Below are 166,734 nucleotides of genomic sequence, written 5' to 3'. Positions count from 1 at the left end.
GCTTGCCTCAAGATATTTGCCCTCAAAAGTTAAAAGATCGGCCTGCAGCAAAGGCACGGCCAACAGCTCACCATGGGGTAGTTTGGCCGCATCGGCTAATGCAAGGCCCTTCCAACATTCAAAGCTAGCCTGATCATTCATAGCCAATGCCACTTGAGCATTTTTAGAAGCAACCTCGGCACGCTCGGCATCTGACCTGGCACCATCATAATTTGATTTTAATTCCAGTTGATAATGAGGATGACACGCTGCAAACCACTGGGCGGATTTATTTAAATAAGTTGCATCAGGAGGTGGAAATGGATTCCCCACTGGCTCCACTGGGCAAGGCTCAGTTTGGGCCCCTCGTGTAAAATTTTCTTCGATCGGACAATAATCTAAATGAATTGAATAGTCTGGTGACTTACCATTAATACCAGAAGCGCCATGTTCCCCCATAAGCTCTGCAAAGCCCCCTTGGTCGTAGTAAAAATTACCCCAATGGATCCCCCGGGCTGTAAGGCCCGTGATGACGTGGCAATGACATCATTAACAAGACAGAGCAAAATGTGTGCCAGATTTACCTAATTTGTAAGCATTCGATTAGATTGGTATATTTTGACCACTCTTTAGACAAAAGAAGCGCTATCTGTGGACTTTACACCTCAATCTGTGTGAAATGAGGGGTGTGAGTTGGGTAAATATCAAAGCGGGTGGTTTTGCCGGGGTTGGAAAAATGAGGGGCTTTCAGTAGGGGAGGGGCATAAATAGGGCGTTTGACGATCACGCGTTGGGTGGCGTGTTTTAAACTAACCTCTAACAATTCTTCAGCGTCTGGGTCTTCTCCCACCAGGGCTTCTAGCATTTGCATGTTCTTTTTTACGAGGGCCGATTTGAGGCGGGGTGGGAACATGGGGTCGAGGTAAATAAAGGCTGGGTGATGAGTTTTAGCGAGCTGAGGGATGAGGTGCCGGCTGTCACCAAAATAAAGTTTCAAAAAATCTTGGCTAGTGTTTTGGCTAAGGGCATGAGCCAAGAGTGAATACAGAAGCTCATTGCGTTCAATCGCTGACACTTGTAACCCCAGTTGGGCAAATAACCAAGCATCTTTGCCTAGGCCCGCGGTGGCATCGATGAGATAAGTGTTAGGAGGAGGGGGGAACTTAATCCCTAAAATTTTTTTTAAAGGATCTTTCGATTGAGTCAAGCGTTTTTGTCGATACCCCAGGCTACCTTTTTGCAAATTAATTTCCAAATATCGAGGTTTAGCGCAACGAGAGTCCACTAAACGCCAACCTTCTGCTCGCTTCTCAAGATAAAAATTTTTAAGATCAGCAGCCATATGTGAACAATGTCATCCCTGCGAAGGCAGGGACCCATGATGATGAAGAATCTTCCATTTTAGGTTTTTCATTTGCATATCAATCAATGTATATAGTTAGCTTTGAGGAAGGCCCTGCCTAGCCTTGGGGGAGCCGGCGCTGCAGCGGTGACCCTCATGGGGCTAGCCGGCACGGAATCCTTCCGCGTTCCCGCTCAGAAGCGGGCCTCGGCGCATCCTCGCCGGCTAGCCCGCATGGGGGCCCCGCCGCTTCCGCGATGGCTCCCCCAAGGCTAGGCAGGGCCTTCCTCAAAGCTAACCAACTTATGTAGTTAAAAAATACGTAGCATGGAGTTGTTGTATGAGTAAATTAGGTATTCGGCATCTTGCGTTGCGGGTAAAAGATTTGCAACGGTCTCGAGAATTTTATGAAAATTTTTTAGGCATGCAGGTTGATTGGGAACCCAACCCTGAAAATGTTTATCTTACAACAGCAGGCCAAGATAATTTGGCCTTGCATCAAGTTGCCCAAACCAAGGTGCCAGATCCGTTAGAAAGCCTTGATCATTTTGGGTTTGTGGTTTCTACCAAGCAAGAAGTCGATGAGTTTTACCAAAAGGCCTTGAGTTTATCGTTGCCTATCGTCAAAACACCCAAAGATCATCGCGATGGTGCCAGGTCATTTTATTTGAAAGACCCCGATGGAGTGGTGGTGCAAATTATTTGTCAAGCAAGTCGCTTTCAAACGAAGCTAGGTGATAAAAGCCTTGAGCCCGCTGGTTAATTTCTTCTAAACTTAAACTGACAATGCGCTGGCACGAAAAATCTTCAACATTAAAACTAGCCATGGCAGAGCCAAAGATGATGGCTTGTTTTAAGGTGTTCCAATCTGTGGCTTGAAGACGGGCTAGATAACCCATGACTCCCCCGGCAAAGCTATCGCCAGCACCGGTTGGGTCTTTGATTTCTTCTAAGGGTAAAGCCGGGGCAGAAAAAACGTGGCCATCTTGAAACATAATGGCGCCATATTCTCCGCGTTTAACAATAAGCGTTTTGGGCCCCAATGTTGCAATCTTTCTCCATGCCTTCATAAGATTAGATTCGCCCGTGATTTGGCGAGCCTCGCCTTCATTGATGATGAGCAAATCAATTTTGGCCATAATTTTTTTAAGATCTTCTAGGCTATTTTGAATCCAAAAATTCATGGTGTCTAAGGCCACCAGTTTTGGGCGTGTGCTCATTTGTTGTAGCACTTTATATTGGAGGCGAGGATCGATGTTGGCTAAAAATAAATATTCAGGTTGTTTGAGACTACTCGGAATTTTAGGGTCAAAGCTCTCAAAAACTCCCAGTTGAGTTTGTAAAGTGATTGCTTGGTTTAAATCGTATTCGTATTTGCCTTTCCAATGAAAGGTGGGGCCGGTTTGTTTTTCCAGCCCCTCTAAGCCAATTTGACGTTTTTTAAAAAGTTCTAAATGGCTGTTGGGAAAATCATTTCCTACCACCGCTACCAAATTAACCGAGGTAAAATAACTGGCCGCAACACTAAAGTGCGTAGCGCTGCCACCTAAAATGCGTTCGTGTTTGCCAAAGGGAGTTTCAACCGAATCAAGGGCAACCGAACCAACGACTAATAATGACATAAGGGCTCCTTTTTATTGATCTGTCATTGCGAGCCCCAAAGGGGCGTGGCAATCTCTCCTTTAAATTTTAAAAATCTTTTTAGACCGAATATTTCGTGTGGCGTTGCGGGTGTCGACAAGCAATGGCAAAGCAGCAACTAACGATCGATAATCTACCTTATCGTGATCGGCAACAATAATACCTGCGTCATATTTTTTTAAGCTACGTTGAGTGAAGGTGATCGATTTGAGCGAAGCGATCTCGGTTTTCCAAGAAGGGACAAAGGGGTCGTGGTAATCAACCTTAGCGCCCAGATTTTTTAATTGCTGGTAAATTTCATAAGCGGGTGACTCGCGGGTATCTGAAACATTTTTTTTATAGGCCACCCCCAGCATGAGTATTTTGGCACCAAGAATTGCTTTGCGTTGTTGGTTTAAGCCCCTGACTAACATTTGCACAACATAGTTGGGCATGCTTTGATTAACCTCGGTGGCCAATTCAATAAAACGGGTGCGATAATTCACAGTGCGAAGTTTCCAAGAAAGATAATGTGGGTCAACCGGAATGCAATGGCCGCCTAAACCTGGCCCTGGGTAAAAGGGCATGTAACCAAAAGGCTTGGTGGCCGCGGCTTGTAAAACTTCCCAGGTGTTTAATTGAAGATGGTGACAGATAATGGCAATTTCATTAACCAGGCCAATATTCACGGCGCGAAAAGTATTTTCCAACAATTTTGCCATCTCCGCAGTTTTGGGGTCGTTTACGGTGTGCACTTTTCCAACGATCGTACCGTAGAGCAGGCTTGCAAGCTTGGTACAGTGAGGCGTGCAGCCGCCCACAATTTTGGGAGTGTTGTGCAATTGAAATTTTTTATTACCCGGGTCAATTCTTTCGGGCGAAAATACCAAAAAAAAGTCTTTGCCCACTTTAAGCCCCGCTTGAGTTAATTGCGGCAGCAACACTTCTTCGGTGGTGCCAGGATAAGAGGTGCTTTCTAAAACGATGAGTTGACCCCTGCGGAGATGCTTGCGTACATGAGTCGCTGCGGCGACAATATAAGAAATGTCGGGGTCGTGACTTTTGCGTAAGGGTGTAGGCACACAAATGATAATGCAGTCTGCTTTGCTTAAAGGTTGAAAGTTGGTGCCAGGCAAAAAATTTCGTTGGAGTTTTAGCTTTTTAATACTTGAGTGCGGGATGTCGGGGATATAACTTAAACCAGCTTGTAGTTTTTGAACTTTTTTGGGGTCTGTATCAATCCCAAAAACTTTAAAACCCTGCTGGGCTAATCCCACCGCTAATGGCAGCCCCACATAACCTAGGCCAATTACCGCAATATTAGCGGAACGCTTGGCAATTTTATTTTCTAAGGTTTGATGCACGCTTAATTTTTCTCCTACTTATAACTTAAGTAACCGAAAATTTACGAAACTTATTAATCAACTTTCCGATAAATTACTTGCGTTGAGGGTCTAATCTAAAAACCGAATAACTCAATAACTGGCTTAGATCATAAGGCAAATTGCTAAAAGTCCATCGGGGGTCTTTCATCGTTTCACCCTGTGGTCTGGGGTCTTAGAACGTGCCAAGCAGCAAGAAGCGTTTGACCCTGGGCGTTTTTTATGTTAAACAGTCGGCCCGTTTATATAAGGGAAAGTTCTTTTCTAATCAATTGTTAATTATCAAGAAGAGGAGCTTCAATGGGAAAGTCCCTGGTCAAAGAAACCGTTCGATCCAAAAAATTTTCGCTTAAAGGGTTACCCTTTAAGGTGGGTGATAAGGCAGTTTATCCAGCCCATGGGGTAGGGGAAATTAAAAGTGTCGAGAGTCGTGAGATCTCAGGGAGTAATCAAACTTTCTATGTGCTCCAAATCCTCGATAGTGGCATGAAAATCATGGTTCCCACCACCAACGTCAATAGTGTTGGGTTGCGTGAAGTGATTGCGGAGTCTGAAGTAGATGGCGTTTATGAAGTCATGCGCCAACGCGATATTACCCTCGATCATCAAACCTGGAATCGCCGTTACCGCGACTACATGGATAAAATAAAAACCGGTTCGGTTTATGAAATTGCCGAGGTGTTAAGAGATTTGTCGTTACTCAAGCGCGAGAAAGAGCTCTCCTTTGGAGAACGTAAAATGCTAGATACTGCCAAGACGCTCTTAGTGAAAGAGTTGGCAATTTCTGAAGGGCGCCAAGAAAGAAAGATATACGAAGATATCGAAGAAATCTTTAGAGCTGTCTAATCTAATAATGTCATTCTGAACTTAAGCGGGTGAAGAATCTTCCATTTTATTCTGCCAATTCTTCGCCACGTCTTTTCGAAGTTAGTAGGGGCCTATTGAGAACCCGCGCCCGGTCGGCCTATGAGGGCATCTGTCATCGAGGAGTCGGAGTTTATCCCGAGTCTGTCGAGGGGACGAAATAATCTCTTCTGCCTAAGCGATGAGATTGCCACGCTCGCCAACGGGGCTCGCTCGCAATGACAGCGTCATACTTCGAAAAGACTTTTTTACAAATATTTATGGGATCTTCAAATTCAATTTGGGCGATCGTGGTGGCGGGGGGCCAGGGCCTGCGTTTTGGTACCCAAGAGCCTAAGCAGTTTTTACCAATGGCTGGGCGGCCTCTCTTTGAATATAGTTTAAATTGTCTTAGCCAACTCCCTGAAATCGAAGGTATTATTTTGGTTTTTCCACAGGCTTATTATACTGCTTATCAAAAGTCGTGGCATGGTCGCTTAACCGTGGTAGCTGGGGGAAAATTGCGTCAAGATTCTGTGTTGCAAGGTTTGGCTGCGATTCCCGTGACTGCTAAGTGGATTTTGATCCACGATGCCGCTCGCCCTTTGGTCGATGAATTTATTGTTAAAGAAACACTTAAAGCTGCTCAAAGCACGGGGGCAGCTGTGGCAGCCACCCCTATCGCCGATACTTTAAAAAAGGCTGATAACGAAGGATATGTGAAAAATACGGTGAATCGGCAAGGGCTTTATCAAAGTCAAACCCCACAAGTGTTTCGCCGTGATCTTTTAGAACAAGGTTTTGCCTATGCCAAGGCTAATCGTCTAGAGGTCACCGACGAAGCAGCCCTAATGGAATCTATTGGGGTCAAAGTTCGATTGGCCTCAGGCAGTCCTCGAAATTTCAAAATAACTACGCTGCTTGATTTTGAACTTGCAGAACAACTCATCTTAGGTCAGAGAAAAAAGGTATTATGATGTATCGAATTGGCCTAGGTTATGACATCCATCCCTTGGTGCCAGGTCGGCCTTTGATCTTAGGGGGAGTTGAAATTCCCTTTGAAAAGGGGCTTAAGGGGCACTCCGATGCCGATGCGGTTTTGCATGCCCTTTGTGATGCCTTGTTGGGGGCTTTGAATTTAGGTGATTTGGGTAAACATTTTCCCGATACCGACCCACGTTATCGGGGGATTTCGAGCCGGGTGCTTTTAAAAGAGTGCTATCGTTTAGTGCAAGAGCAACATTATGGGATCGCTAATTTAGATTGTGTGGTCATGGCCGAACGGCCCAAACTTCGCTCTTATATCGATCCCATGCGGCAAAATATTGCGGAAGACTTGAATATTGAACTTAATCAGGTAAGTATCAAGGCTTCAACGGCCAATGGTTTGGGTAGCATTGGTGCAGGCGAGGGCATAGCGGTGCAGGCCATTATTTTGCTTATAAAAAGATAGGAACAACATATGAAAACCCCTAAAAAGGGCTCATCTGCGGCGTTGCCCGCAAAGACGCGATCCTCACGTATTTGCATATACGCTCCGGTCGCGTCTTTGCGGGCGCCTTGCATCTGAGCCCTTTTTAGGGGTTTTCAAAAATCGAGTTATTTAGAGGTACCCATATGACACGAGTAAGGTTTGCTCCCAGCCCCACGGGGGAATTGCATTTAGGTAATATTCGCACCGCATTATTTAATTATTTATTTGCTAAGCATCAGCAAGGGGTTTGTGTCTTGCGTATCGAAGATACCGATAAAGAGCGGTCCACCCAAAATTTTGAAGATTCCATTTATACCGATTTGGCTTGGTTGGGGATTGAATTTGAAGAATCGCCTCGGGCCGGTGGGGCTCATGGCCCTTATCGTCAGTCTGAACGGTCTTCACTTTATCGGGAATATTTAGAAAAGCTGCAAGCGCAAGGCAAGGTTTATCCGTGTTATTGCACTCATGATGAGCTCGAGGCCGAAAAGATTAAGGCCCTCAATGCCAGTAAAACGCCTAAATACAGTGGCAAGTGTCGGCAGTTAACCCCAGAACAAAAAGAGCAGCTACTTTCCGAGGGCCGCAAGCCTTCGATTCGGTTTCATTTGACTCCGCAAGTGATTAAATTTCACGATTTAGTTTATGGCGATAAAAGTTTTGATACCAATTCTATGGGCGACTTTGTGATTTTTCGCTCTAATGGGGATCCGGTTTATCTCTTTGCTTCAGCCCTCGATGACTACCTCATGAAGATTACGCATGTGATTCGGGGTGAAGATGGCATGTCCAACACTCCCCGCCAAATCGCTCTGTTCCAAGCTTGGGGGGTAGAGGTTCCACAATATGGCCATTTGCCCTTAATCTTGGGGCCAGATCGTCAGTTATTATCCAAACGCCATGGTTCCACCTCCGTTGCAGCGCTTAAGCAAGAAGGATATTTAAAAGAAGCCGTGGTTAATTATGTGACCTTACTAGGTTGGGCGCCCGAAGATGCTCAAGAAATCATGACGCTTTCCGAAATGACGCAAAAATTTAATTTATCACGCGTGGGTCGCTCGAGTGCGATTTTTGATTTTGAAAAAATGAAACATCTTAACAAACATTATTTAGATCAACTTTCGCCTGAGCAATTTTGTGAGGCAATAAAATCTCATCTTCAAGCTAAATTGGGTGAATTGCCGGATAATGCCTTGGAGGTTGCGTTAGCCAGCCGGCATAATGGGCGCACTTTGGCAGAAATCACCCACGTGGTGGCTATTATTTTACAGCGGCCCCAAGCATTTCCTGAAGAGCTAAAAAATATTCTTATCACACCTGAGGCAAAAAAAGTTTTATTGGCCTATAAGCAAGTGATCGAAACCATCGATTCACCTTTTGGTGACGAAAGCTATGCGCAAACCATTGAAAAGGTAAAGGCGGCTACCAAGGCCAAAGGCAAGGGGCTTTTTATGCCTTTTCGCATTGCCTTAACCGGTGCCAGTGAGGGCCCTGAGTTGGCCAATTTATTTAAACTCTTTCCCAAAACCGAAATCTTGCAAAGATTAGACAATGCCACTTTGCCTTTATAATTCCCTTACCAAACAAAAAGAGGAATTTATTTCCCTCCACCCGCAACGTGTTGGGATGTATGTCTGTGGGGTTACGGTTTACGATTATTGTCACTTGGGGCACGCCCGCGCCAGTGTGGTGTTTGATATGATTTATCGGTATCTTACTCACCAAGGTTACACCGTGACCTATGTGCGTAATTTTACCGACATCGATGATAAAATTATTAAAAAGAGTCAAAGCACTCAAACCCCTTGGCAACAAATCACCGCGCAATTTATTCAGGCCTTTCATGAAGACATGACGAGTTTAGGAAATCTTGCCCCAGGCTTTGAACCCAAGGCCACCGATTTTATTCCCCATATGGTTCAAATGATTCAAACCTTGATGGATAAGGGGCACGCTTATCAGGCCGGTGGCGATGTTTACTATGCCGTGCGTAGTAAAAAAGATTATGGGAAATTATCGCACAAAAATTTAGAAGAATTAGAATCTGGTGCACGTATTGAAATTGGCGAACAAAAAAAAGACCCCCTCGATTTTGCCTTGTGGAAAGCGGCCAAACCTGGTGAGCCTACGTGGCCTTCGCCCTTTGGCCCCGGCAGGCCAGGCTGGCATATTGAATGTTCCGTGATGAGCACTCAGTTGTTGGGGGAACAAGTTGATATTCATGGGGGTGGGCGCGATTTAATTTTTCCTCATCATGAAAATGAAATTGCTCAATCGGAGGGTACCACAGGCAAAGAATTTGTGCGCTATTGGATCCATAACGGGTTTGTGAATTTGAATACCGAAAAAATGAGCAAGTCGACGGGGAATATTTTAACCATCCGCGAGGTTTTGAAAAAATACCCCCGTGAGGTGATACGTTATTTTTTACTTTCTTCGCATTATAGTTCGCCGCTGGATTATACGGATCAAAATCTCAAGCAAGCTGAATCAAGCGTGGAGCGGATTTATGAATGTAAAAGATTAGCCGAGGGCGAACTGAAAGGCCAAACCAACTCACAACCTCTTGATAAAGCTAAAACAGCGGCTTTAGAAAAAATTAATAATCTAAGTGGCGCCTTTGCAACGGCGATGAACGATGATTTTAATTCAGCCATGGCATTGGGCAATTTGTTTGAGGTAGTGCGCGAAGTATTTCGGTTGCTCAACGATGGCAAAGACAAGGTTTTGCAGGTAGCTGCAGCGCTGGCTTTTTTATCGCAATTACAAATTTACGACAAAGTTTTGGGTTTGTTTGGTATGAAATCCGAAGACTATTTTAAGGAGTGGCAAGCCTTAAAAGCAAACACAGCGCCTATATCCGAAGCTGAAATTTTAAATTTAATTCAACAACGAGAAATAGCGCGTAAAAATAAAGATTGGAAACAGGCTGATCAAATTCGCGACCAGCTTCAAGAAAAAGGAGTCTTAATTAAAGACAACCCCACCGGCACCGAATGGCGGTTTAAATAAGCTGTCATTGCGAGCCCACCTCTATTATTCTGAGCAATGTCATCCCTGCGAAGGCAGGGACCCATGATGGTGAAGAATCTTCCAATTCATCTGCAAATAGGGTCACGTCTTTTTGAAAAGTAAGTGGGGCCTATCCTTGTTTTCAAACGCGCACCGCGATCCCTACTCGGACTAAAAAATTCTTTGTTTTTTTGTGAATTAGATTACTCCTCTGTCGTCCTCTAATTCACAAAAACAATAGAATTTTTTAGTCCTCCTACGGGTTCGCTCCTGCGCAATGTTTTCAAACAAGGATAGGCCCCACTTACTTTTCAAAAAAACTTTGTGTAAATATTTTGATAGGTTAAAATCTTATCCTTATAAATAAAATTTAAATAGAATTATGCCGCGAAACGACGCAATATTTCTGAAATGAAAGTTTGATAAGGGACCCCTAGTTTTTTAGCTTTGAGTTTTAATTGTTTTAAATCTTGATTGTTGATTCGGATATTTAAAACAGCATCTTTTTTTCTTTGCGTGATGGCTCTAGCGATACTTTCAAATTCCATAGAACTTACGGGGTGGAATTTGCCTCTAATAAGATCCTTTTCAACGGTTCGTTCGTATTCGTTTAATTTAATTTTTGTCATTTAATTTACCCTCCTTACTTGATTAGTAGTGTAATACATTTAGTATATACAATTCAATAACTATTTTGGGAATCAGGGGCTTCTTGTATCTTTTTTTTTATGATGTAAGGTTGAGATATGAAATTCAAATTGCATGCAGATTTTAAGCCGGCGGGTGATCAACCGGAGGCCATAGAAAAGTTGGTTGAAGGTTTGGTGGCTGGGTGTGAGTATCAGACCCTTTTGGGGGTGACAGGGAGTGGTAAGACTTTTACTCTGGCCAATGTTATTGCCCAAGTGCAAAGACCAACTTTGGTTTTAGCTCCCAATAAAACGCTGGCGGCTCAGCTTTATTCGGAGTTTCAAGAATTTTTTCCAGAAAATGCCGTCAAATATTTTGTGAGTTACTACGATTATTATCAGCCCGAGGCCTATCTGCCGAGCCGCGATCTTTATATTGAAAAAGATTCTAGCCTTAATGAGGCTATCGACAAAATGCGCCACGATGCGACGCGGGCTCTGTTTGAACGTAACGATGTTATCATTGTGGCCAGCGTTTCTTGTATTTATGGGTTGGGTTCTCCCGAGGCTTATCATGGTTTATTGGTTTTTTTGGAAAAGGGTAGGGGATTAGCTCGCCAAAATATTTTGCAAGATTTAGTAAAAATTCAATATGTGCGTAACGATATTGATTTTCACCGGGGAACCTTTCGCTTGCGAGGTGATAGTTTAGAAATTTTCCCTGCCCATGAAGAAGCCAGGGCCATCAGGGTGGAATTTTTCGGGGATGAAATTGATCGCCTGGTTGAATTTGACCCTTTGCTGGGCAAAGAGATTCAAGAATTAGAAAAAACCGCCATTTATCCAGCAAGCCACTATGTTACTTGGGATCACTTGTTAAAAAAGGCCCTGGTGACTATCCGTGAAGAATTGAAAACCCGGGTGCAACATTTTCAAGAGTGCAATCGCCCGCTGGAGGCCCAGCGTATTGAACAACGCACGAATTATGACCTTGAGTTGATGGAAGAGATTGGTTTTTGTAAAGGCATTGAAAACTATTCGCGGCATTTAACCGGCCGTGGGCCAGGCCAACCTCCGCCAACGTTGTTAGATTATTTTCCAAAAGATTTTTTATTGGTGGTGGATGAATCTCATATCAGCATTCCCCAAGTGGGGGGCATGTACCCTGGCGACCGTTCGCGAAAAATGAATTTAGTGGAATATGGGTTTCGCCTACCTTCGGCCTTGGATAATCGACCACTAAAGTTTGAAGAGTTTGAACAACTCGTTCATCAAGTCGTTTATGTTTCAGCAACGCCGGGTGACTATGAGTTGGGTAAAAGCCAAGGGGCGATTGTTGAACAAATTGTGCGGCCTACGGGTTTGATCGATCCAGAAATTATCGTTTTGCCCGTGAAGAACCAAGTGGATGAGCTGGTGGCCCTGTGCCGTGGCAGAGTTGCCAAGGGAGAACGGGTTTTGGTCACGACTTTAACTAAAAAGATGGCCGAGGATTTGAGCAAATATTTGCAAGATATTGGCATGAAGGTGCGTTATCTTCATTCTGAAATTGAAAATATTGAACGGGTAGAAATTATTAGAGACCTACGCAAGGGGATTTTTGATATTATCGTAGGGATTAATTTGCTTCGAGAGGGGCTTGATTTGCCAGAAGTTTCGCTGGTGGCTATTTTAGATGCCGATAAAGAAGGATTTTTGCGGAGTGGGAAGTCGCTGGTGCAAACCTGTGGCCGAGCGGCGCGCAATCTCAATGGGCAGGTGGTCATGTTTGCTGATCAAATTACTCGGTCGATGGCATACGCCATTCAAGAAACTAAGCGGCGCCGGGAAATTCAAACCAAATATAATCAAGACCATCATATCACTCCGCGATCGATTCAAAAACTCATCAAAGATATTTTGCCAGCCCAGAATGTTGAAGAGAAACTCATGGCGCAAGAATCGCCTGAATTAGCGGCCTTGCCTAAAGAGAAAATTCCTGGGCATATTGAAAAATTGAAGAAAGAAATGAAAAAGGCTGCGGGCAATCTTGAATTTGAACAGGCCGCCCAATTACGAGACCAAATCGCTTTGCTGCGTAAACTTGAATTATTAAATTGAGCATCTCTGAGCAAGACCGCACCTTGGTGAAGCCGACGCGTAAGCTTCGACCTAATGGGGCTGGCCGGCATGGAATCCTTCCGGTATAACCGGCGCATCCTCACCGGCCAGCCCGCATTGGGGCCCCGGCGCTTCCGCGAATGGCCAAGTAAAGCAGTCGCCCTACTCACTTTGAAAAGACTTCTTATTTATTCAAAGCGTGCAAGAGCGCTTGGTGCATGGTTTTGATGGGGGGCTTGTGGCCGGTCCATAGTTCAAAGGCTAGGGCACCTTGGTGCACCAGCATAAAGTCGCCAGTAAGGATGGGTAACCCGCGCTTTTCTGCTTCAATTAAAAAGTGCGTGTGAAGGGGGTTGTAGACAATGTCACTTACCACGCAGGTGGTTTTTAGTTTTGCCCAGGGAAAATCGTTAAATTGCGTTCCCTGGAGACCAAGGCTGGTGGCATTCACCAATAGGTCTGCGTTTTCGAGTTGATCCCCCTCGGGTAACACATCAAGTGCTAAGGCCTCTAGGGTGATACCAGGAAATACTGGTTTCAAATAGCTCACCAGTTCATGGGCCCGATTGAAATGGCGATTATAGATCGACAATTTTTTGCAGTTTGCTTTAAGCAGGTTAATGGCAATGGCTCGGCTGGCCCCGCCTGCCCCTAATAAAACAATATTTTTGTCAAAGGGCTCAAACTTAGAGTTTAACTTTAAGCCTTGAATGAACCCGTTGCCATCGGTGTTAAAACCCAACAGCCGCTTATTGCGTACCACGACCGTATTAACCGCACTGATCAGGCTTGCCTCGGGGCACACGTAGTCTAAGAAGGGTATGAGGGTTTCTTTATGGGGAAGGGTAGCATTGAAGCCCAAATAATAAGGGTTTTGACGGATTTTTCGTATAAAAAGAGGCAATTCTTCGGGTAAGACTTCAACACTTGAATAACTATAACGCAAGTTTAGTTTTTTTAATACAGCCATTTGCATGGGCGGCGAAAGGCTGTGGCCAATGGGATGCCCGATGATGAAGAGTTTAGTTTTTGGCAAAAGCATAGGGGGCAGGTTATCGTTTTTACCAAAAAGGGGCCAGCTATTTTTTCCCCCTTTTCAAATCGGCAGATATACGATAGGCGAGACATAGACAAGGGAGGTGCCATATGGCTACTGAATTAGTAGAGCGGTTTATTTGGTCGAGTCGACTACTCATTATCACTTTGATCTTATCTCTAATTTTTCCTTTTTCTTCCCCGCGTGCCACGGCAGAAACCAAGCAAATCTATACCACCGCCATTTTGGGTGTCTATACCCCCGCTACCAAACCTAAGGTCATGAAAGGGGTTTTGGATGTTATGCACGATGAGTTTTCTCTCAAAGAGACTTTTCAATTAGTGGGTCAAGATAAAATTAAAGAAGCCTTATTACATCTCCCACTTTCCGATACTAGCCAGGGTGGTGAAAATTTTGATCAGGCTATTGATGCAGCAAAAAATCATTATGCCAATTTTGCCTTTGCTCCTGCGATTGATTCTTTAGAAAAGGCCATTGCAACTTATCGCAGCCAAGAAAGTGCGGGATTATTTCATTTAGTCGATGCCTATCAGTTGTTGGGTAATATTTATTTGGGGATGGGTAATAAAAAGAAAGCAGAAAAGGCCTTTCGTGAGGCCATTCGATTAGCTCCAGGTTACGAACCTTTGCCTGAAAAATTTTCTCCTAGCACCCTTCGTTTTTATAGCGATGTGCAAGCGAAGGCCAAACAAGATTTTGCCAAGACATTTCCCCTTGAGGTTCATGTTCAGCCAAGCAGTGCTTCAGTTTACGTTAATGGAGTTTTACAAACAAACTCTTCAAATCTACTTTATCCAGATGGCGAACATTTTTTGAGTGTTTATAAAGATGGCTATAAAAATTATAACCAAAAGATAGTTGTGAAAGGGAAAAAAGTTGTTACCACAGTTAACTTAGAGCGAGTAGGCACGGCCTTGCGCAGCGAAGATGGAATCATGGCTTCAGCAACCGAGAATCCAGCTTCAATTCAACTAAGGGCTTTGGAGGTTGCTAAGTCGATCGGTGCACAAAAACTCATTTTGGTTAGGGTCGATACCATAGGTTGGAAACATAAAATTGAAACTCAATTGATCGATATCAATCAAAAAGTGATGCAAGCCACCAAAAATGTAGAGGTAGGGGATATTGAAAACGATGTGCGTTCGGCCGCTAATGTGGTGGCGGCCTTTTTAGCTCAGGCGGCTGATAAAGAAGTCAAAAAGGGTAAGGCAGGCGATGTGATTGTCATTGGCAGTAAAAAGAAAAAATCTTTGGCTAAGTCGCCCGTGTTGTGGGGGATCTTAGGGGCAGTTTTAGTGGGGGCGGGAGTGGGGGTGGCTTTGATGGGGGGCGGCGGTGGATCCCCAAGCACCGGGCCTACCGGAACAACCGTAGACGTAACCGGTGCCGCGCCCAATTCACCTTAAATAGTAAAAGTTAGATTTGACCGGGGTGGCCAAGCAGGCAACTTGGAGGGTTCCTCAACCCGCGCGGAATTTATCCTGAGGCTTGGCGAAGGACTCCTCGTATTCGCATCAAAAAAATGTTGGTTTACGATGAAGTTGGAGTATTCCCTCTGGTCATCCTCCAACTTCAGTAAACCAACATTTTTTTGATGCTCATGACTCGTCGTTCTCGCGCAAAGGGTTTCGTCACCCTCTAAGTTGCCTGCTTGGCCACCCCGGTCAAATCTAACTTTTACTGCCAATATTAAATATTGTAGATGCTTGAGAAGTGTCGGCAGGGAGGTTTTTTTGACCATTCGCGGAAGCGGCGGGGCCCCCAATGCGAGTTAGCCGTCATGGAAAGCCGAGGCCGCCGAAGGCGGAACGCGGAAGGATTCCGTGACGGCTAACTCCATTAGGGTCGCCGCTGTAGCGACGGTCAAAAAAACCTCCCTGCCGACACTTCTCAGGCATCTATTTGGTCTTGAACGATTCCAGGGTTTGGATGAGTTGGTTTTGTTGGAGGCCACTGCTTGCTTGGTTGTAGAGGGTGGTTAGGTCGAGGTCGTTGGGCAAGAGTTCGCGGGCTCGTTTGATAAATTCTAAACCTTGAGAGTAGTTTTTTTGTTTGAGCAAGGCGCGGGCGATTTCACGATAGGCCTTGCCTAACATTTCGGGTTTGATGTTGGTGGTGGGCTGGCTGATAGCCTTGGAATAATTTTCGGCGGCTAAGTCATGTTCTCCTTTCATCGAGTAAAGCTCTGCCAACATGAAAAAGAGTGCAAAGCTGGGATTGCCTACCGAACTTGCGGTGCGTAACTGTTCAAAGGCTTGAGTCCATTTTTTTTGAGCAAAGAGCAAACGCCCAAAGTTTTCATGAATTTCTCTTTGATAAGGATGGGATGCTTTGAGCGATTTTAACCCCTTGGCTGCTAATTCATAGTATTGGGTTGCAGAATAAATACTCCCTGTTGCTTCTGAACAGATCGCAAATTTGAAATATACAATCGGGTCTTGGCAACCAAGCCCTATAGCCTCTTGGAGCTTTTGAAGTGTGGTTGTGCAATCAGCAATGTCATAAGCGGTAAAACCCTCTTCGACAAAATTATTCCACTTAGAATCTTTGTGCCCATGTTTTTGATAGAATTTCCAATCTGAAAGGGGTTTAGACAACCCAATATTGGCAAAATAACCTAAGATAAAAAGGAAAGAAAACCCTAGGTTTAGGGTTAAGTAGAGTCTTTTTCTGAAAAGGCCTAGCATCTTGAAGATCCCTTTGAGTAAAATTAGATACTTTTACTTAAACTATTGCGCAAATATCCAAGGTTATGATAGGGCTCAAATCCCTAAAAGAACTAGGGTATTTAATATAACTTAATAACACACGGTTTGGCAAAATTAAAGTAATGGTTTAATGGGTCTTTCTGTTTTTATTTAAAAATAGAGAGTTTAAACCAGTCAAACCGGCGGCTTAACCCAAGGAGCATAACAGTGATTAAAATCGAAATTAAAGAACTACTCGAAGCAGGGTTTCACTTTGGTCATCAAAGAGAAAGATGGAACCCTAAAATGAAACCTTTTCTTTATGGCGATCGAGGTGGGGTTCACATCATTGATCTTGCCAAGGCAGCTAACCTTTTCCAAGCAGCTTTAAATTTTATTGCGGAGTCTGTTGGTGAAGGCCAAGAGGTGTTGTTTGTTGCAACCAAACGCCAGGCCCAAGACCTTGTTAAAACCGAGGCTGAACGTTGTGGTATGTATTATGTCAACAACCGTTGGATGGGTGGCACCTTAACCAACTTTCGCACGGTTAAGGCCTCGATTGATCGTTTGAAAAAGCTAATCAAGGGTAAAGAAGATGGTAGCTTTGAAGATCTGAAAAAAGCAGAAAAATTAAGAATCGACCGCGAGATTCAACGCTTAGAAAAATCGCTGTCGGGTATCAAAGAAATGAATCGAGTTGCACAACTCGTGGTGCTCATCGATCCGAACAAAGAACATTTGGCTCTTAAAGAGGCCCTACGTCTGGGTATTCCCGTCATAGCCCTTACCGATACCAATTGTGATCCCGATGACATTGAATACGTGGTTCCTGGTAACGACGATGCCACCCGTTCCATCAAATTATTTTTTAGTAAAGTTGCCGATGCGGTTTTGGCCGGAATGTCGTTAAGAGAAGCCAAGGCACGTAGAAATGCCGTGGAGGCTGAAGAAAAACCCGCAGTCCGTGAAACGGGAGGCAGAAAAGCAGATGCCTATGTGGCTAAGCCGGAGGCCTCAGAAGACGAAGAAGCAACAGCCGATGTTTATAGTGCCAAGCCCATCGTAGAAGCTGAAGCCATTACCATGGAAAAACAACATCAAGATTAAAGTGATTAGAGGTACCTGTGAGTGCGATAACTTCTGAGTTAGTAAAAACCCTCCGGGAAAAAACCGGAGCAGGAATGATGGATTGTAAAAAGGCCCTACTTGAAGTGGGTGGTGATTTAGAAAAGGCGATCGATTTTTTACGCAAGGCAGGTACATTAAAGGCCGCTAAAAAATCGAGTCGGGTTACAGCCGATGGTTTGATTAATATCCAAAACCATGGTGCATGTACCAGCCTCGTTGAAATCAATTGCGAGACTGATTTTGTAGCCAAAAACGAAGACTTTTTGCAATTTTTATCTCAAACCAACCAAACCATCCTACAAAGTAAACCCCAAAGTCTCGATGCCTTATTAACGGCCCCCCTCGTGGGACATAAGGGTGTGAGTGTGGGTGGCCGGGTTGCCGAATTAATTGCCGTGATTGGAGAAAATATTTCGGTTCGTCGTTTTGCTTGGTATGAGGCCAAGGCCGACGAGCAGGCGGGGAGTTATACCCACATGGGCAATAAAATTGGGGTTTTGGTTAAAGTGCAGGGGCTAAAAGATGCAAACTCCGAAGTTTTAAAAAATCTTGCGATGCACGTTGCTGCCATGGCACCCCGATATTTACAAGCGAGTGACGTGCCAGCCGATGTTTTGGCTCGAGAAAAAGAAATTTATCAGGCTTCGTTACAAGAACAAGATAAAAAGAAACCTGCTCAAATTATAGAAAAAATTTTAGAAGGTAAAATCAAAAAGTTCTACGATGAAGTTTGTTTAGAAAATCAAATTTATATTCGCGACCCTAATGGCAAACAAAAAATCTCTGATTATTTGAAAAGCGTTGATCAAGGTGCTAAAATTCTAGAGTTCGTGCGTTTTCAAGTGGGTGAAGGTATTGAGAAAAAACAAGAAAGTTTTGCAGAGGAAGTGGCTAAACTCCAAGCTAGCTGACGTGGATTACAATGACAGATGAATCAATGGAAAAACCAGCCTATAAAAGAATTTTATTAAAAATGAGTGGTGAATCCCTGGTGGGTAAGCAGGGCCTAGGTATTGATTTCCCCGTGGTCAAAGAAATTGCTGAGGAAATCAAAGAGATTCATGCCTTAGGGGTAGAAATTGCTATCGTGATGGGGGGTGGTAATATTTTCCGAGGGGCCAATGCTGAAAGTAGCGGGATCGATCGGGCTAGTGCCGATTATATGGGCATGCTGGCCACGGTTATCAATGCCATGGCTCTGCAAGGGGCTTTAGAAAATGTTAAGGTTTATACTCGGGTACTATCAGCCATTGGGATCAATCAGGTGGTAGAGCCTTATATTAGGCGGCGAGCCATTCGCCATTTAGAAAAAAAACGAGTGGTTATCTTTGCAGCTGGGACCGGTAATCCTTTTTTTACTACCGATACTGCGGCCAGCTTACGAGCCATGGAAATTCAGGCCGATGTGATTTTAAAAGCCACTAAAGTTGATGGTGTTTACTCGAGTGATCCTATGCAAGATAAGCATGCGGTTAAATTTAATCAGTTGTCTTTTTTAGAAGTCTTAAATAAAAATTTGCGAGTGATGGATTCTACTTCTATTTCCCTTTGTATGGATAATCAAATGCCCATTATCGTCTTTAATCTCTTTGAAAAGGGAAATATGAAAAAGGCAGTCTGTGGTCACAGCATTGGTACTAAAGTAAGTTAATAGCGAGGCAATATGGAAATATTAACTCATACCAAACAAAGAATGGAAAAGGTTTTAGAAGCGGTTCTCAATGAACTATCAAAGGTGCGTACCGGTAGAGCCAATGTGGCAATACTCGATGATATTCGAGTAGAGTATTATGGTGCCTTAAGCCCTCTTAATCAAGTGGCCACCCTGACTGTTCCTGAATCGCGTTTGATTCTCATTCAACCTTGGGATGTATCGGTGATTGGTGGAATTGAAAAAGCCATTTTAAAATCAGATTTAGGCTTGTCTCCTTCTAATGATGGCAAAATTATTCGCATTGCTATTCCAGCACTTACCGAAGAACGCCGAAAAGAATTAGTTAAAGTGGTCAAGCAATATGGTGAAGATGGCAAGGTGAGTGTTCGCCATGTGCGTCGTGAATCTATGGATGAAATCAAAAAGCTTGAAAAAGAAAAGGCCCACTCCGAAGATGAAATTAAAAAACTTTCCGAGCAAATCCAAAAATGTACCGATGATTATGTGCATAAGATCGATGAGCTGATGGCAAAAAAAGAAAAAGACCTTATGCATGTCTGATTTACCCCACCACATTGCAATTATCATGGATGGCAATGGTCGATGGGCTGAGATGCGCCAATTGCACCGCTTAGAGGGGCACCGCCAAGGCATTGAAGCTGTTGAAGATATTGTTACTTATGCGGCTGATTTAGGCATTGAGTATCTAACCCTTTATGCCTTTTCCCAAGAAAATTGGTCGAGGCCCAGTGAAGAAGTTATGGGTCTCATGGAATTGTTGAGATTATTTTTACAACTTAAAAGAGAAAAATTGCTACGCAACGGTATTCGGTTAAAGGCGATTGGCCAATTAGAATTATTACCCGAACCTATTTTAAAAGAATTAACGAAAACCATTTTTGAAACTCGTCATGGTCAGAAGATGACACTCATTTTAGCCCTCTCTTATGGTTCTCAAATGGAAATATTAGATGCAGTGAATCGTTTACTGCGCAAAACCATGGCCGAAGGTAACCCTGGCAAGGTGATTACCCATGAAGAATTTTGTTCTCAACTTTATACAGAGTTTATTCCTGACCCAGATTTACTTATTCGAACCAGTGGTGAATATCGGATTAGCAATTTTATGCTGTGGCAATTAGCCTATTCTGAGTTATACTTCACCGATACCCTTTGGCCCGATTTTAATCGGGAAGAATTACAAAAGGCCATTCTTGAATTTCAAAAACGAGAACGGAGGTTTGGTAAAACCTCGCAGCAAATTCAAGCTGGAGAAAAAGATTTGTGACGAAGGTTCGTATTATAACGGGGCTCATTTTAGGTTTGTCGGTAGGCGCTTTCATAGGTTGGGCACCCCTCCCTCTATTTAATGCTGTGCTTTTGATTGTGTTGTCTTTAGCGGCCTATGAATTTTTTTGTATTACCTTGCCCCACCCTTCTTTGGGCTTTTTTTGGGCCATGCTTCTGACCATTTTACTCTCAATATTATTTTTATTTTTTCCGGCGCCTCCTATGTTGCCACTTTTTGCGGGGGTGCTGCTCTTATGTCTTTCTTTTTATCTGTTCCAAAAGCAAGACCCTGCTTTGGCAGTTAAACAGGCCAGCCTCACCCTGTTAGGTGTTTTTTATATTAGTATTCTTTTTTCCCATGTGGGCTTGATTCGTGCCCTGCCGCAAGGCGTGATGTGGGTCTATGTGTTATTAGCCTCAACTTTTTTGGCCGATAGTGGGGCCTATTTGGTGGGGCATATGATAGGTAGGCATAAATTAGCTCCGCGGATTAGCCCTGGGAAAACCGTTGAAGGTTTGGTGGGAGGAGTTTTTTTTAGTTTAATTGCCACCTTGATCGTAAAAATATTTTTTTGGCGTTATTTAAGTTTGTGGGATTGTCTGATCGTGGGTTGCATCAGCGGTTTAGTGGGGCCATTAGGCGATCTTTCAGAATCCTTGATCAAAAGAAGCGTGAATTTAAAAGATAGTGGGCGACTTATTCCAGGGCATGGGGGAGTGCTTGACCGAGTCGATGCCTTGCTTTTTACCGCCCCAGTTGTTTATTACTATGCCAAATATTTGAAAGGTTTTTGATTTGATGCGAGTTATTTCAATTTTAGGTAGTACGGGGTCGATCGGTACTTCTACATTAGATGTGGTGCGGAATAATCCCGAAAAATTTAAAGTGGCGGGGCTCGCCTGTGGTTCAAATTTGGATTTGTTAGTGCAACAGATTCAAGAATTTAAACCTCAATATGTTTCAGTAGGCAAAGCAGAAGATGTTGCAAAGTTACAAGCTCAATTGGGAAACGGTTTTTCAGAAATAGGCTGCGGGATGCAAGGCAATATTACCGTGGCTACTTTGCCAGAAACAGACATGGTAATTTCTGCAATTGTGGGGGCAGCAGGGCTAGAACCCACCCTTTCTGCTTTGAAAGCTAAAAAAGCCGTGGGGCTGGCTAATAAAGAAACGTTGGTGGTGGCAGGTTCGCTCATGACCCAAGTCGCAAAAAAACAACAAGTCACTCTACTTCCTATCGACAGCGAACATAGTGCCATATTTCAATGTTTAGTGGGCCAAAACCGTGATGAACTACGTAAGATTATTATCACGGCATCGGGAGGGCCCTTTTTGCATAAGCCAAGGGATGAATTTTCTTCTATCACGGTTGAGCAAGCCTTAAAACACCCCAATTGGTCGATGGGGGCTAAAATCACCATCGACTCTGCAACACTTATGAATAAAGGGTTGGAGGTGATCGAGGCGAAGTGGTTGTTTGATTTAGAACCAGAAGAAATCGAGGTTGTCATTCATCCACAAAGTATTATCCACTCCATGATAGAATTTCATGATGGTTCTATTTTGGCACAACTGGGTATCCCCGATATGCGCGTTCCTATTGCCTATGCTTTAAGTTTTCCTGAAAGGTTGCCCAATTCATTGCCAAGTCTTTCGTTGACTGAAATTGGCTCGCTTACTTTTTTCCCCCCCGATTATGAAAAATTTAATTGTCTTAAATTGGCCCGGCAATCACTTTCGAAAGGCGGGTCTTACACTGCGGTGTTGAATGCAGCTAACGAAGTAGCGGTAAAAAGATTTTTAGAAAAAAAGATTGGTTTTTCGGCCATTCCTTACGTGGTAGAAGCCACCTTGGAGAAGCATCAAAGTTGTGAGCCGGCTTCAGTCGATGAAATCTTGGCTATTGATAAATGGGCAAGGTTTGAAGCCGAGCGAGTTACCAGAAATTATGTTTTAAATTAGACCAGGAGTGTTCATGTCAACATTATTGATGATTTTATATTTTGTTTTAGGGTTGGGGCTTTTAATTTTAGTCCATGAAGCCGGTCATTTCATTATGGCCAAACTCAATGGCATTCGGGTCGAACGTTTTTCCATTGGTTTTGGCCCTAAGTTATTTTCTTTTAAAAAGGGTGAAACTGAATACTGTTTTTCAATGCTCTTTTTCTTGGGTGGTTATGTAAAAATGACCGGGCAAGATGACTTTGCCCAGGAAGAACCGGCGGTGACTACCGACCCACGTTCTTTTGAAAACAAGCCGATTTGGGCTCGAATGCTAGTTGTCTTAGGTGGGCCAAGCATGAACCTGCTTTTGCCTTGGTTGCTCATGCCCATCGTTTTTCTGATTGGAGTTACGCAACCTAAATTTTTAACCGAACCACCAGTATTGGTAGGAGTTCGGCCAGGGTCGTCGGCTGATAAAGTAGGGATGCAGATTAGCGATCGTATCATTTCTATTGAGGACAAGACCGTCGATACGTGGGAAGGGGTGCTATGGGAACTAGCGTTGGCCCAAGGCAGAGACGTGCGGTTGGTTTTTGACAGAAATGGCAAACCGCAAGAGGCTTCCCTTAAGGTTGAAAAGTTGGGTAAAGAAGAAATGCCCGACATTGGGATTCATCCTGATTTTTTCATTCCCCCGCAAATTGGAGCGGTGAGAGCTGACACTCCAGCCGAGCAGGGGGGGTTAAAAGCCGGCGATCGAATTCTCAAATTGAATGGCCAAGAAATTCAACATTGGTCGCAAATCAGTGAGTTGATGAATCAATACGGCGACAAACCTGTTGAGGTGAGTTTGTCTCGGGAGGGAGTTTTTCATAAAATCATGGTTACGCCAGCGGCGATGAAAGACGCCGATAAAACTTATTATGTTTTGGGCATTGAGCCCATGCTGCAAGAGACGTTTAGGCGGTATGGTTTGGTGGAAGCTTTTCGTCAGGGGAGTCGGCAAAATGCCCTTTTGCTCACTAAAACCTTAGAAGTACTTAAAAATCTTTTTACGCTTAAAGTTTCGGTTAAAGCTTTAGCAGGTCCGGTGCAAATTGCCGTGGGTACTGTTAAGGCAGCTGAACGAGGCTTGGGTAATTTTATTTTTTTCTTGGCCTTCTTAAGTATTAATTTAGGGGTCGTAAACCTCTTGCCCTTGCCGGTGCTCGATGGAGGTCATGTGGTTTATCTTCTTTATGAAACCTTGTTTAGAAAACCGCTTTCTTTAAAGTTGAAGTTGATTTTTCAGCAAATCGGTTTGGTATTATTACTAGCTTTAATGGTTTTTGTAACCATTAATGATATTAATCGCCAATGGGGTTTTGGAAAAATATTTTCTTCCCTTAAAAATTTATTTTAGTGATTCGCATGGGAGATAAGGCTCTATATATCGATACCACCGGTTTATCCTTAAACTTAAGCGTGGCTATTGATGGGAAGGTTATGCTTGAAGAGTCAAACCGACAGCATAAAGTCCCGCATTCAAGAAATTTACTTTTAGAGATCGATGCACTTTTAGCTAAGGCGCAATGGAGCTTAAGCGCGCTTGATTACCTGGTAGTTTTAGTAGGGCCGGGTTCTTATACCGGTTTGAGAATAGGCCTCGCAGCTACGAAAGCCTTTGCGCTGGTTTTTAATCGTTCCATTGTTCCCATTAACACCTTAGAGGCCGTAGCTTGTTATCACTTAACCAAAAATTCACCGTTATTGGTGCCATGCCTGGTGGCCAGAAGCCAAGAGGTGTACGCAGCGGCTTTTGGCCCTCATGCTTCTATCGATTGCTTAGAACCTCATTTTAGCCAGGTGATCGAGATTGATGAATTGCCTAAGCTACTTGAGCGATGGCCAGAAGTTTTAACCTTTGGGTCTGGAGCCTTACTTCACGAAAAGTTTTTAGCAAAAAATTCTAATATTAAAGTTTTGCCATCCGAAGAGATAGGGCATGAACCGCATTTGCCCAGCGTGCTTTGTTTGGCTCATGGGCGCTATCAAGCCGGTTTATTCATGAATGCAAAAGCATTGAGTGCTTATTATCTCCGCGGCCCCTCTTTAAAAACTAAATAAAATCAAAGTCTTACGCTAAGTGTGATATTTAGCACTTTTCAAGTTAAAAGAAATGATTACAATCAAAATTAGTCGTTCTTTCTAAATCCAATTATCTTTATTTATATCTGGAGGTCTTCATGAACATGAATCCGTCCGATGAAGCGTTGATTACATCGCACACTGAAGAAAACGTTGAGTTAAAAAGTCTATGGCAAGAACACCTTAAACTAAAACGCGAATTGGAGAAAATAAATCGGAAACCTTATTTAACACCGGAGGACAAAACCAAGAAAAAGCAATTGCAACTGAATAAACTTGTAGGAAAGACTAAGATCGAGCAAATTTTATCTTCCTACCGAACTTAAAGATTAATCTTTTAAAAAATTGAAAATTTTAACCCATACCCTCATGGCCCTCGTGGCCAACTCTGCTGGTGTCTTAGCCCGCATCACAAAATTCTTTGGTGAGCATGGTTATAATATTGATGCCCTTACCGTAGCACCCACCTATCATGATCCACGAGTTTCTCGCATCACCATTGTCACCAAGGGTAATACTGCGGTGCTAGAAAAAATGGTGCAAGAGTTAAGCCAATTAGAAGATATTTCTAAAGTTGTGGTGGTGCGGGAAGAAGACTATTTATGTAGGGAGTTGCTTTTAGTGAAGGCTAAGGCCGATCATAAGAATCAAAAAGAAGTTTTGAAAATTATTCGTGAGGTTCAAGGTGAAATTTTAGATGAAGAATCAGGGGCGATTATTGCGATGCTGCATAATCATCCTGATCAAAACGATCAAGCCATTCATCAGCTCAAGGCGTTTGGGGTGATTGAAGTTGTGAGGACGGGGCGGGTTGCTATTGGAAAGGGTAAGACCGCATTTCGACAGACATAAGGAGGCTTTTAAAAAATCTTTTAAATGGGCTTAAGGCTTCCAGGGGTCCGTGTCGCCCAGGGGTTATGGCCCCTGGGCGCACTCAAAGTCTCGGCTTTCATGGTATTATAGCCATAGATATGAAAGCCTCCGACAAACCCCTTCCAGCCTTAAGCCCATTTAAAAGATTTTTTAAAAGCATCATTTATATATGGCAAGAGCAACGATTATATGAAAATAGCGAAAGAAGGAATTTGGTTTATTGTTTTGGCGCTGGGGTTGGCGGTGGGGGCGTATTTGGTTCATTGGATGGTGGGGGTGTTGTTTAGTTTAGTGTCATTGTTTGTGATTAATTTTTTTCGTGATCCTGAACGCCAAGCACCAATCGATTCTAGCCTCATGGTGACAGGGGCCGATGGGCGGATTTTAAAAATAGAACAACTTACCAGCAGCCCTTATTTCAATGAACCTCATCAGCGTATCAGTATTTTTATGAGCCCGTTCAATGTTCATGTGAATCGTGTGCCTATGGATGGGACGGTAGAGAAGATCGAATACCATCCCGGTAAATTTTTTAATGCCAGTTTAGATAAGGCCTCGCAGCATAATGAACGCAATGCAGTTTGGCTAAAGGGGCTTGATGGGGCTAGGGTTGCCTTTGTGCAAATCGCGGGTTTCATCGCGAGGAGGATCGTTTGTTATGCCAAGGTGGGGGATGAATATAAAAAAGGCGAGCGTTATGGGATGATTCGATTTGGCTCCCGGATGGAGCTTTATTTCCCCAATGATTGGAAGGTGTTAGTGGGGGTAGGCGATAAAGTTTATGCGGGCCGTACACCGCTTGCTAAAATGGGATTGTCTTGAGGGGTTAGATCGATTATAAGGGATCGTTTAGGTTAAATAATCAAAAATGAAGAAATTTAAAATTAGAAAATTTAATCGGCTTAAACGAGGCAACCGCCGTACCTACGACATGCGGAAGGGCATTTATATTTTGCCCAATCTCTTTACCACCACCAGTCTCTTTTGTGGTTTTTATTCAATTGTTCAAACCCTGAAAGGCCATTATTATGTAGCAGCTTGGGCAATTTTTGTGGCGGGTATTTTTGATATGTTAGATGGGCGCATCGCTCGTTTAACTCGAGCGAGTAGCGATTTCGGAACTGAATACGATTCTTTATGTGATCTGGCTAGTTTTGGGATGGCACCTGTTTTGTTGGCCTATAGTTGGTCTTTACAAGCTTATCCTCGTATCGGGGTCGCTGCTGCCTTTTTGTTTTTTGCCTGTGGGGCCATGCGGCTAGCCCGTTATAATGTTCAATCGGTCAATGTTGAACGCAAGAATTTTCAAGGGCTACCTATTCCCATGGCGGCAGGTTTGTTGATCACTTATGTGATTTTTTATCATCACTATTTTGGAAGGGCAATGCCCGGCAAATCTGTTTTGTTTTTGAGTTTAACCATCTTAGCTGCTTTGTTGATGGTGAGCAATGTTCCTTATCGCAGTTTTAAACAGTTTACTTCTAGGCGGCGGGCATCATTTTTTTATTTGGTGGGTTTAGCCGTGGTGATTTTCTTTTTCATTATTTCTCCCCACGAATTTGTTTTTATTGCGTGTTTGATTTATACAGCTAGCGGCATGGTAGAATATGTCTTGCAAAAAATCTTTGTGGCCAAAAGCCCTAGCAAAGAACTTACCCTCGAGCTTGGTGGCCCCACGCCACCCTATGAATCAGAATCCCTACAATCTATTCATTAGACCTCTTGCATAACCTACTGCGCGACCCAATGACTTCGTTGGGGCACCCCAAAATCCTCACGTATTTCCATATACGCTGCGGTTTCGGGGCCCCGCCCCGCCTTGTCCTTGGGTCGCTCGCGACGGTTCTACAAGAGGTCTATTAGTTACTATCCAGAGAGCAGTTGCGGCAAAAAGAGATAGTGTGTTACTAATTAAAGCTTAAGGAGTTTTTTATGGTCAAGGACATTGTCAAAATATTTGATACCACCTTGCGTGACGGGGAACAGTCCCCGGGTTTTAGTATGAATATTGAAGAAAAGTTAAGGCTAGCGCGGCAATTGGCCAAGCTGAATGTAGACATCATTGAAGCAGGTTTTCCCGTCGCCTCGGAAGGTGACTTTGAGGCCGTGCGGCGAGTGGCCCAAGAGGTCCAAGGGCCAACCATTGCAGGCCTGGCAAGAGCCAATTTGAAAGATATCGATCGTTGTTGGGAGGCCATTCGTTATGCCAAGCGCCCTCGTATTCATACCTTTATTGCAACCAGCGATATTCACTTGCAACATAAACTGCGAAAGACGCGCGAGCAGGTGTTAGAAGATACGGTACAAGCTGTGGCTCATGCGGTTCGCTACACGCCCGACGTAGAATTTTCGGCTGAAGATGCCACGCGTAGCGATCGGGATTATCTGTGCCAGGTCATTAGCGCAGCTATTGAAGCTGGGGCTACGACCGTTAATATTCCGGATACAGTGGGTTACACCGTGCCAAGTGAATATTTGAAATTAATTCAATATTTAAAACAAAAGGTCCCTAACATTGATCGGGCCATCATTAGTGTGCATTGTCACAATGACTTAGGCCTAGCCGTATCTAATTCTTTAGCGGCTATTGAAGCTGGGGCAAGACAAGTGGAATGCACCATCAATGGCATCGGTGAACGGGCCGGTAATGCCTCGATGGAAGAAATTGCTATGATCTTAAAAGTGCGTGGTGATTTAATGAAATGCGATACGAATCTGAAAACCCAGCAGTTGTATCCCACCTCGAAGTTATTGTCGTTAATTACGGGTGTGGCTGTGCAACCTAATAAGGCTATTGTTGGAGAAAATGCCTTTGCCCACGAAGCGGGTATTCATCAAGATGGTATTCTTAAACATCAAATGACTTATGAGATCATGACCCCTGAATCCGTAGGCTGGTCTAAAAGTAATTTGGTGTTGGGCAAACATTCGGGTCGGCATGCCTTTAAGACTCGTTTGTCAGAATTGGGTTATGAATTAGATGAAACCCAAATCAATAGTGCCTTTACCGCCTTTAAAGCCCTGGCTGATCGTAAAAAAGAAATTTTCGACGATGATTTAGTTGCATTAGTGTCTGAGCAAAGTCATAGTTGGGAAGATAAATACACTCTTAAATCTTTACAGGTCACCAGTGGTACTGATCAAGAGGCCACCGCAACGATCAGCCTGGATGTTGCAGGCAAAGAAGTAAAGGGTTCGGATAAAGGTGAGGGCCCGGTAGAAGTGATTTTTAAGACTTTGCGTAAGCTCACTCATTCTCGTAGTGAGTTGATGAAGTTTCAAATCAGTTCTATTACCGGCGGCGTTGATGCGCAAGGTGAAGTGACGGTAGTGATTCGAGAGAACGGGAAAGAAGTCCGCGGAGTAGGGACACATACCGACATCTTAGTAGCCAGCGCCCGAGCTTACATCAACGCGCTCAATCGATTGATCCTATTTGAAAAAGTATCCCAAAAAGGGATATAAATGTCATTGCGAGCTGCTTTTGTCATCCCCCGGCTTGACCGGGGGACCCATGATGCCGAGCGTGGCAATCTTCCTTTTCATTCTTCATTTCGTCTGCAAATAGGGCCACGTCTTTTCGAGGGAGGGAGAGGTCAATTGAGAGCCCGCGCCCGGTCAGCCTACTCGGGCTAAAAAATTTTTTGTTTTTAATTGAATTAGAGTATTCCTTCGTCATCCTCTAATTCAAAAAAACAATAAAATTTTTATAGCCCTCCGGAGCCTGTCCTGAGGTTTGGCGAAGGATCTGACCTCTTGCGCTAAAAGGCTCTCAATTGACCTCTCCCTCCCTCGAAAAGACTTCACACAAATATTTTTAGCCTTGGGCTGAATCTTTCATTTTAATCGGTAAAGATCCATGTTTTCGAGGCGGGTTTCGAGTTGGTAATGGTCGCTCAGGTAATTTTGTAGGGCTGGGAAATCGGCTATGGGGTAGCGTTGATAGTCGTGGTAATTGCCGATGGAGGTATCGATAATGTAAGTAGGTTTTTGTTTGGCAAAGTCAGCAAATAATTGGTCCCAACTTTGGGGGTTGATATTGGCCCGTGTGTCGAATTGTAGAGTTTCGTTCTGGCGGGGTGAGCGGCCGGTTAGGAAGTCTGAAGAGATAAAGCGGGCAGCGGGGTTGCGCTCTGAATAATAATAAATGCCTTGTGCCCAACCCCAAATAAAAATGGAGTCCTGTTTTTGGGTTCTTTCTTTAATATAATGGCCCACTACTTTAAGGGCAGGGCTATAATCACCCGTGTCGTCTAATTTCATTTCTAAGCCGATAAAAGGAATGCGTAAGACCAAAAGCACAATGTAAAGAAAAGTTATTTTAAATAAGCTTCGTTCGAGTTTGTTTTTAAGCGAAAGAATTTTTTCTAATTGTAAGGCACTTAAGATACAGAGGGTTGGGAAGGCTTGTAGAAAGTAATGGGGGAAGAAACGCCCACCTGGCACTGTGGCTAATAAAGAAAAACCAAAGATGAGCCAAAGCAGAATTTCTAACTTTTTTTCCTTCCAAAATCTATAACCCACTAAAACCCACAACGGAGCTGTCATGAGCAGCACGTGACCGGTTTGAGTCAAGAAATTCCATAAAACATTGTGATTAGAAAAACCTTGTAAAATATATTGGTAGTTGTGTTGAAAAACCCAATAAACAAAATCATTCCAACTCCCAACTTTGACTAAATAGGCCACACAAAGCGCAGCAACCGTTGCCATACCAAGCAAAAGACCACCTAAGCGTGTTAAGTAAGCCTTGATATTAAACGGAACGATGAATAAAAAAATGAAATAGGCAAAAAATTGGATAGCACCTTGTTGGCGAAAGAGAGAACCGGTTAAAAGCAAAATGCCTGATAGAAAAGCCGAGCTAGCAGGTTGTTTTTTGAAACTTCTTAAAAAATAATAAGCACTCAGAACTAAGGGTAGGTTCATGAGCAATTCGCCAGTGGTGGCAAGGATGCGAAACCCGGGGGCACTTGCAAAGATAAGATAAAAAACCCCTGCCCAAAGGCTGGCTAGTCGGGAGGCGCCGGCCTGTCGGCTAAGATAAGTCACACTTAAGCCTGTAAGGCTGAACCAAAGCATGCCTAGTAGATGAATGGCCCAATATTGGTGTTTGCCAAAAATCGAAAAAACTCCAGCATAAACCAGGTAAAGTAAAGGTGGCTTTTCTCCCATGACGGTTACGTAAGGGCTTGAGCCATCGACTATACTGTTCGCCAATAGCCCCCACATCACCTCATCAATATCGAGGTAGGGCCAAAATAAAGAGGGACATCGAAATAAGAAAGTGATTAAGCTAAAAATAATGAATATTTTCCAACCCTTGGGGAGTACGTTTGAAATGGGGTCAACACTTGAAGTCATGGAGGGTTTGAGAATTCTTCCTTGAAAGTCGAATGTAAAAGATGTAGGAGAGGAAGTAAATAAAAAAGGGAACTATGTCAGTATTTTTAGTGATTCCGACTTATAACGAAAAAGACAACTTGCCTTTGTTGGTAAGAAAGGTCTTTTCGGTCTTGCCAGAGGCTAAGATGTTGATTGTTGACGACGCTAGCCCCGATGGCACGGGTGTGTTGGCAGAAAATTTACGACAACATTACCCTGAACGGCTGTTTGTTTTGCACCGGGCTGGGAAGCAAGGTTTGGGCTCGGCTTATGTGATGGGTTTTCGGCAGGCCTTGCGCTTGGGGGCAACAAAAGTCATTCAAATGGATGCCGATTTTTCTCATCCTATTGAACGTTTACCCAAAATGTTAGCTTTGGCCGAAGATTATGATTTGGTGATCGGTTCTCGTTATGTGGAGGGTGGCCAAACTCCTGGGCTTAAAGGGCTTCGCAGATTGATTAGTTGGGGAGGCGGGGTTTATACCCGTGCTATTTTAGGGTTGAAGGTTCGGGATGTAACCAGTGGTTTTAAATGTTTTGATGCCAGTGTATTAGCCGATATTGATTTAGACAATTTCAAGATGTCAGGCTATGGGTTTCAAATTGAATTAATTTATAAAACTTTTTTGAGAAATTATCGAGTGGTTGAAATGCCCATTTGCTTTAAAAGTCGGCGCCAAGGGGAATCAAAAATGGGTTTCAAGATTGTTTTAGAAGCTCTGCTTAATGTGCTTGTCTTGCGTCGCGATTCGTTTGCATTTCGGCGCGCTTACAGTGCACAACTTGATTACTAGTCTTGCCTATAAAGCATGTCCAATAAACAGAATTTAAGCCCGCGGGAAGAATTATTAGCCATTCAAAAAAGAGTCTTTTACCATAATAAACAAATCATTGAAGACTCCGTTCTGGTTCAAGAAAAAGATTTTTCTCAATACGAAAAAAATTACTTAAATTGCGTTAGAACCTATCAACGAGTGGTAAGTTTAGATGAATTAAAGCGCAAGATGGTTAAGGCGCAGTTTGTTTTTGTGGGGGATTATCACACCAACCCGCAATCTCAGCGGTCATTCTTGCGCCTTTTGCGAGCCTTAGTTGGCGAAACTAAAAATTTTTGCATCGCTTTAGAATTTATTCAGCGTAAAAAACAAATTTATGTTGATCAATATTTAAACGGCAAACTTCCAATAGAAAAATTTTTAAAGAAAATTGAATTAAAAAAACATTTTCATTTTGATCTGTGGGGGAATTTTAAACCACTTTTTGATTTTGCCATTTATCATGGGGTTAAGATTTATGGTTTGGAGACCGCTCCTTATGGTTCAGGGCTGATCAAAAGAGATCAAGCCATGGCCGAAACTTTAAAAGATATTCATGAAAAAAATCCTAATTCCCTTGTGGTTTGTTTAGTGGGAGATTTGCACATCGCTCCAAAAAATTTACCCCACCAATTACGGGCCACTTTAAATGCAACGAAGCTGCGTTCAGAAAAAATACTTCATGTTTATCAAAACTCAGAGAAAATTTATTGGCAGTTAGCCCAAGCCGGGTTGGAGGACAAGGTTGAAATTGTTCAGCTGGGGGAATGGAGTTACTGTTTAATGAACACGCCGCCCGTTGTGTGGCAACAGTCTTATTTGAATTGGCTCGAAAATGAAATTGAGTTTGATTATTCCGATCCCAAGGCCAATTTTGTTGATTTAATGGAACGAATCGCGGCTTTTTTAGAAATTAAGGTGCCCGACACTAAAGACGAAGTTGAAATATTTACGTGGGATGATTTGAGTTTTCTTGATCGATTAGAAAATGCCTCTGACTTTACAGTTCGAGAAATCAAAGCCATTAAACAACAGATTGAATCTTCAGAATCTTATTATATCCCTAAACGTAAGTGGGTTTATCTAGGGAATCTTTCCATCAACCATGCTGCTGAAGAAGCCAGCCATTGCCTTAAACATTTATTATCGGGTGAAGAATTTCCCCGCAGTGGGTTTGATGCCTTTTACGCCAATGTATTGCATGAAGCGGTAGGGTTTTTTGGTTCTAAATTAATCAACCATAAACGAAAATGTTTAAGAGAACGGGATTATGAATCCCTCATTGAATATTTTAAAACCTCTCAAGATTTTCCACGAGTGCGCCATTTAGAGGTGGAAATAGCGAGGTTTGTTTTATCCCATCAGGCCATGATGAAAAAAGGGAAAGACCCAGCCATGCCTGAACATTTTTTTTCTAATTATAAATTATTTTTTGGTGTGTCGCATGCCTTGGGTTATTTATTGGGGGAGAGAATTTATTATGCGATGCTCAAAGAACTTATTCGAAAAAGAGAAGTCATAAGGCTTTACCGCAGCCCGTTTAAAGAAGAAGGTGAACCTTTTTTACTTTATCATTATCTTTATAATAAGACCTCCCGCTTGCGCCTGCCCCACCGGCTTTAGTTGATCCTATCAATATGATGAGCATCATGCATACGATTGATGGGCATCATTTTCTTTCAGGGAGGGGTAGTTTATTTATAATCACATCAGAAACTGGATTTTTGTCTTAAACAATCCCTTACCCAATGTAAACGAGGCGAAAAATGGGGATCATGGCGTTTTTTTTAGTTTTTATTTTGAGTCTTCCTTCGACAGCGCTTGCCTTCGTAGGCCAGGGCAAGGTTCTATTTGAACAAAAGTGCGCCGCCTGCCATACCATTGGTGGTGGGCGCCGCGTGGGGCCCGACTTAGCGGGTGTGCATGATCGACATAAAGAAGACTGGATGCTTAAATTCATCAAGTCTTCGCAAGCCGTCATTCAATCCGGTGATCCCGAAGCCGTGGCCTTGTTTGAACAAAACAACAAGATTATCATGCCCGACCATCTCTTTTCCGACGATGAAATTAAGGGAATTATTGCATACATCAAGGAAGCGGGAGGAAGTTCAGCACCTCATAGTGGAGGAGGGCAGGTTGTGGTGGAGACTCCGTCGGAACCGACCCCAGATGAAATCTTGTTGGGGCGCAATCTTTTTCAAGGAAGGGTTCGTTTTACGCAGGGTGGGCCTTCTTGTATTTCATGCCATCATGTGAGAAACGATGCTGTCATTGGGGGTGGGGTCCTTGCCAAGGATCTAACCCTAGTATTTTCTAGAATAGGTAAACCAGGGGTGCAGGCGATCTTAGGGAGCCCTCCTTTTCCTGTTATGCAAGCGGCTTATCAAGGTAAATCTTTCACACCGGAGGAGATTCGGGCATTAACAGGTTTTTTGCAAGATGCGGATCGTGAACATGCCTTTCAACAACCCAAAGATTATGGGTGGGGGCTCTTTAACGCTGGGATCAGCGGTGTGGTGCTACTTTCTGTGCTCTGTGCGTTGATGGGGTGGCGTCGCAAGAAACATTCCGTCAACCAAGCAATTTATGACCGACAGATTCAATCCGAGTAGATGAAGGAGCATCCATGAGCTGGATTAAAGATATTATTTCCCCTCAGACGCGAAAATGGGAAGAGTTTTATCGCAATCGCTTTCAACACGACCGTATCGTTCGAAGTACGCATGGAGTTAACTGTACGGGCGGTTGTTCTTGGCAAATCCATGTGAAAGACGGCATTGTCGTTTGGGAGACGCAACAACTCGATTACCCGCTCCTGGAAGATTCACTGCCACCTTATGAACCGCGGGGTTGTCAAAGAGGTATTTCGTACTCTTGGTATTTATATAGCCCGCTTCGCATCAAGTATCCCTTGATTCGAGGTGCCCTGATCGATGCCTATCGTGCCGAAAAGGAAACATGGGGTGATCCGCTCAAGGCCTGGGAGTCTTTGCAAAAAGATCCACAAAAACGCCAGACCTATCAGAAGGCTCGCGGTAAAGGTGGGTTTAGAAGGGCTAGTTGGGATGAGGTTTTGGAAATCATGGCCGTTGCCAATATTTACACCGCAAAGAAATATGGCCCCGACCGAGTTATTGGTTTTTCACCCATCCCTGCAATGTCGATGCTCAGTTATGCAGCGGGTGGTCGATTTCTCCAACTGTTTGGAGGAGTGAATTTAAGTTTTTATGATTGGTATTGTGACCTTCCTACAGCTTTTCCAGAAATTTGGGGCGAACAGACCGATGTTTGTGAGAGTGCTGACTGGTACAATGCCAAAATGATTGCCGACATGGGTGCGTGTTTGAATATGACCCGTACACCCGATTGCCACTTTTTTGCAGAGTCACGGCACAATGGCACCAAGGCGGTTGTGTTCTCGCCTGATTTTAGCCAAGTTTGTAAATATGCCGATCAGTGGGTGCCTCTCCACGCGGGGAGTGACGGTGCGTTTTGGATGGCGGTCTCTCATGTCATCCTCAAAGAATTTCATCACGAAAAACAAACACCCTATTTTATAAAGTACGTCAAGCAATACACCGACAGCCCTTATCTGGTCGTGCTCAATAAGGAGGGCGGTCATTACACTCCAGGCCGTCTCTTGCGAGCCAATGAAATCAGCTCCTTTCAAGATATTGAAAACGGTGAGTGGAAGTTTCTCAATATAGATGAAGCATCGGGGAGCTTGGTAGTGCCCAAGGGTGCGATGGGGCATCGTTGGGGTAAGGCTGGTCAGTGGAACATGAAGCTTGAGGGTTCCACGGATGACAACCCTTATGATCCCGTGCTTACCTTGCTTAAAAATAATGATGGCGTGCTGAGTACCGAATTTACAGAATTCGGCCTAAACAAGAAAGTTTTGCGAGGCGTTCCCGTCAAGTATGTTGAGACTTTGCATGGCAAAGTTGCTGTCGCAACGGTTTATGATCTGATCATGGCTCAGTATGGCGTGGGGCGTGGGCTTTCGGGAGAATATCCTAAAGACTATGCCGATGCAGATGCTGCTTATACACCCGCTTGGCAAGAGATTTTGACAGGGGTTGATTCTAAGACCGTGCTTCAATTTGCCAGAGAGTGGGCCAATACTGCGGCGATGACCGAGGGTAAGTGCATGATCATCATTGGTGCGGGTATTAATCACTGGTATCACGCCAATCTGATGTACCGTGCGGGTGCTATGGCGTTGATGCTTTCAGGCTGCGTAGGTAAAAATGGAGGTGGTTTGAATCACTATGTGGGGCAGGAAAAACTAGCCCCGGTTGATTCTTGGGGTTCCATTGCTTTTGCCAAAGATTGGTATGCAGCGAGTCGGCTTCAACAAGCCCCGCTGTGGCATTACATCAACACCTGTCAGTACCGTTACGATGGTCAGTATTCACATTATAATACGGTCCCCGACAATGACATGACCCGCAAACACACGGCCGACACTATTTTGCAGTCTGTTCGTAATGGGTGGATGCCCTTTTATCCGCAGTTTAAGCAAAGCACTTTAGAACTTGGTCAAGAAGCCATGGCCCAAGGTGCCAAAGACGACGCGGGTATTACCGATTATGTATTGAAAAAATTAAAATCAAAAGAATTGGAATATTCCGTGGCAGACCCTGAGGCCGAAGAAAACCACCCAAGGGTTTGGTATATTTGGCGTGGCAATGCCATCATGGGGAGTATGAAGGGTCACGAGTATGCCCTGCAACATTATCTTGGCACGCATTCAAACGCCATTGGGAAAGATTCGGCAGAACACCCTCAAGAGGTGAAATGGCATGAGATCGCACCCACCGGAAAGATGGATCTGGTAGTGGACTTAAACTTTCGCATGGACTCCTCAGCGCTCTATTCCGATATCGTTCTGCCTGCAGCTTCTTGGTATGAAAAGGCAGACCTCAACAGTACCGACTTACATTCGTTCATTCATCCACTGTCAGCGGCTATTCCGCCGGTTTGGGAAGCCAAGACCGATTGGAACATTTTTAAAGAATTAGCAAGGGTGACGAGTGAGGCGGCTAAAAAATATTTTCCCGAACCTCAGGTAGACATTGTTGCATTGCCATTATCCCACGATACGGCCGATGAGATGACGCAGCCCAGTGTGAAGGATTGGTATCATGGCGAGTGTGAGGCAATTCCTGGAAAGACCATGCACAAGCTTGCCGTGGTTCGCCGCGATTATACCAAACTCTATGAAAGATATATTACCCTCGGAGAAAATATCAAAACCAAGGGTTTGGGTGCACACGGTAACCATTATTTCTGTGCGGATGAATACGACCAGATGATTGCTTCGAATCATTTCCCTGTAGAAAAGATCGATGGGAAAATTTATCCCTCCCTCAAAGAAGATGAGTGGGCCGCTAATGCGGTTCTTCACTTGTCGACACTGACCAATGGTACGCTGACAGTACGTGCCTATGAAAATATGGAGAAAAAAACCGGGCTTAAACTGGCTGATTTAGGTGAAGGAAGTAAGGATGTTCGCATCCGTTATGCTGACTTGCAGGCCCAACCGCGGCGTTACAATACTTCTCCGCTATGGTCGGGGCTCATGAACAATGGCAGGGCCTATGCCGCTTATACCTATAATGTAGATCGCCTCGTGCCCTGGAGAACGCTCACCGGCAGGCAGCATTTTTACCTCGATCACGAGATGTATATTGCCTATGGTGAGCACTTACCAACCTATAAACCTTCACCCAGGCCAGAAGTGTATGGTGATTTGAAAGAGACCTTAAAAGATGGCAAGGCCAAGGTGTTGAACTGCCTTACTCCGCATGGCAAGTGGCATATCCACTCAACTTACATGGAAAATCTTCGCATGTTAACGCTCTCGCGAGGTTGTGAACCCTGTTGGATGAGTGAGCAAGATGCAAAAGAATTGGGGATTCAAGACAACGATTGGGTTGAGGTTTATAACGACCATGGTGTTTATTGCACTCGTGCCTGTGTGAGCGCTCGTATTCCAAAAGGCGTGTGCATTGTTTATCATGTGCCCGAGCGTACGGTGGGTATTCCTAAATCACAAGTGAGAGGGAACAAGAGAGCGGGGGGGCATAATAGCTTCACACGGATCCACCTAAAGCCGAACTACCTGTGCGGCGGATACGGGCAGTTCTCGTATCACTTTAACTATTGGGGACCCATTGCCCCGCAACGGGATACCCATGTGACGGTTAAAAAGATGGATAAAGTTATATTTTGAAAATTTCCCTTCACCGGAAGGGAATTTATTATAGGAAAAGATATGGATATTCGTTCTCAAGTCTCGATGGTGTTTCACTTAGACAAATGCATTGGCTGTCATACCTGCTCCATTGCGTGTAAAAATATTTGGACCGACCGGAAGGGTGCTGAGTACATGTGGTGGAACAATGTTGAAACAAAGCCGGGCACAGGTTATCCTACCAAATGGGAAGATCAAAATATCTATAAGGGTGGTTGGGAAAAAATTGGAACAACCCTTACGCTTAAGGGTGCTGGCAAGCAGAAAGGATTGTTGAACATCTTTCATAATCCCAACCTACCTGTGATCGACGATTATTACGAACCTTTCACTTACAAGTATCTTGATTTGATTGAGTCGCCCGCCAGCGATGACCAGCCAACAGCTCGGCCCGTTTCGTTAATCACCGGAAAACCGATCGATATCAAAATGGGGCCCAATTGGGATGACGATTTGAGTGGAACCCCTGACTTTGCCCGTAATGATCCTAATCTCAAAAAATTGGCCCCTGCTGAACAAGAGGCCATGTTTCAGCTAGAACGGATGGCGTTTTTCTATTTGCCACGCATTTGCAACCACTGCCTGAACCCGGCTTGTGTTGCCTCTTGCCCGTCGGGTGCCATTTATAAGCGTGGTGAAGATGGTGTGGTGCTCATCAACCAAAATGTTTGTCGTGCTTGGAGAATGTGTGTCACGGCCTGCCCTTATAAAAAATCTTATTACAATTGGCATACCGGTAAATCAGAAAAATGCATTCTTTGTTATCCACGGATTGAGGCCGGTCTTGCCCCAGCTTGTATGCAATCTTGCGTAGGCCGCATTCGATATTTGGGAGTTATCTTGTATGATGCAGACCGTATTCATGAAGTGGCATCGGCTTCTGAAGAACAACTCATCCATCGACACCTTGATATTTTGGCAGACCCCTTTGACCCCGATGTCATTGCGTCGGCCAAGGCCAATGGCATAGCCGATTCTACCCTTCATGCAGCACAGAATTCGCCAACCTATAAATTTGTCAAGAAGTGGGGGTTGGCCCTTCCCTTGCATGCCGAGTTTAGAACCCTTCCCATGCTATTTTATGTGCCACCCCTTTTGCCGGTCATGGCCAGTGTCAAGGAAATGGGTCAAAGCAAACAAGTAAGCGAGTTAGACCCCATTGCCAAGGTTTGGGATGATCGTTGGCTCTACGACACAAGTACCACCGAGCTTTGGGGGACCATCAACGAGGCTCGTTTTCCATTGAAGTATCTTGCCAGTCTCTTTAGTGCGGGCGATGAAAACAAAATTGCCGATCGATTAAAAAAACTCATGGCTATCCGAATTTATCGCCGCCACAAAACTGTGGGAGATATTTCGCAAGACAAGGCCATGAAGGCTCTCGAGGCTGTGGGCTATTCACCCGAGCTAGCAGACGAGATTTACTATCTCACCTCGCTGGCCAAGTTTGATGATCGCTTTGTGATCCCGGCAGCCCATCGCGAGCAGGCAATCGAGATGTTAGAATTTACCGGGGACACAAAAGGCAGTACTGGCTTTGGTTTTAAAGAAGGGACTTTCCAGAGAGGGTTATAAATTTTATGAATCAGTCGCATTATTTTTATTTGGCTAAGGTGTTTGATTTTCCAGGGCCCGGCTACGCCCTTGAAGTACAAAATTTATTGGATTTATTACGTGACAAATATGCGAAAGCAGCCCTTCAGGTACAACATTTTTTAGAAGGGATTCCCAAAAAAACGGTTGATCTACAAGAACTCTATACACGCTCTTTTGATGTTCAGTCGATCACGACGCTCGATGTTGGTTATGTATTATTTGGGGATGACTACAAGCGTGCAGAGTTGTTGTCGAATCTCACGCGTGAACACTCCCAAGTAGAAAATAACTGTGGGGGTGAACTAGCCGATCATTTACCCAACCTCTTACGGTTGATGCCAAAATTAAAAGATGAGGAACTGTTACTTGAGTTAGTGAGGGAAATTTTGGTTCCGGCGCTTATGCTGATGATTCGTGAATTTGACGAAGAGCGTGTAGAAAAAAAGAAAATGAGTTACCAAAAACATTACAAAGCCTTGCTGGATCCCGCGCCGGGCAGCGCTCCGACCGTTTATTGCAAGGCGCTTAAAGCCACCCTTGAGGTGTTAACCCAAGATTTTCACGTGGCTGATAGAATGGCCCAATTATCCGAGTGGTCGCTTCAACCTCAATCGGCTGATTTTTTGGGATGGGTTGAAAAAGAAATGAATATCGAGCAGACCGCAAACCCTAACAATAGTGGTTGTGACTCTTAATAACGTAGGTGGAAATTGTTATGAATTTTTTAAATAACTTTTTGTTTATTGCGTTACCTTATATTGCCATCGTGACTTTTTTGATTGGCACTATTCAGCGATACAGGGCAACGGGGTTCAAGTATTCCTCTTTGTCTTCGCAGTTTTTGGAGGGGAAAGCGCTCTATTTCGGTTCCATGTTGTTTCACTTGGGGATCTTGGTGGTCTTTTTAGGGCACCTGATTGCCTTTCTTTTTCCAAAAGCCACCTTGGCATGGAACAGCAACCCGGTACGTTTGATTATTTTAGAAGTAACGGCCTTTACCTTTGGTTTGAGTGTTTTGATTGGGTTGATCATCCTCTTCTTGCGGCGCATTTCGAATGTGCGGGTGCGGGTCGTGACCAGTCGAATGGATCTTTGCCTTGAGATCTTGCTTTGGTTACAAATTGTTTTAGGATGCTGGATTGCATTGGGGTATCGTTGGGGGTCTTCTTGGTTTGCAGCAGACCTGACCCCTTATTTGTGGTCGATTTTGACATTTGATCCGCGTATCGAGGCGGTGAGCGCCATGCCTTGGGTGATCAAGGGCCACATTGTTGGGGCTTTTCTCATTGTGACTATCTTTCCCTTTACGCGCTTGGTGCATTTTCTTGTGGCCCCCTTTCATTACATTTGGAGGCCTTATCAACAGGTGATGTGGTATTGGGACCGTAAACGGGTACGTAACTCGCAGAACGTTTGGACGGAGCACCGTCCGCAAAACAACTAGGGGTTTGGCCATGGAAACTAATATGAGTGCGCATTTGCTTAATTCGATTGATCCTCTGAAAAAGCAGGCAGAAACAGGTGCTATGGGAGATGGCCTGTCTCCCATGGATCCACCCGATGCCTATGCCCCGCCCAGCACGACGTCTGTTGAGCCTGCTGCCATGCATCCTTTTTTAAGAAAGTTTATGGAGGAACATGTTTCTTTCATGAAGGAGCTTGCTTTATTTGAAGAGGCCATCCTTTGTATTCAAAAAACAGGGTTTACAAAAGAACTCGATCAAAAACTTCGTCACTTTTTCCATTTTTTTGATCAGGAGTTTGCCACACACAGTCATCGAGAAGAAGTTACTTTTTTCCCATTGCTGAGCAAACGGCTTCTGGATAAAGGCGAACACCACGTCGGAGCAACGACCACACCGGTTGATATGATGGAGGATGATCATCACAAGGCCGTGCAGCTAGCAGCGGTCATTATCAATTTTTTAGGGCTCACTTTTCGTCTTCCTGACGAACGGTCAAAGTTAGTGGTGCTGGATGCAGCATTAGAAGAGGGCAAACAATTAGTTGAACTTTTGCGTCTGCATATTTTTCGCGAAGACCATATTTTATTTCCTATGGCCCACCAATTGATTTCCACGACCGAATTTGATGCCATGCAACCAAAGGGGTAGCCCCATGACTCACGCCACTCAGAAAATTCGTGAGCAGGCCATTGAAAACAAGGGTCGAGGCCGTGTGCTTACCTTTTCGACCCTTGATTTTACGGTTGCCTTTGCAGTTTGGTTGATGTTTGGGGTGCTGGGGATTCCCATCCGTAAAGAATTTGGTTTAAACGATGTTCAGTTTGGTTGGTTGACGGCGGTCGCTATTTTGAACGGGTCTATCTGGCGTTTGTTGTTTGGCATACTAACCGATCGTATTGGCGGCCGATGGGTGACCATCATGCTTTTGCTCGGCACGGCCGTGCCCACTTATTTAATTGCATACACGCATTCCTTTCATGAACTCATGATCTATGCCTTTTTGGTGGGTTTGGGCGGCAATCTTTTTTCCGTTGGCATTGCGTGGAATTCGGCCTGGTTTCCTAAACAGAGCCAAGGTTTTGCCTTGGGTGTCTTTGGCGCAGGCAATGTAGGTGCTTCGATTACGAAGTTTATTGGCCCTGTCCTCATTGCCATAGTGCCTGCGGCAGGGTTGTGGGGAGGGCGACTACCCGGCGGTTGGCGGTTCGTTCCTGTTCTCTACAGTGTGCTACTTGTTCTCTTAGCCGTGCTGACTTGGGCCTGCACTCCTTCGCACGACCATAAGCCAGGCCATGGGCGAAGTTTTTTTGAAATGCTACGCCCCTTGAAATATATTCGCGTGTGGCGGTTTAGTCTTTATTATGTGGTGGTGTTTGGTGCCTACGTGGCGCTTTCGGTTTGGCTTCCCAAATATTATGTAGATGTCTTTGGCCTTAAGTTACAAACAGCAGCTCTGCTCACGGCCTCTTTTATTTTTCCGGCCAGCCTCCTTCGGCCCCTGGGAGGTTGGCTGTCTGACCGCTTTGGTGCGCGTCGCATCATGTATCTTGTTTTAGGTGTGATGACCGTTGCAACGTTTCTGCTCTCAGCTCCCAATGGCCATATTGTGCTTTATGTCTCCAGTCGTTTTGCTGCGAGTGGGGCTCACGAAGTGCTTCCCTTTATCATGCCGCTTTGGGGTTTTGTATCGTTGGTTTTTCTGGTGGGTGCTTGCATGGGCATTGGAAAGGCGGCTGTTTATAAATATATCCCTGATTACTTTCCCCGAGATGTGGGCGCTGTGGGTGGCTTGGTGGGCATGTTAGGGGCCTTGGGTGGGTTCTTTCTTCCGCCTATTTTCGGTTATGCCTACCAAGGGTCGTGGTTGCCGCAGAGTACTTTCTTTGTGCTTTTTTTGGTGACCCTGATAAGCTTTGTTTGGTTTCATCTGACGGTCATCCAAATGTTGAAACAGGCTACTCCGCAATTGAAAAATGATATTGAAACGCGACCCTCTGAACTGCAGGCAATCAAAGGACCGCGTCCGTACAAGGCGGTTCCTTGAGAAAGGGTTCGAAAGTATGGCAACAACATTGAGGATACAGCACTGGGACCCCGAAGATCCTCTGTCATGGGAGGAGGGGAAGCACCACGCGGCACGCAATCTCGCCGTCTCAATTCCTTGTCTGGCCTGCTCTTTCGCAATCTGGCTTTTCTGGAGCATCATCACCGTTCAGATGAAGAATCTGGGCTTTCCCTTCACCGATGCCCAGCTCTTCACGCTTTCTGCCATCGCGGGCTTATCCGGCGCGACACTCCGCATCGTCAATTCTTTCATGATTACCATTGCAGGGGGGCGGATCGTCATCTCTGTGTCCACGTTGCTGCTCATCCTTCCCTCTCTGGGCGCCGGGATTGCCCTGCAACACACGACAACTCCCTATGAGATTTTCGTCGTCCTCGCGGCTCTTTCCGGAATCGGGGGTGGAAATTTTTCCTCGTCGATGGCCAATATCACCCATTTTTTCCCGAGACGGCGGCAGGGCCTGGCGTTGGGGCTCAATGCCGGTTTGGGCAATCTGGGGGTCAGCTTGATGCAGGTGCTTTTGCCATTGGCGGTTGCCGTTCCCCTCTTCGGGGCCTTGGGGGGCGATGGAATCATGGCGACCTCGGGGCCCAGGGCTGGCCAATGGATCTGGATTCAGAACAACGGTCTTGCGTGGGTGCCCCTTCTGGCCCTGTTGGGTCTGATTGCCTGGTGGGGATTGGATACCCTTCCCATGTACGACGTGGGGCATCCCGTCGTGGCGATCCTCAAGGTAACGGGTTTGGGTATTATCGGTTTTGTTGGAACCCTCGTGGGCTCCGCCTTGCTAATCCAATTAAAAATAAATATGTGGATTGTTCTTCCCACGACCATCCTTGTCACGTTGGCCCTTATGAAGTTGATCCGAGGGGAGATGAAAAACCGAATCGACCGGGTCTTCGCCATCTTCAAGAACAAGCATACCTGGATCATGACCTACTTGTACGTAATGACCTTCGGTTCATTCATCGGCTATTCCGCCGCGCTCCCCCTTTTAATCCGGATTGTCTTTGGTCAGCTTCCGGATGGAACTCCCAACCCCCGTGCCCCCAATCCCTTTGCGTATGCCTGGTTGGGGCCGCTTGTCGGCTCAATCGCCCGCCCCCTGGGGGGATGGCTTTCCGATAAGTGGGGGGGCGCTAAGGTGACTTTCTGGGATACGGTCATCATGATCGGCGCCGCCTTTGGAACAGCGTATTGCATCAAGGCGGCGGGGGCCTCGGCCTCCCCGGAACAGTTCTTCCTTCCTTTCCTGACCCTTTTTCTTGTTCTATTTGTCACCACCGGAATAGGCAATGGCTCCACTTTCCGCATGGTGCCCATCATCTTTAAAATGGACCAGGCAGGGCCCGTACTTGGTTGGACAGCAGCCGTCGCTGCTTACGGATCGTTTATCATCCCAAAGGTCTTTGGCTCGCAGATCGAGGCGAAAACGCCCGAATACGCCTTCTACGGGTTTGCCGTCTATTACGCGACCTGCCTCTTGGCCTGTTGGTGGTGGTATGGGCGGAGGGGGGCGGAAATAAAGTGTTAGTTTTCCTCCGGATTGACGAAACCATCCGAACGGAGTTGTTGACATTGCGTTAGAGGTGAACCGACCCCACTTCTCCCTCCTGCTTTCTCTTGCTGACGAAGATCATGCAGTAAGCTGTGTGGCATCATTTTGATCTTTTTTATTGTGTTTCATAGTTTAGTCAAACTCCAATTCCTCCTGCCTAAGTCTTGAAAAAAGATATGGCAGGGGGAACGGGGCAGAACTGGAAACGGTTTTGTCTTCCGATGTCCCACGATAGGGACTGAATTGAAAAGGAGAAGATGTGATATCTGCGTCAGAAGCCCATGAAAAAATTCTCGCCTCTGTTCGATCCCTCTCTTCAGAAAAAGTTTCTCTGATCGATGCCCTTTATCGTTATCTTGCCTCATCGCTTCTTGCCCCCATCGATCTTCCTGTCTTTGATCATTCTGCCATGGATGGCTATGCCCTCTGCCATCATGATACCGAAGTTGCTTCTGTCGGCCACCCTGTTTCACTGAAGATCGTAGGAACCCTCGCGGCAGGTGACCCCCTGCGGACAACACCCCTCCAACCAGGGCAGGCCATTCGGATCATGACGGGGGCTCCGATTCCTCCGGGAGCAGACGCGGTGATTCCCTTTGAGGAATGCGTAATGGGGTCAAGTCTTGACATGAGACAGGTTAGTCAAGAAAGTTTAAAACCTGTCTCATGTCAAGACTTGACCCAAATGCTGGTTGTTACCCAACCCTTAAAACCGGGCCGACATGTCCGAAAAGTTGGAGAGGATATCGTAGAAGGCGAGTTAGTTTTATCACGAGGCACTCGTATTACCTCGCGAGGGATTGCCTTACTATCGAGCTTAGGGCTTGAACATGTTTGGGTAGGCGCGAAACCTAAGACAAGGGTCATTGTCACGGGTGATGAACTGGTAAAACCCGGGGTGCCTTTGAAAGAGGGGCAAATTTATAATAGCAATGGCCCCAGCATCGTCGCTGCTTTAGAGGAGATAGGTATTACACCCGATGAAATTTTGTGGGTAAGGGACAACGAAAAACAATTAGAAGATTGTTTTAAAGCCTCACCAGGGGTGGATGTTATCCTTTGTATGGGGGGTGTTTCAGCGGGGGATTATGATTTTGTGCCAAAGATTTTGGCCAAGATGGGCGCTGAAATTTTGTTTCATAAAATTGCAATCAAGCCTGGAAAACCTTTGTTGTTTGCGCGTTTTGATCAGCAACTCATCTTTGGGTTACCAGGAAACCCGGTGTCGGCTTGGGTGACCTTCGATCGTTTCGTTCGCCCTGCCCTGTTAAAAATGATGGGGGCAGGGGAGTGTATGCGCCCACGCCGCCTGGCTAGGGCGACAGAAGTGTGTGTTGGTTCGCTAGGAAAAGAAGATTATCTGCGAGCAACCCTTCAATATTGTGATGGGGAATATTTGGCTCGTCCTGCTGGGCCGCAGGGTTCGGCTCGGCTTAAGACCTTGGCCGATGCCAATGGAGTCATCCTCATTCCTGAAACAAAAGACCGTATTGGAATTGGAGAATCGGTTGAAGTCGAATTATGGGAGGAACTACCATGACAGTCCAAGTTAAATTTTTTTCTCAATTAAAAGATTATTTTAAAGCGTCCGAGAAAGCCTTTGATTTCTTCAAGCCCTGTACGGCGGAGCAAATTTTTTTAGATCTATTCGACGATATTACCGAAGCCAAGCGATGGAGGAGTTGGGTGAGGGTGGCGGTGAATGGAGAGTATGTGCCTTATGACACCTGGGTACAGGATGGGGACGAAGTTGCTTTTATACCCCCCGTGAGTGGAGGCTAATATGCTTAAAATTACCAACGAAGCCATTCAAGTTGCAGAGGTGATCGAATCGGTCTTGACCCCTATGAGCGGCGCGATTGTGCCCTTTATAGGCAGGGTGCGTGCTGAACCTGGTATTCAGGGTCTTCAATACGAAGTTTATTCCACCATGGCTCTCAAACAATTTGGGAAAATTTGTTCGGAGGCTAGTCAGCAATGGCCCCTGGAAAGGATTTCCATTGTTCATCGTGCGGGGTGGGTGCCTGTTGGTGAGATTGCGGTGGCGATTGCCGTATCCTCCGAGCATCGGATCGAAGCCTTTGCCGCCTGTCGCTATGTGATTGAACAAATTAAAAAACTCGTTCCTATTTGGAAAGCAGAGGACGCGAATTGTTCTTGTCATCACCATCCTCAAGTGAGTCAACCGGTATGTTAAAAGAAGAAAAAATTTTGGGAGTCATCTTGGCGGGTGGCCAATCGGCGCGCTTTGGGAGCAATAAGGCCTTTGCCCTTTATGATGGGGTTCCCATCATTCATCGTGTTTTAAAGGCCATGCAAGAAGTTTTTGCCGAGACTTTTTTGATAACAAACACACCGGAAGTTTACCGTCATCTTCCTCTACCCGTTTATCAAGATCTTCTGCCCCAACGTGGGCCCATGGGTGGGTTGGTAACCGCGTTTAGTTTGACGCACAAAGAAAAAATTTTTGTGGTAGCCTGTGATTTGCCTTTACTCGACCCTGCACTCATTGAGTGTATTTTGAAAGAGGCGCAAAATTTTGATGCGATCATTCCCGTTAGCGAGCAAGAAGAATACCTCATGGCCGTTTACTCTCACACCCTTTTTGCAGGGATGAGGCAGCAGATTTTAACAGGAGAACGTTCGTTAAAGAAATTCTTGGCCGGCAAACCCAATATTCATCGGCTCAATCTCCACCCACATCAGTCTTGTAACATCAACACCCCGCAAGATTTGGCTCGTTTGGAGGCTCATGCTCATTGATGCTTACCATCGCAAGATTGAATATCTTCGTCTTTCAGTGACGGATCTTTGTAACTTGCGCTGTCGCTATTGCATGCCAGAGGATGGGGTCCATACCAAGTCTAAATCCGAAATTTTAAGCTTCGAAGAAATTACACGCATGGTGAGAATCCTGGTTGCCTTGGGAGTTAAAAGGGTTCGCTTAACCGGTGGCGAACCTTTGGTGCGAAAAAATTTACCGCGGCTTATCGCGATGCTTCAAGGGATTGCGGGGTTAGAAGAAATATTGCTGACCACCAATGGGGTGCTGTTAGAAACGTTAGCCTACGAGTTGAAACAAGCCGGTTTAAACAAAATTAATATTCATCTCGACACGCTTCACCCTGAAAAATTTCGTCACGTAACACGGTGGGGTGATTTAGAAAAAGTTTTAAGGGGCTTGGAAAAGGCTATCGCCCTTGGTTTTAAACCCATCAAACTCAACATGGTTGTGCAACGAGGTTTTAACGATGAAGAAGTCGAAGATCTTTTGCACTTTGCTAAAAACTTAAACCTTGTGTTGCGTTTGATCGAACTCATGCCCATTGGCCCGGCTCAATTTCAACAAGATGCCTATTTACCCTTGGGCCAAATTTTGGCTCGGCTATCAAAAAAATATACTCTGGAGCCTTATGAGAACAAATTAGGTTTTGGGCCCGCCCAATATTATTTCGTTAAAGACTTTGGAGTCGTGTTAGGTACCATCCGTCCCGTGTCAAAGCCTTTCTGTGATGGTTGTGATCGGATTCGTCTTTCTTGTGATGGCAGGGTTCAAGATTGCCTGGCTTACAATGGAGTTCTTTCCGTGCGCGATATTCTGCGTGGAGAGGAAAAAGACGATGAGACCCTCGCTCATAAAATCGTGAACTTGATTCAAGGTAAGCGGGAAGGACATCTGGGTTTTATGCAAAGTGCAAAAGAGAGAGTGCCTTGTATGTATGGAATTGGAGGTTAAAAGTTATGATCGATGTATCCAGTAAAATAGAAACTCTTCGTGCGGCCGTGGCAGAATCGAGAGTTGTCGCCCGCAAAGATACTATTGACAAGGCTATGCGGGGAGACACCCCTAAGGGCGAAGTTTTGAGTGTGGCTCGAGCCGCTGGAGTTTTGGCGGCAAAAAAAACGCCGGAACTTATTCCTTATTGTCATCCCTTAATGCTTGATAGTGTGGCTGTTCATTTTGAACACAAAGAAACTGAGATCTTAATACGTGCTGAAGTCAAGACGATCGGTAAAACCGGGGTAGAGATGGAAGCGCTAACCGCTGCGATGGTGGCTGCCTTGACTATCTACGACATGTTGAAAGGCATTGATCAAGAAGTAATTTTGGGGGAAACTCGCTTGATTGAAAAAACCGGTGGCAAGAGCGACTTTCGTGAAAATTTTACCAAGCCCATTCTTGCGGCCATCTTGGTGAGCTCCGATAGTGTGGCGAGCGGGAAAAAATCCGACAAATCGGGAAAAATTATTCAAGAAACCATGACCGCTTTTCCGGTGGAAGTGCGTCACTATGATATTGTGCCCGACGAGAAAGAGGTCATTCAACAAAAAATCCTGGGATGGATTAACGCAGGGATTCAATTGATTTTGATAACGGGTGGTACAGGCCTTGGGCCACGGGATGTGACGGTAGAAGCAGTGCAGCCGATCCTTGAACGGGAGGTGCCAGGTGTCGCCGAGGCCATGCGTAGCTTTGGGCAACGACGTACCCCCTATGCCATGCTTTCTCGTGGTGTGGTAGGTATTAAAGGTAATACTTTAATTATGACCTTGCCCGGTTCTTCACGTGGGGTGAGAGAATCACTGGCTGCCTTGTTTCCCAATGTGTTGCATAGCTTTAAGATGATGCGAGGGGGCGGCCATGGGGCCTGAGATTATTTTACTAGCAGCGTTGTTCTTGATGACGGCCATGGTTTATTCGATGGCGGGTCTCGGGGGTGGTTCCACCTATCTTGCCTTGTTGGTTTTGTTTGCTTTTCCTTTTCAGCTAGTTCCTAAGGTGGCCTTGGTGTGCAACCTTCTGGTTGTGACGGGTGGCTTCTATCATTTTTATCGAGCGGGACATTTTTCTTTTAAACAAGTTCTGCCTTTTGTACTGACTTCCATCCCCATGGCATTTTGGGGCGGGAGCTTCGTTATTGGCAAAACGCTTTTTTCTATTTTATTGGGGTTTTCTCTTTTTGTGGCTGGGTGTCGCTTATTGTGGGCCGGCCGTTCTTTTACCATTCAACGCGAAATAGGCCTGGGACATGTGTTGATGGTGGGCTTGCCAACGGGTGCCCTTTTGGGGTGGCTCTCAGGTTTGGTGGGCATTGGGGGGGGCATCTTTTTATCACCGATTTTGCTCTTTTTAGGATGGGCCGATTCTAAACGAGCCGCTGCTGCCGCAAGTTTTTTTATCCTGGTTAATTCACTGGCAGGTTTGATGGGGCAGATGGTGAAAGATGGATCGGGTTTTGATCTGCCAATCATTGGCGTCTTGGGGCTTGCAGTCATAGCGGGAGGGCAGTTGGGAAGTCGCATGGGGGCCTATGCGATTTCGAAACTCACCTTACAGAAAATTTCTGCCCTTTTGATCATGGGAATTTCCTTTCGTTTTTTGTGGGAGATCTTTTGATAAAAAGTAGCAACCTTTCTTTTACCCATCCGATAGTCTAACCGTCTGGGATTTGAACTCTATACTTAACCACTAAAATTAAGAACTATGAAAAAAGACATTCCATATTTGCAAAATTTAACCACTCAAGCGCTATCTAAGATCGGAGAACTGGCCTCTAATTTTAACCTCCCTAAACCGGTGGTTGTAAATCCTTTGGCCGTAGCCGAAGAATTTAGATTACGTAGTGTTAAATTGTTTTCAGATTTTAAGAAGAAAAGACTATTGTGCAATACCAATATCCATGGGTCTTCACCATTTTCGGAGTTGCAATTGAAAAGTGCCATCCAAACCCAAATTAGCGAAAACCTTGAAGGTTCGTTAAATCAACCCGAAATGGTTGCTACCCTTACCGATTGTCTGTACTCGGTTGTCGAAGCAGACCCCCACTATAAACAATTATTTGGTATATAGGCTTACCCTAAAAAAGACCGAGCACCCCCAACTCAAGACCCTGTAGCGCAGGAGGTCGGACGTAGGAGGGCTCAAAAATTTTATTGTTTTTTTGAATTAGAGGACGACAGAGGAGTACTCTAATTCAACCAAAAACAAAAAATTTTTTAGCCCGACTAGGCCGACCGGGCGCGGGGTCTTGAGTTGGGGGTGCTCGGTCTTTTTTAGGGCAAGCCTATATCACCCGATCATTGATTTTGTACTGAATGGCCTCAAGTAAATGGGCTGACTCGATCGATTCTACTTGAGCCAGGTCAGCGATCGTTCTGGCGACTTTAAGGATGCGGGTGTAACTGCGGGCGGAGAGTCTAAACTTTTCCATGGCTTTGGCTAAAATCTTTTTTCCGTCTGCTCCCAATTGGCAATAACGTTTGATCGCCTCATTATCCATTTGGCTATTAAAACGATAAGGACTGTCTTTAAAACGATCTTCTTGTATTTGATGGCAGGCTTCGATTCGATGACGGATTGTTAAACTCGGTTCTTGCCCATCGCCCTTTTCCATTTCACCATAGGGTACAGGTGCCACGTCAGTTTTAAGGTCAATGCGATCGAGTAGGGGGCCAGAAAGTTTTTGGCGATACCTTTTAATATCGCTGGCTAAACAACTGCATTCTAACCAGGGTTCATAGCCATAGTTACCACAAGGGCAAGGGTTCATGGCGGCAATGAGCAAAAAGTCGGTTGGAAACGTAAAAGATTCTTTAGCTCGAGAAATAGTGATTTTTTTATCTTCAAGGGGTTGGCGTAAACATTCGAGCACCGATTTTTTAAATTCGGGCAATTCATCTAAAAATAAAATCCCGTGATGGGCCATGGTGACCTCGCCGGGTTTGGGCAAGCTACCGCCTCCCACCATGCCGGCATAGGAAATACTGTGGTGAGGGCTACGAAAGGGCCGACTTATTTTTAAATTCGTGGTGCCATGGGATGAAAGGGTGGTCATAAAACTTTTGAGATTGATGAGATGAAGCATTTCTTCATGATTTAAGGCAGGCAAGATAGAGGGGAGCCGTTTTGCAAGCATGCTTTTGCCAGAACCTGGGGGGCCTACTAAAAGAGTGGGGTGAAAACCTGCCGCAGCAATTTCTAAAACCCGTTTGACCCCTTGCTGGCCCCACACTTCTTTAAAATCGAGATGCAGGTTGGTGGGTTCATAAGCAATGGGTTTGGCGGGTGCCAAATAATTATTGCCACAAAAATATTCGACGACTTGGCCCAAATTTTTTGCCCCCCACACTTCGATATTTTTACATAACGAAGCTTCTCCCAAATTTTCTTCAGGAACAATGAGGCCCTTTTTTTGGGCGGATTGGGCAAGTAGCGCTGTAGCTAGCGCTCCACGGATGGGGCGTAAATTGCCATTGAGAGAAAGTTCGCCCACTAAAAGGTAGTCTTGCAGATCTTTTTGAAACGTTAAATCCCTGCTGGCGACAATGCCCATGGCAATGGGTAAATCAAAGGCAGTGCCTTCTTTGCGAACATCGGCCGGGGCAAGATTTAAGGTGATTTTATTCTGTGGGATTTCAAAACCGATGGCTTGCAGGGCACTCAACACCCTTTCTTTGCCTTCGCGTACTTCATGTTCGGGTAAACCCACCGTAGTCCACCCAGGGTGGCCCCGAGAGGCACGCATTTCTAATTCAACCATGAAGGCTTCAATACCGCGAATACCTGCGGAGAGGATTTTTACGACCATGGATTAAATCATAAGCAAGACATGTGCCACAAATAAAAAATTTTTCTGTAGGTAGGGCGCAGGGGGAGCATCTTTTTTTGACCGTCGCTGCAGTGGCGACCCTAATGGAGTTAGCCGTCACGGAATCCTTCCGCGTTCCCCATCATGGGTCCCTGCCTTCGCAGGGATGACATGGGCCTCGGCTTTCCGTGACGGCTAACTCGCATTGGGGGCCCCGCCACTTCCGCGAATGGTCAAAAAAAGATGCTCCCCCTGCGCCCTACCTACAGAAAAATTTATATCTTTGATGTATTAAAATTGCACTGTAAGTGAGAAGAACGGACGGTGCTTATTCTAGGTTGGCCAAATAGCGTTCGGCATCGAGGGCGGCTTGGCAACCCATGCCGGCGGCGGTGATGGCTTGGCGATACACGTGGTCGACGCAATCGCCTGCTGCAAAGATGCCAGGTTGATTGGTTTGGGTGCCTTTGAAGACTTTGATGTAACCTTGTTCATCGCATTCGATCAAGCCTTGGAAAGGGGCGGAGTTGGGGATGTGACCGATAGCCACAAAAATACCATCCACTTTTAGTTCAGTGGTTTTTCCGGTCTTTAAGTTTTTGAGGGTAGCACCCGTGACGGTATTTTTTTCGACATCGTGAATTTGGCTGATGGCAGAATCCCAAATAAATTCAATTTTAGAATTTTTAAAGGCACGGTCTTGCATAATTTTGGAGGCTCGAAGGGTGTCGCGGCGATGCACCACATAAACTTTTTTTGCAAATTTGGTCAAAAAAGTAGCTTCTTCAATGGCCGAATCGCCACCGCCTGCCACAATCAGATCAACATTTTTAAAAAAGGCTCCATCGCAAGTGGCACAAGTAGAAACCCCACGGCCCATGAGCTTTTTTTCTTCAGGCAAACCTAAAAGGCGAGGGGAGGCACCAGTTGAAATAATAATTGTTTTGCTAACGATGGTCTCATGACTTGACAGCTGAATTTTGTAACCATGATTTTGAGGGAGGATTTTTTCAACCGTGTCAAAAACATATTCAGTACCGAAACGCTCGGCTTGTTTGCGAAAGTTTTCCATCAATTCAGGCCCCATGATGCCAGAGGGGAAGCCAGGATAATTTTCGACTTCGGTCGTGGTGGTAAGTTGCCCTCCCGGCAAAGTGCCGTCGATCACAACGGGCTGGAGGTTGGCGCGGGCCGTATAAATAGCGGCAGTGAGACCCGCAGCGCCGGAACCAATGATTACAACGTCGTATTCTTTCATAATTTAAAAAGGGATATCTTCTTCAATATTATCGACTACAGTATCGCCCTGTGGGCCTGGGGCAGATTCTTCCGGTAAACTAGCCGATTTTTGTGAAGCCCCACCGCCTTTGCCAGAACCTGCGCCAATAAATTGTATGTTGTTGGCGATGATCTCGGTGGTGTAACGTTTGTTGCCTTGTTTGTCAGTCCACTCGCGGGTTTGCAAGCGCCCCTCTACAAACACCGTGCGGCCTTTGCCCAAATATTCGCCACAAAGCTCGGCTAATTTCCCCCACACCACAATGCGATGCCATTCGGTGCGCTCTTCTTTTTTGCCATCTTTACTCGTCCAGCGTTCATTGGTGGCGATGCTGAAGGTGCAAACTGTAGCGCCCGAAGGGGTGTAACGCACTTCAGGATCTTGACCAAGATTGCCTAGTAAAAGAACTTTATTAACCATAGAAACTCCTCTCTCTGTCATTTCTCTGTCATTGCGAACTCAGCAGAGCGAAGCAATCTAGACCGGTGAGATTGCTTCGCTAACGCTCGCAATGACACTACTATTCAAAGATTGTCTAATTCTTTGCCAAGAGGCTTGTCTAGTTATTTTTCAATTTCTTTTGGAGCTTTTGATATTCTTTTTGCCAAGGGGGGTAATCTTGGTTGAGTTGCGATTCATTTTTAAGCCGTTCAAACTCGATCAAGGCAACCCTGGCTTCCGTTATTTTATCCATTTCAATGAAGGTATTGGCAAGAAAGAGGTGGTTGAGGGCATAATCTGGGGCTTGCAGAATCGATTGCTTTAAATATTCAAGGCTTTTGTCTAAATCTTTCGTAATGCCGTGGCGAAAGGGGCTAAAATTGGGTGCCTTCGCATAAATTACGCCAAGGGCGCGAAAGGCCCCACCATGGGCATAGGCCGGGTCTAATTCAGTTACTTTAATTAGATCCCTCACCATGCTTTTGAGCCCCTTTTGATAACCTAAAATATAATTCTGATAATAAATACCCACATTGAGTGCACGAAAATAAAGACAAGGCGGGTGGTTTGTTTTGAAGGCCAAGCAACGGTTGGCATAAGCATAACCTTGGAGAGTCAGTTGAATAGCATCCATGCGTTCAGGCGTATTTAAGGCTTGCCGATAATTTTGCTCACTTGCTTCTGACAGGCGGTCAGGAGTTTTAAAATTGGCTAAATCAGGCACTTGAACTTTGGGCAAAGAGCGGCAGTGAATGACGAAGATAAGGAAAAATAGGAGGAATAAGTGTAGCTTCATTTGCTCAAAACCCGATCCTTTGTTTGCCTGGTTTAGGTATGGGTTCCATTAATTGACGAATGGCATCGAAGACAACTTTAAATTGTTTGTCATATCTTTTTTCTATGGGCTTGTTGAAAAATGTGCTTTCTGTCATCCCTGCCCCTGCCTGCGCAGGGGTAAACTCCGGCAGGGATCCAGATATTTGTATTGAAAAATCATGATGGAGGTACAATTTTGAGGCTGCTTTTTAAGCAGACTGTCCGAAAATCATACCTCCGTCATGCTTTTGTTGGTTGGGCCAAGAAAAAGAAACGGATTCAAATTTAAGGTTGCTTGGGTAAACCCTTTCCGCCCGTCCCTTTGCTAGGCGATGCCTGGCCTATTCCCAGAGTGCCCTTGACGAGGTCGCTTAAACCTAGTTTTAGGTTGGCGGGGTCAATCACCAAGGTCTGCTCGATGATGCCTAAACCTTCACTGGCGTCAACGCCGCAGGGGCTCCCTTCAGTGGGGTCGATGTCTTTGATGCCACTGCCCGAGCCATAGAGGTTTTTAAGATAGTTGTAGCACCCAGGGCTAAAGCCCGCACAAGCACCTTCGGTTGAAAACGCGAGACTCGCACCACTTTTCGTACTTCCTTCCCCACTCGGCGGTTTTCCGCTCCCCCCTTCACCCCCTCCACCACCTACAGTTTGGTAGGCCTCTCCTCCCTCGGGTGGAGGGGTTTTGGTCTTTTTAACCTCGCAACCACTGCTGCTACACTCCTCGTAAACATAAAAGACGCACTCACTCACCATGTCCTGAAATTCTTGCTTTGCCGTTTTCCCTTGGGTGCCCATGACACAGGCCGCAAAGCCGGCCACATCAGGCCCGCAAGGGTTAGAGGGATCGGCGTCGGGGTTGTATTTGGTGGTAGGCGAAATCTCATTTCCCTCGGCATCATTTTTGGTGGTTCCCGTTACTGTCCCGCCATTCTTATCAGTAGTCGTAGCCGTCGTGACTGCCCCGGGTACACCCTCACCCCCGCCAATTGCATTATTGTAGCGTTGGTCGTTTGTGCCATCTGGAATAGTTGTTGGAGGCCCCACCGCCGAACTAGAGGAGATCTCCTGACCACCGACATTCCAGCTGGTGGTTATGGTGGTCTTAGACGTTCCAGTGACCGTTCCATCCCCTTGCGATGTCACGCTAAACGACGTAGTTGTACTAACGGTTTTGCTACCATCAGCTGTCGGTACTTTAATATTCACCTCCCACGACCCGCCCTTGGGCAAGTCGGGTAACTTGCCCGCATAATCTTGCATCTTCCCCATATCGATCCCAAAACAACCCTTGGGGCCAGGAATGTCCCCATGACCCTCACTTCCCACTGTGCCCATGCCGTGTTTTCCGGATAAATCCCTTTTACCCCCGCCACCGGGCTCTCCTGACATTCCTGCTTTTCCACCCGGATTAATCGTGCCACCCCCTGGGCGTACACCACCACCGGGGCCTGCCAACCCTGCCTGCTCTTTGCTCTTTTTATAATCGTCGAGGCAACCGATCATCGAATCACGCATAGAAGGGTGGGGTAATTCTGGAAAACCCTCTGACACGTTACCTTTCAAGGCGCCCCCAGCCCCCTGCTTGTCTAAAGCCTTTCGTAGACCGTCGGGAGAAAAGAGCCCCGTCATACCGGCCTTTGAAAGCCAATCATCAAACAACATCGCCTTATAATTTTTTTCTGCGGCGAATAACCAGGCCGTCTTTTGTAAAGAACCTTCATCAAACTCACTATAGATTTCATTAATCTGCCTTTTCACAGTTACCTTGGCCCCTGTTTTTTCTTCGGTGCTAGCACTCCGATCTTTCAAGGCTTTTAAGGCGCTGAATAAAAATAAATCTTTGCGTGAATCAAAAAACAAGGTGTTGGAAGATAAAAGGTCTCGATAAAGATCGCCCTCGGAGAGCCCCATTTTTTTATACTTCTTTAAAATAATATCCATCGCATGGGTTTGAACCTGTGAGCGATTATCTTCCGCCTGTCCCTTGAAGCTGACGAGAAGATATCCAAGGCTGAAGGTGAGAAAAAATATTAAAAGAGATACTTTAACAAAGCGCCTCATTACTACCTCCCGACTGCTCGCATGAGCAGATGAAATGATTAAGTGAACCTTTCAGTTTTGAAGGATCACCCGTTAAACACCTAAAATTTTAAGGATGAGCAAAAAGTTAGTCCATATGTTTAAGATCATATCGAGTGAATTATATAAGGGGACTGTTGAAAAATGTCATTCCCGCCCCTGCCTGCGCAGGGGTGAACTCCGGCGGGAATCCAGAACTGTTTGAAATCACTGGATCCCTGCCGGAGTTTACCCCTGCGCAGGCAGGGGCAGGGATGACAGAAGGTGCATTTTTCAACGGCCCCATAAGGTCTCGCAACCAACGCAAACCCATTCTACTTTCTGACCACGTAACCTTAGAATTAGTGATATGAGCTAGCTCAATATTATTTTAATTGTCTTCGGTCGGAACTGTAAGTATAAAAAACTATGCCTTCCTTAGCAGGTATTATTTTAGCGGCCGGTGATAGCACGCGGTTGCGTTCTTCATTAACAAAAGTTTTACACCCCGTGGCGGGCTTGCCCATGATTCATTACCCGGTGAAGCAAGCTAGTAGCCTAGGTTGTGTGCCCCTCGTATTGGTGGTGGGCAATCAAGCCAAAGACGTTGAAAGCGTTTTTGACAAAAAATTAAAATTAAAATTTGTGGTGCAAAAGAAACGTTTAGGCACAGCCCATGCGGTGAATGCGGCTTTGGCTAAGCTAGGGGCCGCGAAAGGCGATGTACTCATTTTATCTGGGGATGTGCCCTTGTTGCGTTCGATGGTTTTAAAAGGGTTTGTCGAACAACACCAGGTAAGTGGGGCCAGCTTAACTTTAATGACCACGGTGTTGCCCGATCCCACGGGCTATGGCCGTATTTTGAGAGATGCCAATGGCAACATCGTCAAAATTATTGAAGAGGTCAATGCCCAAGAACATGAAAAGGCGATCAACGAAATCAATGGGGGCGTTTATTTGATCAAAGCGGAGTGGCTAAAAAAGTGGATCCCCTTGATTAAGCCCGATCCCATCAAAAAAGAATATTATTTAACCGAGATTGTCAACTTAGCTAGCCTTGAGGCTTTGTTGGTGCAAAGTTTTTCGGTCGATGCCAATGAATTGTTGGGAGTTAATACGCGGGCAGAGTTGGCCTATGTCAACAAAATCAAACGCAATCGACGAATCAGCCATTGGTTAACTCACGGGGTGGGGATGGAAGATCCGGGCAGTGTGATCATTGATACAACGGTTAAGATTGGGCAAGACAGTTGGTTAGGCTCGCAAGTGCATTTGTTGGGGCAAACGGTGATTGGCAAAGGGGTTAAGATCGAGGTCGGCAGTTATTTAAAAGATGTGATGGTGCAAGATGGGGCGATCATCAAGGCCTATAGTTATTTAGAGTCAGGTAAAATTGGCAAAAATTGTCAGGTAGGGCCCTTTGCTAGAATAAGACCTGGCACCTTTTTGCAAGAGGGTTCACGGGTGGGGAATTTTGTTGAATTAAAAAATACGACTCTGGGGCGTGATACTAAGGCCAATCACTTGAGTTATTTAGGTGACGCTAAAATAGGCGCTCGCGTTAATGTGGGGGCAGGCACTATCACTTGTAACTATGATGGGCAAAAGAAATACCCAACTTCCATTGGGGAGGGCGTTTTTATTGGCAGCGATGTGCAATTGGTGGCACCCGTGCGAGTGGGCCGCGACGCCTATGTAGGGGCAGGAACAACCGTGACTAAAAACATACCACCGGGGAGTCTCGCTATTTCACGTGCGCCCCAGAAGAATATCACCGGTTGGGCCAAGAGAAGAAAAAGTTAAAACTCAACAGAAAAATCATTAAAAATCATAAAAATCATGACGGAGGTATGATTTTGAGACTGCTTTTTAAGCGGACTGTCCGAAAATCATACCTTCGTCATGCTTTTTCCTAACAATGGGCTGCGAGCGCGTCAGATTTCGCAAAAAGTCCTCGACGTACCCTAAGGTACGCCTGTGGGCTTTTTGCTCATCTTCCTTCTCTCGCCACATAATCCTCGCAATCTGTAGCCTATACAGAGGACTTGTTAGTATATTTTATTTATCGTTTGGCACAGGGCTTGCTTAGGTTTTTGTCTGTAAAATATCCTATTGCCTTATATTAGGTATATGATACCCTATACGGAGTTGGCCGAATGAAGGCGCGTTTGTTGCTATATGAGAAATTTATTAATTATGATGGGTCGATTGTTGAAATGAAAGTTTGGAAGGTGGTGAAAACATCTTATTACCCTTTGGGAGTGAGGTATTCTTTGTTTTGGATAAAAGAGGGAAAGATTCTTGTGGGTTACGATAATCATTTTCCTAAGGGGCCGCATCGTCATTATGGGGAATTAGAAGAAGAATATGAATGGGTAAGTGTTCAAAAGTTGATTGAAGATTTTAAAAATGATCTTAAAAGATAGGTGTTATGAAATCAAAGAAGATTCGAATTAAAACAATTGAACAAGGTCTGAAAGACTTTGAAAAGGCTTTCAAACAAGCAGAACTCGGTAAGAGTTATAAAACAAAAAAAAAGGTCTATTTTTCAAGCCTAGAAGCCGTAAGAAGAATCCTAACCCCTGAGCGTATCAAGATTCTTCGCTATCTCAAGGTAGGTAAACCAGGTTCAATTTATGAACTTGCCAAGGCTCTCCATAAAGATATGAAAAATGTATCACAAGACTTGTTTTATTTGTCGGAAGTGGGTTTGGTAGAACTCGAAAAAACCCAAAGGTCTCGTAACCAACGTAAACCTGTTCTACTTTCTGACCATGTGACTTTAGAATTAGTGATATAAGCTAGCTCAGGCCCAGGCCGAGGGGTCAAGTCTTGACAGTGGACAGGTTTTTTATCATTGATTCAACCTGTCCACTGTCAAGACTTGACCCCTACTGATAGTAATTTTCGTAATTTTGTTGAACTGAGAAAAACCTTCCCTCACGCTGATTATATAAAAGGTAAAACGGTATTTAATATAGGGGGGAATAAAGTCAGAACCATTACGATGATTGAATATGGTATTTCAACTCTTATAATTACTCATGTTCTTATCCATGCAGAATATGACCGTGGTAAATGGAAAGGTTAGACTATGTTGCAATTGAGTTCTGTATTAAATGAGCGAGCTTTAGGAACCTTTAAGGTAGCAGACCCTGGGCCCATATATGAGGAGCTTTGCTATAAGTGTCCCCTCCAAGCTATTTTTGGAAAGGCTCATCATGAAGCGGCGTTGAAAATTCTTGCCACCCTTGCTGAATATCTTGCTAATCAAAAACTTGAAATGAAGGTCAGAAGACAGATCTTAAGTTATATGGACACGCTAGGTTTGTTAGTTGAAAAATACGAAAAAGATTTTTTTTCTCATAAGCTTGAAAAAATTTCTGGTGCAGAAGTTTTAGCGTTTTTAATGGAGCAACACAAGTTAAGGCAAAATGATTTAACAGAAGAATTGGGGAGTCAATCGATTGTTTCCGAAATCCTCTCTGGTAAACGCCGACTCAATAATAATCAAATTCTTGCCCTCTGCAAACGGTTTGGTGTTTCTCCAGCAGTTTTTTTCCCCTGAAAAAAACTTCAGTTCCTCAATCGTTTTTGATAACTTTACTTTGCACGACCTTGCGTTCATAGCTGGTGGAAATATCGACTGCACCTGAGGGTAGCAGAATGAGATTGGGCAAGAGTTCGCCGATGGGGTAGGTTTTTTGTTTGGGGTCGGTGGCGAGTACGTCGGCCATACCTAAGCTTTCCATGTAAAGGGGTTTGCGTTCGGGGTTGAGTAAACTCGGAGAGTCTTGGGTTGGTAAAAGTAGGGGTAATAAAGTTCTTTTGATTTCGAGTAAGCTTACTGGGTAATCAATTTTGTTGGGTAAGGGTGCCAGGTCATAAACTAAGGCTAGCATGACATTCATTTGCTCTTGGGTGTCTAGATCCATGCCATGAATACCTCCAAAATATTCGCCATTAGGGTGGAACCGTTCACCATGGTCAGAAAATAAGAAGGTGATCGAATTTTTAAAATAACCTTGGGCTTTAAACTCTACCAAAAATTGATCAAAAAATTGACGAAAGGGTTTTTTGCGAACCTGATAGGGATTAATCCACCCAACGGGTGCGCTTTGCAGTTCTTTGTGGCCATACCAGATGGCATTGCTAAAGTTAAATTGGCTAGGGGAAAGTTTCAGGTAATGGGTATCGTGCGAGGCTAGATCCCAACGGTTTAAATGAATGGGGGAATGAAGATAACAGGTGTGGAATGCCAAAAAATTGGGTGATTTTGTCTGCCCACTCCAACGAAAGACTTTATTGATAAAACGCTCTGGGTTGTAACGGTAAAGGTCAGCGTAGTTAAAATTATGCTGCGGTAATAAGCGATCGGCAAAAGAATTATTAATGACCAACGAAGGCCAAAGATAAGAATTCCACAAGTGGGTGCGAAACCAAAATTTCCAACCGTAGGTTTGAGTTAAAATCTGGTTGAAGCCAGAGTCTTTTTCAAAATAACTGGTTTTGGGTTCGTCGGCGGCATAATAAGTAGTAAACCCAAAGTTTTTTAAGATGTGGGGTAAGTAGTCGGTATAAACAACCTTAGAAGTAGGTTGGCCGTAAAAAAATCTCACCCCATGTTCAAAGGGAAGTAGTCCGCTTAATAGAGAATGCCACGCAGGATTGGTGGAAGGAACCGGGGTAATGGCGTGGTTAAATACCGTGCTGTGATTAGAAGGGAGCTGTTTAACCAAAATATCTTGAACCGTGGCGTGATCCACCGCATCAAAACCCAACAAATAAACATCGGGAAATTTTCCAGCAGCGGTTGTGTGGGGTGGTAACTGAAACCGAAAGTTTTCATAATAAACTAATTCCCCTATGGCTATTTGGCTTAAGATAAACAAAAAAAGATAAGGCAGGGTTTTTAGTTTTGATTTTGTTAAGAGTAAAGTGAGGCCGGTAAGCAGTAATAAAACTCCGACTCCTCCTAGAAAAATAGTTTGCAGAGAAATGGATTTGAGCCAAGGGACCTGTTCAATGCTGGCAGGATAGTCCCACCAACCTCGGCCTAAGAGGTAAAGTAACGAGGTGAGTAGAACCAACAGAATAGGCATGGTTTGCAAAGGCCGACGGCGTGTAAAAATAAAGAGCAGGAAGGCTATCAACACAACGATGAATAAAAATACGAAGAATAAAATAATCATTTCTTGAACAATGAAAATTTTGGCGAAATTCGGGACTTGCTCGACCTTAAAAAGAAGGTAGGCATTGTCGGGGTGGGCGACGAAAAAATAAGTTTGTAAACCAAACAATACGATGGTGAGGCAAAGCCCGATCAATTGGATTTTAAGTAAATATTTAGACATTTTGGGTTAAATAGATTATTTAGCACCTCTTAGCAAGACTGAGAAAACAAGTTTTAGGAGTGCCCATCCTTTCAAGTGCACTTGGCCTGTAGCGGCGGGGCCCCTCTGTCATTGCGAACCCAGCAGGGTGAAGCAATCCCTTCTGTCTAACCGGTGAGATTGCCACGCCCAGAGCCTGTCCTGAGGCTTTGCGAAGGAGGCTCGCAATGACAGAAAGTCCGTAACGGCCCTCCATATGAGGATCGCCGCGAAAGGCCTCTAGCACTGAAAGGATAGGCACTCCAAAAACTTGTTTTCCATATTTCAAAGGTATTTTATGTGTGGAATTATGGGTTACATTGGAGCAAGGCAAGCCAGAGATGTCCTCTTGGATGGCTTGAGCCGTTTGGAATATCGTGGTTATGATTCGGCCGGGGTGGCCATTTTTCAAAACTCTGAAATTAAAATTAGGCGAGCTGTGGGTAAGTTAGCCGTGTTACGTGCTCAATTGGCTACGGAGCCACTGCCCGGCAATTTAGGCATTGGCCATACCCGTTGGGCAACCCACGGTAGGCCCAGCGAAAACAACGCCCATCCTCATCAGGCCGATTCGATTGTGTTGGTGCATAATGGCATCATTGAAAATTACTTAGAGCTAAAAGCAGAACTCATCCAACAAGGTTGTGTGTTTCGCTCCGATACCGATACGGAAGTGTTGGCCCATTTGCTGCAACAATTTTTAAATACTTCCACGTTGCGAATGGCTTTGCGCAAGGCCTTGGCCAAAGTCAAAGGTAGTTATGCGGTGGCCTTGTTTTCTTCACAAGATCCAAAAACTCTTTACGTTGCAAGGCTGGGGAGCCCCTTGGTGATTGGCTTAGGGGACGGTGAGCAATTTGTAGCTAGCGATATTCCGGCCATCCTGCCTTATACGCGCAAGGTCATCATTTTAGAAGATGGTCAAATCGGTGAGCTGCGTTCTCACGAAGTGATGGTGACGAACTTACGGGGCGAAGTGTTGAAACCAAAAGTGACCGAAGTGCAATGGGATCTGAAGCAAGCCGAAAAATGCGGCTTTAAACACTACATGCTCAAAGAAATCTTTGATCAACCGCAGAGTTTAAGCGACACCCTCAGTGGGCGAATTGTGTGGAAAAAACGCCAGCTTTATTTAGAAGAAATGGAGCCATTTTTAGCCAAAGGTGATTGGCTTAAAACTTGTAACCGAATTTATATTATTGCCTGCGGGACCAGCCTACATGCTGCTTTGGTGGCTAAATTTTATTTAGAAGAATTTTTAAAAATTCCTGTGCTGGTTGATTATGCCAGTGAGTTTCGTTATCGTCAGGCCCCCATCGATCATAAAACCTTATTCATTGCCGTTTCCCAATCGGGTGAAACCGCAGATACTTTAGTGGCCTTGCGCAATGCCAAGGCAAAAAAGGCCAAAGCTTTAAGCATTTGCAATGTGGTGGGTAGTACACTAGCGCGTGAAAGCCACGGGGTTTTTTATACGCGCTGTGGGCCTGAGATTGGGGTGGCGGCTACTAAAACTTTTACGGCGCAAATTTTAGCCCTGCTGTTGCTGGCTTTACGCTTGGGCGGGCGGCGTGGCACCCTTAAACGAGAAATGATGGAAGAGTTCTTGCGTTCGATTTTGGTATTACCCAAAAAAGTCCGACAAGTTTTAGCTAAGGCAAGTGACATTCAAAGCATTTCCCACACTCATGCGCTAGCCCGTCATTATTTATATGTGGGGCGAGGCGTTTCTTATCCCATCGCCTTAGAAGCGGCGTTGAAATTGAAAGAGATTGCCTATGTGCATGCTGAAGGGTACGCGGCCGGGGAATTAAAACATGGGCCGATTGCCTTGATTGATGATGGTTCGCCTATTGTGAGTTTGGTTTCTAAAGATGGTTTGTATGAAAAAATGATGTCAAACGTAGAAGAGATGCGCAGCCGTGGTGGGTCGATTATTGCAGTGGCTACCGTTGGTGATAAAGCCATTGCTGAACGTGCAAGTGAGGTTTTTTATTTGCCCCCTACGCATCCACTCTTGACGCCTATCCTAGAAGCGGTATTTGTGCAGTTGTTTGCTTATTATATTGCCGATGAAAAAGGCTACGATATTGACCAACCCAGAAATTTGGCGAAGAGTGTAACCGTTGAATAAATTGTCATTGCGAGCGAGCACCGTTTGCGAGCGTGGCAATCTTCCGTTTTATGAATGACTTACTATCTCATCTTAATCCCCCGCAACAAGAAGCCGTCGTTACCACCGAGGGGCCACTGCTCATTTTTGCAGGGGCAGGCAGTGGCAAAACACGGGTATTGGTGCATCGGGTGGCTTATCTGTTACAGGTCAAAAAAATTCACCCTACTCAATTGTTGGCTGTTACCTTTACCAACAAAGCAGCCGAACAAATGCGTCATCGGATTGCCGAATTAACGGGATTTCCTGCAGGTAGCCTGTGGATTTCTACCTTTCATGCAGCCGGGGTTAAAATCTTACGTCGCCATATTAACCGCTTGGGTATTAACCAAGATTTTGTGATTTACGATGATTCCGATCGCATGAGTTTGATCAAAAAATGTTTGGCCGAACTTAACATCAATCCCAAATTATTTAACCCCCGCCAAATATTAGGGTCGATTTCAACGGCAAAAAATAATCTCATTGCCCCAGAATATTTTCCCCAAGAAGATTTTTTTAACGAAAAAGTAGCCAAGGTTTATCATGCCTACGAGCAACAATTAAAAAAGAGCCATGCGGTTGATTTAGATGATTTATTGGTTTTGCCCGTGCGACTCTTTCGCGAGTTTCCAGAAATTTTGAAATACTATCACCATCAATTGCAATATTTTTTGGTCGATGAATACCAAGATACCAATCATGCCCAGTACCAACTTATGAAACTTTTGGCCCTGCATAGTCAAAACTTATGTGTGGTGGGTGATGATGATCAGTCGATCTATTCCTGGCGCGGGGCCGACATTCGCAATATTCTCGATTTCGGAAAAGACTTTCCCGATGCCAAAGTTGTAAAATTAGAACAGAACTATCGTTGCAGTGGCAAGATTCTTCAAGCCGCTTATGAAGTGGTTAAGAAAATTCGTCAACGGGCTCCTAAAACCCTATGGACTGATAATGCGCCCGGGGAGCCCATCACTTATTTTACTGGGATGCGTGATTTAGAAGAGGCACGTTTTGTGGTGCAAGAAATTCAGAAATTAAAAAGTGAATGGCAACTTAGCAACCGTGACTTTGCTATTTTTTATCGCACCAATGCCCAATCGCGACCCTTTGAAGATGAATTGCGTCGGCAAAATATTCCTTATGTTATTTATGGTGGCATGAAATTTTATGAACGGATGGAAATTAAAGATATTTTGGCTTATTTGTTGGTACTGTTAAACCCTAATGACAGCGTTAATCTTAAACGCATCATCAATGTGCCGGCCCGTGGCATTGGTAAAACTACGGTTGAGAAGCTAGAGTATTTTGCGACGGGGCGAGGTTTAACTTTATGGGATGCCTTATTGCAAGTCGAAGCTGCTGGCCTATCAGCGGGTCCATCTCGAGCGATTAGAGGTTTTGTCAGTCTCCTGGAGGAATTACGCAAAAACATAAATCAGTTGCGGCCTTCGCAATTGGTGAATGGGTTGTTAAACAAGACCGGCTACATTGATACGCTGCAACAAGAGGGCACCTTAGAAGCAGAAAATCGTATCGAAAATATTGAAGAATTAGTGAACGTGTTGGCAGAATTTGAAATTGAACAACCTCAAAGTGGCTTGCGAGATTTTTTAGATCAAGTGAGTTTGAATACGGAATTACAAACCACCGGAGAAGATACTTCGGCGCTACCCCTCATGACCTTGCATTTGGCCAAGGGTTTAGAATTCCCTGTCGTTTTTGTGGTGGGTTTAGAAGAAGGCTTGTGCCCGCATCTCCGTTCAATGAGTGAGCCTAGCCAAATGGACGAAGAACGCCGTCTTTTTTATGTGGGGATGACCCGCGCTGAACGCAAACTCTACCTCACCAATGCGGTTGAGCGGCGTTTTTTTGGCCAAGAACAATTCAATCTGCCTTCACGATTTTTAGAAGATATTCCAAAAGAGTGTGTAGAGTCTGCCTCTTCTGTCATTGCAAACCCATCCGCAGATCTGTCATTGCGAGGCCAGCCGGCCGAAGCAATCTCATCGGTTGAACAGAAGGGATTGCTTCGGCGGGCTGGCCTCGCAATGACAGAAGGCCCTTTAGCTCGCAATAACAAAGACTACCAGGAGCCATCTCCTTACCGTCGCGGAGTTCGAGTCGCTCATCCTATTTTTGGTATGGGTACCATCGAAGCCTGCGAGGGTGCTGCTGCCAAGTGCAAACTCACCGTCAAATTTCAAAAAGTGGGGACTAAAAAATTATTGGCTGAATTTTCGAATCTGGTGATTTTACTAAAAAGGGCCCAGATGCAAGGCGCCCGCAAAGACGCGACCGGAGCGTATATGGAAATACGTGAGGATCGCGGCTTTGCGGGCAATCCTTCGCTTACGCTCTGGACAGGCTCTGCAGATGGGTCGTTTTTAGAGGTCCCCTTTATAACGACCACACCATAAGGTCGCCGACTCGTTCACTCGTGCGGCGTTGATAGGCCTTATCGGCTAGCATGCATTTAATGAAACAAATCACCTCTTCGATATCTTGGTAAGGTTTTTTGATAAAATTGATGGGTGGGCCGTCGATTACAATATCGGAAAAATTTTCTAGGTAGCCACTGGTGAGTAAGATTTTCATTTCTGGGTCGATCTTGCGCACCATTTCGGCTAAGCGAAATCCGTTCATGGTGGGCATGACGATGTCACTGATAATCAGATCAGCGGTGGAGATTTTCAAAAACTCAATGGCTTCAATGGGTTCGTGAGTGGTGTAGAGGGTCCAATTTTCTTCTTCGGAAAGAAGCCGCTTCCACATGCGTAGCAGCATTTCATTGTCGTCGATGACGATTAGGGTAAAATTATGTTCGGTCATGCTTGCCCCCTCTTAAGTAGACTTAAGCAAATACAGTGCCAAACCGCCCAATATTTTGATAGACAAAACCCATTGTATTAATTAGTGATTTTTTCACACTGCTACGACCTGGCTTGAAATTTGGTAGAGATTGCCTCAGGTTGAGGGTATTTTTTCACACATAGGGGGACCTTCTAAAAAGGGCCCATCTGCGGCGTTGCCCGCAAAGCTGCGATCCTCACGTATTTCCATATACGCTCCGGTCGCATCTTTGCGGTCGCCTTGCATCTGGACCCTTTTTAAAAGGTCCCCCCAAGTCAGGTTTTTAAAGATGCCTAATATATGGTAACCGCTTTATTAAAAAAGGTATTTGGCACTCAAAACGATCGTGAGTTGAAAAAGCTTACGCCCAGGGTGGCTGAGATCAACGCCTTTGAACCCAAGATGAAGGCGTTGACCGATGCCCAATTAGCGGCTTTAACTCCCCAATTCAAAGAACGCCTGGGTCGGGGTGAACCCCTCGACAGCCTGTTGCCCGAGGCCTTTGCCACCGTACGTGAAGCCAGTATACGCACTTTGGGCATGCGCCATTTTGATGTGCAGATGGTGGGGGGGCTGGTGCTGCATCAAGGCAAGATTGCCGAAATGAAAACCGGTGAAGGTAAAACCCTGGTAGCAACGTTACCGATTTATCTAAACGCCCTGGAAGGCAAGGGTGTGCATGTTGTGACCGTCAATGATTATCTGGCCAAACGAGATTCGGCCTGGATGGGGAAAATTTATCAGTTTTTAGGTATGACCGTTGGGGTTATTGTGCATGGGCTCAATGATCAGGAACGCCAAGCAAACTATGGTTGCGATATTACGTACGGTACCAACAACGAGTATGGCTTTGATTATTTGCGCGACAACATGAAATTTTCTTTGAGCCAGTATGTGCAACGAGATTTGCATTATGCGCTCATTGATGAAGTCGATAGTATTTTGGTGGATGAAGCGCGCACGCCTTTAATCATCTCGGGCCCGGCCGAAGAATCAACCGACAAATATGCGCGTATTAATGCAATCGTTCCACAATTAAAAAAAGACCCTGATTTTAATATCGACGAAAAAAGTCGTACCATCGTGTTAACCGAAGCCGGTGTTGCCCATGCTGAAAAATTGCTGGGTATCGAAAATCTTTACGAGGCGCGCAATATTGAAATTCTTCATCATGTCAATCAAGGCCTCCGCGCCCATCAGTTGTTTAAACGCGATGTCGATTATGTAGTTAAAGATAATCAGGTGATTATTGTCGATGAATTTACCGGCAGGCTTATGCCCGGCAGGCGTTGGAGTGATGGCCTTCACCAAGCCATCGAGGCCAAAGAAAAAGTAAAGATCGAAAATGAAAATCAAACCCTAGCTACGATTACCTTTCAAAATTATTTTCGGATGTTTAAAAAATTGGCAGGCATGACGGGCACCGCCGATACCGAGGCGGCTGAATTTCATAAAATTTATAATTTAGACGTGGTGGTGGTCCCTACCCATCGCGCCATGGTTCGCAAAGACGAGCCCGATCTTATTTACAAAAACGAGGCGGCAAAATTTCGTGCGGTCATTAATGAAATTGAAATCCGCCATAAACGCGGTCAACCCGTTTTGGTGGGTACGATCACGATTGATAAATCGGAGGTGTTAAGCCAGATGCTCTCGCGCCGGGGGATTGAACACCATGTGTTGAACGCCAAGCATCACGAGAAAGAAGCAGAGATTGTGGCCCAAGCCGGGCGTTTTGGCAGTGTGACCATTGCTACCAACATGGCAGGCCGTGGTACTGACATTGTATTGGGTGGCAACCCAGAATTTTTAACCAAAAATAGTTTGGGGCAAAATCATAGCCCCGAAGAATTTCAAAAAAAATTACCAGAATTAAAAAAACAATGCGAAGCCGAGCATGCTAAAGTGGTGGGGCAAGGGGGCTTGCATATTTTAGGTACGGAGCGCCATGAAAGCCGACGGATTGATAATCAATTGCGTGGCCGTTCCGGCCGGCAGGGCGACCCGGGGTCGAGCCAGTTTTTTATTTCGCTGGAAGATGACTTGATGCGTATTTTTGGGTCCGACCGTATTTCTCGCATCATGGATCGATTGAAGATGGACGAAAACGAGCCCATTTTTCACCCCTGGATCAGCAAGGCCATAGAAAACGCTCAGAAAAAAGTTGAGGCGCATAATTTTGAAATTAGGAAAAATTTATTAGATTTTGATAGTGTGATGAACCAACAGCGGCAAACAGTTTATACCTTCCGCCGTGAAGTGTTGGATGGGAAAAATTTAAAAGATAAATTTTTAGATATGCTTGATTCGCTTGCCGCGCAAATTTCAGGTGAGTTTGCTGTGCATGGTAACCAAGAATTTAATGCCGAGGGTTTTAAAGATCGAGTTTATAAATATTTTGGTGTCAAACCTCAAACCGGGGTTCTGGCTGAGCTTGAAAAAACCGAAGATAGCTTGGGGCAATATATTTACGATCAAGCCCTTGCGTTGTTTGAACAAAAAGAAAAACAATATGGCGCTGCGGTGATGGATCAGGTGTTGACCGTTTTCATGTTGCAGACCATCGATTCTTTATGGAAAGACCACTTGCTTAGCATGGATCATTTGCGCGAGGGGATTGGCTTGCGTGGCTATGCCCAAAAGGATCCCATTTTAGAATATAAAAAAGAAGGCTTTGAGCGTTTCCAAATGATGATGCTTCGCCTTTATGAAGATGTGGCAGAAAAAGTCTTTCATGTGCAAATCCAAACGGAGGCGGGCGAAGAATTAGCCATGCCTGCCCGCCGTGCCCAACCCATGCACTTACAACATCATGACAATGCCTCTGCTGCCAGCCAACGTTTAGCGGGTTTGCCACCGAGTGGTGGCGAAAACAAAAAGGTGCCAGGTCCACAAAGTCGTGAATACCCTAAGGTAGGTCGTAACGAGCCATGCCCTTGTGGAAGTGGTAAAAAATTTAAAAAATGCCACGGGAGTTCTTAAATGAAGGTGCCAGGTTTTCAATTTGCGGGAGTTGCCTGTGGGCTTAAAGTTAAAGCGCGTGCCAAAGATTTGGGTTTGGTGGTGAGTGAGGTGCCTGCTCGGGTGGTGGGGATGTTCACCACGAATCAAGTTAAAGCAGCCCCGGTTTTGTTTTGTGAGCGGCAAATTAAGCAAGGGCATTTTAGGGCCCTAGTGGTGAACTCCGGCAATGCCAATGCCTGCACGGGTACCAGCGGTGATCAGGCCACCCAAGCCACCGCAGCATCTTTAGCAAAACATCTCTTGGTTCCAGTTAATTCTATTTATGTGTGCTCAACCGGAAAAATCGGGGTGCCCCTACCTTTATCAAAAGTAAAACACGGGGTGGAGCAAGCCGTGCGTGTGCTTTCGCCCCATGAGTTGCCAACTTTTAGCCAAGCCATTATGACCACCGATCGATTTCCCAAAATAGCTCAGGTCAAAGCAAAGTTAGGGAAAACTCCTTTCACTTTATTAGGCGTGGCCAAAGGGGCAGGCATGATTGAGCCTCATATGGCCACCATGCTTGCTTTTATCTTAACCGACCTTAATTTGAATTTGCCTTGGATGCGAAAGGTCTTTCGTGAGGTGGTGGGGGCGACGTTTAATTCGATCAGTGTGGATGGAGATTGTTCTACCAACGACACCGCCCTTTGGATTGCCAATGGTAAGGCCGGGAATTCAACTGCCTTAGGGGTTTCGCAACAAAAGATAGTCAAACAGTCCTTACATGAAGTGTGCCATGGATTGGCCAAACTCATGGTGGCTGATGGAGAAGGGGCCACCAAGGTTGTAAAAATTGTCGTGCAAGGGGCGGCGACACACCAGGCGGCAAAAAATATTGCCTATTCGGTGGCGCGGTCATTTTTAGTCAAAACCGCCTTTTTTGGCGAAGATCCCAATTGGGGAAGAATTTTAGCTGCCGTGGGTTATAGCGGCGAAACTATGCACCCCCAAAAAGTCGATATCTCTATAGGATCGGTCTGCCTGGTTAAAAAGGGCCAACTTAATAAGGAAAGCCTTGAGCTTAAAGCCCATAAGATCATGAAATCTAAAGAATATCAGGTAAAAATCGACCTCCATATAGCCCAAGGTGAGGCTAGTGTTTTAACTAGTGATCTAACCGTGGATTATGTAAAATTAAACTCAGAGTACCGGACATGAAGAAACCGATTAAAAAGTTCATCTGCTGCGTTGTCCTCGTCGACATGGCCTGCGACGTACTTGCTAGTACGACTCGGCCAGTCTCCTCGGCCTGCCTTGCATCTGAAGCTTTTTAATCGGTTTCTAGAAATTAATTAAAATATGGGGCTACCCGCCATAAAGCTGAATGATTTTCTAACCAAGTTCTCCGATGCCGTCCTTGCGGTTATCGTGGTGACCGTGGTGGCGATTATCTTGATCCCACTACCCACCTGGTTACTCGATATCTTTTTAACCATCAACATTTCAGGCAGTGTGCTGATTCTCTTAATTTCTCTTTATATCGACGATGCCCTGCGCATTGCTTCTTTTCCTACTATTTTGTTGATCTCTACCTTGTACCGTTTGTCGTTGAATATTTCTTCAACGCGCTTGATTCTTTCGCAAGGCAATGCGGGCGAAGTTATTTTTGCCTTTGGTAACTTTGTGGTGGGTGGAAACTATGTGGTGGGCGGGATTATTTTTATCATCATCACGCTGGTTAATTTTATTGTTATTGCCAAAGGTGCGGAACGGGTTTCAGAAGTTGGGGCGCGATTTACCTTGGATGCCATGCCCGGCAAGCAAATGAGTATCGATGCTGATTTGCGGGCCGGTACTATCACCATGGAACAAGCCCAAGAGCGCCGCTCCATTCTGCAACGGGAAGCGCAGATGTACGGAGCCATGGATGGTGCCATGAAGTTTGTCAAAGGGGATGCCATTGCGGGTATTATCATTGCCATTATCAACATCATTGGTGGGTTCATCATTGGGGTGATGATGAGGGGTGATACCATGCTCCAAGCCATCAAGACTTATACCTTGCTTAGTATTGGTGACGGTTTGGTTGCACAGATTCCAGCCCTGGTCATTTCGGTCTCAGCGGGTATCGTGGTGACCCGAGTGTCTAGTGAAAGTAAAGACACGGGTCTTGGCAAAGATGTTTTTGGTCAGATTATTAAATACCCTAAGGCCATGTTGGTAGCGGGAATCATGTTGCTGCTGTTTGCGGCGGTGCCTGGCTTGCCTAAATTTCCTTTTATTTTATTAGGGGGCCTGCTGGCGGGCGGGGCTTATTTCATGATGCGCAAAGAAAAAGTTTCTAACGAAGAAGTTAGAGATATGCCCAAAGAAGAGGTGGTGAAGAGAGCAGTAGAGAAACACGGCGATGTGTTGCCCTTTGTCATGCCCGCGCCCATTTCTTTAGAAGTGGGTGAGGCGCTTATCCCCTTTGTCGATGATAGCCAAGATGGTGGGCGATTCATCAACGAGTTAATTCCCTTGCTACGCCATGGGCTCTATTATGAATTGGGCGTTAATTTTCCCGGTATTCAAGTGCGTGGGCAGACCGTCGACATGGAGGCCGAGAGTTATGTGATTAATATTAACGAAGTGCCGGTGGCTAAGGGCCGGGTGTACCGTGGGCATATCTTGGTGGGGGAACCTTTAGAGCAATTATCGCTTTTTAATATTGAAGGCATCGAAACGATTCATCCCATCGATGGGTCGATCGTGACTTGGATTGCCCAAGAACACAAAGAAGTGGCGGTGCAGGCGGGCTTTAGAATGTGGGATATTGCGGAGTATCTCATTTTGCATTTGTCTTATGTGTTGCGTAAACACGCTTCAGAATTTTTAGGGCTCCAAGAAATTCAAAATGTTCTGACCGAATTAGAAAAAACTCACCCTGCCTTAATCAAAGAATTAGTACCGAAGGTGATTACAGTGCTTCAGCTCTCCGAAATTTTTCAACGTTTGATCCAAGAAGAAGTTGCGATTCGTGATCTCAAAACGATTTTTTCAACCCTTGCCCAATGGGCCGAGGTAGAGCGCAATACCTTGGTGCTAACCGAGCACATTCGTTCGGGGCTCAAACGTTACATCACTCACAAGTATGCAGGCCACGTGAACACCCTAGCTGTTTATCTATTAGACCCTGGCATTGAAGAGCTGGTGCGCAATTCCATTCGTACCACCGAAAAGGGTAACTACTTGGCCTTAGAGCCCGAAACCACGCAAGAAATTGTAGAGGCCGTGGGCAAAGAAATCGCCAGTCACCCCTTCCCGCCGGGTGCCAAACCGCCAGTGATTCTAACCACTGCCGAAGTGCGCCGCTATTTTCGTAAAATCATCGAACTAGAATTTCCACAATTGAGCGTCTTATCTTACCAAGAGCTCTCCGAAAACTTGCGTATTCAACCCATCGCGCGGGTAGCGTTGCCGCAATTGACTGCATAATAAGTGAGATGTCATTGCGAGCGAGCACCGTTTGCGAGCGTGGCAATCTTCCATTTCATCTGCAAATCGAGTCACGTCTTGCCGAATCCGGCTTAAGGCTCCCTCAACCTTAAGCATTGTGGTTTCGGGTAGCCTCTTCCGGCTTCGGCAAGACTTTACCCAACTATTATCAGATATAGCAACCGATTGGGTTTTCTTCCGATAATGTTCTTACTTTTATGTCTGGACCAACTGAAGTCTCGGCTGCGAGCGAAAAACGAAGAGTGCTTGGAGAGTTGAGTCGTTATAATGAATTAGTATTGGACGATGCTAGTCAGCCTCTATCTTGCAAACAACTTTCGAACCCTGAAAAATGCCGATCTGCTGTCGAGCGGGGGCTTAAAAAATTGAACGAGGTGATCAGCGGATGGGCAGTGCAAGTGGCTGATGATGGGAATAATCAATGGCTTGGTCAAACAGAGAGAGAACACGCTCATAGTCTAGCCTTAGCCGTGTGGGGTGATTTTAAATCTTTAGTTATCGAAAAACTTATTTCCCGCATAACTTCCAATCAGAATCCTATTGAAGTAATAGCCTCTCTGATTGAAGGGGGATGTTCACCCCAAAAGATTGTGAACTTAGTAAAAGGGGGGGCCGATCCTTTAACAATTAGCGCGGCACTTTGTGCTACTGTTCCTACTAATAAATAATCTAAGGTTCTTCGGGCGGGGGAAGACACTGACGATTGTTGCGTCGGTTGGGGTCATAGAGACATAGTAAACGGTTGCCATGTTCCATGAGGTTGTGTTCGTGGCGTCTCTTGCGTGCTCTTTCCACCACCGAAGGGGGAAGCCGTCTAGCATCATTGACATATCGACTGTCCCTTGCAAATCCTTTAGGATAAAAGTAGGAGTCGTTACTCTGTGGGCAGCCGATGGTTCCTGGATCACACTGGTCCACCAGTGCCACATGAAGATAGTTTTCTAAGACATGCCCAATTTCATGGGCGAGGACTCCCCCATTGAATTCTGTAACCCCAACAAGTATCGTGCTGAATTCACTGGAACGCCCAGGGATCCGCCCATGGGTGGCAAAACCACTGGCAAAATGCGCCCTACCAGAAAAACCGTTGCCACGTCGAGGGAAGATAAAAAGATCCAAGATGTTTGTGGAGCCATCTGAGAAGTGCTCCAAGAGCCGATTAACGTCTTGAAGTTCGAGCAATTGACGATAGGCAAAGAAATCAACGCCGTCTATTTTCGGTGCATCAATAAAATAGAGTTCATCCATAAAAACACTAATACAGGCTTGCTGCCACAATCGGTCGGCGCGACGAACCATTTCATGCACATAAACCTCTGGCAGAATGGGACCGCGAATTCCTTCTCTTTGAAGGGTAATAGGATCGGGTTGAACAAAGCCACCTTGACCAATGGGAAGGTCATTATAGACATTTTCAAAGGGCTCGCATTCCTCTTCTTCTACGTCGCAGATTCCATTGACGATAATGTCATCGGGGCAATTGCAATGCCTGCTATTGTCGCGGTCTACAAAAGTAAATTGGCCATCGCCTTCACCTATGCGTACGGATTGCCCATTGGGGCTTCGTGTTATAATGCCACTATCGATAAAAGGTTCATTAAAGACAAAGACTCTCATATGAAGTTCTCGCCGTTCGTCAGAGGGGGTACGCTGGCAAACAGGAACCGTGAGGGCCAAAGGCGGAAGCGGAGGGCTATCTTGTTGATAAACGAACTGCAAGGAATCCTCAATTGAAGCTTGGTGGGTTCTATCGTTTGGAGCGTCGTCAACAACACGATTTGCAAAAGCATCGTGGGCTTTAAAATTGTCATCGTTACATCGGTAAGTGGTGGCGCATAATTGTAGGTCCTCCTCCCACATGACGTATGGACTAAAATCCCTGTCGTGGATCAAATAATCAAGATCATAGGTAGTGAGCATTTGGGGCTTGGAGAGGAAAATCCCGGTGTTGGGGCCTGTTTCCACCAGAGTTAATGGTGTAAGATTATCAAAAATAGATCCATCTGAATCGTGAACAGTTCCAATCTTGGCCACATTTCGCGCGAAACTGATTATGTTGACTTGTTCATTTAAATTGGCCCGGGGATTAATGACCCGAAGATAAAATCGATCTGGATCTCGTGTGATAAAATCACAGGTTGGGTTAAAGATGAGCGAGTTGTATACATTATTCTCTTCATCATAGGCCGAACTCCAAAGTGCAATATGAAGAAAATCTACGGGTGGGTTAGTCTCATCAATCCTTTCAATGGGTCCATTGCGATAATCAGGATCACAAACCGTTGGTGTATTATTGTCTCTATCTTTTACCACATCAACTTGAATCAAGTTTATGGATAATTCCTGATGAGCTGAAGCGAGAGGCGTGCATCCGCCTGCAGGCGTGCGCAAACAGAGAGTCGCTATTAGTTTAATAGGCGATTGGGCTTGTTGGGGGGAGGTAATGGCCTGGATCCCCTCGAGATGAACAGGCATAGGCAAAGAATAGTTACGGTTAAGACCAAAGGGTATTTCTTCTAAAACCCCGCCTCCGGAAAATTTCCATGCTTTAAAATTAACATGGGGGGGATTAGGATTTTGCCTATAATTAACAGCTTCAAGGCTAACCGAAGCATTTGGAATATTAGGTTCGACAGATACTCTTAATTCAGCCAGATCATTGTCATTCAATGCACGCCCTTCTTGCATCCAGTCGGGTTGATGGTCGCCCTGAGCAAGGTCATCATTATCATTATTGACATACATAGAAAGCGCGTTGAGAGGTGAACCTGCAGCGTTTTGTGGTTGAGTAAAGGTAATTTTAAAAACCGTAAAATCATGGCTAATCGGAGCAAGTTCTTTGTCATCGCCTGCTTGATTTAACACGGTTAGGGTTGAAACCACTTGATAGGCCCCGGCGGGAGCTGGCGATTCATTAACCAACCCACGCCAAGGAATAGAAACATTTCCTCCAAACACCGCGGGTACAACCCCTTCGTAGATTCGTCTTCCATTAGAATGGATGGCAAAATTCAAGCGCATGCGTTGGCCAGGAGTTGCTCCTGAAATCAAAACACGACCCACCTCTATCGTGCCATTTCCATTGAGCTGATTTTGGGAAATATAGCGAGGTTCCTGGGCAAAAGACACCGTTAGCGGTGGTGCCAACAAGGCCTGGCAAGCATCGCCTATTCCGTCGTGATTATTGTCTTCTTGATTGGGGTTATTATTATCAGGGCAATTGTCACACACATCCCCCTTTCCATCCTCATCGGCATCAGAGTTAGTTTCATCTGGATGATTAGGGCAATGGTCTTGGTTGTTGGCTATACAATCATTATCTCGATCGTTCGAGGCGTGAGTTCGGGGGCATGAGTCACACACATCCCCTTGATCATCTCCATCTTGATCATTCTGAAAACGGTTAGGGTGGTCAGGGCAGTTGTCCGAAATATCGACGACTGTATCATAATCTCGGTCGTCACAGGCATCCCCTTCGCCATCGCTGTCAGTATCCCGCTGGTTTCGATTGGAAACTTCGGGGCAATTGTCGCGGCGACCGTCGGGGCGGTTGTAGGGCGGCTTGTCATTAATCCCATCGCCGTCTAGGTCCGGGTCACAGGCATTGTCGATACCATCGTGATCATTGTCCTGTCCGCTATTGGAGGCATTGGGGCAGCTGTCACAAGTGTGAGAAGGATTTTGGATAATATGTTCAGTAAAGCACCTGGTTCCAGCCGTACAATCCTGAATTTCATCGCCATCTGTATCGTTGTCATAATCAAAAGGAAAACGATCTGGGATTTCTCCCCCTCCCGAAACGGCTACAGCTGGCAATCCATCCCCATCGCAATCGTTATGTTGGTCAGCGGGAAATAAATCACAAGCATCCCCAATGTTATCTCCATCGCGGTCAGTAGTTTGGGTATTTGCAAACTGTTGAGAATCAAGGAAGACATGCAAAGCGTCATTGATGGGGCTTAAACCAGGGCACAAATCACAAACATCTCCGATATTGTCATGGTCGCTATCTTCTTGATTAGGATTAAATTCTTCAAGGCAATTATCACAGGCCGGCCCTACAAAATCTCTATCCCCATCACTTGCTTCTAAATCATCGTAATTACGGTAATCGTCAAAATCAGGAGTTTGGTCACAGAAATCAACGTTATTGCAAACTCGATCTCCATCAGAATCTGCTTGTGTCCATTGTGCCAAAACATTTCGAATCACCTGCTTGGCACATTCAGTCACTTCTGGCCAAGGATCCCCTGGGTTGATCGCAAGTTCAGGGTGTTCAAGATTGCCCAAATCAAGTCCCGCTTGGTAGATTATTTCCTGTGACAAGCAATCGGCCATCCTACGTTGGAGGTCTTCTGCCGAGAGGCCATATTCTTCGTATCCCTCGTAGATTTCGACGGTTTTGACCACACGAGCACGACACAAACCACCAAAGTTAGTAGTAATTAATCCATCTTGATTGGAGTCTGCAAATTGTGTTGCTAACCATGGGGGAGAAGGTTCAAGTGGGGCAGCACAACCCTCACGCACTTCACAAGTGCCAGGTGCCGCTCCTGAGCTACATTGACCATTGAGTATTGTATCCACAACGTGGGGCTGATTGTAATCAATGGCCAGATGAAGATCTCCTGTGTTTTCATAAGACGTCGAAATATAGCCCGTCTCAATTCCTTCTTCCGGTTCTTCATCACAACGTGCGTCCATGTCTCTACATTCATAAAACTTTTCTTTGATGGCAATTTTATTTTCCGGATACATAAGCAACTTGTGGTTATTCCCTTCATCACATCCACATAAAAAGGAAGGGTAGGCATGAGGATCTTGGGGAATAGGGACAAAATCTACATCAATACGCCCCAACTTAAAGGCCAACCAACGGTAGGGAGTTGAATCATAATATTGGGGGCGGAGGTCTTCCATGCTGTTCGGAGCATTTGGGCAAAGCAAATCATCCTCATTTCCACTAATCCCTATCCTTCGTTCTTGCTCTTCTATATTCCTTCTGTCCTCGCAACCGAAGCATGCCATTACAAAACAAAGGAGCATGAGAGATAAAATAGTCCTCATGGCTTCCTCATGGTTTTGGATTGAGTCATGATATCTTCTGTCATCTCACAAATGCTAGACTGAGGAACCGGAGCCGAGACTTTGAATTTATTTTTTTCGACGATGATCTCTATAGGGGAAAGGGTGATGCATTTTACATCTCTTTGATTACGGGTAAGATAGATGATCCCATAGGCAGTGTTGTCGATGGTTCTAAATAGAAAAATTTTACCAAGTTTAGGTTTGAGTTCGAGAAACTGGGGATGTGATCGAATAGTAGCGGGGAGTGGTAATTCCTTTTCATTCCATGCCCTAAAACCATGCTGTCGAAATTTGATTTCGAGCCGGGAGGCGTTAAATTTTGGTGGGGTCAAAGATTTCTTTTTCTGTCTTGAGTTCAAGATAGACTTGGGGGCAGGCGCAAATTTTTTTGAAAAATCGATGTGAATAAGAAATTCGGATGGTTCTTGAAAACTCACCCAGCCAATCTTGGGCAGAGTTTCTTTAGAGGTCATGGGAGAAACATTTGTTGGAGCTTTGCCTTTGGTAATGGGTGAAGGGCCTGCGATCTGAGGTGGAGAACCAGAGGGTGGAACCCCGGGAGGAGGTGGGGCAATTTGGGCAAAAACCACCCCATTCCACAAAAGGATTACGAGTGGCAAAACAACTTTAAATGCAAGAGACACAAATATTGAAACAAGCAACTTAAGTGCCAGAAGCAATTTATTTTGAAATGCTCATTTAACTATTTGAAATTATTATAAATTATAGGTTATTTTGTAGAATATTTCATTGCCAAATAGAATAAAAAGAGAATCAATTTGATAATATTTATCATTTTGAGAACTAAAACACCAAATACAACAGCAAGAGGGCGCCGAAGGTGCCGATGAGGACTGCAACGGCAATAAGGGCTTTTTCAAAATTGGATAATTTAGGTTTTTCTTGATCGTTGGTAATGGCCGGTGGAGTTTCGGTGGGTGGAGTTTGCACGGGTGGCGGAACTTCAGTTTGTTTGACGGCTTCTTCTTTTTCTTTGAGTTCTTTGTCTTGGGCCTCTTTGAGGTGGCGTTCTTCCTCCGCCTTTTTTTCGGCGAGCATCTCAGCTTCTTTTAAAGCGGCCTCGCGTTTTTTGCGGGAAATTTCTTTGCTAATAGCATCAATATTAACATCGCCAGGGTTGCGATAAAGACACTTTATGGTGCCAAACATGACCTTGTCGCCGTCGCGCAATACCTTTTCACTAATTTTTTCGTGGTTAACATAAGTGCCATTTTTTGAACCCAAGTCGGTTAAAACAATGCCGCCCCATTTTTTTACCAGTTTGGCGTGTTGACGACTCACCGTGCCATCATCGATAAACAATTCGCATTCTTTTTCGCGGCCAATCACAATTTCTTCTTGTTCATCTTGAAAGAGAATTTTTTTGCCAATGCTTACGCCATTAAGCACCTCTAAACTGGGCGCACTTTCATTTTCTAAGGCCTTTAAAACTTTTTTGATCATTTTAATTTCGATAATGTCGGTGTCGGTGTCTTCTTCGACGGGTGCATCCAAATTTTCATCGAGATAGTGAAAGGTGATTTGATAATCTTCAATTTGAATAAGATCATTGTTGCGCAACAAATGTTTTTCTTTAGGTTTGATTTTTTTACCGCCTAAAAGAGTGCCATTGCCGCTTTTGAGGTCGACTAAATAAAATTCATCGCCTTCGCGCACCAATTCGGCATGGCGGCGTGAGATGGCCTTGTTGGGCAGTTCAATATCGCAGGTGTTCACCCGGCCCAGTGTGATCACATCTTGCGGGAGGTTGAGACTCTGTTCTTCGTCGGTTTTTAAATTTTTAACGGTCAGTTTGGGCACGTTAATTACATTTCCCATTGTTTTGAGTGATAGTGTTGCGCACCGTATTTTCTGTGTGCGCCAACTCAGGGGGAACTTTTTTTAGAAATTGACAAAGTAACGAAAGGCCCGATTTCTTGTCGCCATGCTGTAGTTTAAGCATACCTAAGTTGAGCAGGGCAGGGGCAAACCCTGGTTTAAGTTGCAAGGTCTTTTCGTAATATTGCACAGCTTGGGGGTAGTGCCCCAATTGCCCATGGGCATAGGCAAGGTTGTAAAGGGCATCTACATAAATAGGGTTTTTACTCACCACTCCTTCAAAGCCTTGGACGGCCTGGGAATAATTACCGGTGAGTAAATCTAAATAGGCCTTATCAAAGCGCACCAGCTCGTGGTTGGGGTCGAGCCGCTGGGCAATATCCAACTCTTGACGTGCCAAGGTTAAATTGTTGGTTTTTAAATAATAGGTGGCAAGCCCTGCGTGGGCCTCGGCAGAATCAGGGTCTGCCTCTAAGGCCTTGTTAAAAGCAAATTGAGCCTTAGAAACATCGCCCTTTTGTAAATACAATACCCCAAGATTTTTCCAACCCTCGGGCGAAGAGGGTTGCACCTCTAAGGCTGCTTTGTAATGCATAATGGCTTCTTCGTTTTTGTCGAGTTGACGATAGATGTTTCCCATTTCAATGTTGGCTAAGTAGTGATTGGGGGAGGCGGCCAGGGCATTACGGAAGGCATTAAGGGCATCGGTATAGGTTGTGTTACGACGATTTTTGATGGCAAGAGTTTTGTAGGTTAAACCCAAGTTATAGTAGGCATCGCCATACTTTTTATTGGCCTTGATGGCCCGATGAAATTGTGAGATTGCGTCGTCATATTTCCCGAGTGTATAGTAGATGGTACCTAGGTGGGTGTAAGCCGCCGCATAATCTTTATTGTATTGAATCGCCTTACGCAACGCGTCAATGGCGAGGTCGTATTGTTCTTTAAATTTGTACGTTAGGCCTAAGTTGTTGTAGCCTTCTGCATATTCGGGTGCTAATTGAACCGCCATCTTAAATTCGAAGAGGGCGTTTTCAATATCACCCTGATTTAAGTAAGTAACCCCTCGGTTATTATGAAATACGGCTTGATCAGAAGGGCGAATGAGAAAACGGGCCTCTACAAATAAAGAGAAAAAAAGAGTGAAAAAGATTAAGAAAATAGTCGATAATAGTCTCATAGGTATGGCGGTCCCTCACAGGATAAGCTAATTATGATGAGATTTCAAGAATTTAAGGAGTAAATGATGGCGTTGTCGGATGAAAATACGTTTATTAAGGCTTATCAAGAGCTCGAACAAGCAGCCAACGGCCTAAAACCCGAGGGGAAAGATTATCCTATTTTAGAGGTGGTCATAGGCCCCAACCCGGGTATTTGGTTCTCTTTGAATCAACCCGGTGACATCACCTTAGGAAGGGCCAATATTAATGCCATCCTTTTAGAAGACAATAGCGTGTCGCGTTCGCATGCCATTTTGCGTTTTCAAAATGGGATGGTCACGGTGCGCGATATTGGTTCGCGCAATGGTACCTATGTTAATCAAAAAAAGATTTTGAGCGAAACCAGCCTCAGTCATTTAGATACCGTGAAGGCAGGGATTTATACCTTACGTTTGTTGCAATCGCCGGTAGAGCATACTTATGAAGAGCCAGCGGTCGAGGAAGAAAAAACTCCCCATCCTAAAATAGTTGAACCTGAAAAAACCGAATTAGAAACCCCACCTGAAACCCAATCGCCCGAGGTGCCAGGTGACACAGCTGCATTTGTTGCCGAACCTGGAAGCGAAGCAGAATTACCCGTTCCTGCCGAAGTAGGTACAATAGCCACCCAACCTAAACGGGGTAGTGGGGTCGCTTGGTTGTTAGGTTTTTTAGTGATTGTTTTAGCAGGCGTTGCCATTTATCAATACCGTGGCCCCATTGTTGCTAAGGTTAATCGTCTACTCACGTCACCCCACAAAGAAACCAAGCCAATCAAGAATCAAGTGCATGTGGTGAAAACAGAACCACCCCCTGTCACCGACAAAAAAGTCTCAGTGCTTATTGAAGCAAGTTCTCAGCCTGTGCCCGCGCGAGTTTACTACGAAGGCAAAGAGCTTGGCACTACTCCTTTCCAAGTGAGTATTTTAGCGAATATTAAAGCTCCTACACAATTTACTGCCGAATATCTTTTAGAAGAAATTGGGGAAACCGTTAAAGAAAAAAAGACCGTTCAATTTAATGCCCAAGATGAATTAGCCAAAGTAGAATTTGGCACTCTCTTGGGTGCTATTAAATTAGATGCCCTACCCAAGAACGGAAACCTCTATTTAGAAGGGGCCTTTGAATACGAGAATTTTCAACCCAAACCCTTGAAGGTGCAAAACGTTGCCTTTGGCAAACCCATCTATGTGCCATTGGGGAAATATGTGGTGGAGCTACGCGAGCTGCAATCGGTATCGGGTACTGCCGGCACCCTCCCGCGCATTAAGTATCGGCGGGAGTTTGTGCTGAATAATCAAAATCGTGAATATGTTTTAAATGTTAAAGATGAAGAGTTGGCAAGCTTTCCTGCCACCCTCACGAGCGAACCCAGTGGGGCGGCGGTTTTGATCGATGGTAAAAAAGTAGGGGAGACGCCTTTTAAAGGCAACCTGCCACTCGGGCAGCATAAACTCACCTTACGTAAAGAGGGTTTTGAAGATAAGACCGACACGCTCAACATGGATGTCAATATTCCCTACAGTGCCAATTTTACTTTAGGCACAACCCCGGCGGGCAATTATGTTAACCTGGGGCGCAACGCCATTAACAAAGGGCAATACAACCAAGCCATCGAACATCTCATCGAAGCCCTCAAACGCAATCCAGATAAACAAGAATTGGGGCAGATTCATTATTTATTAGGGAAATCTTTTTTAAAGACTCAAAACTATGAACAAGCCCAAGGCTATTTTGAAAAGGCTATAGCCGATAAGGCTTATGCCCATCAGGCTGAGCTTGGCTTAGCCGAAGTTTATTCTGCGACGGGGCAGGCAGGGCAAGCCCTAGCTAAAATTGTGAATGTGGTGCTCAATACCACCGATGAAAAAGTGAAGAGTCAAGCGGCCACATTATATAATCGGCTCTATCCCATTAAATCGGCGGTTTACATTGCCACCGAGCCTTCGGGGGCGCAGATTACGATTAATGGCAACCCCATTGGGCAACCTACGCCTTTGATCTTGTCGGATCTTATGGTGGGGACCTATCGGGTGCAGGCCAATAAAGACGGCTACAAGCCCATCGAAATCCGCTTTAACCTTGAAATATCGTCGATCAAGCCAGTCATTATTAAACTTGAACCCCTGCAGTAATCATAGTGTTTTAACTTTTAAATAGGCTGTCATCCCCGCGAAGGCGGGGACCCAGTGCTTAAACCTACTTACAGAACTGGATCCCCGCTTTCGCGAGGATGACAGAAAACATACTATCAAAAAGTTGAAATACTATAAAATCCGACAAACCCCTCCAAGTCTCAGCCCGCCTCAAAAAAATTTATTCAGCAATTCGTGCTGATAGAAGTCATGCCTAAAACTGATGACAAACATGGCAATCTTAGGGCGAGTCGAGTATCTATTGTAGTGTGAAGATGCAAGAAGTCGTATGGGAACAGCAGGGTCATCAAGAACAAGCCCGAACTTTTCGGTGTAAGCAGTGCCCCATCTTAAAAGAGACGATCTTTAAAGATCTTTCAGCCGAAGAGTTGGAAAATTTAGACCAAGTTAAAATTATCCAACAATTTAAAAGCCATCAAACGTTGTTTTGCCAAGATACCCCGGCCACGGGTTTTCTGTGTATCAAAAAAGGTGCCGTAAAAATCTACAAGGTCGATGATGCAGGCTACGAGCGCATCGTGCGGATTGCGGGGCCCAGCGACATTATGGGTTATCGTGCACTGTTGGCCGACGAGCTGTATACGGCAACCGCCGAAGCCATCGAAGACACGACGGTTTGTTTTTTAAGCCGGGAGGTCTTTTTTAACCTTTTGGCCAACCATCTTCGCATTGCACTCCAGGTTTTTTCGTTGTTATCCAAAGATTTGCGGCAAGCCGAGGAGGCATTAACCTCGATCGTTCATAAAAAAGTCCCTGCCCGATTAGCGGGGCTCTTGTTATTTTTGAAAGATAAATTTGGCAAAGAGAAGGGCGATCAAGGTGAGTTTGATCTTATTATTACGCGTAGGGAAATGGCGGGGATGATCGGCACCACCCCCGAGACGGTCATTCGCTTATTAAGCCAGTTTAAGCGCAAGGGGATTATTGTTCATAAGCATGGGCAACGGGTATGCCTGGCCAAGATCTCGGCCCTCAAAAAAATCGCCGGGGGCTGTTGAAAAACGCCCATCTACGGCGTTGCCGCAAAATCGCAATCCTCACTTACTCCCATGTACGCTCCGGTTGCAATTTTGCGGCTGCCTTGTATCTGAGCATTTTTGAACAGCCCCAAGAAATAACGCTCTTAGAGTTTGCTTGACTAATTGTTAAGTTAATCGTCTAATAATATCAACGATGTCGCCATCACCCTCTAGTACAAATACTAAAAATGGGGGCCCCCCTACCGCGGGTTATCCTCGCATTGAGCGCTTGGTAGAGACCGAGCAATTTGAAGAACTCAACGAGAGTTTCGGTAAGGTTTATCAAGAGCTCGAAAAAATCTCCCAATTAAAGAGTGGGTTGGGCAAAGGCAAGTTAGCCGCCAAGGCCATGAAGGCGATTGATCTCACCACGGAACTTTTTAAAGAGTTGTTAAAGATCAAATATCAGATGGTTGAAATGGCCGATAAGGCTAAGGATCCTAAATAGTTGGTTATTTAGCTTAGTCAGGCAACTTTACACATGCGGCCCTTCGATAATTACCTTGAAAGATTGTATTTTTTAAAAAGAGGTTAACATGGAAAAGCCTTTAGTCGATGTCACAACCTTTAACCCGATTGTACCTGGGAATAAAGTGCCGAGCCAAAGCGTTTTTGGCGGTAGCGACAAATTTTTCAATACACTCAATAAAACCATCAGCGAAGGTTCTCAATTAGCAGGGCCTTGGTTGCAAGCCTATAATCCCACTGGCTCTCAAGTGGTCAATGCCGCGGTGAGCACCTTTGGTGGCTCAGGTGGCGGTGGTGGTTATGGTGGATACGGTGGATACGGTTGGAATAAGGCTATTGGTCCACCTGATGGCTATCCTGTAAATCCTAGCTCGGGGCCGAGCGGCGCGGGAACGACACCTTCTTCGCCTATGAATGGCGGCGATACCTTTGATATGAATGAAATGTTTTTAGGGCAAATGCAGTTGGTAAAAATGCAGGCCGACTTGAGCATGAAAACCCAAACCGTCATGATGTTATCAAACTTTGAGAAGGCCCGTTACGATGCTGCGACCAATACGATTCGTAACTTTAGGCCTTAAGACGTAGTTTTAATGAATCAATTAAAGGATTTCGAGAAGGTAATTTGGAGAAAATTCAAGTTACCTTCTTTCTTTTTTTCGGTTATCATCATGGAGGGAGGTCGATGTGGAAACACCTATCGTTGAAATGGAAACCGAAAACCAACGTATCATGTTAGAGGCAGGCTATCTTTACCTGAGCATGCAACGCTTTAAAGAGGCCCAAGCCGTGTTTGAGGGGGTGAGTGTTTTAGCCCCCAATAGCGAGGTTCCACTAGTGGGTTTGGGCAATGTCTTTTTTGTTCAACATAAATTTGAAGAGGCCATTAGGATTTATGAGAAGGCCCTTAAATTGGTGCCGGATAGTGCCTTTGCCCTAGCTTATCTAGGGGAATCTTTATTTTTTTCAGGTAAATCTGATAAATCTCGTGCGATGTTAAACAAGGCCTCAACCCTTGATCCGCAAGGCAAATCAGGTGATTTTGCCAGGGCCTTGCTGGAGCTGGTAGACAAGGGATTTGCCCCAGAGCCAAACAATTCTAAATAATTATGAAATTTGTTCGTATTTTAATTTTATTAGCCCTCTTTTCCGGTTGCGGAGGTGTGGTGGTGCAACACGATTTGAGTGAACGGGATGCCAATGATATCTTTGTGGCCCTGCATGAAGAGGGCATTGGGGCTCAGGTTGATCGCACCGAAAAGGCCCAAGATGTTTCTTATTTGGTCAAGGTAGCAAAAAAAGATGTGATTGCAGCCCGCAAAGTATTGCAAGAACGCAATTTGCCGAGGCCCCCTCGAGTTGGCATGGAAGAGCTTTGTGGTAAAGACTCGTTGGTGCCTAGCATTGAAGAAGAACGTTGTAAAAAAATGTTGGGCCTGCAAGGCACGCTCGTTAAGAATTTAGAAAAAGATTATCCTGGGATCGTCAGTGCTTCAGTGATTCTCAACATTCCTACGGTGAGTGAATTTTCCACCGAGACCCAAGGCTCTAAGCGCCCTAGTGCCTCGGTATTAATTCAAGCGCGCAGCGATCAAAGTAATAACAATCTTACCGAGGCCAAGATTCAACGCTATGTGGCGAACGCCGTTGAAGGCTTAGACCCCCGAGATGTAGCCGTGGTTTTATCTTTTGTGGATTTGCCCAAAAGCATGGGGGAAGGGCCTACGGTGGTGGGCAATAACTTGCCCCAAAATATGACTTCGATTGCGGGCATGGTCATGACATCGGCTTCAAAAGGCCGATTTAAAATTTACGCCAGTGTGATGTTGGTTTTGTTAATTGTGGTTTCAGCCGGGCTGATTTTTAATGTGATTCGCATGACCAAACTTCGACAAGAACTTAAAATTGCTAAACTCAATGCCGGCCCTGCGGCCTTAACTGCGACAGAAAACCCTAAAATGATCGAAGCCAAGGTAGTCGAGGGGGGCACCAAGAGTACAGCCAAACCTACCCCCGCAGAAAAAAAAGCCTAGGGGACCTCTAAAAAGGGCCCATCTGCCGCGTTGCCCACAAAGCCGCGATCCTCACGTATTTCCATATACGCTCCGGTCGCGTCTTTGCGGGCGCCTTGCATCTGGACCCTTTTTAGAGGTCCCCTTAGAACTCTAAATAGTTCTCAAGAAACTTTGAGGGGGTAAGGTGTCGATAATATTCCTAGTTAAGATTTGTAGGTGAATATGGATTTTGTCAATAATAACATAAAGTTAAATCAAAACAGGAATTTATTAAAAAACGAATGGGTGCCCGTAGTAGGGGGCAATCGCCTCGACAAGCCCACTTTTGGCGAAAAATTTAAGTATTTTTTTAAGCGAGCCTTTGGGTTTTTAGGGCGTTTAGCCGGTGGTTTGGGCTCTTTGTTTGGGCCTTTAGGGGGCCTCATTGGTGGGACGGCTTATCGTTTGGGCCAGTGGTCGGATCGCTCAGCTGACAAACAACAGGCCAAGAAATGGCAAGACATGAGCGTGAGCGAACAAATTTTGCAAATGAATAGCCCATTCCAAGGCGCGGCCCCTGGGTTTGGTGATGTTCAAACGATGGGTATGGAGCAGCCCTCCATCAACAATTTTAATACCGATGGTTTGTATCCAGAGCGGGCCAAAACTTTTGGGCTTCGTTCAGAGGCGGCAGGTCAAGCCATCAAAGAAATGGATAAATCGGTTTAGATAAAAGGAAATGAACTATGGGTTTTGAACGCATTCCCCCTCGTTTGACTGAACTTTTGGGTGGTTTACACTGGACACCCTTACCTAGCACGCCTGTTAAGCCCCAAACCCCTGAAGCCAAGGTGCCAGGTGAACAGTTGGTGGAAAAAATCAGTGTGAATTTCGCTGCGGCCGGAGCGACGATTGCGAAATTATTGCAGGGGCCAGGTCGTAACCCGCGTTTACGGCGCAAGGTGTTGAGTTGGATCACGAGTGAAGCCGTTGATCAAGGGCCCTATGCTAAGTTGCCTGAACCTTTGAAACAGCAAATGAAGCAAGCCATTACTGATCTTTTATATGAGGCACCCAACATCCTGGTGTAGCGAGTCCCACCTTTTGTGGTGTGGGCACCCCAAAAGAAAAAAATAACGGGCTGCGTCAAAAATTTAAGGCCTGGGAAATTTAAAAAAGTTTAATTATTTTAGTTAGTTGCTCTTTGAAAAATTGTCGAACTAAGTTTAGAGTCTGGCAGGAATCTTGCACGGTTAAATAATGAAAGTTGTAAGAGTTAAGTCATTTATGTAAAGGGGATCGATGATGACTCAAGCGGCCATCCAAACTAGTAGCGGTAAAAAGAAACTTCCCATCATGGCGAAGGAAAAGATTCTTGCTAGCCAAAGCCAAAAGGATCTTTCCAAGCGCGATGCACTGATCGAGCGGTACTTATCCTACGCCACTTCAATTGCCAACAAAATTGCCCAAACGCTGTCGAGCGATGTGGATGTAGAAGAGGTGGTTTGCAACGCTCGCTTAGGTCTCTTAGAAGCGGCCAAACGCTTTGACCCGAAGATGGGAGTTGATTTTAAGACCTTTGCTTACTATCGCATCCGCGGCGCCATCTTTGATGGGTTGCGTAAAACCGGTTGGATCCCTCGCTCACTTTACGCCAAAATCAAGTTTGAACAAGCGGCCAATGATTATTTGCAAACCAAGTCGGAAGAGGCGGCCGTTAGTAAAAATCCTGCGGCGCCGGCGGAACAAGAAGCCGGTGAACTTTACGAGACCGTCAACAGCTTAGCTTCAATTTATATTATTTCGCTCGATGCCTCTGAAGAACCCATGGAAATTGAAGACAAGAAGGCTAACAACATCGAGCACAAAGCGGAGTTTCAAAAGATTAAAGAAGTGATGCGGCAATCCATTGAAGATTTGCCCGATAAAGAAAGAAAATTGATTAAGATGTATTATTTTCAAAATAAAACCCTGGAAGAAGCAGGTTCAAAATTAAAGTTATCGAAGTCGTGGACCAGCCGGCTCCATGCCAGGGCACTTGAATTGCTGTTTAAAAAGATTAGCACCATGCAATTGAAAGCCACTGGTAAAATGAGGGTGCAACCAGCAATGTAAGTCATTGTTGTTATGAAGGGACAAGGGAGAAACATATGGACCCGATTTTTCAGGCCTTAAACGAAAAGGCCTTACAAACTGTCGTTGATAACAAACCCCAAAAGGTTTCGAACAATACCAATTTTTCAGAACTGCTTAACTCCATTCACCCCGCCAACCAAGATCAACCCGTTGTCGATATGATTGACAATATGTTCGGCTCGGTCAACCAAGGCTCACAAATGAAAACCTATGGCGCTGAGGGTGTAGAGTTCAATCCTTCCCGTGAATATGAAGTTGTGCAAGGCCCTGGTACCAGTGGAATGTTAGATTTTGTGAGCGATCTGAACCATGGTTATTTTCAAATGGATCGTATGATGGAAGTGGCTTTTTCAGGGCAGCCTGTTTCGCAAATGGACCTTCTTGCCGGGCAAGGCTTAATATCCAGGGTGACCCTTCAAAGCGAGCTAACCTTTAAAGTGATCGAATATGGGATTAAAGGCGCCACCGGTCCCTTTCAAATGCAGGTTTAAATAAGATATCTGTCATTGCGAGACCAACAGGCCGAAGCAATCTCGTGCAATTAAGAGATTGCTTTGCGGACGCTCGCAATGACAGAATTAGGTGTCATTGCGAGCGAGCCCCTTAGGCGAGCGTGGCAATCCCACCGGTTAGACAGAGGAGATTGCTTCAGCCGGCTGGCCTCGCAATGACAGAGGCTTTCAATGACAAACATCGTGGGAGGTTTTAACTCGTGACGGCTGTTAGCAAACTTAGCTTTACCCAAAGTCGCAATAAGGCCTTTGCCGCCATGGCATTGTTGGCCAGAGAGAATCAATTAGAATCCTTATTACCTTTGTTGCCCGTGGCTGAGCAGCAAGATGTTAAGGCCTTTGTTTCAAGTTTTAGCAATCATCTCTCCAAAGATCAGAAAAAAAACATCGCCCAAGTTTTAAAGCAATTGAAAGACGACTGGGAAGTTACGGTTTTTTCAGACCTAGATCCTAGCTGGTTTGTGGAATTTTTACGGGACGAAACGCCCCCCATTATTCGCATCATCTTGCTCAATTTGCCTTTAGAGCGGCAAAAAAGAGTCATTCGGGCTATGAACGAAAATTTAGCTCGCCAGGTGCGCGAGTATAAGGGTAAGAGCAAACCAACCCCTGAGGTTTTGCGGGTGATCAAAAATCTTTTTGAGAATCGCTTTCCTTTTTTGCCCAAGCCAGAAGTTAAAGCGGGTCTTGAACTTCAAAATTTATATGCCTTGCCGGTTGAAAAATTGGTGCTGCTGTTTCGACAAGTGGGCTTAAGTCAATTAGCCTTGGCCCTTAAAGCCGTTAACAAGGCAGCTTTGCGCGCCATCTTGCACCGCTTAAGTGTGCAAGATGCAAGGCTGCTCCAAGGGTGTATGAAAGAGATGGAAGGCATGGATACCAAGGCAAAGGTAGATGCCCAGCTCAATATCTTAAGCATGCAAATCGAGGGCATTAGCCCCGATCATTTATTTTTGGAATTAGGGTTTCAGGTTTTTTCTAAAGCTGTGACGAGTGAGTTGCTTCCCTACCTCGAGGTCTTACCCTATAAATTTCCTACCAAACAAGGGTATCTCTTAAAACGCTATTTAGAGCAGAATGTGGCTAAAAATGACCCTGGAAAAGCCCAAAAAATTCAAAATTTTATCCTCGAGTGTTTAAGTAAACTCGCATAAAATAGAGAGTGTTTAAAAAATGTCATTCCCGCGACGGCGGGAATCCAGTGATTTGTATAAGACTGGGTCCTGAGCTGGAGTTTACCCCTGCCCCTGCCTGCGCAGGGGTGAACTCCGGCAGGGGCAGGGATGACAAAAAAGTGCATTTTCGGAGCTTAAAGGAAGTTGTTGAAAACATTAAATTTTTCCTTTAAAATTGGTTAATATGGCCAAGGTTTTAAAAAATCAGGATTTAAAGAAAAAGCTTAAACTCGAGGAAAGGGTGAACCTAGAGGAAACCTCAAGTAACATCGTTTTACCGCAAGGTAAGAGTTCGGTGATCGACAGAGATGTGTTTGAGGCCGGGGCTAGGGCCAAAGCCATTATTTTGGAAGCTCAAGCCGAGGCTAATCAAATCAAGGCCATGGCTAAAGAAATTCTCAACCAAGTTGAGGGGGAACTGCAGAGCAAAAAACAAGAAGGTCACGAAGTAGGTTATCAAGAGGGCCTAGCCAACACGACGCAATTAATGGTGGAAGCCAAAAAACTTCGCGAAAAATTATTTACCGATAATGAAAAAGAGATGATCCGCTTGGTGTTTGCCATTGCAGAACGGGTGATTGGTGACCAACTCAAAACCAACAACGAAGCCGTATTGGGCGTGATCAAACAAGCCATCAAAGAGGCCATGGGTCAAAAGATTGTTATTCATCTTAATCCGGTAGATTATGAAAAGGCCAAGGCCAAAGAGGCCCAGCTTTTTACACAAGTAGAATCGGACCAAAGCATTGCCTTTCGGGTGAATGAATCTGTGGCCCAAGGCGGTTGTTTAGTCGAAAGTGAAATTGGCACTTTAGATGCTCAACTCGAAACGCAATTAACGGCCATCAAACAGGCCTTGGGGATATAAGCCATGCGTGATGAATCTTTTCAACCACCCATCATCGATTTGTTTAAGTATTTGCATTCGATTCGCAGCATTTCGACCTATCGCATCAAAGGCCGCGTGGTGGAATTAACGGGCCTCGTTGTTAAGGCCATTGTGCCGGGCGTGCACGTGGGGGAGTTATGCTACATTCAGCCTTTTCAAAAAAAAGAACCCATCAAGGCCGAAGTAGTGGGGTTTAAAGAAGAGACGGTTTTATTAATGCCCTTGGGTGATTTAGAAGGCATAGGCCCTGGCAACGATGTGCTGCCTACCAGTAGTTGTTTGAAGGTGAGGGTGGGCGATGGTTTATTGGGAAGAATTTTAGATGGCCTTGGGGACCCCATGGATGTAGATGTCCACGGCCCCCTGCCTTGCGATGAAGAATATCCCGTGCATGCATCACCACCTGACCCCTTAACCCGGCGTCGGATCACTCAACCCCTTTCGGTGGGTGTGCGATCGATCGATGCCATTCTTACTTGCGGAGAAGGCCAAAGGGTGGGGCTTTTTGCAGCCGCCGGGGTGGGCAAGAGCACCCTGTTGGGCATGTTGGCGCGCAATTCTGAGGCCGAGGTGAATGTGATTTGTTTGGTGGGGGAGCGGGGTCGTGAGGTAAGAGATTTTTTAGAGCAAGACTTAGGTGAAGAAGGCTTGAAACGTTCGGTGGTCATTGTTTCAACAAGTGACCAACCTTCTTTGGTGCGCAGTAAGGCTGCTTATGTGGCCACCGCCATTGCGGAGTATTTTCGAGATCAGGGTAAACGGGTTATTTTTATGATGGACTCCATCACTCGTTTTGCGCGCGCCCTGCGTGAAATTGGTTTGGCCGTGGGCGAGCCGCCGGCCAGGCAGGGTTTCACCCCTTCGGTTTTTTCAACCTTGCCCAAATTGTTAGAGCGTACGGGCAATTCTGACAAAGGCTCTATTACCGCGTTTTACACCGTGTTGGTGGAGGGCGACGATATGACCGAACCCGTGGCCGATGAAGTGCGGTCGATCCTCGATGGGCACATTATTTTGTCGCGTGATTTGGCGAATCGCAATCATTTTCCTGCCATCAATGTTTCTGAAAGTGTGAGCCGCGTGATGAGTAACATCGTTGAGCGTGATCACCTCGATGCGGCGCGTAAGTTAAAAGAAGTGGTGGCCAATTATGAAAAAGAGCGCGACCTTATTTTGATTGGGGCTTATGAAGCCGGCTCTGACCCCAAGGTGGATTACGCCATTGAGAAGATCGAAGAGGTCAACGAGTTTTTAAAACAAGAAATTCATGATACTGAAACATTGGACAATTCGGTGGAACGGCTCAAAGGGTTATTTTAATCGATGAAGAAGGAAAAATATCGTCTTCAAGTACTTCTAGATTTACGCGAAAAGAATAAAAAACAGGCAGAGATTAAGTTAGCCAAGGCCATCTTAAAGCTCCAAGAAGAAGAGGAGAAGTTAAAAAGGCTTAAAAAAGAAAAAGAAGAATTAAAAGAGCGAAAAAGAAAGTCCATAGTCGAAATGTCCGATAAATTAAGCAGTGGGGAGAGCTTAATAAGGGAGAGCTCAATCCATTTGAATTTTATTAGAAAGATCAATGAAGACATTGAGAAAAAAGAGCAAGAAATAACCGACCAAATCGAGGCCATTGAACGGGCCAAAGAAAAGGTCAAACAAGCCAGGCGAGACTATATCGATGCTTGCCGGTCGTTGCAGATTATGGAGAAGCACAAAGAATTGTGGCGGAAAAAACTTTTAAAGAGATTATCGATGGCCGAAGAAAAGAAACTGAATGAACTGGGTAACGTGATCCACCAAATGAGGAAGGGGTAAACCATGCGGGTTGATGATCGACCGAGTCAAAATCAAGAGGCCAATAAGGCCGATCAAAAAAAGGTCAAAGATAAACCTTCGACTAAAGGCACAACCCTCACGCATCCCTTTCAAAAGGCCATGCAAAGCGAGCGTAGCTCTCAAAAGAAGGCCTTCGATGATTTTTTAGAAAATTTTGCAGATCCTGCCTCAGCCGCAACCGAAAAATCCGATCTACCCAAACAACAGATGGTTAACCAGGTGGTTGAACACCAAGAACAAAAAGATAGGCGCCAAGATCAAGATCAAAAAGATTTAAAAGAAAAAAAAGAAACTTCAGGAGAAAAAGAGACGCAGCGAGAAGGCGGCGTTGCAGGTCTGACACGAGGCAAGATTGCCGCCAAGAAAGAACTGGGGGAGCGGCAGAGTGGCTCAGATAGCCGTGGGGGTGAACATGGCAGGCTATTTTCTGCGGCCAAAGAAAATCCTTTTAAATTGAAAAAATCGGCGGCTCAAGAATCAGTGCCGCTAGCCATTCCCATGGCGCCACTACCACCTACCCAAGGGGCGATATCTCTTCAGAAACTAAGCGGCCCTAGGGTGCCCAAAACGGTTTTAGAAGAAATTGTGCAATGGGTGCGTTTGGGGATGAATCAACATTTGGGTAAAGAAATGGAGATTCAATTCAAAAAAGATTTTTTTCGTGGGCTCAAACTTAAAGTGAGTTTAAAAAATGGCAAGGTGCATGTTTGGTTTGGCTGCAATCATGACAAAACCGTGCATCAGCTTATGGCAGGGGAAAAATCAAACCTACAGCAACTTTTGTTGGATAAAAATATCCCCGTGGCTGAAATTGTGGTAGAAGCGTAAAGGGAGGTTTATGACTGAAATTAGGCCCTTTGATTTTGCGGGCTTAAAAAAATTTAGTAAACACCAGATCGAGCTGGAAAATGCTTTATTTGCTAAACTCCCTTTTCTCGATTCCAGCGAAGAAGCGCATCGGTTTTTCAAAGAAATCTTTGCAAATGATTTTGGCAAAGATTGCTCGGCCCATTGGCAGGGTTTTGGTGAAAGCACGTTTGAAGAATTTATCAGTCCTAAAGATGGCAAGGCGGTGTATGTTATTTTGGCCTTGGAGCCACATCAAGAAAAGTGGGTGATGCGCATCGATTCTCTCTTGGCCTTGGCTAGTGTGGCTCAGGTGTTAGGTGGGTCTGAAGAGAGCCTGCAAATCCGCAACGCCACCCCCATTGAGCAGGGGATTTTACAATATTTAGTTTTAAAATTTTTAAGCAAGATTAGAAATGCCATGACCGAGTTAGGGGTAACCGCTTTGCGATTTGTTGACATTGTGCAACAACCTCAAGATTTAGAGGGCGTGAACCCTCCTAGCGAACGAGGTTGCTTATTAAAAACTACCCTCCAATTAGGCAAAGCCCAAGGTTCAGTCGTGATTTATTTGCCTCATCCCTTGTTGCGTGGGGTGCTGTTAAAAGACAGGCCTTTGTATGAGGGCAGCAGTGATTCGCCGGAAAAAGTTGAACGCTTAGAGAAGATTGGTTATATTGAAACAGAATTGACGGTTGAGTTAGGCCACGTAGAGCTTTCAGGGATTGAACTTGCTCAATTAGAAAAAGGCGATGTTATTTTATTTGATGAAACGATGGTGCACTTAAAACCACAAAAGTCAGAAGAACCCTTGGGGGGGCGTGTGATTTTAAGAGTGGGTGAAGATCGCAGCCAAGGTTTGTTGGGAGAAGTGATTGCTTCCCAAAAATTGGCACTCATCAAAGTTTTAGATTATTACGGAGGTAAACTGTGAGCACTGAAAACGACGATTTTGATTTTGACGAGGAAGCTCTTGAGACCCAAAACACGAGCTCCCCAGCAAAAGACCCGCCACCTTCTCCCAAGGTAGTTAACCTGGCGAGTGATGTGCCAGTGCAGATGGTTGCGGTATTAGCTAAGAAGGCAATCACCGTCAAAGATTTGGTTCAGCTGAAGATGGGGCAGGTGATTGAGTTTAACCGTTACCCGAATGAGGCGATTGATCTGGTTGCCAATGGTAGATTAATGGCCAAAGGTGAATTGGTCGAAATAGATGGCAAGTTAGGGATTCGTTTAATCAAAGTGTTTGAATGATAACTCCTTTTTTTATTTTTACCTGGGTGAGTCAAACGCCGACTCCTTTTCCGATGGAAGGGGGGATCGATTTCACCGGTTCTTTTTTGAAGATGATCTTCATTTTAGGGCTGGTGGTCATGTTGGCTTTAATCGTTTTAAAATATGTCTTCCCAAAACTGGCAATTCACAAAGGCTTTGGCAATTCAGGCATACAAATTGTGGGCCGGGTGCCGCTCGATGCTAAAAAATCTCTTTATGTGATTGAAGTCGAAGATAAAAAACTTTTGCTGGGAGCCAGTGAACAGCAAGTGAATTTGATTTGTGAACTGCCTAAAATGGATCCCGGCTCAAGGCCGGGATGACGGTTACACGTCATCCCGGCCTTGAGCCGGGATCCATAATGACATTTATGGTTAATCAAACGATAAAAAAATTTTTACGAATATTGTCGGTCTTTTCGGTGGCAATTTTGCCGGTGCTGTTAGCTTCGCTTGGGTATGCGCAAGGGAAATACGAACAACCTATAGCGACGCCTTTGGTCATGCTAGCGGCCTTATCGGGCCTGGCCTTGGTGCCCATTGTGCTCGTGATGGGCACGTCTTTTATCAAAATCACAGTGGTGTTATCGATTGTGCGTAATGCCCTTGGCACTCAGCAAATCCCACCCAACCAAGTGATTACCGGCCTGGCCCTGATTTTAACCGTTTATATCATGGTGCCAGTGGGCCTTGAGGTTAAAAAGGTCACTGAAGATCTCGCCAAACAGCGCAGCAACCAAGGTCTTTTGTCAGAGGCCAGTTTAGGGATTTTGCTAGAGGCCGTGGATAAAGGCAAAGAACCCTTTCGGCAATTTTTAACCAGGCATACTCATCCTAAAAAAAAGGCCGTGTTTCATGAGTTGGCGTTGAAACTTCGCAAACCTGAAGATCGGGCAGGTCTTACCAATCAAGATTTTACGGTGTTGGTGCCGGCGTTTATCATTAGTGAATTGTCTGAAGCTTTTTATATTGGCTTTGTGATATTCTTGCCCTTCTTGGTGATTGATATGGTGGTGGCCAATATTCTTTTGTCGTTGGGGATGTTTCAACTTTCGCCCATTACCGTGAGTCTGCCCTTTAAACTTTTATTGTTTGTGTTGGTTGATGGTTGGCAGTTGGTAGTGAGCGGTTTAATCACGGGGTATTTGTAACATGGGGGGACCTCTAAAAACGACCCATCTGCAGAGCCTGTCCAGAGCGCAAGCGAAGGATTGCCCGCAAAGCCGCGATCCTCACGTATTTCCATATACGCTCCGGTCGCGTCTTTGCGGGCGCCTTGCATCTGGGCCCTTTTTAGAGGTCCCCTAAAATCCAAGTTATTAGAGGTGCCCATGGAAAGTTTTGTTATTTCGATTACCCAAAAGGCTTTGTATTTAACCCTTATTTTATCTGCCCCCTCCGTGGGCATTGCGCTGGTTGTGGGTTTGCTCATCAGCTTGGTGCAAGCGACCACTCAAATTCAAGAGCAAACCCTTACCTTCGTGCCTAAATTAGCCGCCGTGGTGCTCAGCTTGGTGTTATTAGGTTCTTGGATGTTGATGGAGATGGTTCGATTTACCGAATATCTCTTAAAGGCCTTTCCTCGCTATTTATGAATCCATCCGATGTTTTAAGTCAATTTGGGCTTACCCAAGGAGTCATGACCTACGTGATGACCTTTGGCCTCATGATGATGCGTATCTTAACCGCCATCACCGTGATTCCTTTTTTGGGGGGGCGCAGTATGCCCGGGCGCTTTCGCATTAGTTTGGCGCTGGCCTTGGTGATTTTTCTTTTTCCCATCGTGCAAGCCCAAATTCCCAACCCCGTACCCGATTCTTATTTTCTGATTGGGGCCTTATTTTTAAAAGAGACCTTGTTTGGTTTTTTATTAGGCTTGGTGATGGGCATGGTTTTTTACGGGGTGCAGGCAGCAGGGGCGATGGTTGATAACCAACGCCAGTTAGCCAACGCCCAAATCTTTAACCCCGGTATTGGCGCCCAAGCCACCATTTTTGGCGTTTTTTATTATGAATTCGCCGTAGTGATTTTTATTCTGGTGCAAGGCCATATCTTCTTTTTTAAAGGTTTGATCGAGAGTTTTGCCGTGGTTCCCATCTATCAATTGCCTGACTGGATGGCAGGCACTGCAGCATTACCGCGGTTGACTGATTTGCCGGTTATTAAATTAGTGGTGCGATTGTCGGCCGAAACTTTATTGATTGCTGTGCAAATGTCGGCACCCGTGCTCATTGCCATTTTCATTGCGGATCTTATTTTGGGATTGACCAATCGCATTGCCCCTATGGTGAATGTGTTTGAAATGGGGTTTAACATCAAAGGGTGGGTGGGCGCGGCCTTGGTATGGTTGAGCCTGCCGGTCATTTATGTGCAGTTGAAAGAGCTGTTTAAGCATGCTCTGGGGGGTTTTAATCAGGTCGTGCAGTGGTTCTTGGCCGGATAATTAAGAAACTTATGAAAAACTTTGAGAAGTCGGCAGAGGCTCCCTCAACCTTAAGCATTGGGGTTTCGGGTAGCCTCTTCCGACTTCTCAAAGTTTTTCATGAGTTCCTTTATTAACGCAGTGCATCAACTATTTGTTTTTATTTAGGAAATTTAGGCTGTGGCGTGGCGCAACTCCGCATGAATTAAATTCCGATAACTCTTGAGAGGAAATTTGTATTTTAGGAGATGCCCATGACACAAGCTATTAAACCCGCCTATCATCCGCCCCATTCCACGGGTCCTAGTTATTCCAAAAAGATTCAAGAAACTTCTTCTTCTTACGACTACGAAGGTGAAGGCGAGATCGAAGAGAATCAAGAAACCCAAGGGCAGTTAGAAGATTTATACCAATATGCCGCTCAAGATGTTTTGCAAGAATACTTAGCAGCTAAGTCAGCCGTGCCACCTTCTAGTTTTGTGATTATTAATGGCAAGGTTTATTCCATAGCGATGATCGAACAATACCTAGCGGCCATGCACATGCTTCCTCAAAATCTCAATCAAGGTGGCAACACCGGTCAATCGGTGGCTGGCCAGGGCACGATTCCAGAACCTGGTTTTAACAAACAAATGAACGAAGGCAATTCGGTTTATGCCCAGGCCCAAGCCATGGCGGAAGATTTAAGGGCCAAAGGTTATCCTCCCGATGTTATTTTTAATATGCTCATGCAGGCCTTTGGTAATGCCCCTGGGGTTACGCCAGAAGATTTACAATATTTTAGCCAAGGTTTTGGCGCTTATGATCCCTATGGCTCAAATCCTCAAAATCCTCAAAATCCTCAATACGCAGCTTACACAAAAGCCATGCATAATGGCCAAGGTTATCCTTACTATGACCCGTGGTTTCAATCGCAAACCACGCAAAAAATGCAGCAAGAAAGCGAGTCACTAATTCATGATGCCAAAAAACAAGAAAAGGCCATGTTGCAAAAGATGCACATCATTAAATTACAAATTGCGATGGGCGACTTTGTGGGCGCATGGTTTTCGTTGTTGGTTTTGAACGATCGCGATACTCGCGAATCGATGAAAAAGGCCTTTTCAGTTTTAGAAAAGATTCGTGATGCCAGGGCCATTCTTTTAAGGGAAATGGGCCGGATGAAACCGGTTAAACCCTATGTGGGAGACAATCCCCGGTTGCAAGCCAACAATACCTACAAGCAAATGCGTTATAACCAAATGGTTACGGTCAATACGCAGTTGTTGCAAGAATTACAGACCCCAGAGCGTGAAGTTTTAGACGGGCAAATTGCCAGCCTTAATCAATGGAATCGCCAATTATGGGAATCCTATGCCAATTTCCGAGACGCCTATTGGAGAACCACGGATCGGGTAATCCAGAAACAGTAATTTGCCTACGCAATGATTTTATTAAGCAAATTGGCGGCCTACCGTATCCCGGAGGCCGCTTTTTATTAGGAGGTAAGAAAATACAACTTGTGAAAAACCAAGGTCTAATGCTATCATAAGTATAGTATTTTCTTAGAGAAAATGGAAGTTATCGCCATGGTCCAAAAGGGAAAAGAGACGAAAAATCCCGAAGTGTCTCAATTAACCTCCGATATGAAGCGAGGCCTAGAGGCTTTTGAGGCCTTTATGGCCCATGTTGATAAAAAAGACGTGGAAGCTGCGGTTAAGCGAATGGAAGACTTTGTAGCCGGCAAAATAACCTGGGCCCAGGTGCAAGAGCTACCTAAAAAGTTTTTGGCCGACTTGGCTGAATTTGCCTATGTTCAATTTAAAAATAATCGTTTTGCCGAGGCCGAAAAGATTTTTCGTGGGCTATCTGTGATTGATCACCAACAATCTTATTACCACACCGCGCTCGGGGCCATTTATCAAAAACAATCCAAACATGCCGATTCGTTGGTTGATTATACGGTTGCCATTAACCTTAATGAGTCAGACATTGTTGCGCTGGTCAACCGTGGTGAAGTTTATTGGACCATTGGCATGGCAACGCATGCCTTAGAAGATCTTAATAAGGCAATTAATCTTGATGCAGAAAATAAAAACCCGTGGGGGAATCGGGCGCGATTTTTGCGAAAACAAATTTTAGATGCCATTGCCAAAGACCCTGACTTAATTAAAGTGGAGGAACCATGAGTGTAAATCCCGCTAATCCCGTGTATGCCAAGCCCTCCAGCCTGCAAGGTTATCTTTCAAAGGGCGGCTTAACGGTTGATACCATCGATAAAATGCTGATGGCCCAGTCGCTTGATTTGCTCATGGTGCAAAATCCGCAGATTGGTAAACTCATCGAAGCCTATTTGCGGATGGCCCAGGTTAATTTGCACAATCTCACTTCCCGAGATCGAGAGGCAGAATACAAGGCCACTTATGGCACAGTTGAAATGTATCCTATGTCGATGTTCAAAGCCTTGGAAGTGCAAGGTGAGCCGGGCAAAGATTTTCTCTTCAAAGATTTTTTAGAACAACCCGATAAATACCGCGGTTTTTATGGGTTAAAAGATGGCCAACTCAACGCCATGAAAGCGATCTTTAGTTTAGATAGTCATGGGGCATCTTTTCCAGGCACGGTAACTAGTGGCCAAACCGATGGTTCTCAAGGCAAACAAACCTGGAATCCAGCCGAAGTTGTGCCTTCTCAACAAGGGGGCGGGCAAGGGGCCATGGGTGGGGGCCAACAACAAGGTCAAGAAGAAGATGAATCACAAGCCGGGCAGGGTTTTGGTTTTAATAAGGCCATGAAAGACGGCTCAACCTTTAACAAGGCCTTTGGGTCAGCTGGCCCTGGGCCCACGCCACCACCGGGTTTTCAACCTCCCCCGAGTAGTACCAATAACAGTAATTCTTCGGGGTTTGGGATGGGGCAGTATGGGTCAGCCGAGGAATATGTAGAAGGATTAGAAGGCACGGGTTTAGAATACATGTTCGCAACATTGTTTGAAAACGAATCCAAGGCCAAAGATCTTTACACCCAAATTTTAACGCGTTTAGAAACACGCCGCCAAGCCAAGGCCAAGATTATTGAAGAGATGGGTAGCCTCGATCCAACCACTCCCGAGGGACAAAAGAAATTGCGGCAACTTCAGGCCATGTTAGAAGATTTTCAAACCACCGAGCGCCAAGATTTTGAAAAATTAAACCAGTTGCAACGGCTGATGTCGGAATATATCGAGATGGTATCGAAATTTGCTGAAACGAATTTCCGTACTCGTGAGCAAGTGATTCGTAACTGGCGCCCTGGTTGATCTTACTAAAATAAGCGGTTTTTAAAATGTCGGATGATCGATTTCATGAATTAAGCCCTGAGGAGCGGGCCAAGAGCAAGCTCCATGATCCTACGCCAGGTAGAAAAAAATACCTCATTGACCTGCTTTACAAATTTTTAACCAAATCTATTTCTTTTGCCCAATTAACCGGCCTTCCGGCCAAAGATTTATATTCTTTATCCGAAATGGGCATGGTTAAATTACAACATGGTAGGGTTGAAGAAGCGCGTAAGATTTTTGAATGTCTGGTGAAGGTCGATCATAAAAACCCTTTCTATCATTCCGCGTTAGGGGGCGTTTATCAAAAATTGGGAAGGTTTGTTGATGCGGTTTATGAATATTCTGAGGCGATCAAGTCTAACAAAGCCGACATGGCGGCCTTAGTTAACCGCGGAGAAATTTATTTACTTCACAAAAATTACCGCAAAGCCGCCGAAGATTTTCGTAGCGCCATTTTGCAAGACCCCCAAGGCAAAAATCGTTTTGCCAACCGCGCCCGTTCCCTCGTAGTTGCCATCAAACGCAGCCTGCAATTACAAAAAGAAAAAATCGACAAAGCCGGCGGCCGCATCCCCCGCAAACGCCTTAGCACTTAATGTCATTCTGAACCCAGCAGGCCCCCTGTCATTGCGAGCGAGTCCCATTGGCGAGCGTGGCAATCTTCCCTTTCATTCTTCAATTCATCTGCAAATCGGGTCACGTCTTTTCGAAGCGGGGATAGGCAAATAGAGAGCCCGCGCCCGGTCGGCTTAAGGAGGGCTAAAAAATTTTTTGTTTTTAATTGAATTAGAGTATTCCTTCGTCATCCTCTAATTCAAAAAAACAATAAAATTTTTGAGCCCTCTTACGGCCGACCTCCTGCGCTAAAAGGCTCTCTATTTGCCTATCCCCGCTTCGAAAAGACTTCTTCGTAAATATTTGCAGAGATATAAAAAGTTTTACTGAAGTGGGCTAAGGGTGTTGTCGAGAACCTTTTAGCACAGGAGTAAAGCCGTAGGAGGTTCAAAAAATTATATTATTTTTTTGAATTAGAGGATGACAGAGGAATACTCTAATTCAATAAAAATAAAAGATTTTTTGGGCCGAGTAGGCTTTACGGGTGCGGGTTCTCGACAACACCCTTAGCCCGCTTCACTAAAACTTTTTAGGTGCGGGAATTTGCAAAGGGATTTATTCTTCGTCTCGGGCGAAGAGGGCGTATTTTTTGATGAGGTTGCGTAAGTGTTTGCGGTCGATTTCGGCGACGCGGGCGGATTTAGACACGTTGTAATCGTGTTTTTTTAATAATTCTTGGATGTAATCGCGCTCAAAAAGTTCAACCACTTTTTGTTTAGCATCTTTGAAAGGTAAATTGGTATCGACCACAAAAGATTCGCTACCACCCGTGCTTGGGTGTTCTACTTCTTGAAAAACAAAAGCTAAGTGATTGGCATCAAGGTTATTGCCAGGGGCAAGGCTCACCGCCCGTTCAATGACATTGCTTAATTCACGCACATTGCCGGGCCAGGAGTAGCGTTGCAGCATTTTAAGCGCATCATCTTCCACGCGAACGATATGAAAATTTCCCTTTGGGTCTCGGTTGTAACGACCGGTTTTGAGTAATTTTTCAACGATGAGAGGGATGTCTTCGGAGCGATCACGCAAGGGAGGTAAGGTTACTTTAACAACCGATAAGCGATAGTAAAGATCTTGCCTAAAACGGCCGGCTTCGACTTCTTTTTTCAGGTCGCGGTTGGTGGCGCAAATGACTCTGACATCTAATTTAACCACTTGAGTAGACCCCACTCGGCGAACTTCGCGTTGTTCGAGGGCGCGAAGTAACTTGGGCTGTAGCTCTTCGGTGAGTTCGCCAATTTCGTCTAAAAAAATTGTTCCACCATTGGCGGCCTCAAAACCACCTTTGTGTTGTTTGACCGCCCCGGTGAAAGAACCTTTTTCGTGGCCAAACAATTCTGATTCAATGAGGTTGGGGGCCACCGCAGAACAGTCGAATACAATAAATGGTTTGTCTTTGCGCGGGCTATTATTGTGAATGGCTCTGGCAACTAATTCTTTCCCCGTGCCGGTTTCGCCTTCAATGATAACCGTGGCCAAGCTGGGGGCGATACGTTCCAACACACTGAAGATTTGCCGCATCTTGAGGCTTTTGCCCATCATTTCACCATATTCAGTTTTGGTGCTGGGTTTGATTTTGATTTTTTCATCAAAGGATTGAAATTCAATTTTCGTATTGCCGATATGAATGACATCGCCTGGGCTTAAATAAACTTGTTTAATTCTAGAATTGTTCAGCACGGTTCCGTTGGTGCTGTCGAGGTCGGAAAGCATGAAGCCATCACCGGCTAAACTCACTTCTAAGTGATAGCGGCTGATGGCATTGTCGCTTAAGACGAAATCATTGTCTTCTTTTTTGCCAATTTTAAGACTTTTGCGATTTAAGTCTACTTTCTTGCCAAGGTCGGGGCCTTCAATGACTTTTAAAACACAACGCCTTAGCGAAACCACATCGCGAGCCTCCCCCAACTCGATCAATTGTGTTTTGCCGTCACTATCTAATAAATCATTCATGAATCATTCTTTCTGCAAATTGGCGAAAAAGGATAACGATTCTTCGCCCATGGTAAACGACTTTGACCATGATTTATACCCTTTCTTGCTCACGGTTATCGAATAAGAGCGGCCGTTTTTTAAACCATTAATCTTAACCGGTGTGCTTTTAACCCCTTTGCCATTCAAGCTCACCTCAGCCCCCGTGGGATTAGAGTCAACCCGAATGGCGCCTCCCGCTGCAGGTGCTTTCAGATCAAGGGTGCCGAGCGAGCGAGTGGTGCCAGGTCTTAAAGTAACAACTTGCCTTACCGTTGCGCCGTCTTTGGTTACCGTAACATTAGCGGTCCCAGGTTGTACTTTGAACTTACCTGGAGTTGTTCCGACCATGACCCCATTAACATAAACCGATGCCCCTTTGGGGTTTGAATTGAGCGCAAGGTAAGTTTCACCCGATGCATTAACTTGATTTCCATCCGGGATGGGTTTCTTTGTAGGGTGAGGTTTTGATGTAGGTTTTGGTGTGGGTCGAATCGCAATGGGGGTTGGCTTGGGGCTGGGCTTCACCGTAGGTTTAGGGGTGGGGGGCCTTGCTTCAACTTTGGGTAAGGTACCACTGACATTCACCGTTTGATTAGCTATAACGCTTACCGATCGTGTAACGTCGTTGTATCCATTCTTGGCCAATCGTAAAGTGTAAATGCCGCCTGCTTCTAAATCGCTTAAAGTGGTGGGGGTGGATTTGTTGATAGCTTTACCATTGAGATAAATAACCGCCCCCGTTGGATTGCTGGATATGGCAATTGAGCCATATTGAATCTCTACCAAAGTTTTACTAAATTCCACCGTGTCGATCGAGTAAATGGTGATTTTTTCTTCCACCGGTTTATACTTTTCTTTCTCCAATCGAAGGGTGTAAGAATCGTGAATGGGTATGTCAGCCACCGTAGCGGGTGTGACCAATTTAGTATCTTCTCCATTCACAAAAATTTTGGCGCCGGGTGGAGTGGTTTTGACGTCAATAGAGCCAACCGGGATAACTTCTAGCTGTGGATTCAGCGACACGGGGTCGGCGCTGGGTAGTGAAAAAACTTTTGACCAAGTTTTATAGCGTTTTTTCTTCAAGGTGATTTTATAGGGTTTAAGTAATTCTAACTTGGTGAGTTCGGTGGGGGTGATCAAATTGGTATCGGCATCATCTAAAAGAATCTCCGCACCCTGTGGGGTTGAATCGATGATTAAAACCCCTTTGGGTTCTGGTTTGGGGAAAAGCCATTCTTTGATTTCTTTGCCTTTCCATAAGCCCGTGGCCCCTAGTGCCAATAATAGTGTGGCCACAACGGTCGATTTAAACCACCGCCGTTTCGTAATGGGCACTCTTTTTTCACCCTTGTCTTTTCCGCGCTTCTCACCATGCTGAGCGGTAAGCGAAGGCTCGGTGCCTTCTCCTTTGATGGCCTCTTCATGAAAGGTGTTGGTATCGGCCTTAATCGATGCTTCTGAATCCACCACGGTTTTATCAAAGTGAACCAAATTTTCTTGATTGCTAGCCTCCATGATGATGGAGCGCGTGCGGGCATCGAGGGAGGCTTCTCCCTTTTTGAGGGCGCGGTCTTCCAGTTCATTCTTAAAGAGGGACCGAGCAAGGGTTGCAATTTTGCGCGGGGTAAAATCAGAGAAGGTAGTGTAAAGATATTTGGTTAAATCAACCTGAAAATCGCCGGCATATTGGTAGCGATCCCGTGGATAATAAGCCAAGGCCTTGGCCAAAACTTTTCGTAGCGTAACGGGGACACTATCGGGAAAAGAATTTTCATTAAGCCGTGAGGTGCGAATTTTTTTTAAAACTTCAAATTGCGTTTCACCGGTAAACAATTTCTGCCCGGTTAGTAGTTCATAGAAGACAAGGCCTGCTGAAAAGATATCGGTGCGGCGGTCAACAATCTTTCCCAAGGCCTGCTCAGGAGACATGTAGCTGATTTTGCCTTTGAGAATACCCGCCAAGGTATGGCTGATATTCATAGCCGCCTTAGCGATACCAAAATCCACAATCTTAACTTCACCTTCGTAGCTCACCAAAATATTTTGTGGGCTAACATCACGGTGCACGATCGACAGTGGATTGCCATCCGGATCTTTTTTGGTATGGGCATAGTCTAAGCCTTTGCAAACCTCGCTGATAATATAAACTGCTAATTCTTGTTCGATAGGCTGATTGAGTTCTTTGAGCCGGTTGATGATTTGGCGCAAGTTGACCCCATCGATGAATTCCATGGAGATAAAGTAGTCGTCGCCAACTTTTCCTAAATCATAAACTTGCACAACGTTGGTGTGAGAAAGAAGCACCGAAAGTTTGGCTTCATCCACCAACATGTTAATAAATTCTTTATCAACGCTCGTGTGGGGAAGGATGCGCTTAATAACCAGCAATTTTTCAAAACCATCCACGCCGTAAGTCTTGGCCTTGTAGATTTCGGCCATGCCCCCGGTGGCTAGCTTTTCAACAAGAAAATATTTTCCAAAAGGTTTAGGTTGAAACTTTTCCATAGTTGCTTAAGAAGCCAATACTCGAATTAAAAATCCTAAAAATAATATGATGGCTGAAAGTAAACTTCCGATGACCAAATTAAAAGGTGTTAGCCAACTTATTCCCATGATGCCTTGGTGAGCATGAGGGTTATCAGTAAGTGGGATTGTGCGTGCCATATTTTTAGGGCGAAATAGCCCCACTGTCATCAACGAAGAACCTTTAAAAATTTGGTCAATGGCAACGGGTTCGCCGGGTTTTTTGCCTAGATAGCCCATACCTTCTTCGCGCCCCACCGCAATTCTAACGCCTTTTTCAACACTGCCATCCGAAAAACAAATGTCGACTTCGAGCGTGGCAGAGGTGCCTTGTGTGCTAACACTTCTAAATACAAAGGCGTCCACCTGTTCTTTTTCCAAGTCATGGTTTTCATAATTCTTAGGGTTATTTTGAACCAGTTTAGTAAAATCAGAAAACTCCTCAAACTCGGCGCGATATTCCCGGCCCCGCTCTTGGTCATCCCTCTGGTTGCGATTGCGTTGTTCTTTGTCTTCATCAGACTTGTTGAGTGCATCGACTGCCCAATAATTTTCCTTCGGTATCTTTGGTATCTTATCAACCACTAAACAAACCTTTTCCTTATAAAAATCAATAAGTTATATTGATTTTGGAGCCCTGCCGAGTATTGTGAAACCGCACTTGAAATTCTAAGGGAAAATAGCAAAAAAACAAAGCAAAATCTTAGAGTTAAGAAATGTGGGGACTTTTGTCCTCTGGGGGGGCCTGCGATAAAAACCCCCTTGAGTCCCACTGTGTAACTGTATATAGCAGGCAATGAGGGAGGTAATTGATAATGAGTGCCAGGTCTAAAAATGTCATTGCGAGGAATGTCATCCCCGCGAAGGCGGGGACCCATGATAACAGAAGCAATCTTCTATTTTATCTCTGCTTTCTTCTTCTTTTCTTTGTTTCCTGCACCACCCCATCAACGCCATCCGACACCTTATCCATCGCCATCCCCAGCCAATGGAGCCAAGACCTAAACGCCCAAGCCACCCCCTGGCTAGCCGCCCAACTACGCGTTTACGAATTGCCCGCCCAAACCAAAGTCCACGATACCACCATGGAGGTCGATGAAGTAAACGGCACCGTAAAAGCCAAAAGCTTCAAACTCCCCGGCGGTAAAACCTACAAATTCATCATCGAGTTTCAATATCTAACCTCAGGCAATGCCATAGCCTTCGCCTACGCCGAAGTAGAACAAGCCATCGGCGATGGCAACGCCGAAACCGTAAGCTTCATCAGCTCAGACATTCGCTACGAAGTCGACAAACAAGATCCGAATATCAGTGCCTCCATTAGCCAAGGCATTTTGCCCGATTTAGACCCCGACAACGATGGGTGGAGCACGTACCAAGAATTGAAAGATAAAGTCAGCCCTATTAGCAAAGACAGCCAACCTATCAAACCCACCCTTAACATCAGCACCCAACAAGAAGGCACAGACCTGCTTATTACACTCGAAGGCGAAGACAATGCGCATGTAGAGTCATTAAAAGTCACAGACCCTATCTGTGGGATTAAACAAGAAAGCGAAACGCAAGGTGCCAACAACAATAAAGTCACCAAGAAAATCGTTTATCGCTTAGATTTATTGAGTGTCTCGGCCAAACTAAAAAACTTACGCAATATTAAAGCGATTGTCAGCGATGGAGTGAACAGTGACCAAGGAATGAACCAAGATGAAGGGTTTAAAATCGAGGCAATCAGCAGCAATCAATCGCGCCCAAGCTTTGCCTTTAGCGATCCTGAGCTCAATTCCGAGTTGGAAGGGTTTCAAACCTTGAAGGGGATAGCCTGTGCTAGAGATGAGGTGAAGGGGGTTAGTCTTCAACATAATGGAGATGCGCTTACGGGCCATACCACCGAACAAAATGAAAACCTTTTGGGAGAAATGGAAGTGACGTTTAGCCAAGTTGACACCGAAAAATTACCGGATGGAGTCGTGAATTTAGAAGTGGAAGTGACCGATGATAAAGATCGTACTGGGATAGGCAAGGGGCAATATCAGGTAACGAACAGCAGCCCCATTAAGGTCGCTTATCCCAAGGGGAGGAAATGGGTGTTTGGAAAAGAAGTTATAGAATTTAATATTGTGAATCAACCGCAAGTGAGCCTTATTTCAGTAAAAGGGCCTATAGGGGCATTGGCACCTGTTTCAAGTAACCCCGCTAGTGCGATTTATACCTTAGATGTAAGTAACGCCAACGAAGGGGATTCGATTACCGTCAATGTTACAACGAAATTATTGGATGGGACAAAAGGGCCTGCTCGCCCCATCACCTTCAAGGTGCGCAATCAGCCCAAGCTCAAGGTTTATAAGGCAGGGGAATTATGGAAGGGATGGAAGGGTAAAATAAGTTATGAGATTGAAAACGTAAGTGCCGAAACCATTAAGATCAACCAAAAAGTTTTACAACCCTTAAAAGGAGAAGCGGGTAATCCCCCGATTTGCGTAGAAGATAGCTTTATGGAGGGGATTATAACTTGCAAGGGAGAACTACCAATCATAGCAGATGAGCCACAGACCTATCTTTTAGAAGCAAGTCGTGCCAAGACATTCAACGATGACTGTGGTGGTGATCGATGTAAATCCAGCGAAGACATCACGCCACCCATACAAACCCTCAACTCCAATCCTCCAAAATACGGCGTGATTAGCAATTTTCCAGGTGAAACAAGGCCCAAGCATGAACTGGCGTTGCCTGAAAATAATAAGGAATACCGAATCAGAGCGATTGAATTAGATAACAACGGCCAAGAGACCGCAACAATACCGATTGATGAAAAGAAAACCGGTGGAGAAACCCTTGATTTAGACGATCTAGACCCACGCAAGGATTACAAATTCAAAGTCGAAGAGACCAGTGGCAGTCAAATTCTCAACACTTTAGAAAAAATCGTAACCACGGGTGATGCAGGTCTGGTGCTATGGTTGCGGTTCAACGAAGATCCAAAAGGCCCTCCCTGTGCCGAACAAGACGACCCAAGCAAGACCATCTGCGACTACAGCGGCAACAACAACCACGGCATTCCACAAGGCGCCCCCGAGTGGCTTGAGCCCCCACAATCGGGCATTCTAGATGGCGCGTTAAAATTTGATGGGGTGGATGATTATGTAGAAATTCCCAATTCAGCAAGTCTGAATCCCCCCTCTGTGAGCATACAAGCCAAAATAGAAATTTTGGGAATTGTCAATGGAGGGCACCAGGAAATTATCGATAAAAGAATGTCTGTTATTAATGGAGAATTGTCTGCTGGTTTTGGCTACGAATTAAGGGCAATGGGGGATGTTCCCCCATTAGATGCAGTAGTAATTATTGCTTCTGATGACCCCCAGAGTAGTATGGGTATGGTTAAAAATAGCATATTAGCTTTGAATACAAGCTATGTATTAACCGCGACATATGATGATGTAGCAAAAAAAATATGTCTTTATAGAAATGAAAAGCTGATGGATGTTTGTGATGATGCCCCTGGGACTAATCCTAGAACCATTCCTTCTTCCAGTTCTGCTTTTGTTAGTAAGCGTTCTTTTGGTCATCCTGCGCCACCGTGGTTTAACGGAAATATTGATGAGATTTCTTTATATAACCGCCCGCTCTTTGCCGAAGAAGTCAATGAACATTACCTTTCCAGTAGTGGCGACTAACCTTTTTAAGTCGTCAACTTATTACATAAAAACACTTGAGCCCATTTTCAAGTCGCCGAGGATTTCTAAAACTAAAGTTTAACATTGACATTTTGCTCTATATTGGTACAATAAAACCAATATTATGAAAGCCAAGGTGGTTTATTGGCATAAAGCTCGTTTGAAAAATCGGTACATTCTTGAAATGGAAATTCACAAGATAAGCCGATCTAGGAGGTACCCTAAAGGGATAAAATATGGCCTCATCTTAGTCGATCAAAGAAGTGGTAAGCGTGTTTTGATGGATAATCATTATTCCAAAGGTCCACATATCCACGTGAACAAAACCGAACTGCCCTATCATTTTATTAATGAAGATCAGTTAGTCCAAGATTTTAAAATTTTAGTCTTTGAACAAATGGGAGTTAAATTATGAGACATCTTATTATTTCTTTAAAAAATTCAGCGGAAATTTTAAATGATTTTAAAAAAGCCTTTCGTATGGCAAAGCGGGCCAAATTAAAATCTCCTCGTTACGAAATAAGTTTTGACAATAAAAAAGATTTTGACCGATTTATCCTTAACTTGCCTATTTTAAAATACGTGTTGTTATTTAAGCCAAAGTCGGTTTACGAATTGGCGAAAATAACCAAAATGGATGTATCGAATCTCAATAAAGTCATTTTGTTTTTTGAGGAAATTGGGGCAATTAAAGTCAAAACGACCAAAGTTTCTGGGCGTAATGTAAAAATGCCTATCGTTGAATATGACACGATTGAATTTAATTTAGCGGCATGATTTCTTCATCTTCATGTTAATGTTACTTCCCAAGATAGATAAATCCCCCTGTGGACATGAACATTTAAACTCCCCCCAAACTTTGAGTGGCCATTTGAGTCAAATAAACCAGTAGATTATCCACAAAGATGAGGATGAAAAGCAAAATAAGGGGTGAGAAGTCAAAGCCGGTTTTAAACCAGCCGCGGGGCAAACGCCGACGAATTTGCGATAAAAGGGGTTCGGTTAATTGGCGTAAAACTCGAACAATGGGGTTGTAGGGGTCGGGATTGACCCAACTAAGAAGCACAGTCGCAGCTAACACCAGGCTATAAATATTGATCAGCAAGTGTACGATTTGGGTCACGGATTGTAAAAGCATCACCAAAAAACTCATTTTTACTAAGGAGATCATAGTCTACTATACATATGACACAGGATCATGAGCCGAGACAAGGAAGATGAGCAAAAAATTCGGAGGCGTGGCCTAAGCCACGTTGATGAATTTTTTGTGAAATCTGACGCAGTCGTAGGCCATGAGCCGAAGTCAGATGTGTAGTAGACTATGATCTCCTTAGTAAGACTCCTCAGCAATTTCAATAGCTCGTTGATAAGCGGCCCGCAAGGTTTTGGCCAAAATTTTATCCAAGGCTGCGCTTTGTGCTAAAACTTTAAGCCCTGCTAATGTCGTGCCGCGTTTGCTGGCTACTTGTGCGATTAAGCTCGCAGGGTCAGGTTCGCGTTGCAACATATGAGCCGCGCCTAATAAAGTTTGAACGACAAGTTTTTGTCCCATGGTCTTGCTGAGGCCAATTTTTTGAGCACCTTTCATCATGGCCATGGCAAAACGATAAACAAAGGCTGGCCCGCTGCCTGATAAAGCCGTCACCCCGTTCAGCTGGCCTTCCCGTTGCACCGTGTAAACTTCGCCAACACTTTTAAAAATTTTTAATACCGTGGTTTGAGAAGCAATTGAAACCCCTGCAGGGAAATAAATCCCTGTCATGCCATAACCAATCATAGCCGGCGTGTTGGGCATCACCCGCACCCAATGCGCTTGGGGCACAAGTTTTTTAAGTTTAGCCAGAGTTACCCCAGCCGCAATCGAGATCATCAAGGTGTTGGGTTGAATAACCTCGCGACAACTCTCCAACGCCGTTTGAATGTCATAGGGCTTCACCGCTAAGATCAAAACATTGCAATGACGGGCCAGCTCAGCATTAGAAGTTGCCCACTGCACTTTACGATTAGGCTTAGCGTAAGGGTCATGGGCCCATAAGTTTTTGTTGGGCAGTAGCCCTTGTTCTAACACACGGTTGGCAATGGCTTGAGCCATTTTGCCAAAACCAATAAATCCGATTTTAGTTTTCTTTTTCACGCGCGTGCTCCAAACAATGCAGTCCCCAACCGAACCCACGTGGCACCTTCTTCAATCGCTATTTCAAAATCATGGCTCATGCCCATGGAGAGTTCAGACAAAGGAGTAGGGAAATCATTATGCTGATTGGCCTCATCAAGCAAACATTTTAATTGGCGAAAGAGGGCGCGGTTTTTTTCAGGATCTTCTGCCAACGGTGGGATGAGCATGAAGCCTTGTATTTGCACATGCTCTAGCCTGGCTAAAGAGCCCTTTTCTTGTTGGTAGGTTTTTAGAGCGTAACCCCACTTTTGAACTTCTCCACCCAAATTTAATTGCAGCAATACGGGTTGGCAAATGCGCAATGTTTCAGCTTGGCGATCAATGGTGCGGGCCAATGCCAGCGAATCAACAGAATGAATTAGTTTGCAATGCCCCACGACTTTTTTAACTTTGTTAGACTGAAGATGCCCAATTAAATGCCAATTTAAGGAAAGATCTTTAAGTTCATTTTGTTTTTCAACCCATTCTTGCACATAATTTTCTCCAAAATCTCGGCAACCCAAAGCATAAACTTGGCGAATGGCTTCGCTACTTTGCGATTTGCTAACGGCGAGCAACTTTACCAACCCAAAATTTCTTTGAGCGCGTTCACAAGCTTGTAAAATTTTGCTTTGAATCAGGTCCCATGGGTAGGTAAAAGAATTCATAGATAAATTCTTATCATTCAGATATAAAAAAATGCAATTATGAATCATTTCATACATGGATCCCGGGTCAAGCCCGGGATGACGCAGTGCCGTCCTGCTGGGTTCAGAATGACATTAATAGGGGCTCTTTTAATCATTTTTCTTTTTAATACTGCTTGTTTCTTTGGCGGTGGCAAACACAGTGGCAAGGTCAAAGGCTATTCGCATGGCGTTGTGATCACCCAAGTGGGTCGTTATAAAGTAGGGCCCTTGGGCAAGGCTTGGGTGCGCAAACATTATATTGGTGGTGCGATTACTTTTTACAATCGTGAAACCCAATCCTCAATTTCTACCCAATCTTATTGCGATCAAGCCACCACCGATATTGGCCTAGAATTTCTCATTAAAGATTTTTTTTACGGCCTCACTAACCTTAAAACCCTTTATCGCCACGAATTTATTTTAGATGGTCGCGAGGCTTTACGCCTGCGTTATTCCGGTAAACTCGATGGCTTGCCGGCACTGGTCGATGCGGTTTCTGTTAAAAAAAATCAATGCCTCATCGATTTTTATTTGGTTTCCTCCCCCGAAGCTTATTCGCAGAACGTTGCTAGTTTCGAAGATTTTTTTAAAGGTTTCACCTTACTCGAGAAACGGGAATGAATCTTAAACCTCAATTGCTTCAAATCAGTTTAATTCTGGGCCGTGGCATCACTCATTTGCTCAATACGATCGGAGGGCTTTCTCAGCTCGTTGGGGAAATTTTTGCCGTTTTATTTAAACGTTCTATGGAATTTGGTGCGGTGCTTCGGCAGTTTGAATTTGTAGGAGTGCGCAGCTTTGGGTTGGTTGGAATTATCTCGGTGTTTACCGGCATGGTGCTTTCGTTGCAATTTATTGTGGGGTTATCCCGGTTTGGTTTAGAAATTTACACCGGTCAAATTGTAGGCGTGAGCATTACGCGCGAATTAGGGCCCGTGCTAACCGCCCTCATGATTGCTGCCCGTGCCGGCGCTGGTATTACAGCAGAACTAGGTTCCATGGCCATTACCGAGCAAATCCTAGCCATCGAGGCCATGGGTGCCGACCCTATTCAAAAATTGGTTATCCCGCGGGTGATTGCCACCACGTTGTGCACTCCGCTCTTAACCGTGATGGGCGATTTTCTGGGTATTTTAGGCGGCATGGTGGTTTCATCGGTAGAAACAGGTACCGGGTCTCAATTTTTCTTGAATCAAATCACCCAAGCCGTCGAGTTGTATGACTTTGGTAGTGGGGTAGGCAAGTCGTTCTTTTTTGGTTTTTTTATTGGGGTGATTGCTTGTTACCAAGGGATGAATACACGTGGCGGAGGGGCGGGCGTGGGGATTTCTACCACTCAATCCGTTGTCGTTGCAGCCATTACGATCTTTGTCTCTGACTTTTTCTTAACTAAATTATTCTTACTCTTTTAGGTTGTTGCATGGGCGTGCTGATTTCATTTCAAAACGTTGATAAAGCCTTTGGCTCAAACTTGGTATACCAGGGGCTCAACTTAGAGATTCAGCAAGGTGAAACGATAACCGTGTTAGGTGGGTCGGGCACGGGCAAAAGTGTGCTCTTAAAAATGTTATTAGGTTTATTACCCCCTGATCGTGGAAATATTTTTTTTAACAATCTTAATATTACTCAGTGCAAAAAAAAACAACTCATTGAAATTCGTCGGCGGATGGGCATGCTCTTTCAAGGGGCAGCCCTTTTTGATTCGCTCAATGTTTTTGAAAATATTGCCTATCCTTTACGCGAGCATTTTGATTACTCGGAAGAAAAAATTCGTTCGATTGTGCAAGAAAAACTAGAAATGGTAGGGTTGCCCGGTTCTGAAAAAATAATGCCGGCCGATTTATCGGGAGGGATGAAAAAACGGGTGGGGTTGGCCCGGGCCATTGCCACCGATCCTCAAGTGATTCTTTATGACGAACCCACCACGGGCCTAGATCCTGCAAATATAGGTCGGATCGATCAACTCATTTTACGCATGCAAGAAAAATTAAAAGTTACGAGCATTGTCGTAACCCATGATTTGCCCAGTGCGTTTCGGATTTCTAATCGTTTAGCTTTAGTGTATAACCGAAAAATTGAATTCGTGGGCGCGGTAGAAGAATTTAAAAATTCTAAAAATAAAGCGGTTACCGATTTTTGTGTTTAATTAGTAACGGGAGCAACGTCATATGGAAGAACGCCTTTCTGACCAAATCAAAGTAGGGGTTTTTGTTTTAGTGGGATTGCTTGTTACGGCGAGTATCATTTTTATGTTGGGGCGGGAAAAGAAACTTTTTTCTTCCCATTATAAATTAGTAACCTACTTCAATGACATTAGCGGGCTGAGAGTGGGTGCCCCCATACATTTGGCGGGTATTACTGTAGGTTTTGTTGATGCCATTACCTTTACCAAAGACCCTGCCAATAAAGATGTTAAAATTATTTTACGCATCAGCGCAGAATACAAAGACCGCATCCGTGAAGACAGCGAGGCCTCTATTGTGACACAAGGTTTATTGGGAGACAAAGCGGTTTTTGTTAGTGTGGGTACGCCCGATCAAAAGGTGCTCAAAGATGGCGAAGTTTTAAAAGGTGGAAATGTGCCTAGCTTTACCGAATATTTTGATAAGGCCGGCGAGCTATTAGATAACATCAATAAAGTTTCTGTAAATCTCAATAAAATGTTGGAGGGGGAAGAGGGCGAAAAAACCAAAAAGAGTTTTGCGGGTATTATGCGAAGTGTCGACAATATTTTAGCCAAAGTAGATAAAGGCGATGGTCTCTTGCACGCCCTGATTTACGACCCCGAAGGCAAAGCCGTGGTTCATAATTTAGCGGTGCTAACCGGGAGTTGGGCCGGGCAAAGTGGGTCCACCAATTTGGCGCGCATCTTTGCGAATTTAAAAGATGCGAGTTATGATTTAAAAACCATCTTAGATCGCTTAGAAAAAGGTGATGGAACCTTGGGTGGCCTGATTAAAGATCCAACCGTTTATTACGAATTGCGCACCCTCTTAGGCAAGGCCAACCGCAATAAAATCGTTCGCGCTGTCATTCGCGGCACACTGGCTACTCAAGACCAGCAGATTAATGAATAGACCTCTGTCATTCTGAACCCAGCAGGGTGAAGAATCTTCCATTTCATCTGCAAATCGAGTCACGTCTTTTCGAGGTAGGGAGAGGCCAATGAAGAGCCCGCGCCCGGTCGGCCTAGTCGGTCCAAAAAATCCTTTATTTTTTTTGAATTAGAGTATTCCTCCGTCATCCTCTAATTCAAAAAAATAATAGGATTTTTTGAACCTCCTACGGCCGCCCTTCTGCGCTAAAAGGCTCTTCATTGGCCTCTCCCTACCTCGAAAAGACTTCGCACAAATACAAATGATCGTTTTTAGGGCAGGTGCTTAGCAAATGGGCACTCCTTTCCCCACCCCCATCGAAACGGCTTTGACTTAAAATTGTAAACTATTGAATTTAATAGTAATTTTATTATTAAACTCCTTTAGGCTCTGGCATGACACTTGCAAAACCCTTACAGGCATGAAGAAGTTAGGCCTCTATCTTTTCAGTTTGTTCTTTTGGATAAGCCCCAATTTTAGTTGGGCCTTATCGAATCCCATAGCCATCCAGCATAAATCCCGTATGCTTTGGAACCAAACCATCGATTATCAATTACAAATCGTTGTCGATGCTTCTTTGGCTTATGATGGTGAGAGTACTTTGAGTCACCAACAAGATAAGATTCAATACCATGTTATGCTTAACACAGCCTTTTTAGAAAAAGAGGCCGAAGAGTTATTTGCTCGATTTGCAAAAATAAATTCGATTGCCTCCGAGCAGCTGCTACCGGCTCCTCAAGATTTATTAGAACTAGAACAGGCTCTTTTGGAAAAAAGAGTTTCACTTAGTCACCGGCAAAACCAGGTTTTAAGGCATTTGCAGGAGTCTTTTGAATTTTTGGCCTGGTATAAAACCTATCAACAAAGTTGGAAGGGCGCTTCGATTTCCGAGCAGGCCCGGGCAAAATTTACCCAAGCGTTTTTAGCCAGCCGAATTCACAGCATTGAGGCGCACGAATTAGGCCACTTAATTGATTTAAAGCAACGCCCCATCGTTCAAGATTTTAAAAAATTTAGCGAATTGAATGCTTATTACACAGAACTTTTTTACGGTGGTAATCCTTATGATACCTTGGCTCAAGCCCTAGCGGGGGTTCGTGACGAAATGCGTCAAAAAAAGAGCGTCGATTTTAGTCATGAGAAGGTACTGGTGTTGCTGCAATGGGTTGCCAATATGGATCCGCACATGATGAATGCCCAAGACCCCCTAAAAAAGTGTTGTTTGGTCAAACTCTTGAATTATAAAGCCTCAAATCTTGCTCAATTGGGCAAGGCCCTTTATGAAAGGGGCTAATCTAAACATGACGAGAATCATCCCTTTGGCCCTTGTTTTCCAACCGTAGAAAGATTATCTTATAACCATGAAGATCCGTCGTGTTGCTAACCAGGGAGTGAAGCTAGTAGGTTTAGCAGCGGTCTTTTTCTTGACCGCCGGGTTTTCGAATTATTGTCTTTCAGACACCCGCCATTGTTCACAGGCTTACAGTAATACTGTGAGTGAACAGCAACAAACCCAGGTCAGGGCCTGTTGTTGCACCTCGGTTAAACCCATTCCTGCTGCCCCCGTCTCGAGTCAAGAGGCTAAGTTAACTTCTGATGGGTATCTTTCTCTACATGCTGTTCCGGTTGAATTAGCGGCTAGCTCTGTCGTTCGTGAGTTTGGTGATGTGTCAGTGGTTCGTGGTACATTTCATTCCCCGCCACTTTTTTTACTCAAAGTAAGCTTTCTTTGTTGAGCCCCTTCCTCCCATTTTAAGTTTTACGTTAAGTAACGTGTCTTTGTAATTTAATTTTTATAAAAAACTAGGAGTCTTTATGAAACGCTTATCAACATTCATTGTAACTTTCGCAGTGGCAACCAGCCTGGTGGCATCAGCTGCCTTGGCGCGCCCCTATCAAAACAAATATCAAATTATGCGTATTGAGCAGCAAACATCGTCAGAAAAGCAATCGCTCAAACATGTGGGGAAATACCAACGAGAAAATCCCCAAGAGGTGGCCAAGCCTACTCATAAGGCCAAAAAACCCTCTTTCAATAAATATGAACGATCGAACTGGACTCGCTAACCTTCATTAGCGAAGTATACCGCTTAGTTCAAAGAAACGCCCCCCTTTGGGGGCGTTTTGTTTTTTAAAAAGTCTTTTTTTCTCATTTCTAATATGTCATAATGATATTAAGTAATTGCAGCACTGTGTCATTCTCGCCCTATGGGAAACTTTGAAAATCTAATTGGATTGAGAGCGCGTTGCGACAAGAGAATTTTTGAGTAGTTCTGCCAATTGTGGGAGGTGGTTCATGGTTCAGTCGAATCTAATGTCCTATCTTAAGGAGAAGCAAGATCTCCGTGCCTTTCAAGATTTGAATTGGGAAGGCAGTTTTGCCGATTATCTTGATCTCGTCATTCAAAACCCGAAAGTGGGGCGCACGGCCTTTCAGCGGGTTTACGACATGATTATATCTCATGGTACTGAGGAGTACGCAGAGTATAAAAAGAAAATTGTGCGTTATAAATTTTTTAGCGACCCTTTCGATAAAGGCAAAGACGCGGTTTATGGCATTGATCTTCATTTAATGAAGTTGGTGCATTTGTTCAAGTCTGCGGCCAAGCGCTATGGCACTGAAAAGCGGATTTTTCTTTTACATGGGCCGGTGGGTTCGGCCAAGAGCACGATCACTCGTTTGTTGAAAAAAGGCATTGAAGCCTATTCCAAAACTCCAGAGGGTCCGCTTTATACTTTTGAATGGCGGCGTAATGGCAACGAAGACTTGCGTTATTTATTTGGCAACAGCGAGGTGATCCCTTCTCCCATGCACGAAGAACCACTGCGTTTAATTCCCCCCCATTTGCGTAAAGAAATCGAAGATAAAATCACTGCCTCAGGGCTTTGTGAACATCGCATTTTAATCGAGGGAGATCTGTCTCCACCTTGCCGGTATATTTTTAAAGAACTCATGCATTATTATAAAGGCGATTGGGCCAAGATGGTTGAAAATCACGTGCGGGTGAAACGACTCATTCTTTCCGAAAAAGATCGAGTGGGCATTGGCACCTTTCAACCCAAAGACGAAAAAAACCAAGATTCGACTGAATTAACGGGTGATATTAATTATCGCAAAATTGCGGAATACGGCAGTGAATCCGACCCGCGGGCCTTTAATTTTGATGGCGAATTTAATATTGCCAATCGTGGGATTATTGAATTTGTCGAAATTCTCAAACTCGATGTGGCCTTTCTTTATGATCTTTTGGGGGCCAGCCAAGAACATGTGGTAAAACCCAAAAAATTTGCCCAAACCGATATCGATGAAGTCATCATTGGTCACACCAATGAGCCGGAATATCGCAAATTACAGAACAATGAATTTATGGAGGCCTTACGCGACCGAACGGTAAAGGTTGATATTCCCTACGTTACCCGGGTGAGCGACGAAATCAAAGTATATGAAAAAGATTTTGGCCCGCATCGCATTGAAGGCATTCACATTGCACCGCATACTCTGCAAGTGGCTAGTATGTGGGCGGTGCTGACCCGTTTAGAAGAACCCAAAAATGCCAATCTTACCTTGTTGCAAAAATTGAAATTATACGATGGCAAGAATTTGGCCGGGTTTACCGAAGATAATATCAAAGAGTTACGTAAAGAGGCACAACGCGAGGGTCTCGATGGTATTTCGCCTCGTTACATTCAAGATAAACTTTCCAATTCTTTAGTGAAGGAAGAAAACGAAGGTTATATTAACCCCTTTATGGTGCTTAACGAATTAGAAAGTGGTTTGCGTCATCATTCGCTCATCAAAAATCAAGAACAAAGGAAACGCTACATCGAGCTCCTCTCGGTGGTTAAAGATGAATATGAGGATATTGTGAAGAACGAAGTGCAGCGGGCCATTTGCGCCGATGAAGAGGCCATTAGCCGCTTGTGTGGCAATTACATTGATAATGTAAAGGCCTACACGCAAAAAGAAAAGGTGCGCAATAAATATACGGGGCAATATGAAGAACCCGATGAGCGGTTGATGCGCTCGATTGAAGAAAAGATCGACATTGCAGAGTCGCGTAAAGATGACTTTCGTCGAGAGATCATGAACTATATTGGTGCGCTGGCCATTGATGGCAAAACCTTTGATTACCGCAAAAATGAGCGTTTGCATAAAGCCTTGGAATTGAAATTGTTTGAAGATCAAAAAGATTCCATTAAGCTCACCAGTTTAGTGACCAATGTTGTTGATAAAGATACGCAAGAAAAGATCGACGTGGTCAAATCGCGCTTGATCAAAAATTATGGTTACAACGAAAAATCGGCAACCGACGTGTTGAACTATGTGGCAAGCATTTTTGCGAGAGGAGATATTGAGAAGAGGAAGTAAAGGGGTTTATGGCACTGAAGATCGAACAAGATTACGGCCGCTATAAAGAAATCGTTCGGGGCAAACTACGCAAAGAATTGCGCAAATATATTTCTAATGGCGAGTTGATCGGCCGCATTGGCAAAAAGTATGTTAGCATTCCCATTCCCACCATTGATCTTCCCCATTTTGCTTATGGCCCCAATCAATCGGGGGTAGGCCAAGGCGATGGCAAAGAAGGTGAAGCCTTGGGTGATGGCGACGAAAGTGGTGGCGACAAGGCCGGCAATTCTCCGGGTTTTCATATCGAAGAGGTCGAAGTTAGTCTTGAAGAGCTGGCTCAACTGTTGGGCGAAGAATTAGAGCTCCCCAAAATCGAACCCAAGGGATCCGCGAATCTCTTGGCAAGTTCGAACCGCTATTCTTCGATGCGTCGATCCGGTCCCAATTCATTGTTACATTTTAAACGCACCTATAAAGAGGCCCTTAAACGGCAGATCATCAGTGGTGCTTACGACCCCGATAATCCCATTATTGTGCCGGTGAAAGAAGATAAACGGTTTCGGTCTTTTAAACCCAATGAACTGCCGCAACGCAAGGCGGTTGTTATATATATGATGGATGTTTCAGGGTCGATGGGCAGTGAACAAAAAGAGATTGTGCGTACCGAGGCCTTTTGGATCGACACCTGGCTAAAACATAATTACCACGGCATTGAAACCCGCTATATCATTCATGATGCGGTAGCGCGGGAGGTTGATTACGATACCTTTTTTCGTACCCGAGAATCGGGGGGTACGATTATTTCGAGTGCCTATAAATTATGCCTGCAATTGATCAATGAAAAATATGACCCGATGGAATGGAATATTTATCCCTTTCATTTTTCTGATGGAGACAATTGGAGCAGTGAAGATACCAACGAATGTATGAATTTGTTAGAATCCGATATTTTCCCCTATTGTAATATGTTTTGTTATGGCCAGGTTGAAAGCGAATATGGCAGTGGCCAGTTTATCAAAGATCTGAATGAGCGTTTTGGCAGCGAACATGAGAAAATGATTACTTCTAAAATTGACAACAAAGAGATGATCTTAACTTCAATCAAAGAATTTTTAGGGAAGGGCAAGTAAATGGGTTTTCACGATACCCAACTTAACTCAGAATTAGAAGCCATTCGGCAAGAAATCGAAAATCATGCTAAGGGCTATGGCCTCGATTTTTTCCCGGTGATTTTCGAGATGCTTGATTGGAAAGAAATGAACATGCTGGCGGCCTATGGCGGCTTTCCCAATCGTTACCCGCATTGGCGGTTTGGCATGGAGTTTGAGCGGCTTTCGAAATCTTATTCTTATGGGCTTTCTAAGATTTATGAAATGGTGATTAACAACGACCCTTCTTATGCTTATTTGTTAAACTGCAACCGTACCGTCGATCAAAAAATGGTGATGGCTCACGTTTATGGCCACGTCGACTTTTTTAAAAATAATGCCTATTTTGCCCATACCAGTCGCAAGATGATGGATGAGATGGCTAATCATAAGGCCCGTGTTAAACGCCATATCAATAAATATGGTTATGAAACTGTCGAAAAATTTTTAGATATCTGCCTGTCTTTAGAAAATTTAGTGGATCACCACGGTTCTTTTATCAAACGAGTTTCGGATAAACGTGAAGTGGTTAATGGTGAAGACGAAGAAGAGATGCAAGTTCAGAAGCTAAAAAGCAAACCCTACATGGATCGCTATATCAATCCCAAAAAGTTTTTAGACGATCAACAAAAAAAACTAGACGATGAAAAGAAAAAGAAAAAGAATTTTCCTGAATCACCGGTGCAAGATGTGTTGGGGTTTTTGCTGGAAAATGCCCCCTTAGAAAATTGGGAAAGGGATCTGCTCGATATTGTGATGGATGAGGCCTATTATTTTCTGCCGCAAGGGCAAACTAAAATCATGAATGAGGGGTGGGCTAGCTTTTGGCATTCTAAGATCATGACCCAAAAGGCCATGGAAGCCACCGAAATCATCGATTTTGCCGATCACCATGCCGGGACCATGGCCCAGCAAGCCGGTCGTCTTAACCCCTACAAGTTGGGTATTGAATTGTTTCGCGACATTGAAGACCGGTGGAACCGTGGCAAGTTTGGTAAAGAATATGAAGAATGCGACGATTATCTGGTTAAAAAGAATTGGAATCGCCCCACAAATCAAGGCTTGGAAAAGACCTTTGAAGTGAGGCGAGTGCATGACGATGTTACGTTTATCGACACCTTTTTGACTGAAGAATTTTGCCGTGAACAAAAATTCTTTGCCTACATGTTTGAAAAAAACACCGGCCGTTTTGTGATCACCAGTCGTGAGTTTAACGCCATCAAACAACAGTTGTTGGCCTCACTCACCAATTGGGGCCAACCTTTTATTTATGTTACCGATGCCAACTTTGGCAATCGAGGTGAATTGTATTTAACGCATCGGCATGAAGGGATGGACCTTAAAATGGATTGGGCAGAGTCGACCTTGAAAAATTTATTTCTCATTTGGCGGCGGCCGGTTTCGATTGAGACGTTGCTCGATGGGAAGCTCAAGGTTCTGCATTTCGATGGGCAACAATGTAAATTGTCAGACTTTACCACCCAGCTTTAATGTCATTACGTTACGAACAATGTCATTGCGAGCGAGCCCCATTGGCGAGCGTGGCAATCTTCCATTTCATTCTTCAATTCATCTGTAAATTGGGTCACGTCTTTTCGAGGTAGGGAGAGGCCAATGGAGAGCCCGCGCCCGGTCGGCCTAGTCGGTCCTCTGTCATTGCGAGGAGACCCTTCGCCAAGCCTCAGGGCAGGCTCCGCAATCCCCTCGGTTTAACCGGTGAGATTGCCACGCCCGTTGGGCTCGCAATGACAGAGGTCCTCATTGGCCGACCGGGTGCGGGCTTGGCCTCTCCCTACCTCGAAAAGACTTCTCACAAATATTTCCTTTATAAATTTCATACCTTCTGTTAAACCTGGCGCTGTGCGTTGGCCAATGCGGGGAGAACATTTAAGAAAGATAGTCTTTTTCTTATGGCTGGCTGTTGTCGCTAGTCTTTATCTTTATCAAGAAAAACCTACTGGTCTTTTAGCAGGCAAGGTTGTTGATGCTCAAGGCAATCCCATTGCTGGGGCCCTCATCACCCTTCAGCATTATCCTCGACAGTTCAAAACGCGCACCACCCAAGATGGTCATTTTAAATTTGCAGTCCCCGTAGGGCAATATTCTAGCCTTTATGTCAAACAAAAGGGCTATCAACAGCATTACGAATACAAAGCTTTTAGGGTAGTAGAAGGGCAAATCATTGGTGACTTAAAGTTTTCTTTGGAAAAATTAGCGCCCAGCCTTTCGCTTTATTTGGCCAACAATATTCGTACCCCTCGGCAAAAAGTGTCGATGGATCTCTCGGGTGCCTATGTGGGCAAGGTTTATTTTAGCCTTTATCAAATAGAGGTAGGGGAATTTTTAGCAAAATCTCAAACTTCTTTGAGTGAATTAGAATCGCTTCCATTAAAAGTTGATACACCGGGGGCTCATAAGATCAAAGATTGGGAATACGAAATTGCCAAGGCCGATCAACCCGAATTTTCAAATAAAATTTGGCCCGAGATTCCAGAAAAGGGTCTTTTCATTCTGCGAGCCGAGGCTGATTCTTTAGATCGCACCAAGGTGTTATCGGCGCAAAGTTTGGTTAATCGCACCGAGCTAGGGGCGGTGCTGAAACGCGATGATCAGCAAATGTTGGTTTATGTTTCCCATTTTCAGAGCAAACAGCCGGTAGCTGGGGCAGAAGTTTTGTTGGTGCAAAATAATCATGAGCTAAAGAAATTTTCTACCGATGCCCAAGGGTTATCTAAAATTCCCCTTAACCAATTAGCTTCAGAATTAGTTGAAGGCAGCCTTCCGGTTGTCATTCATCACGGTGACTATTGGGCGTTTCAATATGTAGGCGCGCCGGGTGGTTATTACGATGAAGGTGAGGAAGAAGAACCGTTAGTTATTGATGGCAAGACCTATCAGCCTGAGGTTTTTCTTTACACCGAACGCCCCGTTTATCGCCCTGCCCAAACCGTTTATTTTAAGGGGATTGCCCGCTATCGAGGTATGGAAGGCACTTTCCGGGTTCCCGACCCAAGTGATACCATCGAGGTAACGGTTGCTGATCTTAACGGCGATCCCTTACTCGAAGAAACCTTTCATATAAACGAGTTGGGGAGTTTTTCGGGCCAAATTACCTTAGAAGAAGAACCTCCCTTGGGTTTTTACACGGTGAGTGCTGAATACAAAGGTAAAGAATTCAGGGAAGGATTTGAAGTGCAAGAATATCGTAAACCTGAATTTAAAGTTGAGGTGGTTCCCCAGCAAACCGATTATTTTGGGGGCGACAAAGTTCGTTTGCAGATTAATAGCACCTATTATTTCGGGGCCGCAGCCCTTAGCACCCTTCAATATTCGGTTTTCTTAAATGATTATAGTAGCCAATGGGAAGATGGGGGTGGTGATGGATATGGGGAGGTGGTGGCAGAAGGTGAGATCGAGACCGATGCCAAGGGTCAAGCCACGGTAGAATTTACGGCTAAAAAAGCCCCCTTTCATAAACAATATTCTGTGTCGGTGACCGCTACCGATTCTACCAATCGTCAGGTTGATACGTCGTTTGATTTTTCGGTTTGGGCCGCTGACCTTAAAATTAAGGGGCAACCTAAGTCTTATGTTTATTATGTCGACCAACCCATTGATTTAGAATTGATGGTTTCTGATTTGAAAGACAAACCGCTGGCTAAACTTCTCAATGTGGTTGTGGAAAGAGAGAGTTACAATGCCGAAGCGGGTACCTATGGTCACGTCTCCAAGGCAAAATTTCAAGTGCAGACCAATGGTGAAGGTAAGGCCACGCATCCCTTTACAGTAAGTCAGGCGGGTTATTATCGCTTGAATATTCAGGGCGAAGATGACCAGGGCCGTAAACTCATACAGTTTGCTTACGTGTGGGTGACAGGTAAGGGCAAAGAAGAACCCGAGCCTTTCCAATTAGAAAAAGCCATTTCGATCACCTGTGATAAAGAAAAATATCAACCCACCGATAAAGCCTTGTGTGTATTGGTAAGCCCCATTGCCAATCTGCCGGTGCTAGTTACTTTAGAAGGGGGCAAGCTGCATCGTGCCTGGGTTGAACGCATCGATGGTTATTCGAAAACTTTAGAAATCCCTCTGTCGCGGGATTATCTTCCTAATGTTGCCGTGTTGGTTACAGCCATTGGCGACAAGGCCCTTTATGAAGATCGAACCGAGTTGAGTATCAACCCCGATGAAAAATTGCTGAAGGTCGATATTCATTCCGACAAGTTAGAATATAAGCCAGGCGAAGCGGTGGCCTACGAAGTGCGGTTGACCGATCTACAGGGTAAACCGGTGGTGGGCGAAGTTTCTTTGGGGGTGGTGGATGAATCGATTTACGCCCTGCGCTCCGATTCGACCGACATCATCCAACATTTTTATGGCAATCGGTATAACCGTGTGGTGACCACCCATACTTTCTCAGGTTATTTAGAAGCAGGGCTCGATAAATTCGACGCTGACAAGGCGAGAAAAAATTTCCAAGACACAGCCTTTTGGGTTCCAACCGTTAAGACAGATGTAGACGGCAAAGCTCAGGTGAGTGTTAACCTGCCCGACAATCTTACCACCTGGCGCGCCACCGTTATAGCCCACGATACCAACACTTTGGTGGGGCAAAACACCCAGAAAATTTTGGCCAAAAAACCCATTATTGTCAGGCTTGCCACACCGCGTTTTTATATCGAGGGCGATCAGGGTTGGGTGCGAGCGGTGATTCACAATTACACCGACACAGCTCAAGAATTGCGACTGGCCTATGATTTAAAAGGCATGGAGTGGGTGAACCCTGGCCAACGCAAGGAACAAATTACCATTCCTCCACAAGGCCAAGTCGATATGGATTTGCAAGTGTTGGCCAAACAGGTTGGCGAAGCAAGCCTAGGGGTTCAAGCTAAAAATGCAGCCCTCGAAGATGCCGTATTGCTCAAAGTGCCAGTTTTGCCCTATGGCATTCCCGAGCATCAATATTTTCATTTGAAGGTGCCAGGTGCTGGTGAAGCGGATATTACGGGTGAGGCCATAGGTCAGGCGAGTGTAAAATTTAATGTGCCCCGTGCGACCGATCCTAACAAAGGTAGCCTAAGCTTAACCTTAGATGGCCATTACATCGTTTCAATGTTGGGTGGCATTAGTTACTTAATCGATTACCCCTATGGTTGTGTTGAACAAACCATGAGCCGCCTTTTGCCTAGTATTTACGCTTCGTCAATCGATAGTAAATTTAACCTATTAGACGATAAACTTAAATTAAAACTTGAAAAAGTTATTAAGAAGGGTTTGCGCCGCATTTACACCTTCCAACATTATGACGGCGGCTGGGGCTGGTGGAAAAATGACCCCAACGATCCCTACATGACGGCCTATGCCCTCTATGGTTTATTAAAGGCCAAGAAGGCGGGTTATGAAATTAAGCCTGAGGTGTTAACCCGTGGGCGAGAGGCTTTGAAAAAATTGTGGTCTGCCGATTACCAAGCGCAATATGGTACGCGCAGTCGTTTTGCGAGCGATCGACTTTATATGCATTATGTGTTGCGCTTAGCCGGCGAAAAAATGCCACTGCTTTCGCAAGATTATGCCAAGTCACCCAATTTTATCAGTAAAATTTATGCGGCTCATGTTTACCAATTAGAGGCCCGTAAAAAATTAAGCCAGGAAAGTATTGCCAATGCGGCTCATCAACTTATTTGTAAACAAGGCGAGTGTTCTTATTATTATGAATACACCCGGGCTGGAAAAATTCATCGTTATTATTCCTTCCGAGAAATGGCCTTATTGCTTATGGCCATGGTGAATACGAATTATCCTGATAAAACGATTAAAGATAGTCTGGTGCAATTTTTGTTGTCGCATCGCGAAGGTAATTATTGGCGCTCAACATTAGATACCGCACACATGGTTTATGCCTTGTATACCTTGGCGCAAAGTGAATTGCCCCCTCAGCCGCGGTTGATGGCCACGCTTAGTCTTAACGATAAAGAATTATTAAAGCTCGATAACCCTGGTGTTCATTTACAAAAGAAATTTGAAAAAATTGCCTTACAAGTTCCGGCTAATCAGTTGAAGGTTGCAAATAAGAATCCGCAACCGCTTTATATTAGTGGCGATATAAAATATTTTGTTAAAGGCGGTGGTTTGGCAGCCAGTGACCAAGGCATCAACCTGGTTCGAAATTATTTTCGCTATGATAATGACAAACAAACCTGGGTTTTATTGGCCAGTGGCGATAAGGTGCACGTGGGCGATCATATTGCAGTGGATATCACTTTTTTCATGAATCAAGATGGCCACAAATTAATCTTAGAAGATCCACTGCCGGCGGGTTTCGAAGTCGTGACCGATTCAGATTTATTAGGCAATTATGGTTGGTATTCTGACATGATGGTACGCGATGAAAAAATCGCCCTGTTTATTTATTACTATGATTACGATGCCAAAGCGCCACAAAAAACGGTGCGTTATATTCTTCGCCCCGAGCGTGCAGGTGAGTACCATATCCTCCCCACCCAGGGGCAAGCTATGTATGACCCCGAGGTGCGGGGTACGGGTAATGAATTTTTAATTAAGGTGGAATAAAATGCGCAAGTTTATAGGGCTAACCATTAGTTTGGTCATTTTAATTTTGGCCTTAAGTTATGGGTATCGCCCTTATCGCGAAACTTTGGGGGCTTTTACCACGCAAGTGGTAAGCCGAACCCCTGCGCAAATTCATAACATTCAATTGGCAGCTCAAAACTTGCATGGGTTAGTTTTAAATTCCCAAGAACAATTTTCTTTGAATCAATTACTGGGGAATAATTTTGATGAGCAAGGTTATGTTGCCGAACGTGCTTATTTAGAGGGCCAAGTCGTGCAAGAAGTGGGTGGTGGTATTTGTCAACTGGCAAGCACCCTTTATAACGCAGCCCTCATATCAGGGTTAAAAGTTTTAGAACGTTCGGGGCACAGTTTGCCCGTGCAATCCGTCCCCAGTTCGCTCGATGCCACGTTTAAATTGGGGGCGCAGGATTTGCGTATTCAAAATCCCTATCCCTTTCCTATCAAAGTGGAGGCCTATGTTAGGGGGCATCAACTCACGGTGCGTTGGTTGGGGAGTAAAAGTTCAACGATTCAAACCCTCCATCGGCAGATAGGCCCTGGGCATTATTCTAGTTTACTGGTTTTAGAAGATCATGAGCGAGTCAATACTCGTAGCTACGATTTTTTTGAAAAAGGAGTTCCCCATGGATCAACCTATTAAACCTTGGCAGGCTTGGTTTTACCACTTAGGGTTAAGCGGAGCGCTTTTGGGGTTAGGTATTTATGAATACCCCGAAGTTAAAGGAGAGCCTTTTGCTTATTATTGGTTCATCTCACTTTTTCTTTTGAGTGTGGCAAGTAGCGTGTTGCTTTGGATTTTGGGCAAAAAATTTGGCGATACAAAAATAGCACCCGTAATAGCACCCGTGATTTATGGGCTGGTGCAAGCCTTGACCGCCGCGGGTGGGATTGGGGTGATGTTTTTTGGTTATGGCCAGGGGAAATGGAAAATATTTTGGCCCGTTTTACTGGCAACGGTAGCCAACATTTTACTCTTTGTCTTATTGCCGCTGGCTAAAAGTTTTTTGAAATCTTTGTTCCAAGTGATTGTGGTAGCCCTCTCGTTTGCATTGGTACTGCGTTTGGTGGGTTCAGGGGCAGGGTTTAGCTTTGGCCTAATTTTCTTGGCAGGCTTGGCTGGGTCGCTCGCCTTTGTCAAAGACCAACAAGAAGAATGGTTAAGGGTTATCGCCTTTGGTGCTGGCTTGGTGCTGGCTAGGGCCTTGATCCAACTTTATTTAGAAACATCTCAATACGATACCCTTGGCATTGTGATCACGCATCCCTATTCGTTTGTGGCGTTATTTTTAGGCATCGCCTTGCCATGGGTATTGGCTCAAAGTTTTGCCCAAGATAAGGTTTGCATTTATGAAACCTTGATTGGCGGAGGGATTGTACTGCCTTTATTGTTGGGTATCCTATTTCATGTGCGACCGGTGGCAGGCTTTGGTTTAGGGCTAACCATTGCGGCTTTTTTAGTAGGGATTTTGCAACGGGGTTCTCTGCCTTTGGTTTGGTTGGGGGTCCTGGCCAATGCCACGCTAGTGGTTGCTTTGCCGTGGTTTATCGAGTTTGCCAACCTTACGCGCATAACGCGCATCTATTTAATTTTGTGCGTCTTTGTTGTGGGTGGAATTTATTTAATCATACGTTCCAAATTTTTTAATAAAAATCATGCGGCCTGTTGTGACTAAGGAGACCGTGGTTTACCACACATCTGACTTCGGCTCATGGCCTGCGACTGCGTCAGATTTCACAAAAAATTCATCAACGTAGCTTAGGCTACGCCTCCGAATTTTTTGCTCATCTTCCTTGTCTCGGCTCATGATCCTGTGTCATATGTATGGTAAACCACGGTCTCCTTAGTCTTAGTATTTTTTGTTTCATCGCTATCATGCTTGCCAGCATCAGTTGGGCGCAAATTCCCAACGCCTCACTCAATCAAATTGAAACTCTTGTAAAGGCCAGGTTTGAAAAAAGGGGAGGGGTGGTTATTTTATTAGACTTAAAAAGTGATAAGTCTTATTTTTTTGGGGGAACGCAATGGCTTGATCAAGTAGTTGAGCCAGGGTCGTTGTTAAAGCTAGCCACCGCCTTTTATTTTGTAGACCATGGCATCGATTTAGAAAAATATCGCTATTCTTGTGCAGGCCACGGCAAATGGAACGGCAAGAAATATTATTGTTGGAAACAAGACGGTCATGGCAGTGTTGGCTTAACCCAAGCACTTGCCTTGTCTTGTAATTTATATTTTATCAGTTTAGCCGATCGTATTAAAAAATCCCAATGGTTGTTAGGCCTAAAACAACAACAACTTACCGTGCAAAGCTTCAAGCAGGGCAGCTATCCAAGGTTGCTCTTCATCGGTGAGGGTGGCATGCTTGGAGTGCAAGTGCGAGATTTTATTCCTTGGCTAAAATGGCTGGCTGGGCATTTAGCCGACCCTAAGTATCGTGAGATTTTGCAAGGCATGGTAGAATCGGTGCAATATGGTACAGGGCAAGAAGCAAAGGTGCCAGGTCTTAAAATTTTCGGTAAAACGGGGACGGTAGGAAGTACTAATCCTCTTTACGCCCATGCCGGGTTTTTTGTAGGTTTTACCAAGGTTGATCAATTGGGCGTTGCGTTGTTGGTTATGGTAGAAGACAGCCACGGCTTTCAATTGCCAGCCAAATTAGCAGGAGAAATATTTGCAGCACTACGTTAATAATAATGTCATTCTGAGCCCAGCAGGGCCCTTTGTCATTGCGAGTTCATGTCATCCTCGCCCCTGCCTACGCAGGGGTAAACTCCGGCGGGGACCCATGATCCCGTGGCAATCTTCCTTTTTATTTTGCAAATATCTCCACGTCTTTTCGAATCCGGCAGAGGCTCTCTCAACCCCGAGCAAAGGGGTTTCGAGTAGCCTCTTCCGGCTTCGAAAAGACTTTGTACAATTAATTTTCTTTTTTATCTTCTGCAGCCTTCTTTTCTCTCCGTTGACCTTCGCCCAATCCTCTCAAATCTTAAAACTAGAACTTTTCTCTGGGCGCGAACTCAAAGAGGTTTATATTATGCCAGAGGGGGCTTGTTGTTTTGAGATTTTATCGTTTGAGGCGGGGCAGTTGTTTTGGAAAAAGAAACCCGTGCAGGGTTCCTTGACCTTTGTAGGGTTAACCAAAATTCGGCATCCTGAAGCTGGGCAAAAAAATGTGGTGGGTAAAACAACAATTCAGGTGGTTCGAAATGGTTTTGAAATTCAAGCCGAGGTTGGTTTAGAAAATTATGTGCAAAGTGTGTTGGCTAGCGAACTGCCTGCGGATACTCACCTAGAGGCTTTGAAGGCGGTCAGTGTTGCGATTCGTACCTATGCCATTAAATTTCAAGATCGGCATGAAGCTCAAGGTTTTGATTTATGCGACCTAACCCATTGCCAGGTTTATGGGGCCTTAGTTAGAGACCCTATCTATCGTAGGGCTACTCAGGCCACCCAACATAAAATCTTAACTTATCAAGGTGAACCGGCGGTAACGCTGTATCATAGCGTGTGTGGTGGCATGACCTCCCCCAATCAAGCTGTGTTCGGTGGCAAGCCTTTGCCTTATTTGCAAGGGGTGGATGATCAAGGGGCTTGTAGCCAGGCTGAAAATTTTCAATGGCAACGGGATGTTTATCCCCGGGAAATTCAAAAATTACAAGCATTGGGGATTTATTTCGAAAAGTTAAAAATAGCTCAAGCGTCAAGTCAAGGCAGGATTTATAGTTTTTACCAAGAAGATAAAAACCACCAAGAATGGTTAGCGTCGGAGTTATTGAGTCTCATTGGCAAAAACTTGGGTTGGGCCTTGTTTAAGAGTACATGGTTTAAATGGGAATTTAAGGGGGATCATTTAATGGTAGAGGGAAAAGGTTTTGGCCACGGCGTAGGTTTGTGTGAGGCCGGGGCCAGTCATTTTGCTAAGCGCGGTTGGAGTTATGAAAAAATATTACAGTTTTATTATTCTGGTACTCAGTTGCTTAAGCGTTAGCTCGTTGCAGGCTGAAACCTCTGTTTTTCTCCAATCCGAAATCAAAAACCTTTTTCAACAATATTTTAAAAAAGAACCCTTGGGTTCTTATGCCTATTTAGAAAAAACCTCAGCAGGTATTTTTGTCACCCTAGAAGAAAACAACCGCACGCTTGCTTGCTTAGGTGATGTGCGCCCACACCATAAAAATCTAAAAGAAGAATTAATAGGCATCTTCGATAAAATTTTATCACACCCCCGTTTTTCAAAAGCCTTGCAGCCATCTGATTATCTGCATTGGAGCGTATGGGTTCGTTTCCCAAAAACCCCCCTGCAAGTTCATTCAATTTATCAAATCAACCCCAAGCTCGATGGAGCCATGTTAAAAAGCGGGGCCAAGGCCTCCATGGCCCTACCTGGCGAAGCCAAAACCCAAAAATATTTGTTACGCCTTTTAAAAAGCAAGGCAGGCCTCACCCCCCAAGAACCCTTCACCCTCTATCGCATCCACGCCCCAGGGTTTAAATTGTAAACTGAATCTACTTAGTCCGCCTTATCAAAAACACATTTCAATTCTAACTGCGCATCGGCTGTTCTTAAAGGCCGAGAGATTAACATGTGAGTAAATAAATATATTAATTATACATAAATATACATAATAATTGTGAACTTTAGTGCCATAAATAGACGAGAATAAAAACGGATTTGTCTATTTATAGGGTGCTATGGTGGTTCCAGGTGTACTTAAAAATCCCGCAATTGTTCAACCAAATCCTCCTCTTGTGGGGGATTGGGAGCAAGTTTTTTTAGATGAACCTATTGGAGCAGGTGAAGCCTTGGCACCACAGCCACAAGGTGTTGATCCAACAGAGCTTTACCAAGCATTCTTAGCAGAACAGACTAAAACTTCCCTTCACGCTCGAGGTACCTATCAACTGAACTCACAAGATTGGGAGAGATTAAATGGCGACGTGATGCAGCAGTTGATTGTTCAGGATCGGCCTCTTTACGACCGTATGGTCCAGCATTTGGATGCGGCCCATGCACTTCCTCCTGAATTGAAAGACGAGTTTGCAGTAATGAATAATCATCGTGATGCTTTGGTAAAATTAGCCGAACAAAGGCAAAAATTATTATTGCAGCCTTTGCCTAAAGCTCAAAACCGCATGCAGGCTCAACAAAAACAACTGGAAGATTTAGAACAAGCTATTGTGGAAGCGCAAGAGCAACTACAAGAGACGAGTCAAACATTTCAGATGCATTTAGCTGCCCATCCCGCCTATCTTCAAAAAAATGAACAGCTGATGTTCAATTATGCAGCCCTTGCCCTGTATATACGTTTACAACAAGTAGAAGCAGGTCGTTTTCAAACTTTGGCCCGTGCTACGGCTGATCATCTGCGCGAGCAGATGCTTTCTGAAAATACAAATGATTTATTGGCTAATTTACAATGGGTTGGGCAAGTAGCGGGGCTTATTGATCTAGCCACAAAGAGTCAAAGCATCCTTTTTCAATTGCAGACAACAGGTTTAGATCCCGATGGTTCTATTGCGAAAAATTACGAAAATCTTTTTTCAGACTTAGAAAAATTTCAGCCAACACATTTGAATCAAGATGCTATAATTCATCTGCAAGATTTACAATTTAAACTTAGCTTGCCTCGTTTGTGGTCGGATTATGATCAACTGAATACTTTTCGTGCGCTCCTGCCTTGGTTAGGTGACTTGATAGGTACAACGCAGGCGGATTTATTGCGTTGGATGAATGGAACTATTCCCAAACGAATCGAAGTGATGGCCTATTTAGCCAAGCGGCAGCTACAGGCTGTGTATCCTGATGATGCGGCTATGATGCAGGCATACCTCAATGCAAAATACATCGAATGGCAACAAGGCTTGGACAACTTCGAAACGTTAAAAACTCAAGCGTCAAACTTGGAGGCCTTTCATCACCTTTTGAAGACAAATTGGAACCAAGCCTATGCAGACAAAATGGATCGCGTCAATGACATGTCTCAAAGTTTGCCAGAGTTTCAATGTTTTCTTCAAGGGGCAAAAGAGTTTCGCGAAGAAGTGGAAAAGGTATTTGGGCCGATCAATCCCATGAACCCTCATTATATGGAAGTTCAGCGACTTTACGAAGTAACACGGATGACATTTGGGGATGTAAAATCAGGGGTTTCGCTGCAACACCTTGCTATGATTTTTCCAATTGATTCAAAGACTGCCATGCAAATGCAAAGGGTCATGCAAAACATCGTTCAAAAACAAAATGCCGGTAAAACAAAACAGGCCGATAGTTTCTTGCGTTTGCACAATCCAGCACCGTTAAAATTTTTGTATGTCTTAGAACAAGTGATGCAAGGCAAAATCAGCGACGAAGAATTTTCTGAATATATGCAAAGCATGCCGATACCTTTTAGGGTAGGGGCGCAATATCTGTCGGAAGAATCAACAGACGTATTGGCCATTAGCCAGACCTTAAGATATATTTTGCAGACGGAAGAATGCAAAATATTTTGGGAACGAAATCTAGAAACAATGCAGGAAGTATTTTTGGGTTTAGAAAACTTAGCTGATCAAATTGCGAGCGAGCAAATCGATGAAATAACATCGCAAGAAAAATTGCGGGGGCTATTTCAAAAATTACATCGAGTGATGGCAGCAAGTTATGGCGAAGATATTCTAGCAACCTTACAAAGCCACAAGCTTAAAACGGAACTACGTTTAAAAGATGAAACGGATTTAGCTTTTACCCAGCGTCGCATCAGCCTTGCAAGTCTTGAGGGTCGACGGCGTCAGCTCTACGATTCGGCATTGATGTTACAAGGCAAGGCGACATCCCCTTTCCCTGATCAAAAGGGGCAGGATCCCGTCATGCAACTGCCGGCCGATCAAATCATGCGCTCGATCTTAGGGGTTCATAATGATGATCCAGCTTTAATAAAGGTGATTCGGAAAAATCCGCAGCTACATGGGATCAAAGATACCTGTGTGGCAAACGGGGTTTATGTCTATGACCATGTTCGACAAGGCTACAATCTTTATTTGCAAGCAGAGCTTTCACAAGAGGGCATTGTTCAACATAACCCTATGGAAGAAACTTTAGCCCGCCTTGAATTTGCGACACAAAGCTTACAATATGTTGATCGGTTTGAAAACCTCCTTGATAATCATCGAAATCTCAATGACCTTGAAAATCAATTGGCTGAGCTTGGTGAAATGGACGGCGACTACCTTGTGGATGGTCAGGCCTTTGTACCTCGAGTTTATAAGATGCGCAAAAAATGGGCTGAAGCCTATCGTGAAGTAGCCGCGGGGCATTTTGAGGCTGCACAATCCAAAATGCAGGGTATCCTACAACGCAAATATAGTTTAGCAAAAGAAACTGAACGGCTGGCTGATATCCACGCCAAACGTGAATTTGTTTTGGACGTAGGGATCGTGTTACTTTCAAGTTACATGGCACCTTTTGCAGCGGGGTTACTGTTGCGGGGCGCTTCATTGGTGGGGCGATTAAGGGCTGTGGCAGGGGCAGCGCGGTTGGTGCGATCCAGCGGTGCAATGGTAGGGCGAGGGCTTGCGCATATCCCTGGGGCAACTAGGCTAGGTCATCGTGCATTAGGTGCCGGACGTTGGTTGCTCACCACGCCTCATATCCGCAGTCCAGCCTTTGGGTTTACCCACGCTTTATCTTTTCATCTTTTAGAAAAGAACTTTCAGTTTATTGCTAGTGAATTGGGCGTCGGCCGACATTTTGTGTGGGATCGGGGGCTTTCGGCCGAACAAAATGCTGCTCACTTTGCTTGGGATGTGATGGCCTTTAATCCCATGCTTCGGGTTTTAGCAAGAAGCGAAGCACTGGCCTTACGTTGTTTGCCTAACCGGCTTAAAGCCCTCCGAGGCATTTCTGTGCGAGAACAAATTCAACATATGCAACTTAGTCATGCGATTGATCCGCAAGGTGGATTTTTGATTCGAGGTGCATTTGGCATTGCCGGGGATGTTGCCAAACGTCCTTTGATGGCTGCTACTCGATTTGCTGGCGAGTATATGGGTTTTAATGTTTGGGGTGTCACCAATGATATTGTCTTGAAGAGTGCCTTACGTTTTGCAGATGGTGAATTTAAAGGCATAGAAGATGCCTATGCTTATTGGGATAATGCCTTTAGCAAGCATCATATGATGGAGATGGCGAAGGGGAATTTATCATTTTTATTAGGTTTGAAGACGGGTGGATTTGGAGCAAGGCGAACGATAGAAAAAATTCAGCAGCGCCGTTTTGAACGAGAACGCCCCAACATTGAAAGAATTGAACGTGAAATTGCTATGACGTGGGATGTGTTGGAACGGCGGCGCCATGACTATGCCCAAAATTTGACTTATTTAGTGATAGGAGATTCAAAACCCGTTCATGCTCATCCCGATAAATTCGAAGAATCCCAACGTCTTCAAGGGAGAATACGGCAATTATTAAAGCAACGCGAAGCGGCTTATCGCCGTGCAGGTGTGTAATTATAATACATTATTAATGAATATAAATAAATTTTTTTATAAAATATAGGCAACACAAGCTTTTAAACCCCGATATAACAATTAATATTTATGCCAGGAGGTATTATGGCAGGACCAAGGAAAACAGGGCAAAGTGGCGGTACTCCTCCACGGGTGCCTGAAGAAGGAGTTGAAGAGTTACGTGCAGACAAGGGCAGGAAAGATCCGGCTCGAGCTGCAGTAAAGGCTGCACAGGCTTCGGGAACTGAAGTAAGTGCTGTTGATGCTGCTGCCGCTGCTGTGGGTTTAGAAAGGCTTGTTCAGACAAAGGAAGGTGGGATAGGAAGATCAGCAAGCGGCATTTTTGACACGCCGGGTGTGGAAGCGGTGCGCTCTGAAGAATTAGCAAGATTAGATGGTCGTTTTGATCCACATGCAACCATGGATCCTGTAGATCGAGCAGATGGTTATGCCTACTTTACGGTACATGGAGATAGGCCTGCAACCCGTAGGCTTATAAATCAACACGGCGTGCCTGGAGTTGAATTAACAGTTACAAGGATAGCAGATGGTTCTTATCGAATTATTCTCGATTCAACGGCAGTTGTGCGCGACATTGCAGTGATTCGTAATCGTTGCAATCCTAAGACGGGAGAAGTGAGTGGTGCGATTGGACAGGATATTGGTATCGATGGGCTAGCTTTTACCGTAACAGACGGTGAAAACATGACGCGTGATTTTGAGGTAATCATAAATCCATCCACACAAGCCTATGCCATGGTTACTCTTAGAAATGAAAGAGAGTTTGAGCTCTCGATCATCGTTAGCCAAGATGGACAAGAAGTTGGCATACGGCGCGAGGATATAGTTAACTATTTTGATTAATCATAAGGAATTTTTTTATGGCACGACCTAGAGGTATTGGTGGGGGTAGGCCCCCGGTTGAAGGTGAAGGTGTTCGGGATAAGAAACGGACAGATAGGCCCGGAGACAAACTCGTAGAAGGGGCCCGCGTTCAAGTTGATGGCGAAGCGCTAAAATTAACGGGAGCTGCAGCCGCGGCAGGTTTGGCACGATTAGGTGCTGTGGGTGTAGCGGGGGTGCAAGCTAATCCAGAAGCCGCTGGGATGACTTTAAAATCTGCTAATGTTCCAGATAGCCCCATTTACGCCCATTTGGCTGTGCATGTGGATGCTGCAACTCCTGGTTTGGGTTCGAAGGTCACTTTGGGTAGAGGAGGGGTGTTTGTAGATCCATCCGCTTTAATTGAATTTGCTGAAACTTTAGTGACTCATGGTTTCCAAGGAGAAGTGGCGTTTGGCAAGGATCTTACGATATCTTTAGCACGTTTAGGGATTCCAGATAATTTGAGTACTCGATTTTTCAATACGGGCGATGTTATTGAAGGCGTTGCGGTAGGCACCAGTGAGCCAGGAAGACGTTTGGTGATTCGTTTGGAGACACAAAATACACCATTAGGGCAAGATGGCATTGTTGCCTTAGAAGGCCAACAAAGTATTCGAGTTAAACGAAGGTCAGGAGGGCGAGAGGAAATCGTGAATATTGTCAATGGAGTTGGTGCTCCTACGAATACTTTATATGTTGTTGCAGGTCCTTATGGACCTACCGGTCAATTTGGCCTTTATACCGTTATTGCTGGAACTTTTGCGCCACCAACTTCTGATCGTGCTTACTGGGACACTCACGCATTTACAACCGGAGATGAGCTTTCCTTTACGGTCGATGCTAGCGGGCAAGTACAGGTAATGCCCGATTCCAATCTGGCTAAGATGATCGCGCATGGTGAAGTCGATTTGCTCCAATAGTTCATTAATTAAACATAAATATACATAAAAAATTATTTAAATAGGAAATTTATCCAGTATTAATGCCGATAAAACCTCTATGATTTTATAGAGGTTTGCATGGCTAAACCAAGGGGTGTTACATCTGATCCCAATCGGGGCAGGGAAGAAATCGACAAACTTCGTGTTGAGGGAAGGCTGGCGAGTGTTGCCTTAGCAGCTCAACAGGGAGGTGTTGCTCCTAAACCGATCGATGCTGCGAGGGCTGTTCGTGGTTTGTCTGAGTTGGGGGCATTAGAAGCGGCACCGGTCCGTGGTATTTATGGGGAAAGTTTAGTTGCTACTGTTGCCCGTGAAGAGGGATCCTTTCATGGTATGGCGGAAGGGGTTCGTGTTGCTGTTGCTACTCCTGAAAATCAACCCTTTGCCCGCTGGGTCGATCGGCTTTTGGTTGATTCGGAACGACTTTCCTTTGGTCAAATCATTCAGCGTCTGCATGATTTATTAGTTGATACGCAACATAATATGGATGCACGACAGCAAGGTTTGCATAACATTACCCGTGACTTTAAGTTGTTGCGTCATTTACTGATTCAACTATGGCGCAGTCATCAAACCTACGAAGTTCCATCGCGAGACACAATTCAAAGCCAATTAGAACGTTATGCAGAATTGGGTTTAATTAAAACAGAAGAAGTTCCATTGATTCTTGCTTGCTTAGATTTTCCAAAGGGAGAAGAAAAAATACGTCAGGCTTTGGCCGCAGCAGAGGGTAATATTAGCAAAGATATTGTTGGTTCTTATAATGTCATGCAAGGCCTGCTTTTTGAATTGACCAACCTTCGATACATGGCGGAATTTTTTGATGCGATGGCCATTGGGATAGATGCGCAGGGTTCAACACAAGTGACCTACCGTGGTTTGGATGTGCGCAACCAGTGGACAGAATTATCATCACCTATTGATAATGACCTAGCTTTAATTCCTGATCATATCTGGGAACATAAACGCTATTCGCGTTATGGGGTCGGTGAAACGCGACAAGTGCGTAATCAAATTTTAAAATATCAAGCAGCTATCGAGCAAGGTCTCTATCAGGGTGCTTCGGTTGAATTGACAGGACGTTTTGACCCTACCTTTTTGGCTTTTGCTGAAAAATATGCGCCCAATATAGAAATTCTTTATTCACTTGAATTATCAGAACACCATCGAGTGGTATTTCCAATTAAAGAAGCGCGCAATAGCACGCGGAGTTTACGTCGTATCCAACCTAAAGTTACCGATGCAAAACGAGATTTGACTGAAGACGAACGTCTCATTTTAAAAGGATTACAACGCGCCATTGAACAAGGCAGGATTACAGCTATCTTTGTGGATACTGTCCTCGATGTAGCTGATGTGCAAAATAGTCCGTACCGTGATGTGATTAATAAAGCGAAATTTGACCCAAAAAAAATCCATGATCTTAATGCCTACCGTGAGTATGAAAACTTATTGCATCAAAAGCGTTTGAATCTATTAAAAGCAATAGCAGAACAAAAAACCAACGACTTTAGCTCTGAATTTCAATACGTTGAAATAACCGACCATCTTATTGATACCGAGTTTCGACGTTTTGAACATTATTTTGCTCATGAAGCTCCAGAGGCAATGAGAGGGCGTTTTAATCTGCCTGATGAACTACGGGCTAGGGCACACGATGAATATGCCAAGCGTCGTCGAGAAGTAGCCGAAATTGAAAGTAGTCGTTTGGCAGCAGATGATTCTTTTACTGAGGCCCGTGCAGCTAAAGGATATCAAGGGCCGGCAACAGGGTTTCCTTTGATACCTTTGCACATCTATTTTGATGTCGTCAAATCTGTGTTGAAAGGCGATAAGCCACCTGGATCAAGGCATCATGCCAAAAAGCGAGTTGAAAAAGTGCCGTGGCAGCGAGATTATCATTGTGCTGAAAATTTTCCAACGGCTGAACATCTTGCAGCTGAAGTAAGAACAGGTGTGTACCAGGATCAGACAAGAAAAGTCATAGTCTATTATCCGGCAGGGTCTTCAGAATTGCGTGCTGTGCATCGTGAATACGAGATTGAGAGCGTATCGAAGTTTAAAAAATTAGAACAAGAAATCCTAGATAAAAATTTAAAAATCCTCCAAGAGCTTGGACAGAGTGGGGATGTAGCGCGTAAAGTAAAGAGAGGCCTTGAAATCAATCGGCGGCGTATTCAAAGTGCCTGGGATCATCTAACTAACTTGCGTCAACAGAAAACAGATAGGCTTAGGGACTTACCGATTGCAGAAAGGGCACAAGCAAGTATTGCATTCGATGAAAAAATTGCTCAAGCTAAACAAGGTATTTTAGATTTGTATAGAGAAGTGATAGGGGCAGATAGTTACCGTCAGCTCACCGCCCGCATTACTCATGAGGAATGGAATAACATCCGCAAATTTATTTATACGGTGGGTTTTGATAATGTTATGCGTGTTTATGAAGAAGCCATTGAACCAGGTTATGAGCGTCCGGCACATAGTATTTTAGCAGGGGGCCTCAACGTTTATGCTGCGGGTGAATTTTATTTACAGAATAATAAGATCATTTCTTTGAACAATGGTTCTGGTCATTATCATCCCGATGCAACAATGAGCTTAGAATATACAAAAAATTTATTGGCTGAAGCTGGTTTTGACGTTAGTAACACACGCCTAGAACATATTTTACATCCTTATGTTTCAATTGATGTCCCTGTTGAAACTTACTGGCAAAATGACTTCTTAAATATCCCTTCACCCTAATCAATCATAGCCGTGATCATAATTTTAAAAATGTAAGGGGATTTTGTTTTTGTAGCGGCTGGCATGGTAGACGATGGCGAACATGAGGGTGCCCCATAAAATATCGGCAAAGAGTAGTTTGTAATCTCCTATCCACCAAGTGATCAGGAAATTAAAAATAAACACCATAAAATAGAGCAGGGTGCCTAAAGGCAAAAAACGTTCCATGAGGCTTGATTCTTTGGCGGGCCATAACATGCGATTAAAAATATAAATGACCAGGGCGGTTAACCACCAACCCGCGAAATTGCTTAAGGGTACTCCAAAATAAGCCCCACCTTCGGGGTAATGATAAATCTTTCCCAAAAACCATTTTTCACCTTGATTGGCCACGGGGTCGATCACAATATCAATCATCATCATGTAACAAGCTGCCATCAACAACGTTAACCAACTATTTTGAATTTCAATGAGGGGGTGTTGTGGCCGATATTTGGCATGAATCAACGTTGCCACCGTTAAACTAAAAAAAGCTAAGAAAACATAAGAGAGTGAATCCCAAAAGGGTACCCCAAAAATCATCCATTCATGGGGCATGGCTTCGTAATGGTATTGATAAAGCCCATAGGGAAAGCCATGGCGAATCGAAAGAGCCTCGCTGCCCCATGCCAATAGATAACCCAAGAATAAAAATTTAAGTGTTTGCCGCCATCCCCAATAAAAATGGGCTATTAAAAAATAACTGATTAAAAAACACCACACATACCAACGTTTGATAAGCATGGTTACAAGTGTTTCAATCATGGCCCAAGGCCTTTTCTTTTAAAATATTCAATTTCTTGTCTTAAAGCCTTCCACACATCGTTTTGCGGCATTTTGAGTTCGGTCACCGCTTTATGGGCATCGAAAAAGAGAGGCCTCTTAAGTTGCCGAATAAGCCCCGCTGGAAAGCCGCGACTCAAACGATTGCCCCATTGTGCCATCCAGTAGGGCAGGATGGTACGCGGGCAAGGCACTCCACTTAATTCCTCCACTTTAGATACCAGTTCTGATAAATAAACATTTTTGTTGCCCAATATAAAACGACTCCCTGGTTTGGCTAATTTTGCGGCTAACACATGCCCCTTGGCGGCGTCTCTTACATCAATAAGGTTAAGGCCCGTTTCAATCAAGAATTTACTTTCGAGTTTCAATAATTTTAAGAGATATTGGCCAAAAAGGGTAACTTCTTCATCTTTGGGGCCCACTAATACGGTGGGATGAGCGATCACCACCGGCAGAGTTCTTTTACGCCAATATTGTAAAACTAAATTTTCTCCTGCCGACCGAATTTTGGCAAAAGGGGTTAAAAGGTCTTCTTGTGAAACACCATCTTCTTCATTGGCGACCCCATCGGCCATTGGAGGTCGTAAAAGTTCCATCCCCGAAGTGTAAATAAATTTTTGAACCTTATTTTTGTGACAAGCCTCCAAAAGGTATTGGGTGCCCATGACATGTATTTGATTCATAAGGTCTTTGGCCTTGCGATCAAAAGAGACATAAGATTCACAATGAAAGACAATATCACAGCCTTCTACCCATTCATCAATTTCTTGGGGGTTTTGCCAATCAGTCGCAAGCACCTCAATATCGAGGCCGGCAATGAGAAAGTCGCTAGGCAGGGTGTTTTGTTGATGCTGTTTTGATAACACAGCTCTTAGCGTGATATCTTCTTGTTTGCTTAATTCCTCAATAAGGTGAGAGCCTAGAAAACCTGAAGCGCCGGTTACCAATATTTGCATCGAAATCCCGAATATTGTTCAAGTGTAATGCCTCAATTTTTGGTAGAGAGCGTTTGGGTTGTTGAGGAAGCCATCGCGGAATCGGCGGGGCCCCCAATGCGGGCTAGCCGGCATGGAAAGCCGAGGCCCGCTTCTGAGCGGGAACGCGGAAGGATTCCGTGCCGGCTAGTCCCATTAGGGTCGCCGATGGAGCGCCGGCTGACGAAATAACCCAAACGCTCTCTACCAAAAATTGAGACCTTATGTTCAAGCATGCATCTCGTGACGGATGAGTTTGATAAATTGAGAAACCAGTTCTGGATCCCATTGCCCATACAAGCGTTCCCGTTCAAAAACTTTGAGGGCTTCGGCCGGGGCGATCCCTTTACGATAAGGGCGATTGCTGGTCATGGCGTCGTAGGCATCGGCAATGGCCACAATGCGAGGGGCCAGGTTGATTTCTTTTTCGCCAATTCCATCCGGATAACCTTTGCCATCAATGCGTTCATGGTGATGACGAATCACCGGCAAAGTTGCCATCAAGGATTTGAGTGTTTTGCAAATTTCACAACCGCGGGCAGGGTGGCTGCGAATGTGCGCCAATTCTTCTTGGGAGAGTTTGTCGGGTTTGTTCAAAATACTTTCGCAAATGCCAATCTTGCCAATATCGTGCAGCAGGGCACCTTTACGAATCAACAATTGCTCGGCCTCCGACAACCCAATATATTTGGCGAGCAACACGGCATAGCGGGCCACGCGTTCGGAGTGGCCGCGGGTATAAACGTCTTTGGCTTCTAACATTTCGGCCAAAGTAAAAATGATACTTTCGGAACTATCGACATCGTCATAAAGTTCTTTTAATTTGAGCAGCGATTTGACGCGGGTGATCAATTCAACCTTGTTAAAGGGCTTCATCAAAAAATCATCGGCCCCCATTTCGATGGCCTTAATTTTATCTTCTAATTCTTTTAAGGCCGTAATCACGATAATGGGAATAAACTGGGTTTTTTTGCTATTCTTCAAGGTTTGACAAACTTGATACCCCGATACCTTAGGCATCATGAGATCAAGCAGGATTAAATCAGGGGGAGTTTGCTCAACTACGCGTAGGGCCTCTTCGCCATCGGCCGCACTGACTAATTCGTAGGGGTAGGCCTTTAATTGCGCCATGAGCAGTTCAATATTCGTGCGGTGGTCGTCAACAATGAGAATTTTAGGTTTTTTTTCAGGGACAATCCCATTCGAGGGGATTTTTTTTGGGGTTTTGGTCTCAGCCATGACTCTATGCTAAAGCACTTTACTAAAAAAAACAAAGGAAATTAGGGCTTTTGGTTTTCAACTTGTAAGTTTAGGGGGAGCCTGTTAAATTAGGCCTCCATGTGGAAATTGGCGAAAAAACTGTTGAGCACGGTGATAGTTTTAGTCATTGTGGCGTTGGTGCTTAATCTTAATTTTTCTGGCAAGCCAGCTCGAGAATACGCTAAGCAATTTTGGCAAAACCACACGGTGCAATGGGTTTATCAAAGCGTGAAAGGCCGGGTAATGGCCGTGATTAATAAAGATATTTCGGTTGAAGAGGCCTTTAAACCCAATGTTCGATTACCGAGTTCTTCCGATCCAAAACAGGTTGTGCAAGAAAAGCCAAGCCTCGATCACATTCGACCCGAAGACAAAAAAGAACTAGAACGGATTATCAACAAATATTCCCAACAAACCGATGCTAAACCTAAAATAGAGGCCAAACATGACAGCACAAAATAAAAATTGTAAAGTTAAAGATTGTAAACGCGGCTATCGGGCCAAAGGTTATTGTCGCATTCATTATAAAAAATGGCGGCGAGGGGAGTTGGGCAAGTCACGTTATACAACCTGCTTCAACGAAGGCTGTTTCAAACCCATGGCTAAGCTGGGCATGTGTGTGCCCCACTATGAAGCGTGGAGCAAATCCCGCAGTGGTACGGTAGAGGCTGCGAGTCAAGCCCCAGCGCCTGCTGCAGCCGAAGGTGCACCTGCCAGTTAATATCTTCATGGCACAGGTCCGCAAAAATCTAAAAGAAATCTATCAACTTTCCCTTCAGCATTTTGGCTTACAACACTGGTGGCCGGGTGATTCACCCTTTGAGGTCATGGTGGGCGCCATCTTAACTCAAAACACAGCCTGGACCAACGTTGAAAAGGCCATTCAAAATTTAAAAGCTAAAAATTTATTAAGTTTGCAAGCCTTGCTTGATTTGCCTGATTCCCAACTAGCCGAAACCATTCGGCCCGCGGGCTACTTTAATGTTAAAACTCAGCGGTTGAAAGAATTTTTAAAATTCCTGCAAATAAATTACCAAGGTGACATTCAAAAAATGGTTGCACAACCCACAAAAAAATTGCGCCAAGAATTGTTATCCGTCAAAGGCATAGGGCAAGAGACGGCGGATAGCATTTTGCTCTACGCCCTAGAGCACCCCATCTTTGTGGTCGATGCGTATACCTATCGTATTTTTACCCGCCATGGGTTGGTGGGGCCCGAAGCGCAATATGAAGATCTTCAGGAAGTGGTGATGGATGTGCTGGAGCCAGAGGTAAAATTTTATAAAGAATTTCACGCCCAGATTGTGATGATCGGAAAAAATTTTTGCAAACCCACGGCACGTTGTGAACAGTGCCCGCTCAATAGCCTGCCTCATTGGGTTTAATTCGAATTATCTCCCCTGAGAGTTGTAGATTATAAACTTCCGGTATTTATGTCTTTAAACTTTTTAAGAAAAACCTTGACCCTGTAGTATACTATAGGGTTTATAATAGGGTCGATATGAAGGTAGGGCATTTTACCATTGGAAAAGTGGCAAGTATGACTGGGGTTGGGGTAGAGACCCTCCGTTTTTATGAACGGGAAGGCTTAATCCCAGAACCGCCACGGCGAAATTCGGGTTATCGGGAGTATCCACCGGCAACGGTTGATAGAGTTCGTTTTATCAAACAAGCAAAAGACCTTGGTTTTACGCTGGCAGAAATCAAAGAGTTATTGAGCTTGAGCGTAGGGCCTACGACGACGTGCGCCGATGTAAAACGGAAAGCGCAGGAAAAAATCAAAGAAGTGGACGCCAAGATCGCCGACCTCAAACGGATCAGGCAGGCCCTGAACCAATTGACAAATCAATGCCGAGGCAAAGGGCCGGTCAGTGAATGCCCTATCCTGGAAAACTTGCAATCGAAAGGGAGGAAAATATGAAACAAAACACGCCCAAGGTTATGGCGATTTTGGCTACAGGCACTGCTTTTTTAGGGTCATGTTGTGCTTTACCACTCCTGCTGCTTGGGCTCACAGGAACTGTTGGTTTTGCAACCGTGCTGGTGCCGTATCAGAAGTACTTCACCGTAATAACGGTCGTCCTTTTGGCAGTTGCCTTTTATTTTACTTATGGGCGCAAGACAGTGACCTGTGAAGATTCAAAGCTCTGTAGTCCCAAAAGTCAACGAGTCACCAAAATACTCTTATGGGTTTCTACAGGGTTGGTGTTGATTTTTTTGATTGGTCCTCAAATTATCACATGGCTGATTGCATCTTAAAGGGAGAGTTATGAATTGTTGTAGCAAAGAAAAACATGAGGCCCCTGAAGCCGAAACAAGGGGCCGGCAAAACTGCCCCCGCTGTGACTCAAAATCCAAGGGGGTCTCAATGATGACCGTTCGCTATATGCTGAAGGGACCTTTTCAACCCCAAGTTCAGGAAAAGGCTTCTTACCGGTTTTGTCTTTCCCCAACTTGCCCCGTTGTCTATTTTTCTGAAAATGATCCTTCAGTGTTTACGAGGGACCAATTGAGTGAACGGGTCACAATCAAAGAAACCGATGACCCGATCCCCATTTGCTACTGTTTTAATTTTTTCCGCCATGACGTGGAAAAAGAAATCAGAGAGACTGGAAAAACAACAATTCCGGATTTCATTACTGCACAAGTGAAGGCCAAAAATTGCTTTTGCGAATACACGAATCCACAGGGGACTTGTTGCCTGGGGAATGTCAGCTCTGTTGTCAAAACAATCTTAAAAAAGGAGGTACCATGATGAAAAGTTTGCTTCTAACCCTATTGGGGATATTCTTGCTGGGAACAGCGACGGTTGGTGCTGAAGAAAAAGTTGCGACGCCACAAGACACCAAGACCGTGCATATGAAAATCGAAGGGATGACTTGCCCCATGTGCTCTGCCATGATTCAGAAGAAACTGACTCCTCTTTGCCAGGCGGTTTCTATTGATCACAAGAATGGAGAGGGTCAATGCACCTATGAAGCCAGCAAAACCAGTCAGGACAGTATCGTTAAGGCAGTTGCTGATGCCGGTTATAAAGTGGTTGAAACGCATTAACTTTCTAATTGCTACAGTACGATAGGAAGATATCCTTGCTTGATCCATTTTACGAGGCTTGGGTGACCCTCAAATTCTGCTACGAGAGGAACTTTGCCTTTTTTCAGATCTTCCCGAACCTGAAAGGCCGTGGAACAAAAATCGCAAATAATTTCGGTGACTCCGGCATCTTGCAATTGGCGGTAAGAAGCATGCAGTTTGTGTTCGGGGTTTATGAGGGCCTTGGCCCATTCCGTTCCGGCTCCGTCGAAGATGAGCGTTACCGTAAAGCCTGCTTTTTTGAGTTCGGTGGCGTAGAGAAGCGCATGAACCGCACGGGCCATGCCTTCATGACTTTCTGTGCCTGCTTGTAGAATAATGAGATACTTTTGATTTATCTTTGCCTGACAGCCCAACCCAAGACTGGCAATAGCAAATAACGGTAATAACATTTTTTTGATCATGATCTTCCTCCTTTATTCAATTTTAACTTCTAACACATCGGCCATTTTTCTTAAGCTTTCGACAAACTCGTGGTGCCGGGGCGGAGGATTGCAGAAGGCAAAGCGCATGGTCACGGCAGACGTTCCTTTTTCAAAGGTGAGCGGGTCTTCTTGAAAATGGCACTGGCTTAAAGCGCTGTGGATGGTTTGCAAGACTTGATCATTTTCTTTTGATGTCACCTGATAGCGAAAAACACGGCATTTGCTCTTGATTCGGGATTCAAGCATTCCTAAAAACCGTAAGGCGATGAGGGCCAGAATGGTTGCCGCTCCTGCCAGAGTATATTGGCCCAAACCAATCACGACACCAAGGCTTCCGTTTACCCAGATGAGGGCTGCTGTCGTTAAGCCTCGCACGGTTCCCTTTTGTTGCCAAATGACACCAGCGCCTAGGAAACCCAAGCCAGTTAGCACATTGGCAGCCAGTCTCGCCACTTCACCACCGAAGCTATGCCCTGCCAGGATGAATAAGGTTGTTCCGAGGTTCACGAGCACCTGTGTTCTAAGGCCAGCGGGTTTGTGCGATAGCTCTCGTTCTAACCCTAAAATGGTTCCGGTGATAAAACTCACTGCAAGCGGAATTAGCAATTCTTTCATGCGTCTCCCTTTTTGGATAAAAATTTAAACATTTTTTCCTTAAATTCTGAGTCTAGGGTTGGGGGTGGGAGGTTTTGGGCCAAGGCATATGTCTTGCGATAGGACACCATAAACTTCTGGCAATTTTTGCAGGTCTTAAGATGCCGTTCTACTTGGTGTATGATTTTTGCATCTAATCGCCCCGCTAAAAAATCGTAGGCAAACTGATCCACCTCTTCACAAGTGGGAAGCCCCATCATCCGAAACATCAGTTTCATGATCAACGTTTTAGCGAACATACTTTCTTTCTAGTCTTTCCCGCAAAATCAGCCGCGCTCGATGGACGCGATTTTTCATGGCTGGTTTGCTCAATTCCAAGGTTTCACAAACTTCTTCTTCGGAGAGTCCTTCCATATCTTTGAGGAGATAAGCGGTTTTTAAATCTTCGGGTAGCTCATCGACACATTGCTTCAAAAAGGCTTGAAGCTCTTTTTGTGCAAAAAATGCTTCAGGCTTTGTCGACCAATCGGCTGTAGTCTGCACCCGAATGCCATTCTCAAAATGCGGTGCAAATTCTTCCCAAGAGACAAACTGTTTTCCTTTCATGGTTCTCAGTCTCATCAACGCCTGATTAACCGCGATGCGATAGATCCATGTGTACACAGAAGACTGCCCCTGAAAGGTGCCGATCTTTTCCACTACTTTTTGTAAAACTTCTTGCACGATTTCCTCGGCGTCTTCTTTCTTTCTCAAAAAATGAAACGCCAAACGATAAATTTTATTGGCCCACCGATCGATTAATTGCTGGTAAGCCCATGACTCTTTTTCTTTGAGCCCACGCAGCAGTACATCTTCACTAGATTCAGATGCAGAAGAGGGGGAAAGATCTTGTTGGAAAAAAGAAGGGGACATTTTTAAGACCTTTTTTCTACCACAACATCTAACGCAAGTGGTCAAAAAAATAGTAAAAAAAGGAGAAATTTATGCCGATGATGATTAAAGGCACGATTTTGGCAGCATTTTTGGTACTAATTTGGGGTTGCGGTTCGAGTGGTGCTAACGAGGGAACAACCGGAGCTACAACAGATGAATCGGGAGCTCAAATTTATGCCCAGATAACCGAAACCGACCCTTATACCGAGTGGGAGCAATTTTCAGAGGCCATTGGAACCATTGAAAGTAGTGCTCCGCATGGTCCGTTTGCCAGAGTTTATATCAACGATATCGCGGCTGCAGCCCTTGACAGTTCTCCAGAAAACCTTCCGAATGGTTCGATCATTGTCAAAGATAGTATTGATACTGCGGATGCTCAAGACATGGGGACTTTGACCATCATGAAAAAGATTGAGGGCTTTCGCCCCAGAACGAATGATTGGTTTTGGGTGATGGTGAGTTCAAATGGAGAGGTCCAGGGCGAAGGAAATATTGGCATGTGCATCAGCTGTCATTTGTCACAGGCCAATAACGACTATATTTTTCTTCATCAACTACAATAACCCAAAAAAATTTTGGGAAAACAAAAAAGCCCCGACAATTTAGAATTGCCGGGGCTAAAGGGTTAAAGCGATGGGCCCTTTTTTAGAGGGCCCCTAATTTTACTTCATAGCTGTGCAGCTTCCATGCTTGTCTTCCTTCTTATCGCCTTCTTTTGCCTTATCTTTGGTTCCACTGCAGGAACCTTCCTTCATCTTGGCTTCTTCTTTCTTATCTTCTTTTTTCTTGGTGTCTTTCGTGGCCCCGCAGGAACCCGCGCCGCAACTTCCACTTTTCATGTCAGTGCTTTTTTGGGTCTCTTTTGCCGGGGGGACTTGGTCTTCGGCAAAGGAAACCGATCCCAGGGGTGTGAGTGAACTCATTGCCAGAAAACCCGCGAGGGTTAACCCAGAAATGAGCAGTTTTTTCTTGTCCATTCTACCTCCTTGTTTGTAAAATCATTTTGAACCGTTGGATGTTAAAGATCTTAGAAAGTCTCATGAGCAACGAAAAAAATCGATATGTTCTTAATCATATCGCCATCAGCAAGAGACTTTTATTAAAATTCTGCATCTCAGACGAAAAGGAGTTTAGATGAATTGTTATTTTGCGATCAGCAAGGTGTGTAACTTAAGGTGCCAATACTGTTATGTGCCTGAATATAATAAAAGCAAACAAAGTGACTACAATCAAAAGGCGTTGGAATCGGCAAAACGGTTCGTTGCCAAGGTGAAAACAGAAAAGTTTGGGTTGGGAAATGTGACACTGCATGGGGCCGAACCCACGATTCTTTCGGCTGAAACATTAGGTGAGGTGATCAAGCACTTTGGTCAAGTGACTGACGATGTAAGAATACAGTCTAACGGAACACGGTTTACACCGCAATATCTTGATAAGCTTTTGGGGGTGATCCAAGATCCCAAGCGACTTTTTGTGGGGATTAGCATCGACGGGAGCCCTGAAATCCACAACCCACAACGAAATAACACCTGGCACCTGGTGATGAAAAATATCACCGAATTGAGAAAAAGGGGATTTGAGGTGGGGGTGCTTGGCGTTATCACCAGCCTAACCATCAAACACCTGAAGGAATTCAGCGATTGGGTAGAATCCATCCGACCACTGGTGGTGGGCATTACCTTTAAATTAGGTGAACATGGTTATGGGATTACGGAAGAAGAAAAAATTCGCTTTGCCGAATGGCTTTACGCCAGCCGCAACCTCAAACATCTCCAAGCCTTTATGCCCGATCTTTGCATGCATGATGGCAACGACTGCAATTTTTATGAATTTGATATTGATGGCAACTGTTACTCTTGTAATAAGAGTTATTATGATTTGGGTGTTTTTGCAAATTGGTTTCAAGAATCTTTTGAGGAAATTCGCAGTAAACGAAAGCCACTTTATAACAATCGCCCCATCGACCCTGAATGCAAAGACTGCCCTTACTTTGCCCTTTGTCACAGTGGTTGCCCTTTGAGCCGAGAAAAAAATAAATCGGTCGATTGTCAAATCAAACAGACCGTTTATCCTAAGCTGCTTGACGAGGGGATCCGGGCAGAAAACTTTTTTGCCATTGCAAGACAGTCAACCGTATTTGGAATGGACCTTGCCCGCTATCAATCGTTAAGCTCTGAGCTTGAAGAAGCAGAGGTTTTCGCTGCTACAGCTCCTTCTCCATCATCGAATGAACTTTTGCTTGCCGAAGCCAAGGTTATTTTAAATCCTCAATTTCGTTTTCAAAAATTCAGCTATCCCGTTCATCAGATGACGGCAGAATCCGATTTAACTGAATACAACAGTGGAGAAATAGTGCTGTTGATATACAAAGATGCACGTGACCAGCAGATACGGGTGATGAACCTAAGTCAGGCCGCAGCAAAATTTTTTAAAATTCTCATAGCCCATCCATCAAGCACCGTAGCAGGGGTCCTTGAAAAATTTACGAAGGAATTACCTGATATGTCCGAAGACACTTTTGTCAATGAATCCCTCACTTTTTTGAGGGCATTACACGAGAGAAACCTTTTGTCGTTTGCAGCATCTAAATAAGAAAAGGGGGTTTGATGGAAATTATTCTTGGCATTCTGTGTGGGTTCTTTCTTGCTTTCGCCAACGGGGCCAATGACAATTTCAAAGGGGTGGCTACATTATATGGAAGCGGCACCACAGATTATAAAAAAGCCTTAGCCTGGGCTACCTTGACGACAGCGCTTGGGTCTTTGGCCGCGTTGCTGCTTGCCAAAGGGCTTTTAGTTGCTTTTAGTGGCAAAGGTTTGGTTCCCGATGCCATTCTTCATCTCAAAAGTTTTCCTTTGGCCGTCGGATTTGCTGCTGCAATGACAGTGTGGTTGGCAACCCGCTTAGGGTTTCCCATCTCTACCACCCATGCACTGGTTGGTGCTTTAGTCGGAGTGGGTTTGATGGCATCGACTTCTGGCATTCAGCTTTCCAAACTATTTGGAACTTTTTTTCTTCCCCTTCTTGTGAGCCCCTTGTTTGCAATTTTTGCAACCATGGGGCTCTATCCATTGTTAAAAAAGATAAAATTGTTCTCTGGCCTTCAAAAACAAAACTGTTTGTGTGTGGGCACACAAGTGGTGGGTGTGGTTCCGCTGGGACTTTCGCGTGAGCAGGCTTTGATGAGCCTGTCTACTCATCCCGAAATATCTTTTGGAACCAAGGCTCATTGTGTGGAGCGATATCAGGGGAGGCTTTTGGGAATTGACCTTGGTTCACTTTTAGATGGCCTGCATTATTTGTCGGCGGGTGCCGTTAGTTTTGCACGTGGGCTTAATGACACGCCCAAAATTGCCGCGGTTCTTCTTGCCAGTCAGGTTTTCGGCCCTCGCTTTTCTATCGTAGGCGTTGGGGTTTTGATTGTGTTGGGAGGGATTATAAGCGCAAAAAAAGTTGCCAACACAATGTCTCTTCGAATCACTGACATGAATCACGCCCAGGGTTTTTTGGCAAATCTAGTCACTAGCGCCTTGGTAATCTTGGCTTCAAAAATGGGGATGCCCGTTTCTACCACCCATGTTTCTTGCGGGGCACTCTTTGGAATTGGCGCAGTTACACAAAAAGCCAAGTGGAAGACCATTGCCGGCATTGCCACTTCATGGCTCATCACCCTACCGGTGGCGATGGTGCTGGGGGGTCTCTTTTTTTGGTTTTTTAAGGGGGTGGTGCCATGAAATTGTTTCAGCAGGGTTTGCAGCTCAATCGGCAGCCGATGGAAGTTTTGCAGCTCAACGTGGGCAAGCTTTGTAACCAGGCCTGCCATCACTGTCATGTAGAAGCGGGGCCTAAGCGTACTGAAATGATGGAGAAAAAAACCATCGATCGCTTAATGATTCTTTTAGATCAAGCTGAAACGATTCATACTGTTGATGTTACGGGTGGTGCGCCAGAACTTAATCGCCATTTTCGTCATTTAGTGCAGGAACTAAAAAAAAGAAAAAAGGAAGTTATCGATCGTTGCAATCTGACCGTTTTCTTTGAGAAAGGCCAGGAGGACACCGCACAATTTTTACGAGAATATCGTGTTAAAGTAATAGCCTCGCTTCCGTGTTATTCCAAAGAAAATGTCGATCAACAACGGGGCAATGGTGTGTTTGATAAAAGCATTCGGGCCTTAAGGCTGCTTAATGAGTTGGGATATGGTCGGGCGAACACGGGGCTTCAATTGGATTTAGTTTACAATCCACTTGGCCCCTTTCTTCCTCCGCCGCAAGAAAAGTTAGAAGCCGATTATAAAAGAGAATTAAAAGAACTGTTTGGTATTGAGTTCAATCACCTTTATACTATTACCAACATGCCGATTAAACGTTTTTTAGATTTCTTACACCGCACCGACAAGTTTGAAGAATACATGCAGCTACTGGTAAACAGTTTCAATCCCCAAGCGGCTGCCAATGTTATGTGTCGTCATTTGATTTCCATTGGGTGGGATGGGCAGATCTATGATTGCGATTTTAACCAAATGTTAGAAATCCCGATTGGGAGACAACAAAAAACCATCTGGGAGATTCAATCTTTTAATGAATTATTAACCAACAACATTGCCTTTGCTGAGCACTGCTATGGTTGCACGGCAGGGGCGGGGTCATCGTGTGGAGGGGCCTTAACATGACTGATAAGAATCAAACATTCGAAAGTGTTTATGCTGAGCAAAGCCGAAGCATCTATGCTGAGCAAAGTCGAAGCATAAAACAATACTATGGCAAGATCCTAAAAACGAATGGGGATTTAAAAACCAATGCCTGTTGTACGACCGATGCCGGGCCCGCCCATCTCAAGCCTGTCATTAGCCAAATTCATCCTGAGGTGTTAGAAAAATTTTACGGATGTGGTTCACCCATTCCGGCTGTGTTAGAGGGAAAAACGGTTCTTGATCTTGGTTGTGGGGCAGGGCGGGATACTTTTATCCTCTCTAAGCTTGTGGGGCCCGAAGGCAAAGTGATCGGGGTTGATATGACGGAGGAGCAATTAGCTGTTGCCCGAAATCACCTCGATTACCATCGTCAGTCGTTCGGTTATTCCAAAAACAATGTGGAGTTTCTGCATGGATATATCGAGGATTTGGAAGGATTAGGAATCCAAACAAATTCGATCGACGTTGTGGTTTCCAATTGTGTGATCAATCTTTCACCCGAAAAGCGCCGCGTCTTTTCTGAAATTTTTCGTGTCTTAAAACCTGGGGGGGAATTGTATTTTGCAGACGTCTTTTCGGGCCAACGCTTGCCCGCACATTTAGCAAAAGATCCCGTCTTGGTCGGGGAGTGTCTCGGGGGTGCTTTGTATATCGAAGATTTCAGACGGCTCTTGGCCGAGATTGGCTGTCTTGATTCCCGCGTGGTGACGCAAAGAAAAATCATCCTCCAAAACCCTGACATCGAACACAAAGTCGGAACGATTCCCTTTTACTCCATGACTATTCGGGCTTTCAAATTGAAATTGGAAGATCGTTGTGAAGATTATGGCCAGGTGGCCTATTATTTAGGAACCATCCCTCAATGTTCGCAGGCCTTCCCACTCGACGATCATCACCTTTTTGAAAAGGGGCGGCCTGTGTTGGTGTGCAGTAACACAGCGGCGATGCTGGCACAAACGCGATATGCCCTGCACTTTCGTGTGGAAGGGGATTTGTCGACCCATTATGGTTTGTTTGATTGTGGCCCGAAAGGATCGATCGTTTCGGGTGAAGCCCCTTTGAATCAAGGGTGTTGCTGACCTAACCTATGGTTACGTTTAAAAACATTTCGATCATTATTCCGGTGGGGCCCTCCGAGGCTCTGCTTGAAGCACTTTTGCAAGATCTCCAGCCAGTTGAAAAAGATGCAGAAATCATTATTGTTAAAGGCTCTTCGCGCTCTGAGCAACTGAACGAAGGTGCACAAAAAGCCACCCGCGATTTTTTTTGGTTTTTACACGCCGACTCAAGACTTTCTACAAAAACCCTCAAGGCTTTGCTTGAATCTTTAAACAATAATCCTCATGCCCTGCATTATTTTAACCTCCGGTTTTTACTCGACGGGCCACCGTTTACCCGCATCAATGAGCTTGGTTGCTGGATTCGTTCAGAGTGGATGGGGATTCCCTTTGGTGACCAAGGGTTTTGTTTATCACGAGAAAATTTTGCGTTCATGGGTGGTTTTCCTGAAGATGTCGCTTATGGTGAAGATCATGTTTTTATTTGGCGGGCACACCAAAAAGCTATTAAGCTTCTATCGACGGGAAGCATCCTAAAAACCAGTGCCAGAAAATACCGTGAACAAGGTTGGCTCAAAACAACGCTCCTCTATTATAAACTATGGACCAAGCAGGCGAGCCTTGAGAGAAAAAAGTTAAAAAAGATTCAGCGGGGCCAAAGCAGTGCTTTAGCGGTTTTTGTGAAAACACCGGGTCTGACCCCTATCAAAACCAGGTTAGCCCAAACCATCGGTCATGAGTCAGCCTTAGAATTTTACGAGTTTTGCCTTCAGGCTATGAAAAGTGTAATTAAGCATGTCGAAAAAGATTCGGATATTTATCCTTATTGGGCCGTGGCCGAATCCGCAGGGCTAAACGATTTTCGCTGGGGCGATTTTTCTCGCATATTACAAGGTGATGGGGGCCTAGGCGAGCGGCTTCATTGCATCTATTCTAAACTCTACAACGTGTATCAACGTGTGATGCTGATTGGTTCTGATGCCCCTCAACTTACTAGCAATATCCTTTTAAAAGCCCATCAAACCCTTCAAGATAAAAATAAGTTTGTCATTGGCCCCGCCCGTGATGGTGGGTTTTATCTTTTTGGTGGGTCGGCACCTTTGCCTAAAGAGGTATGGGAGTCGGTTGCCTACAGTCAAGTCGATACCTGCGAAGAGTTGATGGCAAAGGTTAAGAATTACGGTGAAATCGTGCTTTTACCCAAACTCTCTGATGTCGATGTTTATGAAGATCTGGTTTTTTTAAAAAATGAACTCCAAAGCCAGGAGGTGCTATGGGTGTAATCATACCACCTGAAAAACCAAGCTACACTTGGTGGATGCGCCTCATGATCGCCAGCCAAAAAAAGAAACTGGGTAAACCTCTACAACCTATTTTATATTGGGGTAGGCATCCTCGGGCGTTCTTTGGATTTTTGTGGATGCTGATGGCATTCAATAGAAAAAAATCTCCATTGGATAAAAGTTGGCGTGCTCTGGTGCGGGTGCATATTTCACAATTACTCCACTGTTCTTTTTGTATCGATATGAACATGTCCGATGCAATTAAGCTCGGCTTATCCCAAGAAAAACTAGAGGCGTTATCGGTGTATAAAAATAACCCACTCTACAGTGACAAAGAAAAACTAATTTTGAGTTATGCTGAGGCGGTTGTTCATTCAGACAAAACTTTCGGTTCGGAATGTCAAAGAGAGCTCAAGAAATTTTTAAACGATGATGCGATCATTGAACTGACAGGGTTGATCACTCATCAAGCCATGTCAGCGATGTTCAATAGCGCACTGGGGATTGAGCCGCATGGTTTTTGTCAAACAAGGGGGCCGCATGAACAGGCTTGATAAAAAAGATAATCGTCAACTTGCCCTTGTACTCTCCGGAGGAGGTGCCCGTGGCGCCTATGAAGTGGGGATTATTCATTATATCCGAACGATGTTGCCAGCCTCGGTCAGGCATCGGCGTTTTCCAATTCAGTGTGGTTCTAGCGTGGGCGCCATCAATACCTGCTTTATGGCTTCAACGGCCAACGATCTCGAACATCAGGGCAAACGAATCGTGTCTTTATGGCGGGAACTCAAAACGGAAAACATTTATTCGAGAAATTTATCCGCCTTGTCGCATTTTTTGGCAAAAAGCACCTTGGGTATTCTCGGAAATCTTTTCCGCCATGACTTTTTCAAAGAAAAGCACGGAGTCAAACCTCATTTTTTTGCGCTCTTTGACACAAAACCTTTTTTGCCGCACCTGAATAAAATTATCGATTGGAAACAGTTGCATCAGAACGTTCGGGAAAAATTGGTTGATTCTATTTCTCTGGTTGCAACCCGAATGCGCACGGGAAGCCCGGAGATATTTATTCAAAAAGGAGGCAAAAGTTCCTCAAAGGGAGATTATCCGATACACGAGGTGGATCTTGGCCCCGAACATGCAATGGGTTCAGCCGCCATTCCCCTGGTTTTTCCAAGTGTCGTCATTGGGGATAATCGCTATGTCGATGGAAGTGTGAGGCTGAACACGCCCCTTTCCCCGGCCATTCATTTGGGAGCTCGCAAAATTCTTACCATCAGTCTAAATGCTCGTCATGGAAATAAAACTGAACACGCATGCCCCGAAACCAGGTGTCCTCCAAGCCTGGGAGAACATTTGGGGAAATTGTTCAATGCATTTTTCCTGGATCGTCTCAATTACGACATGGATCAACTTGAACGAATCAACCGAATGATTGAGGCCAGTGAAAAAATCTATGGCAAGGATTATCTGGATCGGATCAACAGTGTTTTAGGCGATCGGCATCCCATAGACAAAATAGACCTTTTGGAAATAGGCCCCAGCCAGCCCCTTTCATCTGTTTTTGCCGAATGGTATCGACGGGGTTCTTCAAAGGTCCATTCTATGACCTTGCTTGAAAAATTTTTAATGAAAGCTTTGGATATTGAACCCGCACTCAGTCTGGACCTCATGAGTTATTTAACCTTTGAAAAAGGTTATTTGGAACAACTCATCGAAATCGGCTTCCAGGATGCCAAAAAATATCATGGCCAACTTCTGAACTTTTTGGAGGAACCCTCATGAAAAAAAACTATCATCTGATTGTCATTGGTGGCGGATCGGGGGGGCTTGTCACGGCGGCGGGGGCCGCTGGTCTGGGGGCCAAAGTGGCTTTGATTGAAAAACACAAAATGGGCGGCGATTGCCTTAATACCGGTTGTGTGCCTTCTAAAGCGATTATTCGTTCGGCTAAAATTGCTCATGATGCGCAAACCGCAGATCGGTTTGGTTTTACGCCGCACCGCTTTGATATCAAACTCGATGCTGTTTTGGCCTCGGTGCGTGAAGTGCAAGCAAAGATTGCTCACCATGATTCTGTCGAAAGATTTACCTCCTTGGGGGTTGATGTTTACCAAGGCAATTACTCATTTATTTCCTCCCATCAAATTTCCGATGGCAAAGAGACATTAGAAGCAAAACGTTTTGTTATTGCCACTGGGGCTGCTCCTTTTGTACCTCCCTTGGCAGGGCTTGCCGACATTCCCTATTTAACTAGTGACAATGTTTGGGAGCTAAAAGAACTCCCCAAAAAAATGGTGGTTTTGGGAGGGGGGCCTATTGGGTGCGAGTTGGCGCAAACGTTTTTCCGTTTAGGGTCGAAAGTCTCAATCATTGACACAGCTGATTGCCTTTTATCACGTGAAGATTCTGATGCTTCTTGTCTCATCAAAGAGCAATTTCAAAAAGAGGGGATTGAGGTCTTGGTTAACACCAGGGCGGAGAAGATACATAAAACGGGGTCAGGTTACGAACTGATGGTTTCACAAGCCAGCAACGGGATTTCGTTCGATCAGATCCTAGTGGCCGTAGGGCGTGCTCCCAATGTGAACCAACTTGGTTTAGAAAAGGCGGGGGTGACCTATGACAAAAAGGGAATTAAGATTGATGCAACGCTTCGAACCTCAGCCAAACATATTTACGCCTGCGGTGATGTGGTGGGGTCTTATCAATTTACGCATACGGCGGATTTTCAGGCCCGGTTGATTTTGCGTAACGCCTTGTTTCCTGGCAAATCAAAAATCAATTACCGTGTTGTGCCATGGTGCACGTTTACCGAACCCGAAGTAGCGCGGGTGGGTTTGAATGAATCAGAGGCCAAACAAAAAAAAGTTTCGGTTGATGTCTTTACCTATTCTTTAAGCGATCTAGACCGCGCCGTTTGTGATCGTGAACCGCAGGGTTTTGTCAAAGTGCTCACCAAAAAAGGAACCGATCAAATCTTGGGAGTCACACTGGTGGGCGCACATGCAGGTGATTTGTTGCATGAGCTTGCCTTAGCCATGCACCAAAAAATTGGGCTTAAAAAATTAGCCGCCATGATTCACATTTATCCAACCCTAGCCGAAGTGAGCAAACGTATTGCCGATACCTATCAACGTACCCGCTTAACTGCTAATTCAAAGAAATGGCTCAAGCGTTATTTTCAATGGAGGTTTGGATAAAATGAAAAAGGGATTATTATTCACCCTATTTATTTTTGTTATTCTTGGATTGTATTTCTTTACGCCCGTTCGCGGTTATTTATCCCAAGACGGTTTTGGTGCATTACAAGCATGGATACAATCTCAAGGTATTTTTGCCCCTTTGGTTTTTGGGCTTATCTACGTTGTGGCCACTGTCTTTGCACTTCCAGGGTCGATTTTAACATTGGGTGGTGGTTTGTTGTTTGGTGCCTGGTGGGGGACGCTGATCAATTGGCTTTCAGCTAGCCTTGGTGCCATGATTAGCTTTCTTATTGCCCGCTATCTTGGGCAAGGTACCGTAGCAAAAATTCTTAAAAAGCAACAAAAGTTACGGGGGTTGAATGATAAAATCGGCAAAAATGGTTTTTATTCCGTATTGATTTTGCGACTTGTTCCATTGTTTCCATTCAACGCTTTGAACTTTGGATTAGGGCTCACCCAAGTTTCATTTCGCGATTATGCTTTAGCTACGATGATTGGCATGCTGCCAGGGACCTTTGTTTATACTTCTCTTGGTTCGGCTGGGCGAAGTTTCAGTCTTTCCGATCCATCAACTTGGTTGCAAGTCCAAGTGTGGGGCCCCTTTGTTTTAGTGATTTTGCTGTCATTACTGCCAAAAATGCTCAAAAGAAAATCCAAATAAAAGCATTAAAAAATACCACACACACGAAGAACACCGTCTTAGTCCACAATCGATATAACGGGGTGGTCGAGTTGGATGTATTTTTGGGCAACCTTTAGTACGTCGGCGCTGGTGACTTGGCTGATTTTTCGGGGATATTCTTTTAAATCTTTTTCGCCTAATTGGTAGAGTTCGTTAAAGAGGTGTTCATTGGCGATGGAGCTTATTTTTTGTAGATCGATGTCGTAGTTTCCAATGATAAATTGTTGACTGCGGTGAAGCTCTTCGGGGCTTACGACTTCTTGAGTGATTTTTCGTAGCTCCTCTTCAATTTTTTCAACCGCAAATTCTGTCTTTTTTGGGTCGGTGGCTAGGTAAACGGCAAAAAAACCGGGTTCAATCCCTTCTTGATTAAAAGAGGTGACCGAATAGGCCAATGAATGTTTGTCCCTTAGTTCTAAAAAGAGCCGGCCGCCTTGGCCCGCCAAAATATTGTTGAGCACTTCCATGGCAAAACGGTCTTTACTTTTAATGGTCAAACCGCGAAACCCATAAACAATATGGGCTTGGTTTTTGCCCTTATGAGTTTTAATGAGTTGACGCTCACGGGGTGCGGCCTCCAGCGGAAGTTGAGTGGTTTTCCATTGGATAGGTTTTAGGGATTCTAGCTCGGATTCAAGTAATTCTAAAGTTGAAGGAATATCAAAATCGCCCACCACTACAATCGCGGTGTTTTTAGGATTAATAATTTTTCGATAATAAGATTTTATTTTTTGTTCGTTTAAACCCTTTGCACTTTGAATAGTCCCCATGCTGGGTAAACCATAGGGATGCTTGGGGTAAAGGGTTGATAAAAATTGTCGCACGGCTTTGTCAGCCAAGTCATCTTCGGAGCGTTTGATGGCCTCAACCATGTTGGCCCTTTCGCGCTTGGTTTCCACGGCATCAAAGAGCGGATTTTTGAAGATTTCAAAAAACAACTTAAAGCCTTCGTGAAATTTTTCACTAATAAAATCGCCCTTTAAACCACAAGAATTTTTGCCCGCATAGGCCTCAAAACTGCCGGCACAAAGTTCAATTTCGCGGGCCAGTTCTTCACTCGAATAATTTTGCGTTGATTTTGCCCACAACTGGCTGGTTAAGGTGCTGATCCCATTGCAGCGTTTATCCTCAGAGCGCAACCCGCCCAAATGAGCACTGCGTAAGGTTAAGATAGGTACGCTATGATTTTCTTTTAGAACTAAGCGGATGCCATTTTTTAGTTTGCAACGCAGAATATCTTGAGCAGCTTTACGTGGCTTGGTTTTTTTGGAATTAACTTGGCCAAATTGCAACAACTTGGGTGGAAGGTAGGGGTGCTTGGTTTCTTCGGGTTGGAGCAACCCTAAGGTTAAACGTTCCGGTCGTAGGTATTCACGGGCTACTTCGATTACTTGATCAACAGTGACACTGTCGATGGCCTGCAAATATTTTTCACCAAAATTCATATCGGCCAAAATATTTTCAAAATAGCCATATTTACGGGCCAGGCCCTCCACGGTTTCTAATTCGTAAATGGCATCGCTTTTAATATTGATTTTGGCGCGGGCCAATTCATCGTGGGTGATTTTCCGTTCAGTGAATTGGTAAATTTCTGAAAGAATATTGGGGCAGGCCTTAGGTACCTTGCTTTGTTCTAAAGCTGCGCCTATCACAAACATGCCATCATGTTTGGGTGAATAGACATAAGAGTAAATAGAATTAACCAAACCTAGCTGGTCACGAATTTTGTGATCGAGCCTAGAACCTTCGCCTTCGCCCAACACATGGGAAAGAATATCAAGCACTGGGGTGTGGGGATGAGCAAGATTTTTTGCAGGGAAGGCTAAAGTTAAGAGGGTGCTGTTGACCTTGCTGGTCACGCGAAAAGAGCGAGGGTTGGTTTGAGTAGGTTCGATCGGCACTTCACAGTGAACACTTTGAGACTGCAGTGAACCAAAAATATCATTGATTTGGTTTTTTACAGCCTCCAAAGAAAAATCGCCCGCTACCACCACAACCATATTATTAGGCACGTACCAGCGATGGTAAAAATCCAGCACCTTTGCCTGATTAAATTGTTCGATGGTTTTGCGATACCCAATGATGGGGCGCCGATAAGGGTGAACCTGATAGGTTTGATTAAAAAGTTCTTCGGATAAAAGCCTGGAGGGAGAATCTTTGCCGCGCTGTAATTCTTCAACCACCACAATTTTTTCTCGATCCAGCTCGGTGGGATCAAACACTGAGTGAAGTACCCCATCACTTAATATTTCCAAACCCTTTTGGTAATAACGACTGGCTAAGGTGCAATAATAAACAGTTTCATCAAAACTAGTATAGGCATTAACATCACCGCCGCAACTTTCAATGGTCTTGGCTAAATCCCCTGGCCCCAGGGTGGGCGTGCCTTTAAACAACATGTGCTCGATGAGATGACAAAGCCCGGCCTCTTCTTCTGTTTCATAAACGCTACCCACTTTAATACAAATATTGATTGAAACAACGGGGGAAAGATGGCTTTCGATTAAAATAACTTTTAGGCCGTTAGCCAGGGTGTAGGTAATAGGGGCAATCATTGTTGGATGTATTATGGGTACTTATGCTAAAATGCAAATGTTTTCGGGGGCTGTTGAAAAATAGCCATCTACCATGGAGTTATTTTGTGCGGTTATTACTGGTTCGTCACGGTCAAACCGATTGGAATCTTGAGCGTCGCATTATGGGGGCTTCCCCTGTGCCTTTGAATGCCCTGGGTGAACAGCAAGCAGCACAGTTGCGTGATGCCTTGCAAGGTTATGACATTCACCATATTTATACTTCACCCATTCATCGTGCTTTTCAAACCGCGCAGATTCTCAATCAGGCCTTTCAAATCCCGGTGCTACCTCATGATGAATTAGCCGAAGTGGGTTATGGCACTTATGTGGGAAAAACTTTTACTGAAATAAAAAAGTCGCCTGATTATCAAACTTATTTTCTAAATCCTCAACTCCCCGTTGCACCAGAGGGAGAATCCCTCCAACAAGTGCAAGATCGCATGTGGCAATTTTGGCTTAAGATGAAAACATTACATCCCAATGATAATCTGTTGGTGGTGAGTCATTCCGATACCATTAAAAGTCTGTTGATCAAAATCTTAGGGATCGATTTTTCAAAAATGGTTCAAATGCGCATCGACCATGCCACGGTGTCTCTGCTAGAGGCTGAAAAAGGCAGCGATCGTGTGTTAGCCATGAATATGGGGCCGCATTTTGGGGAATTGTTAAAGAAGAAGAGTTAGCTTTGAAAAAACTTTTGCAAAACAAGACAGTTGCAGAACTTGAAGCAGCGATCAAACGCCACAACAAGCTTTACTTTGAGCAAGCCAGCCCCGAAATCAGCGATGAAGAATTTGATCGTTTGGTAGAAAGACTAAAACAGTTAAACCCCAGTTCTAAAGTTTTAACTCAAATTGGCTCTGATGTTTCAGCAGATAAAAACAAGATCGAACATTCCACCGCCATGCTTTCTCTCGATAAGTGCTATGCCATGGAGGCAATGGTCGATTGGGCCAAAAAGGTGCAAGGCGATCTTTTGGTGACCCCAAAAATGGATGGGGTTGCTTTGGCGATTCGTTATGATGAAGCGGGGCAATATAGCGTGGCTGCGACGCGGGGCGATGGGTACCGAGGCGAAGATGTCACCGCCAACATTCGTATGATTAAAGATATTCCTAAAAAATTGAACCATGGTTTTTTGGAAATTCGGGGTGAAGTTTTCATGCGCCGGTCGGTCTTTAATAAACTTGCTGAAAAATTCAAAAGCCCGCGTAATTTGGCGGCGGGTGCCATTAAACAAAAAGATCCCCATAAAACGAAAGAATTCAATTTAAGTTTTTGCGCCTATGAATTGTTGGGTTTGGATTTACCCGATGAAAAGACAAAATTTAAAAAGATGCAAGCCTTGGGTTTTTCAGTGGTGGATTATGAAATCATTCAAAATGGCAAACCAGAATTAGAGCGAGTTTATCAAGAATATTTTAAAAAACGAGAAAATTTAGATTATGAAATCGATGGGGTTGTTTATCGGGCAAGCCTTTATTCCGAACAGGTTCGCCTGGGGGCCAGCGCACATCACCCTCGCTGGGCCATGGCTTATAAGTTTCAAGGTGATGCGGCGGAATCTATTTTGCGAGAAATCGAGTGGTCGGTATCACGCACTTCAACGATCACACCCATTGGCATTGTAGATCCCGTGAAACTATCAGGAGCTGTTGTTTCACGTATATCCTTGCACAATATTGGAATGATAAAAAAGATTGGGCTTACCCTGGGGGCCAGGGTTTTAGTAGTTCGTAGCGGTGGGGTCATTCCTTATCTGGAAAAAGTCGTAAAGTCGGGGACTCAAGAAATCAAAGTGCCCAAGCACTGCCCCTCCTGTCATCAGCCCACCCAAATCGTAGATGATTTTCTCTATTGCACCAATCCTCAAGGTTGCCGTGAAACCCAAATGGGTCGACTCAAACATTTTATTCAGGCCATTGAGATCGAAGAAGTGGGGGAAAAACTCATTGAGCAACTCTACGATACCGGCAAAATTACCCAACCCCATGATTTTTATCGGTTGACCGTTGAAGATTTATTACCACTGGATAGGATGGGAGAAATTCTAGCAAAAAAAATTATTCGCAATATTCAGGCTAGACGCCAAGTTTCTTTAGAAACATTTTTAATCGCATTAGGTATTCCTGAATTAGCCGGTGCAGTGAGTAAAGTGTTGGTCAAAGAATTTGGAACCCTAGAAAAAATCCGTCAATTAACCGAAGACAAACTTGAATCCATTCATACCATCGGCCCCATTACGGCTCAATCAGTGGTGAAGGGCTTGAAAGATTCGGCTGAAGAAATCGCTCAACTATTAAAGTATATACAACTAACTGAAAAAAAATGGGGCGTGGGTAAATTGGGTGGAAAAACTTTTCTTTTTACGGGTGCTATGAGTGTCATGCCGCGTAAAGAGGCTGAAGATAAAGTCCTAAGCCTAGGGGGAGAGATCGCAGCCTCAGTGAATAAAGACCTCGATTATTTAGTGGTGGGGGAGGAGGTTTATAAAAATCGAGAAAAAGGCAACAAGTGGGTCAAGGCTGAAGCCCTCATCGGCAAAGGCGCCAAAATCAAAATCATCCCCGAAGCCGAATTTTTGAAATTGATAGAGGGCTAATGTCATTGCGAGCGAGCACCGTTTGCGAGCGTGGCAATCTTCCATTTTATTCTTCAATTCATATGCAAATCGGGTCACGTCTTTTCGAGGTCCTTGCCGTGGTGAAGCCGGCGCTCCAGCGGCGACCCTAATGCGGATTTGCCGGCACGGAAGCCTTCCGCGTTCCCGCCTGCGGCGGGCCTCGGCTTTCCATGCCGGCAAACCCGCATTGGGGGCCCCGCCGCTTCCGCGATGGCTTCACCACGGCAAGGACCTCGAAAAGACTTCTTCTCAAATATTTGAGAAAAATAAAAAGAGAGCGGGGGTATGCCTGTTTGAAAACGCGCACTGCGATCCTGTAGGAGGCATCTGTCATTGCGAAGAGAGACCCGGAGTTTATCCTGAGTGCTGCCGAAGGACCCCGCTCAGGGCAAGCGCCGCAATCTCCTCGGTTTAACCGGTGTGTATACTAACGGTATGCAATTTGTTGCCCTCCTTGATGGAATGTTCGCATCTAAAATGTAGTTCAAAACGAAAACTTATTTAAGAGTTATGTCAAGTTAGTAAGATAACATATTTATGGAGGTAATTATGGGAACAAGGATAGCCACGGCTAGTGAATGTGAAGTTGTACTATTTTCTAAAGATACAAATCGTGATAAGTCGATTGAGCTCGGTGAAATTAAGCCTACCTGTTATAACGGAACAGGAAAGCTTAATGGGGATGAAAACGTTGCAGCGATCCTCAAGAACACCTATGGCGTGCAGAACCCTGATGGTATTCATGCGCCGGCAAAAGAAATGGCAGAATTTCTAGAAACCATTAACTATTTTAATCACTCGTTGCGGCGTCATCATATTTACCAATCCAAGCCTGATGCTAGTAGATTGTCAGAAGATTTAGCCAAGATAAAAACGGCGGCACAAAGTGCGGGTTTAAGAACTACCTTTGGGGAAGACTTCATGAGCGAATTAAAGGGGGTTTATGAACAGGAAATCCGAGCATATGTAGAACGAGACATTACAGGTCTATGGCCATCTTTGCCAACCCGAGAAAGCTTCGCATTTGATATATTCACGTTTGGTTTAAAATTGGGTTACTCCTCTGGTCAAATTGATAGTAAGCGATCACCAAACCCACCCTACACCTTACCTTAAAATCTTGGAATCAATTTTGTGGGGCACGAGTTTTTCGATTTGATCGGCGGTTTGGCATCGGGGCAGTTCAGTCAGCAAGTGCCTCATGTAGGCATAGGG

At 44.8% G+C, this 166,734-nt stretch carries 153 protein-coding genes and 1 riboswitch; of the genes, 119 read left to right on the top strand and 34 right to left on the bottom strand.

All coding sequences use genetic code 11. The features are described from left to right. Both HYU97_11085 and HYU97_11080 read right to left on the bottom strand, forming a co-directional pair. On the bottom strand, positions 1–438 hold a 438-nt coding region (locus HYU97_11085; protein MBI2337291.1), incomplete at its 3' end, for a hypothetical protein. 199 nt (positions 439–637) lie between these two features. After that, a complete protein-coding gene (locus HYU97_11080; GenBank protein ID MBI2337290.1) occupies positions 638–1,321 on the bottom strand; it encodes a class I SAM-dependent methyltransferase in 684 nt (227 codons plus the stop codon). A 340-nt stretch (positions 1,322–1,661) separates the two neighbouring features. Between HYU97_11080 and HYU97_11075 the strand changes: the two genes are divergently transcribed. Continuing rightward, positions 1,662–2,084, top strand: coding sequence for a VOC family protein (locus HYU97_11075; GenBank protein ID MBI2337289.1), 423 nt, complete (start codon positions 1,662–1,664; stop codon positions 2,082–2,084). On the opposite strand, the gene HYU97_11070 is transcribed toward HYU97_11075, so the two are convergent. Together HYU97_11070 and HYU97_11065 are read right to left on the bottom strand one after the other, a co-directional pair. Next, entirely contained in the window at positions 2,020–2,943 is a 924-nt protein-coding gene (locus HYU97_11070) for a sugar kinase (protein ID MBI2337288.1), read from the bottom strand. The genes HYU97_11075 and HYU97_11070 overlap by 65 nt on opposite strands. 60 nt (positions 2,944–3,003) lie before the next feature. Further along, the gene (locus HYU97_11065) at positions 3,004–4,305 is read right to left on the bottom strand and encodes a nucleotide sugar dehydrogenase (protein MBI2337287.1); all 1,302 of its coding nucleotides are present in this window, start codon (positions 4,303–4,305) and stop codon (positions 3,004–3,006) included. A gap of 318 nt (positions 4,306–4,623) precedes the next feature. On the opposite strand from HYU97_11065, the gene HYU97_11060 reads away from it, so the two are divergent. From HYU97_11060 to HYU97_11040, 5 genes are all read left to right on the top strand, one after another. After that, positions 4,624–5,169 carry a CarD family transcriptional regulator gene (locus tag HYU97_11060; protein MBI2337286.1) on the top strand — a complete coding sequence of 182 codons (546 nt, stop codon included), beginning with the start codon at positions 4,624–4,626 and terminating at the stop codon, positions 5,167–5,169. Positions 5,170–5,447: 278 nt separating this feature from the next. Next, the gene (gene ispD, locus HYU97_11055) at positions 5,448–6,143 is read left to right on the top strand and encodes a 2-C-methyl-D-erythritol 4-phosphate cytidylyltransferase (GenBank protein ID MBI2337285.1); all 696 of its coding nucleotides are present in this window, start codon (positions 5,448–5,450) and stop codon (positions 6,141–6,143) included. Next, entirely contained in the window at positions 6,143–6,619 is a 477-nt protein-coding gene (locus HYU97_11050; GenBank protein ID MBI2337284.1) for a 2-C-methyl-D-erythritol 2,4-cyclodiphosphate synthase, read from the top strand. Before ispD ends, HYU97_11050 begins: the two co-directional genes overlap by 1 nt. Positions 6,620–6,783: 164 nt before the next feature. Beyond that, entirely contained in the window at positions 6,784–8,211 is a 1,428-nt protein-coding gene (locus HYU97_11045; protein ID MBI2337283.1) for a glutamate--tRNA ligase, read from the top strand. Next, positions 8,192–9,652: a cysteine--tRNA ligase gene (locus tag HYU97_11040; protein ID MBI2337282.1), complete on the top strand. Its 1,461-nt coding sequence runs from the start codon at positions 8,192–8,194 to the stop codon at positions 9,650–9,652. The genes HYU97_11045 and HYU97_11040 overlap by 20 nt, the downstream gene beginning before the upstream one ends. A gap of 380 nt (positions 9,653–10,032) precedes the next feature. On the opposite strand, the gene HYU97_11035 is transcribed toward HYU97_11040, so the two are convergent. Beyond that, a complete protein-coding gene (locus HYU97_11035; GenBank protein ID MBI2337281.1) occupies positions 10,033–10,281 on the bottom strand; it encodes a hypothetical protein in 249 nt (82 codons plus the stop codon). Positions 10,282–10,398: 117 nt separating this feature from the next. On the opposite strand from HYU97_11035, the gene uvrB reads away from it, so the two are divergent. Further along, complete coding sequence (gene uvrB, locus HYU97_11030; protein ID MBI2337280.1) at positions 10,399–12,381, top strand: excinuclease ABC subunit UvrB; 1,983 nt, start codon at positions 10,399–10,401, stop codon at positions 12,379–12,381. 184 nt (positions 12,382–12,565) lie between these two features. Here uvrB and aroE read toward each other — a convergent pair whose 3' ends face one another. After that, complete coding sequence (aroE, locus tag HYU97_11025) at positions 12,566–13,423, bottom strand: shikimate dehydrogenase (GenBank protein MBI2337279.1); 858 nt, start codon at positions 13,421–13,423, stop codon at positions 12,566–12,568. A 104-nt stretch (positions 13,424–13,527) separates the two neighbouring features. Between aroE and HYU97_11020 the strand changes: the two genes are divergently transcribed. Beyond that, on the top strand, positions 13,528–14,844 hold the full coding sequence (locus tag HYU97_11020; protein MBI2337278.1) for a PEGA domain-containing protein: 1,317 nt from the start codon (positions 13,528–13,530) through the stop codon (positions 14,842–14,844). Positions 14,845–15,336: 492 nt separating this feature from the next. On the opposite strand, the gene HYU97_11015 is transcribed toward HYU97_11020, so the two are convergent. Beyond that, complete coding sequence (locus tag HYU97_11015; protein MBI2337277.1) at positions 15,337–16,125, bottom strand: hypothetical protein; 789 nt, start codon at positions 16,123–16,125, stop codon at positions 15,337–15,339. A 228-nt stretch (positions 16,126–16,353) separates the two neighbouring features. Here HYU97_11015 and rpsB point away from each other — a divergent pair, with 228 nt between their 5' ends. The 13 genes from rpsB to HYU97_10950 all read left to right on the top strand — a co-directional run bounded on the left by rpsB (position 16,354) and on the right by HYU97_10950 (position 28,607). Further along, entirely contained in the window at positions 16,354–17,232 is an 879-nt protein-coding gene (gene rpsB, locus HYU97_11010) for a 30S ribosomal protein S2 (protein ID MBI2337276.1), read from the top strand. 17 nt (positions 17,233–17,249) lie between these two features. Beyond that, on the top strand, positions 17,250–18,164 hold the full coding sequence (locus HYU97_11005) for an elongation factor Ts (GenBank protein ID MBI2337275.1): 915 nt from the start codon (positions 17,250–17,252) through the stop codon (positions 18,162–18,164). Positions 18,165–18,190: 26 nt separating this feature from the next. Then, positions 18,191–18,904, top strand: a complete 714-nt coding sequence (locus tag HYU97_11000) for a UMP kinase (GenBank protein ID MBI2337274.1) — start codon at positions 18,191–18,193, stop codon at positions 18,902–18,904. Positions 18,905–18,916: 12 nt separating this feature from the next. After that, on the top strand, positions 18,917–19,468 hold the full coding sequence (gene frr, locus HYU97_10995) for a ribosome recycling factor (protein MBI2337273.1): 552 nt from the start codon (positions 18,917–18,919) through the stop codon (positions 19,466–19,468). After that, the gene (locus HYU97_10990; protein MBI2337272.1) at positions 19,461–20,195 is read left to right on the top strand and encodes an isoprenyl transferase; all 735 of its coding nucleotides are present in this window, start codon (positions 19,461–19,463) and stop codon (positions 20,193–20,195) included. The genes frr and HYU97_10990 overlap by 8 nt, the downstream gene beginning before the upstream one ends. Further along, positions 20,192–20,992 carry a phosphatidate cytidylyltransferase gene (locus HYU97_10985; protein MBI2337271.1) on the top strand — a complete coding sequence of 267 codons (801 nt, stop codon included), beginning with the start codon at positions 20,192–20,194 and terminating at the stop codon, positions 20,990–20,992. The genes HYU97_10990 and HYU97_10985 overlap by 4 nt, the downstream gene beginning before the upstream one ends. Before the next feature lie 4 nt (positions 20,993–20,996). Continuing rightward, on the top strand, positions 20,997–22,160 hold the full coding sequence (locus tag HYU97_10980; GenBank protein MBI2337270.1) for a 1-deoxy-D-xylulose-5-phosphate reductoisomerase: 1,164 nt from the start codon (positions 20,997–20,999) through the stop codon (positions 22,158–22,160). A gap of 13 nt (positions 22,161–22,173) precedes the next feature. After that, positions 22,174–23,544, top strand: coding sequence for an RIP metalloprotease RseP (rseP, locus tag HYU97_10975; GenBank protein ID MBI2337269.1), 1,371 nt, complete (start codon positions 22,174–22,176; stop codon positions 23,542–23,544). A gap of 8 nt (positions 23,545–23,552) precedes the next feature. Continuing rightward, positions 23,553–24,248, top strand: a complete 696-nt coding sequence (tsaB, locus tag HYU97_10970; protein MBI2337268.1) for a tRNA (adenosine(37)-N6)-threonylcarbamoyltransferase complex dimerization subunit type 1 TsaB — start codon at positions 23,553–23,555, stop codon at positions 24,246–24,248. Positions 24,249–24,614: 366 nt separating this feature from the next. Further along, positions 24,615–25,121 carry an acetolactate synthase small subunit gene (ilvN, locus tag HYU97_10965; protein ID MBI2337267.1) on the top strand — a complete coding sequence of 169 codons (507 nt, stop codon included), beginning with the start codon at positions 24,615–24,617 and terminating at the stop codon, positions 25,119–25,121. 210 nt (positions 25,122–25,331) lie between these two features. Then, entirely contained in the window at positions 25,332–25,964 is a 633-nt protein-coding gene (locus tag HYU97_10960) for a phosphatidylserine decarboxylase family protein (protein MBI2337266.1), read from the top strand. 46 nt (positions 25,965–26,010) lie between these two features. Then, positions 26,011–26,859 (top strand): CDP-diacylglycerol--serine O-phosphatidyltransferase, encoded by an 849-nt coding sequence (gene pssA, locus HYU97_10955; GenBank protein MBI2337265.1) that lies wholly within the window; start codon positions 26,011–26,013, stop codon positions 26,857–26,859. A gap of 215 nt (positions 26,860–27,074) precedes the next feature. Beyond that, positions 27,075–28,607 carry a 2-isopropylmalate synthase gene (locus tag HYU97_10950; GenBank protein ID MBI2337264.1) on the top strand — a complete coding sequence of 511 codons (1,533 nt, stop codon included), beginning with the start codon at positions 27,075–27,077 and terminating at the stop codon, positions 28,605–28,607. 372 nt (positions 28,608–28,979) lie between these two features. Here HYU97_10950 and HYU97_10945 read toward each other — a convergent pair whose 3' ends face one another. Continuing rightward, complete coding sequence (locus HYU97_10945) at positions 28,980–30,506, bottom strand: glycosyltransferase family 39 protein (protein ID MBI2337263.1); 1,527 nt, start codon at positions 30,504–30,506, stop codon at positions 28,980–28,982. 74 nt (positions 30,507–30,580) lie between these two features. Between HYU97_10945 and HYU97_10940 the strand changes: the two genes are divergently transcribed. From HYU97_10940 to HYU97_10855, 18 genes are all read left to right on the top strand, one after another. Next, complete coding sequence (locus HYU97_10940; protein ID MBI2337262.1) at positions 30,581–31,321, top strand: polyprenol monophosphomannose synthase; 741 nt, start codon at positions 30,581–30,583, stop codon at positions 31,319–31,321. Between the two features lie 15 nt (positions 31,322–31,336). After that, positions 31,337–32,965, top strand: a complete 1,629-nt coding sequence (locus tag HYU97_10935) for a ChaN family lipoprotein (GenBank protein ID MBI2337261.1) — start codon at positions 31,337–31,339, stop codon at positions 32,963–32,965. A gap of 152 nt (positions 32,966–33,117) precedes the next feature. Continuing rightward, complete coding sequence (locus HYU97_10930; protein MBI2337260.1) at positions 33,118–33,954, top strand: cytochrome c; 837 nt, start codon at positions 33,118–33,120, stop codon at positions 33,952–33,954. A gap of 14 nt (positions 33,955–33,968) precedes the next feature. Continuing rightward, on the top strand, positions 33,969–37,580 hold the full coding sequence (locus tag HYU97_10925) for a nitrate reductase subunit alpha (protein MBI2337259.1): 3,612 nt from the start codon (positions 33,969–33,971) through the stop codon (positions 37,578–37,580). 42 nt (positions 37,581–37,622) lie between these two features. Further along, entirely contained in the window at positions 37,623–39,176 is a 1,554-nt protein-coding gene (narH, locus tag HYU97_10920; protein MBI2337258.1) for a nitrate reductase subunit beta, read from the top strand. 5 nt (positions 39,177–39,181) lie between these two features. Then, positions 39,182–39,892 carry a hypothetical protein gene (locus HYU97_10915; protein MBI2337257.1) on the top strand — a complete coding sequence of 237 codons (711 nt, stop codon included), beginning with the start codon at positions 39,182–39,184 and terminating at the stop codon, positions 39,890–39,892. A 20-nt stretch (positions 39,893–39,912) separates the two neighbouring features. Beyond that, positions 39,913–40,641: a respiratory nitrate reductase subunit gamma gene (gene narI / locus HYU97_10910; protein ID MBI2337256.1), complete on the top strand. Its 729-nt coding sequence runs from the start codon at positions 39,913–39,915 to the stop codon at positions 40,639–40,641. Between the two features lie 10 nt (positions 40,642–40,651). After that, positions 40,652–41,311 (top strand): hemerythrin domain-containing protein, encoded by a 660-nt coding sequence (locus HYU97_10905; GenBank protein ID MBI2337255.1) that lies wholly within the window; start codon positions 40,652–40,654, stop codon positions 41,309–41,311. Positions 41,312–41,315: 4 nt separating this feature from the next. After that, a complete protein-coding gene (locus tag HYU97_10900; GenBank protein MBI2337254.1) occupies positions 41,316–42,707 on the top strand; it encodes a NarK/NasA family nitrate transporter in 1,392 nt (463 codons plus the stop codon). 16 nt (positions 42,708–42,723) lie between these two features. Continuing rightward, the gene (locus tag HYU97_10895) at positions 42,724–44,262 is read left to right on the top strand and encodes an antiporter (protein ID MBI2337253.1); all 1,539 of its coding nucleotides are present in this window, start codon (positions 42,724–42,726) and stop codon (positions 44,260–44,262) included. 153 nt (positions 44,263–44,415) lie between these two features. After that, a riboswitch (molybdenum cofactor riboswitch) is annotated at positions 44,416–44,556 on the top strand. Continuing rightward, positions 44,546–45,826 carry a molybdopterin molybdotransferase MoeA gene (locus tag HYU97_10890; GenBank protein ID MBI2337252.1) on the top strand — a complete coding sequence of 427 codons (1,281 nt, stop codon included), beginning with the start codon at positions 44,546–44,548 and terminating at the stop codon, positions 45,824–45,826. It overlaps the preceding riboswitch by 11 nt. Further along, positions 45,823–46,068 (top strand): MoaD/ThiS family protein, encoded by a 246-nt coding sequence (locus HYU97_10885; GenBank protein ID MBI2337251.1) that lies wholly within the window; start codon positions 45,823–45,825, stop codon positions 46,066–46,068. Before HYU97_10890 ends, HYU97_10885 begins: the two co-directional genes overlap by 4 nt. Before the next feature lies 1 nt (position 46,069). Beyond that, on the top strand, positions 46,070–46,483 hold the full coding sequence (locus HYU97_10880; GenBank protein MBI2337250.1) for a molybdenum cofactor biosynthesis protein MoaE: 414 nt from the start codon (positions 46,070–46,072) through the stop codon (positions 46,481–46,483). After that, complete coding sequence (locus HYU97_10875; protein MBI2337249.1) at positions 46,477–47,049, top strand: molybdenum cofactor guanylyltransferase; 573 nt, start codon at positions 46,477–46,479, stop codon at positions 47,047–47,049. The genes HYU97_10880 and HYU97_10875 overlap by 7 nt, the downstream gene beginning before the upstream one ends. Further along, positions 47,039–48,022 carry a GTP 3',8-cyclase MoaA gene (gene moaA, locus HYU97_10870; protein MBI2337248.1) on the top strand — a complete coding sequence of 328 codons (984 nt, stop codon included), beginning with the start codon at positions 47,039–47,041 and terminating at the stop codon, positions 48,020–48,022. Before HYU97_10875 ends, moaA begins: the two co-directional genes overlap by 11 nt. A 5-nt stretch (positions 48,023–48,027) precedes the next feature. Continuing rightward, entirely contained in the window at positions 48,028–48,939 is a 912-nt protein-coding gene (locus HYU97_10865) for a bifunctional molybdenum cofactor biosynthesis protein MoaC/MoaB (protein ID MBI2337247.1), read from the top strand. Then, entirely contained in the window at positions 48,929–49,684 is a 756-nt protein-coding gene (locus HYU97_10860; GenBank protein ID MBI2337246.1) for a sulfite exporter TauE/SafE family protein, read from the top strand. Before HYU97_10865 ends, HYU97_10860 begins: the two co-directional genes overlap by 11 nt. Before the next feature lie 87 nt (positions 49,685–49,771). Next, positions 49,772–50,137 (top strand): hypothetical protein, encoded by a 366-nt coding sequence (locus tag HYU97_10855; GenBank protein MBI2337245.1) that lies wholly within the window; start codon positions 49,772–49,774, stop codon positions 50,135–50,137. Positions 50,138–50,351: 214 nt separating this feature from the next. Here HYU97_10855 and HYU97_10850 read toward each other — a convergent pair whose 3' ends face one another. The 5 genes from HYU97_10850 to HYU97_10830 all read right to left on the bottom strand — a co-directional run bounded on the left by HYU97_10850 (position 50,352) and on the right by HYU97_10830 (position 56,475). Continuing rightward, on the bottom strand, positions 50,352–51,875 hold the full coding sequence (locus tag HYU97_10850) for a YifB family Mg chelatase-like AAA ATPase (protein ID MBI2337244.1): 1,524 nt from the start codon (positions 51,873–51,875) through the stop codon (positions 50,352–50,354). Positions 51,876–52,203: 328 nt separating this feature from the next. Beyond that, complete coding sequence (gene trxB / locus HYU97_10845) at positions 52,204–53,133, bottom strand: thioredoxin-disulfide reductase (GenBank protein ID MBI2337243.1); 930 nt, start codon at positions 53,131–53,133, stop codon at positions 52,204–52,206. 3 nt (positions 53,134–53,136) lie between these two features. Further along, entirely contained in the window at positions 53,137–53,595 is a 459-nt protein-coding gene (locus HYU97_10840; GenBank protein MBI2337242.1) for a single-stranded DNA-binding protein, read from the bottom strand. Between the two features lie 118 nt (positions 53,596–53,713). Next, complete coding sequence (locus tag HYU97_10835; GenBank protein ID MBI2337241.1) at positions 53,714–54,391, bottom strand: hypothetical protein; 678 nt, start codon at positions 54,389–54,391, stop codon at positions 53,714–53,716. Between the two features lie 305 nt (positions 54,392–54,696). Continuing rightward, the gene (locus tag HYU97_10830; GenBank protein ID MBI2337240.1) at positions 54,697–56,475 is read right to left on the bottom strand and encodes a hypothetical protein; all 1,779 of its coding nucleotides are present in this window, start codon (positions 56,473–56,475) and stop codon (positions 54,697–54,699) included. A 155-nt stretch (positions 56,476–56,630) separates the two neighbouring features. Here HYU97_10830 and HYU97_10825 point away from each other — a divergent pair, with 155 nt between their 5' ends. The 6 genes from HYU97_10825 to HYU97_10800 all read left to right on the top strand — a co-directional run bounded on the left by HYU97_10825 (position 56,631) and on the right by HYU97_10800 (position 60,040). Further along, entirely contained in the window at positions 56,631–56,846 is a 216-nt protein-coding gene (locus HYU97_10825) for a hypothetical protein (protein ID MBI2337239.1), read from the top strand. Positions 56,847–56,901: 55 nt separating this feature from the next. Continuing rightward, positions 56,902–58,275 carry a bifunctional UDP-N-acetylglucosamine diphosphorylase/glucosamine-1-phosphate N-acetyltransferase GlmU gene (gene glmU, locus HYU97_10820; GenBank protein MBI2337238.1) on the top strand — a complete coding sequence of 458 codons (1,374 nt, stop codon included), beginning with the start codon at positions 56,902–56,904 and terminating at the stop codon, positions 58,273–58,275. A 353-nt stretch (positions 58,276–58,628) separates the two neighbouring features. Further along, positions 58,629–58,898 carry a hypothetical protein gene (locus HYU97_10815; GenBank protein ID MBI2337237.1) on the top strand — a complete coding sequence of 90 codons (270 nt, stop codon included), beginning with the start codon at positions 58,629–58,631 and terminating at the stop codon, positions 58,896–58,898. 5 nt (positions 58,899–58,903) lie between these two features. Then, positions 58,904–59,272 (top strand): helix-turn-helix domain-containing protein, encoded by a 369-nt coding sequence (locus tag HYU97_10810; GenBank protein MBI2337236.1) that lies wholly within the window; start codon positions 58,904–58,906, stop codon positions 59,270–59,272. 57 nt (positions 59,273–59,329) lie between these two features. Further along, a complete protein-coding gene (locus HYU97_10805; GenBank protein MBI2337235.1) occupies positions 59,330–59,563 on the top strand; it encodes a type II toxin-antitoxin system HigB family toxin in 234 nt (77 codons plus the stop codon). A gap of 192 nt (positions 59,564–59,755) precedes the next feature. Further along, entirely contained in the window at positions 59,756–60,040 is a 285-nt protein-coding gene (locus HYU97_10800) for a helix-turn-helix domain-containing protein (protein ID MBI2337234.1), read from the top strand. A 16-nt stretch (positions 60,041–60,056) separates the two neighbouring features. Here the strand turns inward: HYU97_10800 and HYU97_10795 are convergent, their stop codons facing one another. Continuing rightward, complete coding sequence (locus tag HYU97_10795; GenBank protein ID MBI2337233.1) at positions 60,057–61,826, bottom strand: sulfatase-like hydrolase/transferase; 1,770 nt, start codon at positions 61,824–61,826, stop codon at positions 60,057–60,059. Positions 61,827–62,142: 316 nt separating this feature from the next. Here HYU97_10795 and glmS point away from each other — a divergent pair, with 316 nt between their 5' ends. Together glmS and HYU97_10785 are read left to right on the top strand one after the other, a co-directional pair. Continuing rightward, complete coding sequence (gene glmS / locus HYU97_10790; GenBank protein MBI2337232.1) at positions 62,143–63,978, top strand: glutamine--fructose-6-phosphate transaminase (isomerizing); 1,836 nt, start codon at positions 62,143–62,145, stop codon at positions 63,976–63,978. A gap of 50 nt (positions 63,979–64,028) precedes the next feature. After that, positions 64,029–66,419 carry a UvrD-helicase domain-containing protein gene (locus HYU97_10785; protein ID MBI2337231.1) on the top strand — a complete coding sequence of 797 codons (2,391 nt, stop codon included), beginning with the start codon at positions 64,029–64,031 and terminating at the stop codon, positions 66,417–66,419. On the opposite strand, the gene HYU97_10780 is transcribed toward HYU97_10785, so the two are convergent. Further along, positions 66,400–66,831, bottom strand: coding sequence for a response regulator (locus HYU97_10780; protein MBI2337230.1), 432 nt, complete (start codon positions 66,829–66,831; stop codon positions 66,400–66,402). The two genes, HYU97_10785 and HYU97_10780, sit on opposite strands and share 20 nt — an antisense overlap. 321 nt (positions 66,832–67,152) lie before the next feature. Between HYU97_10780 and secA the strand changes: the two genes are divergently transcribed. The 4 genes from secA to HYU97_10760 all read left to right on the top strand — a co-directional run bounded on the left by secA (position 67,153) and on the right by HYU97_10760 (position 73,964). After that, positions 67,153–69,834: a preprotein translocase subunit SecA gene (secA, locus tag HYU97_10775; protein ID MBI2337229.1), complete on the top strand. Its 2,682-nt coding sequence runs from the start codon at positions 67,153–67,155 to the stop codon at positions 69,832–69,834. After that, positions 69,835–71,016, top strand: a complete 1,182-nt coding sequence (gene argJ / locus HYU97_10770; protein MBI2337228.1) for a bifunctional glutamate N-acetyltransferase/amino-acid acetyltransferase ArgJ — start codon at positions 69,835–69,837, stop codon at positions 71,014–71,016. 141 nt (positions 71,017–71,157) lie between these two features. Further along, the gene (gene sctV, locus HYU97_10765; protein ID MBI2337227.1) at positions 71,158–73,275 is read left to right on the top strand and encodes a type III secretion system export apparatus subunit SctV; all 2,118 of its coding nucleotides are present in this window, start codon (positions 71,158–71,160) and stop codon (positions 73,273–73,275) included. Positions 73,276–73,493: 218 nt separating this feature from the next. Further along, on the top strand, positions 73,494–73,964 hold the full coding sequence (locus tag HYU97_10760) for a hypothetical protein (GenBank protein ID MBI2337226.1): 471 nt from the start codon (positions 73,494–73,496) through the stop codon (positions 73,962–73,964). A gap of 1 nt (position 73,965) precedes the next feature. Here HYU97_10760 and HYU97_10755 read toward each other — a convergent pair whose 3' ends face one another. The 4 genes from HYU97_10755 to HYU97_10740 all read right to left on the bottom strand — a co-directional run bounded on the left by HYU97_10755 (position 73,966) and on the right by HYU97_10740 (position 81,403). Next, complete coding sequence (locus HYU97_10755; protein MBI2337225.1) at positions 73,966–78,216, bottom strand: thrombospondin type 3 repeat-containing protein; 4,251 nt, start codon at positions 78,214–78,216, stop codon at positions 73,966–73,968. Between the two features lie 143 nt (positions 78,217–78,359). Next, the gene (locus tag HYU97_10750; GenBank protein ID MBI2337224.1) at positions 78,360–79,028 is read right to left on the bottom strand and encodes a hypothetical protein; all 669 of its coding nucleotides are present in this window, start codon (positions 79,026–79,028) and stop codon (positions 78,360–78,362) included. A gap of 160 nt (positions 79,029–79,188) precedes the next feature. Further along, on the bottom strand, positions 79,189–80,223 hold the full coding sequence (locus HYU97_10745; protein MBI2337223.1) for an FHA domain-containing protein: 1,035 nt from the start codon (positions 80,221–80,223) through the stop codon (positions 79,189–79,191). Continuing rightward, the gene (locus HYU97_10740; GenBank protein MBI2337222.1) at positions 80,207–81,403 is read right to left on the bottom strand and encodes a tetratricopeptide repeat protein; all 1,197 of its coding nucleotides are present in this window, start codon (positions 81,401–81,403) and stop codon (positions 80,207–80,209) included. The genes HYU97_10745 and HYU97_10740 overlap by 17 nt, the downstream gene beginning before the upstream one ends. 63 nt (positions 81,404–81,466) lie before the next feature. Here HYU97_10740 and HYU97_10735 point away from each other — a divergent pair, with 63 nt between their 5' ends. The 25 genes from HYU97_10735 (at position 81,467) to HYU97_10615 (ending at position 102,043) form a co-directional block, all read left to right on the top strand. Continuing rightward, complete coding sequence (locus tag HYU97_10735) at positions 81,467–83,557, top strand: PEGA domain-containing protein (protein MBI2337221.1); 2,091 nt, start codon at positions 81,467–81,469, stop codon at positions 83,555–83,557. 269 nt (positions 83,558–83,826) lie between these two features. Further along, a complete protein-coding gene (locus HYU97_10730; GenBank protein ID MBI2337220.1) occupies positions 83,827–84,576 on the top strand; it encodes a Crp/Fnr family transcriptional regulator in 750 nt (249 codons plus the stop codon). Between the two features lie 175 nt (positions 84,577–84,751). Further along, on the top strand, positions 84,752–85,045 hold the full coding sequence (locus HYU97_10725) for a hypothetical protein (GenBank protein MBI2337219.1): 294 nt from the start codon (positions 84,752–84,754) through the stop codon (positions 85,043–85,045). An 88-nt stretch (positions 85,046–85,133) separates the two neighbouring features. Next, the gene (locus HYU97_10720) at positions 85,134–85,646 is read left to right on the top strand and encodes a hypothetical protein (GenBank protein MBI2337218.1); all 513 of its coding nucleotides are present in this window, start codon (positions 85,134–85,136) and stop codon (positions 85,644–85,646) included. A 106-nt stretch (positions 85,647–85,752) separates the two neighbouring features. Continuing rightward, positions 85,753–86,172: a tetratricopeptide repeat protein gene (locus tag HYU97_10715; protein MBI2337217.1), complete on the top strand. Its 420-nt coding sequence runs from the start codon at positions 85,753–85,755 to the stop codon at positions 86,170–86,172. A gap of 2 nt (positions 86,173–86,174) precedes the next feature. Next, positions 86,175–87,098, top strand: coding sequence for a hypothetical protein (locus HYU97_10710; protein MBI2337216.1), 924 nt, complete (start codon positions 86,175–86,177; stop codon positions 87,096–87,098). Between the two features lie 204 nt (positions 87,099–87,302). Further along, positions 87,303–87,788 (top strand): hypothetical protein, encoded by a 486-nt coding sequence (locus HYU97_10705; protein MBI2337215.1) that lies wholly within the window; start codon positions 87,303–87,305, stop codon positions 87,786–87,788. Between the two features lie 17 nt (positions 87,789–87,805). Further along, the gene (locus HYU97_10700) at positions 87,806–88,150 is read left to right on the top strand and encodes a hypothetical protein (GenBank protein ID MBI2337214.1); all 345 of its coding nucleotides are present in this window, start codon (positions 87,806–87,808) and stop codon (positions 88,148–88,150) included. A 211-nt stretch (positions 88,151–88,361) separates the two neighbouring features. Beyond that, positions 88,362–89,174, top strand: a complete 813-nt coding sequence (locus HYU97_10695; protein MBI2337213.1) for a sigma-70 family RNA polymerase sigma factor — start codon at positions 88,362–88,364, stop codon at positions 89,172–89,174. A 35-nt stretch (positions 89,175–89,209) separates the two neighbouring features. Then, positions 89,210–89,686 (top strand): hypothetical protein, encoded by a 477-nt coding sequence (locus HYU97_10690; GenBank protein ID MBI2337212.1) that lies wholly within the window; start codon positions 89,210–89,212, stop codon positions 89,684–89,686. Between the two features lie 221 nt (positions 89,687–89,907). Next, entirely contained in the window at positions 89,908–90,861 is a 954-nt protein-coding gene (locus HYU97_10685; GenBank protein MBI2337211.1) for a hypothetical protein, read from the top strand. Between the two features lie 205 nt (positions 90,862–91,066). Then, positions 91,067–91,750, top strand: a complete 684-nt coding sequence (locus HYU97_10680; GenBank protein MBI2337210.1) for a hypothetical protein — start codon at positions 91,067–91,069, stop codon at positions 91,748–91,750. Positions 91,751–91,753: 3 nt separating this feature from the next. Further along, positions 91,754–93,091 (top strand): flagellar protein export ATPase FliI, encoded by a 1,338-nt coding sequence (gene fliI / locus HYU97_10675; GenBank protein MBI2337209.1) that lies wholly within the window; start codon positions 91,754–91,756, stop codon positions 93,089–93,091. 3 nt (positions 93,092–93,094) lie between these two features. Further along, positions 93,095–93,586, top strand: a complete 492-nt coding sequence (locus tag HYU97_10670) for a hypothetical protein (GenBank protein ID MBI2337208.1) — start codon at positions 93,095–93,097, stop codon at positions 93,584–93,586. Positions 93,587–93,589: 3 nt separating this feature from the next. Beyond that, entirely contained in the window at positions 93,590–94,435 is an 846-nt protein-coding gene (locus HYU97_10665; protein MBI2337207.1) for a hypothetical protein, read from the top strand. 10 nt (positions 94,436–94,445) lie between these two features. Further along, positions 94,446–95,387 carry a hypothetical protein gene (locus tag HYU97_10660; GenBank protein MBI2337206.1) on the top strand — a complete coding sequence of 314 codons (942 nt, stop codon included), beginning with the start codon at positions 94,446–94,448 and terminating at the stop codon, positions 95,385–95,387. Then, on the top strand, positions 95,384–95,707 hold the full coding sequence (locus tag HYU97_10655) for a FliM/FliN family flagellar motor switch protein (GenBank protein MBI2337205.1): 324 nt from the start codon (positions 95,384–95,386) through the stop codon (positions 95,705–95,707). The genes HYU97_10660 and HYU97_10655 overlap by 4 nt, the downstream gene beginning before the upstream one ends. Continuing rightward, on the top strand, positions 95,704–96,051 hold the full coding sequence (fliO, locus tag HYU97_10650) for a flagellar biosynthetic protein FliO (protein MBI2337204.1): 348 nt from the start codon (positions 95,704–95,706) through the stop codon (positions 96,049–96,051). Before HYU97_10655 ends, fliO begins: the two co-directional genes overlap by 4 nt. 47 nt (positions 96,052–96,098) lie before the next feature. After that, positions 96,099–96,878, top strand: a complete 780-nt coding sequence (sctR, locus tag HYU97_10645; protein ID MBI2337203.1) for a type III secretion system export apparatus subunit SctR — start codon at positions 96,099–96,101, stop codon at positions 96,876–96,878. 180 nt (positions 96,879–97,058) lie between these two features. After that, a complete protein-coding gene (gene fliQ / locus HYU97_10640; GenBank protein MBI2337202.1) occupies positions 97,059–97,322 on the top strand; it encodes a flagellar biosynthesis protein FliQ in 264 nt (87 codons plus the stop codon). After that, the gene (locus tag HYU97_10635) at positions 97,319–98,170 is read left to right on the top strand and encodes a flagellar biosynthetic protein FliR (protein ID MBI2337201.1); all 852 of its coding nucleotides are present in this window, start codon (positions 97,319–97,321) and stop codon (positions 98,168–98,170) included. The genes fliQ and HYU97_10635 overlap by 4 nt, the downstream gene beginning before the upstream one ends. 233 nt (positions 98,171–98,403) lie before the next feature. Beyond that, positions 98,404–99,561 (top strand): hypothetical protein, encoded by a 1,158-nt coding sequence (locus HYU97_10630; GenBank protein MBI2337200.1) that lies wholly within the window; start codon positions 98,404–98,406, stop codon positions 99,559–99,561. 141 nt (positions 99,562–99,702) lie between these two features. Further along, positions 99,703–100,317, top strand: a complete 615-nt coding sequence (locus tag HYU97_10625; GenBank protein ID MBI2337199.1) for a hypothetical protein — start codon at positions 99,703–99,705, stop codon at positions 100,315–100,317. Continuing rightward, on the top strand, positions 100,314–101,426 hold the full coding sequence (locus HYU97_10620) for a hypothetical protein (protein ID MBI2337198.1): 1,113 nt from the start codon (positions 100,314–100,316) through the stop codon (positions 101,424–101,426). Before HYU97_10625 ends, HYU97_10620 begins: the two co-directional genes overlap by 4 nt. A 26-nt stretch (positions 101,427–101,452) precedes the next feature. After that, the gene (locus HYU97_10615; GenBank protein MBI2337197.1) at positions 101,453–102,043 is read left to right on the top strand and encodes a tetratricopeptide repeat protein; all 591 of its coding nucleotides are present in this window, start codon (positions 101,453–101,455) and stop codon (positions 102,041–102,043) included. A gap of 574 nt (positions 102,044–102,617) precedes the next feature. Here the strand turns inward: HYU97_10615 and HYU97_10610 are convergent. From HYU97_10610 to HYU97_10600, 3 genes are read right to left on the bottom strand one after another with little or no spacing between them, the layout of a single operon-like run. Then, positions 102,618–104,015 carry a sigma 54-interacting transcriptional regulator gene (locus tag HYU97_10610; protein ID MBI2337196.1) on the bottom strand — a complete coding sequence of 466 codons (1,398 nt, stop codon included), beginning with the start codon at positions 104,013–104,015 and terminating at the stop codon, positions 102,618–102,620. A gap of 3 nt (positions 104,016–104,018) precedes the next feature. Next, on the bottom strand, positions 104,019–106,541 hold the full coding sequence (locus HYU97_10605) for a serine/threonine protein kinase (GenBank protein MBI2337195.1): 2,523 nt from the start codon (positions 106,539–106,541) through the stop codon (positions 104,019–104,021). A 6-nt stretch (positions 106,542–106,547) separates the two neighbouring features. Next, the gene (locus HYU97_10600) at positions 106,548–107,144 is read right to left on the bottom strand and encodes a hypothetical protein (GenBank protein ID MBI2337194.1); all 597 of its coding nucleotides are present in this window, start codon (positions 107,142–107,144) and stop codon (positions 106,548–106,550) included. Positions 107,145–107,374: 230 nt separating this feature from the next. On the opposite strand from HYU97_10600, the gene HYU97_10595 reads away from it, so the two are divergent. The 3 genes from HYU97_10595 to HYU97_10585 all read left to right on the top strand — a co-directional run bounded on the left by HYU97_10595 (position 107,375) and on the right by HYU97_10585 (position 111,010). Then, positions 107,375–110,233, top strand: a complete 2,859-nt coding sequence (locus HYU97_10595) for a hypothetical protein (GenBank protein ID MBI2337193.1) — start codon at positions 107,375–107,377, stop codon at positions 110,231–110,233. Positions 110,234–110,357: 124 nt separating this feature from the next. Beyond that, entirely contained in the window at positions 110,358–110,648 is a 291-nt protein-coding gene (locus HYU97_10590) for a hypothetical protein (GenBank protein ID MBI2337192.1), read from the top strand. Then, on the top strand, positions 110,645–111,010 hold the full coding sequence (locus HYU97_10585) for a hypothetical protein (GenBank protein ID MBI2337191.1): 366 nt from the start codon (positions 110,645–110,647) through the stop codon (positions 111,008–111,010). Before HYU97_10590 ends, HYU97_10585 begins: the two co-directional genes overlap by 4 nt. Positions 111,011–111,074: 64 nt before the next feature. Here the strand turns inward: HYU97_10585 and HYU97_10580 are convergent, their stop codons facing one another. The 3 genes from HYU97_10580 to HYU97_10570 all read right to left on the bottom strand — a co-directional run bounded on the left by HYU97_10580 (position 111,075) and on the right by HYU97_10570 (position 113,056). Next, positions 111,075–111,386, bottom strand: coding sequence for a YggT family protein (locus HYU97_10580; protein ID MBI2337190.1), 312 nt, complete (start codon positions 111,384–111,386; stop codon positions 111,075–111,077). Between the two features lie 177 nt (positions 111,387–111,563). After that, positions 111,564–112,367 carry a pyrroline-5-carboxylate reductase gene (proC, locus tag HYU97_10575; GenBank protein ID MBI2337189.1) on the bottom strand — a complete coding sequence of 268 codons (804 nt, stop codon included), beginning with the start codon at positions 112,365–112,367 and terminating at the stop codon, positions 111,564–111,566. Then, positions 112,364–113,056, bottom strand: coding sequence for a YggS family pyridoxal phosphate-dependent enzyme (locus tag HYU97_10570; protein MBI2337188.1), 693 nt, complete (start codon positions 113,054–113,056; stop codon positions 112,364–112,366). The genes proC and HYU97_10570 overlap by 4 nt, the downstream gene beginning before the upstream one ends. Before the next feature lie 108 nt (positions 113,057–113,164). Here HYU97_10570 and HYU97_10565 point away from each other — a divergent pair, with 108 nt between their 5' ends. The 20 genes from HYU97_10565 to HYU97_10470 all read left to right on the top strand — a co-directional run bounded on the left by HYU97_10565 (position 113,165) and on the right by HYU97_10470 (position 141,315). Further along, positions 113,165–113,698, top strand: a complete 534-nt coding sequence (locus HYU97_10565) for a hypothetical protein (GenBank protein MBI2337187.1) — start codon at positions 113,165–113,167, stop codon at positions 113,696–113,698. After that, positions 113,695–114,489: an ABC transporter permease gene (locus HYU97_10560; GenBank protein MBI2337186.1), complete on the top strand. Its 795-nt coding sequence runs from the start codon at positions 113,695–113,697 to the stop codon at positions 114,487–114,489. The genes HYU97_10565 and HYU97_10560 overlap by 4 nt, the downstream gene beginning before the upstream one ends. Positions 114,490–114,497: 8 nt before the next feature. Next, positions 114,498–115,223 carry an ABC transporter ATP-binding protein gene (locus tag HYU97_10555; protein MBI2337185.1) on the top strand — a complete coding sequence of 242 codons (726 nt, stop codon included), beginning with the start codon at positions 114,498–114,500 and terminating at the stop codon, positions 115,221–115,223. Between the two features lie 22 nt (positions 115,224–115,245). Then, complete coding sequence (locus HYU97_10550; GenBank protein MBI2337184.1) at positions 115,246–116,154, top strand: MCE family protein; 909 nt, start codon at positions 115,246–115,248, stop codon at positions 116,152–116,154. A gap of 439 nt (positions 116,155–116,593) precedes the next feature. Then, a complete protein-coding gene (locus HYU97_10545) occupies positions 116,594–117,466 on the top strand; it encodes a hypothetical protein (protein MBI2337183.1) in 873 nt (290 codons plus the stop codon). A gap of 67 nt (positions 117,467–117,533) precedes the next feature. Next, positions 117,534–117,908 (top strand): hypothetical protein, encoded by a 375-nt coding sequence (locus HYU97_10540; protein ID MBI2337182.1) that lies wholly within the window; start codon positions 117,534–117,536, stop codon positions 117,906–117,908. Positions 117,909–117,987: 79 nt separating this feature from the next. Next, on the top strand, positions 117,988–118,239 hold the full coding sequence (locus HYU97_10535) for a hypothetical protein (GenBank protein ID MBI2337181.1): 252 nt from the start codon (positions 117,988–117,990) through the stop codon (positions 118,237–118,239). A 229-nt stretch (positions 118,240–118,468) separates the two neighbouring features. Further along, a complete protein-coding gene (locus HYU97_10530; GenBank protein ID MBI2337180.1) occupies positions 118,469–120,541 on the top strand; it encodes a serine protein kinase in 2,073 nt (690 codons plus the stop codon). 8 nt (positions 120,542–120,549) lie between these two features. Further along, positions 120,550–121,653, top strand: a complete 1,104-nt coding sequence (locus tag HYU97_10525) for a DUF444 family protein (protein ID MBI2337179.1) — start codon at positions 120,550–120,552, stop codon at positions 121,651–121,653. Next, positions 121,654–123,162 (top strand): SpoVR family protein, encoded by a 1,509-nt coding sequence (locus tag HYU97_10520; protein MBI2337178.1) that lies wholly within the window; start codon positions 121,654–121,656, stop codon positions 123,160–123,162. A gap of 369 nt (positions 123,163–123,531) precedes the next feature. Next, entirely contained in the window at positions 123,532–128,241 is a 4,710-nt protein-coding gene (locus HYU97_10515) for a carboxypeptidase regulatory-like domain-containing protein (protein MBI2337177.1), read from the top strand. Between the two features lies 1 nt (position 128,242). After that, positions 128,243–128,905, top strand: coding sequence for a VanW family protein (locus HYU97_10510; protein ID MBI2337176.1), 663 nt, complete (start codon positions 128,243–128,245; stop codon positions 128,903–128,905). Further along, positions 128,889–129,938 (top strand): hypothetical protein, encoded by a 1,050-nt coding sequence (locus tag HYU97_10505; protein MBI2337175.1) that lies wholly within the window; start codon positions 128,889–128,891, stop codon positions 129,936–129,938. The genes HYU97_10510 and HYU97_10505 overlap by 17 nt, the downstream gene beginning before the upstream one ends. 149 nt (positions 129,939–130,087) lie before the next feature. Then, positions 130,088–130,951, top strand: a complete 864-nt coding sequence (locus tag HYU97_10500; protein ID MBI2337174.1) for a hypothetical protein — start codon at positions 130,088–130,090, stop codon at positions 130,949–130,951. 346 nt (positions 130,952–131,297) lie between these two features. Continuing rightward, a complete protein-coding gene (locus tag HYU97_10495) occupies positions 131,298–132,251 on the top strand; it encodes a SpoIID/LytB domain-containing protein (protein ID MBI2337173.1) in 954 nt (317 codons plus the stop codon). Beyond that, positions 132,199–132,762, top strand: a complete 564-nt coding sequence (locus tag HYU97_10490; GenBank protein MBI2337172.1) for an AMMECR1 domain-containing protein — start codon at positions 132,199–132,201, stop codon at positions 132,760–132,762. The genes HYU97_10495 and HYU97_10490 overlap by 53 nt, the downstream gene beginning before the upstream one ends. A gap of 193 nt (positions 132,763–132,955) precedes the next feature. Further along, positions 132,956–136,744 carry a hypothetical protein gene (locus HYU97_10485; GenBank protein ID MBI2337171.1) on the top strand — a complete coding sequence of 1,263 codons (3,789 nt, stop codon included), beginning with the start codon at positions 132,956–132,958 and terminating at the stop codon, positions 136,742–136,744. Positions 136,745–136,849: 105 nt separating this feature from the next. Next, positions 136,850–137,608: a hypothetical protein gene (locus HYU97_10480; GenBank protein MBI2337170.1), complete on the top strand. Its 759-nt coding sequence runs from the start codon at positions 136,850–136,852 to the stop codon at positions 137,606–137,608. A 17-nt stretch (positions 137,609–137,625) separates the two neighbouring features. Then, positions 137,626–138,549, top strand: coding sequence for a hypothetical protein (locus HYU97_10475; GenBank protein MBI2337169.1), 924 nt, complete (start codon positions 137,626–137,628; stop codon positions 138,547–138,549). Between the two features lie 99 nt (positions 138,550–138,648). Continuing rightward, on the top strand, positions 138,649–141,315 hold the full coding sequence (locus HYU97_10470) for a hypothetical protein (GenBank protein MBI2337168.1): 2,667 nt from the start codon (positions 138,649–138,651) through the stop codon (positions 141,313–141,315). A 24-nt stretch (positions 141,316–141,339) separates the two neighbouring features. On the opposite strand, the gene HYU97_10465 is transcribed toward HYU97_10470, so the two are convergent. From HYU97_10465 to HYU97_10455, 3 genes are all read right to left on the bottom strand, one after another. Continuing rightward, positions 141,340–142,098 (bottom strand): carotenoid biosynthesis protein, encoded by a 759-nt coding sequence (locus tag HYU97_10465; GenBank protein MBI2337167.1) that lies wholly within the window; start codon positions 142,096–142,098, stop codon positions 141,340–141,342. After that, the gene (locus tag HYU97_10460) at positions 142,095–143,075 is read right to left on the bottom strand and encodes an NAD-dependent epimerase/dehydratase family protein (GenBank protein MBI2337166.1); all 981 of its coding nucleotides are present in this window, start codon (positions 143,073–143,075) and stop codon (positions 142,095–142,097) included. The genes HYU97_10465 and HYU97_10460 overlap by 4 nt, the downstream gene beginning before the upstream one ends. Before the next feature lie 246 nt (positions 143,076–143,321). Then, positions 143,322–144,332: a response regulator gene (locus HYU97_10455; GenBank protein ID MBI2337165.1), complete on the bottom strand. Its 1,011-nt coding sequence runs from the start codon at positions 144,330–144,332 to the stop codon at positions 143,322–143,324. Positions 144,333–144,431: 99 nt separating this feature from the next. Between HYU97_10455 and HYU97_10450 the strand changes: the two genes are divergently transcribed. The 7 genes from HYU97_10450 (at position 144,432) to HYU97_10420 (ending at position 147,407) form a co-directional block, all read left to right on the top strand. Beyond that, positions 144,432–144,815, top strand: coding sequence for a hypothetical protein (locus HYU97_10450; GenBank protein MBI2337164.1), 384 nt, complete (start codon positions 144,432–144,434; stop codon positions 144,813–144,815). Further along, complete coding sequence (locus HYU97_10445) at positions 144,799–145,074, top strand: hypothetical protein (protein ID MBI2337163.1); 276 nt, start codon at positions 144,799–144,801, stop codon at positions 145,072–145,074. Before HYU97_10450 ends, HYU97_10445 begins: the two co-directional genes overlap by 17 nt. Positions 145,075–145,081: 7 nt before the next feature. Continuing rightward, complete coding sequence (locus tag HYU97_10440) at positions 145,082–145,738, top strand: endonuclease III domain-containing protein (protein ID MBI2337162.1); 657 nt, start codon at positions 145,082–145,084, stop codon at positions 145,736–145,738. Between the two features lie 116 nt (positions 145,739–145,854). Beyond that, positions 145,855–146,274 (top strand): heavy metal-responsive transcriptional regulator, encoded by a 420-nt coding sequence (locus tag HYU97_10435; protein ID MBI2337161.1) that lies wholly within the window; start codon positions 145,855–145,857, stop codon positions 146,272–146,274. After that, positions 146,271–146,612, top strand: a complete 342-nt coding sequence (locus HYU97_10430; protein MBI2337160.1) for a hypothetical protein — start codon at positions 146,271–146,273, stop codon at positions 146,610–146,612. Before HYU97_10435 ends, HYU97_10430 begins: the two co-directional genes overlap by 4 nt. A gap of 10 nt (positions 146,613–146,622) precedes the next feature. Then, positions 146,623–147,108 carry a copper chaperone Copz family protein gene (locus tag HYU97_10425; GenBank protein ID MBI2337159.1) on the top strand — a complete coding sequence of 162 codons (486 nt, stop codon included), beginning with the start codon at positions 146,623–146,625 and terminating at the stop codon, positions 147,106–147,108. Continuing rightward, positions 147,105–147,407: a heavy-metal-associated domain-containing protein gene (locus HYU97_10420; GenBank protein MBI2337158.1), complete on the top strand. Its 303-nt coding sequence runs from the start codon at positions 147,105–147,107 to the stop codon at positions 147,405–147,407. Before HYU97_10425 ends, HYU97_10420 begins: the two co-directional genes overlap by 4 nt. Before the next feature lie 11 nt (positions 147,408–147,418). Here HYU97_10420 and HYU97_10415 read toward each other — a convergent pair whose 3' ends face one another. From HYU97_10415 to HYU97_10400, 4 genes are read right to left on the bottom strand one after another with little or no spacing between them, the layout of a single operon-like run. Further along, the gene (locus tag HYU97_10415; protein MBI2337157.1) at positions 147,419–147,850 is read right to left on the bottom strand and encodes a DsrE family protein; all 432 of its coding nucleotides are present in this window, start codon (positions 147,848–147,850) and stop codon (positions 147,419–147,421) included. 12 nt (positions 147,851–147,862) lie between these two features. Continuing rightward, complete coding sequence (locus tag HYU97_10410; protein ID MBI2337156.1) at positions 147,863–148,486, bottom strand: MgtC/SapB family protein; 624 nt, start codon at positions 148,484–148,486, stop codon at positions 147,863–147,865. Next, positions 148,483–148,764 carry a zf-HC2 domain-containing protein gene (locus tag HYU97_10405; protein ID MBI2337155.1) on the bottom strand — a complete coding sequence of 94 codons (282 nt, stop codon included), beginning with the start codon at positions 148,762–148,764 and terminating at the stop codon, positions 148,483–148,485. The genes HYU97_10410 and HYU97_10405 overlap by 4 nt, the downstream gene beginning before the upstream one ends. Further along, positions 148,754–149,377: a sigma-70 family RNA polymerase sigma factor gene (locus tag HYU97_10400; protein MBI2337154.1), complete on the bottom strand. Its 624-nt coding sequence runs from the start codon at positions 149,375–149,377 to the stop codon at positions 148,754–148,756. The genes HYU97_10405 and HYU97_10400 overlap by 11 nt, the downstream gene beginning before the upstream one ends. 71 nt (positions 149,378–149,448) lie before the next feature. Between HYU97_10400 and HYU97_10395 the strand changes: the two genes are divergently transcribed. After that, complete coding sequence (locus HYU97_10395; GenBank protein MBI2337153.1) at positions 149,449–149,961, top strand: cytochrome P460 family protein; 513 nt, start codon at positions 149,449–149,451, stop codon at positions 149,959–149,961. A gap of 99 nt (positions 149,962–150,060) precedes the next feature. Here the strand turns inward: HYU97_10395 and HYU97_10390 are convergent, their stop codons facing one another. Then, the gene (locus HYU97_10390) at positions 150,061–150,375 is read right to left on the bottom strand and encodes a hypothetical protein (GenBank protein MBI2337152.1); all 315 of its coding nucleotides are present in this window, start codon (positions 150,373–150,375) and stop codon (positions 150,061–150,063) included. Between the two features lie 157 nt (positions 150,376–150,532). Between HYU97_10390 and HYU97_10385 the strand changes: the two genes are divergently transcribed. Genes HYU97_10385 through HYU97_10345 form a run of 9 tightly spaced genes read left to right on the top strand, consistent with a single transcriptional unit; the run spans position 150,533 to position 160,299 of the window. After that, positions 150,533–151,990, top strand: coding sequence for a radical SAM protein (locus tag HYU97_10385; protein MBI2337151.1), 1,458 nt, complete (start codon positions 150,533–150,535; stop codon positions 151,988–151,990). A 14-nt stretch (positions 151,991–152,004) separates the two neighbouring features. Continuing rightward, entirely contained in the window at positions 152,005–153,132 is a 1,128-nt protein-coding gene (locus HYU97_10380; GenBank protein ID MBI2337150.1) for an inorganic phosphate transporter, read from the top strand. Further along, the gene (gene arsS, locus HYU97_10375; protein MBI2337149.1) at positions 153,129–154,070 is read left to right on the top strand and encodes an arsenosugar biosynthesis radical SAM protein ArsS; all 942 of its coding nucleotides are present in this window, start codon (positions 153,129–153,131) and stop codon (positions 154,068–154,070) included. Before HYU97_10380 ends, arsS begins: the two co-directional genes overlap by 4 nt. Beyond that, positions 154,067–155,170, top strand: coding sequence for a methyltransferase domain-containing protein (locus HYU97_10370; protein ID MBI2337148.1), 1,104 nt, complete (start codon positions 154,067–154,069; stop codon positions 155,168–155,170). Before arsS ends, HYU97_10370 begins: the two co-directional genes overlap by 4 nt. An 8-nt stretch (positions 155,171–155,178) precedes the next feature. After that, complete coding sequence (locus HYU97_10365) at positions 155,179–156,432, top strand: TIGR04282 family arsenosugar biosynthesis glycosyltransferase (protein ID MBI2337147.1); 1,254 nt, start codon at positions 155,179–155,181, stop codon at positions 156,430–156,432. Continuing rightward, on the top strand, positions 156,423–156,986 hold the full coding sequence (locus tag HYU97_10360; protein MBI2337146.1) for a carboxymuconolactone decarboxylase family protein: 564 nt from the start codon (positions 156,423–156,425) through the stop codon (positions 156,984–156,986). The genes HYU97_10365 and HYU97_10360 overlap by 10 nt, the downstream gene beginning before the upstream one ends. Next, positions 156,973–158,217 carry a patatin-like phospholipase family protein gene (locus tag HYU97_10355; protein ID MBI2337145.1) on the top strand — a complete coding sequence of 415 codons (1,245 nt, stop codon included), beginning with the start codon at positions 156,973–156,975 and terminating at the stop codon, positions 158,215–158,217. Before HYU97_10360 ends, HYU97_10355 begins: the two co-directional genes overlap by 14 nt. Then, positions 158,214–159,635, top strand: coding sequence for a mercuric reductase (locus tag HYU97_10350; GenBank protein MBI2337144.1), 1,422 nt, complete (start codon positions 158,214–158,216; stop codon positions 159,633–159,635). Before HYU97_10355 ends, HYU97_10350 begins: the two co-directional genes overlap by 4 nt. A 1-nt stretch (position 159,636) precedes the next feature. After that, the gene (locus HYU97_10345; protein ID MBI2337143.1) at positions 159,637–160,299 is read left to right on the top strand and encodes a TVP38/TMEM64 family protein; all 663 of its coding nucleotides are present in this window, start codon (positions 159,637–159,639) and stop codon (positions 160,297–160,299) included. 38 nt (positions 160,300–160,337) lie between these two features. Here HYU97_10345 and HYU97_10340 read toward each other — a convergent pair whose 3' ends face one another. Further along, positions 160,338–162,875 carry an insulinase family protein gene (locus HYU97_10340; GenBank protein MBI2337142.1) on the bottom strand — a complete coding sequence of 846 codons (2,538 nt, stop codon included), beginning with the start codon at positions 162,873–162,875 and terminating at the stop codon, positions 160,338–160,340. Between the two features lie 86 nt (positions 162,876–162,961). Between HYU97_10340 and HYU97_10335 the strand changes: the two genes are divergently transcribed. From HYU97_10335 to HYU97_10325, 3 genes are all read left to right on the top strand, one after another. Then, positions 162,962–163,579, top strand: a complete 618-nt coding sequence (locus tag HYU97_10335) for a histidine phosphatase family protein (GenBank protein ID MBI2337141.1) — start codon at positions 162,962–162,964, stop codon at positions 163,577–163,579. A gap of 2 nt (positions 163,580–163,581) precedes the next feature. After that, positions 163,582–165,498 (top strand): NAD-dependent DNA ligase LigA, encoded by a 1,917-nt coding sequence (gene ligA, locus HYU97_10330; GenBank protein MBI2337140.1) that lies wholly within the window; start codon positions 163,582–163,584, stop codon positions 165,496–165,498. 570 nt (positions 165,499–166,068) lie between these two features. Continuing rightward, on the top strand, positions 166,069–166,635 hold the full coding sequence (locus tag HYU97_10325; protein ID MBI2337139.1) for a hypothetical protein: 567 nt from the start codon (positions 166,069–166,071) through the stop codon (positions 166,633–166,635). The last annotated feature ends 99 nt before the right edge of the window (positions 166,636–166,734 follow it).

The sequence above is a fragment of the Deltaproteobacteria bacterium genome (assembly GCA_016183235.1).
Taxonomy (GTDB): Bacteria; UBA10199; UBA10199; order DSSB01; family JACPFA01; genus JACPFA01.
Note: the sequence above shows the minus strand (reverse complement) of the source record. Positions and strands in the feature narration are given on the sequence as shown.

What these genes read in the sequence shown, in the direction of transcription:
- HYU97_10570 (MBI2337188.1), bottom strand. Translation starts at nt 113,056, where the DNA reads ATGAATTCTTTTACCTACCCATGGGACCTGATTCAAAGCAAAATTTTA.
- HYU97_10405 (MBI2337155.1), bottom strand. Translation starts at nt 148,764, where the DNA reads ATGTTCGCTAAAACGTTGATCATGAAACTGATGTTTCGGATGATGGGG.
- HYU97_10705 (MBI2337215.1), top strand. Translation starts at nt 87,303, where the DNA reads ATGGATTTTGTCAATAATAACATAAAGTTAAATCAAAACAGGAATTTA.
- HYU97_10850 (MBI2337244.1), bottom strand. Translation starts at nt 51,875, where the DNA reads ATGGTCGTAAAAATCCTCTCCGCAGGTATTCGCGGTATTGAAGCCTTC.
- HYU97_10745 (MBI2337223.1), bottom strand. Translation starts at nt 80,223, where the DNA reads ATGGGAAATGTAATTAACGTGCCCAAACTGACCGTTAAAAATTTAAAA.
- HYU97_10590 (MBI2337192.1), top strand. Translation starts at nt 110,358, where the DNA reads ATGAAAGCCAAGGTGGTTTATTGGCATAAAGCTCGTTTGAAAAATCGG.
- HYU97_10365 (MBI2337147.1), top strand. Translation starts at nt 155,179, where the DNA reads ATGGTTACGTTTAAAAACATTTCGATCATTATTCCGGTGGGGCCCTCC.
- HYU97_10735 (MBI2337221.1), top strand. Translation starts at nt 81,467, where the DNA reads ATGATGGCGTTGTCGGATGAAAATACGTTTATTAAGGCTTATCAAGAG.
- HYU97_11035 (MBI2337281.1), bottom strand. Translation starts at nt 10,281, where the DNA reads ATGACAAAAATTAAATTAAACGAATACGAACGAACCGTTGAAAAGGAT.
- trxB (MBI2337243.1), bottom strand. Translation starts at nt 53,133, where the DNA reads ATGAAAGAATACGACGTTGTAATCATTGGTTCCGGCGCTGCGGGTCTC.
- HYU97_10940 (MBI2337262.1), top strand. Translation starts at nt 30,581, where the DNA reads ATGTCAGTATTTTTAGTGATTCCGACTTATAACGAAAAAGACAACTTG.
- HYU97_10520 (MBI2337178.1), top strand. Translation starts at nt 121,654, where the DNA reads ATGGGTTTTCACGATACCCAACTTAACTCAGAATTAGAAGCCATTCGG.
- HYU97_11045 (MBI2337283.1), top strand. Translation starts at nt 6,784, where the DNA reads ATGACACGAGTAAGGTTTGCTCCCAGCCCCACGGGGGAATTGCATTTA.
- HYU97_10500 (MBI2337174.1), top strand. Translation starts at nt 130,088, where the DNA reads ATGGTAAACCACGGTCTCCTTAGTCTTAGTATTTTTTGTTTCATCGCT.
- HYU97_10370 (MBI2337148.1), top strand. Translation starts at nt 154,067, where the DNA reads ATGACTGATAAGAATCAAACATTCGAAAGTGTTTATGCTGAGCAAAGC.
- HYU97_10450 (MBI2337164.1), top strand. Translation starts at nt 144,432, where the DNA reads ATGTGGAAATTGGCGAAAAAACTGTTGAGCACGGTGATAGTTTTAGTC.
- HYU97_10350 (MBI2337144.1), top strand. Translation starts at nt 158,214, where the DNA reads ATGAAAAAAAACTATCATCTGATTGTCATTGGTGGCGGATCGGGGGGG.
- HYU97_10415 (MBI2337157.1), bottom strand. Translation starts at nt 147,850, where the DNA reads ATGATCAAAAAAATGTTATTACCGTTATTTGCTATTGCCAGTCTTGGG.
- HYU97_10340 (MBI2337142.1), bottom strand. Translation starts at nt 162,875, where the DNA reads ATGATTGCCCCTATTACCTACACCCTGGCTAACGGCCTAAAAGTTATT.
- HYU97_10360 (MBI2337146.1), top strand. Translation starts at nt 156,423, where the DNA reads ATGGGTGTAATCATACCACCTGAAAAACCAAGCTACACTTGGTGGATG.
- HYU97_10785 (MBI2337231.1), top strand. Translation starts at nt 64,029, where the DNA reads ATGAATGACTTACTATCTCATCTTAATCCCCCGCAACAAGAAGCCGTC.
- HYU97_10755 (MBI2337225.1), bottom strand. Translation starts at nt 78,216, where the DNA reads ATGGAAGACCTCCGCCCCCAATATTATGATTCAACTCCCTACCGTTGG.
- HYU97_10835 (MBI2337241.1), bottom strand. Translation starts at nt 54,391, where the DNA reads ATGAAGCTACACTTATTCCTCCTATTTTTCCTTATCTTCGTCATTCAC.
- HYU97_10830 (MBI2337240.1), bottom strand. Translation starts at nt 56,475, where the DNA reads ATGAGGCGCTTTGTTAAAGTATCTCTTTTAATATTTTTTCTCACCTTC.
- HYU97_10760 (MBI2337226.1), top strand. Translation starts at nt 73,494, where the DNA reads ATGTCTGGACCAACTGAAGTCTCGGCTGCGAGCGAAAAACGAAGAGTG.
- HYU97_10915 (MBI2337257.1), top strand. Translation starts at nt 39,182, where the DNA reads ATGAATCAGTCGCATTATTTTTATTTGGCTAAGGTGTTTGATTTTCCA.
- HYU97_10630 (MBI2337200.1), top strand. Translation starts at nt 98,404, where the DNA reads ATGACACAAGCTATTAAACCCGCCTATCATCCGCCCCATTCCACGGGT.
- pssA (MBI2337265.1), top strand. Translation starts at nt 26,011, where the DNA reads ATGAAGAAATTTAAAATTAGAAAATTTAATCGGCTTAAACGAGGCAAC.
- HYU97_10700 (MBI2337214.1), top strand. Translation starts at nt 87,806, where the DNA reads ATGGGTTTTGAACGCATTCCCCCTCGTTTGACTGAACTTTTGGGTGGT.
- HYU97_10720 (MBI2337218.1), top strand. Translation starts at nt 85,134, where the DNA reads ATGGAAAAGCCTTTAGTCGATGTCACAACCTTTAACCCGATTGTACCT.
- HYU97_10545 (MBI2337183.1), top strand. Translation starts at nt 116,594, where the DNA reads ATGAAGAAGTTAGGCCTCTATCTTTTCAGTTTGTTCTTTTGGATAAGC.
- glmU (MBI2337238.1), top strand. Translation starts at nt 56,902, where the DNA reads ATGCCTTCCTTAGCAGGTATTATTTTAGCGGCCGGTGATAGCACGCGG.
- HYU97_10635 (MBI2337201.1), top strand. Translation starts at nt 97,319, where the DNA reads ATGAATCCATCCGATGTTTTAAGTCAATTTGGGCTTACCCAAGGAGTC.
- HYU97_10980 (MBI2337270.1), top strand. Translation starts at nt 20,997, where the DNA reads ATGCGAGTTATTTCAATTTTAGGTAGTACGGGGTCGATCGGTACTTCT.
- HYU97_10935 (MBI2337261.1), top strand. Translation starts at nt 31,337, where the DNA reads ATGTCCAATAAACAGAATTTAAGCCCGCGGGAAGAATTATTAGCCATT.
- HYU97_10410 (MBI2337156.1), bottom strand. Translation starts at nt 148,486, where the DNA reads ATGAAAGAATTGCTAATTCCGCTTGCAGTGAGTTTTATCACCGGAACC.
- HYU97_10435 (MBI2337161.1), top strand. Translation starts at nt 145,855, where the DNA reads ATGAAGGTAGGGCATTTTACCATTGGAAAAGTGGCAAGTATGACTGGG.
- HYU97_10895 (MBI2337253.1), top strand. Translation starts at nt 42,724, where the DNA reads ATGGCAACAACATTGAGGATACAGCACTGGGACCCCGAAGATCCTCTG.
- HYU97_10565 (MBI2337187.1), top strand. Translation starts at nt 113,165, where the DNA reads ATGACATTAATAGGGGCTCTTTTAATCATTTTTCTTTTTAATACTGCT.
- moaA (MBI2337248.1), top strand. Translation starts at nt 47,039, where the DNA reads ATGCTCATTGATGCTTACCATCGCAAGATTGAATATCTTCGTCTTTCA.
- HYU97_10690 (MBI2337212.1), top strand. Translation starts at nt 89,210, where the DNA reads ATGGACCCGATTTTTCAGGCCTTAAACGAAAAGGCCTTACAAACTGTC.
- fliI (MBI2337209.1), top strand. Translation starts at nt 91,754, where the DNA reads ATGCGTGATGAATCTTTTCAACCACCCATCATCGATTTGTTTAAGTAT.
- HYU97_10740 (MBI2337222.1), bottom strand. Translation starts at nt 81,403, where the DNA reads ATGAGACTATTATCGACTATTTTCTTAATCTTTTTCACTCTTTTTTTC.
- rseP (MBI2337269.1), top strand. Translation starts at nt 22,174, where the DNA reads ATGTCAACATTATTGATGATTTTATATTTTGTTTTAGGGTTGGGGCTT.
- HYU97_10780 (MBI2337230.1), bottom strand. Translation starts at nt 66,831, where the DNA reads ATGACCGAACATAATTTTACCCTAATCGTCATCGACGACAATGAAATG.
- sctV (MBI2337227.1), top strand. Translation starts at nt 71,158, where the DNA reads ATGGGGCTACCCGCCATAAAGCTGAATGATTTTCTAACCAAGTTCTCC.
- fliQ (MBI2337202.1), top strand. Translation starts at nt 97,059, where the DNA reads ATGGAAAGTTTTGTTATTTCGATTACCCAAAAGGCTTTGTATTTAACC.
- HYU97_10425 (MBI2337159.1), top strand. Translation starts at nt 146,623, where the DNA reads ATGAATTGTTGTAGCAAAGAAAAACATGAGGCCCCTGAAGCCGAAACA.
- HYU97_10680 (MBI2337210.1), top strand. Translation starts at nt 91,067, where the DNA reads ATGGCCAAGGTTTTAAAAAATCAGGATTTAAAGAAAAAGCTTAAACTC.
- HYU97_10480 (MBI2337170.1), top strand. Translation starts at nt 136,850, where the DNA reads ATGGCAGGACCAAGGAAAACAGGGCAAAGTGGCGGTACTCCTCCACGG.
- HYU97_10860 (MBI2337246.1), top strand. Translation starts at nt 48,929, where the DNA reads ATGGGGCCTGAGATTATTTTACTAGCAGCGTTGTTCTTGATGACGGCC.
- HYU97_11020 (MBI2337278.1), top strand. Translation starts at nt 13,528, where the DNA reads ATGGCTACTGAATTAGTAGAGCGGTTTATTTGGTCGAGTCGACTACTC.
- HYU97_10355 (MBI2337145.1), top strand. Translation starts at nt 156,973, where the DNA reads ATGAACAGGCTTGATAAAAAAGATAATCGTCAACTTGCCCTTGTACTC.
- HYU97_10540 (MBI2337182.1), top strand. Translation starts at nt 117,534, where the DNA reads ATGAAGATCCGTCGTGTTGCTAACCAGGGAGTGAAGCTAGTAGGTTTA.
- HYU97_10525 (MBI2337179.1), top strand. Translation starts at nt 120,550, where the DNA reads ATGGCACTGAAGATCGAACAAGATTACGGCCGCTATAAAGAAATCGTT.
- HYU97_10815 (MBI2337237.1), top strand. Translation starts at nt 58,629, where the DNA reads ATGAAGGCGCGTTTGTTGCTATATGAGAAATTTATTAATTATGATGGG.
- HYU97_10925 (MBI2337259.1), top strand. Translation starts at nt 33,969, where the DNA reads ATGAGCTGGATTAAAGATATTATTTCCCCTCAGACGCGAAAATGGGAA.
- HYU97_10810 (MBI2337236.1), top strand. Translation starts at nt 58,904, where the DNA reads ATGAAATCAAAGAAGATTCGAATTAAAACAATTGAACAAGGTCTGAAA.
- HYU97_11040 (MBI2337282.1), top strand. Translation starts at nt 8,192, where the DNA reads ATGCCACTTTGCCTTTATAATTCCCTTACCAAACAAAAAGAGGAATTT.
- HYU97_10620 (MBI2337198.1), top strand. Translation starts at nt 100,314, where the DNA reads ATGAGTGTAAATCCCGCTAATCCCGTGTATGCCAAGCCCTCCAGCCTG.
- HYU97_11070 (MBI2337288.1), bottom strand. Translation starts at nt 2,943, where the DNA reads ATGTCATTATTAGTCGTTGGTTCGGTTGCCCTTGATTCGGTTGAAACT.
- HYU97_10400 (MBI2337154.1), bottom strand. Translation starts at nt 149,377, where the DNA reads ATGTCCCCTTCTTTTTTCCAACAAGATCTTTCCCCCTCTTCTGCATCT.
- HYU97_10495 (MBI2337173.1), top strand. Translation starts at nt 131,298, where the DNA reads ATGCCAGAGGGGGCTTGTTGTTTTGAGATTTTATCGTTTGAGGCGGGG.
- HYU97_10395 (MBI2337153.1), top strand. Translation starts at nt 149,449, where the DNA reads ATGCCGATGATGATTAAAGGCACGATTTTGGCAGCATTTTTGGTACTA.
- HYU97_10795 (MBI2337233.1), bottom strand. Translation starts at nt 61,826, where the DNA reads ATGTCTAAATATTTACTTAAAATCCAATTGATCGGGCTTTGCCTCACC.
- HYU97_10535 (MBI2337181.1), top strand. Translation starts at nt 117,988, where the DNA reads ATGAAACGCTTATCAACATTCATTGTAACTTTCGCAGTGGCAACCAGC.
- aroE (MBI2337279.1), bottom strand. Translation starts at nt 13,423, where the DNA reads ATGCTTTTGCCAAAAACTAAACTCTTCATCATCGGGCATCCCATTGGC.
- HYU97_10800 (MBI2337234.1), top strand. Translation starts at nt 59,756, where the DNA reads ATGAAGGTCAGAAGACAGATCTTAAGTTATATGGACACGCTAGGTTTG.
- HYU97_10625 (MBI2337199.1), top strand. Translation starts at nt 99,703, where the DNA reads ATGGAAGTTATCGCCATGGTCCAAAAGGGAAAAGAGACGAAAAATCCC.
- tsaB (MBI2337268.1), top strand. Translation starts at nt 23,553, where the DNA reads ATGGGAGATAAGGCTCTATATATCGATACCACCGGTTTATCCTTAAAC.
- HYU97_10990 (MBI2337272.1), top strand. Translation starts at nt 19,461, where the DNA reads ATGTCTGATTTACCCCACCACATTGCAATTATCATGGATGGCAATGGT.
- narI (MBI2337256.1), top strand. Translation starts at nt 39,913, where the DNA reads ATGAATTTTTTAAATAACTTTTTGTTTATTGCGTTACCTTATATTGCC.
- HYU97_11075 (MBI2337289.1), top strand. Translation starts at nt 1,662, where the DNA reads ATGAGTAAATTAGGTATTCGGCATCTTGCGTTGCGGGTAAAAGATTTG.
- HYU97_10605 (MBI2337195.1), bottom strand. Translation starts at nt 106,541, where the DNA reads ATGGAAAAGTTTCAACCTAAACCTTTTGGAAAATATTTTCTTGTTGAA.
- HYU97_10555 (MBI2337185.1), top strand. Translation starts at nt 114,498, where the DNA reads ATGGGCGTGCTGATTTCATTTCAAAACGTTGATAAAGCCTTTGGCTCA.
- HYU97_10865 (MBI2337247.1), top strand. Translation starts at nt 48,028, where the DNA reads ATGATCGATGTATCCAGTAAAATAGAAACTCTTCGTGCGGCCGTGGCA.
- HYU97_10390 (MBI2337152.1), bottom strand. Translation starts at nt 150,375, where the DNA reads ATGGACAAGAAAAAACTGCTCATTTCTGGGTTAACCCTCGCGGGTTTT.
- HYU97_10930 (MBI2337260.1), top strand. Translation starts at nt 33,118, where the DNA reads ATGGCGTTTTTTTTAGTTTTTATTTTGAGTCTTCCTTCGACAGCGCTT.
- HYU97_10880 (MBI2337250.1), top strand. Translation starts at nt 46,070, where the DNA reads ATGCTTAAAATTACCAACGAAGCCATTCAAGTTGCAGAGGTGATCGAA.
- HYU97_10470 (MBI2337168.1), top strand. Translation starts at nt 138,649, where the DNA reads ATGGCTAAACCAAGGGGTGTTACATCTGATCCCAATCGGGGCAGGGAA.
- HYU97_10440 (MBI2337162.1), top strand. Translation starts at nt 145,082, where the DNA reads ATGGCACAGGTCCGCAAAAATCTAAAAGAAATCTATCAACTTTCCCTT.
- HYU97_10595 (MBI2337193.1), top strand. Translation starts at nt 107,375, where the DNA reads ATGAGTGCCAGGTCTAAAAATGTCATTGCGAGGAATGTCATCCCCGCG.
- HYU97_10490 (MBI2337172.1), top strand. Translation starts at nt 132,199, where the DNA reads ATGAAAAAATATTACAGTTTTATTATTCTGGTACTCAGTTGCTTAAGC.
- HYU97_11000 (MBI2337274.1), top strand. Translation starts at nt 18,191, where the DNA reads ATGGAAAAACCAGCCTATAAAAGAATTTTATTAAAAATGAGTGGTGAA.
- argJ (MBI2337228.1), top strand. Translation starts at nt 69,835, where the DNA reads ATGAAGGTGCCAGGTTTTCAATTTGCGGGAGTTGCCTGTGGGCTTAAA.
- HYU97_11050 (MBI2337284.1), top strand. Translation starts at nt 6,143, where the DNA reads ATGTATCGAATTGGCCTAGGTTATGACATCCATCCCTTGGTGCCAGGT.
- HYU97_10960 (MBI2337266.1), top strand. Translation starts at nt 25,332, where the DNA reads ATGAAAATAGCGAAAGAAGGAATTTGGTTTATTGTTTTGGCGCTGGGG.
- HYU97_10510 (MBI2337176.1), top strand. Translation starts at nt 128,243, where the DNA reads ATGCGCAAGTTTATAGGGCTAACCATTAGTTTGGTCATTTTAATTTTG.
- HYU97_10530 (MBI2337180.1), top strand. Translation starts at nt 118,469, where the DNA reads ATGGTTCAGTCGAATCTAATGTCCTATCTTAAGGAGAAGCAAGATCTC.
- HYU97_10460 (MBI2337166.1), bottom strand. Translation starts at nt 143,075, where the DNA reads ATGCAAATATTGGTAACCGGCGCTTCAGGTTTTCTAGGCTCTCACCTT.
- uvrB (MBI2337280.1), top strand. Translation starts at nt 10,399, where the DNA reads ATGAAATTCAAATTGCATGCAGATTTTAAGCCGGCGGGTGATCAACCG.
- HYU97_10695 (MBI2337213.1), top strand. Translation starts at nt 88,362, where the DNA reads ATGATGACTCAAGCGGCCATCCAAACTAGTAGCGGTAAAAAGAAACTT.
- HYU97_10945 (MBI2337263.1), bottom strand. Translation starts at nt 30,506, where the DNA reads ATGACTTCAAGTGTTGACCCCATTTCAAACGTACTCCCCAAGGGTTGG.
- HYU97_10885 (MBI2337251.1), top strand. Translation starts at nt 45,823, where the DNA reads ATGACAGTCCAAGTTAAATTTTTTTCTCAATTAAAAGATTATTTTAAA.
- narH (MBI2337258.1), top strand. Translation starts at nt 37,623, where the DNA reads ATGGATATTCGTTCTCAAGTCTCGATGGTGTTTCACTTAGACAAATGC.
- HYU97_11015 (MBI2337277.1), bottom strand. Translation starts at nt 16,125, where the DNA reads ATGCTAGGCCTTTTCAGAAAAAGACTCTACTTAACCCTAAACCTAGGG.
- sctR (MBI2337203.1), top strand. Translation starts at nt 96,099, where the DNA reads ATGGTTAATCAAACGATAAAAAAATTTTTACGAATATTGTCGGTCTTT.
- HYU97_10615 (MBI2337197.1), top strand. Translation starts at nt 101,453, where the DNA reads ATGTCGGATGATCGATTTCATGAATTAAGCCCTGAGGAGCGGGCCAAG.
- HYU97_10900 (MBI2337254.1), top strand. Translation starts at nt 41,316, where the DNA reads ATGACTCACGCCACTCAGAAAATTCGTGAGCAGGCCATTGAAAACAAG.
- ispD (MBI2337285.1), top strand. Translation starts at nt 5,448, where the DNA reads ATGGGATCTTCAAATTCAATTTGGGCGATCGTGGTGGCGGGGGGCCAG.
- HYU97_10840 (MBI2337242.1), bottom strand. Translation starts at nt 53,595, where the DNA reads ATGACAGAGAGAGGAGTTTCTATGGTTAATAAAGTTCTTTTACTAGGC.
- HYU97_10465 (MBI2337167.1), bottom strand. Translation starts at nt 142,098, where the DNA reads ATGATTGAAACACTTGTAACCATGCTTATCAAACGTTGGTATGTGTGG.
- HYU97_10670 (MBI2337208.1), top strand. Translation starts at nt 93,095, where the DNA reads ATGAAGAAGGAAAAATATCGTCTTCAAGTACTTCTAGATTTACGCGAA.
- HYU97_10385 (MBI2337151.1), top strand. Translation starts at nt 150,533, where the DNA reads ATGAATTGTTATTTTGCGATCAGCAAGGTGTGTAACTTAAGGTGCCAA.
- fliO (MBI2337204.1), top strand. Translation starts at nt 95,704, where the DNA reads ATGATAACTCCTTTTTTTATTTTTACCTGGGTGAGTCAAACGCCGACT.
- HYU97_10560 (MBI2337186.1), top strand. Translation starts at nt 113,695, where the DNA reads ATGAATCTTAAACCTCAATTGCTTCAAATCAGTTTAATTCTGGGCCGT.
- HYU97_10710 (MBI2337216.1), top strand. Translation starts at nt 86,175, where the DNA reads ATGAAATTTGTTCGTATTTTAATTTTATTAGCCCTCTTTTCCGGTTGC.
- secA (MBI2337229.1), top strand. Translation starts at nt 67,153, where the DNA reads ATGGTAACCGCTTTATTAAAAAAGGTATTTGGCACTCAAAACGATCGT.
- HYU97_10345 (MBI2337143.1), top strand. Translation starts at nt 159,637, where the DNA reads ATGAAAAAGGGATTATTATTCACCCTATTTATTTTTGTTATTCTTGGA.
- HYU97_10875 (MBI2337249.1), top strand. Translation starts at nt 46,477, where the DNA reads ATGTTAAAAGAAGAAAAAATTTTGGGAGTCATCTTGGCGGGTGGCCAA.
- HYU97_10610 (MBI2337196.1), bottom strand. Translation starts at nt 104,015, where the DNA reads ATGAATGATTTATTAGATAGTGACGGCAAAACACAATTGATCGAGTTG.
- HYU97_10580 (MBI2337190.1), bottom strand. Translation starts at nt 111,386, where the DNA reads ATGAGTTTTTTGGTGATGCTTTTACAATCCGTGACCCAAATCGTACAC.
- HYU97_10585 (MBI2337191.1), top strand. Translation starts at nt 110,645, where the DNA reads ATGAGACATCTTATTATTTCTTTAAAAAATTCAGCGGAAATTTTAAAT.
- HYU97_11080 (MBI2337290.1), bottom strand. Translation starts at nt 1,321, where the DNA reads ATGGCTGCTGATCTTAAAAATTTTTATCTTGAGAAGCGAGCAGAAGGT.
- HYU97_11060 (MBI2337286.1), top strand. Translation starts at nt 4,624, where the DNA reads ATGGGAAAGTCCCTGGTCAAAGAAACCGTTCGATCCAAAAAATTTTCG.
- HYU97_10380 (MBI2337150.1), top strand. Translation starts at nt 152,005, where the DNA reads ATGGAAATTATTCTTGGCATTCTGTGTGGGTTCTTTCTTGCTTTCGCC.
- HYU97_10905 (MBI2337255.1), top strand. Translation starts at nt 40,652, where the DNA reads ATGGAAACTAATATGAGTGCGCATTTGCTTAATTCGATTGATCCTCTG.
- HYU97_10475 (MBI2337169.1), top strand. Translation starts at nt 137,626, where the DNA reads ATGGCACGACCTAGAGGTATTGGTGGGGGTAGGCCCCCGGTTGAAGGT.
- arsS (MBI2337149.1), top strand. Translation starts at nt 153,129, where the DNA reads ATGAAATTGTTTCAGCAGGGTTTGCAGCTCAATCGGCAGCCGATGGAA.
- HYU97_10420 (MBI2337158.1), top strand. Translation starts at nt 147,105, where the DNA reads ATGATGAAAAGTTTGCTTCTAACCCTATTGGGGATATTCTTGCTGGGA.
- HYU97_10950 (MBI2337264.1), top strand. Translation starts at nt 27,075, where the DNA reads ATGGTCAAGGACATTGTCAAAATATTTGATACCACCTTGCGTGACGGG.
- HYU97_10430 (MBI2337160.1), top strand. Translation starts at nt 146,271, where the DNA reads ATGAAACAAAACACGCCCAAGGTTATGGCGATTTTGGCTACAGGCACT.
- HYU97_10725 (MBI2337219.1), top strand. Translation starts at nt 84,752, where the DNA reads ATGTCGCCATCACCCTCTAGTACAAATACTAAAAATGGGGGCCCCCCT.
- HYU97_10445 (MBI2337163.1), top strand. Translation starts at nt 144,799, where the DNA reads ATGACAGCACAAAATAAAAATTGTAAAGTTAAAGATTGTAAACGCGGC.
- HYU97_10660 (MBI2337206.1), top strand. Translation starts at nt 94,446, where the DNA reads ATGACTGAAATTAGGCCCTTTGATTTTGCGGGCTTAAAAAAATTTAGT.
- frr (MBI2337273.1), top strand. Translation starts at nt 18,917, where the DNA reads ATGGAAATATTAACTCATACCAAACAAAGAATGGAAAAGGTTTTAGAA.
- HYU97_10485 (MBI2337171.1), top strand. Translation starts at nt 132,956, where the DNA reads ATGGTGGTTCCAGGTGTACTTAAAAATCCCGCAATTGTTCAACCAAAT.
- HYU97_10550 (MBI2337184.1), top strand. Translation starts at nt 115,246, where the DNA reads ATGGAAGAACGCCTTTCTGACCAAATCAAAGTAGGGGTTTTTGTTTTA.
- glmS (MBI2337232.1), top strand. Translation starts at nt 62,143, where the DNA reads ATGTGTGGAATTATGGGTTACATTGGAGCAAGGCAAGCCAGAGATGTC.
- HYU97_10665 (MBI2337207.1), top strand. Translation starts at nt 93,590, where the DNA reads ATGCGGGTTGATGATCGACCGAGTCAAAATCAAGAGGCCAATAAGGCC.
- HYU97_10505 (MBI2337175.1), top strand. Translation starts at nt 128,889, where the DNA reads ATGGATCAACCTATTAAACCTTGGCAGGCTTGGTTTTACCACTTAGGG.
- HYU97_10325 (MBI2337139.1), top strand. Translation starts at nt 166,069, where the DNA reads ATGGGAACAAGGATAGCCACGGCTAGTGAATGTGAAGTTGTACTATTT.
- HYU97_10455 (MBI2337165.1), bottom strand. Translation starts at nt 144,332, where the DNA reads ATGGCTGAGACCAAAACCCCAAAAAAAATCCCCTCGAATGGGATTGTC.
- HYU97_10855 (MBI2337245.1), top strand. Translation starts at nt 49,772, where the DNA reads ATGAAAAAAGACATTCCATATTTGCAAAATTTAACCACTCAAGCGCTA.